Below are 230,686 nucleotides of genomic sequence, written 5' to 3' on the forward strand. Positions count from 1 at the left end.
CTTTTTTTCCGACCTCTGTGTAGACCACTAGATCATTGTCTAACGCGTAATTGATGGCTTCCTGTCGCTGTGCAAAGGATAGAGGGAACGTTCCATCGGATATTTCCACCGCAGAAAAACCGAGAGAGCGAATCAGCTTCATATAATCTGCAATTGAATTGTGGCGAATGGCGATTTCAAAAAAAGTTCCTCCTGGCATGATGTGTACATCAAATTGTTTTGCAAGGGTCAGTTTTTGGTTGAGTATCTCGAGGGGGTACAGAGCAAGGGTGCCAAAACCGAGTTTGTATAGATCGATATAGGGAGCAGCCAACGCGAACAAGTCGGAATATGCAGTAAGTCCAAGGCCTTTGTCAATCACCATGGTTAAGCCCTTCACACGGGGCTTCTCTCGTATTTGCCCGGACGGGTTTGCCCAGCTATCAGGTAAAAACGATTGATCACACTCTACCATCGGCAAGTTCCTCATTTCTTCTAGGCGTATGGTTCAGTGTATGCCCAGTGAAGGGGAGGAGTGAGGGCAAAAGCCTATAGGGATGATTCAAAAAGTGCTGAAATGATGTGGTACAGGCATAGAGTGAAAGGAGGGGAGGACGAGACGGTATGTTAGAAAAAGCGATTATGGGTATGGCAGCACTTAGGGTCTTTTCAGGCAGTATCGAGATCATTGCAGCTTTGCTCATTTTAAAAGTGAACCAGGTCGAAAAAGCTCTGCTCATTAATTCAGGGCTTGCGATTGTTGGGCCAATTATCTTGATCACCACAACGACAATCGGTTTGTTAGGCATGTCGGATCGGGTTAGCTTCGCCAAAATAGCCTGGATTCTGGTGGGGATCTCGTGCATCTTGATTGGTGTCCGTAAATAATTACCCATTTCCTTCCATTCGTAAATGGCATCACGTTGGGGAACGATAAGTGGGAGAGATTGGATGGGAGGGAATGTGGATGCCAGAATCATTGGCGAATCGAATCGCATACTTGCAAGGGTTGGCAGATGGATTGGAAGTGGGGGAGAAAAGCCCCGAAGGAAAAATTATGGTAGAGATGATTGAGATTCTAAATGAGGTGCAGGGTGAGCTACGAGAGCTTCACGCGCGAGTGGAAGAGGCGGAGGATTATGTGGAGGCCTTGGATGAAGACTTAGAGGACATTGAGCTGTATCTTTTTGAAGATGATGATGACTTGTATGAAACCGTTGTCGATTGTGAGGATGATGACGACGAGTACGCGACTTTCTACGATTTGGATGATGATGAAAACGCACAACAATACGAAGCACAAGTAGATCCCCATCTCGATACGACTTACGAGTTTGCATGCCCTAGCTGCCAGAAAGAAATCTATCTGCACGAAGGCAAAGATGAGGAAGGTTTCAGACACTATGTAATAGAGCCGGTGGATAACAAGAAATCGGATAATCGATGATTCCAATAGGAAAAGCTTGCACTCGTCTTTCTAGCACGAGAGCAAGCTATTTTTTTTGCATAAATCTCGTCCACCTCTGCATAGGATGGAGGTAAGTCAAAGTGGACAAAGGCAGAAGGCTGCAAAAAGGAGGGTACCTGATGAATGAGATCTTGACGATATTGCCAGCAACTTTACGAACGATTTTGACGGCCCTTCCTATCGCGGTAAGAGAGAATCTGGAAGAGATTCGGCTTCGGCAAAACCAGCCGCTAGAAGTCCGGTTTGGCCAACAATCCAGCTATGTGACATCGTCGGGGCAAATCACCTCGATACCCGCACAAGGATGGCTATTTTCAGCAGAAGAGGCAGCAAAACTCTTAAACCAGGTCAGCCAGCATTCTCTTTATGCCTTGGAAGAAGAGTTGAAAAGGGGTTACATCACGGTAGTTGGCGGTCATCGCATTGGCATTGCGGGGAAAGTCGTGCTGGATAAAGGAGAAGTGAAGGGAATCAGAGATGTGACCAGCTTCAACATCCGGATTGCCCGCGAGAAAAAGGGCGCTGCCAAAATGGTCATGTCGTATTTGTTTGAGGATGGCAAATTGCAAAACACGCTGCTCATCTCCCCACCCCAATGCGGGAAGACAACCTTGTTGCGTGATATCGCACGAACCATCAGCTACGGGAGCGAGTGTTCTTCAAGTCGCAAGGTAGGAATTGTGGACGAGCGTTCTGAGTTGGCGGGATGCTTGCAAGGAGTTCCTCAACGAGATGTCGGTCCGCGAACGGATGTGCTGGACGCTTGCCCAAAAGCTGTCGGGATGATGATGCTGATTCGCTCCATGTCTCCTGATGTTCTGATTGTGGACGAGGTAGGAAGAGCGGAGGATGGCGACGCAGTCTGGGAAGCGATTCATGCTGGTGTAGCCGTCATTTGCTCTGCGCATGGAGCGAGCGTCAAGGAAGTTGCCGAACGCCCTATGTTAGGCAAGCTGATTCGATATGGTGCCTTTTCCCGCTATATCGTACTCAGCCGCGCAAAAGGTGTCGGAACGATCCAGGCCATCTACGATCAAAGCATGAACCTGGTTGAAAGGGAGAAGGCTACATGGTCAAGCTGATGGGAGCCGTACTCATCCTGTTTTCGGCGTCGATGGTTGGTTGGCAGATCGGCAAGTATTACGCGAATCGTCCCGTTCAGCTTCGGGCTCTGCTCGTTGCTCTACAAATGCTCGAAACGGAAATCGTGTTCGGGATGACGCCATTACAGCGAGCGTTTGTGAAGGTCGGTCATCGCGTTTCCGAAGAGGTAGGGAAAGTATTTCTTCTGGCCGCGGAATTCCTACAGACAGAAAAGGCGCATTCGGCTGAGGAAGCCTTGCAACAAGCAATGAATAGACTCTGGACCCAAACCGCCTTGCGCAGACAAGAGCGAGAGGTGCTTGAGAGTCTAGGTCAGGTACTCGGATCATCCGATCGGGAAGACCAGCAAAAGCATTTGCGCCTAGCTGTCACCCACCTGCGAGGGCTGGAAGAAGAGGCTCGTGCGGAACAGGAAAAGTACGAAAAAATGTACAAGAGTTTGGGCTTTTTAGGTGGACTCTTGGTCGTCATCCTGATGTTCTAAAGGCGAGGTGTTCACAGTGGATTTTGATTTGACACCTGTTTTCCAGATAGGAGCAGTAGGTTTCATTACAGCCATCCTGCATACAGTCCTGAAGCAGGCGGGCAAGGAAGATATTGCGCATTGGGCAACTCTGGTCGGATTCATCATTGTCCTGTACATGGTGTCCCATTACATCGGTGACTTGTTCTCCGAGGTAAAACGCGTCTTCCTGTTCAACTGAGGAGGGGCTCCAGATGGAGATTGTACAAATTGTCGGACTAGGACTGGTGGCTACGATTCTCGCGCTAGTCATTAAGGAACAGAAGCCGATGTTCGCCTTTTTGCTGGCGATCGCGAGCGGGGTCATCATCTTTTACTTTCTCGTCGGAAAAATAGCAGAGGTTATTCGGATTTTGGAAAGACTGGCGGTTCAAGCAGATTTGAACCTTGTGTTTCTGGAAACGATTCTAAAAATCATCGGAATTGCCTACATCGCTGAATTCGGTGCACAGATGACCCGAGATGCTGGACAAGGTGCGATTGCTTCGAAAATCGAGCTCGCTGGAAAAGTCCTCATCCTGGTTATGGCTGTACCGATCATCCAAATCATTATCGAAACAGTGATCGACTTGTTGCCGGCATAAGGGAGGTGGGATGTCCATGGCACACACTTGCAAGCTGATCCTGTTCTGGTTCCTGTTCCTTGCCTTGTTTCCAGTTGCCGTGTCAGCTACTGCGACACCCGCTGTGGCACCCGCAGCCGGTCCAATCAATCAAATCGTGCAACAACAGGTCGATCACTTGCAGCTAGACCGAGTCGAACAGTATTGGAAACAGTTGTTACGCGACTATAAAGGGTACTTGCCCGATTTGAAATCGGAAGGCTTTATCCAAATCCTCATGCAGCAAGGTGACTTCAGTATTTCAGGAGTCCTGCAAGGAATGGGCAAGTTTATCTTTCATGAGATTTTGATGAATGGCAAGCTGCTCAGTTCCATCATTATCATTACGGTCTTCGCGATGATTCTCGAAACGATGCAGAACGCCTTTGAACGTAATGCGGTATCGACAGTGGCGTACTCGATTACGTATCTCGTCTTGATGGTACTTGCGATCAACAGCTTTCATGTCGCCATTACCTATGCAAAAGACGCAATCGCGAACATGTCTGATTTCATGCTGGCCATGATCCCACTGGTAATCGCGCTACTTGCTTCGGTAGGCAATCTGGCATCCGCCACAATGTTTCACCCGCTGATTATCTTCATGATCAACACGAGCGGCATGATGATCTCTTACGTCGTGTTCCCGCTTCTGTTCCTCTCTGCGATGCTCTCTATCGTCAGCCTGTTTTCAGAGAGGTACAAAGTCACGCAGTTAGCGACCTTGCTACGCAATATTGCAATGGGTGTCCTTGGTTCATTTCTGACGATCTTTCTCGCCATCATTTCCATACAAGGAGCGACTTCAGCCGTTGCGGACGGGGTCACTCTCCGAACAGCGAAATACATCACGGGCAATTTCATCCCGATAGTAGGTCGTGTGTTCTCCGATGCGGCAGATACCGTACTCAATGCCTCGTTACTGGTCAAAAATGCCGTAGGCTTGGCGGGTGTTTTGATCCTGATCATGCTATGCGCGTTTCCGGCTTTGAAGATACTGGTACTGGCTCTGATCTACAATCTGTCATCTGCCGTACTCCAACCGCTAGGAAACAGCCCAATCATCAGTGCGCTAGGTACGATTGGGAAAAGTCTTTTGTTCGTCTTCGCTGCTTTGGCAACGGTCGGCTTGATGTTCTTTCTGGCGATTACGATCATGATTGCGGCGGGCAACATCTCCATGATGGTTCGGTAGGTGATGAGATGACGTGGTTAACCCTGTGGTTGAAAAAAATTATCCTGCTCGTCCTTTTGGCTGCCTTCCTCGATCTGATCCTGCCCAATACGACACTGCAACGCTACGTAAAAATGGTGATGGGCTTGATTCTCTTGCTGACGATCATTTCTCCCGTGTTCAGTCTGTTCAGCCTCTCGCAGGAAGATCTGGCCTTTCGTCTGGATCGATACCAACAAGAGCTGAACAAGCCTGCTTCGGCAGAATGGAAACGCATCACTGACAAGCTGCTCGGTCAACAGAACCAACAGATGACGGCTTACGTTCAGTCACAGGTAGCGTCCTCGGTAAAAGCCAGTGTCAAAGAGCAGTACGGCGTAACTGTCGATGATGTCACGATTACCGTCAATCAGCAAAATCCGGAACAGCCAATCCTTGAACGAATCGAGCTGGTAGTCAGTGACGCGAACAAGGAAGAGCAAAAAGGGCAGAGCACGATTGAACCGATTAAGCCTGTCCAGCCTGTTGAGATCACGATTGGCAAACCCATTGAAATGCAACCTGATCCCAAAGCAGATATGGCAGCAACAGCTCATTATGACAATCCACTTTACGCGCAAATCACAAACGATGTCGCCAAAGAGTGGGGGCTATCGAAGAGCCAGGTCGTCATCAAAGACGAATCGAGAGAAAGAGAAAAACAGTAGCGGATACAGTCAGTGAAGCGAGGTGAAAACAATGAACCAATTGTGGGAAAAGCTGAAAAGTCTGCTCATGAAGAAACAAGGCGAGACGATGCAGGAAGAAAAGAAAATCGTGGTGGGGAGCAAGGGGAAAAACCAAAAGCTAAAGCCGCTGCATTATTTCATCGTCATATTAGGAATTGGCGTTGCCATCATGATTCTGACGGACTTCCTCAGAGTGGAAAAAGACCAACCACTCGGATTTGGAGATATAGGGAGTGAGGCGCCAGGTCCTCCTGGTGGCGATGCAACTTCCCAGGTGTTGGGGGGATCACCGACTACAGATATCATTGCAGAGTATGAAAACATTTACGAGACACAGCTTCGTGAGATCCTCGCTTCCGTTGTCGGTGTCGGTGAAGTACAGGTCATGGTCAATCTGGAATCAACACCAGAGCTGGTTGTAGAAAAAAATCGCAACATTCGTTCCTCAACCAATCAGGAAATGGACAAAGAAAAGGCAACCCGCAATCAAAATGACCAGTCACGAGATGAGCAGGTCGTCATCGTGCAAGGCGGCAAGCAAGATGCCCCTGTTATTGTGAAGACGTTGAAGCCGAAAGTCCGCGGGGTCCTGGTAGTAGCAAAAGGGGCCGATAACATCCAGGTTAAAGCGTGGATCACTGAAGCCGTTCAAAAGGTTTTGGATGTTCCCGCTTATAAAATATCCATTTTGCCCAAAAAAGGGTAGGAGGTAATGGCGAATGATTCTGCGAAAGCAAACGGTTTGGTTGTTGACAATGCTTGCTGTCATGGTTGTGCTCTCTGGATATTACTTGGTGAAGGGACCGCAAGATCAGGTCCCAACATCAGGACAAGAGCACGCTGTCCAGAAGCAAGAGCAAATTTCCGGTGTGGTGGTTGAATCCAAGCAAGTAGATCACGCCCCACAAGCAACGCCTGTCGATCAAGCTCCAAAGGCAAACCCTGTAGAAGGAAAAACTGGCACGCAAGGAGCGAAGACTCCTGCTGCACCAGAAGCAAAACCAGCGACATCGAACACGGTCGTCCCAGTAGCAGAAACGGCGAGTGAAATCTTCCAAGGTTTCAAAATGAAACGCGAAGCCATGCTGGCGCAACAAAAAGACGAACAGCTAGCAATCGTAAACAGCACGGAGTCCTCTCCGCAGGCAGTCGCTGAAGCGATGGCCAAGTTTGAAGAACTGTCCAATATGGAAAGTGCTACGATGACTGCAGAAGAAATGCTCAAGGCAAGCGGCTATCAGGATGCGGTCGTTACTGTCCAAAATGACATTGCGACAGTCATTGTACAAAAAGATAAATTGAGCGCAAACGAGGTAGTGGAAATCATTGCCAACGTGAAGCAACACTTGAATATCCCGGCGACAAACATTAACGTACAATACAAGGCATCCTAATCAAGCTACGGTACTTTCTCGTTATAAGGGATAGGAGAAACGGGCATGATGGTAAGGATTTTCTCGCTTCTGTTAGAAAAGAAGCGGGGAAATCCTTTCTTGACGTGGTTTAGGCAACAGGCTACCATGGATTTATGGTTTGCCAAAAGGATACATACTGGACTTCACGAACCTCTATTGAAAGAAAAGAAGGAGTGCTTGTTCGTAATGAAAATGCATGAAATCCGTGAAATTATTAAGTTAATTGATCAATCATCCATTCAAGAATTTAACTTGGAAACAGAAGGTGCCAAGGTGTCTCTGAAAAAATCCAATGGTACGGAAACGATTGTCGTCACGCAACCAGCGGTTCAAGCGCCTGTTGCAGCACCCGTAGCACATATCCCGGCTCAGCCAGTTGTCGCGGCAGCGCCAGTCGCAGCAGAAGCTCCGAAAGCAGCAGCTGTACAAGCAGCGGATGACGCAAATCTCCACAAGATTGTATCTCCAATGGTAGGGACTTTCTATAGCGCACCAGAACCAGGCAAGCCGGCTTATGTACAAGCTGGTGACAAAGTGAATGCGAGCAAAGTTGTTTGCATTGTGGAAGCCATGAAACTCTTTAACGAAATCGAAGCAGAAGTAAGTGGAGAGATCGTGAAAGTGCTCGTAGAAGACGGCCAATTGGTTGAGTATGGCCAAGCATTGTTTTTGGTGAAGCCAGAATAAGGTGGGGGAGAGCGGAATGTTTCAAAAAGTATTGATTGCCAATCGCGGGGAGATTGCCGTGCGTATTATCCGTGCATGCCGCGAGCTGGGCATTCGTACGGTCGCCGTCTACTCCGAAGCGGATCGTGAAGCGCTTCATGTGAAGCTGGCCGACGAAGCCTACTGTATTGGTCCCAAGGCATCCAAGGAAAGCTATTTGAATATAGCAAACATCATGAGTGTAGCGACCAAGGTAGGGGCAGACGCCATCCATCCTGGTTATGGCTTCTTGGCAGAAAACGCCGATTTTGCCGAGATTTGTGCCGCATGTAATATTACCTTTATCGGTCCAGACCCAGAAGCCATTGTGAAGATGGGGGACAAGTCCACAGCGAAGGATACGATGAAAACGGCAGGTGTACCTACTGTACCAGGTACGGAAGGGCTGATCGAAGATGTGGCTGACGCTGTCGTTACCGCAAACAAGATTGGCTATCCTGTCATGGTCAAAGCGACGGCGGGTGGCGGCGGACGTGGTATGCGCGTAGCCGTTGACGATGAAGATTTGGAAAAAGCGATCCGTCAGGCGCAAAACGAAGCGAAAACGGCTTTTGGCAATCCAGGTGTTTACTTGGAGAAGTTCGTAGAAGGCCCGCGTCATGTGGAAATTCAAATCATGGCTGACAAGCATGGCAATGCCGTATACCTGGGTGAGCGCGACTGCTCTATCCAACGCCGTCACCAAAAGCTGATCGAGGAAGCGCCATCTCCGGCATTGAGTGAAGAGCTGCGTCGACAAATGGGTGATGCTGCTGTTGCGGCGGCAAAAGCCGTTTCTTATCACGGTGCGGGAACTGTCGAGTTTTTGTTGGACAAACATGGAAAGTTCTACTTCATGGAAATGAATACGCGTATTCAGGTAGAGCATCCTGTAACCGAGCTGGTGACTGGCTTTGACCTGATCAAGGAGCAGCTGACCGTAGCGGCAGGCCAGCCATTATCCTTTACGCAAGAGGATATCGTATTGGATGGCTGGGCTATTGAATGCCGTATTAATGCTGAGAATCCTGCGAAAAACTTCATGCCTTCGCCAGGTCGTATCACGGAATATTTGGCGCCAGGCGGCTTTGGTGTGCGCGTAGACAGTGCAGCGTATGCAGGATATTCCATTCCACCTTACTACGACTCGATGATCGCCAAGCTGATTGTGTGGGGCAAGGATCGTAACGAAGCGATTGACCGTATGAAGCGTGCGTTGGGTGAATTCGTCGTAGAAGGTATTACGACAACGATCCCATTCCATTTGAAGGTATTGGAGCACGAAGTATTTGTCAGCGGGCATTTCGATACGAAATTCTTGGAAACCTACGACTTGAACCTGGATGAAGAGTAAGTAGGGCTGATTTGTAAAAATACGGTGTGCTTGGTATAATGAATTACAAATTAGAGGGAGGTGCGAAGCATGGAAGAGTTTACTCCAGACTTAGATAGAACAGAACTTGGTAAAGTCCAGATCGCTCCCGAAGTGTTGGAAGTGATCGCCGGCATGGCTGCGTCCGAAGTAGAAGGTGTAGCGCAAATGAGCGGCGGTTTCGTAGGAGAAATAGCTGAACGATTAGGCCGTAAAAATATAGCGCGTGGTGTGCGTGTAGAGGTTGGCTCCCGCGAAGCGGCGGTGGATGTTTCGATCATTGTCAAATACGGACATCGCATCCCGGAAGTCGCTCGAAATATTCAAGATAGTGTACGCAATGCGATTGAGAGCATGACAGGTCTTTCTGTAGTGGAAGTAAACGTACATATCGTTGATGTTGAATTGAAAGCAGAAGAAAAAGTACCGGCTCCAGTACCGGTTGAAGAACACCAGCGCGTGCGCTAACAAGCAGCGGATGGATGCCCCCTACGAACAGGGGGCATTTTCCTCATTTGAAAACGTGATTTTGGTTTAGGCGTAGAGCATACATTCATGGAGTTTTCTGGAGCGTGCCGTGTTTGTCTCCTTTTTCAAACATGGCTGAAAGGAGAGGTGCTTGTGAACTTGTTTGACCGCTTTATCTTGACGATTTATAGCTTTGCGCTCATTGTTTTGTCCTGCATCGCGATAGCAGCGACCAGCGGATTGATCTCGCAAGATTTTTTCCGCCCATATGTGGATCAGATGCTGGCGGGTACGAACATCACCTATCTCATTGTCGCGATCATTTTCCTCGTAGTCAGCCTTCGCTTCTTTTTCAGTTCTTTCCGCTCTAACAAGCCTAAAGTAGAACGGGGAATCCGTCAGCGCAGTGATTTGGGTGAGGTCAACATTACGATTCAGACGATCCAGACCATTGCAGAGCGTGCCGCCCGCCGAGTAAAAGGCGTGCGCGATCTGAAAACGACAGTCAAAGCACTCGAGAGCGGCAATATTATCACCCTGCGTGTTTCGGTAGATGGAGAAACGCCATTGCCTGAACTGACACAGAAGCTACAGGCTGACGTGAAGGAGCAAGTCGAGGGGATTGCTGGTGTTGTCATTTCTGAGGTGACCATTGTCGTGACGGAAGTAGCACAGCAGGAAAACTACTCGTCTCGTAAACGGGTGGAATAGAAGGTGAAGTAAATGATGCGGGAGTTAATGTGGGAACACAAGGGGAAGCTAATGGGGGTTTTTGCCGGACTTTTTTTAGGCATCATCTACCTTCTCGTGGGATTTTGGGATACACTGGTTTTTGTTGTGTTTGTCGGGACCGGTTATTATATTGGACGAAAGCTCGATCATAAAGAAGACTTGCGTGAAATACTCGACAAGATTTTGCCAGGCAAGTTTCGGTGAAAGAAGCAAAGGCCGAGCTCATTTTAATTAGTAGGTGAATGAATGGTATGAAACGAAGAACAGCACGAGAAAAAGTAGTTCAATGTCTTTTCCAAATTGATATGGCAGAGGTTCCGCTAACAGATGCGGTTGCTCTCGTCATGGAAGAATCCGAGGAAAATGCACAGTATTTACGTTATCTCCTCGATGGTGTATTGAAAAACTTGACTGAGATTGATGCAGAAATCAAGAAGTATCTGCGTGGATGGCAATTGGAACGCATCGCCAATGTAGATCGCGCTATTCTTCGTCTGGCTTTTTACGAGATCATGTTTGAGCAAGACACACCTGACAAAGTCGTGATGAACGAAGCGATTGAGGTCGCGAAGCTGTTTAGCGACGAGCAGTCCCACAGGTACATTAACGGTGTATTGTCGAGCTTCTTGCAATCACGTGAAACCAAGCAGGCGTAATAGGTAGGAGATACAAGCATGAGTAAGGTAATGTTGGGAATCGACACGAGCAATTACCGGACATCACTGTGCTTGGCTGAGGAAGACGGCCGAATTGTCGCAGAAGCAAAACGCCTTTTGAAAGTAAAGGAGGGCAAGCGCGGACTGCAACAATCCGAAGCCGTCTTTCAGCATGTGATGAACCTGCCGGAATTAAGTGATGAGATGAAGTGGAAGGACTACGAGATTGCAGCGATTTGTGTAAGTGAGAAGCCACGCCCGCAAGACGGATCGTATATGCCTGTATTTAAAGTAGGAGAAGGCTTGGCGAAATCGTTGGCGACTTATTTGCGCGTTCCGCTGCACTTGACGACGCATCAAGAGGGACATATTGCGGCAGGGGAATACACTGCTGAGGTGCGTCCGACAGAAGACCGCTTTTTGGCTGTGCATTTGTCTGGAGGTACCAGCGAGTTGCTGTTGTGCGAGCGTCATGCAGCCGGATATACCATTGAGAAAATCGGTGGGACGATCGATCTGCACGCAGGTCAACTGGTCGATCGGATTGGTGTGGCACTTGGTCTGTCCTTTCCTGCAGGTCCTGCATTGGAGCAGTTAGCAAAGGAAGCAACAGGTGAGTTTCGTGTTTCTTCGGCGGTTGACGGACTTTCCTTTAGTTTTTCTGGTCCAGAAGCATCGCTTTTACGGGAAGTGGAGAAGGGGAGTACGAGCCCTGCTGAGATTGCGCGAGCGACAGAGCAATGTATTGCCAATGCACTAGAGAAGTCCTTGCGCCATGCAGTAGAGCAAGGCTACCCGAAGGACATCTTGATTGTAGGAGGAGTAGCTGCTAATTATTACATTCGTGAGCGGCTGATCAAACGACTGGAACACCCTGCCGTGAAGGCGAAGCTGTACTTCTGTGACCCCGTTTACTCCGGTGATAATGCCTATGGAGTCGCAATGTTGGGTTGGATGAAGCAAAAGGCGAACATTAAATAAATAAGAACTTTTTATAATTCGCCTTTACAGCTGAGGGAGAAATCGGTACACTTAACGTATCGACGTTGATAAAGGAGGCATTTTCTCCATGGCTGCAACCATTCTCCAGGGAAAAGAAGTCGCACAGAGTATTCGGGCCGAATTGGCGAACGAAGTAGTTGAATTGAAAAAACAAGGGGTCGTACCGGGTTTGACTGTTGTCATTGTAGGAGACGACCCAGCTTCTCACTCTTATGTACGGGGTAAGGCAAAAGGCTGTGAGGAAGTTGGTATTTCATCCGAGATCATTCGGAAGGACGCTGACATCACAGAGGAAGAGTTGTTGGTTATCATTCAACAGTTGAACGAAAATCCGAACGTTAATGGGATTTTGGTTCAGCTTCCTCTTCCTGCTCATATTTCAGAGCATGCGGTCATTGAAGCCATTGCTCCTGAAAAAGATGTGGACGGTTTCCATCCGATTAGCATAGGCAACATGGTACTGGGAAATGATACGATGCTTCCTTGCACACCGCATGGAATTATTGAATTGATCAAGCGCACAGGCACCCAGATGGCAGGCAAACACGCAGTGGTGATCGGACGTAGCAACATCGTTGGTAAGCCGGTATCATTGCTGCTGCAACAGGAAAATGCTACGGTAACCATGTGTCATTCTCGCACGCAAAATCTCGAGGAATACACCCAAAAGGCGGACATCCTCGTCGTTGCAACTGGTAGGGCTCATATGATCGGCAAGGAGCATGTTAAACCGGGCGCTGTCGTCATTGATGTCGGTGTGAATCGCATTGAAACGGGTAAGCTCGTTGGAGATGTCAAGTTCGACGAGGTCAAAGATGTGGCTAGCTTTATTACCCCAGTTCCAGGCGGTGTTGGCCCGATGACGATTACGATGCTGCTGAAAAATACTGTTGCGGCGGCGAAAAAGCAAGCAAAACAATAGAAGAAAATCGGCAACTTATTATAGAATGGATAAGGCATAAGCTTTATCCATTCTTTTGCATAGTCCTTGTTGCATGCACGGCAAAGCCAAGTTTTTGTAAAGGAGGGGCCGCATGGCATTACAAGATATTTTATCTGTCAGTGATCTCAATCGTTATATTAAGCTGGTGCTGGAAAAGGAACCCCACTTGCAAGATATATGGGTGAGGGGAGAAATCTCCAATTTTACTCACCATTCCAGCGGTCATATGTATTTCACGCTAAAGGACAAGCAGTCACGCATCAAAGTCGTCATGTTTGCGAGTTATAATCGCTTCCTGCGTTTCTTGCCCAAAGATGGCGCAAAAGCGATTGTGCGAGGGTCTATTTCTGCATACGAACGGGATGGCGCGTATCAGTTTTACGCCAAAGAGATGCAGCCAGACGGTCTTGGCTCGCTTTATTTAGCATTCGAGCAGCTGAAAGAAAAATTGGCGCAAGAAGGGTTGTTTGCAGCAGAGAGAAAGCGGATGCTCCCGCGTTTTCCCAAACGTGTCGGTGTCGTCACTTCTCCGACAGGAGCTGCCATCCGAGATATTTGCACGACGATTCGCAGACGATATCCGCAAGCAGAAATCGTACTTTCACCAGCCGTTGTCCAAGGTGCGGATGCACCTGCATCGATTGTCTCCGCTATTCGGATCATGAACGATCAGCCTGATATTGATGTTCTCATTGTAGGGCGTGGTGGAGGTTCCATCGAGGAGCTGTGGGCGTTTAATGATGAAAACGTCGCGAGGGCAATTGCTACTTCACTCATTCCCGTCATCTCCGCTGTAGGACACGAGACGGATGTGACCATCGCCGATTTCGTAGCAGATGTACGGGCAGCTACGCCGACAGCCGCAGCTGAATTGGCTGTACCGCATTATTTGGAATGGGTCGAAAGAGTGCGACAGCTCGAGATACGGATGCATCGAGCAGTACGTGGTACCATGACAGAGCAGAGAAATCGTTTGACACGCTTGGGCAATTCGTATGCGATGCGCCAACCGGAGCGGAGGCTGGAGGAAGCGGCAGAACGATTGGATCGGGCACATTTGCGGATGCGTCAATCCATGAAGCATTTGCTGGACAGAAGACGCGAACGCTATACGCGATTAGATGAACAGATCAAGCGCTATCGCCTCGCTGATCAAATTGGAGAGAAAAGAAAAAATCTGTCAAAGCTCCGCGCCACCTTGGACGAACGGATGCTGGGCCGTCTCAACCAAAAAAGAATGGCATTCGCAGCTAGAATAGCGACGTTGGAAGCACTGAGTCCACTAAAGGTCATGCAGCGTGGATTCTCACTCGTATACACCAATGACAGGCTCGTGAAATCGGTGGAACAGTTTGCCCCTGGCGATGAGATCATGGTACGATTAAGTGATGGCAGTGCGACTGCACGTGTGGAAAAAGTGAATCGGGAGGAGGAGAAGCAGAGTGGCTCGCAAAAAAACGGAACAAGAGACTGATGTGCAGTTCGAGGACGCGATGAAGCGCCTGGAAGAAGTCGTCAATCGACTTGAAGAAGGAGATATTCCCCTCGAAGAAGCGATTACGCTATATCAGGAAGGAGTGACTCTTTCCAGAATTTGTGGTCAAAAGCTGGATGCAATCGAAGCGAAGATTACCCAGTTGGTGGAAGAAGACGGACAGGTAAAGCAGAAGGCGTTTCGCGTGGAAGGAGAATCATGATCGGCGTGCATACATTCGAGAGTTATTTGGTGGAAAAGACCGCCTATATAGAGCAAAGACTCTTGCCAGCCCTTGAGCAGCAAGGAGTTCCGGAAAACTTGTACGAATCCATGAAGTATTCGCTCATGGCAGGCGGAAAAAGGTTGCGTCCCATGCTGGTGTTGGCGGTCCTCGAAGCATTGGACAAGCCGATTGAACGGGGCGTGGCATTTGCGGTTGCCCTGGAAATGATACATACGTACTCCTTGATTCACGATGACCTCCCGGCGATGGACGACGATGATCTTCGTCGCGGTAAACCGACCAATCACAAAGTATTCGGTGAAGCAACAGCCATTCTCGCAGGAGATGCCTTGCTGACGCGTGCGTTTGCATACATTGCAGAGGCTTACATGGATCGCACCGATGTTTCAGCGGCTACTACCGTGAACCTGATTGCGGAGCTGGGCAAACGTGCAGGAGCAACTGGCATGGTCGGCGGACAGATGGCGGATATCGAAGGGGAGAGCAAGCGCCTTAATCTGGATCAGCTCGAATTTATCCATCGTCACAAAACAGGTGATCTCTTGATCGCAGCCTTGCGCGGGGGAGGCTACCTCGCAGAAGCATCCGAAGGCCAAATGGAAGCATTGACACGCTATGGTGTTTGCATCGGTCTTGCTTTTCAAATTCAGGATGACATCTTGAATGTGGAAGGGGATGCCCAAGAGCTGGGGAAAGCAGTTGGCAGCGATGCGGATCGGGAAAAGGCAACGTACCCATCGCTTCTTGGTCTAGCCGAATCGAAGGCGCGTCTTGACGAATTAATTGCCGAGGCAAAAGCAGCGCTTGCGGATGCGGGAATCGAGAACTCTGCACTCAGCCCGTTGGCGGACTACGTGCGTGATCGCAATAAATAAAGGAAAGCTGGCAACCCATACGGGAACTGCCAGCTTTTTTTGTATACCTACCGATTACAAGCTTTTATCGTCAATGCTATTTAAGAATTGTTCAATCTCGCCAATCACCGATGGAATGCAGTCGTCCTCAAATGGAGAATAGAGCTTCGCCACTTGCACCAGCTCGAGGAACGATTTGCTTCCGCCTTCGCGGCAAAGCGTCAAATAATCCTCCCAAGCTTGTTTTGGCTCAGATTGAGATCGTTTCCAAAATTGGAACGCGCAAATCTGGGCTAGTGTGTAGTCAATGTAATAGAAGGGGCTTTGGAAAATATGGGTTTGCTGCTGCCAGAACCCGCCCTCTTCAAGATACGCATTCTGTGCGTAATTGCGATGCGGTAGGTACTTACGCTCAATTTCACGCCAAGCCTGTTTACGCTCTGCCGGGGTCATATCTGGATTCTCGTAGACAACATGCTGGAACTCATCAACAGATACGCCATACGGTATGAACTGGAGTCCGCTGCTCAGATGTGAGAATTTGTATTTGTCGGTATCTTCTTTGAAAAAATGCTCCATCCATGGCCACGTCAAAAATTCCATGCTCATTGAATGTATTTCACACGCCTCATAGGTTGGGAAATGATATTCAGGCACCTCAAAATCTCGGCTTACATACACCTGAAACGCATGTCCTGCCTCGTGCGTAAGTACGTCGATATCACCGGACGTACCATTAAAATTGGCGAAAATAAAGGGGAGCCTGTATTGGCTGATGTATTCACAGTAGCCGCCAGTTGCCTTCCCTTTTTTGCTCAATAAATCTAAACAGTCATTGTCCAGCATGAAGTTGTAAAATTCGTCCGTTTCAGGTGACAACTCGGCATACATCTTTTTCCCGTTTTCCACAATCCATTCCGGTGGGCCTTTCGGGCTTGGATTCCCTGTAGCAAAATCAAAGGAAAGATCGTAATACTCAAGTGTATCGACACCAATGCGTTGTCGCTGACGTTCGACGAGCTTTGATGATACTGGAACGATGTGCTCTAGCACTTGCTGGCGGAAACTGGCTACCATTTCTGCATTGTAGTCGGTACGATTCAGACGTGCATAAGCTAGCTCAACAAAGCTATTGAAGCCGAGTTTTTTGGCGATGCGTGTGCGTACCTTGACGAGCTGATCGTAGATGCGATCAAATTCGTCCGTATGTTGCCGCATATAATCATACTTCGCTTCATTCGCACGTTTGCGCATGTCTCTATCTTTCGCAATTGTAAAAGGAATCATCTCTGAAAGGTTTCGCTCTTCTCCTTCAAACATGATTTTGGCAGATGCTTTCAGTGCGACATATTGACTGGCCAAACGGTTTTCTTCCTGCAAATCAGAAATGACTTCCGGCGAAAATGTACGGAGTGTGCTCTCTGCGATGCGAAACAGCTGTGCACCCCATTTTTCTTCCAATTGTGCGCGGAAGGGAGAATCGACGATCGCCTGATAGTAGCGGGAAACGATGCCGGTATACACAGGAGTGGCTTCATCCCAGTAGTCCTGCTCCGCCTTGTAGAAGGAATCCTCTGTATTGATTGTGTGGCGGATTTGTGCGACATACCGCGCAGATTCCACTTCTTGTCTCAATTTGTTCAATTGAGCCATGATCGTATCTTGCTCGGAGAAACTTGAAGCATGTTGAAACGCTTCCAATAATTGTGTGAATTGTCCTTCAACTGCGTTCATATCCATGCGCTCATACTGAATTTGTGAGAACTTCACGGACGTCACCTCTTTTGTTCGGAGTATGTATTCAAAATTATCTTACCAGAAAATACAAGATATCGCCTTCATATTCGTATATGTTGATCAAAAGTGGTGTTTTTATTAAGAAACCGTTATAATGAATCAAGCTGAAAATAAGCGGAATCGGCTATAGCAATAAGGAAAGCCGGGTTTTCTAGTGGCTTGATTGATATGCAGCATGCACAATCGCCGGAGAACGAACAGTGGAAAGTGAGGAATACCAATGCTGCTTACTACTATAAATGATCCTCAAGACTTGAAAAAGTGCACGCAACCGCAGTTACATACATTGGCATCCGAGATCCGTCAGTTTCTAATCGAAACGCTTTCGAAAACAGGAGGACATCTCGCGCCGAATCTGGGAGTTGTCGAGCTGACGTTAGCTCTGCATTACGTTTTTGACAGTCCAAAAGACAAGCTGATTTGGGATGTCGGACATCAAGCCTACGTACATAAGATGCTGACAGGACGCCGGGAGATGTTTCCGACCTTGCGCCAGTACAAAGGTCTGTGCGGGTTCCCTAAAATGGTGGAAAGCCCGCATGACGTCTGGGAAACCGGGCATAGCAGTACTTCGTTGTCTGCCGCAATGGGGATGGCGACTGCTCGGGATTTGAAAAAGGAAAAGAACCATGTCGTAGCTGTGATTGGTGACGGTGCCTTGACAGGTGGTATGGCTTTAGAAGCCTTGAACCACATCGGTCATGAACGCAAGAATGTCATCGTTGTGCTAAATGATAACGAGATGTCTATTGCGCCAAACGTTGGTGCCTTGCACAACTACTTGGGGAAAATTCGCTCGACGGAGAACTATCAGTGGGCGAAGGATGAAGTCGAAGGCTTGTTGAAATCGATACCGGCTGTAGGGGGCAAATTGGCTCATATGGCTGAGCGCTTCAAGGACAGCATGAAGTACCTGCTCGTATCTGGCGTTCTTTTCGAAGAACTCGGCTTTACGTATATTGGTCCGATTGACGGACATAACATGGAGCTATTACTCGATACATTGAAGACGGCCAAGCATACAAAAGGACCTGTATTGATCCATGCCATCACGAAAAAAGGACTGGGCTATGCCCCAGCTGAAGCTGATTCGGTCAAGTGGCATGGTATCGGTACGTATAAAATCGAGTCAGGTGATACACCGAAATCCGCACCAACGTATACATCCGTTTTTGCCGATACCATGATGAAGCTTGCGGATGAAGACCATTCCATTGTGGCTGTGACTCCTGCGATGCCAGCGGGTTCAGGCTTGATCCCATTTGGACAGAAGTATCCTGACAGACTGTTTGACGTTGGGATTGCAGAGCAGCACGCATGTACATTTGCGGCAGGATTAGCGACACAAGGTTTGAAGCCGGTCTTTGCGATTTATTCGACCTTCTTGCAAAGAGCCTATGATCAGTTGATCCACGATGTCGCACGCCAAAAACTCCATGTGATTTTCGCCGTTGACCGTGCTGGACTCGTCGGAGCAGACGGGGAGACACACCAAGGGATGTACGATGTGGCATTCATGCGCATCATTCCGAATATGGTCATCATGGCACCGAAGGACGAAAATGAGCTGCGTCACATGATGAAGACAGCAGTGGAATATAAAGGTGGTCCGATCTCTTATCGTTATCCGCGATTGCCGACTCGTGGCGTCAAAATGGATGAAGAGCTGCAAGTGCTGCCAATCGGAAAAGCGGAGATTGTACGCGAAGGCAAACACGTGGCGATTCTCTCGTTCGGTCACGTATTCGAAATTGCGGAGGCGGCGGTCAATCAGCTTCAAGAAGAGGGAATCAAACCGATGCTGGTCAATGCACGTTTTTGCAAGCCGTTGGACGAAGAGCTTCTATTCCGTCTGGCAAAGGAAGGCTACGATATCATTACGGTTGAAGAAGGCAGTGAAATGGGCGGCTTCGGCAGCGCTGTCATTGAATGCTACAGTCGTGCAGGCTATCACGGCATGAATGTACAGATTGTCGCGGTACCTGATTATTTTGTTGAGCATGGAAGTGTGAAGGAACAGCGGCAAGAGGTAGGGCTCACAGCTGATCATATCGCTGCTCGTGTCCGATCCTTGATGCCAATTTCGAAGGGCGTAGTGGAAGCATGAGTGTAAGAAAAGAACGGATTGATGTTCTCTTGGTCGAAAGAGGCCATTATGAGACTAGAGAAAAAGCAAAAGCAGCCGTAATGGCAGGTCTTGTGCAGGTAGCTGGCGACCGCTGTGACAAGCCGGGAACCAAATTTGCCGAGGATGTTGCGATTACGGTGAAGGGCGAGGTACACCCGTATGTGAGTCGGGGTGGCCTCAAGCTGGAAAAAGCATTACGTGTCTTTGAAATCGACATGAAGGATCGTGTCATGATGGACATCGGGGCATCCACTGGCGGATTTACGGACTGTGCGCTACAAAACGGTGCCCGGCTTGTTTACGCCATTGATGTCGGGTATGGACAACTCGCGTGGAGCTTGCGACAGGATGAACGAGTGGTCGTCATGGAACGGACGAATTTCCGTCATATGGACCCGGATGCGTTTGAACATGAACGGCCAAACGCCGCATCGATTGACGTATCGTTTATTTCGTTGCGATTGATCTTACCAGTGCTGTACCGTTTTCTGACGGATGGCGGTGACGTCGTCGCGCTGATCAAGCCTCAATTTGAAGCTGGCAAGGATAGAGTCGGAAAGAATGGAATCGTTCGTGATCCAGACGTACACGAAAGCGTACTGACTGACATCGGTCAATTTGCCAGTGGATTGGGTTTCGCGCTAAAGGGCTTGGACTACTCTCCCATTACAGGGGGAGAAGGAAACATTGAATTTGTTATGCATGTCCAAAAAAGTGAAGGCGGCATGGATTCGGAAGCTTGGCTGCAATGCGTAACAGAGGTAGTTGCGTCTGCTCATGCGAATTTGAAATAGGATAAAAAACCAAAGCCTCGGGAGTTTTGTCACAATCGAGGCTTTTTATTTATGCATGTGAAGTTGTATACTTGTATATGAGGTTGTTCAAGAAGGATTTCCAACCAACCAGTTTTGGGGTGGACCACGTGAAGAAAATTGGAATCATAGCGAACAAAGGAAAACCCGAAGCACGTATCGTTGCACGGGAACTGCTGTATTTACTGGAGGACAGAGGGGCGCAAGTATTCCTGGATGACCATATCGCATCAGATGTAGGGCATCCAGAACTGGGCACATCTGTAGAAGAGATGGGGAAACAAGCGGATTTGGTTTGTGTATTGGGAGGCGATGGCACGCTACTCAGAATTGCTCGCCAGCTTGCCGGTCACTCTATCCCGATCTTTGGAATCAATTTAGGCACGTTGGGCTTTTTGTCGGAAGCGGAGCCGGAGCATCTGCCTCAGGCTGTCGACAATCTCCTTTCAGGAAAGTACGACATTGAAAAGAGAGCGATGCTGGAAGCTTGTTTGGTGCGAAAAGGAATCACACTGGGGACATACACGGCCATGAATGATATAGGGATTGCCAAAGGGTCATTTTGCCGGATCATTCAATGTGCAGTCTTTTTGGATGATGAGTACGTCGCGACGTTCAGTGGAGATGGTGTCATTGTCTCCACGCCGACAGGATCAACGGCATACTCACTTTCTGCAGGCGGTCCGATAGTGGCTCCCAATGTGGACATGCTATTACTGACACCAGTGGCTCCTCATTCCTTGACGGCTCGACCAATGGTATTGTCAGGCAATCAGACGATCCGGGTCGAAGTGGATGCCATTCATCAGGAGATGGGACTGTCCATTGACGGTCAGTTTGGCTATCGACTCGAGGGCGGCGATCAGATTTACATTAAAAAGTCACCGTGTGTTACCCCGCTGATTAAGTGGAAAAAAGGTGGCTTTTTCGAAGCGATACGAACGAAATTACAAGGGGAATGGGAGTAATCCATATGAACAAAGGGCAACGACATATTCGTATTCGGGATATCATCAGTAATCAAGAGGTGGAAACACAGGATGATCTGGTGGACCGCTTGCGGACTGCTGGCTTTAACGTAACGCAAGCGACTGTATCCCGAGACATCAAGGAACTACATTTGGTAAAAGTGCCGCTCCCTGATGGACGATATAAGTATTCAATGCCTGCTGAACAAAAATTCAATCCACTGCAAAAGCTGAAACGCATGCTTGTGGATTCCTTTATTAGCATTGACCAAGCCGATCATTTTATTGTACTGAAGACACTTTCGGGACATGCGAATGCGGTAGCTGAACTGATTGACAACCTTCCCTGGGAAGAAATCATGGGGACAATCAGTGGCGACAACACTATCCTGATTATTTGCCGTTCCAAAGAAAATACCAATGAAGTGACAAAACGCTTAATGGAAATGTTGTAGAAGGTGGTCGCTCGCGATGCTAGTGGAACTCTCGATCCGAAATTTTGCCATCATCAAATCAGTGACGATCTCATTCCAAAAAGGCTTAAACATCCTGACAGGGGAGACTGGTGCCGGTAAATCCATCATTATCGATGCGCTAGGACTGTTGTTAGGAGGCCGGGCTTCGGCTGATTTTGTCCGATATGGTGAGCCTCGTGCAGAAGTGGAAGGACTGTTTGAATTGCCGCCTGGTCACCCTGGACTTGACGTTTGTAAGAATGTCGGCGTCCAGATTGAGCAAGACGGAATGCTCGTGGTACGTCGAGATATCTCGAACCAAGGGAAGAGTATCATTCGAATCAATGGACAGCTCGTGACTCTCGCAATGCTGCGTGAGTTAGGGCCATGGCTGGTTACGGTACATGGACAACACGATACGCATATGCTGATGCAGTCAGACAAGCATATCAATTGGCTTGACGCGTATGGGGAAAGTGCGTTGGGAGCTGCGAAACAAGAGTACAGTACCCTGTATACGGCGTACCGCAAAACAAAGCAAGATCTGGAGCGAATGGCACGCAATGATCGGGAGCTGGTACAGCGTATCGATCTGTTGCAATATCAGCTCGATGAAATTGAATCGGCAACCCTTACGCCTGGTGAAGACGAGAAGCTCATGCAGCAGCGGAAAAAGTGGATGAACATTGAAAAAGTTTATTCAACGATTCAAGATGCATACCGTGCATTGCATGGTGACCAGAAGGGCATGGATTGGTTGGGACATGCGATGGGAGAGCTTGAGCGTGGTGTGAACTACGAAGAACAGCTCGTTCCGATTTTGGAGATAGTCCAATCGGCATACTATCAGATAGAAGATGTGGTGCATAACCTTCGTCAATTATCGTACCAAATGGATTTTGAACCGGAGCAGCTGGCAGAAGTAGAGCGCCGCCTTGATCAAATCCAGTCGCTAAAACGCAAGTATGGCAAAAGCGTAGACGATATTTTGGAGTACGCGGCCACGATTCAGGATGAATTGGATGACATGCATCACTACGAAGATCGCCTCCAGCAGGTGGAAAAGCAATTGCAGGAGTTCGCAGCCGATTTGGCAGTGGAGGCATTGGAGTTGTCGGTTATTCGTTCCGAATGTGCAGGAAAGCTCGCACAAGAAATCGAGCAGCAGCTAAAAGAACTGCACATGGAGCGTGCTCGTTTTGCCATCGACGTCAGACAGACACCGGATGATGACGGGGTAGAAATCGACGGAATCAAGCGCTTTGTAGATGCGAATGGAATGGATCAGATCGAGTTTTTAATTTCACCTAACCCGGGAGAACCATTGCGTCCCTTGGCGAAGATTGCTTCTGGTGGGGAGTTGTCTCGCGTCATGCTGGCCATTAAAACGATTTTGGCGGGCACGGATCAAGTGGAGACCCTTATTTTTGATGAAGTCGACACGGGTGTAAGCGGAAGAGCAGCTCAAGCGATAGCAGAAAAGCTTGCTCGAGTCGCTGGGCAGCGCCAAGTCCTTTGTATTACTCACTTGCCACAGGTCGCATCCATGGCAGACGCTCATTTTCTGATTAAAAAGGAAATGAGCGAGAATGAAACAGAGACGCGGGTGAATCGTTTGTCTGATGATGAACGGGTATCAGAGCTGGCTCGGATGCTAAGCGGGGCAGAGGTCACAGCAAAAACTGAAGAACATGCGCGCGAGATGATCCTTCTCGGCCGCGAACGAAAGACTGTCAGCTAATTTGGTTGGCGGTCTTTTTTTTATTGGAGGCAGGTACAACGATGTTCTCGTCAAGGGCTTGTGAAGGCTGGGTTTCTAATGTTTTGAGTGGGTTATTTTCCTGACATAATCCGCTTGGCTGGTGGCAACATTAAAGGTACACAAGGTGGAGGTGTCCCTCATGACCGCTTTCGGTCAAACAAAATGGACCTGACCGTTTTGTTTTGTAGGTGTAGGTAGGGAACGGTAGGAGTGATTACTGGTGATCCGACAAAACAAAAGAAAATGGATGGGAAGTCTCCTTCTCCTCATCACGGCGCTTGTCGTGAGTTCCACCCCGTTCCGCGATCTGTCCTCCTTTCCCCGTGAATTGCGTTTGATGGAAGGGTCCCACGAGCAACTGCGGGTCTCTGTGCCGGTAATGGGCACGCTAATCAATAGCAATCCTGATATTTTGCACGTTAACGGGACAGAGGCGCGTGAGGTATCCGTTGATTTGAGCAGGCCTATGTCTGTAGAACCGCGCAGGGCTGGGGAAGCCCAATTGCAGGTGAAGTGGCATAACATTCCGCTGACTGCTGTAAAAGTAAATGTATTGCCAGATCTGCGGTTGTACCCTGGTGGACAGTCAATCGGGGTGAAGCTGCAAACAGCGGGTGTTTTGGTTGTCGGTCATCATTTAGTAGACGATGGGAAAAACAAGTTTTCTCCAGGTGAACAGGCAGGTATACACGTCGGTGACATGATTATCAAAATGAACGACATGTACATCAATGACATGAACGACGTAAAGAAATTGATTAACGAAACGGGGAAAAAGAATCATTCCGTTCAATTGCTTGTTGTTCGTGGCAAGGAAAAGCTATCGCTCACTTTGCACCCGGCAAAAGATAAAAAAGACAGTGAATACCGTATGGGTCTCTATATTCGGGATTCAGCGGCAGGAGTAGGGACACTGACCTTTTATGATCCAAATTCCAAAGCGTACGGGGCATTAGGGCACGTCATATCCGACGTTGATACTGGTCAAGCCATTGTCGTTGGAGATGGCCAGATCGTGCAAGCAAGTGTCACATCGATTGAAAAAGGACAAAGTGGCAACCCAGGGGAGAAATTTGCACGTTTCTACAATGAAAGTGAAGTTCTAGGAAATATAACGAAAAACACCCCTTTTGGCATTTTCGGCAAAATGAAGGACGAGCCCAAACGCAGCTATTATCAGGAGCCGTTACCAATCGCTCTTGCTGAGCAGGTAGAGGAAGGGCCAGCCAAAATTCTTACTGTCGTGGAAGGTCAAAAGGTAGAAGAGTTCGATATTGAGATCGCAAACGTGGTCAAGCAGCATTTTCCTGCAACCAAAGGGATGATTATCAAAGTCACGGACAAACGCCTTTTGGAAAAGACAGGTGGCATCGTACAAGGAATGAGCGGCAGTCCCATCATTCAAAAAGGCAAGATCGTCGGTGCTGTCACGCATGTGTTTGTCAATGATCCGACTTCGGGATACGGCTGCTACATTGAATGGATGCTTCAGGATGCTGGCGTGAATGTCCGAGATACTGCTGAATCCCGAACCCATACACCCAAGGCTGCCTGAATGAAGTGCCGTCACGCGAACGAAGCGAGGCGGCTTTTCCGATTTTTGCAGTCCTTTGACGAATCGGTTCGGAATGAAAGAATTCTTTGTCGAAATATCAGTTAAATCATTCAATCTTTCGTCATTGGCAGGAATGGAATTTGCTTTGTCGAATAATTTTTGTAGAGAAAAAGATGGTATGGACTAATCCCTTTAGATTTGTTAACTTCTAGAACGCCACCTTCTTTCCAAAAGACCGTCCATTGTTAGGAGGAACGACCTTGAGCAAGATTGAAGTGTTGTTGGCAGATGATAACCGAGAATTTGTGAATCTGTTAGAAGAGTACATCAGTAGCCAGTATGACATGAATGTTGTGGGTGTTGCTTACAACGGCAATGAGGTAGTTCGACTGCTGCAGGAACGTGTACCCGATGTATTAATTTTGGATATCATCATGCCACATCTGGATGGCTTGGCTGTTTTGGAGCAAATTCAGGCCATGCGCTTAAGTCCTCAACCTAAAATTATCATGTTGACTGCTTTCGGGCAGGAAGAGATTACGAAGAAAGCAGTAGAGCTGGGAGCAGCTTACTACATTTTGAAACCGTTCGATATGGAGGTGCTGGCTCAGCGCATCCGCCAAATCATTACCACCAAGCCCGCCTCTTCTTTTGTTTCTTCTGCGAAACCGCAAGCTACCTTGCAAATCCGCGGTCGCAATTTGGACGCAAGCATCACGAGTATCATTCATGAGATTGGAGTTCCTGCACACATCAAAGGTTATTTGTATTTACGGGAAGCGATTACAATGGTATACAACGATGTCGAGCTGCTTGGTTCGATTACCAAAGTCCTGTACCCGGACATTGCAAAGAAATTCAATACAACCGCTATTCGTGTAGAACGTGCCATCCGTCATGCGATTGAAGTGGCGTGGTCCCGTGGTAATTTGGACTCCATTTCCAGCCTGTTTGGTTATACGATTTCCAACACCAAGGCGAAGCCGACCAACAGTGAGTTTATTGCCATGGTGGCGGACAAGCTGCGGATTGAGGCGAAGATTAGTTAGGATGTAGATACTTATTTTCAAGATCCTTAACCAATATAAAAGGACATTAGCATTTGCTTGCTAGTGTCTTTTTGTATTGGTGGGACTTAGAAGAGTTTACCGAATGGTTTTCTTTAAATTCCATTTTTCTTAGCATAAATTAACAAAAAATGGTTTGTGTCATCTATAATAGAAATCTAAACAGAGTAAAAAGCGAGGTACATAATGAAAAATCAAATCGAACAATGCCCAAAATGTGGAGGGAATGAGATTGGAAAAGGGAGGCAAGCTGGAGATGCGGCAGTGTTTCCTTTAGGCAAGATTATCTCTCTTGGTTCTGCCATCATTCATAGAATCTGTACGCATTGTGGTTATGTTATCGAGAGTCATGTGGAAAACCCCTCGAAATACAAAGGTTAATACGATCTTGGAGATAATGAAAAATGAGTAAACTATTATCCTACAAAGAAATTCATATTCGTTCTTCTACATCACCAATTGCCTATAAGCAGGCTGGTTATCGTCAAAGGTTTCTAACCATTGAGGGAAAAGAGATTGCCAATACAGGTATAGATTGTGAAACCTGTCTTTTTTATGCCAGCGCTTCAGGAATGGATATGAAAAGCGCAACAAAAATATCCAACAAATTAAATCAGGGGATAAATTCACTAGACCAAGAATTCCTATCTGATTTATCCTGTCTCATTCCCAATGGTCATTACATTGCAACTTTGCTGAAGGTGTATCCTAGGATGAAAAGAGATGCACATGGGACTGAGTACTACAAGGCTGGGTTAAGGAATATTAGCAGTATGAGGAAAATTGAAGAATATATAGTACCCATTCAATCCAGTGAATCATTAAATCCTATAGCAATTAATGATTACATGGACAGAGTGGATTTAAAAGAAACACCAACAGCGTTGAGCATTTCTTTCCTAGATATAAAATATCCGTTGAATCATTTTGATGAGATATGGGTTTATAGTCATTTTTTATTGGATGGCCATCACAAAATGTTCGCGGCAGATAAAGCCCAAAAACCAATTACCCTATTATCCTTTTTATCGATTGATGAGTCATTCGCAAATAAGAAACAAGTAGAAAAGCTTTTCCAAGTTTTAACCTGATGAATTGGCTATTGTGTCGGGACAAGAAATAAGCCAAGGTATTTTAACCCTGGCTTTGATTATCAATATACCATTTTACTAAATAGAATCACAGAGGTCACTTAGCTGTTTCTTTAGCTGGTGTAGTAGGTGGTTGTTCGGGGCTTGCAGCGGGTGCGTTTCTATATTCAAAGACCATTTCGGAGGTACTACTCAATCCGGTTTGTTCCATGCCTTTACTCGTCAAGGCAATTCTGCCAAATGCCGTAATAGTGGAAGGAATCCTTCCATCTGGTTTGATAATGGTCACAGAAACGGAGTTAATTTCTTCTTTCTTGTCTTTCGCTAAGGCCCTAGTATTTTCCACTAAAGCGCGCAATTCCTTTTCATCATTTGATTCTGTCGCTAAAGCAACCATCCACATTCCGGTGCTTTCGTCAAATCGGTCAATGGCTAATACATATGCAGGTAGTGGCACTTCTGGTGTGCTTGCCGTTTCACTACAACCTGGAAGGATTAGTGCTAGTGCAAGTAGTAAAGCTAGTCTAAATTTCAATCTGCAACTCTCCTCATTATGTTTTTGATGATTTTACCAAAGTTGGAGTATTTTCACTATAACTAAAAAATACTCTTTCCGGAGGAACTGAATCCATGTGCCTAGAATTATTCGTCATGATAAGAGAAACACCAGGAATTGAGCCTAATCCGATAGTCTCTCCTTATGTTTTGACAGGCAAGCTATCACGTGAAAAAAGTCCTCATTTTTTCAGGCATTTTCCGAAAAAACAGGCATGGTGGGTGACAACTGAAGAGGGTTGCGCTTGCAGGTTTAGCATTTCCAAGCATCCTGATAAAGTGAAATTCGGGATGTATCCAGTAGAGGAGAGGCCTCGTTATTATCAAGAATACGTAGAGGACTATCAAAAAAGAATTGCAAGAATGATGCATCTACATGCTTGGTGCGAGGAGCTACTTGATCACGACAAGACGCAGGTTGAACTGTATGGTTTATGGATAGGTGAGAATTTTACAAAAAGAAAACCTATTTACTCAACGATTGAAGACCTCTTCTCACCAAAAAAATTTCGTTTGGACGAGCAGCATTACATCCTGACAAAATGAACCATTTGATAAGAAACTGCCACAGTCCCTTGCGAGATTTTGATCCTCCTATGTAAAATAGAAAAGCATACGATACAAATACATACTACTAATAGCGAGGCAGGTGCTGTGAAAGTGCGCAATTTGGATGAAATTCTCGCCTTTAACCGTGAATTTGTAGAGAAACATGAATATGAAAAGTACCAAACTACCAAGTTTCCTGATAAACGACTGGTCGTGCTCTCTTGCATGGATACGCGGTTGGTGGAACTGTTGCCGAAAGCCATGAACATACACAATGGCGATATCAAGCACGTAAAAAGCGCCGGGGCAATCGTGTCCCATCCTTTTGGGAGTATCATGCGAAGCATTCTCGTGGCGATCTATGAATTGAATGCAGAAGAAGTGATGGTTGTCGGTCATTATGACTGCGGGATGAGCGCGATCGACAGCAAGCGCACCATGGAGAAGATGCTGGAGCGAGGAGTCTCGGCTCAAACGTTCTCCACGCTTCAACATGCAGGGATTAACTTACACAAGTGGCTGCACGGATTTGATCGTGTTGAAGAAAGTGTGAAAAATAGCGTAGATACGATTAAAAATCACCCGCTCCTACCACCGAATGTGGATGTCCATGGTTTACTTATTGACCCGGCGACGGGGAGATTGGACGTTGTCGTGAATGGGTATGAGCGAACGAAAGATAGTGAGTGATCCTAGCCTTGCTCCCATTTCAAGGAAAACATTTCTCCACAAAGTCAGTAAATGGGCAGGGGGATTGATTGGACTCGGTATAGCGACTGGCGTGTACGGTCATGTATGGGAACGAAAAGCACTGGATATCGTACGATTGTCCATCACGATACCGGGATTGCCAGAAAGCTTTAAGGGAACAAAGCTCATTCATTTCAGTGATGTCCATCTCGGTCATTATTTTGAACCGAAAGAGATGGAGCCAGTTATTGCCGCAATCCAGAGCGAAAAACCGGACTTGATTTGCTTCACAGGGGATATCGTTGATGAAGTGACGCGACCGCTATTCGCCGCCGTTCCCCTTTTCAATCAGCTTCTAGCCCCATTAGGCAAATTCGCCGTTTTGGGCAACCACGATTATCGAGCTGGTGAACAGCAAAAGGTTCGAGATGGCTTAATCGCGTCAGGCTTCGAAGTGTTGGATAATCGGCACGTTGTCGTACACAAGGGTGGCCAGCAGTTATACATGGCGGGGGTCGATGATATTTTCTATGGTGTACCTGATCTTTCAAGGGCGCTCGAAAATATCCCGCCGAAGGGCAGCGTAATCTTATTGGCGCATGAGCCTGATTTTGCTGATATTGCGTCAGAGCATCCCGTGCATCTCCAACTGTCCGGCCACAGCCATGGCGGACAAGTACGCTTGCCCTTCATTGGTCATCTCATGACGCCTCAATACGGACGTAAATATGTACAAGGACTGTATCGGGTAGGTGGCATGGCTGTGTACACCAACAGAGGATTGGGTACGACGATCTTGCCAGTTCGTTTATTTTGCCGCCCAGAGCTTACGGTGTTAACACTACAGTGAACTTTTGTTAATAATGTTCTTTGATCCATTGGACGAATTGCTGGAAAGCATCGTCCTCTTTTTTTGGGTGCAGGTAGGCGATGAGAGTGGGGCGCACTAATTCGCCGTTTGCGATATCGTAGGCAACTAATCTTCCGGTCGCCAGCTCTTGTTGGATGGTTCTTTCCGGCAGGATGGTGATCCCTAGCTGACGTTCGACCATTTTTTTAACAGCATTGAAACTGTCCAATTCCATAATAATATTCGGAAAAACGCCCTGCTGGGCCAGATAGCGGTCGATTCGTTGGCGATAAGGAGCGGTATGATTCCCGAATACAATCATTTCCTCGGTTCCCCATGCCTGAAAACCTGGAAACCCGCTTGCCCAAGGATGACTGGGTGCCATGACGAGCAGGAGTCGATCGCTGGGAAGGAATTCTTGATGGATGTGCGGGTGATACATTTCGCTCCCGAGAAAGGCAATATCAGCCGTTCCTGTTAGCAGAGCGCTAAGGGATTCCTCGTACAACGTAGAGCGGACGTAGCAGGTAAAGCCGGGATGAGCAATCCGGTACTCCCCGATAAGTCTCGGCAGTTCATAGGCGACAAAAGCTTTTCCTGCGACGATGTTCATCGATTGGCGCTGTTCTTTCTCCTGGATAAAGGAGCGCATTTGCTCAACGATGCTCGTCGCAACCGGTAGCAACCGACGTCCTTCGCCTGTAAGACTTACTCCTGAGGCAGTACGAACAAACAGCGCACCCCCAACCTGGCGCTCTAGCTGCTTCAATCGGTGCGTCAATGTTGACTGCGCCAAAAATAATGCTTGTGCAGCGCGATTAATCGATCCATGACGAGCAATCGTCAAAAATACCTCAAGACTTTCTCGATCCATTGTAAGATGCCTCCTATTCAAATTGTCGATAACTAGTTATCTGTATTCTATAACAAGGATGACAAACATTGGAATATGATAAAGGCAGGAGGTGTTCCCGGTGAAGAATGAGGAGATCAAACAAGCTGTTCAAGCACAATTTGGAAAAAATGCAGAGCAATACGTGCAAAGCAAGACGCATGCAAAAGGCTGCGACCTGGAACTAATGGTAGAGTGGATGCAGCCAAGAGAGAACTGGCGGGCATTGGATATCGCTACAGGAGGTGGGCACGTAGCGAGGACTTTGGCTCCTCATGTGAGCTTGGTCGTCGCCACGGATTTGACTCGCCCGATGCTCATGGCGGCATCTGCTGCCAATGAAACAGCACTTGTCAATAATGTGATGTATGTGCAGGCTGATGCAGAATCTCTCCCGTTTCTCGATGAATCATTTGAGATTGTCACATGCCGAATTGCAGCTCATCATTTTCCAGATCCGGCGGCTTTTGTTCGTGAGGTGAGTCGCGTGCTGACCCCAGGGGGTGTGTTTCTCTTCATTGACAATGTTTCGCCTGAGGACTCGTCGCTTTCCGCATTCATAAATGAAGTAGAGAAAACACGCGATCCCAGTCATGCTCGTTGTCTTTCCGTCGGTGAATGGCACGCTTTGTTTGAAGCGAATGGCTTGATTTTGCAAAAGCAACGGGAACGCAAAAAAAGGTTTGAATTTTTAGCATGGGTTCAGCGTACCTCCGAATCATCTGAGCAGGAAGTGAATGTGGAAAATCTGCTACTGAACGCTACAGATGAACAAAAGGAGTATCTTGGGATTACCACAAACGAAGGCAGAGTAATGACCCATCAGATTGACGAATGGATGGTTCTGTGCAAAAAAAGAGGAGGACAAGAAGACGATGACAACCAAGCATGAATGGATTGGGCTCGACCATGTACAATTAGCAGCACCAGCAGGTACAGAGGACGTAGCTCGCAAGTTTTTCGGTGAGCTTTTGGGAATGCCAGAGGTTCCAAAGCCAGCGAAGCTTCTCGTTCGAGGTGGTGTATGGTTTCAATGTGGGGCGCAAATGATTCATATTGGCGTAGAGGAAGGATTCATCCCTGCGAAAAAAGCACATCCGGCGTTCCTTGTGCAAAACATTGGTTCGCTGATGGAGCATCTGCAAGCAAATGGGATCTCATTTCGGATTGACGAAGAAATTCCTCACCTTATTCGCTTTTTCACAGAGGACCCATTTGGAAACCGTCTAGAGTTCATGGAGGCGAAGCAGGAATGACAATTGATTTTCACGCGGAAAAAAACCAGTTGAGCTATACGGGGAGAACCGCTGATGATTCGTGGAGTCAGACAATCCTGTCACTCGTCAATCCCGTGGGGAAAAATGTCGTGGACATCGGTTGTGGCGGAGGAATTTACAGTAAGGCTTGGTCTAGGCTAGGAGCTGCCTCTGTCACGGGCATTGATTTTTCCCGCGTGATGGTGGAAGCGGCGAGCGAGCAATGCGCAGACGATCCGAAGCTTTCGTTTGCACAAGGGGATGCCCGCTCAACCGGATTGCCGAGTCAGTGTGCGGATATTGTATTCGCTCGCGCCTTGATCCATCATTTTCCGGAACAAGACTTGCAGAAGTTTTTTAAAGAAGTTATCAGGCTATTGGCACCGGGCGGGATTTGCTTAATCCAGGACCGGACAATGGACGATGTCAAAATGCCAGCCTCACCGACTCATTTTCGCGGTTTTTTCTTTACTCGATACCCGCGCTTGCTAACGATAGAGCAGACACGAAGACCGGATGATACAATGGTGCAGAACACGATGAAGCTCGCGGGGCTTGAACAGGTGAACAAGACGACGCTTTGGGAGACAAGACGCGAATACAATAGCTGGTCTGAATTGGAAGCTGACTTACTTTCCAGAAAAGGCCGCTCCATTTTGCATGAATTAACCGATGAAGAACTGAAAGACCTCGTTCATACCATTCATGATCACGTAGCCGGGCAAGAAAAATGGAATGAGCAAGATTGCTGGAGTATATGGATAGGTAGCGCAGCTTGTGGCACAATAAAAGGGAAATAATTGTGAAACTTTTTGTTCACAAATTTGGATATGCTTGTCTCATAATACCTGAAGCTATATAATGGAATTGCCATTGTATTCCTGTTTGCGTTATCATGGTGAAGGAGTTGTCGTTAATGAAACTAGTTTTATTTGACGTCCTGATGTTTATCTTCACATTCTTTATCGCTTGGGGCTGTTTGAATTCCATCAAAGCGAAAAACACATTTGCAATCTTATTTGGCTTTGTATCTTTGGTGGTCTTCCTGTTCGCAGATGGTTTGATCATTTATTACCTGGCCAAGGGTGCGTAAGATTAAACTGAAAACGTTTCGCTTAAAAGAGGTTGTGCATTCGATGCACGGCTTCTTTTTTTTGTGAAAAACATCTCGATGTTTTTCATTGAACATGACGGGACCGCTGGCGGTCTGCAAAAAACGGTCTGACCGTTTTTTGCATGTAGGGAGGAAATATTTAGCATACTAAAGGCGGAGGTGGAAAAGTGGGCAAACGAAATGGTTCTGCAGCACATTCATACACCGCTGTCGTAGCGGCTGATCTGAAGACGAAGCAGTTGTGCAAACGTCTCCACTCCCATCATATCGCCATCATTGATCATCCGGACGTTGATGAGATAGCAGCACAGTCCCTACTGGAAAGAGGGGTTAAAGTCGTCCTCAACCTTTCGCCATTCATGACGGGGCAATACCCGGCTGAAGGGGCTCGCCAACTTTTAGCAAACGGTGTCACACTTTATGAGGTACTGGATGTAGATGTGTCGGATTCGTTCATGGAATGGATCGAGGGCAAGTATGCAACGATACGTGAAGAAAATTTGTACATCCTATTGGAGGAGAAGTGGGTCCATGTGTACAGGCTACAGCAGGTGACAGTTCCCTCTGTTTTGAACCGATGGCATGAAGCGCAGGATAAGTTGGATGACACACTCTCGTCGTTTATCGACAACACTCTGTTGTACGCCAGCAAGGAGAAAGACCTGTTTATGAAACCACTTTGCCGTGTGCAATTACATACAAAAATGGAACAGCGACACGTCGTAGTTGTCGTTCGCGGGAAACATTATAGAGAGGACTTACTGACGCTATCTTCCTATATTCGGGAATATCGTCCTGTTTTGATCGGGGTCGATGGCGGTGCAGATGCCCTCATGGAAGCGGGGTATCGTCCAGACCTGATTGTGGGAGATATGGATAGCGTCTCGGACAAAGCACTCCAAAGCGGAGCGGAGATCGTTGTCCATGCTTTCATGGATGGGACAGCACCTGGAACGATTCGCATAAAAGCTCTCGGTTTGCCTTTTCATGTTTTGCCAGCACCTGGTACGAGTGAGGATGTGGCGATGCTGCTAGCGTACGAAAAGGAGGCTGAGCTAATCGTCACGATCGGTGCCCATACCAATATGATTGATTTTCTGGAAAAAGGCCGCAAAGGCATGGCGAGCACGTTATTGGTTCGCACGAAGATTGGGACAAAGCTAATTGATGCCAAAGGAGTCAGTCATCTCTATCGGCCGAGCGAGTCATGGAAGCTGTGGGGTTGGTGTATAGTCGCGATGCTTCTCCCTGTTTCAGCCGCGCTCGTTATTAATCCAATCACCCGACATGCTGTACAGATGATTTGGACCAGTTGGCGGACTTGGACGTTATGAACAACGCACTTCATGGAGGTAGACATGATACCCTTCCGCTATCATTTGATATCACTGGCTGCCATATTTGTCGCACTTGGGGTAGGTATCTTGTTAGGAGGGACCGCAGGCCATTCATGGATAACACAAGGAACAAAAGGCATTCTTTCCAATATGGAAGCAAAGTACGATCGCGCTCTCAAAAGCAACCATGAATTAAGGCAGCAAATAAATCGTTTGCTGAAGGAAGTTGCGCGCAGCAACCAAGAAGTCGTCCAACTCATGAGCATACGCTATGTGGATGAACTTGCAGGAAGCAAGGTGTATGTTTGGCAGGAGGATGGCAACGTTGCTGAACAGATTACGCAACTGATGCATTCAGTAGGCATGGAAGTGATTTCTTATCACGAGGGTAATAATTGGGGAGATGGGGTGCTTTTGGTGGTAGCAAGACAAGTCCCGCTTTGGCTACGGGAAAAACAGGTGAATTCCTGGATACATGTCGTAGATGTGCCTGACTCTCCTGCAAAACAATGGGCACTTTTGGAGCAAGTGCAAAATAGATTGGCCGAGAGGAAGGGCTCACGTGAAAAAAGTTAGCGTCGTCATCCCAGCGTTCAACGAACAGGCTTCCATCGGTGATACACTCCGTGCCATCCGTGAACGTTTTTTTTGTGATGAACTAATCGTTGTTGATGATGGCAGTCAGGATGAGACGGCACACATCGCAAGCAAGTGGGCGGATAGGGTGATTCGAGCATCGCGCAATCAAGGAAAAGGTGCAGCTGTTCAATTGGGCTGGAAGTGTGCCAGTGGGGATGTGGTCATGCTTCTCGACGGTGATTTGCGAGACAGCGCAGCAGAAGCAGCACATTTGCTTACGCCTGTGCTACAAGATGTCTGTGATATGGCGGTAGCTGTTCTGCCACCTCCGCAAGTGAAAGCAGGTCTCGGATTAGCAAAAGGCTTGGCCCATCATGGCATCCGGATGTTGACAGGCTTTGAAGCAAAAGCACCTTTATCGGGACAACGGGCAATACGTCGCGAGCTTCTTGACCGATTGGGGAGTCAGGATAAGGGATTTGGCCTAGAGGTGGGGCTCACTGTCGATGCTTTGCGGGCAGGGTATCGTGTAGCGGAGGTCCCTGTCTTTTTTTCGCATCGTGAAACGAAAAACGATTGGGCAGGCTTCAGTCATCGCGGGAAGGAGTTTGTCGCGATTAGCCGAACGCTATGCTGGAAATGGTGGGAGGGCCAAGCGTGGAAACGAAAATCATGATGCTCATGATGCTCGTCGCGGTCGTTATTCCACTGGTGCTGGACCGTCCGCTGTATAAAATCGGCACGCAAAAGCTCAAAGCTCTGGGGATGAATCGGTTTAATTTCGAAGGAGAGCCAGTACTGACAGCAGGGGGGCTCATCCTCGTGTGTTCGAGCGTTATAACAGGGATCGTGCTGATCGGACTATTTTTGCTCAGAGGGGTCAAAAGCGAGCTTCTCCTGCACGGTTTATTATTTCTAACAGGTATGATCACCATGGCCTTTTGGGGATGGCGTGATGATCGTGCACCAGATCTAGATGCAAAAGGCTTTCGTGGACATTTTGGCGTGTTATGGCGAGAGAGGCGAATCACCAGCGGGATGTGGAAGTTAATTGGAGGGACAAGCACGGCATTTTGTCTCACTCTATCTCTTGCGGATTCGTTGTGGGCAGGCTTTGTTGCCTTTGGTTTACTTGCGCTCTCACCCAATATCATTAACTTGTTTGATTTGCGGCCTGGACGAGCGATTAAAGTATTTTGGTGCTTGACAGCATTGGGAGGAGCTTTTGGCCTGTGGACAATAGGAGCCAGTACGGCGATGGCAAACTGGATTTTTTTGATCCCTGTCTTCCTTGCAAGTATGCTCATGTTTCCCCATGACGTTGGAGGCAAAATCATGCTCGGAGATACAGGGGCGAATGCCTTGGGTTTTGCAGCAGGCTTTTCCTTTGTCATCGGGACACCGATTTATGTTCAGGCGAGTATGCTCGTGCTTTTCCTGTGTATGCAGATTGCGGCAGAATTTTGCTCGTTTTCCCGCGTGATTGAACAGGTCAGTTGGCTCCGACGACTCGATCAATGGGGGAGAGTTACAGAAGCTGAAAATAAAAAAAACCAGACTGGCTCGTCCGGTTTGGTCTAGTCCTCGTCATCAGGTTCAGGAACCATGAAACGGGGCTGTACGCGATTTTTTTTGCGTTCATGATGGAGAATAAATCCGGCAATAAACCATACAGGGATAGCAAAAGCCAGTATACCTAAAATGAGTTTTCCCCATAAAAATCCAACATCCGGAGAGGCAGAATAAAAAAATGCGTCACGGATTAATTTGATTCCGTACATGGCGATTGCCGCCGGGATTACCATAATTAAGAGTGCAATGATTTTCTGAAATACCAAGGGTTTTCACCCCTTTCTCGAATGCGTAAACAACTACAACAACCACAGTATGGTCATTTCATCATAGCGAATGCCAACAGCCTTGTCCACCGTACCTGTTGCACACGAACGAGCGCACGTTAGGGAAGAACGCCTGTCCATCAACGGTTTGTTGGAGTACAATGGTAACGAGTAAGATCGTAAACAGTAGGATCGTAAAGAGGTTGTTCAAAAAGTGAGGGATCTCTCGCATGCACAAGCTGCTCATCGTTGGTGCGGGACGTGGTGGAACAGCACTCCTGCGGATGCTAAACCAGATGGACCGATTACAAGTCGTTGCTGTTGTTGATCAGCGGCCTGACGCCCCAGGCATACTGCTCGCTCAATCATTGGGGATTCCTGTCGACCAGGATTATCAGCCTTATTTGGATGAGGATCTGGATGTCATTTTAGAAGCTACAGGGGACCTGGGGGAGTATGAGCATCTCAGGCGATTAAAGAAAGATAAGACGGTGCTCATCCCGGGAACGTTTACGAGAATCGTCATGAAATTGATTCGGGAACGCGATAAGCTGATTGCAGTCTTGATGCAAAATCAGCGGGAGCGGGAAACGATGCTGAACTCCACGCATGATGCGATTATCGGGGTCAATCGCCAAGGAATTATTACGTTGTTCAACAAAGCCGCAGAGCGATTGATGGGCATCGAGGCGAGTGAAGTGCTGGATACAAAAGTTTCGGAGCGTATACCGAACACTCGGTTACATATCGTATTAAAGACAGGCTCTCCCGAATTGAATCAAGAGCAGGTATTGCCGAACCAGACGCGGATTATTACAAACCGCGTGCCCGTTCGCAACGATCGTGGGGAAGTTGTCGGAGCTGTTGCCATTTTCCGTGATATTACAGAAATCATGGCGTTGGCAGAAGAAGTGACGAACTTGAAGGATTTGCAGAGCATGCTGCAAGCGATTATTCAATCATCGGACGAAGCGATATCAGTCGTTGACCAATACGGGAATGGGCTTTTGATCAACCCGGCCTACACGAGGCTTACGGGTTTTTCGCAAGAAGACATTATCGGAAAACCAGCGACGGTAGACATTTCTGAAGGCGATAGTATGCACATGCAAGTCCTGAAAACGAAGAAGGCAGTGAGAGGCGTCCCTATGAAATTGGGACCAAAGCGCAAGGACGTCGTGGTCAATGTTGCACCTGTTGTGGTCGATGGGGAGATGAAAGGAAGCGTTGGCGTCATTCACGATGTCTCCGAATTCAAGCGCCTGACAGAAGAGCTGGAGAGCGCTCGCCGTATCATCCGCAATTTGGAGGCAAAATATAGCTTTGCAGACATCATCGGCTATAGCGAATCCATGCAGCAAGCGATCGAGCAAGCCAAAAAGGCGGCGTCCACACCAGCAACTGTCCTTCTTCGTGGGGAATCGGGAACGGGGAAAGAACTGTTTGCCCACGCCATACATAATGAAAGTGAACGAAAATACAACCAATTTATTCGGGTTAATTGTGCAGCGATCTCAGAGAGCCTCTTGGAGAGTGAGCTTTTCGGTTACGAGGAAGGCGCGTTTACAGGTGCCCGTCGAGGAGGAAAGCGGGGGCTGTTTGAGGAAGCGAGCGGCGGAACCATCTTTTTGGACGAGATCGGCGAGCTATCCATGAGCATGCAGGTCATGCTTTTGCGCGTTCTGCAAGAGCGCGAGGTTGTGCGAGTCGGTGGAACGAAGCCGATCAACATCGATGTTCGCGTCATTGCGGCTACCCATGTGAATTTGGAGGCTGCGATTGGAGCGGGACGTTTCCGTGAAGACCTGTACTATCGTCTCCACGTCGTACCGATTCATATCCCTCCACTCCGACAGCGCTTGGAAGATATTAAGCCGATTGCTATGCATCTGCTACGAAAAGCCAATCTGGAGTACGGAAGAAATGTAGAGGAGCTGCATGAAGAAACATTGCAGATGCTTCTGTCCTATCACTGGCCAGGCAATGTACGCGAGCTAGAGAATGTACTGGGCAGGGCGATGATTCATATGAGGATTAACGAGCGAATCATTATGCCCGAGCATTTACCTCCACTGGAAAGAAGAATCGTCTCGACCAAAAAGGAAGAGCTCCCGCAGGAGGGTTCCACGGGCACCACGTTAAAAGAAGCGGTGGAAAAGGCAGAACGTCAGCACATATTGCGGGAACTGGCAGCAGCCAAAGGAAATCGCACCCTTGCAGCCAAACGCCTCGGAATCGCGATTCGCAGCTTGTACTACAAGATGGAAAAATTGGGCATCATGGATGTGCAGGAAGAGTAAGAAAAGAGACTACGCAAAATATTGCACGCAAATCTTTGCGCGTATATGCAAAAAAATGCAGACTTGACGTAGGGACACTCATTCCGCGTCCTTGTAAATAAAGCGCTTTCATAAGTTTGGTTTTGTTGGCATGACTTTTGCATATACCTCTTGTCGGGAAATTCTCCAAATGGAGCCCACTGTTACGCCAGCTTACCTAAGCGGAAAACGAAAGATACTAGGGAGGTTTCTTCAGTGAACATCTTTGACTACATGCAAAAGTACGATTACGAGCAATTGGTATTTTGCCAAGACGAAAATTCCGGTTTGAAAGCAATCATTTGCATTCATGATACGACATTAGGACCAGCACTCGGTGGTACGCGCATGTGGCCGTATAAAACAGAAGAAGAGGCGATTGTAGACGTACTGCGCCTTGGTCGTGGGATGACTTACAAAAACGCAGCAGCAGGACTGAACATCGGTGGTGGTAAAGCAGTCATCATCGGTGATCCACGCGAGCATAAGAGCGAAGAGCTGTTCCGTGCTTTCGGTCGCTATATTCAAGGTCTGAATGGCCGTTACATCACAGCTGAGGATGTAGGAACAACGGTTGCAGACATGGATATGATCCACTTGGAAACAGATTTCGTAACAGGAGTTTCTCCTGCATTTGGTTCCAGTGGCAATCCATCCCCTGTAACAGCTTACGGTGTCTACCGTGGAATGAAAGCTGCTGCTAAATTGGCGTTTGGTTCCGACTCTCTCTCCGGACGAGTGATTGCTGTACAAGGTGTAGGAAACGTAGCGTATAATCTGTGCCGCCATCTGCATGAAGAAGGCGCGCATTTGATCGTAACGGATATCAATCAAGAAAACGTAGATCGCGCAGTGAACGATTTCGGTGCGAAAGCCGTTGGCGTTAACGAGATCTTTGGCGTAGAGTGCGATATCTTCTCTCCTTGCGCATTGGGTGCGATCATCAACGATGACACGATTCCGCTCTTCAAAGCAAAAGTGATTGCAGGGGCAGCTAACAACCAGCTGAAAGAAGAGAAACACGGCGACCAAATTCACGAAATGGGTCTGATCTACGCACCTGACTACGTGATCAATGCTGGTGGTGTAATCAATGTGGCAGATGAGCTACAAGGCTATAACCGCGAGCGTGCATTGAAAAAAGTAGAAACGATCTATGACAACATCCTGAAAATTTACGAAATCGCTGAACGTGATGGCATGGCTTCCTACAAAGCTGCTGACCGCATGGCAGAAGAACGCATTGCAAGTGTTGCAAGATCACGTAATACTTTCCTGCAAAACGGCAAGACTGTTTACAAGCGCTAATCTCGTTTCTCTAGTAAGTTCATACTCCTGTCCGCTCTTCGATGGAGGGCGGTCAGGAATACATAAACGATTTTCTTTGAATATTCATATTCTCGTTAATACGCAGGTTAGCTTTCCGAATGAAAGGAGAGATCGTGGTGTCTCAAGAGTTTGATTTAGTCGTCCTCGGGGGAGGTACCGGCGGTTATGTAGCGGCAATCCGCGCTTCCCAATTGGGAATGAAGGTAGCAATCGTGGAAAAAGAAAAGCTCGGTGGTACTTGCTTACACCGTGGTTGCATCCCATCCAAAGCGCTATTGCGCAGTGCAGAAGTATTCTCCACCCTGAAGGAAGCTGACAAATACGGAGTCTCGGCAGGTGCAGTAGGCTATGACTTCACAAAAATACAAGAGCGTAAGCAGGGCATTATCGACCAACTTCATAAAGGGATTCAATACTTGATGAAAAAAGGCAGCATTACTGTCTTTGAAGGCTTTGGAAGAGTGATGGGGCCTTCCATTTTTTCTCCGCAGGCAGGTGCTGTGCGCATTGAAAAGGAAAACGGGGACCAAGAAATGATCGTTCCACGATTCCTAATGCTAGCAACGGGTTCACGTCCACGCACACTTCCAGGTTTGGTCATCGACGGAGCTTATGTGGTAACTAGCGATGAAGCATTGCAGTGGGAGCAATTGCCTGCTTCTGTTGTCATCGTTGGTGGCGGTGTCATCGGGATTGAGTGGGCTTCCATGCTCAATGATTTCGGGGTAGAAGTGACTGTTGTGGAGTACGCCGACCGTATATTGCCGTTTGAGGATGAAGAAGTGAGCAAGGAATTGGCTCGTCTTTTGAAAAAGCGGAAAGTCAACATCGTGACGGGAGCAAAGGTGCTGCCTGAATCGTTGGAAAAAGGGGAAGGCAAAGTCTCTATTCAGGCGGAAGTCAAGGATGGAGTCCAAACCTTTGAAGCTGAAAAGGTACTCGTATCAGTAGGACGCCAAGCGAATGTAGAAAACATCGGTTTGGAAGCAACAGAAATCAAAGTCGAGCGCGGAGTCGTCGTGGTTAATGAATTTTTCCAGACTGCAGAGCCCCATATTTATGCGATTGGTGATGTTATTGGTGGTCTGCAATTGGCGCATGTTGCTTCGCATGAAGGAATACTTGCGGTAGAGCACATGGCTGGACAAAACCCGCACCCGATGGATTACACCAAGGTTCCGAAATGTACGTATAGCCGACCTGAAGTCGCAAATGTCGGACTCACTGAAAAAGAAGCAAAAGAGCAAGGCTACGATGTGAAAATCGGCAAGTTCAGCTTTAAGCCGCTGGGCAAAGCGCTGATTCACGGTGAGAATGACGGCTTTGTGAAGTTGGTCGTTGATGCCAAGACGAATGATTTGTTAGGGGTTCACATGATCGGTACACATGTGACAGATATGATTTCTGAAGCGGGCTTGGCCCGTGTACTGGATGCGACTCCGTGGGAGATCGGTCAGACGATTCACCCGCATCCATCTTTATCCGAAGCAATCATGGAGGCAGCTCAGGCTGTCGACGGAAAAGCGATACACAATTAGCAAGGAGGGTATGTAACGATGACAACCAAGCGACATGAGCAAGTGGGATTGACCGATGCGCAAGTCCTTGACATGTATTATTACATGCTATTGGCCAGAAAAATTGACGAGCGCCAATGGCTGTTGAATCGTGCGGGCAAAGTACCGTTCGTGATTTCCTGCCAGGGGCAGGAAGCAGCTCAGGTGGGAGCCGCTTTTGCCATGGAGAAAGACAGAGATTTCTTGTGCCCGTACTATCGCGATCTTGGTTTGGTGCTGGTCTTTGGCCAAACAGCCCGTGATTGTATGTTGTCCGCTTTTGCGAAAGCAGAAGATCCGAATAGCGGTGGTAGACAGATGCCAGGTCACTTCGGTGGCAAGAAGTACAATATTTTGACGGGTTCAAGCCCTGTGACGACCCAAGTCCCACACGCAGTCGGTATGGCTTTGGCGGGTAGAATGAAGCAAGAAGATTTTGTTGTGTATGCTTCGTTCGGAGAAGGCTCCAGCAACCAGGGAGACTTCCACGAAGGTGCGAACTTTGCGGGTGTCCACAAGCTCCCGGTTATCTTTTTCTGCGAAAACAACAAATACGCGATCTCTGTACCACTGAAAAAGCAGTTGGCTTGTGAAAGTGTAGCAGACCGTGCGATTGGTTACGGATTCCCGGGAGTCAGTGTGGACGGAAACGATCCGATTGAAGTATATCGTGTCATGAAAGAAGCGGTTGAACGTGCCCGCAGTGGTCAAGGGCCGACGCTGATCGAAGCCGTTATGTATCGCCTAGTTCCGCACTCTAGCGACGATGACGATCGTGTGTATCGTACGAGAGAAGAAGTGGAAGAAGCGAAGAAAAAGGACCCGTTGATTGTTTTCGCTGAGTATTTGAGAGAGATTGGACTCTTGGATGAACATAAGGAAGCAGATATGCTTGCTCGCGTACAACTGGAAGTGGATGAAGCCACTGAATATGCAGAAAACGCGCCATATCCAACACCAGAATCGACTATGACATACGTATACGGGGAATAAGGGGGGATCTTTTATGGCAGTCATTTCTTTTATTGATGCAATTACAATGGCGATGCGTGAAGAAATGCGGCGTGATTCCAACGTGTTTATCCTCGGAGAAGACGTTGGCGTTCGCGGTGGGGTTTTCCGTGCGACAAACGGATTGATTGAAGAGTTTGGCGAGGAGCGCGTGATTGATACGCCACTGGCTGAATCCGCAATTGTCGGTGTAGGGATTGGTGCGGCCGCTTACGGTATGCGCCCAATCGCAGAGATTCAGTTTGCGGACTTCATCATGCCAGCAGTGAACCAAATTGTCAGTGAGGCGGCGAAAATGCGCTATCGTTCGAACAACGACTGGCATTGCCCGATCACGATTCGTGCCCCATTCGGTGGCGGGGTTCACGGTGCACTCTACCACTCGCAATCTGTGGAAGCGATGTTCACGAACACTCCTGGTTTGAAAGTAGTGGCACCTTCGACACCTTATGATGCAAAAGGTCTTCTGAAAGCAGCTATTCGCGATGAAGATCCGGTACTCTTTTTCGAGCACAAGCGCTGCTATCGTTTGATCAAGGGCGAAGTGCCTGAGGACGACTATGTGCTGCCGATTGGCAAAGCGGACGTCAAGCGAGAGGGGACAGACATCACAGTGATCTCCTACGGCTTGACTCTGCACTTCGCTCTGCAAGCTGCGGAAAAGCTTGCACAAGAAGGCATCAGCGCGCATGTTCTCGATTTGCGCACACTGTATCCGTTGGACAAAGAAGCGATCGTAGAAGCGGCTTCGAAGACAGGCAAAGTATTGATCGTACACGAGGACAACAAAGAAGGCGGTGTAGGCGGCGAGGTAGCTGCTATTGTAGCGGAGCATTGCCTGTTCGATTTGGATGCACCGATTAAACGTCTTTGTGGTCCAGATGTACCAGCTATGCCATACAGCCCGCCGATGGAAAAATACTTTATGCTGAACCCGGAAAAAGTATTGGAAGCAATGCGCGAGCTGGCCAACTTTTAAGGCGAGGAGGACCAAGGATCATGGCAACGAAAGTACTAATGCCCCAGCTCGGAGAGAGCGTGACCGAGGGCACCATCAGCAAATGGTTGGTCAATGTAGGAGACACAGTCAAGAAATACGATTCACTGGCTGAAGTAACGACGGATAAAGTAAACGCAGAGGTTCCTTCTACCGTTTCAGGACGCGTTACGGAGATCGTTGTGCCAGAAGGCGAGACAGTCGCTGTCGGCACATTGATCCTCTATATAGAAGAAAGTGGTGCAGAAGGTGGAACTGCAACGCCTGCTAGCACGACGGAAACTCCGGCTCCACAAACGCCTGCAACCGAGCAGCCAAAGGCAGCTACACCGGCTGTATCTATTCAACAAGCACCAGTCGTTGATGGTCCAAAACAACGTTATTCACCTGCTGTTGTCATGCTCTCACAGCAACATGGCATTGATTTGTCCCGCGTTGTAGGGACTGGAGCAGGCGGTCGCATTACCCGCAAAGATGTCCAAGCGATTATCGACGCGGGCGGCCAAAAGCCAGCTGAGACAGTAAAAGAAACAGTCGCGCAGGCTCCCGTAGCGGCGGTCGAACAAGCTACTGTCGTTTCAACACCTGCACCGGTAGCACCTGCTACGACTTCTGCTGTTTCCGTAGATATTCCGGTTGCAAGTGGTGATCAAGTTGTACCTGTAACGTCGATTCGTCGTACGATTGCAAACCGGATGGTACAGAGCAAGCATGAAGCTCCACACGCTTGGACGATGGTCGAAGTAGATGTGACCAATCTCGTTAACTTCCGTAATCAGGCAAAAGGCGAATTTGCGAGAAAAGAAGGACTCAACCTCACGTTCCTGCCGTTCTTTATCAAAGCGGTTGTAGAAGCGTTGAAAGAGTTCCCGATGATCAATTCCACATGGGCTCATGACAAAATCATTGTGAAAAAGGACATCAACATCTCCATCGCAGTGGCTACGGAAGAGGCTCTCTATGTTCCTGTCATCAAGCATGCTGACCAAAAATCAATTCTTGGCATTGCGAAGGCAGTCGATGATCTGGCAGCACGCACCCGTGCAGGGAAATTGACGATGGATGACATGACAGGCGGGACCTTTACGGTTAACAACACAGGCTCCTTTGGCTCTGTTTTGTCTCAGCCGATTATCAATGCTCCGCAAGCTGCGATTCTTAGTGTCGAATCCATTGTGAAACGCCCTGTCGTCATTAACGACATGATTGCAGTGCGTTCTATGGTTAATCTGTGCATGTCCTTGGATCACCGCGTGCTGGATGGTCTGGTTTGCGGGCGATTCCTGCAGAGTGTGAAACAAAAGCTTGAGAATGTAGGACCGGATACAAAGCTGTACTAGAGTGTCGAAAAACCAGGTCAAGCAAAGACCTGGTTTTTTTGATAAAAGAATCACCAAAAAAATTTTCCAAATGGATCATTTCGTATGTAACTTTTTCCGAGTCATCTTCGTCTTAACAATTGGAGCCAGGAAGTCTCATAAATGACATAGAAATGATTCCCACCTGATAGCATTTGTGGTAGACTGGTAGCGTCATGCTAGAGGGTTTTCCAGATTAACGGTAATTATGGGAGGAAAAACATGGAGAAAAGTAAAAAAGCACTACCAATAGTGCTGGCATCAGCGCTGGCAGCTACACCTTTTGTTGCAGTACCGCAAGCATATGCTATTGAAAAATTGGATGTATCAGCTGACAACGATGGTGCTGGGAAAGAAAGTGACTATGATATTAAATTCACGCTTGAAGAAGACCTGTCGAGTGGAGATACCATCACAGTTGAGTTCGATGATGATTTCGATGTGGATAAAAAGATCAGTAAAAAAGATATTTCCGGTATAGATGTCAAAAAAGTTGAAGTGGATGACAATGAAGTGATCATCACGGTGGATGAGGATTTTGATGAAGGAGATAAAATCTCATTTACCATTAAAAACGGGATCACCAATCCTGATGATAAAGGTACATATGATGTAAAAGTAGAAACCGAAAATGAGAGCTCTGACACAGACGAAGTTGAGATCAAAAAAAGCAGCTCCAGCAGCAGTAGTAAGTCTAAAAACGATTACAGCGTTACGCTGAGCAGCAAAGCAGCAGGCGATAAAGTAAGCCTCAAGCTCGGCAAAATTTCTCTGAAGGGTAGCGATGAGCTGGAGACGAACTCCACCATTACCGTCACTTTCCCAGAGAAAGGCATGCTGCCTTCGAGCATTGATGAAGACGATGTAAAGGTAAACGGTACGAAAGCGAAATCCGTTAGTGTTAGCGGTAGCTCGGTAGATATCAAGATTCCGAGTGGAGCAGACTCAGATGATTACATTACGTTGGAATTTGACAAAGCTGCTGGCATTGAGAATCCAAGTTCCGGTGACAAATATGTTATCAAAGTGAAATACGATGGTACGACATATGAGTCAGACACATTCGAAATTACGAAAAACGGCTCCAGCTCAAACGCTTCTGACAGCTTTACGGTTAATCTGTCTGATCCAGGAGTAGGAGCTCGCACTAGCTACACGTTTGATGCTGACTTCGGCAGCAAAGAGTTGAAAGAAGATGGAGAATTGATTCTTGAGTTCCCGTCGTCGGATATGGTACCGGGCATTTTGACAGCATCCGACTTCTTGATCAACGGGAAAGCAGCGAGGAAAGCAACTGCAGTCGGAAATAGAGTCGCCTTGGTTGCACCAACAGGCTTCAAAGCGACTAGCAAAGTGAAGGTTGAAGTTACTTACGGAGCGTGGATTTCGAATCCAAAAACGGCTGGCAGCTACACGTTGAAGGCTACTGTTTCCGGAAGAACTTTGGAATCCAAATCCTTCAGCATCGGTGGCTCTTCGGTGACCCCGACGCCAACCAATCCGACGCCTACTAACCCAACAACTCCAGTACCTACACCAAATACTGGTGTTAACAATAGCACCGCAACCATCGCATTGACACAAAATGCACTTGGCAAGCAGACGGGTGTGAATGTAGCAATCAAAGGAATGGGTGTTGGTCTGCAAAAGCAGCGTGATTTCATCGAGATCGTATTCCCAGTGGGCTACAAGGTACCGGCTTATATCGCGCCAGCTAACATCTCTGTGAATGGTGTAGGTTCGAATTTCGTTGCCGTTCGTGGACAAAACGTTCTGATTTATCCGTCTCAGGATATTCCTGCGGCAACAAACGCTAACATCGTGATCAATCCAGCAGCGAACATCGTAAACCCTGCTGTGAAAAACACATATAGCATTAGCGTATTTACGTCCGAAGAAAGAGGTTTGTTGTTTTCTCGTATTGTTGGTGTAGGAATGCCTACCCCGGCTCAAACAAAGCCTGTAACGACAACACCACAACAGCCGCAACAACCATCGACTACTATTCCAATGAACTCGGCTGCCTTTAAAGTGAATGCAGCAAACTTCACCCTGCATGGAAAAACGTATCCTCTCTCTGTAGCTCCTTACATTGATGGAAATACGACCATGGTTCCAGCTCAATTCTTTAAAGAAGCACTGGCACTGACTACGCAATGGAACAATTCAAGTGTTGCTGTTATCAGTGGAACCAAAGTCGTGAAGTTTACAGTTGGGTCGAAAACAGCAAAAGTAGGGAAAACAGATATTCAACTGCCAACACCTGTTGTCCTCAAAAACGGCATGCCAATGATTCCAATCCGCACAGTAACGGATAATCTTGGTTACAAAGTTGGCTGGGATGCGAAAACTTCCAGCGTATACGTTTATAAATAAAAACGAGCTAGGACAAAAGAAAAACCCCTTTCCGCTTTTTGGTCGGAAAGGGGTTTTCATTGTTTTATCACTCGTTTATTGAAAGTAAAAAAACGTGGGAACGATGAGTGAGAGTATTAGAATGCCGATCAGGATTTTGGCAAAGAGCGATTGGTGTCTCATTCTAATCAAACCTCCTTTCAAGGTAGAGGAAATTATCAGGTGATTCTGTAAGTGGCTGTGCTAGAATGAAGAAAAGGATATCATTGGCTTTCTTTTTTTGCCCATGCTGAAATTGTACCGAATTGCAGCCAATGAGACAACCACTTACAAAAGGATGATCATTCATGAGCGCACCGAAAAAAATTGCCCATATCGGCATTGCGGTAAAAAGCTTGGATAAGACGCTTCCCTTTTATACCGAGCAATTGGGATTGGAGTTGGTTGGAACCGAAATCGTAGAGAGCGAACAAGTACAGGTGGCATTTTTAAAGATCGGCGAAAGTCATATTGAATTACTAGAGCCGTTGAGTGATGAGAGTCCGATAGCAAAATTTATGGAAAAGCGCGGAGAAGGCATCCACCACATTGCTTTTGATGTAGATGATGTTACGGCTCGGTTAGCCACATTAAAAGAGCAAGGTGTACCCCTTATTCACGAGATCCCCAAAGCGGGTGCGCACGATGCGTTGATTGGATTTTTGCATCCGAAGGCAGCAAATGGCGTTTTGTATGAGCTGTGCCAATATCCGAAAGAATCATAGGCGTTTACGTAGTAGAAAAAATTTTTTTGCGGTATACTGGAACTTGTGAATATGTACCAAAATCGGGCAGTACAATCAGGAGGTAACGAGTGTGAGTACGATCAACCAAGAGCGTTTGTTAAATGAATTTTTGGAGCTCGTCCAGATTGACAGTGAAACGAAGAACGAAGCAGAGATCAACAAGGTGCTCAAAGAAAAACTGATTGAGATGGGCTTTACCGTAGAAGAGGATGACGCAGCAGCGAAAACCGGACATGGTGCCAACAATCTGATCGCAACGTTGGAGGGAACTGGAAAAGGCCCAACCATCCTGTTTAGCAGCCATATGGATACGGTCGTACCAGGAAACGGAATCAAGCCTCAAATTCGCGATGGCTACATTTATTCTGATGGAACAACGATCCTCGGTGCAGATGACAAAGCAGGAATCGCGGCGATCTTTGAAGGTATTCGCAGCTTGAAAGAGCAAAACCTGCCACATCCAACGATCCAAGTTGTATTGACTGTGGGAGAAGAGTCCGGACTTGTTGGTTCCCGCGCAATGGATTCCAGCCTGCTGAAGGCAGAGATGGGCTTCATCCTCGATTCGGAAGGTCCAGTTGGAAAAATTACAGTAGCTGGTGCTGGTCAATACCGCATCGTAACTAAAATCCACGGCAAAGCAGCGCATGCAGGTGTGAATCCAGAGGATGGCATCAGTGCTATAACGGTTGCTAGTAAAGCTATTTCCCGTATGCCGTTGGGCCGTATCGATGCAGACACAACAGCAAACATCGGTCGCTTTGAAGGTGGAAAAGCGTACAATATCGTAACGGATTATGTGGAAATTTGGTCCGAGGCTCGCAGCTTGGTAATGGACAAGTTGGAAGCGCAAGTGAAGAAAATGACAACAGCATTTGAAGAAGTGGCAGCTGAGATGGGTGCGACTTGCGAAAATGAGGTTATTTTTATGTACCACGGCTACAAATTCAACGAAGAAACGCCAGTTGTACAAAAAGCGATTGCGGCAGTTAAACGTGTAGACCGCAATCCTGAGCTGGTTGCAAGCGGTGGCGGAAGCGACGGTAACGTATTTAACGGCTACAACGTGCCAAGCGTAAACTTTGCTATTGGCTATGAAGAAATCCATACAAAAAACGAGCGCATGCCAATCGCTGAATTGAACAAAGCGGCTGAGCTGGTGCTTGCTGTGATTGCAGAAGTACAAGAGTAACCTAAAGAGGTCGGAATCTCCTTGCGAGGGGTTCCGGCCTTTTTGTTCGTTCGTTTACTTGTTTGCATGATTGAGACAACCACTGTTCATCATAGACTGAATAGAAAGCTCGGGGACGAGGCAGGAATGAAAGGGGGAGACTGAGTGCTCCGTTTGGTGGTAGGGACGGTCCAAAAAGTTCTGGAAAAGCAAAAAGGGATGCAGATACTCGAAGTCCGGATAGAATCGGTTGCGGGATTCAAAATGGAGAGAGTGCTGTCTTTTTTGCAGGAGGATTATAAAAGTGGCGATTTACTTTTGATCAATACAACCGCTGTTCGCCTTGAATTGGGGACAGGTGGTTATCACTTTGTCGTAGGAAAGGTCACACAACCAGAGGAAACGGATGTCCTTCCGAATGAGTGGGGGCATGTCATGAAAATGCGCTATTCGCCATGGCAGCTCGCGGTTGATTCGGTAGAAGAACAGGCCAGTCCTTACCACTATTTGTTTCTGCAAGAAGACTTATCCTTGGAAGGTACTCCTGTTTTGATCAGCGAGCTGCACAGTCTTCTACCGGTTGCTGTCCTTGCCCTGCGTAAAAAAAATCCAAATGCCCGTATCGTATATGTGATGCCGGACGGCGCATCTTTGCCGATTGCCTTGAGCCAGCACGTCCATCTATTAAAAGCAATCGGGGGCTTGGATGCGACAGTGACGACTGGTCATGCGTGGGGCGGAGATCGTGAGTCTTTGACGATTCATAGTGGCTTATTGGCAGCACGCCAAGTAGAGCATGCCGATATCATAATTTGTATGCTGGGACCTGGGGTAGCTGGTACGGGTACATCTTATGGCTTCTCGGGAATTCAGTTAGCTGAGGTCATTCATGCCGTATCCACTCTTGGAGGAATACCCTTTTTTATTCCCAGAATCAGCTTTGGGGACCAACGTGCCAGACATTACGGTGTCAGTCACCATACCATATCGATCGTAAACAGATTTGCTCTTTGCCCTGCTCTGGTTACAATCCCGATTTTCGGGGATGAAAGAGATGAAGTCCTTTCGTGGCAAATGAAGACAATAGAAGTTGGGGAGAAGCACATTTTTATCAAGGGAAAAGTCCCAGACCTGTCAGAACTGGCATCACTGGAAAAGGGGTATGGCTTGTCCTTTTCTACAATGGGGCGGAATTGGCAAGAGGACCCTGCGCCTTTTCAAACGGCATGGATGGCAGCCGATTTTGTAGGAAACAGTCTGGGCTATATCGTCCAAACCGTTAACGACGTCCCGCATTTGCCCGTCTCAGCAAGTACTCTTGAAGGGTTGCGTCTTTATTTGACCAGGAACGAAGCGCAGCCTTGATCTCCCAAGCTTTCCCTACCATACGCAATTGCTTTTCGCTAACATATGTTTTCATTCATGATCTCCTCCGATACAATAAGGTGGACAAGCTCTATGCTCCCAACTTATGGAGGGAATCGACGATTTAGAACGACTTCACGAAAAAAGGATGATGACGACCGTGAGTAAATATGATCACTTATATGAAAAAACCATTTCGAGTCAACCGATTTATGACGGAAGAATTATCAAGGTCAAGGTAGATGAGGTACTTCTGCCAAATGGCAACACAGCGAAGCGAGAAATCGTGAATCACCAAGGAGCGGTTGCTGTATTGCCGATAACAGATGATAACAAAATGGTTGTGGTTCGACAGTTCCGCAAGCCATTGGAGCGTACGATTGTAGAAATCCCAGCGGGAAAACTGGAGCCAGGGGAAGAGCCGCTCGCATGTGCAATTCGCGAGCTGGAGGAAGAGACAGGCTACGTTGCGAGTCAGTACACACCGCTTAGCTCTTTTTACACATCGCCAGGCTTCGCGGATGAAATATTACATGTTTTTGTGGCTACTGGTTTGAAAAAAGGAGAAAGCAAGCCAGACGAGGATGAGTTTGTTGATGTGCTGGAAGTGACACTAGAAGAAGCACATGCTCTGCATCAAAGTGGAGAAATTCGAGATGCCAAGACAGTAGTGGCATTGTTTGCATGGGAAAACAAAATGCTGCGTGAGCGTCGCTAGTACCATGCTTACCTCGTATTTTTGTGACATGCATATTCACATCGGTGGTACGTGGACGGGTAAACCTGTGAAAATAACGGCTTCTCGCCAAATGACTCTCACCAAAATTTTGGAGGAGGCCTCAGATAAAAAAGGGATGGATGTCATTGGGATTATCGATGCACATTCGCCGGAGGTTCAGGATGAGCTGGTAGATCTGTTGGAAAAGGGATTAGCGACTGAACAGGCGGATGGAGGAATTTCCTACAAAGATACGTTGTTAATCTTGGGGTGCGAAGTAGAAATCAAAGAGCCAGGACGTGGTGCAGCTCATTTTCTCGTTTATTTGCCGAAGCTGCAAGAAATGAAGCAATTTACCGCATGGCTGTCTGAACGCTGCAAAAATGTGCAATTAAGCTCTCAGCGTATTTACACCTCACTAAGGGAATTGCAAGCCTGTGTCCACCAATTGCAGGGCCTTATGATCCCGGCCCATATTTTTACGCCACATAAAGGGATGTACGGAAGTTGTACAGATGCGATGGCAGAAGTGCTTGATCCTTCGCTCGTTTATGCGGTTGAGCTGGGATTGAGCGCCAATACCACAATGGCGGACCGCATATCCGAGCTCCATGACAAAACCTTTCTCACAAACTCAGATGCCCATTCTCTGGCGAAGATAGGCCGGGAATATCAAGCGATGCATATGCAAGAGCGTTCTTTCGCAGAGTGGGTGAAAGCGATTAAGCGCATCGGTGGAAGAGGGGTTCATGTGAATTATGGTCTGCATCCCGAGCTTGGAAAGTACCATCAAACGGCTTGCCAAGGGTGCCAGTCCTTACTCGCGGCGGATGCCTCAGGCAAATGTCCGGAATGCGGCTTCCAACGAATTGTGCGAGGGGTTGCAGCGCGTATTGATCAGCTGGCGGATGTAGAGGCTGGCCAGCATCCGACGTTCCGTCCTCCTTATATCGAGCAAATCCCGTTGGAATTCATTCCGGGAGTTGGTCCGAAATTATTGGATAAGCTGTATCGGTCGTTTGGTACACAGATGAACGTGCTGCATCGTGCGACCGAAGAAGAGCTCACCCATGTGGTCGGCGAGAAAATCGCTTCACTTATCGTACAAGCACGAGAGGGAAAGCTCTCCATTCAAAAGGGCGGAGCCGGTACTTACGGGAAAATCGTCCCGATGTAGGTTGTCATAGGGTGGAACTCGTCCGCATAAGCTGTACAGTAATCAGCCAAGCGGGAGGCGACGAAGCGTGCGTTCACGAGTCGGACAAACTATCCAATCCTATGCGAAAGAGCATCAGTCACTCTACTGGTTCACGATCGTCCTGTTTACGATGGGCATTATTTTCGGAGCCGTCCTCGTCAATTCACTGCCATTATCACAGAAGCAGGAGCTGTACGGTTTTCTGCAATATTTTTTCAACAGTCTTGGCAGTGATGGCATCCCTGAGACCAGTGCCCATTTTCAGCAGGCGTTTGGTCATTATGCCAAAACCATAGCGATCATGTGGGTGCTGGGATTATCCATTATTGGGTTGCCTATGATTTTGTTGATGCTCTTCTTAAAAGGAGTCGTGGTTGGTTTCACTGTTGGTTTTTTGGTGAGTCAGCTCCAATGGCAAGGGGTAACATTTGCCATGGTGGGTGTTCTCCCGCAAAATTTATTAGTCGTCCCTGCCCTTTTTATTGTAGGCGTCAGCGGAATTTCGTTCTCGCTTCGACTCATACGGACGAGAGTGCTAAGTAAAAGGGATGTCATCATGCCGCATTTTATGGGCTATACCGTTCTTGTACTTAGCATGCTGGCGGTATTAACGATTGCAGCCTTGTTTGAAACCTTCATCTCCCCAAGGCTGATGCAGCTCGTACTTAATTAAGAATAATTCTCAGGTAAGAACTTATGCATTTGACTTATTCGATGCCCCTCTACTATAATAGGAACAGGTTTCATGCGAGCGGGGAGGGGCATTAATGTTGGAAGAAAAATTAGAGAAAATTAAGCAGCAGTTGCATTCACAAAACTACAAGCTGACACCACAGCGTGAAGCCACTGTTCGCGTGTTGTTGGAGAATGAAGAAGATCATTTGAGTGCGGAAGATGTTTACTTGCTGGTGAAGGATAAAGCACCGGAAATCGGGCTTGCAACCGTATACAGGACATTAGAGCTGTTGAGCGAACTGAAGATCCTTCATAAAATGAATTTTGGCGATGGCGTAGCTCGTTACGATCTTCGTGATGATAATGCTGCCTATCACCATCATCACCTCATTTGCCTTAATTGTGGTACGGTGGATGAAATTTTTGAAGATCTGCTTGTCACAGCAGAAGAAAAAGTCAAGAATGTTTACAACTTTTATATTACCGACCACCGATTGACCTTCTACGGGATCTGCAATCGTTGTGTAGATAAAGTGAACGTGGAGGACTTCAAATAAAGTCGACTTCTCTGGGAACGGAGAAGTTTTTCTTTTTTCCTTGGGAGCTTTTGTAATGGCAGACCTATTCCTGTGGAATCCTAGGAGAGGATCGATTCGAATGGAGTAGGGGACAAGTGCATATAAATGAAAGAAAGTCTGTAAGGAGGCTTACGGATGAAGGTCTCTTATCGCCGCTTGATGGAGGGGCTTCGTTTCTTGCTTTTATTCATTACCTGTACCTTGCTCTCCTATGGCATCATTACATTGCTGGCGGACAAATTTCTCCCGGCAAACCCTTATCATGAACCGCATGGTAACGCGGTGAAGGTAGTAAAAGTGATCAATACCTCTCAGACACAGGATTTTGACGGATATGTCGCACGACTACAGCTCTTTTTTTTAACGGGAGAGTAATGCAGGTTTGAGTTTTTTATCTGGAGAAGCAGGAGTTTCTTTTTCTTTGTGGAAAGCTATACAAGATACTTATCAGCTAGAAGGGGACACTTCATGGACAGTCTGATTGATCAGTTTATTCATTTCCTGACTGTGGAGAAAGGGTTATCGAGAAATACCCTGGAATCCTATCAACGGGATATGGTGGCCTTTACCTCGTATTTACAAGAGCAAGGTGTCACTCGCGTAGAGGATTCTACTCGGACGCACATCATTGGGTACTTACTTGTTTTACGGGAAAAAGGACGTGCTACAGCAACGCTTTCTCGCAACATGGCATCGATACGGGCGTTTTATCAGTTTCTCATTCGGGATAAATACATAGATAAAGATCCATCCATCCATCTGGAAACACCGAAGATCGAGAAACGCTTGCCGAAAGTGCTCTCTGTTGAGGAAGTGGAACGTCTTTTGGAAAGTCCTCCTGTCAATCATCCTGCCGGGCTGCGGGACAAGGCAATGCTTGAGCTCTTATATGCGACAGGCATTCGTGTCTCGGAGTTAGTCAATCTGGATAGTGCTGATGTGAATCTGGATATGGGCTTTGTCAAATGCTTGGGAAAAGGATCAAAAGAGCGAATCATTCCGTTAGGCTCAGTTGCCATTCAAATGGTTCGCCACTATTTGCAGGCAGGGCGCCCCAAGATGGTAAAAGGAACTGGCGATACTGCATTATTTCTGAATCACTTGGGCAAACAAATTACACGGCAAGGTTTTTGGAAAATTATTAAGCGATATGCCCAAAAATCAAACATCCGTGCTGAGATTACACCCCATACGCTTCGCCACTCTTTTGCCACTCATTTATTGGAAAATGGAGCCGATTTGCGCTCTGTTCAAGAGATGCTTGGGCATGCTGATATTTCAACTACCCAGATTTACACACATGTAACCAGAACGCGGATTAAGGATATCTATGCCAAGACACATCCGCGAGCATGAGTATGAAAAAACGATCGACTCCGCCTGATTGTCGGGCGGAGAAAAATTTTCTGAATCAGGTCAGACGTCTGACGACTTGATGATAGAAATGAATGACTGGTAAACAGGAGGCGTTAAGATGCAGTATTCTCGAGTTTTTCTGATCGTCATGGACAGCGTAGGGATTGGCGAACAACCTGATGCGCCTAAGTTCAATGATGCAGGAGCGAATACCTTAGGTCATATTGCGGAACGAGTGGCAGGATTTTCATTGCCCAACCTGCAAAAATTGGGTTTGGGAAATATAGCACCACTAAAAAACGTTGAACCAGTAGCAGCTCCTATGGCCCATTATGGGAAAATGCAGGAAATCTCCATGGGGAAAGATACGACGACGGGTCATTGGGAAATCATGGGTCTGCATGTGTCTACTCCGTTTAACACGTATCCAGACGGATTTCCCCAAGAGTTGATCTCGGAATTTGAGCAGCGTATCGGTCGCAAGGTGCTCGGGAACAAAGTCGCTTCTGGAACAGACATTCTCGACGAGCTTGGCGAAGAGCATATGAAAACGGGTGCAGTGATTGTCTATACATCTGCGGATAGTGTATTCCAGGTGGCAGCACACGAAGAGATCGTTCCGCTTGAAGAGCTGTACCATATTTGCGAGGTAGCCCGTGAGTTGACGCTTCGTGATGAATTCGCCGTTACTCGTGTCATCGCGCGTCCATTTTTGGGGCAGCCAGGCAATTTTAGCCGCACAGCAAATCGTCATGATTATTCCGTGAAACCATTTGCTCCGACAGTCATGAATCGTCTGCAAGATGCTGGTCTTTCTTCTATTGCCATTGGCAAAATCAGCGACATCTACGCTGAAGAGGGTGTTACCCAATCTATCCGTACCAAAGATAACATGGATGGTGTAGATCAAATTTTGGGCACGATGAAACAATCGTTTACGGGACTTTCCTTTGTCAATCTCGTGGACTTCGATGCGAAGTTCGGTCATCGCCGTGATCCAGAAGGGTATGGTCAGGCATTGATGGAGTTCGACGCTCGTATTCCAGAGCTTTTGGAAGCGCTACAAGAAAATGATTTGCTGGTAATCACGGCAGACCATGGTAACGATCCTGTACATCATGGCAGCGACCATACCAGAGAATACGTTCCGCTGCTTGCTTATCACAAGGGTATTCAAGCTGGACAACATTTGGGTATCCGCGAGACATTTGCGGACTTGGGTGCGACCATCGCAGACAATTTTGGAGTAACTGCTCCCGTGATTGGGAAGAGCTTCCTTAATCGTTTATAAAGGTAAAGTAAAAATAAACATTTATATAATAGAAGAAACACAAAAAAGGAGAGAGTTAAATTGGCAAATTTCCATGACGCAGTAGCATATATCGAACCGAAATTGACAGAAAAACCAACCATTGGTCTCGTACTCGGATCAGGACTTGGTGTATTGGCAGATGAAATCGAAAACCCAGTGATCATTCCTTATCATGAAATCCCTGGCTTCACTGTGTCCACCGTTGTCGGCCACAAAGGACAACTCGTGATTGGTAAGCTGCAAGGCAAACAAGTCGTTGCCATGCAAGGTCGTTTCCACTTTTATGAGGGGCATGGACTGGATGCTGTTGTTTTCCCAATCCGTGTCATGAAGCTGCTCGGCGTAGAGACTATTATGGTGACCAATGCGGCTGGCGGAATTAACGAAGGCTACAATCCAGGCGACCTCATGCTGATTTCCGATCACATCAACATGACGTTCCGCAATCCTTTGATCGGTGCAAATGATGAACAACTGGGAGCGCGTTTCCCGGATATGTCTGAGGCTTATTCCAAACAGCTCCGCAAGCTCGCTCATGAAGTTGCGTCCGAGCAAGGAATCCAGCTTCGTGAAGGTGTATACGCAGGTTTGCTAGGTCCTTCCTACGAAACTCCTGCGGAAATCCGTATGCTTCGCCTGTTAGGCGGGGATGCTGTAGGGATGTCAACTGTACCAGAAGTAATCGTGGCACGACACATGGGTGTGAAGGTGCTCGGTATTTCGTGCATTAGCAACATGGCAGCAGGTATTTTGGAACAGCCTCTGTCCCATGATGAAGTTATGGAAACAACAGAGAAGGTCAAATCTCAATTCTTGGCTCTGGTCAACGGTATCGTAGCCAAACTGTAAGTAACGGATTCGGAGGGATTAACAATGCGTATGGTCGATATGATCGCCAAAAAACGTGATGGCGGAGAACTGACAACAGAAGAGATTCAATTTCTGGTGACAGGCTATACAGATGGAAGTATTCCTGACTACCAAATGTCCGCATGGGCAATGGCAGTCTTTTTCCGTGGCATGACGGCGAGAGAGACGGGAGATCTAACCTTGGCAATGGCAGGGTCAGGCGAACAGCTTGACCTGTCTTCTCTACAAGGAATTAAGGTAGACAAGCATAGTACAGGCGGAGTAGGGGACAAAACTACTCTTGTTGTTGCGCCACTGGTAGCGGCAGCGGGTATTCCTGTGGCAAAAATGTCTGGAAGAGGCCTTGGATACTCAGGAGGCACTATCGACAAGTTGGAGTCCTTCGCAGGTTTTGAAGTAGAGCGCACACGCGAGCAATTTTTGCAGCAGGTGCGTGATATTGGCGTGTCCGTAATCGGACAGTCTGGCAATCTGACACCTGCCGATAAGAAGCTGTATGCTCTACGTGACGTGACAGCTACTGTAGAGGCTGTGCCGTTGATTGCAAGCTCCATTATGTCCAAGAAGATTGCGGCTGGAGCAGATGCCATCCTGCTTGACGTAAAAGTAGGGAAGGGCGCTTTCATGAAAAGCATTGAAGAGGCAGAGACGTTAGCAAATGCGATGGTTGCAATCGGCAGCCAAGTAGGACGTAAAACGGTGGCGGTTATCAGCGATATGAACCAGCCGCTTGGCTTTGCTGTGGGCAATGCACTGGAAGTGAAAGAAGCGGTGGAGACACTTGCAGGTAGAGGTCCACGCGATTTGACCGAGCTGGTGTTGTCTATTGGTTCCCGTATGCTTGTAATGGGGGGCCTTGTTGGTGATGTGGAAGAAGGACGCAAGAAGCTCGAAGACCTGATGGCTTCCGGAAAGGCAGTAGATAAACTGGCGGAAATGGTAGAAGCTCAAGGCGGCAATAAGCAGGACGTCTATGATTTGTCTCGTCTGCCGCAAGCAAAGATCATTCATACCGTTACAGCCGAACAGGACGGCTTTGTAAGTGCGATTGATGCGGAAGCGATCGGTCATGCTTCTGTTGTCCTGGGTGCTGGCAGATTGACAAAAGAAATGCCAATTGACTTGGCAGTAGGTCTTGTTCTGCACAAAAAACGCGGGGATCAGGTGAAGGCTGGAGAAGTTTTGGTCACCATCCATGCCAACGAAGACCAGCTTCTGAAAAATGCGTTGAAAGAAATGGAAGGTGCCTTCCAGATTTCGACGGCAATCGACGGAGAACAACCGTTGATCTATAAAATTATCGAAGCATAGATTGTAGGATGTTAGTTGATCAATCAAATAAAACAAGGCGTGCACAGCACATGGGCACGCCTTGTTTTATGAGTAAAAATACAGTTTCTCGAAAAAATATTGTTGATTAAATCTAGTTTTTCATATTCAATAGTAAGATGTAAGTCGTTTTTTTATTATATAAAAAATATTTTACTGTTCGGATTGACTTTATAAAGTTTTATTATTCTACTTGTCAAATTTCGTTGACACCGCTATCATTTCCGATTACTTTTATTGTATTAGACTGTTTGTAAAAGATTGTTGCGAAATTCGTAAAAAAATGATGGAGGTTCCCAGAAAATCGTATTTATGAAAAAGCTGGACCATGTCGACAGACAGATTCTGCAAATCCTCCATGAAGATGGGCGTATCCCATATACAGAAATCGCCCATCAGCTAGGCGTGAGTGAAGGAACGATTCGATCACGTATCACTCGCCTTTTACAAGACGGAGTCTTCCAATTCGTAATACAACCCGATCCAGAGAAATTAGGATTACATGTGCAGGCTATCATCGGGTTAACCACAAAGCTAGGTTTGCAGAAAGAAGTGGCAGAAAAATTAAGCAAATTTTCTGCAGTACGCTTTGTAGGCGCTTATAGCGGTAAGCACGACTTGATTATCCAAGCGTGTTTCCATAGTAATGATGAGCTGATCACCTTTGTCAATGAACGACTCTCTCAAATTGAAGGAATTGCAGCTGCGGACGTTTCACTGGAACTGAAGCAGTACAAAGACACCTTCTCTTTCGTTCAAGACGACGAGGTGACCCTGCAATGAAAGGGGTTGATGCCTTCCAGCCGAAGTCAAGCAGCTTCGTATAGTTTTCGTTTTTTTTCGTCCTTTATTTTCAGAAAAAAGACAATAAAGAAAAACGTACTGGGGGTTATTGCGTTGAAAAAGAATGTGTTTGCACTTGTGAGCTCGATTGCTGTATTAGGAACCGCCCTGGCAGGGTGCGGAGGAGGACAACAAACTGCCGCTCCACCGGCAGGAGGTACACCAGCACCTTCACAGCCTGCAACACCAGCTGCTGAGAAGAAGCCACAAGTTTTAAAGATGAACCTGCACTCGGAGCCGCCTACAACTGATCCAGGGCTCGCAGAGGACACGACTTCAGGCGCGATTATCTTGGCAACCTTTGATGGCTTGACCCGCATTGGAACCGATGACAAGCCGCATGAAGCTGCTGCTGAGAGCTATACCGTCTCTGATGATAAGCTCACTTACACATTTAAAATCAGAGAAGCGAAATGGAGCAATGGCGATCCTGTAACAGCACATGACTTTGAGTATGCTTGGAAGCGTGCTCTCGATCCAAAAACAGCTTCCAACTACGCATATCAGCTGTACTACGTGAAGAATGGCGAAAAAGCAAATAAGGGCGAAGCAAAGCTTGATGAAGTAGGCGTGAAGGCACTTGACGATAAAACGCTGGAAGTTAAGCTGGAGAATCCGACTCCATACTTCCTGGAATTACTCGCATTCCGTACCTACTTCCCAGTTAACAAAAAAGTACTGGATGCAAATCCGAAGTGGGCAGGCGAAGCAAGCTCGCACGTCGGTAACGGTCCTTTCAAAATCGAATCTTGGGAGCACAAGAGCAAGATGGTGCTCGTGAAGAACGAAAATTACTGGGATAAAGACAATGTAAAGCTCGAAAAAATCGAATTCTCCATGGTAGAAGACGAAAATACAGAGCTCTCCATGTTCGAAAATGGCGAAATCGATTGGGCTGGCGCACCGATGAGTGCTTTGCCAACAGATGCGATTTCAGCATTGAAAGAGCAAGGCAAGATTCAAACCAATCCAATCGCGGGTACGTATTGGTACAAGTTCAATACCGAAAAGCCGCCATTTAATAACATTAAAGTAAGAAAAGCATTTGCCTACTCGATCGATCGACAAGCCTTGATCGACAACATTCTCCAAACGGGCCAAATCCCGGCAACAGGCGCTGTACCTCCATCCATGGTACTGAATCCAAATGGCTATTTCAAAGACAAGGATCTAGAAAATGCGAAAAAGCTTTTGGAAGAGGGACTGAAAGAGGTTGGCATGAGCAAGTTGCCAGCGATTACCTTATCCTACAATACATCTGAGGCTCACAAGAAGATTGCTGAAGCCATCCAAGATCAATGGAAGAAAAATCTCGGCGTAGATGTGAAACTCGAGAATAAAGAATGGAAAGTTTACCTGGAAGATTTGCATGAGGGTAACTTCCAGATTGGACGGATGGGCTGGCTGGGTGACTTCAATGACCCAATCAACTTCTTGGAACTCTTCAAGGATAAAATGGGTGGAAACAACGATACACGTTGGGAAAATGCAAAATATAAAGAGTTGTTGAACCAATCCGCTAAGGAATCCGACCTCGAGAAACGTAAGAAAATTTTGGCAGATGCGGAGCAGATCCTGATGGATGAAATGCCAATCATGCCAATTTACTGGTACACACAATCTTGGGTGCAGAAACCAGAGGTCAAAGGTGTTCACCAAACGGGCCTGGGTGACGTGGATTGGAAAGGCGCGTACATCGAGTAATTTCATAACGAAGGAAACGGGATTTGCAGCAGAGGGTATGTGGTTGCACATATGCCCTCTGCTATGCAAGCCCTTCCCATAAATACCAGCTGGCATGATTGCCAGCAAAGAGAAAATAGAGAGAGAAGCTTTATTGCAAGAGATCTAAGGGTTATTTACACAGCCGATTTTTACACTGTGTCGGCAGCGTTCCGCAGTGTAAAGATGGGACGTGAAAGCAATCAAAAATCTACCAAGGGGGTAAGTTAGTTGATCCGTTATCTCGGTAAGCGCATCATTTTTATGCTCATCTCGCTCTTCTTAATTGTAACGGCCACCTTCTTCATCATGAAAGCAGTACCAGGTGGTCCATTTACATCCGAGAAGCAGGTCCCGCCGGAAATTAAGGCAGCACTAGAGGCAAAGTACAAGCTGAACCTGCCGTTGCATGAACAATACTTTGAATATTTAAAAGGTGTAGTAACTTGGGATCTCGGTCCGTCGTTTACGGAGAAATCTTCGAATGTTAACGACATGATTGATCGTGGTTTCCCTGTTTCTGCTCACTTGGGAGCACAAGCTTTATTGCTCGCTATCTTTGGTGGAATTACGTTAGGGGTTATCGCAGCACTAAACCATAATAGATGGCAAGACTATTCTGCAATGGTTATCGCTGTTTTGGGATTATCGGTACCAAGCTTTATTTTGGCGTCCTTTTACCAATACATTTTCGCTATTCAATTGGGCTGGTTTCCAATCGCGAAATGGGAAGGATTCGAGTACACCATCCTTCCTTCATTGGCACTCGCCGCATCACCGATGGCATTTATCGCGCGTTTGACGCGTTCCAATATGATTGAAGTTATGGGTCAAGATTACATCAAAACTGCAAAAGCAAAAGGATTGCACACTGTTGCCATTACAGTAAAACACGCAATTCGTAATGCGCTCTTGCCAGTTGTTACTTACCTGGGTCCACTGATTGCCGGTATTTTGACAGGTGCATTCGTTATTGAACGTATTTTTGGTGTTCCTGGTCTTGGTCGCGAATTCGTATTGTCCATTACAAACCGCGACTATACGGTAATCATGGGTACGACCGTGTTCTACTCTATTATCCTGGTTGTGATGATTCTGATTGTTGACATCGCATACACCTTGGTAGACCCACGGATCAAACTTTCGGACGCAGGAAAGGAGTAATGACACGTGCAAAACTTGACAAAAGAACATTTTGAGCCAATTTCCGTTGACCTTCGTCAAGCAGAATCAATCAAGCGCCCTAGTCTCTCTTTCTGGTCTGACGTTTGGCGCCGTATGAGAATGAATAAAGTTGCAATGGCTTCCATGATCTTTATTATTGCTTTGATCGTATGTGCCATTGTGGTTCCGTGGCTTACTCCACAAGATTATTTTACGACCGATTTGGCTGGGAAGAACAAGAAGCCATCTGCTGAACACTGGTTTGGTTCAGATGACTTGGGTCGTGACGTATTTGAGCGCATCTGGTACGGTGCACGAATCTCTCTGCAAGTAGGTCTTGCCGCAGCGTTTATTGATCTGATCATTGGTGTGATCTGGGGCGGTATCGCAGGTTTCTATGGTGGCAGAGTAGATGAAATGATGATGCGTTTCGCGGATATCCTGTTTGCGATTCCTTACCTGCTGGTTGTTATTTTGTTGATGGTTGTGTTAGAGCCTGGTGTCGGAACGATTATTATTGCCTTAACGATAACGGGATGGATCGGTATGGCCCGGATTGTGCGTGGTCAGATCCTTCAATTGAAAAACCAAGAGTTTGTTCTGGCAGCGCGCTCCCTTGGTGCTGACGCTAACCGTCTGATCTTCAAACACTTGATTCCTAATGCTTTGGGTCCAATCATCGTAACATTGAGCTTGACTGTACCTTCCGCGATTTTCGCAGAATCCTTCTTGTCCTTTATCGGGTTAGGGGTTTCGGCTCCGATTGCATCGTGGGGAACGATGTCCAATGAGGGCTTGCCGGCCATGAAGTACTATCCATGGCGTCTGACATTCCCGGCAATCTTTATTTCATTGACCATCTTGGCATTTAACTTGTTCGGTGACGGTCTGCGAGATGCAGTAGACCCACGCCTGCGTAAATAGGAGGGATAGTCGTTATGGAACGCATTCTTGATGTAAAAGACCTGCACGTATCCTTCCATACGTATGCAGGTGAAGTAAAAGCAGTCCGCGGTGTGAATTTTCACGTCAACCGCGGAGAGGCTGTAGCGATTGTAGGGGAGTCCGGTTGCGGTAAATCCGTAACCGCTCAAACCCTCATGAAGCTGATTCCTATGCCTCCAGGTGAAATTAAAAAGGGACAAATTCTCTTCAATGGCGAGGATATCGTCAAGAAGTCGAAAAAAGAGATGGAATCGATCCGCGGTAAAGATATCGGGATGATTTTCCAAGATCCAATGACTTCCTTGAACCCAACGATGACCATCGGTAGCCAAATTACCGAGGGTTTGATCAAGCACCAAAACATGTCGAAAGCTGCAGCACGTGATCGTGCTATTGAGTTGTTGACCATGGTTGGTATTCCGCAACCTGAGAAACGTGTGGAGCAATATCCACACGAGTTCTCTGGCGGTATGCGTCAACGTGCTATGATCGCGATTGCTCTCGCTTGTTCACCGAAGCTGTTGATCGCAGATGAACCGACGACAGCTTTGGACGTAACGATTCAGGCGCAAATTTTGGACCTGATGAAAGAATTGCAAAAGAAAACAGGCACTTCCATTATCTTGATCACGCATGACCTTGGTGTTGTTGCCGAGATGTGTGACCGCGTAATCGTTATGTACGCAGGAAAAGTGATCGAGACTGGAACCGTTGACGATATTTTCTATAATCCGCAACACCCTTACACCAAAGGCTTGCTTCGCTCGGTACCACGTCTTGACTTGAACCGTGACGAGCCACTGACACCGATTTTTGGTACGCCGCCAGACCTTCTGCGTCCGCCAGTTGGCTGTGGATTCACTGCGCGTTGCGAATCAGCGATGCGTGTGTGCCAAGAGATCGATCCTGAGCTGAACGACATCAGCACTACTCAGCGAGCAGCTTGTTGGCTTCAACATCCGCTTGCTCAGAACCGTGCGTAGAAGGAGGGATATCAGTGGATAAACGTGAAAATTTGATTGAAGTACGCAATCTAAAAAAATTCTTTTCCATTGGCGATAACACGCTGAAAGCTGTGAATGATATCTCGTTTGAGATCAAACGTGGAGAAACACTGGGCATAGTAGGAGAGTCAGGCTGTGGAAAGTCCACTGCTGGTCGCACTATCTTGAGACTGTATGATGCGACTGAAGGGGACGTCCTGTTTGAAGGAAAGAGCATCATGAATTTGAACCAGCAGGAAATGAAGGCGATGCGCCGCAACATGCAAATGATTTTCCAAGACCCTTACGCTTCGTTGAATCCGCGTATGACAGTCGGGGATATCATTGGCGAGGCACTGGATATTCATGGCCTGGCATCTGGTCAAAAGCGCAAAGAGCGCATTCAGGAGCTCCTTTCCTTGGTGAGCTTGAATCCTGAGCATATGAACCGCTTCCCACACGAGTTTTCAGGTGGTCAGCGCCAACGTATCGGAATTGCCCGTGCATTGGCAGTAGAGCCAAAATTCATCGTGTGTGACGAGCCAATCTCTGCTTTGGACGTATCCGTACAAGCACAGGTTGTAAACCTGCTCGAACAGCTGCAAGAAAAAATGGGCTTGACCTACATGTTTATTGCGCATGACTTGTCCATGGTAAAATACATTTCCGACCGTGTAGCGGTTATGTATCTGGGGAAAATGGTTGAGCTGGCAGAAAGTGATGCTTTGTATGAAAAGCCACTCCATCCGTATACGCAAGCGCTGTTGTCTGCGATTCCGATCCCGGATCCAGAAATTGAGCGTAACCGTGAGCGAATTGTACTGCAAGGCGATGTACCTAGCCCAATGAACCCACCAAGCGGTTGCCATTTCCGTACGCGTTGCCCGAAAGCAATGCCGGAATGCGCTGCATCCGTACCTGTGTGGAAAGAAGTAGAGCCAGGACATTTCGCTGCTTGTCATTTGTATAACTAAATCAATTACAAATAGCGAGTTCCGAGGCTACTCGTGCAGCCCGGAACTCGTTTCCCTTCATAAGGGAGGTTTTACCTCTGAAAAAAATGGGTATTGTACCCAGAGGCAGTTTTTTCAGGGGTATTTTTTCGGAGTTCTTGCACTGGAAAATCGTAGCAGTGATAAAGGGGGCAAGTAGCATGAGCAAATTTTTGTCGCCACGATGGAAAAAGAAGGAGGGAATATCGAATCTCTTAAAAAAAGTGAACCTGACTAGCCAAGTAGCATCGGAAAAGCTAAAAGGCTCACTTGCCACAAAGATGATTGTGTTTGGTCTAATTCTTGTACTTATTATTATCGGTTCTTTGCAATACATAGCCCTTTCCTTTTCGAAATCAACATTGTTTAGCATAACCTCTAACCAAGCGAAAATGCTGGCTGACCAGCATGCAAATAGCATGGAAGATGACTTGAAAGCGATTGTGAACTCGACCAAATCGGCAGCATCCAAACGTGTGATGATGACAGAGCTGCAACCGCTTATCATGGAGCAATTTACCCTATTGCGTCAGGCCCATAAAGAAGTATCCCGAATCTATTTGATCGACACAGCTACCGGGAAATCCCTATATTCCTTGACCGGAACAAATGAGATTGACTTTAAGCAAAAGCAATACTTCCAAAGAGCGCTAACCACGAAATCTTTGGTCGTTTCTGATGAAGAAATCGTTGAAGGTAGCAACAAGAGTTTTCTTTATATTGCGACACCCATTGGGGAAAAGGCCGATGAAACAAGCCGGTTGTTCGTTGTTGGCTTTACGATTGATCAAATGATTCAAAAGATTCCTGAGATCTCTTTCATGGAGAATGGCTACGCATTTGTCGTTCGCCAAGATGGTTTGGTTGTGGCCCATCAAAATCCGAACAACAACAACAAGCTCGTGCTGGCTGGGGACAAAGATTATGAAGAGATGCTGGCCCTGATGAAGCAGGAGACAAGTAACAGTTTATTGTACTCGGACCATGGAATTGATTCATTTGCAGCTTTTGCACCGATTCCCTTGTTGAAATGGAATGTCGTTTTGTCTACGGGAACTGACGAGGTGTATGGTGAAGTAGACGGAATGTGGCTGTACTTCGTACTCTTCAGCTTGCCGATCATCGGACTCTCGGTTTGGGCGATCTGGTGGTTTGCGAAACGGATTCGACTGTCACTGTTCGCGATCGCGCAGGATATGGATCAAATCGGCGCGGGACATTTTAATATCAACGTAAAAGTAAACGGAAATGACGAGCTGGCTATGGTTGGCCGCAAAATGAATGACATGGCGGCTGAACTCCGCAAGCTGATTGCCCTTGTACAAGGACAAGCGACTCAACTGAACGTAGCGACAGATGAGCTGACTCTATTTGCGCAAGAAAACAAGGGAGCCATTAACGTCATTACGGATAATATTTCAACGATTGCCCAACGCGTCTCTACACAGACGAATGAAGTGCAAGCAACGGCTAATACCGTCTCGGAAATATCGGAAGGCGTTGAACAGGTGGCTGTGGCTGCCGAATCTACATCGGTTGCCACGACCCGTACGTTTGAGAGAGCGCAAGGCGGTATGGAGTTAGTCGAGAACGTAATCAATACGGTAAGACGTGCCACTAGTGAGGTAGAGCGTACTGCTGGGCAAATGCACAGTCTTCGTGAGCGGGCTCGTGAAATTACGAGCATCGTTGAAATGATTACGAGTATTGCATCGCAGACGAATTTGTTGGCGCTGAATGCAGCCATTGAGGCTGCGCGTGCTGGAGATGCTGGACGAGGCTTCTCGGTTGTAGCCAGCGAGGTTCGCAAGCTCGCAGAGGATAGTAGCTCCTTCTCTGAGCGTATCGCTGCCATTGCCCATTCGATCAATGATGAGGCAATGGATATGAGTAAGCATATGGACGAGATCGTTACCATGGTGAGTGGAGGCTTGCAGTCTGTAGAGTCTGTGGGTACCGCTTTCCATAATATCGTGGCAGAGATTCAATCGGCTGCCGAGCAAAGCGAATCGATGACGGCGACCTCGGAAGAGATGGCGGCTGGTAATCAGGTAGTGACGAACTCCATGCAACGTCTTGCCACCATGTCGGATGAAATTAGTGAATCCATTTCAGGTGTGGTAGAGACAGTGGATGAACAATTGAATTCGATTGCACGCATTAATGAAAACGTAGAGCAATTGAAAAAAATGGCGGATGAGTTAACCCAAAATGTGAGCCGATTCGTCATTTAAGAAAGTGTCCCTTCTGCTAGTAGCGGAAGGGATTTTTTCGCTTTCGAGAAGATAATCTTGCCGTTTTTGTGTGAATATTTTCCTTTCATGATGGTGAGAATAAAACCATGAATGGAGGGAAGAGACTGCTATGAAACGGAATGGATACCTCGCTCTATGCTTCCTTATGTGCTTTACCATCTTTTCTCCGATGGCGATTGCCAAAGAAAAGGCTGGACAGCAAAAGAGTGACAATCATTTTGCCCCACAAGCTTCATCCGCAGTGATGATCGAAGCGGATACGGGAACAGTCTTGTATGAAAAGAACGCCAATGAAAAAATGCCACCCGCCAGTATCACCAAAGTAATGACCATGCTTTTGATCATGGAAGCGGTGGAGCGGGGAGAGCTTAAGCTTACCGATAAGGTTCGAACAAGTGAAAGAGCAGCATCGATGGGCGGGTCGCAAATCTTTCTACAGCCCGGTGAAGAAATGACGGTAGAGGACATGTTGAAAGGGATTGCGATTGCCTCAGGGAATGATGCTTCTGTAGCGATGGCTGAGCACTTGGCTGGAACGGAAGAGAGTTTTGTCACGCGAATGAATGAACGGGCACAGCAGCTCGGCATGAAAAATACGCATTTTGTCAACTCGAATGGACTTCCTGCCGCGAATCACTACTCATCGGCAGGAGACATTGCGATCATGTCACGCGAGCTCTTAAAACACGAAGGCATCACGAAGTTCACTGGTACGTACCAAGACTACTTGCGAAAAGATACAGAAAGCCCCTTCTGGCTTGTGAATACGAACAAGCTGGTGCGCTTTTATGAAGGGGTGGACGGTTTGAAAACAGGGTACACAGGCGAAGCGAAATACTGTTTAACAGCGACTGCCAAACGCAACAACATGCGTGTCATTGCAGTCGTTTTGGGTGAGCCTGATGTAAAAACACGCAACAATGAAGTATCGACCATGTTCAATTACGCATTCACGCACTTTAAGGTGACGCCGATGTACAAAAAGGGAGAACCTGTGCGCACACTCGTAGTTGATAAGGGTCAGAAATCGCAAATCAATGCGGTGACACCCCATGCAGTTAGTTTGTTGATGAAAAAAGGAGAATCGGCTGATACCTTCCAGAAGGAAATTGTCATCAAGGAAGCGGTTCACGCACCGATAGCAAAGAACCAAGTAATCGGCCACATTTTCATCCGTACAAAGGATGGCAAGGAAGTAAATCGAATCGATCTGTTTCCAGAAGATCAGGTAGATAAAGCCAACATGTGGGAGATTCTCAAGCGAACCACCAAGAGCATTTTGATTAGCTACTAGCAGACAGCATGAGCGCGAAAAGAATCGAGTTGCCCCGAATGGAATGGCGCGGCTGCTCGATTTTTTTGTTCTTTTGTCGGCTGGCAGGAATTGGTTTCGCCGAGGAAGAAAGAGAGTTTCTATCAAGGGAGAAGGAGTGTGGCAGCTATGAGTTTACGAGTTGCGATGGAGACACGGCAGGACGTGCTTGTGATCCGTTTGCAGGGTGAGCTTGATCATCATACGGCAGAGGAGTTGCGCAAGAAGGCGGATGATCTTTTGCGTACCTCTACTATCCGTCATATTGTGCTGAGTTTAGCTGACTTGACGTTTATGGACAGCTCGGGTATCGGGGTTATTTTGGGAAGATACAAGCAGATTTCTGCCCGATCTGGAGAAATGTATGTCTGCTCGATCAATCCAACGATCTATCGAATATTTGAGATGTCGGGGTTATTCAAGGTGATCAAGTTTCGCGAAAATGAAGCGGATGCTTTGCATGTTCTGGGGGTGGCGTAATGATGGTACAGCGTAACTTTATGTCAGTGTCGTTTGCAGCATTGAGCCAAAATGAAGCATTCGCACGTGTAGCGGTTGCAGCCTTCATTTCGCAACTCGATATTACGATGGACGAGCTGGAAGAAATCAAAACCGTTATATCCGAGGCTGTTACGAATGCCATTATCCATGGTTATGACGAAAATCCAGAGGGTGTGGTACAGATCTCTGTGCGAATTCAAGAGGACAGCATTGATCTGATTGTGGAAGACAATGGACGTGGAATTGAGGATGTGGAGCAGGCTATGCAGCCACTCTATACGACGAAACCGGAGCTTGAGCGCTCTGGGATGGGCTTTACGATTATGGAGAATTTCATGGATTCTTTGGAAGTGGCAACGGTTGTGGGTAAGGGAACAACTGTCCGCCTCACCAAACGCCTGGCGTTTGCCAAAGCCTTGCAAAATTAGGGGTAGTGCCAATGGGTGCCGATATTAAAAACGCGAGTCAACCATTTCTGACCAATGACCAAGTAAAAGAGCTAATCGCCAAGAGCCAAGCTGGCGACACTGAGGCACGCGAGCTTCTCGTCAACAGCAATATTCGGCTGGTCTGGTCCGTCGTCCAGCGCTTTATCAACCGTGGATACGAAGCGGATGATTTGTTTCAGATCGGTTGTATTGGCCTATTGAAGGCCGTAGACAAGTTTGATCTCTCCTATGATGTTCGATTCTCAACCTATGCTGTGCCGATGATTATCGGGGAAATTCAACGCTTCTTACGCGATGACGGTACAGTAAAGGTAAGTCGATCACTCAAAGAAACAGCCAATAAGGTACGACGCACAAAGGATGAGCTGTACAAGCAATTCGGTCGCGCACCCACGATTGCTGAGGTTGCGGACGCGGTGGGGATTACACCAGAAGAAGTCGTGTTTGCCCAAGAGGCAAATCGGGCACCTTCTTCCATCCATGAAACGGTTTTTGAAAATGATGGGGACCCCATTACACTGATCGATCAGATTGCAGATGAAGGGGTCAACAAATGGTTTGAAAAGATTGCGCTCAAGGATGCGATCAGTCGATTGAGCGAGCGGGAACAACTCATTGTCTACCTGCGCTACTACAAAGATCAGACGCAGTCGGAAGTAGCGGAGAGACTGGGAATCTCGCAAGTGCAGGTATCGCGCCTCGAGAAGCGCATTTTGCAAACGATCAAAGACCAAATTGAGCACTAACAGATCCAAACACTCCAGTCACTATGTGGCTGGGGTGTTTTGTTTTGTGTATAACGACTCGACGCTTCTCATTAAACAGATGCAGTCAGCAAATAAACGGTCATTTCCGTTTATCTGCATGGGTTTTGTGCCTCGGCACATACTAGCGAATAATCAGGTATGTGATGGAAGGGGAAGGTACCATGAAAGACGCGTTGTTTCTGCGCCTGAGAAAGCGATTGGCGGTAAAGCCACAAGCCATGATTACGCTTGGGGACATTTGCCAGCTTTACTGGGATGGAGAGCGCGAGGAAGCGTTAAAGCGGATGCCCATTTACCAGACAAAGCCAACAGATGGCAATTTGATCATCATCGATATCATGCAGGTGATTAAAAGGCTGCGTTCAGTCTATCCCGACGTGGAACTGGACGTCCAGGGTTCTCCCCAAATCATTGTGGAGGTGCTTAGTCCACGAAAGAAAGCAAACCCGATTTTGGTGGGGATGGTGTGGCTTCTGCTGTTCATTGGCTCAGGATTGGCGATCATGAATTTCCATACCGATGTCAGTATGATGCAGGTTCACGAACGAATCTACTATTTGATTACAGGTGAAAAAAGTCATCAGCCCTTGTGGATGCAAATTCCATACTCTATCGGAATCGGCTTGGGGATGATTCTGTTTTTCAATCATATCTTCCAGAAAAAAATCAACGAAGAACCTAGTCCGCTAGAAGTTGAATTGTTTATGTATCAGCAAAGCCTGGATCAATACTACATACAAAATGAAAACAAGGAAAACCAACGGACGAAGAAATGAGCGTCATCAAGTGCTTGTTGCTTATTTTGATCGGGCTGGGTGGAGGACTTGCAGTAGGGAGCGGGCTGGTCGCGTTTATTACCGTTCTGGACATCATTCCTAGGTTGACACAATTAACGAATGCTCAACGATATATCCGCTCGCTGGAATGGGCTTTGGTGGCAGGAGCGCTTTTTTTTACGTTTATTGATTTTTTTCATTGGGGAGCTCATTTGCCGGTGATTGTTTCTTCGATTTACGGGATATTTGCAGGGATATTTGTGGGGACACTCGCCGCAGGCCTAACGGAGGTACTGAATGTCTTCCCGATATTAGCGAAGCGAATCCACATGGATGGCAGTCTTCTCTTTCTGTTGATGGCCGTCGTTTTGGGAAAAGTGACGGGTTCCTTACTACAATGGCTGCTCCATCTGTGAAATGGTAAATACCACTATTCATAGGCATCTTTAGAAAAAGGAAGGATATAGGAAGAAAGCATACACAGGGAGTGAAAGGGCATGGCAACCAAAACAAAATCCAAAAATTCCGGATCGATGCAGATGACCAAACAACTGTATCAACAGCAGGCTTCGAAGTTCCAGCCCAAACGAAACGTTCTGCTGAACTCGTTTCGTGCTTTCTGGGTAGGAGGGACCATATGTTTGTTGGGTCAGGCCATTCAAAATATGTATATTACCTTCTTCGGATTTACGGAGAAAACGGCAAGCAATCCGACCGTTGCGACGCTTATCTTTCTATCTGTTTTGCTGACAGGATTAGGCGTGTATGACAATATCGGGCAGTATGCTGGGGCAGGATCAGCCGTGCCTGTTACAGGCTTTGCCAACTCGATCGCTTCTGCTGCCATCGAACATCGGAGCGAGGGGTTGGTGCTCGGCGTTGGCGGAAATATGTTTAAGCTCGCTGGTTCGGTCATTGTATTTGGGGTTGTTGCTGCTTTCATTGCGGGAATTATAAAGAGCCTGTTCAACATGCTTTTCTAAGGGAGGGCTGCGGGTGTCAAACAATCAACCAGTGAAACGAGTCAATCGGCAAACCTGGCACTTTGATCAAAATGTTCGTCTGCAAAGCTCGGCAGTTGCTGTGGGACCAAAAGAAGGCGAAGGACCACTGGCGCACTTGTTTGATAAAATTCACGACGATATGTATGCAGGCCAACAGACATGGGAAGACGCCGAACGCCAGATGATGGAGGATGCAGTCAATACCCTGTTGCAAAAGGCGAGCATCACAGGCAAGGATGTGGATCTCATTCTCGCTGGCGACCTGTTGAATCAGAACATCACGACCAACTTTACAGCAGAAAAGTTGGCGATGCCTCTACTCGGCATGTACGGAGCGTGCTCAACCTCGATGCTCACACTGGCAAATGCGGCGGCTCTGGTAAACGCAGGCTATGCAAATAAGGCGATCGCTGCTTGCAGTAGCCACAATGCCACAGCGGAGAGGCAGTATCGTTATCCCACGGAATACGGAGGACAGAAGCCCCCAAGTGCCCAGTGGACGGTGACAGGAGCAGGTGCAGGATTGGTTGGAATCGGGGGAAATGGTCCACGCATTACATATGCGACGATGGGAAAAGTAGTGGACATGGGGATTAAAGATCCGTTCGACATGGGGACGGCCATGGCTCCAGCTGCTGCATCAACGATACAGACACATTTTGAAGATACGGGGCGCTCCCCACAATCCTATGACTTGATTGTGACTGGCGACTTGGCTGCTGTCGGGTACCCGATTCTAAAGGAGCTCATGTTAACCGAAGGCTATGATATGGATCAAGTCTACAATGATTGTGGGTTGATGATTTACTCCCCAGATCAGGATGTATTTTCAGGTGGGAGCGGTTGCGCAAGCAGTGCCGTGGTCACGTATAGCTACATTATTGATCAGCTAAACCGTGGTTTACTGAAAAATGTATTGGTTTGCGCCACGGGAGCACTTTTAAGCCCGGTAAGCACTCAGCAGGGAAATTCGATACCGTGCATCGCACATGCGGTTGCGCTTGAAGGAGGCAGCTAATGGAATACCTGATTGCTTTTGTCGTAGGGGGATTGGTTTGTGTAGTGGGTCAACTCCTTCTTGATGTTGGCAAGCTAACGCCTGCTCATGTCATGAGTACGCTGGTCGTGGCAGGAGTCTTTCTCGATTTTATCGGCGTGTATGACAAATTTATTGATTTCGCAGGCGCAGGTGCGACTGTACCGATCACGAGCTTTGGTCACTCTTTGTATCATGGAGCCATCAGCGAGGCCGAACAACATGGATTGATCGGTGTAGCAACAGGGATTTTTGAGGTTACGAGTGCGGGTATATCGGCTGCGATCGCATTCGGATTTTTTGCTTCTCTCATTTTTAAACCCAAAGGGTAAGTCTAGGCAGTAAAAGGCGGTGACCCAGCATGGACCCAGTACGCCGGAAAGTCATATTGGTGACAGACGGTGATCATATTGCCCAAAAGGTTATCGAGAATGTCGCCAAACAATTTGGTGGTCGATGTATCTCACTGTCTGCCGGGAATCCGACTCCACTGCGAGGGAATCAGATGGTCGAACTGATTAAGATGACACCTTATGATCCTGTTATCGTCATGTTCGATGACAACGGAGATTACGGCAAGGGGAGAGGGGAACAAGCACTCGAATACGTAGTGAAGCATCCTGATATTGAAGTAATTGGTGCGATTGCAGTAGCCTCGAATACACAATGGGTCAAAGGTGCGACGGTCGCTTATTCCGTCAATAACCAAGGACAAATTGTAGACGAAGCGGTGGACAAGGACGGGTACGCAGACGAGCAACTTCAGCATCATATTTATGGAGATACCGTAGACATCTTGAATTCGCTGCATGTACCCAATGTCATCGGGATTGGAGATATCGGCAAAATGGAGGGGAGGGACAGCTTGCAAAACGGTTGCCCCATCACGAAGAGAGCGGTGCAATGGATAATGGAAAGGAGCGGCGCTCATGGCACAGGTCACTGAAAAACGTCATCCCATCTCGCCTTATCTGGAAGAGAATCAGAAGTATTTGAACGACAGACTTGGTGTCGGAAAGAGTTTTGATATTGGTGTCCATGATTTTTATGTGGGTCATACACGCATGTTGTTGTATTACATAAACGGCTTCGCGGAAAGCCTACTGATTTCGCAGATCATGCGTGAGCTGAATGATGTACGTGAGCGGGATATGGCTGACAACGCTTTCGACCATTTGTTTCACAAATTCATCCCTTTCTACCAACTGAGTAAGGTAGATACGACTGACGAGTTTATGGATAAATTGCTCGTTGGTCAAGTAGGTCTGATCATTGACCGATCTTCCCACGCCATTATCCTCGATGCCAAAATCCTGCCAAATCGCACACCGCAGGAGCCAGATACGGAGAGGATCGTACGCGGAGCGCATGACGGTTTTACAGAAGTACTCGTAACCAATACGTCTCTTACCCGCCGAAGAATACGTGACGAACGGCTCCGATTCGAAATCATGCAGATTGGGGAGCGTACCAAAACAGATGTTGCGGTTGCCTACTTGCACGATGTAGCGAATGAAGAGCTCGTCCATACGTTGAAGGAGCGTCTACAAAACATCCAGATTGACGGGATCCCGATGGCAGAAAAAACCGTCGAAGAATTTATCATAGGAAAAACGTTGAACCCTTTTCCATTAGTCCGATATACAGAACGTCCCGATGTGGCTGCTGTACATCTATTGGAAGGTCACGTACTGATTTATGTGGATACTTCGCCAAGTGTCATGATCACACCCGCCACCTATTTTCATCATGTCCAGCATGCGGAGGAATATCGGCAAACACCGGTAATCGGTGCTTATCTGCGCTGGGTTCGTTTTCTGGGAATCTTTGCATCGGTTTTTATATTACCGATCTGGTTGCTTTTGGTCATGCACCCTTCCATGATACCGGAGCCGCTTCATTTCTTAGGGATCAAAAAGATGGGCAGCATTCCTATTTTGGCACAATTCGTGATCGCTGAGCTTGGTCTGGACTTGATGCGGATGGCCGCCATTCATACGCCTGCGCCACTCTCGATTGCCGTAGGTTTATTGGCCGCGATTCTGGTCGGGGACGTGGCGATCAAGGTAGGACTCCTAGCACCCGAGGTTATTTTGTATTTGGCAGTGGCGGCAATCGGGATGTACTCGACTCCCAGCTATGAGCTGAGCTTGGCAAATCGACTTATTCGCTTGTTTTTGATACTTATGGTAGGCTTTTTCTCTACGCCTGGACTGATGATCGGGATTACGCTCATCCTGATTTTCTTGGCTTCCACTCGTTCGCTCAATACGCCTTACTTATGGCCATTCATTCCATTCAACTACAAAGGGATGAAAGATATTGTGGTACGGCTGGCTGTGCCGAGCAAAAACAACAGGCCGAGTATCGTTCGCTCGCAAAATTCCTCTCGGCAATAATATTCTGAAAACGGATGGGATCACCCATTGTCAAACGCACAACCTTGTAGTAAATTGTAGGGAAGCCTTACGAACAATAGTTTCTGTATGGCAACTGACGCTCCTTGTTGGTTGCCTTTCTTTATAAAAAGTTGTCTATATACATCATCGGTGCGAACGAATTGGGGAGGAAACGGAACATGTACTTACACGGGACAAGTCGAGTGAATGAACAAGGAAACTTGGAAATCGGAGGCTGTGATTCGACACAGCTAGCTGCTACTTACGGAACACCTTTATATGTGTATGACGAACAACAAATTCGCACCAAATGCCGGGAATTTGTCAATGCGTTTCACAATACGGGTTTTTCGTTCCAGGTTGCTTACGCGAGCAAAGCATTTTGCACGATGGCGATGTGCAAGCTGGTTGAAGAGGAAGGTTTGTCACTCGATGTAGTATCTGGCGGCGAATTGTATACGGCCCTGCAAGCTGGATTCCCCGTAGAGCGTATCCATTTTCACGGCAACAACAAATCTTATGATGAGTTAATCATGGCGCTTGATGCCAAAATTGGCTGTTTCGTTGTGGACAACTTTTATGAGCTGCACATGCTGGCACAATTGGCCGAAGAGCGAAACGAAAAAGTCGCCATTCTCTTGCGTGTCACGCCTGGTGTAGAAGCTCATACCCATGAATACATTTCTACAGGGCAAATTGACTCCAAGTTTGGCTTTGATGTGCAAAACGGTCAGGCTCTTGAGGCGATTCAATTCTCTCACGAAAGCAATCATCTCCATTTATTAGGAGTTCATAGCCATATTGGTTCACAAATATTTGAAACAGAAGGCTTCCTCGTCGCTGTCAAACGGTTGACAGAGCTGTTGGGCGAAGCAAAAGAAAAGCTGGGATTCCTCCCAGAAGTACTGAATGTAGGAGGCGGCTTCGGTATTCGGTATGTAGAAGGCGATACACCGCAGCCAGCGGAAACGTATATCAAAGCCATTACAGATATCGTTCGCCAAGAACTCACGGCGCTTGCGATTCCTCTACCTGAGATTTGGATCGAACCAGGTCGCAGTATTATAGGCGATGCAGGGACAACCTTGTACCGAATTGGGTCACATAAGAACATTCCCAATGTCCGGAAATATATTGCGGTCGATGGTGGGATGACAGACAATCTGCGACCAGCTTTGTACGATGCAGAATACGAAGCAGCGATTGCGAACAAAATGAATGCACCTGCCACTGAAGTTGTATCCATTGCGGGCAAGTGCTGTGAATCAGGTGATATGCTCATCTGGGATGTGAAGCTGCCAGAAGCGCAAGCAGGCGATATTCTCGCCGTCCCAAGTACAGGTGCATACGGTTATTCGATGGCGAACAACTACAACCGGATCGCTCGTCCGGCAGTTATATTTGTAAAGGACGGAGAAGCAGAAGTAGTCGTAAGACGCGAAACGTACGCAGAAGTAGTCGGTAATGATGTTTTGCCAAAACGCGCACAGCTTCTGCGTTAAATTTCATAAAAAATGCACAGACCTTCCTGATTGTTTGGGAAGGTTTTGTATTTCCTTCATCTCTCATTCATGATTGCTTAATGTTTTCTCGGCATAATGGAAGGGTGAGGGGGAGCGATTCATCATGTTGTCGACTCTTATGAAGCGGTTTCGACGAATACCCTATATTTCATTGGACAAACGCCAATGGATGAAGGCGATGATTCGGCAAGAAGTGGAGAGAGAGAAGAAGGTCGTCATGTTTTATATAGATATCGTCAAGCTGACAGAGGTAGAGAATCGCTACGGAGATACGAGTGCCAAGAGAGTTCTTCATATATTCGAAAGCATTTTGCCAGCTGTAGCTCGCCAAGCATTTGAAATCAAAGGGAGAATCATCGCAATTCAAAAGCTGTGGGGAGACGATTTTGCCATCTACACTTCCTTTTCGAAAATGATGAGTGAGGAAGACTGTCAAATGCTATCGATTCATTTTCAGGAGCTGGCTGAACGGCAGTTAAATCGACAAGTGAGCTTCGTCAATCGCGAGGAGCTTCGTGTCCATATCGGCTACTCGGAAATCATCGGAGAAGATATCGTGAAAGAGATGTATACCTCTGTCAAACATGCCGTACATATGGCCAAGTATGGGATTACCTCCGAAAAATATGCGCACATTAGACAATTTCACAAGCTGCTTGCAGAAGAAAACGTTCAGATGCACTTCATGCCGATCATTCATTTGCCAAACGGCGAAGCTTTGGGATGGGAAGCACTGGCGCGAGGACCAGTCAACAGTCTCTTTGCAACTCCGGCTGCCTTGTTCAATTATGCACAAGAGACAGATACTTTGTTTCGCTTGGAGCATATATGTCGCAAACGGGCATTGGAGCATATCCGCTACCTGAAGCCTCATGAAAAACTGTTCATCAATTTGGACCCACGTGCGATTGACGATCCGTTTTTGTTGCGTGGCAAAGTGCAGTTGCTTTTGGCAGAGTATGAGCTGACACCACAAAACATTGTGTTTGAAATTACAGAGCGCCACGCGATTACGAATTACGCTGCCTTTCGAAAAATCATCGAGGAATACCGCAAGCAGGGCTATATGATTGCCGTAGATGATGCAGGAGCAGGGTACTCCAGCTTGGAATCGATTACAGAAATCTACCCAGACTTTATCAAGCTCGACATGTCCTTGATCCGCAATGTCGATGTCGATCCGATTAAGCAGGCGTTGTTGGAAACGTTTGTATCCTTTGCTGACAAGGTGAACTGCAAAATCATAGCAGAAGGGATCGAGACAGAACGTGAACTGGAAACGCTCATGGACGTCGGTGTCATCTACGGACAGGGTTACTATTTAGGCAAGCCGGATAAAGGGATGGCGCAGCTATGTGGAAAGGCAATGAACTTTCTGCGGTTTACGATGGAAAAGCGGGTTGAGCAGGAAGCATCAATACTGCCCACTCCGGCTATGACGGAAATCTTGACGAAGACAATCAGTGTTGAAAAGCATGTGAAAGTAAGACGTATCCATGAGATTTTCGAACAAAATCAGCGAATTGAAAGTGTGGTTGTGCTGGAGAACGACATACCAGTCGGGCTTGTGATGCGGTTTTCTCTGTATAAAATTCTCGGTGGTCAATACGGAATTGCACTGTATTATGAAAGGCCCGTTTCTCAAATCATGAATACCAATCCGCTAAAGGCTAGCAAAGACGACAAGTTGGATGAGGTAGCGAAGCGGGCAATGGCCAGAGATGCGTATCATTTGTATGATGTGGTCATTATTATTGATGAAAATGGTGAGTACATCGGTATCGTAACCGTGCAAAAGCTGTTGGACAAAATGGCTTCCATCAAACTCGAGATGGCGAGCTCAGCCAATCCGCTAACAGGATTGCCGGGGAACGTACAGATTGAAAGAGAATTGAACCAACGGCTAAAACGGAATGATCATCAGGTGGTCATCTACTGTGATCTCGACCGTTTCAAATGGTTTAATGACCGCTACGGGTTTGAAGTGGGAGATCAGATCATTGTTCGAACCGCGAACTTGTTGCGGGAAGCCTCGAAATGGTACGGAAGTGGGTCTGACTTCATCGGTCATATTGGCGGAGATGATTTTATCTTGATTACGACAGCGCAATGTGCCAATGATGTTGCTTTGTTTATCATGGATGCTTTTACGCCATACTTTTCGGACATTTATGAAAAGCGCAGAATGGGGGACGGTCAGGAGCTCTCGATGTCGATGGCAGGTGTCGTCCTTTACGTGGGGAAGTACATCAATGCAGAACAAATTGCAGAGAAGGCAGCGTACGTGAAAATGGTCGCAAAAGCGAAGGCGGGGACCGTTTTTATTACCGATTGTGAGTTGCCTGGCGAAGAGCAGATCCGCATCGAGGGATAAATTGGACGCCAATCGATCTCCATGGTAGAATGGGTACGTTAACTTTACAAGGTATGGAGGTCAACATATGAAAAAGGCGCTCATCACCATGGAAAATGGTAACCAAATCGAGCTGGAGCTGTTCGATCAAGAAGCTCCGGGCACAGTTGCAAACTTTGAGAAATTGATCAACGAAGGCTTCTACAACGGTCTGTCCTTCCACCGCGTTATCCCTGGCTTCGTAGCACAAGGCGGATGCCCATACGGAACAGGTACAGGCGGTCCTGGTTACACAATCAAATGTGAAACAAATGGAAACCCACACAAGCATCTGCGCGGTTACCTGTCCATGGCACACGCAGGAAAAGACACAGGCGGAAGCCAATTCTTCATCTTGTATGATGCTTTCCCTCATCTCGATGGCGTACATACGGTATTTGGTCGCGTCACTTCCGGTATGGAACACGTTGATGCAATCAAACAAGGCGATAAAATGGGTACAGTTAAAGTAGGCGAATAAAAGTTTCGTGAAATGAACACCGATGAGGGAAACCTTGTCGGTGTTTTTTCGTCAGGATGCATGTTAGGGCAGTTTTGAATGGGGTTGTAAGCCTATCTATCTGCTGGTATGCTAGAAGATAGACGATTTTTATCTGGGGTTGTTCAAAAAGATGACTTTTTGAACGCGCATGATTGGAGGAAGCAATGGATCTTTTTCACTTTGATTGGAAAACGGTACCGTTTCGCTTAATTGCGTTCGTTATCGCTTTCACTTTGCATGAATGGGCGCATGCCTTTGTTGCTTGGAAGCTGGGTGACAATACGGCGAAATCGGAGGGCCGCTTAACATTAAATCCAATCCCGCATATTGATCCATTTGGTTTGATTCTCATTCTGTTTGGTCCATTTGGTTGGGCGAAGCCGGTGCCGATCAATCCACTTCATTTTCGTGGGAACAAGCGATTAGGGATTGTTTACGTTTCGGTGGCAGGTCCGATTATCAACCTGATACTATCGATCTTATTCTGCGTCGTGTACATTCTTGTACGCTATTCTGGAATGTTGGTAGGAATGAATGAGAAAGCAGCCTTCGCCATTCAGGTAACGCTTGAATTTAGTATCATTATCAATGCTGCACTCTTCGTCTTTAACCTTTTGCCGATCCCACCATTGGATGGCTACAAAATTTTACGCTTCTTGTCTCCTCGCAGTTGGGATTCGAAGTACTATAATTATGAGGTATACGGACCGTGGATCTTGCTCTTACTGATTTTCATTCCAGGTGTCAGCTCTACTATTTTTGGGATTCCGCTTGCTATTGTTAGCACCTGGATTCAACAGATTGCAGTGAACATCCTAAGCGTGTTCATCTAACGGAAACGAGGGACGACTTTTGGCTTACAGCATCAAACTTGATTCCTTTGAGGGACCACTCGATCTGTTGCTCCATCTGATCGACAAGGCTGAGGTGGACATCTACGACATACCGGTAGCGGAAATTACGGAGCAATACCTCGCGACGATTGACAAGATGCAAGAGCTCCAACTGGATGTGGCCAGTGAGTTCGTAGTCATGGCGGCTACGCTCCTCTCTATTAAAAGCAAGATGCTGTTACCGAAAAAGGAGGAGCATGTCTTTCAGCAGTTCCTCGATATGGATGTAGACGAGATAGACCCGCGTGAAGAACTGGTTGCGCGTCTGTTGGAGTACAAGCGCTATAAGATGCTCGCCGAGAACCTGAGAGAAATGGAAATCGGTCGTAATCAAGTCTTTACGCGTCCCGCAGAGAATTTGTCTCCTTATGTGCGTGAAGAGGATCATACCGTAACAAATGTGACCCTCTACGATTTGATCAACGCGTTGGAAAAGCTGGTAAAGAAAACGAAAGAAAAAGAACCGATGACCACGGTGTCACGCGACGAAATCTCGATCAAGGATCGGATGACCGAGATACGCCAAGCGGTACGCAGCGGTGGGATGGTTCGCTTTTCTGAGTTGTTTACGCAAGGTGCGACGCGTACAGAGATTGTGACGACCTTTCTCGCCTTGCTTGAGCTGATGAAGGCCAAGCACATTACCTGTGTACAAAATCAATTGTTTCAAGACATCATCATATGTGAAAACGGAACGGAAGGAGCCCATACTGATGGACTATGACAAGCTGAAAGGCGTAATCGAGGGCTTGCTGTTCATCTCGGGTGATGAAGGAATCGATGCTAAAGAAATCAGTGAAATCACTGAGGTGACGGAAGAAGAGGTCATCGATTTGATCGAAGACATGAAAGCTGACTTCCGCCGGGCAGGACGCGGTATTCAAATCGTGGAAGTGGCAAAAGCGTATCAGCTGACCACGCTGCCCGAGCATGTACCCTATTTTGAACGGCTAGCAACATCGCCAGGTCAGTCAACGCTATCCCAAGCAGCATTGGAGACTCTCGCCATTGTTGCGTACAAGCAGCCACTGACCCGTTCGGAGATTGAAGAAATCCGTGGCGTTAAATGCGAAAAAGCACTGAACACCCTCTTATCTAAACAACTCATTCGCGAAGCGGGGAGAGCAGAGGGAATCGGACGCCCCATTTTGTACGCGACCACCAAAGAATTTTTGGAGCATTTTGGTCTACGGGAACTGGGGGATTTGCCAGAACCGCCTGTCAATCTTGATATTGAAGAAGCGCGTCTAGAAGCATCAGCGCTATTCGGAAAAGCAGAAGAAGCGACAAACGACTAGTTACAGCCCGGACAGTTTTTCGTACTATCATACGACTCGTCCCCATATACTATGGTACAAACCTGTGTATCGTGGTATAACGACGGCTTTTCTCTTGTCTTATAGACAAGGTTGAGTCCAAGTTTTCAAATGGGGAGGACGTTTATGAACATACGAAAATATCTGTCCGGCGTACTCGTCGTTTTTCTTTTTATACAGATGGTTCTTACGCCGGCAGCAGTGGTAAAGGCTGCTGCAGCTCCACCTGGCTTGTCAGCAGAAGGGGCAGCACTAATCGATGTCGAGAGTGGACGGATTCTTTATTCCAAAAACGGTACGAAAAAAATGAGGATTGCGAGTCTGACCAAAACGATGACAGCAATCGTAGCAATCGAGATGGGCAAATTGGATGCACAGGTAACGGTACCACCACAAGCGGTAGGGGTGGAAGGGTCATCGATCTACTTGAAAAATGGGGAGAAGCTCACGCTGGAAGAACTGCTGTACGGTTTGATGCTGCGATCTGGCAATGACGCGGCCGTCACCATCGCAATGCACATTGGAGGGTCAGTGCCCGGATTCACTTACTTGATGAATGAAAAGGCGGCCATGATTGGAATGGAGTATACGAATTTCACCAATCCGCATGGTTTAGATGACAGTAACCAGCATTACTCTACTCCGGAAGACATGGCAAAGCTGTCCGCCTACGCCTTACATAATCCGGTATTTCGTCAAATCGTCTCCACGAAAGTCAAGGATATTTCATGGGAAGGCGAACAGTGGGACCGGCGCCTGCTGAACAAAAACAAGATGCTTCACCTCTACAACGGTGCTGATGGTGTGAAAACGGGATACACAAAGCTCGCGAAGCGCTGTCTGGCTTCCTCTGCCACACGGAATGGAAGGCAGTTGGCGACGATTACTCTAAATGCTTCTGATGACTGGAACGACTCGGCCAAGCTGATGGACTGGGGTTTTGCGAATTATCCGCTACAAGAACTGGTCAAAAATGGGCAGGAAGTAAAGCCTGACACGCCAGTCACACTTGAAGCAGGAACTCATCTTGTCACAACAAACGCTTTTCAGTATCCACTGCAAACGGCAGAGATAGAGGCGATTCACAAGCGTGTCGTTATGGGAGAATCAACGGTAACATCAAAAATGAATGGTCAACTAGCGGGATTTCTTCAACTTTATTTAAAGGAAAAGAGGATTGGGCAGGTTCCGTTGCTGGTTCGTGTGGATACGCCGACGTTAGCAGCTCCGCAAGCTTCACGCTCAATGTGGGAGCAGTTTTGGGGAATAGTGTCAGGGGGGCTGTGGAGTGCTTAATGTCATCTGGCTCGGGCTCATTGTCATTAGCATTGTTGTAGCGGCCGTGACAGGGCGGATGGAAGCGATCAACGCAGCAGCGTTTGAGGGAGCCAAGACGGGCGTAACGGTTTGTCTCGGACTTCTCAGTGTTCTCGCCTTTTGGATGGGAATGATGCGGATTGCTGAAAAGTCAGGACTCCTTGAGCTATTGGCGCGGGTATTGTCTCCGATCATCCAAGTCCTTTTTCCCGATGTACCAAAAGGGCATCCTGCCATGGGCTATATCCTCTCAAATATGAGCGCAAACCTGCTCGGGCTTGGAAATGCAGCAACTCCAATGGGGCTAAAAGCAATGGAAGAGCTCCAAAAGCTAAATCCAGATAAGCAAAACGCTTCGCCTGCCATGTGTACGCTGCTGGCGATTAATACGGCAAGCATTACGATTATTCCTACGACGATGATCGCGATCCGCATGCAGTATGGCTCCGTGAACCCCGTAGAAATCGTAGGTACTACGCTGTTATCTTCCTTTGCTGCCACCATTGTCGCCCTGTTGATTGATCGAATGTATCGTTATCGGCATATACGAAGACACAGATAGGGGGAGTCCTTATGTACCAATGGGTATCCCTGCTCTCTCTTTGGGCCATTCCCGTTACGATTGCCTTTGTCTTGTTGTATGGGTGGCGGAAACAAGTCCCCGTCTACGAGACGTTTGTAGATGGAGCAAAAGGCGGCTTAACCACTACGATTCGCATACTCCCGCACCTGATTGCCATGATGGTCGCGGTGAGTATGTTTCGGGAGTCAGGAGCATTGGATCTACTGCTTCGCGCCCTTAAGCCGCTTCTTGATCTGCTTCATTTTCCGGAAGAACTGGTCCCGTTGGCGCTGCTCCGTCCATTGACGGGTACAGGCTCACTTGCGATTGCAACAGATCTGATCGCGCAGTACGGTCCCGATTCTTTTTTGGGTAGACTGGCTGCTACTATGCAAGGGAGTACAGATACGACACTGTACGTCCTAACCGTTTATTTTGGCGCAGTTGGCATTCGTAATTCTGCGTATGCACTAAAGGTAGGCTTGTGGTCGGACCTGGCAGGTGTCATCTTCTCGCTGCTCATTGTCTCCTACATTTTCGCTTAAAAGAGCTCAAATAGAGTAGGCATGGAAAACTTCCTCTTCGTTATGGGGAAGTTTTTCCCTTTTTCTTGTCCACACTAGTAAGAATGGGTATGATGTTGTAGAGGTGAACCAACGATGGAACGTTTACAGAAAGTATTGGCGCATGCTGGAGTCGCCTCTCGTCGCCATTGTGAAGAATTGATTGCGCAAGGCAAGGTGCAGGTAAATGGCCAAGTTGTACGAGAGCAAGGAATAAAAGTCGATCCGCTCAAGGACAAAATTGTGGTGAATGGTCAGCAGGTTAAACTGGAGCAACATGTCTATCTCTTGCTGTACAAGCCTACGGGTGTCATAACGAGCGTCACAGACCCGCAAGGCAGAAGGGTAGTGATCGATCTGTTGAAGGGAATTCAAGAACGGGTATATCCAGTAGGTCGCTTGGATTACGATACTTCCGGCTTGCTGCTCTTGACGAACGACGGGGAGCTTGCCAATAGACTGGCCCATCCAAGCTATGAAATCGATAAAGTGTATCGGGCATGGGTAAAGGGAATCCCCAGTCCGGAAAAAGTGCGCAAGCTGGCAACCGGCATTCGTTTGGAAGACGGTATGACTTCTCCCGGTCAGTCAAAATTGTTAAAGGCAGAGTCTAGCAGCCAGCGGGCATTGGTAGAACTGACCATACATGAAGGTCGAAACCGCCAAGTTCGCAGAATGTGTGAGGCGATCGGTCATCCGGTGTTAACATTGGAGCGAATCCGTTTAGGGTTTCTCACATTAGATGGACTAAAGCCGGGCGAATTTCGCAAGCTCACTCATGAGGAAGTGGAGAGCTTGAAGCGGGGATTGGTTCAAAAGAAACGCAGCCCGCGTTCGAAACATTGATTCGTTCAAAATCTGTTCATAAGTTGTGCGCTGTCGGAAAAACTAGGAACGCTATAATAGAATGGAAAAAGGATGCAATTTATTAGCAGTAGATGGGAGTAGGCGTCATGAACAAAAGCAATCGTACATATGTCAGGATCGCGGTATTGGGTGTTTTGCTTGTAGCGCTGGTCTTTGCACTTTATTCCAGCTTTGTGAAGGACCCCGGTGCTGTAAAAGTAGGAAGCGATGCTCCGAATTTTAGTTTGGAACAATTGAATGGGCCAGAGCTGACTCTGGAAAGTTTGAAAGGAAAGGGCGTTATCCTGAATTTCTGGGGCACATGGTGTGAACCCTGTAAGAAAGAAATGCCAGCATTGCAAAAACAATACACGAAATTCAAAGACAAGGGATTGGTTGTACTTGGCGTCAATATCGGAGAATCGCCAGTTGCCGTAGACCCATTTGTAAAGCAGTTCGGGATTGACTTCCCTATTTTGCTCGATCGCCAATCGGAAATTACAAAGCTGTATCGAATCGGTCCGATTCCGACGACCTTTTTCATCGATCCAGATGGAGAAGTGAAGGAAGTTTTCATCGGGCAGTTAGATGAAGCGATGATTGAGTCGAAAATAACAAAAATCTTGCCGTAAGTGAGGAGCAATGATGGATCAGCGAAAATGCGAATGCGGTCATACCAACCCGGTTGGGACGCTGCTCTGTGAGTCTTGCGGGAAGCCTTTGAATGTTGAAGTCCACGAGCAGACATCGTTTCCTGACATGCGTTATGAAGGAATGGCAAGACGTTCTCAAACGAATAACACGAAGGTAATCGATCGAGTCTGGAACTTTTTTTCTTCGGTCAAAATTGCAATCGGTATCATTATTGTCATTTTGGTGGCGTCCGCAGTTGGAACCATCTTTCCGCAGCAAATGTACATACCAGTACCCGTACCGACAGAAGCAGATGTTGCCCGCTTTTATACAGAAACATATGGAACGATTGGAACGATTTTTTACGGCCTTGGATTTCACAATATGTACTCGTCCTGGTGGTTTGTGACGCTTTTGGTTATGCTCGGTACCGCTTTGGTTATCTGTAGTTTGGACCGGGTAGTACCGCTGTATAAAGCGTTAAACAAGCCGAGATTGAACCAGCACAAGTCCTTTTTGAAAGGGCAAAAGCTGTTTGCAGAGGGTGAGCTTGCTCCAGAAGCCAATCACGAAGCGATACTGGACGCCTCTGCTCTGGCATTGAAAGAAAAAGGATACCGCATTTTTCGCACAGAACGAGCGATTATGGCTGAAAAAGGCCGTTTTAGCCGTTGGGGTCCTTACATTAATCACATTGGATTGATTTTGTTTTTGGTCGGTACCTTAATGCGAAGCCTGCCTGGCTTTTACTTGGACGAGTACGTCTGGGTGCGTGAGGGACAAACAATGGCGATTCCGAATACCCCTTATTACATAAAAAACGAGAACTACACGACAGAGTATTGGTCAGAAGAAGAAATGCCGGAGCAACTGGAGCTTAAGGGCGGAGCCATCGTGAAGAGCTACCAGACAGATGCCATTTTGTATGAAAATAAAAGCGCTGACGTTCCAGGGAAAAAGCCGGATTTGGTAGAAGTGCAGAAGGGGCCGATCGTCGTGAATCATCCGATGGAGCAGGACAGCCTCTACATTTATCAGAGCGGCGTGCAAGAGATGCAGCTTGGAGCGCTCAATTTTACAGTGGTCGATTTGAAAAACAATAAAAAAGAGGTCGGCCTTATCAAAATTGATCTGTACAATCCACAGCCCGAACAAACCATTGCAGATGGGTTCACGGTACGGATTTTGGATTACTTCCCCGATTTTATAATGGGGAAAGATGGGAAGCCTGCGACGAAAACCAATTTGCCAAAAAATCCGATGGTCGCATTGGAGCTCATTGGAGACAATGGCAATTATAATGAAAAATTGGTTTATCTAGAAGGAACCATTCTTACGCAGAAAAATGATCCTCGTTACGGACTCGATATCAAAATGCCTGATTTGGTCGATATTGCAGGGCTGAATGTACGGGTGGACAAAGCATTGCCACTGATTTATTTCGGTTCGTTCATTTTCCTTGCGGGCGTTGCAATCGGTGTGTTCTGGCAACATCGCCGGGTTTGGGTACAAACGCAAGAGGGAAGTATCATGGTAGCGGCTCATACGAATAAAAACTGGTTCGGTCTTCGTAGGGAAGTAGACGGGCTGGTTAAACAAGCGGAGCTCCCTGTCACGATAGAAGATAAAACGAAGGCCAAGGCCTAAAGCTTCAAAGGGGGTACTAACAACGTGCAGCTCATCCAACTGAGTGACTGGTTATTGGATATCGCGTTTTTGCTTTACGTGATCTCGTCTATCTTCTTCGCTGTAGCCGTGACGGGAAAAAACTGGGCAGGGCGTGATCCCAAACAACATGAAGGGCGCTATGGACGGATTGCGTATTGGTTAGCCGTTATCGGTTTTGTAGCGCAAACAGGGTATGTGGCTGCTCGCTGGATTGCCGGCGGCCATAGCCCGACGAGTAACATGTTTGAGTTTATGGCATTCTTGGATTACTGTATTATCTTGGCCTACTTAATTATTTACCGGATTTACAAGCTGACCTCGATTGGTGCGTTTGTCCTTCCGCTTGGGGTCATCATGCTCGCGTATTCGTACGTGTTCCCGAAGCAAATCACCCCATTGATTCCGTCTTTGCAGAGTTACTGGTTGCATATTCACGTGACTACCGCTGCACTGGGTGAAGGTATTTTGGCGGTTGGTTTTGCAGCGGGTCTCATGTATTTGATCCGTACCGTTCCGCAGCATATTTCCACCAAAAGCACGAAATGGCTGGAGATCGTGCTGGCTGTGGTTCTGATGCTCGTTGGATTCATTTTGATGGATTCTACGTTTGCGCGGATGGATCAAAAGACAGTATTTGAGATGAAGAAAGAAGAAATGAATGCAGTGGGTCAGAAGGTAAAACCAAAAGTGGAGTACATTCTGCCTGCAATTGTTGCGCCTGCTGATTCAACCATCATCAAGGAAGGCCCAATGTCACCACTCTTTGAGGCGCCTACCTGGATGGAAGGAAAAGACGCCGCACGCAAATTGAACACGATGCTGTGGTCAGTCCTGACAGGGGCAATTTTGTATGGCGGCTTGCGTTTAATTTTCCGAAAACGATTAGGGGCTGCTATCAAGCCTTCAGTTGAGGGCGTCGATCCGGAGCTTCTGGACGAAATCAGTTATCGAGCAATCAGTATCGGATATCCGGTGTTTACTCTCGGGGCCCTTATCTTTGCGATGATTTGGGCAGAAGAGGCATGGGGACGATTCTGGGGGTGGGACCCGAAGGAAGTATGGGCATTAGTTGTCTGGCTCTTCTACAGTGCCTACCTGCACTTGCGTCTATCCAGAGGATGGATCGGTGCAAAATCAGCATGGATGTCCGTCATCGGCTTTGTCATTATTTTGATTACACTGGTCGTGGTCAATCTGGTCATTGCTGGTCTGCACTCTTACGCTGGGGTGTAGAAATTCCTCGAAAAGCTGGTTTTACCACCAGCTTTTTGGACTATCTTCTAACAGTTTTACGATAATATGAGAGCAAGAGGTGTTCCAGATGGAGAAAATGGCACGTATTCTCGTTGTAGACGATGAAGAGCGCATTCGCAGACTTCTGAAAATGTACTTGGAAAGAGAAAACTTCCTGATTGATGAAGCAGATAATGGAGAGCAAGCTGTCGAAATGGCTGTGGGAAGTGACTATGATATCATTTTGCTCGACTTGATGCTGCCAGGTATGGACGGGATCGAGGTATGCCAGCGTGTTCGTGAATTCAAGGCAACCCCTATTATTATGCTGACGGCAAAAGGGGAAGAAACGAACCGCGTTCACGGGTTTGAGGCAGGGGTAGACGATTATGTCGTGAAACCGTTCAGCCCACGTGAGGTCATGTACCGGGTAAAAGCGATTCTTCGTCGTTCTTCGGCAACAGCGTATTTGAAGACAGAGACATTCAACAGTCATTCTGTTCTTGTTTTCCCGGAATTGACCATTGACCACGATGCACACAAAGTCATCGCAAGTGGCCAAGAGGTGAGCCTGACCCCAAAAGAATATGAGCTGCTGCACTACCTGGCATTGTCGCCGGATAAAGTGTTTACGCGTGAAGAACTGTTGAAAGATGTGTGGCACTATGAATTCTTTGGCGATTTGCGTACGGTGGACACGCATATCAAGCGTCTCCGCGAAAAATTGAACCGTGTCTCTCCACAAGCAGCCAATATGATCGCCACGGTTTGGGGCGTCGGATACAAGCTAGAGGTGCCAAAGTAAAGTGGACGTTATTTTTCGCAGTGTAGTCGGAAAGCTATGGATGACGATTATTGCTTTATTTGCTCTCGTCTTGACGATCTTCAGTTTGTTGCTCGTTCAATCCTTTGACAGCTTTTATAGCAATCGGCAGTCCAAGAATTTGCATGATCTGGCAGATGGTATCGCAGTCGGTTTGGCGCAAAGTCCAGATATGACAGCCGCTATGGAGATGGCTTCCAGGTTTGGCTTGGTCCATCATACGGGCATGGTCATTCTAGATGAAAAAGGAAAGCAAGTCAGTATGAGCGAAGGGGCTGGGCTTCCTCGTATTCCAATAAACCTTTTGCTCCAAAATCCTGCATTGGGTTTGACTGATGCGCTGGCAGGCAAGCATCCAGCAACCAAAACGATATATATTGATGTGAATAAATCCGCTGACCGTACAAATAACAAGCATGAACTTCTTGCGGTTGCTGTTCCTTTAGAAATGGGAGCAGGGAAAACGGGCGCAGTGGTCATGTATCAGGCGATTGAAGATTTTGATGATACGGTTAGGGAAGTCAGATTTTTAATCTTTGTGGTTGGCGTCATCGGATTTGTCTCTACCACTGTATTCGCCTTTTTCCTCTCATCGCGTATTGCGACTCCATTACGTCAGATGAAAGAAACGGCGCATCGCATTGCGGAAGGAGACTTTCATGCTGAAATCCCGATCAGGACCCAAGACGAGACTGGTGAACTGGCGGCGTCGTTTAACACGATGGCAAGCAAGCTCAATCAGTTAGTCGATGCACTGTCCAAAGAGAAGGAGCAGCTGGCGAGCGTTCTTAGAAGCATGGTAGATGGTGTTGTGATGATAGATGCGAACGGTAAGCTGGCCGTAACGAATCCGCCAGCGGAACGATTTTTGCGAGATTGGGATTTCGAGCATTCGGATGAGCCTGTGCCGCTGTTCCCGTTCTATCAGCAGGTTTTGCAAACCGGACAGGAAGTGACAGAGGATATCCCTGTTCAAGGGCGGATATGGTCTGTTGTCATGGTACCTTTGAACGATAAGGATCAAATCCGTGGAGCGGTTGCTGTTCTTCGAGACATCACGCAGGAGCGTAAGCTGGATAAGATGCGTAATGATTTCGTGGCAAACGTATCCCATGAGCTGCGAACACCTCTATCCATGTTGCAAGGGTACAGTGAAGCGATTGTGGATGATATCGTTGCGACACCGGAAGAGCATAAGGAATTGGCGCAGATTATCTATGATGAGTCAGCGCGTATGACCAAGCTGGTGAATGAATTGCTTAGCCTGGCACGGATGGAAGCGGGGCATGTTGAATTGTTCCAGGAGACGATGGAGCTGCGCCCATATTTGGAGCGCATTCAACGTAAATTCACCAATCTGGCGAGAGAACGCGAAATCCATCTCTTCCTTGAAATATCGACGACGCATACCCATGTGCTCATTGATCCTGATCGTATGGAGCAAGTGCTAACGAACTTGATCGATAATGCGCTGCGACATACGCCAAGTGGGGGAAGCGTCACCATTCGGGCTCGCGGGGATAAAACATTGCTGGTTGAGATCAGCGATACAGGCAGTGGCATCCCACAAGAAGATTTGCCGTTTGTTTTTGAGCGATTCTATAAAGCTGACAAGGCTCGTACACGTGGACGACTTGGTGGGACTGGTCTTGGACTAGCCATTGCGAAAAACCTAGTCGAAGCACATGGGGGCACCATTAATGTGCAAAGTAAACTGGGTGAGGGAACGACTTTTACAATCGCCTTGATGCTGCATAAAAACAAATAGGAGTGTAGAGAGAAATGATCAAAACGATCTTATTTGATGTTGACGGGGTTATGTTGAGTGAAGAGCGATACTTTGATGCTTCTGCATTGACAGTGTGGGAATTTTTGTACAGCCCACAGTATGTAGGGCTTGCAGGCGAGGAATTCACAGCTTCTCCAGAAGAAGCGCAAATCAGACGAGTGCGCGAGCAAGTTTTCGCTCACGATGAAGTGCTAAACTTTATCAAGTCACGTGGAATCAACTCCAACTGGGACATGGTTTTCCTCGCGTTTTCCTATCAGTTGATTCGTTTGATTGAAGTGGTTAAAACGCAAGTTCCAGAAGCAACGAGCCTTCTTGTCGAACAAATTGATCGACCGCAACTGGCAAAAGTGAAAGAGTGGGCTGCCACTTATGCGCCTGATTTCCAAGTAGACTACGCAGCGTTCACCGCTGATTTTGCCAAAGGTTCTGCACAAAAAGCAGAAATGCTGCTCTACTTGAACCAGATTGCAAAAGAGCGTTGCGGTATTGCAACAGAAATGTTCTCTCGCAATAGTGATCTATGGCAGTTGATTCAAAAGACATTTCAAGAATGGTATCTCGGTGACGAACGTGTGGCGGCATCGATTGGGCGTGAGACCATGCAGCCAGGCAAGAAGGGCTTCTTGGCAGACGAGATTCCGATTGTACCACCTGCAGAAATGGTCGAGTTGTTCCGCACGTTAAAAGAAAAAGGATACACACTGGGAATTGGAACAGGGCGTCCTACCATTGAGACGCATGTTCCCCTCAGTGAGATGAACATACTGGAATGGTTTGACCCGAACCGTGTCGTAACTGCCTCTCACGTACTCGATGCGGAAGAAGCATTTCCTAGCTTTGCGCCGATGTCCAAGCCACACCCTTATTGCTATGTAAAAGGGTTGCTCGGACTCGATGCACCGATTAGCGATGCTGTCCATTTTTCACTACCAATCGAAAATGGAGAAGAGGTGCTGATCGTCGGCGATTCACTCGCTGATTTTCTAGCGGCTCGCTCAATCGGTTGCAAGTTTGCAGCGACATTGACTGGACTGTCTGGTCAAGATGCGCGCAGCAAGTTTGAAGAGGAAAAAGCAGATTTTATTCTCGATGATGTGCGCGATATCCTTTCCATTCTGTAGATAAAAAAACTCCGCCGTATGTAGAAACGGCGGAGTTTTTTTATTCCCAACTAATCGATTGCAAGCATTTGAAGCGAAAGGCATGAATCAAAAAGGATTCAATCATGTTGAGACGGACGATTACTTCGAAGGAACCATCCTCTCGTGAAAAAAACAGGACATCTGTATAGTCTTTGTTCCCTTCAAAATAACGACGAACTTCTTTGACACGAGCTCGCATGGACTCAGATTTTACGACAATATGGTAGGTAGCATCTTGCTGTGAAATTTGTTCCTTGATCTCGATTTCCTCTTGATTATAGGTGTAATGGAACAAGAGTGATTCCTCCTCACCAAATAAAATAACGTAGATAAACGTAGACATGAGCAATCAAGATAGACAGGATCATTAACGGGAAGGCGATCTTCATAAAGCTGAAAAAGCCGATATGATGTCCTTCCTTGGCAGCCAAGCCAGCCACAATCACGTTGGCACTAGCCCCAATCAAAGTACCGTTACCACCTAAACACGCCCCGAGTGCAAGGCTCCACCAAAGCGGCTCCAAATTGGTGATCCCAAGGGAGCCCATTTCCTTGATCATCGGAATCATGGTAGCAACGAATGGGATGTTGTCAACAAAGGCAGAGGCGATTGCGCTCAACCAGAGGATTAACAGGGAGGTTTTGAGTGAATCTCCACCTGTCAATTTCATCGCTTCATTGGCGAGTTTTGCAATCACACCAGTTTCAACTAAACCGGAGACGAGAACAAATAGACCAATGAAGAAAAAGATCGTATTCCATTCCACTTTGCTTATCGCATCTTCTAGATAGTGTTCTCCTGTTAGCAGAAGTAAGAGAAAAGCACCTGTCAGAGCGATCGTGGCCGATTCTAAATGAAGCGCTCCGTGCAGCATGAAGCCTAGAATCGTCAGCGCCATGACGGTTAAGGACTTTTTCAGTAAACGGCTGTCGGTAATCTCATCACGCTCATTTAACTGCATGATTTTTGCACTCAACTCAGGTGATGTTACTAACTGCTTACGGTATATGAGCACCAAGCAAACAACGGTGACAGCCATAATCACGATGATAATTGGACTCAAATTCACGAGAAACTTCATAAAATCAAGCTCCGGCACAGAACTGCCAATCATGATATTCGGTGGATCACCGATCAAGGTAGCAGTTCCTCCAGCATTGGAGGCGATAATTTCACTGATTAAAAAAGGAATCGGATTAAGCTGGAGCTGGCGTGCGATGCTAAACGTCACAGGTACGATGAGAAGTACAGTAGTAACGTTGTCCAAAAAGGCGGAGGCAATGGCCGTGATCAAGCTCAGGTAGACGAGGATACGAATCGGTTTGCCCTTTGCGACCTTTGCTGCACGGATGGCTACATACTTGAAAACACCGGTCTGCGCCGTAATGGCAACCAAGATCATCATCCCAATCAGTAGGCCGAGCGTGTTGAAGTCGATATGGTGAATTGCTTGTTCCTGTGTAATGATCCCGAACAAGACCATGAGAATTCCGCCGGACATGGCGACAATGGTTCGATGTAACTTTTCGCTAATAATAAATGCATAGGTAACTAAAAAGATACCAATAGCGAATAATGCCTGATTCGTCATAAGAAGCTCCTTCCTTGGTGTGCAGAATTATCTTGTCCCATTATAGCTCTAACCAAAATCAGGGTAAAGAAAAAGACCCGGCAGAAGGCCAGGTCTATTCTCTGTGAAAGGGAGAATCTACAGCTCGATTTGTGTAACGCTTTTCACTTCCGCCAGCTCGCCCATCGTATCGAGAAGCTCTGGCGTCAATGGTTTGTCGACAGAGAGCATCATGATCGCGTCTCCACCGATATCACGGCGTCCTACCTGCATCGTTGCGATGTTCACGCTGTTTTCACCCAAGATGGAACCGACACGTCCAATCACACCTGGACGGTCATTATGGTGAATGTAGAGCAGATAGCCCTCAGGTGCTACGTCAATCGCAAAGTCGTCAATTTTCACAATACGTGCACCGTAACCATTGAGTCGCGTTCCAGCCACTGTGCGTGTCTCTTGCGTCGTTTTTAAGCTAACAGTTAGTAAGTTCGTAAAGCCCTTGTTTTGTGCTGTCTTTTGCTCCGTTACGGTGATGTCTCGCACCTTTGCTAGAATTGGGGCGTTCACATAGTTGACTTCCTCGCCTAGACGGAAGGACAGTACACCTTTGAGGACTGTGCGAGTCAGCGGGGACGTGTCTACATCCGTCAATTCACCGCTATATTTAATGGAAATTTCCGAAATGGAACCTACTGTCACTTGGGCAAGGAAATGGCCCAGCTTTTCACCCAACGTAAAGTACGGTTGGACTTTTTCCATCACGTGCGCAGGAATCGAAGGCAAATTCACGGCATTTTTGAATGGCTCGTTACGAAGAACCTTCAGGATTTCTTCCGATACGTCTACGGCCACGTTTTCCTGTGCTTCAATGGTCGAAGCTCCCAGATGTGGAGTCGTTACCACTTGAGGCAGACCGACGAGAGGGTTGTCTACAGGTGGTTCTTCTTCGAAAACATCCAGAGCTGCCCCCGCGACTTTTCCAGTGGTAATCGCCTCGTAGAGAGCCTTCTCGTCAATGATTCCCCCGCGAGCGCAGTTGATCAAGCGAACGCCATCTTTCATTTTCGCGAATTCACGCGTGCTGATGATATGGTGGGTTTCTTTTGTCAGCGGAGTATGGACCGTAATGAAATCTGCTTTGCGGCAAATTTCATCCACAGTTGCGTTAGTTACACCCATTTTTTGCGCACGTTCCTCGGTCATGAAAGGATCGAAGCCCATGACGGTCATGCCAAATGCTTTCGCACGCTTCGCAACCTCAGAACCGATACGGCCCATACCGATGACTCCGAGTACTTTGTTGTTCAACTCAACCCCTTGGAAGCTTTTGCGATCCCATGTACCGTCTACTAGCTTCTTGTGAGCTTGAGGGATGTTACGAGCGACAGCCATCAGCATGGCAAACGAATGCTCTGCGGTGGAGATGGTGTTGCCGTCCGGAGCGTTGATGACCGGAATACCTGCTTGGGTGGCAGCGTTGATATCAATGTTATCGACCCCAACACCCGCGCGACCGACTGCCTTCAGCCTTTTGCCGGCAGAAAGTACTTCTGCTGTTACTTGGGTTTGGCTGCGTACGAGGAGTGCATCGTAGTCGCCAATCACATCGATCAGTTCAGCAGGGGAGAGGTTTGTTTGACGAACAACTTCTACATCAGAAGCGTCCAAGAGCTGTTGAATTCCAAATTCGCTAAGTGGGTCAGTAATGAGTACTTTATACATGTGCGATGAGCACCTCCTGAGCAGCTTTTACACCAGCACCCAGTTCAACTGGAGCACCGATTTGGTGAAGCGACAATTCAATCGCAGAAATGACTTGCAGGACATCCAATGGCTCACAATAACCCATGTGCCCGATGCGGAAGATCTTGCCTTTCAGGTGCTGCTGGCCGCCAGCAATTGTGATATTGAATTGCTGCGTTAACATTTTGCGGAGAGCTTCTGCATGAAAGGTACCCTCAGGATCGCAAGAAGTAACGGTCGTAGATGCGTACTGATCTTCTGCCATCAGTTTTATGTTTAATGCCCTCATCGCTGCGCGAGTCATGTCTCTCATTAGTTCATGGCGCTTTACGATAGCTGGCAAGCCTTCTTCCTCCATGATATCCAATACCTCGGCGAGACCGAAAATGAGGGATACAGCAGGCGTATACGGTGTTGTTTGCTCGGCCAAGCTCTTGCGGTATGCTTTCAGGTCCAAATAGAAGGCGAGCGATTTGTTTTGCTCAATCACTTGCCATGCGCGTTCACTCGCAGCGAGGAAGGCAAGGCCTGTTGGCAACATGAAAGCTTTTTGCGAGCCAGTTACTACGATATCGACACCCCAAGCGTCCATTTCGCATGGAACCGCACCAAGGTTACTTACCGCATCCACAATGAAGAGGGCGTCCGAATGAGTGCGGATTGCTTTCGCCAAGTCAGCAATCGGATTTTCTACCCCAGTGGATGTTTCACAGTACGTAGCAAATACGGCTTTTATTTGTGGCTTTTTTTGCAGGAATGTTTCAATCAGCTCAGGTGTAACCGCCTTGCCCCAAGGCACTTCCACGCGATGGGCGATGATACCGTAACGCTCGCAAATTTTTGCAAAGCGCTCACCAAATGCACCGCTGACGAGGACGGCAGCTTCATCGCCTGGTTGAAGCGTGTTTACGACGCCCATCTCCAGTGCACTCGTTCCGCTACCTGCCAAGATGTATACGTCCTGCTTGGTGCCAAAGTAAGGCTTCAGTCTTTCAGCAGTACGGGCAAAAAGAGCGGAAAATTTGCCGCTGCGGTGTCCAATCATCGGTTGGTTCATCGCCGTTTGGACACGTGGTGGAATAGGGGTAGGGCCAGGGATTCTCAAAATCATTTTGTCTGCAAACATGGTTCTCTCCTCCTAAATAAGTGCATATCAAAAAAACCTCCCGTTCTCACACTGCTCCTATTACAGAACAGTGAGGGACGAGAGGCTTTGCTTCGCGGTGCCACCCTCATTCGCTCCTTTTTTCTCAAAAAAGAGCCTTGGTAGGTACATGACCTAAAAGAGATAACGGTTCTACCGTTTGCGTCTACTTGGATGGTGAATCCATTTTCAACGCAGCAGCTCAGAAGTGCTTAACCGTGGGAGAAATCGCCGATTCGCAGCAACCATCGGCTCTCTGGGGATTTCTCAATCACAGCGTTTCTTCGTCATCGCTGTTGTTTTATAAGGTGTTTCGTAAGATTTGTACTTAAGATATCACGTCAAAATAACACCGTCAAGAAGAAAAACGAGAAAAAATGAACATTAATTATTTTATATCGGTTATCGTTCGTGAATAATGCTCAATTTCATGCTGGAAACACTACAAAAATGACCAAAACACGAACGTTAAGATGTTGACATCACAAAAAATGGAAAAAACGCATTTTAATGTTCGGATTTTGCTGTTGCTATTATTTTATCGAAAAATGACAAAAGAAAGAACGGGAAGTTGTCGATCATTCGTTCAGTGGAGGAGAGGAGGGCATAATGAAAAACCTCTTACATACCGAAGTACGTAAGAGGTTTCTTCCATTAGTAGATGGAATACTATTCCACTTTAATAGAGTCGGTCGGGCATCCTTCAGCAGCATCACGAACATCGTCATGCAGGATATCCGGGATTTCAACGCTGTTAGCATTGTCATCCAACTTGTTGAACGCAAGGCCCTCATCGTCGTAATCAAAGACGTCAGGAGCCGTGGCGCCACAAGCACCGCAAGCAATACAAGTATCTTTATCTACCCATGTAGTCATCGTGGTTTCACCTCCCATACCGAAGTGGTACGTCCACTATCATAGATCATTGTATGCTCTTGGTGACAAGATTTCAAGATTGAATCAGTCTAAAAATGTACGACTACTTATAAAGAGGGATTTCAGGTGCCCTTAGCACGGAGTAGAGCTGTGTATTCAAGCGTTTAAAATCTCCCGCAGATACTGCATCTGTCGCGTTCAAAATCTTCACGGCAGCGGCTAAATCCTTGATTCCTAGTGCCTGAACTTCGTTGGATGCAATGAGCAAATCAAGTCTTGCAGTCAAGTCTTCAGGACTATAGCTGCTCCATTGATTGCTTTTTGACATGGCGACAGCTGCGAGATAGGTGCGGTAATGGAACGGATACTGCTTCCATTGTGCGGTGTTAACGGTTCCAGGCAATTGCTTTGGCATGCCTTGCTTCACCACATAAGCCGATTCCCAAGACGCGATGGAGTGATACACCATTTCCTGTGCGGTTAGCCAGTTATTTTGGAAAAGCGTCAGGCTAGCTCCAATGGAAGCAGGCGTAGCTTTATTTTGATCGGAACGAATCTGCTCCATACTATCCAAATACGCCCGTACACTGTTCGTAAAGGTGGCGTGAGCTTGTCTCAGCATGGGTGACGTCGGCAAGGGAACGTTTTTCTCCAGCTCTTTCCTTGTCTGGTCAGCTAAACTGCTGAGATGCTTCAAACCTTCGGTCCGTTCACTTTCGTTCATTTGATTCCATTTACCCATCGTATCAAAATGTGCTTGCTTCAGATCAAGCAGCGGTGCATAAACGGCATAGTAAAATCGGATAAAGTCCTGTTCGTTGTACAGCTTTTGCTCACGTAGCATTTTTTCTTTTTCGGCTTCCTTTTTCTCAGCTTCGAGTACGGCGGCTTGTTCCGACTCCAATTGTGTCTTCATATAATGGGCCCCGAAAAAAAATCCACCAACTGTGCATGCAAGTGTTATGATGATCATGTACGCCATCATAAATTCAGTTCTTTTCAATCGTTTTGTCATACTATCCTCCAAATACAATGATGCAGTTTACTTCGCTTACTTTGAGCTTTGAAAAATATAGAATGATGTAAGGAGTACCAATGAACAGTCGGAACAGTGCGGCAGAGGAGCAGGACCTCTTATGTGCGGTCGCCTTGAATGCCATGTTACCTCTGGCCAATGAACGAACGCTGCAATCAGCCTACTACATACTGCGTGGCAGAAAAGCCAATCAGACACTGCAAGATGTGCATTTGTATACCCTTTATCCGTATTATCGGATGTTTTCCCGTTTTCCAAGAGAGGATTGGGAGAAAATAGTTTCAACTTTATTTCAGGCGCGCTGGATTTTACCTGTTGATGCAGTTGGAATAAACTCGAAACCGACCTTTACCTTTTCTGATACAGGATTGCAGCATGCCAAACACATGTACCAAAAATATCGGTTTGATGTATGGTTCGCACCTTTTACCCAGTCTGATTTGGCGGAGCGAATCGAACCATTTTGGAATAGACTTCATCTTATGGTGCAGACGATCTCGCAAATGCATCAGGGTGATCTCGGTTTCATTCCGGTCGTTTCGGACAAGCCAGCACAGCGTTGGGTAAAAAACCAATTATCTGATGGGACATTGCGACATGCTTGGAAACAGCAATTGTCTGATGAGCTATATCGATTATGGGAGCCCCTGGATGAAGGTGTGCAGGAGCTTTTGTTTTGTCAACTGTCAGGAGTTGGACAAGTTGGCAAGACCATGGGGCAAGTAGCAGAGATTCGCCAAACGAGTCGTAGCTATCTCATGCTGCAATTTCGATATGGGCTAGCCGCGTCGATTCAGACGTTGCTTGCAGAGAGCAATCATTATCCTCTTTTATCAAAACTGGTTACAGAATCCCACAAGCTTGATCCACGTCTCACCGAAAGTGCTGCCCGAACGTACGCAATGCTTCAGACTGGCTGTGACAAAAAGGAAATAGCGAAGAGACGACAAATGAAAGAAAGTACAATAGAAGATCATTTGGTAGAGATTGCCCTGCGCTGTCCGGAATGGGACATGACAACCTATTTACCGAATGAGCTGGCAAAAGAGATCGTGGAAACGAGTGAGCGACTCGATACAAGCAGACTCCGGCTCATCAAGGATCAATTGGAAGCAACAGTGACGTATTTGCAGATCCGATTGGCATTGGCACGAGCGACGAGGGGGGCAAAATGAATAAACAGCTCATGTACGACAGATTAAAGCTGCATTTTGGATATGACTCGTTCCGCCCCGGTCAGGAGCCTATTATTGAACGTCTACTACATGGACGAAGTGTTCTCGGGCTATTAGCAACAGGTGGTGGGAAATCAGTGACGTATCAGCTGCCAGCAATGCTTTTGTCGGGTCTGACCGTCGTGGTTTCCCCATTGATCTCCTTGATGGTCGATCAGGTGCAGCAGCTTCGAGCGCGAAAAAAAATTCCGGCAACCTATTTGAACAGCATGCAAGATCCGACAGAGTCCCGCGAAATCTTGAAAGGGCTCTCGGAAGGTGCGTACAAGCTTCTGTATATTTCTCCTGAAAAGCTTCAACAGACCTATGTCCAACAAGTGTTAAAGCGAGCGCGGGTGTCCCTGATCGCAATTGATGAAGCGCATTGCATCTCGCAATGGGGACATGACTTTCGCACAGATTACTTGCGATTGCCTGAAGTCGTGAAACAATTGGGAGCACCTCCTGTTCTGGCTGTGACGGCGACTGCGACGGCGTCTGTTCGCGAGGAAATTTGCAACTTATTTTCCATTAAAAAGGAAGATATTGTGTTGCAGTCCCTGAATCGGGCAAATATCGCCTATGATCTGGTTGAAGTTGGGGAGGAAACAGACAGGCGTTCGTATGTATTTGATCAGATCGATTGTTTGCAGGGGCCTGGAATCGTTTACTGCAGCACGCGACAAGCAGTAGATGTGTTGGCAGCCTCTTATCAACTAGAAGGGAAAAAACGCGTTCACGGTTACCACGGGGGCATGAACAGCATGGAGCGAATGCTGATCCAATCCCAATTTCTCGCAGGAGAGCTGGATGTTATTATTGCAACCAATGCATTTGGTATGGGAATCGACAAGCCAGATATTCGCTACGTCATCCATTATCAAATGCCAGCCAGTTTAGAGGCATACGCACAAGAAATCGGGCGGATCGGCCGTGACGGCAAGCCCGGGTATGCGCTGCTTTTATTTTCGTGGGACGATTTGCAGATTCATCAGCACATGCTGGAGAAGGAGTACCCGACACAAGTACAAGTTCAAAAATACGAGCAGTTGTGCAATACTGGAGTACCTTTGACGAACGAGGCCTTGGCGATGATGGATATATCCGAAGAGATGGGCGCTCTCCTTGCCTTTTATACGGAAAGAGTGCTGGGCTTAAACGAAGCTGCTGCTGCGGGAGAGTCCTATCCAAAGGCTCATATCATTTGGCAGGAAACAGAAAAGAGAAAAAGCTTTAAGCAAAAAAAGCTGGCAGAAATGGTATCTTACGTAAGAGGAGAAAACTGTTTGCGTGCAAGCATTAATGCGTATTTCAAAGAAAAGGATCATCAATTTGATCTGTACTGCTGTAAGAATTGTGGCCTAACTATGGATGCGTATTTCCAAACGAATGACCATACATTCGCAAAGAATGAACAAATCAAATGGAATTTGCGGCAGGCGTTAGACACTCTTTTGCCGAACAAATAAAGGAGAGAAACATCGAGTGAAGGAAGATCGGCTAGAGGTGGATGAAGCCACTCTTCGGCTGAATCTATGGTTGACACAAGGAATCGTGATAGGAGTGGCTGCTGCCGGTAGCTTATTCGTGCTGGGCTGGGATGCTACTCTGTCCTTGTTTAGTTTGCCAGGCTGGAATGCCGTACTGTGGGCCGTGTTTGTAGCCGCAGGTATTATCATCGCGAGTATTGTGATGGATCGTTACTTGCCGAAGCGATGGCAGGATGATGACAGTATCAATGAAAAAGTTTTTGGCGCCATGTTACCATCCACCACGGTTCTCGTCTGTATGGTAGTAGGGGTTGGAGAGGAATGGCTATTCCGTGGAGTGATTCAATCGCTTGCCGGGAACTTTTGGAGCAGCCTTATTTTTACACTGATCCACGTACGTTATTTGAAAAAACCGCTCATGATCATAAGTGTATTTGGTACAAGCTTGATCTTGGGGCTCTTGTTTTCTCATTATCAGTCCCTTTGGCCCTCGATTGTGGCTCATATCCTTATTGACGTCATGTTAGCATTTTATCTACAAAAAACAATCAAGAAAAAGGGGGAGGAAGAGTGAATCTTGAGCATAATCCATTACCACCCCGACGCTCCCGTCATACTCGCCCTAAAGCGTCGTTCTCGTTTAAAAAGTGGATTCAACCGGGATTGTACTTGTTTGGATTCGTCTTTTTCGGGTTGATTGGTTTTGAGTTGTACAGGGCCAATATCCCACATGAGTCAGCAGCTTCTGGTAGTGTTGAAGTGAAAAATGCTGAAGGGAAAGAAGGTAGAAAAGCGATTACCACCCCGCAAGGGAGTAAGGCAGGAGAAAAGGAGCCTGTATCTGTCGTTCTCACTCCTACGCCTGATTCTAATGCAAATGTGACCACCCCTCCTGACAAAGCGAAAACGATCGAATCAAAGCCGGTTGAACCGACGGTGAAGCCGACAACAAGCGCACAGACAGCAGCTGTGAGCCCAGTTCCAGCCAAAACTTCGACTGGTACAACTGTAAGCAAGACAAACCAGATCACGAGTACTTCTCCTATCACAGTTGTTACACCGGGAAAACCAGCTTCAACACCACCTGTAACAAAATCAAAGATCGTCAAGCATGTGGTGAAGAAGGGGGAAACGTTGTTTATGCTGTCCCGAAAGTACTATGGAAATAACTCGAACGTAAGACGAATCGCAAAATACAACGGGCTTCATTCAGAAGCAGGGCTCGTCGAAGGAAGAGTTGTTTTGGTTCCACTCGTTCAGTAATGAGATCGTGCTCCACTGGTCATGCTATCGGGAAAAGGATAAGCAGGTGGATGCAAGTGGAGTATGATACAGTCATTGTCGGCGGCGGGATTGCAGGGCTTCAAACTGCCATTCAACTTGCAAGATGCCTTCGACGCGTTGCAGTCATTGACATGCCAGGTGGTCGATCAACAATCGCCAAAGCCTACCGAAATATCCTCGGATTTTCGGAAGGGGTTAGTGGCGATTTTTTGCGTCATGCAGGCAAGGAGCAAGCACAAAAATACGGAGCAATTTTGATAACAGATGAGGTAACCAAGCTTTCTACCGACCCAAGCGGCTTATTTTCGATAGGTACAAAAAGTGGCATACATACACTTACTTCGCGAACGCTGGTTTTGGCAACCGGCATGCGTGATCCGTTCCCAGCCATCCCTAGCTTCTCCGATTGTGTAGGGATATCGATTTTCTTGTGTCCCGACTGTGACGGCTATGAAACAGTTGACAAAGCCACGGCAATCATTGGAGCGGGCCCACACGCTGTTTCGATAGCGGACGAACTTATTTATTATACCAACAGGTTAACAGTCATTAACCATGCAGAAATGCAGGTGGATACGCAGACTGTCTCTGAACTGAGCAAACGAGGGATCATGTATCGGGAGGAAAAAGTATATGCTCTTCATCATACGGCGGGGCAATTGCAAGAAATCGAGCTCTCTTCAGGTGAACGGTTGTCTGTAGAAAGAGCATTTCTTGCTTTTCCTGGTGCGCATGCTTTGACAGAGCTTTTACGTGGTTTTTCCGTGCAAATTCATGAAAAGGGCCACATCCAAACGAACCCGCGAACAAAAGAAACGGATCATCCCAACATCTGGGCTGTTGGCGATATCAATGAGCATTCTCAGCAAGTGTCGATTGCCATGGGAGATGGGACACAGGCTGCCATTTGGATTCAAAAGCGGCTGCGTGAATTGGAGAGGTAAAAAAACGCCTGATTCTGGGCGTTTTTTCATGTACAAACCTTTATGAACGAGAAGGAACCCGAACTAGCAGAACCAAATATAAATACAGAAGAAGAGCAATGAAGGGGAACTTTTCCTGGGAAAGCGCAGGAAGTGACAGACAACAACAAAGTTTCTTTTTTCATGAGTGGATTCGACATCGGCAGGCGAGTGCTGCGTAGGTGTCATGGTAGCTTTGTTCCAGTAACTAAATGTGATATGATAGGACTACCCCGTATTTTCCAGTCCATCAAAAAATGGATGAATGCCAACAGGTATTCGCCGGAGAATGTGGAGAACTCTTACAGGCTTACCATCATATTTTGTAGTACGACTGGATGGCGAGGAGGGACAGTCATGCGTGTTGAACGCCTTGGTCAAGATAAAATACGAATCTTTTTAACCTTTGACGACCTCTCAGAGCGCGGGATAGAAAAAGAAGACATGTGGCGTGACATTCCTAAAGTTCATGAACTGTTCAACGACATGATGGAACAGGCTTATCACGAATTAGGGTTTGAGGTATCAGGGCCTGTTGCAGTTGAAGTGTTCGCCTTGCCAGCTCAGGGAATGGTCGTAATCGTAACGCGTGGCAAGACGGGCTCAAAGGACGGAAAAGAGGAAGAATTCGAAGACGAGGATGTATACGAGCTAGAGGTAACATTGGAAGAAAGCGATTTGATCATGTATGCCTTCCGGGACTTTGAGCATATGGTTGAAGCCGCCCACCGCATTAACGCCCTTTTGACCAATGGCGGGGCTGCCTACTTCTACCAGGGGAAATATCATCTGGTGCTGGAGGAAGTCGACTTGGATCAGGAGCGTTATCACAAGCTAATTGCGATCCTCTCTGAGTACGGAGAAGCGACGCCGATAACGATTTATGTGTTGGAAGAATACGGGAAAGTGATCGTTGCCGACGATGCTGTAAAAGAAATATGCAGGCATTTCACGTAATCAAAAAAGAAATGTCTGGGAATATAAAACAGCACCTAGTCAACCAACTAGGTGCTGTTGCTGTCTGTATCGATTATGCTAGGCCGTCAAAAAAATCAGCCTCTTTACCTTGAAGGGTATAGTTCGGAAGGCTGTGCCAAGCCAAGATGTAATGATTGTTTGGCGGAACTGAATCGTGCTCGCCTTTTGTTACACCTGGAAACACGCGCTCTACTGATAAGTGCTGTGTTCTGTGTGCCCGCAAGGCATCAGCTACTTTCGGCATATATTCAGGTGCGTGAATGATCGTCGTAATGCTCTCGATTGGATCTGTATAGGGTGGCTTCATCGTACCAAATCCTTCGTCGGATGAGCGAGTCGCATAATAAAGCTTTCGCACACTTGTTTCTGGGCCTAAAGAAAGGACAGCCTGGGTGGTAGCATGACTAATTGCTAAGTGGTCAGGATGTCCGGAGATGCCATGCGGTGCAAACGTGACGACGATTTCCGGTTGGATCTGGTGAATAGCCTGGTGGATACGAGTAACGAGCTCATCTACGGGCACTGTGTTTAAGAACTTATCCTGATATTCCCAGACGTCTACCTGATCGAATCCAAGTATGGCACAAGCGTCGCGAAGCTCCTGCTCGCGAAAGTGGGGGAGTTCTTCCGGTGTGCATAATGGTGGTTCGCCAGCTTTTCCTGCTTGCCCTTTTGTTGCGCATAATAGATGTGTGCTGGCCATTTTGGTCTCACTATATTTGGAAATGGAAATCCCACAAGCAAACGTTTCGTCATCGGGATGGGCAAAAATAAACAAAATAGACTTTTTTTTCATAAAAACACCTCCATGAATAAACTTCCACATTACCTTTTCCATTATGGCATAAATTCACTAATCCTGTAATGAAAGAAACAAGTTTGGGGACAATAGAAGCATGGCTGGACGTGCATTTGAAGCTACTTGTACAAAACGGCGTCTGTAAAAGCGATTTCAAAATGGTTGGTAAATAATTGAATGATTATGCAAAACAAGGCACGAAAACGTTTTCGAAATGGAAAAAAAACATTTTTAAGCTTCTCATAAATGATACAAGCGTGTATACTAAAGGCGGCATTGACCGAAAACATTTTTGAGGTGGTAAGTAATGGGTAATCAAGACGTGGTAACCGAAAGCACCGAAGGGAAAGAAAAGCAAGAATCATTGAACTTGCTCCATTCAACTCAAACGGTGATCAAGGAAGCACTGGAGAAACTAGGTTACCAAGAATCGATGTTTGAACTCTTGAAGGAACCGCTACGCGTTTTGACTGTACGTATTCCGGTTCGCATGGATAATGGCGAAGTAAAGGTATTTACGGGCTATCGTGCACAGCACAACGATGCAGTAGGTCCGACCAAGGGGGGCATTCGTTTCCACCCGGAAGTTACTGAGGATGAAGTTAAAGCACTTTCTATCTGGATGAGCCTCAAAGCAGGTATCGTCGATCTGCCGTATGGCGGTGGTAAAGGCGGTATCATTTGCGACCCGCGTGAAATGTCCTTCCGCGAACTGGAAAGACTGAGCCGCGGTTACGTTCGCGCAATCAGCCAACTTGTGGGCCCTACTAAAGATATTCCGGCTCCGGACGTCTTTACGAACTCACAGATCATGGCGTGGATGATGGACGAATATAGCCGTATCCGTGAATTTGACTCGCCTGGTTTCATTACGGGTAAACCAATTGCGCTGGGTGGTTCCCATGGCCGCGAAACAGCTACTGCAAAAGGTGTAACCATTTGCATCCGTGAAGCAGCAAAGCGTCGTAACATCGATGTAAAAGGTGCTCGCGTAGTTGTACAAGGCTTTGGTAACGCTGGTAGTTACTTGGCAAAATTCATGCATGATGCAGGCGCTAAAGTCGTAGGTATCTCTGATGCATACGGTGCGCTGCATGATCCAAACGGTTTGGATATCGACTACTTGTTGGATCGTCGTGATTCCTTTGGTACAGTTACAAAACTGTTCAACAACACGATTACCAACAAAGAGCTTCTTGAACTGGAATGCGACATTTTGGTTCCGGCAGCAATCGAAAACCAAATCACAGCTGCAAACGCTCACAACATCAAGGCGTCAATCGTAGTAGAAGCGGCAAATGGCCCAACTACTTTGGAAGCAACTAAGATTTTGACTGAGCGTGGAATTCTTCTGGTTCCAGACGTACTTGCTAGTGCTGGTGGTGTGACTGTTTCCTACTTCGAGTGGGTACAAAACAACCAAGGCTACTACTGGTCTGAAGAAGAAGTAGAAGAGAAGTTGGAAAAAGTAATGGTTCGTTCGTTTGAAAATGTATACTCCATGTCTCAAACTCGCCGCATTGACATGCGTCTGTCTGCTTACATGGTTGGTGCCCGCAAGATGGCTGAGGCTTCTCGCTTCCGCGGTTGGGTATAATTCTTCAAACAACCCTCCATATATTGAGAAAACATGGCTCCGCCGTTTTGGCGGGGCCTTTTTTATTGCGTGTGGCTGTAGTGGAGAGAAGAATATTTCCAGGCTAGGCTCCGGGCTTCGTCCTGCTGAGGGATGAGACTGTCCGCTCCGAAGGGATTCGCGGGGAAACGCAAAAGTGGTAGCCGCTACGTCGCGAGGGCACGGTTGCGTTTCTTTTGCCCGCAAATCCCTTCTCCGCTTGGTAGGACTTCACAAGTCGCTACGCCTGGAAATATTCTTCTCTAGCGTAACAGGTAACACTCCTCAATCTTTTAAGGCATTTAAAACCTGTCTAAAACGGTAAGCTCGTAGAGGAAACAGGAGAAAAAAGCGAAGATATTAGGGACACCGACCGAGACGCAATGCAAAAAGCGAAACACGCTCTTAAGCGTCCACCTCTGAAACACATCCTGAAGGGACAACTTTGGACGCGGTTTCGCTTTTTACATGGAGTCGTACAGTCAATCCCCCAGCGGGTGACCCTAGAATCTGAGCGTTTTCTCCTGTTTCCTCCCCACCACAACAGCACCGAACAACATGTTTCCAAAGACAAAAAACCTCCTGAAAAACCAGGAGGCTTACGTCGTATGATTTACTGGTCGAACAACAGCTGCAGCTCTTTGAAAGTCCGTGTTTTTTGCAGCGTTACAATTAGCTTGAGACGAGCCTTTTGCCCATTTAAGCCATTGGAGAAGATGATGCCCATCTCTTTTAGCTTGCGGCCTCCACCTTCATAGTCATAGATATCCTGCACCTGGCCATTGTAGCAGCGAGAGACGAGGACGATCGGTACGCCTTTGTCCAGTAATTGCTGCAGGGTAGGGATGATAGCGGGTGGAAGATTTCCCAATCCAAACGCCTCTACCACGAGTCCATCAATTTGCTGCTCCAATAAAAACTGTAGCCAAGAAGGCTCCATGCCAGCAACTGCCTTGATCAACGGGACATTCGCATCAGCATGGGTAATGGCATAATGCTCGCGATCCAATGGAGCGTGGTGGTATTGCACGCTTTTTTTCGCAATGGTTCCAATCGGTCCGTATTGTGGCGACTGGAAGGTAGCGACATTGCTCGTGTGTGTTTTCGTTACGTGACGTGCCGCGTGAATTTCGTCATTAAAAACAACGATAACCCCTTTGTTCAAACTGTCGGAATCTGCAGCTACACGAACGGAAGAAATGAGATTGACTGGCCCGTCAGCTCCGAGCTCATTACTGCTGCGCATGGCGCCGGTTACGACAATCGGGACGTTGACCGACAAAGTCAGATCCAGGAAGTATGCGGTCTCCTCCAACGTATCAGTCCCATGGGTAATGACGATGCCATCATAATGATCTTGTTCAAAGGCTTCCTCAATATCGAGACGCAGCTGATTCATGATCGCAGGAGTCATATGAGGGCTAGGTAGGTTGAGTACATTTTTCATGGTGACATCCGCGTGTTTTTCTAAAAAAGGAAGGATTTTGTTGACTGCTTGATCATCCAATGGCTTTACGCCTTCTGAGTCATCGACAGACATGGCAATTGTACCGCCTGTGTTCACTACCAAAATTTTTTTTGACATGATCTCTCTCCTGTAGCGGGTTTTCATCAACCATTATTCATGGTACGATGAATGATAGTATTGTGTAAAGGAGTAATAAAAGATGATTGCTTTGATCGGCGCGGCAGTTGCCCCCGGTATCGCCATCTTAAGTTACTTTTACCTGCGTGACAGTCTCGAACCGGAGCCGATTTCAATGGTCATCCGGTCGTTTATCTTTGGTATGCTGCTGGTCGTACCGATTATGGTACTACAGTACATCATGCAGAATGAATGGAACTGGCGGGATGGCATTGTCGCGGAAGTTTTCCAATCCGCTGTCGTGGAAGAATTTTTTAAATGGATGGTCATCTACTTTACGGTTTATAAACATTTCGAATTTGATGAGCCATACGATGGAATTGTTTATGCGGTTGCGGTGTCACTTGGTTTTGCTACGTTGGAGAATTTGTTTTACCTCATTATCAATGGAACAGATATCGCCATCTGGCGTGCCTTTCTGCCGGTATCCAGCCATGCGCTGTTTGCGGTGTGGATGGGCTATTATCTCGGACGGGCCAAGTTTTCCAAGGACGCCAAACATGAACGGCTTTTTTTATGGATGTCGATTACCTTGCCGATCGGCTTGCATGCTTTGTACAACTTGATTTTTTTGGCGGTCCAAAACTGGTTGGTAGTGATTGTGCCATTCATGCTTGTATTGTGGTGGCAGGGCTTAAAAAAGGTACAAAGAGCACACGATTTCGGTTCTAAAAATCTCTCTTCACGTCCACAATAGACGGTAAGGAGGAGACGTACGTGCTAAAAACCGATCGAGCAAAAGTGACAATTCAATGCAATGTATGTGGAGAAAAGTTTACACTGCGTGGTCATCGAGAACCTGGAGGGCAAATAGAAACAGGGTTCAAGCAGTGCCTTTGTGATAACGACAAGCATTTTCGGATTGATGAGTCCTGATCTTTTCCATCCCAACTAAAAAAGTGTGACGAATCTATGTGGGCCGATGCAAAGAGCATCGGTCTTTTTCTATATCCAGATTTACATGCATAATCCACTCTTCCTCCACCAACACTATGCAAAGATTTCAATACATGCCAAGGAGGATTCAGCCGTGCGTACAATCTGGATCGCAGGTGTGTTGGTGATGTTGGTGGCAGCGGGCTTAAGTGGATACAAGGCTGTCTGGAAGGAAGAGAATGTAGCTGCCGTACAAGAGGAGCAGATAGCTGCACCTGCAGCAAAGGATAAGACGGTCAAAACCAAAGCCAGCTTCCATCCTTCACGAGTCTCTGACAATGATTTAAAAATCATGGCGAATGCTGTTTACGGGGAGTCAAGAGGAGAGCCGTTTGAAGGGCAAGTTGCTGTCGCTGCCGTTATATTGAACCGCGTCAAGAGCCCTACGTTTCCTGATACGCCCTCGGCTGTAATTTTCGAACCACGTGCTTTTACAGCAGTTGCTGATGGTCAAATATGGCTTACACCGAATGAAAGTGCGATGAAAGCAGTGAAGAATGCACTAAACGGCTGGGATCCGACGGGAGGCTGCACGTACTATTTTAATCCGGATACAGCAACATCTGGTTGGATTTGGACCAGGCCGCAGGTGAAAAAGATCGGGAAACATATCTTTTGCAGATAATGGATGCATAATCAAAGGAGGAGTGGCAAGGGATGGTATATGGAGCAACAGCACGTGTGTTATTTCCCGTTGCCCTAGTTGCCTTAATAGGCGCTGGCGTGTGGGGATATCAGGAGCATAATGAGAAGAACTCGGTCTTGATCAAAGCGGAAAACTCATACCAACGGGCTTTCCATGATCTCACTTATCATGTGGACAAGCTGCACGATGAGCTTGGCAAATCGCTGGTGGTCAACTCGCGCAGACAAATGACCCCTATCTTGACGAGTGTTTGGCGCCTTTCCTATGCGGCACAAGCGGATGTCGGACAACTGCCATTGACCTTGATGGCATTTAACAAAACAGAAGAAATGCTGTCGAGGGTCGCGGATTTTTCCTATCGTGTCGCTGTGCGTGACCTCGACAAGCAGCCATTGAGTCAGAGTGAATATAAGACATTAAAGAGCCTTCACACCCAAGCAAAGGAAATCCAGGATGAGCTGCGCAAGGTACAAACCGTCGCGATGGACAAACAATTGAGATGGATGGATGTCGAGACGGCTTTGGCCTCCAATAAAAACAAAGAGGACAATTCCATCATCGATGGATTCCAAACCATTGAGAAAAAAGTGCAGGAATACCCTGATTTAGACTGGGGCGTCGGAATACAGAGTCTCGATAAGAAAAAGCAGCAGCGAATCAAAGGGATCGATGGCAAACCAGCTACAAAAGAGGAAGCAGAGAAGAGTGCTCTATCGTTTCTAGGGTTGAAGCCAGGAGATGCGAAAGTAGAAGTAAACGATAATGGCAAGGGGCAGGAATACTCGGCGTATAGCGTACATGTCACGCCAAACGGGCACAAGACAGGTATTAACCTTGATGTTACCAAACGCGGTGGAAAAGTCGTGTGGATGATGAACGAGCGTGGAATTGGCGAGGAAAAGCTGGACATGAAGCAGGCGGAAGAAAAAGGTCGAGTGTTCTTGCAGAACCATGGATTTGACAATATGCAGGTCTCTGAGATTGACAGCTACGACCGCAACGCACTCTTTACGTTTGTGCCAGTTCAGGATGGCGTCAGAATTTATCCGGACGGAGTGGTCGTTGAGATAGCGTTGGACAACGGAGAGGTTACTGCCTATAATTCGACGGAGTATCTGTTTAATCACAAAAAGAGAATTCTCTCCAAGCCCCGTCTCTCGAAAGAAGAAGCAAGGAAAAAAGTCAATCCGAGTGTAAAAGTGACGGATCAGCGACTTGCCCTAATCGAAGGGAAAAACGATGGAAAAGAAGTGCTGGCGTGGGAAATGACAGGCAGCTTTGAAGGGAATTCGTACATGGTCTATATCAATGCCTTGAATGGAGAAGAAGAAGAAGTTGTGAAAATGGAAACGGGATCGGGATCGGGACAGAACGAAGGACAATAGTCTTAAAAAAATAGGGGGAAAGCTAGTTTTTTAGCGGCTTTCCCTATTTGCTGATTCGAAACAAAAGGGTATATAATGGAAAGGGTGATAGGAAGGGGAGGAACAATTACTTTATGATGCTTCCACGAATAGGACAAATAATAAGACTAAACTTCACGAGTTCCTCAGAAGAAACGGAGCTGCAAACCTTCAAAAGCCGTGTGGCTGATTTGAAGGAGGATGTAGCTTCTATCGAGTTGCCGACCAGCGAAAACACTGGACGGACTGGGGTGTTTCAACCAGGGACAGAATGCTTGGTTTGGTATGTTGGTGAGGATGGCTCACGCTATGAATTCCGCTCTGCGATTGTCGGCAGACAAAACAATCACATTCCTGTTCTGCTTCTGCAACTGCCGGCTAAAGAGGAGATTGTCCGCACACAGCGACGAAACTACTTGAGAATTGACACCACGGTAGACATCGCAGTCAAACTGGATGATCCGATTCGCCGTTATCATTTTCTAGCACGAACGTTAGATATCAGTGGTGGTGGGCTGTCTTTTAGCTGTGAGGAAAGCTATCATTTAAAGGAAAAAGACAACTTGCACGTCTGGATTTCCCTTCCAAGTAAAAATGGACAGGTTCAACATGCTTTTGTTGTGATGGAAATCGTCAGACAAAAACCGGCGGAAGAAAAAGGTTTGCACCAATGGATTTCGGGTAAGTTCACCCAGATCAGTGAGCAAGATCGAGCAAAAGTGGTTAGAGCGTGTTACGAGAGACAGCTAGAGCTTCGCAAAAAAGGCGTTGTGGATTGACGCTTCATCAGAGGAAGTGACCCTATTGACCAGTCAGTACAACGATCGTTTTCGCAGCTTTTCCAAACGGGTAGAAAAAGGCATCATGATTGGAATTGTCGTATGTGCGATTGTACTGACCATAGGCGAAGTCCTCATTCAGTACGTACCTGCAAGATTAGTATTAATCGAAACAGAGCGCTTGGAAGGCGTGTCCAGAGAGCCCTAAAGGTTTGCGCATGCTTCCATACTATGGTACTATTATAGACAACATAGAAAACGGTCTTGGATCGTTTTTTCATCACACAAAGAATGGGAAAGGGCTTCGACAGAAGCTTTTCTTGTTTTATTCCCATCCGAACTAACGTACATAGCAGGTGAGAAGTAATGAACATTGCCATTGATGGACCAGCGGGAGCAGGCAAAAGCACTGTCGCCCAAAAAGTAGCGGGTCAACTGGAATACGTGTACATTGACACGGGTGCCATGTATCGTGCCCTCGCTTGGGCAGTCCACCATCATCAGCTCCCTATCAGCGATGAGTCTACAGTTTCCGAACTTTTGCAAAAAAACAAGGTTCAACTAGTTCGGGAAAACGGACAGCAACATGTATACTGGAATGAAATCGATGTCACGAGCTGGATACGTTCCACAGAAGTGAGCCAGTACGCCTCCATTGTAGCGAGCTACGGTTCTGTACGTGAACAAATGCTTGTGCTCCAGCGACGATTGGCGACGCAAGGCAATGTCGTCATGGACGGCAGAGATATCGGTACTCATGTTTTGCCAGACGCTGACGTGAAGATATTTCTGACGGCCTCCATTCAAGAGCGTGCAGAACGCCGCTGGAAGGAACTACTCGCAAAAGGTACCCAGACAGACTTGGCTGAGCTGGAAAAAGAAATCGAAGAGCGAGATCGACGAGACATGCAGAGAGAAGTCGCGCCGTTGCGTCAGGCGGAAGATGCCGTTTTGGTAGACACAACAGGAATGACCATTGATCAGGTGGTCGATCGCATCTTGCAAATCTGCGAGCGAACGGGAGAGTCAACCCATTGAGTTACTATCGTTTATTCAGAGGTTTTTTTCGCATCATTTTTTCGCTTGTCTTTCGTTGGCAAGTGATCGGGCGTGAACATATACCTAAGGAAGGCCCAGTGATCCTTTGTGCCAACCACATTTCTTTATGGGATCCACCTCTTCTCGGGGGTGGCATCGAACGTCAGGTTCTTTTCATGGCCAAAGAAGAGCTGTTCAAAATTCCGGTCTTATCCTTTCTCATTACCAAATTCGGTGCATTTCCGGTTAAACGGGGTGCAGGAGATCGTGCGGCCATTCGCACGACTCTCAAATTGCTGGAAGATGGAAAAATCTTTGGAATCTTTCCTGAGGGAACCCGCAGCAAAACAGGGGAACCAGGGGAAGCGATGCCAGGTGTGGCGATGTTCGCTCTCAAGTCAGAAGCTGTGGTCATTCCGGTAGCCATTATCGGGCCATATCGACCGTTTCGTTCCATCAAGATCGTTTACGGTAAACCGATCGATCTGACTCAACTGCGCGAGGCCAAATCAAGCGCTGATACGTTGAAGGAAACAAGCGATCTGATTATGGAGCACATCAAGCAATTACGAAACCAGCATCTCTCTTAGCAAACGGTATAGAATTGCTAAAGGGACGAATACTAAAACTGCTGGAACTTACTGGCTTCATCAGTACTAACTGCCAGCCATCAGGCGACAGTTAAAAATATACATGCTCCCGCTTCGTGTAGTGAGGTTGTACACAACCTGTACATAGACGTTTGGGACTGGATGGTATTAAGGAGGTCTTTTGAATGATGGAAGAAACGAACGTAAGCTTGACGGATGCAACAACGATTTCCGTAGGAGATGTTGTAAAGGCAACCGTAACAAAAGTTGAGGACAAACAAGCGCTTGTAGATCTAGGTTACAAGTACGATGGTCTGATTCCTATCAGCGAACTGTCTCCACTGCATGTTGAAAAGGTATCTGATGTAGTAGCGGTTGGTGATACTTTCGAAGTGAAAGTCATCAAACTAAACGACGAGAAAGAAGAGCTCGTTGTTTCCAAGAAAGCAGTAGCAATGGAATCCTCTTGGTCTGATCTTGAGCAAAAAATGCAAGCGGGTGAAATCATTGAAGCGGCTGTGAAAGAAGTAGTGAAGGGCGGCCTTGTTGTTGATGTAGGCGTTCGCGGCTTCATTCCGGCTTCCATGGTAGAGCGTCATTTTGTTGAAGATTTCTCCGACTACAAAGGCAAAACATTGGCTTTGAAAGTAGTAGAAATGGATAAGGAAAAGAATAAAGTCATCCTGTCCCACAAAGCGGTTTTGGAAGACGAAGTAAAAGTGCAAAAGCAATCCATTATGGATAAAATCCAAGTGGGGCAAGTGTTGGAAGGAACGGTTCAGCGCATGACCGATTTCGGCGTATTCGTGGATATCGGTGGTGTTGATGGATTGGTTCACGTATCTGAGCTTGCTTGGAACCGTGTAGATAAGCCGTCCGATGTCGTGAAAGAAGGCGACAAGGTAAAAGTGAAGGTCCTCAAAATTGACCGTGAAAACGAGCGCATTGGCCTTAGCATCAAGGAAACGCAAGCAGGTCCATGGGCGAGCGTTGCAGAAGATTTTAAAGCGGGCTCTATTTTGAATGGAACGGTAAAACGTCTGGTGTCCTTCGGTGCATTTATTGAGCTGGCACCTGGAATCGAAGGCCTCGTACACATCTCCCAGATTGCAAATCGTCGGGTGAATACACCTAGTGAGGTGTTGAAAGAGGGTCAAGAGGTACAGGTGAAGGTTTTGGATGTTGTTCCACAAGAACAACGCATTAGCCTCAGTATCCGTGCAGTAGAAGAAGACCGTGTGGAGCAGGCAGAACGTGCGAGCAAGCGTGAACAGCAACAATTCACGCAAGAAAACAACCAACCAATGGGCGTGACATTGGGCGAGTTGTTCGGTGATCTGAAAGACAAGTTCAAGTAAGATAAAAAGTAGGATTCATGGGGATACGCTCTGGCGTATCCCTTTTTTCTGAGAACGAAAGTCTAGGAGGGGTACAATGGATCGTCGTTCGATTAGAAAATTGGACCATATTCGAAATGCTCTTATCACCCTGGAAAATGGGGCAAATAGTTTTGATGATGTCAGCTTTGTTCCGAACAGCTTGCCGAATGCAGCACTTGCAGAAACCTCACTGGACACCGTGATCGCATCCTTGCGACTCTCCTCACCGATCATGATTAATGCGATGACGGGTGGAGCCGGTGGGACTACCCAGATCAATCAAAAACTGGCGATCATTGCGAGGGAACGAAATCTGGCGATGGCTGTTGGCTCACAAATGGCCGCTTTGCGTGATCCAGATGTTACGGATAGCTATCTGATTGTCAGAAGGGAACATCCACAGGGGATCTTGTTTGCAAATGTGGGGGCAGAAGCGACAGTGGAGCAGGCAATAGCAGCGGTGGAGATGATGCAAGCGAACGGATTGCAAATCCATCTGAATGTCATGCAAGAGCTGTTAATGCCTGAGGGGGATCGGGATTTTCGCGGCTATCTGGAGCGGATTCAAGCGATCAGGGAGAGTCTGGATGTGCCAGTTATTGTCAAAGAAGTCGGCTTTGGAATGGCAAAGGAATCAATCGAGAAGCTCATAGAAATCGGGATCAGAACAATTGATGTGGGTGGAAGAGGCGGAACAAATTTTGCTCAAGTCGAAAATATGCGAAATGATCAGCCAAATGCCATGTTCGAGGATTGGGGATTCACGACGGTGGAGAGCTTGCTGGAAGCGAATGCTGTCGGTCATCCAGGAGTGTCATACATAGCAACAGGTGGTGTTCGTCATGGACTCGATGTAGTCAAAGCCGCTTCTTTAGGTGCGTCCGCTGTCGGGATGGCAGGAGCAATGCTGCGTCTGGTTCAACGTGAATCTCTGGAAGATTGCTTGTCTACCGTCGACAGATGGCATCATCAAATTCGTGTGGCGATGACGGCACTAGGAATGAAAGGTCTGGCTGACGCCGTTTGTACGCCTGTTATGATCGCGGGAAAAACAGCAGAGAGAGCGAGGCTTCGTCACGTGCAATTGGAGAGACTGGCGCAACGTTAGGTAGTGGACGAGCATTCGATTCATGAAATTTCCTTGGTTGAGGCATACTTTTGGGAGACAACCATCATTTTGAGGAGATGAACATGAACGAGGGAACCGTTGCGATCCTTATCCAGTGGTCTTTGCTGTGTCTTGTCTGGATGGGAAGCTTTGACTTGCAGCTGCGAAACATGAAGATGGAACGCAGACGAGTGCTCGCAGTGATCAGCGCATTTTTAATTTGTTCGTTTGTTAGCTGGAAAATCTATTTTGCCCCTATTCAAGTTAGTCTAAGTGGAACGATATTGCCACTGATCGCAAGCATTGTCCTTTACACCAAGCTCATTTCTAAAATACGCAGATTGTACTTGCTGAGTGCGCTGGCAACGGCTCTTTTGCTATTTTGGCTACGCTGGCTGTTTTTTACCGATCCGATCTTGCTGTTTTGGGATGAGCGGATCATCGTACCTGCTGTTGGAGTCAGTACCATTTTTTTGATGAGCAGAACACATCTGGGACAGCTGTTTCAGCTGACGCTCTCCTTGCCTCTCGCAGATGCGATACATTCGCTATATTTTTGGAAATTGTCGGGTTCCTGTCAGTGGGGATCCGAGTATGCGCAAGATTTGCTTTGGAGTAGCCTATCTCTTTGGGTTCTCGTCAGCATAGTCTGGTCTGCGATTCGTCGTAACCTTGGTAGAACAGAAACAGAGTCTTCCCATTCCGATACGGGTAGGTGACGCTAGGGTGTTGAAGGGATTGCTAGCATATGATTATGTGTTTCCGTTAGTTCTGGGGTTCCTATTCGGCATTTTGTGCCGGATTCATCTTTTGCGAACAGATTATCGACAATATCCAACCTATCCCCACGGAAAAATTATTCACGTTTCACTTGGCGTGATCGCTTCCGCGCTCGGAGCGTTAGCGATTCCTGCTCTGCTCAAGGAGAATTACACGGCAGTCACATTTTTGACTTTGGCTGCTCAACAATTCCGTGATGTCAGGAACATGGAACGCACTACGCTTAATGAGATCGATAAACGGGAGCTGGTGCCCCGTGGTGGCCCCTATATCGAAGGAATTGCAATGGTGTTTGAAGGACGCAATTACATGGTCATGTTTACCTCTTTGGTGACAACGACGGCTACCATTCTCTTTCATTGGTGGGGAGGTGTCATTGCAGGTGTCATCGCCTTGCTGATTTCTCGCAAGCTTCGCTCTGGCAAAACACTATCGCTGATTGCAGAGATCGAGCCGGGGGAAGTGAGAATGGAAGGAAGGGACTTGTATGTGAACGACATTTACATCATGAACGTCGGGTTGGCAGATGCTCAAGAGATCATACGTGAGCAAGGCGTGGGTTTTATTCTGACACCGCGGGATGCCAATGCCAAGGTCACACTTGCTCACCCTGGACAGCGGCAAGCGATTTTGCACGATGCCGCAACGCAACTCGGCGTATATACCGATACGGGAGAGCCATCGCTAACACCCTTGGTAAAACGTGATATAAAGTCGGGGAGAATGGGTGTATTTTTATTGCCGCAAGAAAAAGATGTGGAACGTGCAACATCCGTCATTCGTGCAGTCCCTATTCTCGAAAGCGTCTTCCGAATGCCAACGAAGACTAGAATGATGAAAAAGGAGCTGTAGGCCATGACAGGAGTAATCTTGGCGGCGATTACGACGAACAGAGACAGGATAGCGGGTGGTGTGCCGATTTTTATCGAGTCTACTACGGAGCTTATGCAGCAAACAGCTTTCACGCTGGAAAAGATACTAGACGGGATGGTGCATGAAGTAAGCGCCGATACCCTTATCATTGTTCGGCATAAGTAGTGTATGGTATGATTAGCTAGTCAAAACGTAAATGAGAGAGAGTGTTGTTGATTATGGGATTACCAGTGGTAGCCATTGTGGGGAGACCCAACGTGGGGAAATCCACGATTTTTAACAGATTGATTGGCGAACGAGTCGCGATCGTGGAGGATATGCCGGGAGTAACCCGTGACCGCCTGTACGGGAAAGGTGAATGGTTAACGCATACTTTCCATGTGATTGATACCGGTGGAATTGAGTTTGGCGAGACCGACGAGATTCTTACACAGATGCGTTACCAGGCAGAGCTTGCGATTGACGAAGCAGATGTCATCATTATGATTGCAGATAGCCGTACAGGTGTGACAGATGCGGACGTTGAACTGTCACGGATGCTGAATCGGACGGGAAAACCTGTCGTACTCGCAGTGAACAAAGCGGATAATCCGGAAATGCGCGCGGATATTTACGATTTTTATTCCCTGGGCTTAGGCGAGCCATTCCCTGTCTCGGGTAGCCATGGTCTTGGCTTGGGAGATATGCTGGAAGAAGTGTGTCAGCATTTCCCAGCAGAGGATGACGAAGAGAAGAGAGACGATGTTATTCGTGTATCCATCATCGGTCGTCCAAACGTCGGGAAGTCTTCCTTGACGAATGCGATTCTCGGTGAAGAGCGAGTCATTGTCAGTGAGGTTGCCGGAACGACCCGTGATGCGATCGACACGCCATTTGAGCGTGATGACCAAAGCTACGTTCTTGTAGACACGGCAGGTATGCGCAAGCGTGGAAAAGTGTATGAAACAACGGAAAAATACAGTGTAATGCGTGCGATGCGTTCCATTGAAGATTCCGACGTCGTTCTTGTTGTCATTAACGGGGAAGAGGGCATTATCGAGCAAGACAAGAAAATCGCAGGTTATGCACATGAGGCTGGCCGTGGTGTCATCATTATCGTGAACAAATGGGATGCGATTGAAAAAGACGACAAAACGATGCAACGCTTCACAGAATTGATTCGCGAAGAGTTTAAATACCTGGATTATGCTCCGATCCTGTATGTGTCTGCAAAATCGAAGCAACGTGTCCATACGATTCTACCGAAGGTCAATGAAGTAGCTCAAGCACATTCTATGCGCATTCCTACCGCGGTTCTCAATGATTTGGTAACAGATGCGACGATCCGTACGCCTCCACCATCTGATCGCGGCAAACGCTTGAAGATCAACTATGCGACACAAGCAACGGTGAAACCGCCGACGTTCATTCTGTTTGTGAATGATCCGGAACTCATGCACTTCTCCTATGAACGTTACATAGAGAACAAGATCCGTGAAGCATTTGTGTTTGAAGGCACACCAGTTAGAATCTGGACACGGAAAAAAACGTAGGGAGAGAAAAACGCCATGGTGTTATTATCCTGGGTGCTTAGCTATTTAATCGGTTCTATTAGCTTTAGCTATCTTATCGCCAAAAAAGTCGCAGGAATTGACATTCGTTCTCATGGCAGCGGAAATGCCGGTGCAACCAATACCCTCAGGGTGTTAGGAAAAGGCCCCGGCATTGCCGTTCTCCTTCTTGATGCAGTAAAAGGAATAGCTGCAATGGGACTGACTCACCTGATGACGGGGGATCCGGCAGCGTACGCAGTGGCAGGATTGTTCGTTATCGCGGGTCACAATTGGCCAATCTTTTTTGGATTTCGCGGAGGGAAAGGCATTGCGACCACGTTAGGTGTCGTATTAGGGTTTTCTCCCTTGGCATTTTTGATTGCTGCCGTGATGGCTGTCGTAGTCATTGCGATCACTCGCTTTGTTTCATTAGGGTCATTGGTTATCGTAACGGTTATTCCATTTACCCTTTATTTGTTGGACAAACCCATTTCCTTTATTTGGGCGAGCTTGGCGATCGCAATCTTTGCTTACATTCGTCATTATAATAATATCCGCAATCTTCTTTCAGGTAACGAGCGGAAACTAGGAGAAAAGTCCAACCGGAAGCTGGGATAATGTACGAACGGACATGAGAAAAGTGGAGGGGGACGTATTGATTCAAAATGTTACGGTGATTGGTGCCGGAAGCTGGGGAACGGCACTTGCTACAGTCTTGGCGGACAACGGTCATCAGGTCACGCTTTGGGTGCGGGATACCAGGCTGGCAGAAGAAATAAACAGCAAGCATGTGAATGAAAAGTACCTGCCGGGAGAAAAGCTATCAGCTAACATAGTGGCGACGACCAACATTCAAGAGGCTGTAGTAGGGAAGCGCATTGTTCTTCTCGTTGTTCCTTCCCATGCCATGCGCCAAATCTGTCAGCAAGTGGCTCCGCACCTGGAACCGGATGTCCTTTTGATTCATGCGACAAAAGGCTTTGAATTGCAAAGCTTGAAGCGAATGTCAGAAGTTATTTCGGAAGAGGTGCCGAAAGAGATTGCGTCCAGATTGGCTGTGTTATCAGGACCGAGCCATGCCGAGGAAGTAGTCAAACGGCAACCAACGACAGTTGTGATGGCGTCTGAATCGAAAGAAAGCATGCTGCGTTCTCAGGATTTGCTGATGAATACGAATTTTCGTGTGTATACCAACCCGGACCTGATTGGCGCTGAGATCGCCGGAGCGTTGAAGAACATCATTGCACTTGGTGCAGGGATGTCGGATGGCTTAGGGTATGGAGACAACGCGAAGGCAGCCCTGTTGACCCGTGGCTTGGCGGAAATTAGCCGGCTGGGCATCAAGCTCGGTGCTAAGCCGCTTACGTTTTCAGGTTTGGCTGGTGTTGGCGATTTGATTGCCACATGTACGAGTAAACACAGCAGAAACTGGCGTGCAGGCTATATGCTCGGACAAGGAAAAAAACTCGATGACGTACTGGCACAGATGGGGATGGTCGTCGAAGGCGTTCGCACGACAAATGCAGCCTTTTCGTTATCGCAACGCGAGCAGGTTGAAATGCCAATCACTACGGTTCTGTACGGCATGCTGTTTGAAGGAAAAGAAGCTCGTCAAGGCGTGGAAGAACTGATGGGGCGCGGAAAAACCTTTGAAATGGCGTACCTCAATCCCGATGCCGAATAAGTCATGAATGAAGTATCACCGATTTAGGCTTCTGCACATACCATAGGGTGAAAGCCCATGTGCAGGAGGAGATTTCACATGAATAATATGTCGAAACGACTTTTTGAGCGCTTGCAAGGGAAAGCAACGGAAAATGTCGATGAAGAAAAGCTTCGCTCACTAGCCGGTCAGGTCAAGCGCAGTGATTTTGAAGACGAGACCAAGCTGCGTCAAATCATTCGCACGCTCGCTACCCTTAGTGGCAAGCAATTAACTCCTGAAAAGGAAGATAAGGTCATTGAGATGTTTCGCAATCAGGAAATCAATCTGGGTGACATGTCGACCTTGACCAAGCTGCTCAAATAAGAGAAATGGGCGATTATGCCCGTTACCTGCAACAAAAACCGTCATACAGTAAGACTAGGAACAATCATGGCTCTACAGGGACATGGCTGACCTACAGATTGCAAGAAAAAAAGAGGGATCTTATCCCTCTTTTTTTCGTTCCTTGGTGCTGCCGCTTACCTGTGTAATCAGGTTCTGGACCAAAGGGGATTGCAGGAGACCCAGTAATTGCCCGATATCTATATTGGCCAAAAGGTTGCCTAAGCCTGATTCCTGCGGGGGTGGTGTTTCTGCTGCCTTTTGTGGCTCTGGGGCAGCTTTGCGTTTGCCAGCAGTAGCAGGCTTTTCGGCAACAACTTCAGGCTCAGGTGTGCGTTTTCCGAGGTTCTCAATCATCTCCATCGCCCCGTACAACGAATCCATCGTGTCTTCTACCTGCCGAATCGTGCTGCCGATTCCTTTGATATTATGGCGCATTTTTGAAACAGAGGTGCGTAAATCAACCGCGGGCAGGATTTTTTTCGGTGAAATAGAAAGGGAGACATTTTCGACTTGGTCGCTTAATTTTTTGCTGGGTATAGGCGCGTATGGATTCCGCCATTTCCGATTACTTACTTTATTACTCAACATTTCATCCCTCCAATGGGCGAATTCATCAGGATAGTCTATGCGAATGTCTAGTATTAGGTTCGCAAGCGTCAGACGATGAGGGGGAAATATGGTATAATAAAGCAAAAAATGCAAAGGATGCTGCAGTCCCGATGTATATTGATCCTATGACAAAGATGAACATTTCCTTAATCGCCATTGGACTCATGTTCGTCTGCAATTTACTTATGATCTTTGCCAGGAAAATAACCAATGGGTTCTTGCGGTTCCTTGTGAAGACCATCGCATTCTTACTATTACTCGTCGTGCTTGTCATGATTTTGATTGTGATTTTTGTCTAGGGAGGATAAACGATGTCAACAATCACACTACTTACTCGTGCAGGCAGTCATGAAGTCTCGATCGAGTTGAATCAATCCATTGTTGATCTTGCGAAAAAGAATAACATTGTGTGGGGCCATGCATGCCAAAGAGGGGTATGTGCACAATGCCGTACTCAAGTTTTGGAAGGGGCAGAGTACTTAAACGAAGTGACACCAGAAGAAAAACTGCGATTGCGAAAGGCTGAACGCACAGACGGCTACAGATTAGGCTGCCAGACAAAGGTTGTTTCATCAGGAACAGTCAAGGTAGCTCATCGGCCGTACTAGTAAAGGAAGTGACGGAATGGGGAAAGTAACCTTTCTCCCGAGCAAGAAGAGTGTAAAGGCGCGGACAGGGCAAACCTTGGTCGGTGTAGCTTCGTCAGCTCGCGTCGTAATCCCGCAGAGATGCGGTGGACACGCATCTTGTCTGATGTGCCGCGTGGTCGTTGAGAATGGCCTGCTGTGCCCGCCAACGGCACTGGAAAAGCGAAAGCTGCCTGAAAAGGATCTGGCGAATGGGATTCGTTTGGCCTGTCAGGCAAAAACGACAGAAAAGGATTGTACAGTCAGGATTCCAGAAAGCAAGCTGAAATCAGTGGTAGCGGCTGCACTCGAGCGACAACGCAAAGAAAATGAAGATGGAATGTAAGAGGTGTATACATAAGATGTGGCAATCGTGGCGAAAATCGTTCAAGCTTGTGATCAGTTTGACGATTCTGACTACCCTTTTATCTGGATGCTTGTATCCGGATGAGCGCAGAGCAGAGAATCAAATTCCTAGTACCTTTTTTGTAGATGCAACGCAAAAAGCGGTTGAGCAATTCCAGAAAGACACAGCAGTGTTGCCAATCGAAACGAAATCCCTTGATACTCCTATTTTTGAAAAATACGAGATTGATTTCCGCAAGATGATTCCGAAATACATGCCGGATGTACCTGGGAATGCATTTGAAAAAGGCGGCGTATACAAGTACGTACTGATTGATGTGGAAACAAAACCCACAGTCAAGCTCATTCACTTGACCGCTGTCAGCACAGTGGGGGATGTACAAAGCGAAGTAGACCGTTACAAGAATCATTTCGAAAAGCTGCCTATACTCGCTGACTTGGGGAATGGATACTATTCCATTGATCATGACCGGCTCGGTTTAAAAGCGTGGCAAGTACCGTCGACAATGGGGACTTACTTATTGCCACTGATCATGAACGCTGAAGGACAAGTCGGAATTGATTACGCTGCGGATATCGCGAAATTGCTTCGGGATACAAAAGTAACCGTGCCGGAAAAAACAGACCCGAGGTATGTGCTGGCGCGCAATTCCATGTTCGTACCCGCGAAATCGTTTCCATATGAAATGGTCGATGGTGATCCGAAACTTCTCAAACTAAATTAACTTCGTGAAAAACGACTCGCATCAGGGTCGTTTTTTTTTTGTTCTAGTTAACACAAAAATACATATATTTGTACTGTCCACAAAACTAGTACGAGATTCCCTACGAAAATACTGGCGGTCAGGGATAATTCGGAAAATCGGTCATAGTGTAAAAATAGACAAATAGAAGGAGGTCATCGATGGTGGAACGAGTCGACATCTTTAAAGACATTGCCGAGCGGACGGGCGGAGACATCTACCTCGGAGTGGTAGGCCCTGTTCGTACGGGAAAGTCGACCTTTATCAAGCGGTTTATGGAGCAAGTTGTCATCCCGAATATCAACTCTGAAGCGGAGCGGATAAGAGCGACAGATGAGTTGCCGCAGAGCGCTTCAGGACGAACAATCATGACAACAGAGCCCAAATTTGTTCCGAATCAGGCCGTTAACGTACATGTGACAGAAGGACTCAGCATCAATGTCCGCCTCGTTGACTGCGTTGGCTATACGGTAGAAGGGGCAAAGGGCTTTGAAGACGACAATGGCCCAAGAATGGTAAATACACCTTGGTATGAAGAGCCTGTACCATTTGAGGAAGCGGCCGAAGTCGGAACACGCAAGGTTATCCAGGAACACTCGACAATCGGGATTGTTGTGACAACGGATGGCAGCATCGCGGAAATACCGCGTGTAGGATACATCGATGCAGAGGAGCGGGTTGTAAACGAGCTGAAGGAAGTCGGAAAACCGTTCGTGATCGTTGTGAACTCGACGCGTCCGCGCTCTGATGAAGCACAAAACCTTCGGGTACAACTCCAAGAAAAATACGATGTACCAGTCGTTGCTTTGTCGGTTGATCATATGACCGAGCAGGAAATCTTGCTCCTCATGAGAGAAGTCCTGTTCGAATTCCCAGTTCATGAAGTAAATGTCAATCTGCCGAGCTGGGTAATGGTGCTGGAAAACGGGCACTGGCTGCGTCAGAACTACGAGGAAGCTGTACGTGAGACCGTGCAGGACATCCGCCGGTTACGCGATGTGGACCGTGTCGTCGGCTTCTTCAATGACTATGACTTCGTAGAGAGAGCCTCTCTTGCTGGTATGCACATGGGGCAAGGGATCGCAGAGATTGACCTCTACGCGCCAGATGAACTGTATGACCGCATCTTGATGGAAATTGTCGGAGTAGAGATAAATGGCAAAGATCATTTGCTGAAAATCATGCAGGAGTTCGCACATGCCAAGCGCGAGTTTGATCAGGTAGCGGAAGCATTGCACATGGTCCGAAGTACGGGCTACGGTATAGCAGCCCCGTCGTTGCATGAAATGACCTTGGACGAACCTGAACTAATCCGCCAGGGACCGCGCTTTGGTGTCAGACTTAAAGCAACAGCGCCATCTATTCACATGATTCGGGTGGATGTCGAGTCTGAATTTGCTCCAATTATCGGTACAGAGAAGCAGAGTGAAGAGCTTGTCCGCTATCTGATGCAAGACTTTGACAAAGACCCGCTTTCCATCTGGAACTCCGATATTTTTGGACGCTCTCTCCATTCCATCGTAAGAGAGGGTATTCAGGCAAAAATTACTATGATGCCAGACAACGCCAGATACAAATTACAGGAGACATTGGGTCGAATCATCAACGAGGGATCGGGTGGCCTGATAGCGATCATACTCTAATAAATAGTTCCAAAGTCCTATAAATAACAAATAGAGGGAAGGCATCTGACATGACGAGATGCCTTTTTTTCTTGTATTTCGTTCAATTTCGACAGGAGGGGCTTGAATTTAAGAAATCGGTGTATTACTATAAGCTTGTCAGATCGGTAAAAACAACCATTCGTGTATAAAACGCTTCGTTTCGGTTAAGAAAAATAATAGCTAGGACTTGGTGTTCTTTGAGGGGAGGTGAATATAATGAACAAAACAGAACTGATTGCAAAAGTGGCTGAAACCACAGAACTCACCAAGAAAGATGCAACAAAAGCAGTTGATGCAGTTCTTGACGCAATTGCAGATGCATTGAAAACTGGTGATAAAGTCCAACTGATCGGCTTTGGTAACTTCGAAGTTCGTGAACGTGCGGCTCGTAAAGGTCGTAACCCACAAACTGGTGAAGAGATCGAAATCGCTTCCAGCAAAGTACCTGCGTTTAAACCAGGTAAACAACTCAAAGACTCCATCAAGTAGTTGTTTCTTTTGAGAACGAAGCACTTACATAAAAAAATCCACATTGATAAAATGTGGGTTTTTTTCTATCTACATACAGTTTGCCTATGAGAATTCTGGGATATCTTTTTGTCTTTTTTTAAACGATATGGTAAGATTGGCTTTGATTGCGAGCAGGCACTAAGTCTGGCACTGATTTGGAGCAGGCAGACCTTAGTGATGAGAAACAAGGCGTATGCCGTTACGTAGGAGGTACAATGATGAACGTCGACTTAGATAAAATACAGCAAGCTGTTCGCATGATCCTAGAGGCAGTGGGGGATGATCCTGATCGTGAAGGAGTGCTGGATACCCCTAAGCGAGTTGCGAAAATGTACGCCGAAGTATTTGAGGGCATGCATATAGACGAAGAGCAGTATTTCGAGACTGTCTTTAGCGAAGATCATGAGGAAATGGTGTTAGTAAAGGACATTCCGTTTTACTCTATGTGTGAGCATCACTTGGTTCCCTTCTTCGGAAAAGCGCATGTCGCTTACGTACCGCGTGGAGGCCGCGTAGTAGGACTGAGCAAGCTCGCGCGTGCGGTCGATACCGTGGCGAAACGTCCGCAGTTGCAGGAAAGAATTACAGCGACAGTAGCTGACTCGATTATGCGCAAGCTCGATCCGCACGGCGTAGTTGTGGTAGTAGAGGCAGAGCATATGTGCATGACAATGCGTGGCGTGAAAAAGCCAGGCTCAAAAACGATCACCTCTGCTGTTCGCGGTATGTTTGAGAAAGATGCGGCTGCGCGTGCAGAAGTCATTAGTTTGATGCGCTAATCAGAATGCAAAAATAAGGAAATTATATTGACTCTATAGGTAAAATATTGTATAGTACGGATGTACAGTCGGGATGTGGCGCAGCCCGGTAGCGCGCACCCTTGGGGTGGGTGAGGTCCAGGGTTCGAATCCCTGCATTCCGACCATCTACATATAACAATCAGAAGCCTTGAACAGAGGCTTCTTTTTTTGTGTATAATTGCTACTCTCCCAAGTAGTACCAATTTGCTATTGGCTTCCTGATCTTTCTTTTTTATAATGATAGGTAGACAAGCTAGGGAAGGGTTGTTCAATGCTATGAAGGTGCCTGTATCACTTCAACCATATTTGCAAACATTACCGCAAAACCATGATGCCTCTTCGCTTTCATATGGAGACGAGGGGCTCTTCTCGGACATCTTGCAGTCCCAGTTAGCAACAACCGGCCAGCGGGTAATCAGTTCGCAGGAGATTTTGGCCAAACTAGATGGATCCAGGAGCTGGAAGATTCCTACGCAGATTCAAAATGAGCAGTCCTTGTCTTTTGCCAAAGGGCCATCTGTTCCTACTCCGGAAATCTTGGACAAGATTGATCAGACAGCGAAAGCGATCGGAGTGAACGTTGATCTGGTGAGAGAGGTCGTTAGGGCTGAATCCAATTTCAATCCGAATGTAGAATCTCACGCAGGGGCAAAGGGCTTGATGCAGCTGATGGACAATACGGCAAAAGCCATGCAAGTCCGCAATGTATACGACCCTGATGAAAACCTTGAAGGTGGAACAAAATATTTAAAATCGCTTTTGGATCGTTATGATGGAGATGTGAAAGTAGCACTTGCTGCTTACAATGCTGGCCCAGGTCGGATGAGTCGTCTGGGAATCAGCAGTGATGACGAGCTAGAAGCGAAGTTTGACCAATTGCCGCAAGAGACACAGCGCTATGTAGACAAGATCATGAGCCGTCTGGAGTCAGAAGGGGCATCATACTAGACGTACGCGCATACCGTATTGGTCAGGAGGAAACACATTGGCACAATCATCGGGATTTAATCAGGATTATTTCGTAGTCAAAGCGAAGGAAAATGGCGTTCATGTGATTGGATTAACAAGAGGCACTGATACGCGTTTTCATCATACAGAGAAGCTCGATAAAGGCGAAGTCATGATTTTTCAATTTACGGAGCACACCTCTGCAATTAAAGTGCGAGGAAAAGCAGTGATTTACTCGCAGCATGGCGTCGTGGATACGACCGAATAAAGAACAAGTCGTTTTGCTAAGAAGCAGGCATAGCCTGCTTTTTTTGTTTGTACAATGGAGGAGAGGAGGGATGTCTATGCCGCGCCAATTGTTGATGGCGATTGCTGTTTCCACTTTCTTGGCTCTGATGCTGTCGCTCGTTCCCACAAATCAGTGGATGCAAGCGGATATACCGACATTTCAGTCAGCACGTGCCATTCACTTAAGCGAGCAAAATGCCCTTGATTTGTTTACAAGGATGTCGACACATTATAATATTAAGCGTATAAAATGGGAAAACCCATCGATCTATGTCGATTTTGTGGTGAAACCTGACGAAAAAGTAGAGTTAAACACCGTCTATCAAGATTTTTACCGTTTGACATACGACTTGTATACCTATGCAGACAATGTCGGGCCCGTGTACTATCGCTTGTTGGAGGAGACGGATCCACCAAAAGAATCGAGATTATTGATTGCCATACAATCGACAACTGGAAATCTTGCAGGACAAGACAAACCTTTGACCGATCCTTCGGATATCCAGACCTTTGTAAGCAGTACATTTCCTATTCGAATCGAGCCGTATTTTTATGAGCGAATTAGTCCCTGATGGAAGAAGTATGGTATGATAGTAGAGACGGCCTTTTGACCGGACGGCAGAGGAAGACCGAAGAGTAAGGAACAGTACGGAACAGGCAGACATCTTTAGGTTGTGCAGCTTGTGGAGGAGGACGCATGAGCAAAGAACTTTCCCCGAATGTAGAGGTTCGGTCCATTATCGAACAAATCTACAAGAGAATCACCCATTCCTATGTAGAACATTATGTTGACGTTCCTTCCATGGCGGAAAATCGTCTAGAGCTGTTGTACCTTTTTTTGCTGGAACAAGGCATGCCGAAGGAAAAGGCTTCGGTTTTATGTACAGCAACTGGGCTAGTCCAATTGGGACTGGACACCCATGAGCTCGTGAAAAATGAGTACGACTCCTCACAGAGCGCGGAGCGAAACCGACAGCTGACCGTACTTGCAGGTGATTATTACAGCAGTCGTTATTATCACCTTCTGGCTTCAGCGGGTGAAATCCAAGCCATTCAAGTGTTGTCGGCAGCTATTCAGCGAGTGAACGAAGCAAAAATGAGACTCTACATCGCTGGGCGAGATAGCAAGACTTTATCAGATGAAGAGTACTGGGAACTGCGAAATACGATTGATACAGGCTTATACGTGGCTGTTGTAGAGGAGTATGCTGATTCAGCTGATCGCCGTCGTTTCTGGAGTGATCTGATGAAGCAAACAGCCAAGGTAGAGAGTGTGATCGGTGAGTGGGAGCAGCTCAAATGGCAAGAACAAGTCCCTTTTGGTTTTGCCCGTTTTTTGCTGCAAAAACCCGGGGCTACACTCGCGCAAGTTTTGTCAGGTGTTGAGGGGAAAGCCCTCGAATTAATCGGGTTATGTGAGCAAATGGTGCGTACGCTGCATCCTGCAGAGACGCGGAACATGCTTGCATCCATTACGGCACGGTACTCCCATCGGATCAGTCGCTTGAAGAAGGTAATTGAGGAGATGTAGCCAAGTGAACCAGACACAGATGAATGAGAAAGCAGAGTACGTTCACTCCGTTTTCGAGAGCATTGCAAACGATTACGACAAAATGAATCATGTAATCAGCTTTGGCAGTCATATTGCTTGGCGTAATTACACGATGAAGCAGATGAATATCCAGTCAGGGCATACGGCTTTGGATGTTGCTTGTGGTACAGCAGACTGGACGATTGCATTGGCCAAGGCTGTTGGAAAAGAAGGCAGTGTTGTTGGCCTTGATTTTAGCCAGAATATGCTGGATGTAGGAGCATATAAAGTGGCGAACGCAGGTGTTGGCAACAATGTAAAGCTAGTGAACGCAGATGCAATGAATCTGCCTTACGAGGATGATACATTCGACTTCGTGACAATCGGATTTGCCCTGCGAAATGTGCCAGATGTCCAGCAGGTGTTGAATGAAATGGCACGTGTAGTGAAGCCAGGGGGCAAAGTCGTTTCTCTGGAAGTGTCCAAGCCACCATTCATTCCGTACCGGAAGCTATTTTACTTATATTTCTACAAAATCTTGCCATTGATCGCGAAGCTGACAGTCAACAAATACGAAGAGTATGCATGGCTGCCACAATCCCTGACCAATTTCCCGGACAGCCGCGAGCTGGCAAGCATGTTTCAGAAAGCAGGCTTGGACCCGGTTCAGGTCAAATTGTTTATGGGCGGCGTATCAGCCTTGCATATTGGCACAAAGCCATAATATGAGGAGTAAACCGGTATTTCTTCACTAGATAGGAAGTGTCATAAATGGGTCTACGTAAATTAAAAATCATCTTGGAAATGATTAAATTCGAGCACTCCCTTTTTGCCTTACCTTTTGCTTTTATGGGAGCTGTTTTGGGAAGCATTGTGGTAGAGCATGCATGGCCTACTTGGTCGGAAATTTTTTGGGTGACGGTAGCGATGGTGGGCGCTCGCAGTGCTGCGATGTCCTTAAATCGTGTCATCGACCGGCTAATTGATGCGAAAAATCCTCGGACCGTCACACGAGCGATTCCTGCTGGCCTCATTTCGATTGTGGAAGTCATTTTGTTTATCGTGGTGTCCTTTGCGGTGTTGTTCATAGCTGCATTCCAGTTAAATGATTTGGCTGTGAAATTGTTGCCGCTCGCTGTGTTCGTTCTGGTGCTTTATTCTTATACGAAACGCTTTACTTGGCTTTGTCACTTTGTTCTCGGGGTTGCCATTGGGTTTGGTCCCCTAGGGGGCTGGGTAGCGACAACGGGTCAAGTAGATGGCATCGGCCTTCTATTGTTTGCATCCGTTATGTTCTGGACAGCAGGCTTTGATATCATTTATGCATGCCAGGACGCTGATTTTGACCGAAAAGAAGGACTTTTTTCCATGCCGAGCCGCTTCGGAATTGCCAATGCACTTCTGATCGCCCGCATATGCCACGTTCTTACTTTCGTTGGTCTGATGTCGTTGTATGTAGTTGCAGACTTGTCGATTTGGTTCCTGGTAGGTGTGCTCATTTCTGGTGCGATTTTGATCTATGAACACACGCTGGTGAAGCCAACCGACCTGTCCAAGCTAGATATGGCATTCTTTAATATGAACGGCATCTTGAGTGTCGTGATGTTTACCTTTACGATGATTGATTTGGTGATTGCATGAACAACCAAAAGTGGGCTGTCGGGATAACAGGTGCAAGTGGTGCTATCTATGGTGTTCGAGTCGTCCAGGAGCTTTTGCGTGCTGGACATATCGTTCATTTGATGATTACAGAAGCAGGCTGGCAAGTATTTCGTGATGAACTGGATTGGCACACGGATGATAGAGAAGCTCTTTTGCAGGAGAAGCTGCAACAAGACTTTTCGGGTGAGCTACATTATTGGGGACTGCGAGATTTTAATTGTCCCGCAGCCAGTGGTTCCTATCGCTGTGACGGTATGATCGTAGTACCGTGCTCGATGGGGACTGTTTCTGGCATCGCACATGGCGCATCCGGCAATTTGCTGGAGCGCGTTGCTGATGTCATGATCAAGGAAGGGCGGCGATTGGTCATTGTTCCGAGAGAGACGCCGCTCAATGCGATTCAGCTCGAGAACATGCTCAAATTAAGCCGTCTGGGAGTCAAGATTCTGCCTGCCATGCCAGGCTACTATCAGAAACCGCAAACCATGGATGATCTGATTAATTTTGTGGTAGGGAAAACTTTGGATGCAATTGATGTACCACATTCGCTATTCCGGCGTTGGGGGGAATAAACGCATGCAAAAGTCTTTGCGTGTTGGACAAATTTTGTACACCAATGTATTGCCGGTTTACTTCTATTTTGATCAGGCTAAATTCGAAGACCGAATCGAATTCATCCGCCAAGTTCCTGCCCAGTTAAATACTGCAATGGCAAAAGGCGAGATTGATTTGGGACCGATTTCTTCGTTTAGCTATGCAGAGCATGCCTCCGAATACGTGGCATTGGCAGATCTGTCTGTCAGTGCCAAAGGGAGAGTAGGCTCCCTTTTCTTGTTCAGCAAAAAGCCGATTGAACAAGTAAACGGTGCCAAAATAGCCTTGACCAACACATCGGCTACCACAGTGAATCTCTTAAAGATCATTCTCCATAAGTTTTACGAATATGAGATTTCCTACGTTACACAGGAACCTATTTTGCATGAAATGCTGGAGGATGCTGATGCAGCGCTCTTGATCGGGGATGACGCCATTACCGCTGAGCGAACGGCCAAAGACCTTCATGTTTACGACCTAGGAGAGCTGTGGCATCAATTTACGGGCTATTCCATGACCTTTGCCATTTGGGCTCTTCGTCGAGCAGTTATTGCCGATCATCATGACTTGATCGCGGACGTCCATGCCTCTTTTTTAGAGAGCAAAAGGAAGACAAGGGCAAATACAGCCCCATTGATTGACTACGTTCACACGCATTTCGGTGGAGAGAAAGAGCAATGGATCCACTATTTCCAAGGATTACAGCACGAATTCGGTGACGTTCAGCGGATTGGACTGGAGTACTATTACCGATGCGCAGCGGAGCTGGGACTTCTATCGGCACCTGCAACCGTCGATCTGTGGCAAGCTGGCGGCCGACAGACCAATACTACGTTGACGAGATAGGTGGAACGGATGAATCTAGTCGATATTTACTTCAAGATGAAAAAAGATGTCCAATACATAGAAGATGAACTGGAGAAAGCAATTGATACGCCGGTTCGAGAGCTGTATCTATCCTCGACTCACTTGCTCAAGGCAGGAGGAAAGCGGATTCGACCCGTTTTTGTTTTGCTTGGCGGTAAGTGGGGCAATTACGACGTCAAAAAATTGAAGCATGTGGCCGTTCCTCTCGAACTGATCCACATGGCTTCCCTGGTGCATGATGATGTAATTGATGATGCGGATAAGCGCCGCGGGAAAGATACGGTTCGAATGAAGTGGGATAACAAAGTAGCTATGTACGCCGGCGACTATATTTTTGCACGGGCATTGGCCATTGCCTCCCAGCTCCCGATCCCGCAATTGCACCAAATTCTTTCGAATGCAATCGTCGAGGTTTGCAAGGGAGAAATCCAGCAAGTAAAGGATTTGAATAACTGGGACCAAAACTTCCGTACCTATTTACGCAGAATTAAACGAAAAACTGCGCTTTTAATTGCGATTAGCTGTCAATTAGGAGCAGTGGCAAGCGGCGCGTCAGCTGATATGATCCGGAAAATGTACTGGTATGGCTACAATGTGGGGATGGCTTTTCAAATTACCGACGACATTTTGGACTTTACAGGGACGGAGAAGCAATTAGGGAAGCCGGCTGGAAGTGATTTGGTGCATGGAAACATTACGTTGCCTGCGCTTTATTCGGCTCATCATGGAAAAGCACGTGCGCAATTCCAGGAATGGATCGCGAAAAATACGTTTTGGGATCATACGGATGAAGCAGTTCGTATGGTGCGAGAAGATGAGGGCATTGCCTTTTCGCAGCGCCTCGCCGAACGCTATATCGCCCGTGCGCATGCCATTCTCGCCGATTTGCCTAACAACCAAGCTAAGACATCCCTGACAGGTATCGCTAATTATATCATCGATCGCAAATTTTAATGATATTTTGACGGTCTGCCTGTTGCTTGACCACGCTAGTTTTGATAAAATTTTCGTTGGTGTCCTATACACCAATACATAGCTCTAATGGAGGCATACATACAATGGAAAAAACATTCCTTATGGTAAAACCAGATGGCGTACAACGCAACCTGATCGGGGAAATCGTATCCCGTTTTGAGAAAAAAGGCTACCAACTCGTAGGTGCTAAGCTGATGACAGTAAGCCGCGAACTGGCTGAAGAGCATTATGCAGAGCACAAAGAGCGCCCATTCTTCGGTGAACTGGTTGACTTCATCACTTCCGGTCCAGTATTCGCAATGGTATGGCAAGGTAACAACGTAATCACAACTGCTCGCGCTATGATGGGCAAAACAAACCCAGTTGACGCTGCTTCCGGTACGATCCGTGGCGATTTCGCTACTTCCGTTGGCATGAACATCATCCACGGTTCTGACTCTCCTGAGAGCGCTGAGCGTGAAATCGGCCTGTGGTTCTCCGCGGAAGAAGTTCTCTCCTTCGAGAAAACTATCCAACGCTGGATCTAAGACTGTTCGAGAAAGCCCCATTATTGGGGTTTTCTTTTTTTTGTCAAAATCTTTGTCAAAACAGATAGGATAATGACGAAATATAGCGAATGAAAATAGGGAGTTTGCAAAGGGGGTACGATTCAGCATGGAAGATAAGGACTTTCTCCAATTTATAGCTAGTGTGAAAAAAATGACTGGAATTGATCTTGCCCTCTACAAGGAAGCACAGATGAAGCGCCGTCTAACCTCGTTGAGACAAAAGCGGGGGTACACCACATTTGCCCAGTATTTCGATGCCATCGCTAAAGACAAGGAGCTTTTCTACGAGTTCCTCGATCGGATGACCATCAACGTATCGGAATTTTTCCGTAATCCAGGCCGGTGGGAAGTTCTCGAGAATAAAATTTTGCCACGCTTGGCAAAGCAATCCCCACGGGTGAAATGCTGGAGTGCGGCATGCTCGACAGGGGAGGAGCCGTACACACTTTCACTTATTTTGTTACGTCAGAAGTTGGATGCGACCGTGCTCGCTTCCGATATTGATGAGGGTGCACTGGCAAAAGCAAAGCAAGGGGTATACACGGACCGTTCCCTGCAAGATTGTCCGAAAGACCTCGTTACGAAGTATTTTGAAAAAGATACACTCAGCTATCGCATCACGGACGAAGTGAAGAGAAAAGTGACGTTCAAAAAACATAATTTATTGGCGGACTCATTTGATTCTCAATTTGATTTAATTATTTGCCGGAACGTGATGATTTACTTTACCGAAGAAGCAAAGCATGAGCTGTATCATAAGTTTAGCCGGGCACTAAAGCCTGGTGGGGTACTCTTTGTAGGCAGCACAGAACAAATTTTTCAGCCGCAGCAATACCAACTGGAGACAGAGGATACGTTCTTCTATCGAAAAATGGGTTGATTCAGGTTGGCCTTGGTATATCTCTGCTGTTTTTTCCCTAGACTAGGAATACCTACTTTGCAAGAGGAGGCAGCAGATGGACAAACACAAGGTCATCGAGGCATACCGTCGAGGGCTGATCACGCTGCAGGAATGTGGTCAGATATTAGGGGCGGAGAGGACACAACTAGATGATTTGATACGCGTGGATCACACTCGCAAACCACTGAGCCCCAATCCTTTTTTCAACGTGTAGGAAAATATAAACGCTTCGTTCGATCGCGATAGCGTAAAGAGAGCGCTTCTCCTTATTCGGAGGGGCGTTTTCCTGTAAGACCAAAAGGTTTTTCGCAAACGTTTGTCACTTTTGTATTTCCACGGCGTACTAGGTATGATATTATAGCGCTTAAAAGTGATAAAGGACAGCACCCCGAAAAGAGTGCCTTTAGGGGATACAGGCTGCCAGGAGGATGGAGGAAGGATAGAGATGCGTTACTTGACAGCAGGGGAATCCCACGGGCCGCAATTAACAGCTATCATTGAGGGCGTACCGAGCAACCTGCCGATTTCCATTGAGGAAATTAATGAGCAGTTGGCACGTCGTCAGAAAGGCCATGGCCGCGGCAGAAGAATGCAGATTGAAAAGGATCAGGTGAAAATTCTTTCTGGTGTCCGTCATGGATATACAACCGGAGCTCCTATCACACTGGTCGTTGAAAATAAGGATTGGACGCATTGGCAAGGCATCATGAGTGCTGAGCCTGTAGAGGAAGGCTCTGAAGAAAAGCGTCGTGTTTCCCGTCCACGTCCTGGACATGCTGATTTAAACGGGGCGATTAAGTATCATCAACGCGATATGCGCAATATTCTGGAACGTTCCAGCGCTCGTGAGACTACTGTCCGCGTAGCTGTTGGTGCAGTCGCTCGCCAATTGCTGGCTCAATTTGGTATCCGTATTGGCGGACAGGTACTCCAGATTAATGAGATCGTGGCGAAGCGACAAGAAGTAAGTCTGGACGAGCTGATTGCGCGCACAGAAGAATCGCCAGTGCGCTGCTTGGATAAAGAAGCGGAGCCGCTGATGATGGCAGCGATTGACAAAGCAAAAGAAGACGGGGATTCCCTCGGTGGTACCGTAGAAGTAATCGTGGAAGGCGTGCCGATTGGCTTGGGTAGCCATGTGCAATGGGACCGCAAGCTGGATGGACGTCTTGCACAAGCGATAATGAGCATTCAGGCTTTCAAAGGTGTCGAAATCGGAATCGGATTCGAGGCAGCCGGTCTGAAAGGCTCGCAAGTTCATGACGAGATTGTTTGGAACGAAGAAACTGGCTACAGCCGTAAAACGAATCGTGCAGGAGGACTCGAAGGCGGAATGACGACAGGAATGCCTGTAGTTGTTCGCGGTGTCATGAAGCCGATCCCTACCTTGTACAAGCCACTGATGAGTGTGGATATTGATTCGAGAGAGCCATTCTCAGCGAGCATTGAGCGTTCCGACAGCTGTGCTGTTCCAGCGGCAAGTGTGGTTGCGGAGGCAGTGGTAGCATGGGAGATCGCGAATGCCATGTGCGAAAAATTCCCTTCTGACTCTCTCGACGACATGGAAGAAAACGTACGTCAATACCGTGCGTACACGGAGAAATTCTAATGAGCGTGGAGAAGCTGACTGTTGAGCTGGGCGAGCGCTCCTACGAAATTGTGATAGGCGAGGGTCTTTTGGACCAGGCAGCAGCGTTGCTAGTAGAGGCAGGGATTGCTTCTACTAGCAAGCTGATGATTGTCACAGATGAGAATGTAGCCGTTCATTACTTAGAGCCTTTGCTGGGTGTATTGCGGCAGCATGGGTATCAAGCCCACTCAGCTGTCATTGCTGCTGGAGAACAATCGAAGAGCCTGGCTGTCTACGAGCGATTGATGACAGAGGCAATTGATGCAGGACTGGACAGGAAGTCTGCTGTATTGGCTCTCGGTGGCGGAGTCGTCGGTGACTTGGCTGGATTTGTGGCTGCTACGTACATGCGCGGCATTGATTTCGTACAAATGCCGACTACCTTGCTCGCACATGATAGCTCGGTTGGCGGAAAAGTAGCGATCAATCATCCACTCGGAAAAAATCTCATTGGGGCTTTCCATCAGCCCAAAGTTGTTATTTATGACACGATAGCCTTGCATAGCTTGCCGAAGCGGGAAGTCGCAGCAGGCTTTGCAGAAGTTGTGAAGCATGGACTTATCGCTGACGCTGCCTTTGTCGATTGGCTGGAGGACAACGCTGATAGGCTATGGCAGCTCGATTCAGAATTATTAGGGAAAGCCATTGAAAAAGGTTGCGCAGTCAAAGCGGCTATTGTTTCTCAAGACGAGACAGAGCAAGGGCAGCGTGCATTGCTGAATTTGGGTCATACGTTTGGTCATGCGTTTGAAGCACTGTCTGCTTACTCCACCCTGAATCATGGGGAAGCTATCTCCATTGGGATGTGTTTGGCTGCAAAGGTAGCGGAACGGATTGGTTTTGCCGAGACAGGTGTATACCATCGCACAAAACGGATGCTGGAATTGTTCCACCTGCCAACGGCGTGGCCGGGCAATCTCTCGCCAGAAGCTGTGCTGGAAGCCATGAAACGAGACAAAAAGACAGTAGGCGGAAAGCTGGCCTTGGTGCTGCCTAGGGCAATCGGGCAGGTTGAAGTCGTCAAAAATATAGAAGAAGAACTCATACTGGGAGTTATGAGAGAAGAAGTGGAGGGATAAGGATGGGAACGAGAGGAATCAGAGGCGCGGTCACAGTGGAAGTCGATATGCGCGAAGAGATTGTCTCCGCTACCAAATGGTTGCTGGAGGAAATGGTAAGCCGCAACGAAGTAAACCCCGAAGACATTGGCAGCATTATTATTACGACGACAGAGGACCTCTGTGCGACCTTCCCCGCTCAAGCGGCCCGTCTGCTTGAAGGAGAAGCTTGGCAATACGTCCCACTCATGTGCGCAAGAGAAATCCCGGTGCCAGGTGGCTTGCCGCTTTGTATTCGTGTCATGATGCATGTGAATACGGACAAGACAGCAAAAGACATTCATCACGTCTTTTTGCGTGATGCAGTCAAGCTGCGCCCAGATTTGACAAATCGCGGTTGACAATTAGGGCGCTCTCTTTTACCATAAGTGAAACGAGAGCGCCTCGTTTTTCCGGTAATAAGCAAAAGCCGGCTGAGAGCAGAGAATGAGTTGAGCAGAGTTGAGATGAGTTAGGTTGAGGAGAGAAGAGAAGGCTGGGTACATATTGACACCCAATCCAGGTCTCTTTGTCTGGATTTTTTTGTATACTAAAATTTCTCCCCCTACCTCTCGCTCTAGAAGCGGGTGTAGAAAAGGTGGATGCCTCATTCCCTTTTCTCTCCCACTAATTGAGGAGATGAGAGTCCATGTATTTCCCTTCCCTTGCCGAGGTCAAGACCCTTTCGGCGTCGTATTCCCTTATCCCTGTAAGCATGAAACTGTTGGCAGATCAAGAGACTCCGATTCGTTTGTATCAGAAGATTCGCAAAAGTGATTCCTTTTTGCTGGAGAGCGTAGAGGGTGGTGCTCGCTGGGCGCGTTTTTCGTTCATTGGCATGAATCCTTTTCAAATCGTGGAAGCAAAAGGTGAAGAAATCACGGTTTCCTATCGCACTGGTGAAAAGCATGTCCACACAGGAAATCCCGTTTCCTTTTTGCGTGAAGAAACCGATCGTTACAAAAGCCCAAAGCTGCCCGGGCTGCCTCGTCTCAGTGGTGGTGCGGTAGGCTTTTTTGGCTACAATACGCTGCGCTACTTCGAAAATTTGCCAGCACATCGCAAGGAAGCTGTACGAGTGCCGGATATGCGCTTTCTGTTTGTCGATGAGATGATCGCCTTTGATCATTTGAAGCAGGAGATTCAATTGATTGTGAATCTCCATGTTGAGCCAGGAGACACTGCGGATACAATTGGCGAAAAATACAAGCAAGTCTGCGAACGAATCGAGGAGCTGGCTACCAAGGTTATGGCTCCGCTTGAAATGGATCAACGCATTCAAGTAGCAGCAGATACGCCAGCGCCATTGACAGTACAGCCAAATATGACGCGTGAGCAATACGAGCAGCTAGTCGTGCAGGCGAAAGAATACATCGCAGCCGGCGACATTTTTCAAGTCGTGTTATCCCAACGTTTTTCCGTAAAGACGGATGTTGATCCTTTTGCGGTTTATAGATTGCTGCGTACATTGAATCCTTCCCCGTACATGTACTATCTCGAATACGAGAGCGAGACAGTCGTCGGGACTTCACCAGAACTACTCGTGCGTGTAGAAGATGAAAAAGTAGAGATGCGTCCGATTGCAGGAACGCGGAAAAGAGGGGCAACCCCACAAGAAGATGCTGCGTTGGCGGCTGATCTTTTGGCAGATAAAAAGGAGAGAGCCGAGCATTACATGCTGCTGGATCTGGGGCGCAACGATGTAGGAAAGGTCTCTACTTACGGAAGCGTGAAAGTGGAGGAAGCGTTGGTTATTGAAAACTACTCCCATGTGATGCATATGGTTTCGCATGTGACCGGCAAGCTTCGTGAGGGACTGCACGCTTTCGATGCATTGCTGAGTGCTTTTCCGGCCGGTACGGTATCCGGTTCTCCCAAGCTACGGGCAATGGAAATTATTGCAGAGCTTGAGCCTGACGCACGTCATCTGTATGCGGGAGCAATTGGCTACATTTCATTTGATGGTTCACTCGATAGCTGCATCACGATTCGAACGTTGTTCTTTCAGGACGGTTACGCACATGTGCAGGCAGGTGCAGGCATCGTAGCGGACTCGGTCCCTGCGAGTGAATACCAAGAGACGGTGAACAAAGCAGCAGCGATGCTCTCTGCGTTGGAAAAAGCAGAACAGCTATTTGTCAGAAAGGTGGAGTTGTCATGCTAACATACGCGCTGGAACAAATTCTGCTTGGGAAGCACTTAACACGGACGGTTGCAGAAGAGGCTATGGGCGAGATTATGGACGGAAAGGCAACTCCAGCTCAGATTGGTGCATTTTTAGCGAGCCTTCGCTTGAAGGGCGAGCAGGTGGAAGAGATTATCGGCTTTGCCAAAGCCATGAGAGCGCGCGCGATGAATTTTCCCATCGAGCTTCCAGGTCTGGTAGACACCTGCGGAACAGGTGGAGACGGAAGTCATACCTTTAACATTTCGACGGCGAGTGCAGTAGTCGCAGCAGCTGACGGTGTACGCATCGCCAAGCACGGAAATCGTGCGGTTTCCAGCAAAAGCGGAAGTGCTGATGTGTTGGAAGCGTTGGGAGTCCCCGTTAATTTATCTCCCAAGGACGCCGCAGATTGCCTGCGTGCGACCAATCTCTGCTTCCTGTTCGCTCCTCTGTACCACCAAGCGATGAAGCATGCGGCTGGCCCGCGAAAAGAATTGGCGATTCGCACGGTGTTTAATTTACTTGGGCCATTGACGAATCCCGCAGGAGCTAGCCATCAGCTGATGGGCGTCTATGATGCTAAGCTGCTTCCGAATGTAGCCGCAGTCTTACACGAGCTCGATGTGAAAAGAGCGCTCGTTGTAGCAGGCTCGGATGGACTGGATGAATTGACTGTCACCGGAACGAGTCATATTGCCGAGTTGCGGGATGGGCGTATTTTGACATATGAAATCGAGCCAGAGCAGTTCGGCCTGCGCAGACATGAGAAGGATGCTTTGCGTGGCGGTGATGCCAATGAGAATGCCAAGATCATTCACGACGTGTTTTCCGGAGCACGTGGGGCAGCACGCGACATCGTTTTGCTGAATGCGGGAGCGATCCTCTACCTCGCAGATCGGGTTAGCTCGATTGAAACTGGGGTTATACGTGCAGCGGAACTGATCGACGGCGGACTGGTCATGCGGAAGCTGGAGCATGTTCGTCACATCGCAGGAGGTATGATTCATGCTTCGTAAAATCGTGGAAAAGAAACGCGAGGAGATCGCACGTCTTTATACAGATACAACCGTTTCAGCATTGCTTTATGCAACGAAGGAAGTTCAGCGTCCACGCGGATTTCGTCAAGCATTGGAGACAAGTGTACGGCCTGTAAGCGTGATTGCCGAAGTGAAAAAAGCATCCCCGTCCAAAGGGTTAATCCGACCTGATTTCCAGGCAGTGACCATCGCGAAGGCTTATCAGGCCGCTCAAGCAGAATGTTTGTCTGTTTTGACAGACGAGTCCTTTTTTCAAGGGAGTTTAAGCTATCTACGGCAAATTCACGAGGTAGTTGATCGCCCGTTACTCAGAAAAGACTTTCTTCTGGATGAAATTCAAGTCGTGGAAGCAAGAGCAGCAGGCGCTGATTGTGTGTTGCTCATTGCTGCGATTCTCGATAGGGAAACGCTTCGCCACCTGAACCAAACTGCCGAGGAGCTGGGCATGGATGTACTGATTGAGGTCCATGACAAACGCGAATGTGAGCTTGTTTTTCAAGCGATGGAACCGAAATTGCTTGGGATCAACAATCGAAACTTGAATACGTTTCAAACGGACCTTGCCGTTACGCATGAGTTGATTGCAGAACTACCTGCGTCACTGACGATCGTGAGCGAAAGTGGGATTTCGACACCGGCGGATATTGAGAATGTACAAAGTGCAGGAGCCCGGGCTGTGCTGGTTGGAGAGCATTTCATGCGCCAAACAGACGTCGAGCGCGCAGTTATTGATCTCGTGGGAGAAGCGGCACCGGGGGTGAGTGTATGACTCGCTTGAAAATATGTGGGATCAAGCGGACGGAAACACTTGCACTGTTAAAAGAGCTGGAAGTCGATTACGTAGGCCTTGTTTTTGCCCCAAGTAAGCGACAAGTTGATGCCCAGACTGCTGGACAATTGCTTGCAGCCGTTCCGGGTCACCCTCCTGCTGTTGGCGTGTTCGTTAATCCGACGATGGAAGAGCTGGAGGAAGTACTAAGCGAGGCACCGTTATCCGTGATCCAGTTGCATGGACAGGAGACGCCACAATTTTGCCAGCAAGTTCGGGAGCGGTTCGCTCTTCCGGTGTGGAAGGCGTTGGCTGTGGGCGGAGAAGCGGATGCTGCTTTAGCAATTCAATCCTATCAGGGTATTGTCAGTGCCTTTTTATTTGATACATATGACCCTGGTCAAGCAGGTGGTACAGGCAAAAAGTTTTCGTGGGAACAAATTCCTGCATTGCAAGCAGCATGTGAGGCAGCAGACTGCATCATAGCTGGAGGGATTCATGCGGAGAATGTCGGAGAATTAATGGGACAGTATCAAGCAGGGATAGTCGATGTGTCTAGTGGAGTAGAGACGGATGGCGTAAAAGACGCTCAAAAAATAAAAACATTGGTAGAGAGGGTGAAGGCGCATGAACAACATTCAAACAACTACGCGAGTCGTGCCTGACGAAAACGGACGATTTGGTGCCTTCGGAGGCAAGTTTATTCCGGAAACCTTGATGAATGCGGTGACAGAGCTCGAGATCGCTTTTGAAGAAGCGCGTCGTGACCCGGCATTTGTTCAGGAATTGAATGGACTGCTCAGCGAGTATGCTGGACGCCCAACCCCGCTCACCTATGCAGAGCGTTTGACGAAAGCGGTCGGCGGTGCCCAGATCTATTTGAAAAGAGAAGATCTCAACCATACGGGCGCACATAAATTGAACAATGCTTTGGGCCAAGCATTGCTTGCCAAACGGATGGGCAAAAAATCAATTATTGCCGAAACGGGTGCTGGTCAGCACGGAGTGGCAAGTGCAACCGTGGCGGCAAAGCTTGGCCTCTCGTGCAAGGTATTCATGGGGGAAGAAGATATTCGTCGCCAGTCATTGAATGTTTTTCGGATGAAGCTGCTTGGAGCAGAAGTCATCCCTGCGGTATCCGGCTCTCGTACACTTAAGGATGCGACAAACGAAGCGATTCGTCATTGGGTTTCTCACGTAGAAGAAACGTTTTATGTCATCGGATCTGTGGTTGGCCCGCATCCATACCCATACATGGTTCGCGAATTCCAAAAAATTATCGGAGAAGAGACGCGCAGTCAAGTCCTGCAAATGCTCAGAAGGCTTCCGGATGAGGTCGTTGCTTGTGTTGGTGGAGGCAGTAATGCGATTGGTATGTTTTATCCGTTCATCCAGGATGAGTCTGTCGCGCTCAGAGGGGTAGAAGCTGCTGGAAAAGGAGTGGATACGGAAAAGCATGCGGCAACACTAACACTCGGACGCCCGGGAGTCATCCACGGTTCCTTAACCTACTTGTTGCAAGATGAAAGCGGTCAGGTGCAAGAAGCGCATTCGATTTCGGCTGGCTTGGATTATCCAGGAGTAGGACCTGAGCACGCCTATCTCAAAGACACTGGAAGAGTGACCTATACTTCGGTAACAGATGCAGAAGCACTCGAGGCAGTCCAAGTGCTTTGCCAAACGGAAGGCATCATTCCAGCGTTGGAGAGCGCACATGCCATAGCTGAAGCGATAAAACGTGCGAAAGAGATGTCTTCAGACAAACTAGTAGTCATCTGTTTATCCGGTCGAGGCGACAAGGACGTACTGACTATTCAAGAAGCGCTGACAGCAGAAGGGGGAGAGTAATCATGACGACAGCTCTTAACAGAATCGATCAATTATTCGCGGATCGTGATCGCAAACGATTCATCCCATTTCTAACCGTAGGCGATCCTACAATAGAAGCAACCTTTCATCTCGTAAAAGCGATGGTCGAAGCAGGAGCAGATCTCATTGAGCTCGGCGTCCCTTACTCCGATCCATTGGCAGACGGCCCAACGATTCAACGGGCATCAGAGCGCGCGCTGAAAAATGGCGTGACGATCGGGGATGCTTTGCAATTGGTGAAAAGGCTACGCGAATCAGGTATGGAGGCTTGCATCGTCCTGTTCACGTACTTCAATCCGGTTTTGCAGTATGGCATTGAGCGCTTTTTTGCCGATCTTGCTGCTTATGGGGCGGACGGTGTTGTCATTCCCGATTTGCCGATTGAGGAAAGCGGTCCAGCAGTAACCGCAGCAAAACAGAATGGCATTCATGTCATTTCACTCGTGGCACCAACTTCCAGTTCCAGAATCAATACGATTGGCGCGCAAGCAACCGGATTTCTTTATTGTGTATCGTCGCTCGGTGTGACGGGTGCCCGCACGGACCTGCGAGAGGATTTGGCAGATTTTCTGGAACGAGTAAAGGCAAGCACATCGGTTCCTACTGCGGTGGGCTTCGGAATATCCACGCCGGATCAAGTACGCACAGTAGCACCCCATGCGGATGGTGTCATTGTGGGAAGCGCCATTGTACAGCAAATTGAGGAACATGCTGAGCAGCTGAAAGACCTCAAACAAATGCCAGTAGCTGTAGAAAAAATAAAAACCTTTGTACATCAGTTAGCCAGTGCGCTACAATAGTGGGAAAAATGTGACTGGAGTGAACGTGGATGCAACCGAAACAACGCATACTCAATGCCCCGGTATATCAACCTGGCAAGCCCATTGATGACGTGAAACGTGAATTTGGTTTAACCGAAGTCATCAAACTGGCGTCCAACGAAAATCCTTTTGGTTCCTCACCAAAGGCGAAAGCTGCTATTTCGGAACAGTTGGACAATTTGGCCCTTTATCCTGATGGTGCAAGCCTTAATCTACGCTGGGATCTTGCTGACTTCCTCGGGGTCAAACCAAGCCAATTGTTTTTCGGCAACGGGTCTGATGAAATTCTGTTGATGATCTCTCGTGCTTTTTTGAGCGAAGGAACAAATGCAGTCATGGCGACGCAAACGTTCTCGCAATATCGCTCAAATGGGATTATTGAAGGTGCAGACTTGATTGAGGTGCCGTTGAAAGATGGCGTTCACGATCTCGAAGCGATGGCGGCTGCGATCAACGAACAAACGAAGGTCGTATGGGTATGTAACCCGAACAATCCGTCAGGCACGATTGTAACAACATCCGAGTTGGAAGCTTTTATGAAAAAGACTCCAAAAGATGTGCTCGTCGTTTTGGATGAGGCTTACTACGAGTATGTGGTTGATCCAGAATATCCACAAACAGTACCGATGCTCGCTGAGTATCCGAACCTGATTATTTTGCGTACGTTCTCCAAAATTTACGGTCTGGCTGCTCTTCGTATCGGCTACGGGATCGCGTCAGAAGAGCTCATTTCCTCTCTGGAACATGTGCGTGAGCCGTTCAATACAGGCACACTTGGCCAAGTAGCAGCACGTGCGGCGTTGAAAGACCAGGAATTTGTGAAATCATGCCGCGATCGTAACCGTGAAGGCATGAAGCAGTTTACCGATTCCTTTGACGAGTGGGGGCTTTCCTACTATCCATCTCAGACCAACTTTATCTTGGTTGATTTGAAAATGGATTCCGATGAGGTATTCAAAAAGCTGCTCTCGCAAGGCATCATCGTTCGCTCTGGTAATGCGCTAGGCTTCCCGGGTTTTCAACGTATTACCATCGGGACCAAAGAGCAAAATGATAAGATTCTTTCCGTCTTAAAAGAAATCGTGACTGGAGCATTGAAATAAAAGGACGAAGATGCCGGGCATGCCTCGGCATCTTTGTCTAAGAGAGATAAAGGAAGGATAGAGAGTGGAGATGAAAAAAACCACTATTACTGTAATCGGCGTCGGGTTAATTGGCGGTTCCATTGCGCTGTCGATGCGACGCGATCCAAATATTCGGGTAGTCGGCTACGATTTACGTCAGGATTGTTTGGATAAAGCACTGACTCTAGGTGTCATACACGCTGGCACAACTGATTTGCAGACCGCAGTTCGAGAAGCGAATGTCATCTTCCTCGCATCACCTGTAGAGCAAATCGTTCCAACCATTCGCTCGTTAGTGGAAATGGAGCTGCAGCCGGGTGTGATCATTACGGATGTTGGAAGTACAAAAGCAGGCATTGTCACACAAGCGGCGGATGTCATTCCCGATCATGTTACGTTTATTGGTGGACATCCGATGGCCGGCTCACACAAATCCGGCGTGGAAGCTGCTTCTGACCGTCTGATGGAAAACGCCTACTATGTTTTGACACCAGCGCCGGGAACATCTGTAGAAAAAGTAAAGCAATTGTCTGAACTACTTACACTCACTCGTGCAAAAGTCGTGCAAATGGACGCGGCTTCGCATGATCAGGTCGTGGGTGCGGTTAGTCATTTCCCGCACATCCTTGCTTCTGCTCTGGTCAATCTAGTGGCAGGGTATGACGAGGAAAATGCTTGGCATACCACGCTTGCTGCTGGTGGCTTCCGTGACATTACACGCATTGCTTCGAGCAACCCCCAGATGTGGCGTGATATTTTGCTGCAAAACCGTGACCCGATCCTCAAAATCGCAAAAGATTGGGCAAACGCATTGGAAGATGTCGTTCACCTCGTAGAACAGGGAGATCCAGAAGGAATCGAGCACTTCTTCAAAACGGCACGAGAATTCCGCGACAGCTTGCCTGAGCGCAAAACGGGTGCATTACCTCCTTTGAACGATTTGTATATCGATATCCCGGACCACCCTGGCGAAATCGGACGGATTACGACATTATTGGGAGCAAGAAATATCAACATCACGAATCTTCAAATCAGAGAGACACGAGAAGACATTTTTGGGGTGCTACGCATTACGTTCCATTCGCAACAAGAGTTGGAAAAGGGAGAGGAAGTTCTTCGCTTTTTCGATTACAATGTATACAAGCGCACATAAGTTTTTTTATGCAAACACACTTTACAACGAAGACGCTTCACAGCACGACTGGTGATCTGGGAGAGCGTGAGAGAGAAGAGGAGTGGAAGTAATGCTTCGCGTACAACAAGCCAAACAAATCAAAGGTACCGTTCGCGTGCCAGGAGATAAGTCCATTTCCCATCGTGCAGTTATGTTTGGAGCTCTAGCAGAAGGAACGACAACCATTGAAGGCTTTTTGCCGGGTGCCGATTGCTTGAGCACGATTAGCTGCTTTCGTCGGATGGGGATCGAGATTGAACAACAAGGAGATGCCGTAACCGTACAAGGAAAAGGCTGGTACGGCTTGCAGGAGCCATCTCAACATTTGGATGTAGGGAACTCCGGTACGACCATTCGCCTAATGGCAGGGATCATGGCGACACAGCCTTTCCATGTGGTGATGGAAGGCGATGAGTCTATTGCGAAAAGACCAATGCGCCGTGTAATCGGACCGCTCCGTCAAATGGGCGCCAAAATCGATGGAAGAAAAGACGGTGAATACACACCGTTATCCATTCGAGGTGGGAAGCTTCAAGGGATCGCGTATCAATCTCCAGTGGCAAGTGCACAAGTGAAGTCAGCTATTATGCTGGCAGGGTTGCAGGCAAAAGGCGTGACGAGTGTAACAGAGCCGCATTTGTCCCGCGATCATACGGAGCGTATGCTGCAAGCGTTTGGTGTACAAGTCGTGCGTGATGGCTTGACTGTTTCCGTAGAGGGCGGACAAAAACTAAAAGGCCGTGCCATTTCTGTTCCTGGTGACATTTCTTCCGCTGCCTTTTTGATTGCAGCGGTAATGGTCGTACCTGGCAGCTCTCTTCTCATTGAAAATGTCGGAATCAACCCAAGCCGCACGGGCATCATTGATGTTGTCAAGGCGATGGGGGGAAGCCTGGAGCTTTTGAATGAGCGAATCGTAAATGAAGAGCCGGTTGCAGACCTCCTCGTGACGCATTCGGAGCTGCACGGGATTGAAATTGCCGGAGATATTATTCCACGTCTGATTGACGAAATTCCGGTAATTGCGGTCATGGCAACGCAAGCGAAAGGACAGACCGTGATCCGTGATGCCGAAGAGCTGAAAGTAAAGGAGACAGACCGTATTGCCACGGTGGTTAGTCAACTGTCCAAATTCGGCGCTAAGGTGACACCTACCGATGACGGAATGATCATCGGAGGAAAGACAGGATTGACAGGGGCTATCATCGATAGCATGGGGGATCACCGAATTGGCATGGCGATGGCAATCGCAGGTCTCATTGCCGAGGGTGAGACGAAAATCGAAAACGATGAGGCGATTGATGTATCGTTCCCTGGCTTCCATGACTTGCTTGTGAAAATCAGCCAATAACGAAAGAATGATAGAGAAGTCTGTTCCTTTATAGGGTAACAGGCTTCTTTTTTCGTGCAAAGACAAAGCGTTCCGAATTTTAGCAAAAATGATTTGACAAGCGCTTACATTCCGTTTATTATAAAACTACAGTATGGTTTCTCTCCACTCCTATCCAATATAAGAAAGCACGTGTGTGCTACCGTCGTTTGAATGCGCTTACATCAACGACGGTCTTTTTTTTGTTTAAAAAGCGGATTGGCTCGAATGAGTACTTTTTCCCCTTTTTGTGCATATGCTCGTACAAGGGTAGTGTGTGCAAGATAGGTGGGAGGGGGACGGGCTATGCTGGAGCAAGGGATGGTCATACGCGGGGGAACAGTTGTCACAGCACGAGGAATGAAAGAAGCAGATATTTGGATCCGTCATGGGAAAATTGTACGAATGGCTAAAGATACCTTGACGAAAAACCCCTTCAACGATTTATATGAAGAAATAGATGCTACTGGTATGTATCTTTTGCCCGGTTTTGTCGCACTCCTGACACATTCGTTGTATAAAATCAAAGATGTTGATGTCTATATAGAAGCCATGCGAAATCTCATCAGCATGGGATGTACAAGCCTGGTGGACGTCTTCAGGCCAGAGCGTTGGATGAGCAGACCGCAGATTCACTATCAACAAACCCAGCATTTCAACAGTTTGCTGGATTATGTTTGGCATGTGGAAATCGATGTCGCCGATCTTTACGGTGACCGCTTAGCCGAGTGGATGAACCACGGCTATTCTTCGTTTCATGTCACGATTCGAAATCCAGAAGAAATTTCCACAATAAAATGGGAAACGCTTTTGCAACTTCAAACGTCTAAACAAACGATCCTGCACATGCAGGTACAAAATGACCCGTTTCTAAAAAAAGAACAACGGGAACTTATTCGACAGATTTGGATGGAGGCTACTCGTTATTGGCGGTTGCGTACTGTCATGACAGATTCTCAAGCGGCCTTTCATTTTGAAGAAAATGACCCGTACCTGCATATTTTTCGTTTGCCGGCTGAAGTGACAGATCAAGGTCTACGTCGCTTACATCGTCAATGGTTTGGGAGTTGCCAAATAGCCTCTCCGATACACGATGTACGGATTGATACACGAAAGAGCTGGTGTACGTCAGAAGAATTGCTTTGCTTGCTAGTCAGGCTCGCTTCGACAAATGTTGCAAAAGCAATTGGTCTTTATCCGCGAAAAGGAAGCTTGACAACTGGCGCAGACGCTGATATCGTTTTCCTGAAAAAGGAAAACTGGTTGACAAAGAATGATCTTTCCACTATTCTCAATTTTAGTGAAATGCATCTTCCAACATCTGTTATGTCGAACGGTAAATGGATATATCGAAATATGCGATTTATCCCTTTGATTGGTATGGGTAAGTGCTTATTCGACACGAAGCCCTACTCTTATGTCATATAACCCCGGTTTGGGGGTTTTTTCGTGAATGGTTTCCAGTAGACAGACGTGAAAAAGAATCGTAAGGTCGCGCAACTTTTTACATCCCCAGCAGTCTAATTATGCAAAAGGCCGCTGAGGGATCGGAATCGCAAGGAGGTAATCTCTGATCATGACCGATTCCCAGCTTATCCGAGAGATTAAAGAAGGTAATCTGGAATGCTATGCTGAACTGATTCGTCGATATGAAAAAAAGATCCTCTCATTTGTTACTCATCTTTTGCGTCAGGCACATTTAGAGCATATAGCGGAGGATATATGTCAGGAGACGTTTTACAAGGCGTATAAGAGCATTCATTCTTTCCGAGATGTAGAAGCTACATTCTCCACCTGGCTCTATACGATTGCACGCAACTCCGTACTAAGTGAATTGCGCAAAAGCCGCAATTCTGACGTGTATCTGGATGATACGTTGCAAGTGCCTATGGCATCTCCCAAGACACTGCCTGAGCAAGTTTTGCTCCGGAATGAACGGGAGAGCATGGTAAGACTGGCGATCAACAGCTTGCCAGAGAAGCAACGCTCAGCACTGATATTACGAGAGTACGAACAAATGGATTACACAGAAATCGCTACGATTCTGGATTTAACAGTGAGCTCTGTGAAGTCTCTACTGTTTCGAGCGCGGCAAAGTATTCGTGGACAGTTGGAAAACTACATCCTGGACCCTCATTTGGATGAAGCTGAAGGGATGAATCGATGATGAGATGTGAAGAAGTTCAGGAAATTCTGCCTGAATACGCCGAAAATCTGTTGCCTGAGGTGACCCAACGCCGGGTTGATCACCATATGGCTTCATGCTATGCCTGTCGTTCCGACTATGAGCTTTGGTCGGACAGTGATGAGTGGATGGAAATGGATAAAGAAGAATACCATTCCGTAACCCCATCCCGTTCCATTGTAGACGCTGTGATGGCCCGTATTTTATCGGAAGAGCGATGGGCGATCCCGATTGGCAGAAAAATTTTCAGCGTGACAGCGAGAATGCGACGCATGGCTGCGAGTGTAGCTGTCTTGTTGCTGATGGTCTTTTCTTTCACTTTATATGTGAATTCAAGTACCACGGAGCAAGCGAATTCGCTCGTGATTAACGGAGAAGTTATGGAAATTAACACACCAAAGGCTCAAGTCATTTCTTCTTCTATGCAAACAGATGACGGTACGTATGTGGTAGAAGCCCAGCCATATACGGCGCAAGGAGATTCACTGGAACATGCTACTGCTTCGATCGTACCACTCGATGGGAAGCCGACTTCTCCTGATTTAGCCAAACCGAATTACAGCATTGTACTTAGTATTTTTGGAATCCTTATTACTGTTCTTACAATGAGCTGGCTAACACGAGCATAATGTTATATGATCAAGAGTAAAAGAAAAGACCGTCTTCGGACGGTCTTTTGTGGCTATTTTATTAGAGTGGTTGTTCAGCAAGCGCGTAGAGCAACAAGGCCACGTAAAATACATATGAGGTGAAAGAAATGCCGAAAAAGTGGCTGTATGTCATAGACGAAGCGATCAAGCGGATTGAAAACGATGAAGTAGAGTTGGGCTTGACCGCTCTGCAAAAGGTTCAGGAGCATGGAAAGGATTTGCCGGATGTCATGATGTATTTGGCAGAGGTCTGGTATCGACTTGGACATTTGGAAGAAGCGAGTCAATTGCTGACAGATGTCATGGCCAAAAATCCGCAAATGGATTCCTCTTTGCGCAGAGAATGCCAGCTGCTGCTAGCGGAGATTGCATTGGATTCCAGTGATTTTGAGACGGCGCAACATCTTCTTTATGAATGTAAAGAATCTGGCTTCGAAAGCATCCAGCTTGACTTGTTGTTAGCGGATCTGTATTCACTCCAAGACTTAGATGAAGTAGCGGTCAAGTACTTGGAGCAAGCGAGACTGAAGGAGCCAGACAACCAAGATATTATGGCAGCACTGGGTAACTTGTATTTCCGTATTGGAGAAGACGAGAAAGCAATGAAGCTTCTAGAACAAGCCGGGGATGAAAGTCTGTCTATGCTTTTGACGAAGGGGCGTTCGTACGCACAAAACGGTCAATTCGAACAGGCTTACCAAGTATTCCGTCAGGCGCTGGTTATGGATCGTTCGCCAGAAGTACTCTACGGCTGTGCACTGATGGCATTCCACGTAGGACGACTGGATGAAGCAGCAGAATTGGTCAATAGTTTGCAAGCCGTTGACGAGGAGTATGTGGCAGCATATCCATTAGCTGCAGATTTGAATCTTTCGATGGGGAAAACAGAAGCAGCGATTGAGGCGTTGAAGCAATATGTATCGTTGTCAGGTTTCGATTTGGACCAAATCCGCAGGCTGATTGCCCTTTTGAGTCAAGCCGGACGCTATGAGGAAGCGAAGGAATACCAACAACTTCACGACCTGTGGGACAATGAATCCGACGAGGAGCAATAAAAAATCGACAAACAGGAAGTCACTTCGGTGGCTTCCTGTTTATTTTTCCGCATTTTGGCAAGAATGAGAGACAAGTAAGCCATCGTAAAGAAGGGATGCACAGATGAACTTGGCTGAGATCTTGGTTTACACCGATATCCGGCAGCTCCATCAGATTGCCAACCATTACGGATGCGAATGCAACCCTCATTCCAAAAACGAATTGATTACGTCACTGTTGTCTAGCTTGAGGCACAGGCTGACAATCTCTCAAGAAGTTGAGCAGCTGAGCAGTGCAGAAACCCATTTTTTGCTCCAATTGTTCCTGGACAAGCGTACGGTCATGTCGCTTGAGGATTTGTTGGCGAAGGCTGGAGTGGCACTGGAGTGTGAAAAGGAAAAAAAGCAGGAGGAAGGACGGAAGTTTGTCGCGGCTGCAATGAAGCGAGGATGGATTTTTCCGGCGAAAAGTAAGACAGTAGGGCAATACCAAATTCCGTTGGATATCCGTGAGCCTTACTTGCAAGCTTGGCTGACAAAGTGGCGTGAGTCAAACGCACTGCTTCATCCGGGTCCACAAGCATACAGGGATGAAGGAACAGCACTATGCGATGATATCATGCAATTTTTACAATTTCTCCAGCAGGAGCCAGTACCGCTTACCGCAGAAGGTGGCATGTACAAGCGTCATCAGCAGCAGCTTTTTCAATTTTTGTACGTAAAAGAAGAGCCGCTATTGCCACAAAAATGGCGTTTTGGGTACGGGCTGCATTTTGATTTATACCCTGACCGCTTTTCCTTACTCTACGATTTCTGTTACTATCACCGTTGGATCGTCGAAGTGGACGGCAAAGTAGCAGTTACGGAAGCAGGGAGGGAGCGACTGGAGCAACCGTATAGCGATCAATTGTACCATGATGTCATTCGCTTCTGGATGAGACTTTACAAGCGGGCTGTCCCCAATTTGCCAATGCTGGTTCAGCTCATTCCGTTGATCGCGTCGGCTGGATGGGTAAGTCAGCAATCTCTGATGGACACGCTGCTCCATTGGATGAAAGAGTTTTACTACGATTCACCTACAGATATCTTGGTGAATCGGGTATGCAAAATGATGGTGCATCTTGGATTGTTGCGCGTCGGACAAGACGAACAGGAGCAGTGGTTATACACCGCAACGTATGCGAGCCAGACTTGGCTTCGAAAATACAATGGTTTTACCGAAACGACTATTTTATTGAAGTGAGGGATGGGTATGGAGTGGCCGAATTTCTATTCCAACGCGTACGGAACGAACAATCAAATGGTTTCCGGTTTACTATCTGAAATGGTGATCGACGAGCAGATGCGTCAATATCGCAAGCGCACGCTAGTCCAGGAGATTGATGAGGCACTTGCATCGAAAAACAAAGAGCTGTTTTTGCGCTTAACAGACGAATTGAAAGAAATCATGGCTTACGAGCAAGCCTAAATACATAATCATATGCGTTATTGCTAGTCTCCAACCATTCATGGTACGCTTGTTTCCAGAAATGAACAAGGAAATGAGGAGACGGCTCTATGCAGTGGAACTTGAACGATTTTCAAAACTGGGAGGAGTTGCGATCCTTTGTGGATACCGCGCTGCTCCCTCTTTATTTGTACAGTTCGGACAGAAAAGTAGAAGAGCATGTAGTACGCATGAACTACTTATTAAATGTAGCTGCCGGGATTGAGCAACGGCTGAAGGGACGTGTGCTACTATTTCCGTTAAGCTATCACATAGGAGAAGAACAGCTGGAACAACGAACACCGGCGGAATTTCCTTATAAAGTACTACTTTATTTCCGCGGAGAAAAGATTCAAGTAAAGGAGAGGGCAGAAGAAGGTGTGTTGACGTTATTGGTAGGAGATGAAGACTTGGAATCTTCTTTGCGTTTCGAAGTGACCGTGGATGTGCTGTATAAAGAGGTCATCAAGTTGTGGCAAACTGGACAGAGTTAATCGATTTGACTAAAAAAAGAGACGCGATAGAGAAAGCGTTTTCCGGTAATACTACAGAAAAATGGGTGGGGCAAGGTCTTAAATTTGACAATCTGGCAACAATATCATGTCACACATCGTTTGAGCAAAGACATGTCCACTGGACATTCTTGACATCTTTATAGGCGTTAGCTATGATTGGGATTGACCTAGTGTATATGTATAAAAATGCCATCGTAGCGCTATTTTACAGGATAAGGAGGGAAAAAGATATGGGAGACAAACGCGAAATTTCCAGGCGTACATTTTTGAACTACGCCCTGATGGGAACTGGCGGATTCCTTGCTGCGGGAATGATCACCCCAATGATTCGTTTTGCGGTAGACCCCCTTCTGCAAGGACATGCAGGTGGAGATAAAGTAGCTGTCGGCAGTCCGGATGAGTTTAGTGCCGTGCCAAAACGCGTTGAATTCAAGGTCCATACCAAGGACGGTTGGTATGAATCGGAATCAACACTTACTGCATGGGTTACCAAGAACGACAAGGGTGAGATTCTTGCTCTGTCCCCGATCTGTAAGCACTTAGGGTGTACGGTTAGCTGGGGAACTGGCGCAGGACAACCGAATGAGTACTTCTGTCCTTGCCACATGGGTCGTTATTCGATCAATGGCGAGCACATTTTGGGAACGCCACCTACGGCCTCTCTTGATGAGTATGAGACAGAAGTCAAAGATGGAAAATTGTATTTAGGTAAAGTAAAAGCAAATCCTCGTCCGGGGGTGAACGGCTAAAATGATGCAAAAAATGTATGATTGGGTCGACGAGCGCTTAAACATCACTCCGATGTGGCGTGACCTGGCTGACCACGAAGTACCTGAGCACGTGAACCCGGCACATCATTTTTCAGCTTTTGTTTACTGCTTTGGTGGACTTACGTTCTTTATTACCGTTATTCAAATCTTGTCTGGTATGTTCTTGACGATGTATTATGTACCAGACGTTATCAATGCTTACGAATCCGTTAAGTACCTCCAGAACGAAGTAGCGTTCGGGGTAATCGTACGCGGTATGCATCACTGGGGTGCCAGTTTGGTAATCGTGATGATGTTCCTACATACTCTGCGTGTATTCTTTACAGGTGCATACAAAAAGCCTCGTGAATTGAACTGGGTAGTCGGTGTACTGATTTTCTTCGTTATGCTGGGTCTCGGTTTCACAGGTTACCTCTTGCCTTGGGATAACACCGCATACTTTGCGACCAAAGTAGGTGTGCAGATCGCTGACTCTGTACCTTTCATTGGTCCATATGTGAAAACATTGCTCACAGGCGGAGACATTTTAGGGGCGCAAACCCTTACCCGTTTCTTCGCGATTCACGTGTTCTTCCTCCCAGGCGCACTGCTTGGTCTGTTGGGAGCTCACTTTGTTATGATCCGTTCGCAAGGTATCTCGGGTCCACTATAATCGGTCTTCGAAAAAAGGAGGAAATAGCATGGCAAAACAAGATAAAGATGCTACCTTCGTCGGAGATTCCCGAGTATCGGCGAAGCGTATTCCAAACATTTCTCCAGCCTACTCCGACTTTCCAGGTAAAAATGAGCCGTTCTGGCCAAACTTCCTGTTGAAAGAGTGGATGGTGGCAGCTGTTTGCTTGGTTGGTTTCCTTGTGTTAACGGTTTCACATCCGTCGCCGTTAACTGACAAAGCAAACCCGAATGATACTTCATTCATTCCGTTGCCAGACTGGTACTTCTTGTTCCTGTATCAAATGCTGAAATATCCTTGGGCTGCTGGGGATTGGGTCGTACTCGGTATCGTTGTCATTCCAGGTATCGCATTTGGTGCACTGATGTTGGCGCCTTGGCTGGATACCAGCAAAGAGCGTCGTCCTAGCAAGCGTCCAGTTGCTACAGGTTTAATGCTGACTGCACTCGTTGGTGTTTTCTACCTGACTTGGGCGGCAAACCATGAATATCATCTGGCTCACCCAGATAAAGGCAAAGGAACTGGTGGCAAAGAGGGATCGAGTGCAACAGCACCTGCTCCTGCTGACACCAGCTTTAAAGCAGATGCGCTTTGGAAAGCGCAAACAAGCTGTATGGGGTGCCACGGTAAAAACATGGAGGGTGGCATGGGTCCAAACCTCCAAAAAATCGGCGCAACTTTGGATGCAGCCAAGATTACTGATACCATCAAGAATGGTAAAGGCGCAATGCCAGGCGGTATGATCAAAGATGATGCAGAAATCGCAAAGCTAGCTGATTACTTGGCTGGCTTGAAATAAGCTAATAGGGGAAAAGCTGGCTGGTAATGCGGTCAGCTTTTTCGTTAGCGGCGTACACAGCGGGAGACGATTATAGATGATCTGGATATGGGAGTGGTTTCGGCAATCTTTGGGCAAAAGGTGGTTTCTTTGGACGCTGTTCGTCGTCAACTTTTTAGGAACCATATATGGATTTATCTGGTATGGCAACCAATTGGCTGTGACACCAGCATATTTAATTCCTTTTGTCCCGGACAGCCCGACAGGTAGCGGACTTTTTTCGCTTGTACTCCTTACCTATTTGTTGGGTCGCCACATTCCTGTACTGGAAGCTTTGGCTGGCATCACCAATTTTAAGTATGGTGTCTGGGCCGTCTGCATTATCGTGGCTGGTTGGCTGATGGGCAATGAAGTGCGCGTGACAGACTTGATGCTGATTGTTTCCCACACCGGCATGGCTGTGGAATCTGTGTTGTATGCGCGTTTTTACAAGCTAAGTCTTCTGCCGGTAGGAATCGCTGCGCTGTGGACACTGAATAATGATTTTCTCGATTACGTCATGGACATCCATCCGTGGCTGCCGAGTGTGCTAGATCCGTATGAGGGCTTCGTTGGTTTGTTTACGGTTCTTCTCAGTCTGATCTCGATCTCGGTGATCTGGTGGGTAAATATGAAGCATACGACAAATAAGGTCTAATCTTGTCCTCCTTTCCATAGGCTGTACTAGGGAAGGAGGTTATTTGCGTTGAAGAAAAACATCCGGTTTTTATTATTCTTTCTCATGATCGGGTTGTTCTTGTCGTGGCCCATTCATAATTTGTACTCGAAGCTGAATCAGCCGATAGAAGAAAAGCAGTTGGCAGCCTTGGATCAAATTGCGCATGAGTTACTGACGTATGCAAAAAAGGGAGATCTTGAAGGGGCAGAGCAGCGCATCGTCCAGCTAGCAGACCGATTTCCGAACCAGCATTTGCCCAATCCAATACGAATTGAAAGTCTGAATGCAGTGACCCAGTCCATACTGGCAGCCAAGCAAAGCTTTGCTTCTGCAAATGCAAGTGAACAACAATTGCTGTGGCATGCCACGCGGGTCCGTATCGCCATAGACGCACTTACCCATGATCACCAGCCGATGTGGCGTAGCTACTATCCTTCTCTTGTCACACAGGTCCAAAACCTGCAGCTATCGGCTGTTGAGCGGAATTTCGGTCAGTTTCGCGAACAGTTTGATGAGAACTACCGATTATTTTTGGCGATTAAGCCGGGGATGAGTATTCAGCTTCCAGAGGGGCAAATGTCCTCGATTACGGTTGCGTACGATATCATATCCAAAGAGATGCGAAACAGCCAAGTCGATTGGCAGCTTGTTCGTGAGGCGTTGCGAGAATTGAACAGCTCCTTTCAAGTGGCGTTTGTGGGAGAAGAGAAGAGTACGTTTGCTCGTTTAATGATGCGGCCAGATTCTCCTATACTTATTCTCGCTTCTATCTCGATAGCTTTGATCATGGCCTTGTCTTACGTGGCATGGAAGAAATATGACGGAGAAATCCGTTCGATCTAAAAGGTGCAAAAACCCTTGCCTGTACGAAAAGGCAAGGGTTTTTCTGTGCTGCTTCATGCTAATCGTGAAGCGGTTTCTTGTTTTCATCAAGCGTGAAGCCTTCTCCGAGAACTTCATGCACGTCGTTTACGATGACAAAAGCATGCGGGTCAATTTCTTGCACAATGGTTTTAAAACGCATGACTTCATTTCGGCTGACAACGACATAGATGACTTTCTTTTCTTCGCCAGAGTAGGCGCCTTTACCGGCTAATAGTGTCACACCACGACCCACATCGAGAATGTGCTTGGAGATGCTATCTGCTTCGTTGGAGATGATCGTCAATGCTTTTCCTGCATAAGCGCCATCTTGGAAAAAGTCGATGACACGTGCTGCGATAAAGACGACGACAAGGGTATACATGGCGCTTTCTAGATTCAAATAGACGAGGGACGCCCCGATGACCAAAATGTCTCCGAAAAATAACGTTCTTCCCATGCTAATACCCATGTATTTCTGAAGCAGTCTGGCAATGATGTCCACACCGCCAGTCGTTCCACCGTAACGGAAAATAATCCCTAACCCGACACCAACAGCTACCCCGGCATACAGGGAAGCAAGCAGGCGATCTTTCATCGGCAATGGAAGCACACCATCAAATAAGGATAAAAAGACGGAAAGAGAAACCGTTCCCAAAATCGTGTAGAAAAAAGAAGTCCGTCCAAGAATTTTCCAGCCCAAGAAAAATAACGGTATGTTCAGGACAAAGAAGACGATTCCCTGATCTACAACCGGAACTAGCAGCTTGATCAAAATACTGATACCAGTGATACCGCCCTCAGCTAGATGATTGGGAATGTTGAACGCGTTAATACCAAATCCCATAATGGCAGAACCGATGATAATAGCAATGATACTGTCAAGACGAATTTTCATATATCCTCCTGTTCGCCGGATCAGGAAACAGGCTTCCCCCCGGACTTGATGTGCAGGTAATACTTGTGTTACCTGAGGGCTATCCGAAAGCCATTATAAATGAACGCTCGTTTGATTGTCCATATGCTGGAAAGACGAAGTATTGTGATTTGGCAAACGAAGCCTTTTTTAGTACGATAGGTGAAAGAGAGAAGAATGTGAAAAGGAGTGGGCGGATGGAACGGCAAAAGACAATGCAAGAGATGCAGCAAGAAGTTGATCAATACATATCGCAATTTAAAGAAGGATATTTTTCTCCGCTTTCGATGCTGGCTAGAATGACCGAAGAAGTAGGTGAATTAGCCAGAGAAATTAACCACTTTTATGGAGAAAAACCAAAGAAAAAGGACGAAGGCGAAAAAACAGTAGAAGAAGAGCTGGGTGACGTACTCTTCATCGTGATTTGTTTCGCAAACTCACTCGGAATCGATTTGCAGGAAGCATTTGATCGTATTATGCACAAGTTTAATACCCGCGATAAAGATCGCTGGACGAGAATAGAGGAGAACGAGCAGTATGACTAAACAAATTCGTGTAGCAGTTGCTGGCGCAAATGGTCGAATGGGGCAAGAAGTAGTGAAAATGCTCGCGCAGGATACGGCGCTCGTTTTTACAGGCAATTTGGATACGCGTGTTGGTGAAGATGAAATTAATCAACAATTGGACGAAATGAAGCCGGATGTTTTGGTAGACTTTACGACACCGCATACGGTGTATCGTCATATGGAGCTCTGTCTGGCTCGTGGTGTGCGACCGGTTGTTGGCACAACGGGGCTGACGACAGAGCAGCTGCAAGACATGACGGAGCGCTATAAAGAAGCAGGACTGGGTGCCGTCATTGCTCCGAATTTTGCAATCGGAGCGATTCTATGTATGAAATTTTCCGCAATGGCAGCAAAATATATGCCACATGTGGAAATTATCGAGCTACATCATGACCGAAAGCTGGATGCACCAAGTGGAACTGCTTTGAAGACCGCGGAGATGATTGCAGCCGTTCGGGAAGAGCTCAAGCAAGGGCATCCGGAAGAGGTAGAAACAATTCCAGGCGCTCGCGGAGCAGATTACGAAGGCTTCCGGATTCATAGTGTCCGCCTGCCAGGCATGGTGGCCCATCAAGAGGTTTTGTTTGGGGCAACAGGCCAAACGCTGTCCATTCGCCATGATTCGATTAACCGGGAATCTTTCATGCCTGGCGTAAATATGGCCATTAAAGCTGTAATGAATATGAACGGATTGATTTACGGATTGGAACATCTGATTGATTAAACGTTTGTTTAACATACACACTTACCCAGCCATAAGGGAGAGGTTTTCTTGAAAATTGCATTGATTGCCCATGATCGAATGAAAGAACAGATTGTGCAACTAGCGATGGCCTATGAATCCATTTTGGCAAAACATGACCTGTATGCCACAGGAACAACTGGGTCGCGAATCATGGAAGCTACGTCGCTTTCCCTAACCCGATTTCTGTCAGGACCATTAGGGGGCGATCAACAAATCGGTGCGATGATCGCCCGCAATGAGATGGATTTGATTATCTTTTTGCGTGATCCGCTTACCTCTCAACCGCATGAACCTGATATTATCGCACTGCTTCGACTGTGTGATGTGCACAAGATACCGTTTGCCACCAATCTCGGTTCGGCAGAAATCATGCTGAAGGCCTTGGAGCTGGGGCAACTGGATTGGCGCGAAGTGGTGCGTGAGGAGAATGAAGCATGAGTTCACTCGATATTTTGGCAATCGGCGCTCATCCTGACGATGTCGAGATCGGCGCGGCAGGCAGTCTGATTTTGGCAGCGAAAGAGGGGAAAAGCGTGGGGATTCTCGACTTGACCTACGCGGAATTGTCATCGAATGGAACGGTGGAGAGAAGGCAACAGGAAGCGGCTGCCGCTGACCAAGTGATGGGTGTGGCTGCCCGCTATAATTTTGGACTGCCTGATCGGGGCTTGGAAGCAGTCAGGGAAAGTGCGATTGAACGCGTCGTAAAGCTCGTTCGTGAAACACGCCCAGCCATTGTGCTTGCGCCTTATTATTCGGATCGTCATCCAGATCACGAAAGTGTAAGTCGTATCGTTCGAGAAGCGGTGTTTAATGCAGGCATCCGCAAGTATTTGCCGGAGCCTTCTTTGCCTGCCTATCGACCATCGCAATTCCTTTACTATTTTATTAATTCCACTATCACACCGCAGGTTGTTGTGGATATCACTGGCGTTTATTCGCAAAAAATGGAGGCGCTGCGTTGCTACCGCAGTCAGTTTGAGCTAGAAGAAGGCAGTGTTCAAACACCCCTTACCAATGGATATCTGGAGTCTGTCGAGTATCGAGAACGATTATTTGGTCAGCAGGCTGGTGTAGCCTACGCAGAAGGATTTGTCAGTGCAGCTCCGTATGTATTAAAGAGCTTGTGAGAAGGAGTGACACTGTATGAAGATCGGGATTACATGCTACCCGTCATTGGGAGGATCGGGCGTAGTAGCTACGGAGCTTGGCAAGCTATTGGCTGAGCGAGGACATCAAGTTCATTTCATTACTGGTGGAATGCCATTTCGCTTAGGCGCGTTTCACCCGAACATTTTCTATCATGAAGTAGAAGTGAACAACTATGATGTTTTTAAATATCCACCCTATGATTTGACCTTGGCGAACCGAATGGCGCAAGTGGCGAAAAATGAAAACCTGGACTTATTACATGTGCATTATGCTGTGCCACATGCGTTGTGTGCGTTCCTTGCCAAGCAAATGGTAGGGGATCATTTGAAAATTGTGACCACCCTGCACGGGACGGATATTACCGTTCTGGGTTATGACTCGAATCTGAGTGATATGATCCGCTTCGGTATTGAGCGAAGCGATTTGGTAACAGCGGTGTCCAATGATTTGATCAGGCAGACGAAAGAGCTGCTGCATACGGAAAAAGAAATTGTCCCAGTGTACAACTTCGTAGACAAGCGGCGTTATTACCCGAAAGAGGTTACGAAGCTGAAAAAGGTATTTGCACCGAATGGTGAAAAAATTCTTATGCACATTTCTAATTTCCGTCCGGTCAAACGAGTGCCAGATGTGATTGAAATATTTTCACGCGTACGTGAAGAAGTGCCTTCCAGACTAATCCTTATTGGTGAAGGTCCCGAAATGGGGCTGGTCCGCAAAATGATCGCTGAGCTCGGTCTGAACGACGATGTCTGCTTCCTCGGTAAGCAGGAAGACGTTGCCGAGGTATTGTCCATGGCAGACATCATGCTGCTTCCATCAGAAAAGGAAAGCTTCGGTCTCGTTGCACTAGAAGCAATGGCTTGTGGTGTGCCTGTCGTCGCAACAGTGGCAGGAGGTTTGCCCGAAGTCGTGCTGGATGGTGTGAACGGCTTCTTGCGTCCAATTGGCGACGTGGAAGGCATGGCGAAAGAAACAATACGTCTCTTGCAAAATGAAGAGCTATACCGCGAATTCTCTGCGAACAGCATTGAGCGATCCTGCAAAACATTTTGTCATGAAACGATTGCCTCGCAGTATGAGGCACTCTACGCTAACTTGCTGGTAAGCAAATCCGAAGAAAATCTAAGCTTTTGAACGTAAGATGGTGCTTTTGGCTAGCTGATGCACCTTGGATAGTAAAATGAACAATCCATACAGAACTCTCATGAAAAACGCCTCCTTGTGTAGATCAGGCGGAGCAAACCAGAAAGGGGGGATTGGATTGGCGATAGAATTGGCAAAGCGTGTTCTCGACAGATTGGAGGAACACGGCTTTGAAGCTTACTACGTGGGTGGTTGCGTCCGCGATTGGCTTTTACAACGACCTGTTCATGATATAGATATATGTACGAATGCCCATCCCGGCGACGTCATCCTATTGTTTCCCGATCATGTCCCGACTGGTCTGAAACACGGTACTGTATCTGTAAAAGTCGAGGGGCAGCTGTTTGAAGTAACCACGTTTCGGACGGAAGGAAAATATGAAGATTACCGTCGACCCGCTGAGGTTCAGTTCGTTTCAGAACTTCGGCTCGATCTGGAGCGACGTGATTTTACGATGAACGCAATGGCGATGGATCGTCATCAAGTATTGCACGACCCGTTCGGTGGACAAGAGGACATAGAGCATCGGTTGGTTCGGGCTGTAGGCATTCCACTAGAGAGATTTCAGGAGGATGCCCTTCGACTTTTACGAGGTGTGCGATTTGCTTCTCAGCTAGGTTTTGTTATAGAAGACCAAACCATGCTTGCTATGAAACAGATGGCACCTTTGTTAGCTCATATTGCAGTGGAGCGCATCAGGGAAGAGCTGAATAAAACGCTCGACAGTAAAGCTCCAGAGGTTGGTTGTCAGTTGTTGAATGAAACGAGGCTCATGGCGTATGCTCCGGAGGTAGAAAAACTGTTCATCCTCTCAAATGAGCATGCTTGGCGGCTCCGTCATTTGCAAACCGTGACACAAAAATGGTCGTTGCTCCTGTTTGCTGCGAATTATTCACCTGTGCAAGCGCGTGAAGTATGCCGATTCCTCAAAATGTCCAAACGCGAGACAGAAGCAATTTGTTGCTTGGTTGAACTTCTTACGCGATTGCAGCCGAAATGGGATGTCCCTCAAGAGATCGAGTGGGGACCATTGCTGCTTGAAGTCGGGTGGGACACGTGCAACGAGTTCTTTCTTTTATTGCAAGCGTGTTGGTGGGAGGAGAGGCAATCGTTTTCGATGCAGGCACTCCTCGATCAATACGAAAATATGCCTGTCAAAACCATCAAGGATTTGGCAATCACGGGGCTTGACCTGCAAGTAGCCGTTCAGAAAAAGCCAGGAGAGTGGATTGTCCGCGTCTTGGAATCGTTGCTTAGACAAACGGCTCTGCACGGTTTACCAAATACACCAGAAGCACTTGTCGAAGTTGCAAAGAAAGAGGTTGCACAAGATGAACATTAAGCAAGTCATCCTCCAAGCATTCCGTGATCAGCCAGGCAGTTTCATTTCTGGTGAAGAATTAAGCCAAACATGCGGCTGCTCAAGGACGGCCGTTTGGAAACATATCGAAGAGCTCCGCCGGGATGGTTACGAGGTGGAGGCGGTTCGCAAATCGGGGTATCGCCTGCTGGTTGCCCCTGATCGCTTGTCCGCAGCAGAAATTATGGCTGGACTGGAAACGAATCGGATCGGTCAAAATGTCATCGCTTACGATGAGGTGGTATCTACACAGCCACTCGCACACGAGGCTGCGGCAAAAGGGGCAGTAGAAGGTACGATTGTGCTCGCCGAGCTGCAAACAGGTGGGAAAGGCAGACTCGGTCGCCCCTGGCATTCTCCGAAAGGAACGGGGATCTGGATGAGCTTGATCATCCGACCTTCGATTCCGTTACCGAAGACACCTCAAATGACGTTGCTAACGGCGGTTGCTGTAGCGAAAACAATCCGGGAAGAGACTGGGTTGCCTGTCAAAATCAAATGGCCGAACGATATTTTTATCGGTGACAAAAAAGTATGCGGCATTTTGACAGAACTCAATGCTGAATCTGACCGGGTCAATTATTTAGTGATCGGAATAGGGCTCAATGCCAACAGCCTCGAGTCTGATTTCCCATCTGAATTGGCACAGATTGTGACTTCGCTTCGAATTGAATCTGGTGAGTCACTCAAGCGTGTTACGTTTATCCAGCGGCTCTGCCGAATTTTTGAAGAAGAGTACGACCACTATTTGCGAGCTGGCTTCGAGCGTGTCAAACAAGAGTGGGAAAACCATTCATACACCATTGGCAAATGGGTGACCCTCCAGACGATTTCACAACAGCTGGAAGGTCGTGCTGTTGGTTTGGATGAAGAAGGCGTACTCATGGTCGAGGATCAGGCTGGACAGATTCACAAAGTTTATTCGGCTGATGTCAATTATCGTGCAAATGATTGAAGCATTTGTTATACTCCAATTTGGAGGCTGTATCACTTCGTGAACGGTACTCCCGGAGTATTTTTGTATCTATCGTGTAATCTTAAATCAATACGTGCAAGGACAAAAATCTGCTCAGAGCCTGTGTGGACCGAGACAGAAGGAATCCGCTAACGCAAAATGTCTTTTTGACATGGACAACCTTCTCCCGATTGACGCGAGAAGGTTTTTTTATTCCTCACACGATCCACGGGCTTGATGCGAAAGAGGAGCAATGAAAAATGGCACAAAACGACAGACCGATTACGACTTCGAGTATCCGCAAGAAAAAAGAAACGCGAACCCCGATTACCATGGTGACCGCCTATGATTATCCGGCAGCCAAATTAGTAGATGAAGCTGGCGTTGATATGATTTTGGTCGGTGATTCATTGGGAATGGTCGTACTTGGTTATGACTCCACGATCCCTGTTACGATGGAGGATATGCTACATCATACGAAAGCAGTAACGAGAGGGGCCAAGCGTGCATTTGTCGTGACAGATCTGCCTTTCCTTAGCTATCACGGAACAGTTGAGGAAGCGGTAAAAAACGCGGGCAGACTAATGCAAGAAGGGCTGGCCAAGGCGGTCAAAATGGAAGGGGGCCGTGAACTCGCCCCAATCATTACACGCTGTGTACAAGCAGGCATCCCTGTCGTTGGACATATTGGGCTTACTCCGCAATCCGTACATCAATTAGGTGGTTACAAAGTACAAGGAAGAGATCTAGAGGCAGCCAAAAAATTGTTGGACGAAGCCCTTGCAATTCAAGAAGCGGGAGCATTCGCTATTGTTCTGGAATGTGTTCCGGAAGAGGTCGCAGGCATGATTGCAGACAAGCTGGACATCCCGGTGATCGGAATTGGAGCGGGTGCAACTTGCGATGGGCAAGTGCTGGTGTTCCATGATATGGTTGGCTATGCATCGGATATCACACCAAAATTCGTGAAGCGCTACGCAAATATTGGGGAAACAATCCGTGAAGCAGTGGAGACTTATAACAAAGAAGTTGAAGCAAGAAGCTTCCCAGGACAAGAGCATGTCTTCCATGCCTCTGAAGAAACCATCAAGGAATTGTACGGGGAAGGAGTGAAACAGTCATGATGCAAACAATGATGCAGCAAGTCTCCACCATTGCAGAAATGCGTGTTCATTTAAAAGATGCTCGTCGGCAAGGCAAAACGATCGGAATGGTACCGACCATGGGCTTTCTGCATGAAGGACATCTCAGCTTGGTGAAAGCTGCTCGTGAAGTATGCGATTTGGTTGTGATGAGCATTTTCGTAAACCCGCTGCAATTCGGACCGAATGAAGACTTTGAACGTTATCCGCGTGATATCGAACGAGATAGCAAAATGGCGGAAGAAGCGGGAGTGGACTTCCTGTTTACCCCGGAAGTGAGCGAGATGTATCCGACCCCGATGCTGACCAATATTTCTGTGGCAAATGTGACGACTCCATTGTGTGGAGCTTCTCGTCCGGGTCATTTTGATGGCGTATCGACCGTCGTCAATAAATTGTTTCAAATTGTCCAGCCCGATTACGCCTTTTTTGGACAAAAGGATGCCCAGCAGGTAGCTGTTGTGACGCAAATGGTTCACGACTTGTCGATGCCAGTGCAAATCGTTCCATGCCCGATTGTACGCGAAGCGGATGGGCTTGCCCTGAGCTCTCGGAATGTCTACTTGTCAGCGGATGAGCGAACACAAGCACTCGTGCTTTCACAGAGCCTGAGGCAAGCAGAAGAATGGCTGAGCGAAGGCGTGGCTCTTTCTACAATCAAGGATCGTATTACGCAAATGATTTCCGAAAAACCTTTGGCTGATATTGATTATGTGGAAATTTTGAGCTATCCAGCGCTCACACCAATGGCGCAGGAAACGGCAGGTCAGACGATCATCATCGCGCTAGCTGTTCGATTTGGCAAAACACGTCTCATCGACAATACGATTACATCAATCAAGTAGTAATAAGGGAGGAATTGGTAGTGTTCCGCACCATGATGAAAGCAAAAATCCATCGCGCAACGGTAACTGAGGCAAACTTGAACTATGTAGGAAGTATTACCATCGACAAAAATTTGTTGGATGCGCTGGATATTTTGCCAAATGAAAAAGTACAAATCGTCAATAACAACAACGGAGCGCGTCTGGAAACCTACGTCATCGAAGGTGCTCCAGGCAGTGGCGTCATTTGCTTGAACGGAGCAGCTGCACGTCTCGTACAAGAGGGTGATATCGTGATTATTATTGCCTATGCGATGATGACGGATGAAGAGGCAAGAACCTACAAGCCACGTGTCGCCATCATGGATGAAAAAAATCAGATCAAAGAATTGATTGCGGAAGAAGTACACGCGACGATTCTGTAAGCGATCTGTCGACTCCTGCATAGAGCCACTTGCCTTGTGAGACAATGAAAGTACTCATGCCTCATAGGGGGTGGCTTTTCTTGTGAAAATCGAGGACTGGTTTCATACGCTTCGGAACAAAGCGCAGACGATTGAAGAGAAGTGGCAGGGGGCTTCTGAACAAGAACGTCTTCAGCTCGCGGAACAATTGTTTCAATTGCGCCAAGTAAGTGATACTGTCGTAGACCTGTGGCTGCAATTCGAAGAAAAATTATCGAATGCGATTCGTAACATCAAGGAAATGGAAGGACAGCTTCCGGCAGAAGAGAAAAAGGCGCATCAGCCGAAGGTGAAAACAGAATCACCAAAGGCCATTGAAACAAACACATACGAGCCGATTTTTCGTCGTGGGGAAGGCTTTTATCATTTGCGTATGTTCCAAGACGCGAAAAAGTGTTTTGCAGAATTAGTTCAAAAATCGCCAGACTGGGAAAGTGGGCGCCTATATTACGCCTACAGTCTCCTTTTGTGTGAGGAGAAAGAATTAGCTTTTCGGGAATTCCGTCTTCTCGGCAGGACAGCAAGCTCACCTACCATTGTGGCCATTAGTTTTAATGCCATCGGGTGTATACTTGCGGAAGAGGAGCAGTGGCTAGAGGCGGCACAAGCTTTTAAGACTTCTCTCGAGATCAAGCCAGAACAGGAAGAAGCCAAATACAACCTCGCGCTATGCTATTTAAGAGATGGCGATGCACAGGAAGCTTTGGACGAATTGGAACCGTATCTAGAAAAAAACGAGCACGATTGGGAAGCGCAGATGCTATGGCTACGTGCTGCCAAATTACTGCATATGATGGACAAGACGGTGGAATGGAGCCCGCCGAAAGGCTTGCAATTGCCGACACGCGATTTGGACAGCGATACTCTTCAGGAAATGGCCTCTTTATACGAAACAGTGGGCAATTACCACCGGGCACAGATTTGCTATCACTTTTTGACGGAGCGTTCCCCAAAAGATGGGTGGACGTGGCATGGCTTGGCCTGGAATACTTGGCTGATTGCTGGTACAAAGCGCGCATTAACGCTCGTCAAAAAAGCGATCAGTCTTGCACCCGAAAATGACGACTTTCTTTTTAGTTATGGCTGGATGCTGTTGTTTGACGGAAGGGTAGAGGAAGCAATCAAAGCGTTTCGGATCATGCTGGAGAAAAACCGAGACAATCGCCTCGGACAATCCGGGATGATTTCCGCATACGAAAAGCTGGGGGATACACAAGAAGCAAAACGGATGGCAAAGTATTTCCTGGAAGACGCTGAGCCATATGTACGTTCGTTAGGGTATTTTCATCTGGGAAGAATCGCGGTTGTGGAAGAAAATTGGCGCCTGGCTGAACAATATTTTCAACGGGCATTGCCATTCGCAGAACAGTTATGGGAAATCCCCATCTATCTGCAACTTTGTGCAAGCAAGCTCGGTCAATCAGAAATGCAGACTGAGCTGGTACAGCCGTAAATGTACAGGAGAGCAGGAATATTTCCCATCGTTGCCGAATGTGAATGAGTGCGGATTGAATGTTTCCGCCCAGGTTACGAGGTGACAACGTTTGAATCGATTACTAGTTGTAGATTTTGAGACGACGGGAAGCCATCCACGCCAAGGGGACAGCATCATTCAGATTGGTGCCGTCGCAATCGATGACGGGCAGATTACCGAGAGTTTTTCCACCCTGATTCATCCGGGCCAGGATATTCCCCCTTTTATTACCCAATTAACAGGGATTACCAACGAGATGGTTGCAGATGCTCCTTCCTTGGAAGAAGTGTTTCCAGATTTCTTGCGTTTATTGGACGGGCGAGCTTTTGTTGCACATAATGCAAGCTTTGATCTCCAATTTTTACAAGAAGCCCTGCTGAGCCAGGGCTATTATGCGTTTGACGGCTACGTGCTTGATACGGTGGAGCTATCCCGCGTTCTTTTGCCGATGCAAAATAGCTACAGACTCGGAGAACTGGCGTCTGAGCTGGAAATCGAGCACGATAATCCTCATCAAGCAGATAGTGATGCGCTTGCCACGGCCCAGCTGTTTCTCCACTTGCTGGATATTTTAAAGAAATTGCCACTTGTAACGATCCAGCGGCTGCAGATGCTCGTCTCTTCGTTTCGCTCAGATATCGAGGTTCTTTTGCGGCAGATCGAGATGGAAAAGCTAATAGAGCTGCCAGAGCTGGATGGAACGCCAACCAAAACGGATTCCTCCGATATGTGGGATATTTATCGCCAGTTGGCCTTACGGAAACGCGAAGAAAAATTAACAGCGTCCCTGAAGCATCCTCCTGTCGATGTGACAGTGACCAAAGCGTTTGCCGAGCAGCTCGAGGATGTCTTGGGCGAAAACGGGTACATGCAGGCGAAAATGTCGGGGTATCAACGTAGAGATGCTCAGGAAGCGATGATGCATGCCGTCTATGAGGCAATGGAGGATGGCGTCCATTTATTGGTAGAGGCGGGGACAGGTACGGGAAAATCATTAGCCTATCTCTTGCCGGGGATCATTTGGGCTCATCACAATCAGCAGCAGCTGGTGGTCAGTACCAATACCATTCAATTGCAGGAACAGCTATTCCATAAGGAAATCGCTACCTTGCAGGAGTCGTTGCCGTTTTCGTTTACTGCTTCGACGCTAAAAGGCAGAGGAAACTACTTATGCTTGCGTAAATTTGAACAAGCTGTGGACGAGCCTGTAGAAGGAAGCAGCCAAGAAATGCGCTTGGTAAAAGGACAGATGCTGACGTGGCTCACGCAAACTGTTACCGGTGACGTGGAAGAGCTGAGCATGCCTCCAAGTGGTCAACTGCTATGGCAACAGGTAAAAAGTGATACGGGCTCTTGCTTGAATCGGGCTTGTCCGTGGTTTAGTCGCTGCTACTATTTTCAGGCGAAGGAACGGGCTCGCGATGTCGATGTCCTCATCGTCAATCACGCCCTTTTCATCAGCGATCTACAAGCGGAAAACAGGATCCTACCTGCGTATGAAGTTGCCATCGTCGATGAGGCCCATCATTTGGAGGATGCTGCGACACAGCATCTAGGCAAGCAGTTTTCAACCACGCAGCTTCTTTTCTTGCTAGATCGTGCATCGGTTGAAGAGAGTGGGTCAATTGCACGCTTCGCAGAAGAGCTGCAAAGCTGGATGCCTGCGGTACAAGAAGAAGTAGTGGCAAAGCTTTTGGAGCTGAGAAAACAGTCCGCGACCTTGCGAGAGAAAGCGCAGCAATGGACACAGCTCTTGTATGCATGGGCATCAGATCGTGCGGAGGAGACGACGGACGCTGGTCGTGAGACGGTACGTTATCGGATCGAATCGTTTGTAGGCAAACACGAGAAGATACGCAAAGTAACCAAAAAGCTGATTGAAGGGATGACTGCCTATGCAGCGGGCATCGAGCAGCTTTTGCGAACGACTCCGCAAGAGGAAAAGCCACCTTTTGCTGTACGTAGTCTACTGACAGATTTATTTGGTCTCATCAAAGACTGGCAGAATACCGTGGAGCTGCTTCACTTCTTTTTACTTGAGCAGGATGCAGAGTATGTGTATTGGATGGAAGTAGAGTCCCGTACAGCTCGCAAGCAGGTGCATTTGTCCGCAGCACTCTTGAAGGTTGCCGACTCACTGGCAGAACCACTGTTCGCGCAAAAACGGAGCCTGATTTTGACATCAGCCACTCTGACGGTCAAAAACAGCTTTTCCTACATCAAAAGCCAGTTTGGTCTCGACCAACTGCCTGAGGAACGAGTGCGCACCTTGTCACTGCCATCGCCGTTTCATTATGAAGAGCAGGGATTGCTGTTGATCCCATCTGATTTCCCGGCACCAGGTAAAGAGAGTGACCACACGTATTTGGAGGCGGTCATACAAGGGTGCGTGGATGTCGTACTGGCTTCGAAAGGAAGGACGTTGATCCTGTTTACCTCCCATTCGATGCTTCGCCTTGTTTATCAAGCGATGAAGGAACGACTAGCGGAGGCGCCAGAACCGTATACGTTATTCGGTCACGGGATTGATAGCAACAATCGGAGCAAGCTGGTGCGACTGTTCCGAAGCATGGAGAGAAGTGTTCTGCTTGGGACGAGCAGCTTCTGGGAAGGTGTCGATATCCAGGGGGAATGGCTGAGCAGTTTGGTTATTGTTCGACTTCCGTTTGCTCCGCCGAATCACCCTGTCTATCAAGGAAGGGCAGAGCTTTTGAAGGCAGAAGGAAAAAATGCCTTTATGTCGTTGTCTCTTCCACAAGCCGTTCTGCAATTTAAGCAAGGGGTGGGACGATTAATTCGCCATCACTTGGATCGAGGGGTCGTGATCGTTCTCGACACGCGTGTGGTTGAGGCGAGATATGGACGCTCATTCCTTCAATCTTTGCCGCCATTTCAAATCGAAAGCGGTCCATGGCCAACACTGCGAGAGCGTATAGAGCCATTCCTTAGTATGCAATCCCTGTCAGATTCATAAAATGAAGCAATAGTCTCATAGGGATTAAGGTGATAAAATAAATGTTATGGAAAAAAGCGTGGCGTTGGTGGATGGTAGTTCTTAGTGCGATTTTCCTTAGCGCATGCTCGATTGATAGCCATTTGTATTTGCAAGAAGCAGCAGTGAAGATAGATGACCCGTTTGAAACGGAGACAGAACAGGAATTTTCGGGTCTCATTGTCACCTACTTGGCACTTCCACATGGTGAGAGCACGCTTTTGAGAATGCCAGGCGGTAAAACGATGCTGATTGATACGGGTACGGCAGAAGATTGGCCCATTCTTTCGGCGCGCTTGGCAGAGCTCAAGATCACACGGCTCGATTATGTAGTGTTGACGAACGACCAGCCTGAGCATATGGGAGGCTTCGCTTCATTGAGCCAACAAGTGCTTGTAAATGCCGTCATTTTGCCCAAGCTGATCGCGCCATCCATTCGCCATGTCGTGCTGCTTCGCTCCAACCAAAAGCAGATGGAAGCAGAGCAAGGACAAGTACTCACTCTTGAACAAGATATCTCCATGGAAGTGTTGCTCCCGGATGAACCGTTATTTTTATCGCCCCAGAATAATTCTCTCGTTTTTCGATTGACGCATGGCCAACTGCGATTTTTATTTATGAGTGCCGTGAATGAAAAAGCAGAAGAGCGACTGTTGGAACGGCAAAATGACAGATTGAAGGCGGAAGTGCTAAAGGTAGCTGGTCAGGGAAGCAATCAAGGCTCTTCGCAACCGTTTCTGACGAAGGTCGATCCCCAGGTCGCCATTATTCAGACAGGCCGATCGCGGGATCAAATGAAAGACGGTCAGACGGAAGTCATGGAGCGTCTGGGTGAGTCATGGGCTGAGACATACGTTACCAGCCACGACGGTTCCATTACCATTTTATCGAATGGAAAAGAATATCGGATTTTGAAGCAAAAGAATTAGGGGGGAAGACCGAACGTGGCAAAACACGAAAAGATTTCGGAAGCGGTCGTCCGTCGTTTGCCGATTTATCTGCGTTACCTCAGTTATTTGCAGCAGGTTGAGGTGACCACCGTTTCCTCCCAACAGATGGGCAAGAATCTCGATGTGAATCCTGCCCAAATCAGAAAAGATCTTGCAGCTTTTGGTGATTTTGGAAAAAAGGGAATCGGCTATGATGTCGATTATCTGGTGGAAAAAATACGTGAAATTCTAAAACTAACAGATGAAATCCGTGTCGCTTTGGTCGGAGCTGGGCATTTGGGCCATGCCATTAGTAACTACAACGCTTATTTGAAAGATAACATGCGGATTGCGGCCATCTTTGATAATAATCCAGAGAAGCAGGGTAAAAAAGTCGCAGGTATACCGATTCAGCCTTTATCAGAGCTGGAAGAGACAATCGTAAACAAGCAAATCAAGCTGGCGATTATTACGGTACCGGCACCTGCAGCGCAATCCGTATGTGATCAGTTGACTCAAGCGGGTATCAAGGGGATCTTGAATTTTGCCCCTACGACGATTCGCGCAGGAAAAGATGTTCGCATTCACTATGCGGACGTGACGTCCAACCTGCAAAGCCTGGCCTACTACTTGACATAAGAATGGAGTGTATACTATGAAAAAGACGATCCTCATTCACGCAACAGTCATTACCGTTAACGATACGAATGAAGTCATTCACGATGGTGCCGTAGCATTCGAAGGTAACAAGATTACGTATGTGGGCCCAACTCCTGAGGACCTATCAGAAGCAGGATACGATGAGGTTATCGATCAAAAAGGAGACTACATACTGCCTGGTTTAATCAACACGCATGGACATGCTGGTATGTCCCTCCTACGCGGTTATGCAGATGATTTGCCGCTGCAACAATGGCTGGAAGACAAAATGTGGCCATTGGAGGCGCAATTCACGGGAGATACAGTAAAATGGGGTACTCAACTGTCGCTTATTGAGATGATTCGTACGGGAACCACTACGTTTGTGGATATGTATGATCATATGGATGTTGTGGCAAAGGAAGTCGATGCAGCTGGAATGCGTGCCCGCCTTTGCCGAGGGATGATCGGTTTGTGTTCTGAAGAAGAACGTCAAACAAAGCTGAAAGACGCGACTCTTTTTGCAAAAGAATGGCATAATCAGGCAGACGGACGTATTACCGTCATGATGGCACCGCATGCGCCGTACACCTGCTCGCCAGAATTTATTACCCAAATTATCGAAAAAGCCGATGAGTTGTCCTTGCCGCTTCATATCCATATGTCTGAAACCGCTTGGGAAGTCGGTCAAAACGAGAAGGACTACGGACAGCGTCCAGTTGCACATTTGGAAAAGCTGGGCATGTTCAATCGCCCAACACTCGTAGCGCACGCTGTTCACCTTACGGATGAAGAAATCGACATTTTGGCAAAATACAACGTGAGAGTTTCTCATAATGTCGTGAGCAACCTGAAGCTGGCAAGCGGTGTTGCGCCTGTTCCGAAAATGTTGGCAAAAGGTGTAAGCGTATCACTGGGTACGGACAGCTCGGCAAGCAACAACAATTTGAATTTGTTTGAGGAATTGAAGCTCGCTGCGATCCTGCACAAAGGTGTAAATAACGACCCAGTAGCGGTTCCAGCAGAGGAAGCCCTTCGCATGGCTACTCGTTATGGCGCAGAAGGGGTGTTCCAACAAGAAACACTCGGAAGCATTGAAGTAGGCAAGCAAGCTGACTTGATCGTGATGGATAGCCATCAAGCTCATTTCCACCCAGCACACCAACCGATTTCACACGTGGTGTACGCGGCAAATGGACGAGATGTGAAAGATACGATTGTAGCGGGTAAATTCTTAATGCGTAATCATAAGTTGTTGACCATCGATGAGGAGCGCGCGATTTACGAAGCAAACCGCGTATTCCAAACGTTAAAACGGTAAAAGGCTCCTGTCAGGTGGGGGACAGGAGTAAGGCAGTGCAGGTGTAGGTAGGGGAATTGGATACTAAGACGTTCCGTTGTTCATTTTTGCCACAGCTTTTGTCAGGAGATGATGGCGAAAATGAAGAGTGGGTGTGTGCGACCATTGACGCAAGGGAGACGACAATCCTGCCCAGGAGACGCGGTATTCCTGTAACAGAAACCCAAGTATGTCAGGAGATGTGGTTTGTTGCGAAGATGTCACGCGCTCACCTCCTCGGGGTGTATGTGTAGTATGACCGCCCAACCTTAAGCTATGATTAGCAACTTTTCCGTGTCGTTCTAAAACCTTCCCGTATAGCATAGGCTAAAGACAAAAATGGGACAGGGGGGACGACATGTACATCCGGCCCAAAATGCTGTGGTGGCTCATTCCAATCCTACTCGGTCTATTTCTCCTCGGGATTGTATTGGGAACAGTAAGTCGATCTGCCAATACAGATACTGCGCCTGCGGTCAGACAAACAACAGGGACGAAGCAGACGAAGACGGTAGCGGAGCTTTTGGAGCAGATCACGAAGGACGAGGAACGCTCATTTCTCGTATACATGCAGAATCAGACCTTGCATGGGCGATATCAAAATGAGCAATTTCAGCTCGCAGGAGAAATCGGTGGCCACCAGCTTGAAATAGCCAGAAAAGATGGGCAGCCAGTATCGGTGCGAATGGATGGCCAGATACAGGATCATGCCGCTCTGCCGTATGCGATGTTCACCCCGCATGAGCACGCAGTATTGCTCAAAGGAGTTTTGCAATCGGTTAGCCCTGAACGCCTTGAAGATACTGCAGGGCAAGGATGGAGTGGATACCGGATAGCGGTACCACCTGAGGAAGTCTCTTCGTTATTATCGATGTGGTTAGGTCCATCCTTCCCTCTTCAGGATTTGACTCCGAATATAACGAACGGAATGAAAGTCAATTACCAACTTTGGTACGATTCAACTACGGGGCAGCTTCGCCAACTGGAGCTGGATTTGCAAATACAAACGGCAGTTGGAGTGAAGAGAGACCAGCTTCGATTCCGATTGTAATGTCAGCCACGTAAAGGAGTTACTTTGCTGTGTTAGTACGAATTATCCTATCAATTGTAGCCGTCATTTTACTTACGGGAGCTGGGTTCGCCTATCATCTGACGGCTTCTGTAGCAGGAGAGCGCAATCAATTTGAGGAAACCATTCGTCAGTGGGTCCAGGATCGCACGACAATCACTGAGATTGAAACCATTGATGAATATCGAGGCAAGGAGAGCTACGCTGTCGTCATTGGGAAAAATAAGGCGGGGACACAAGTTGTCGCTTGGATGACCGATCAAAAAGTTAGCTTCGATCGAATGGATCTTGCTGTTCCAAAAAAGAATGTAGAAGAGGCGGTTTACAAGTCCTTCCCGCAATCGGAGATCACTCATTTGGTTCCTGGTCTTGAAAACGATAAGAAATTTTGGGAAGTCACTGTCAAAGACAAAGACGGTCGTTTTCACTACATTCACTATGATCTATTCACTGGCGCTCTGTTAACCTCATACGTGCTCTCGCCAAGCTAAGACGCTGGTATCACGACAGGCCTTTTCCTTATAGGAGAAGGCCTGTTTGGCATTCCACCCAACATCTGTATAAGAAAATGATATACTCGTGTGATATACTGGGGATGTTGCAGAGAGAGAAAACGAGAACGATATTTATGGGGGGAGTAGCCGTGCAGATGAAAAAGAGCGCAATTGGATTATCTTTGGTGGCAACCTTGGCACTCCTGTTCGGAGGATGGTTCTTGTATCAAAAGATGGAGATTGAGGAGCCAATCCGTGCAGAAATTGGACAAATGCAGTCCGCAACATTGGGCCATTTGGAAATCAACAAAGATAAAATTCAAATAGATGTAACTGTTACAAAACCAGACGCATTTCCAGCAGAATATCGGAATCTGCTAACGGAGACAAAAAAGATCGCAGGGGAAAAAGAAGTGGTCATTGACATCGACAATCAGTCGACAACGATGCACGATATTTGGCAGAGTGGTCAATTTGTGTTTACAGAAGCAGTGGAGTTGCATGAATATAGCCGCATTCCAGCCCTTATGGAACAATGGAAAAAGGGGAATCAACTCGACCAAGCATCTGCATCGATGGATGACAAGAACATTTATGTTTATATGAAAAAAGGAACGGAGGATTTTTACACCATCATCCCCCGATCCAATGAAAAAGAGGTGACGGCACGTGCGTAAAGAAATACTGATCGGCGTCGTACCTGCACTGTTGATTTTTCTTGTTTTTCTTGGTGTAAACATTACGCCATTCCTGGTGTTCGGAGCCGTACTGGGTGCGATTTACTTTCTAGTCATCCGCCAGCAAAATGGTCAAGGTGGAAATGTCGCCCTCGGGGGGAAAAGAAAAGCAAACAAGCATGAGCTGCCGAAATCGGACGTGCAGTTTGCCGATATCGGTGGACAGGAACGCGCCAAAAAAGAACTGAAGGAATCGCTTGATTTTCTCGTGTATAAAGACAAAATTGAGCAGTACGGGATTCGCCCGATTAAAGGTGTTCTTTTGACAGGTCCTCCTGGTACGGGTAAGACACTGATGGCGAAAGCGGCAGCAAACTATACAAATTCTGCTTTTGTGGCGGCATCGGGTTCGCAGTTCGTAGAGATGTACGTCGGTGTCGGTGCACAACGCGTCCGTGAATTGTTTCAGGAAGCGAAGGCATTAGCAGAGAAAAATGGGCAAGACAGCGCGATTATTTTTATCGATGAGATCGATGTCGTCGGTGGAAAAAGGGACGGTCAACAGCAGCGAGAATACGATCAAACCTTGAATCAACTGTTGACGGAGATGGATGGTGTAGCTACGACTGACAAACCGCGGATTTTAGTCATGGCAGCTACGAACCGGAAGGACATGCTCGACGCAGCGCTGTTGCGTCCTGGGCGTTTTGACCGTCATATTAGCGTTGATCTTCCGGACAAACCAGCACGCGAGCAGATTTTGACCATTCATACAGCCAATAAACCGCTAGGCGAGGACGTCACACTGGAAAAAGTGGCTCAGGAGACATTCGGATTTTCTGGCGCACAGCTGGAGAGTGTAGCCAATGAAGCAGCCATTTACGCCATGCGTGACCGCCAGGACAAGATCACAGCGAAGCATTTTGGCTATGCAGTGGACAAGGTTATGCTCGGAGAGAAGGTAGACCGTCAAGCATCTGAGGAAGAGAAGAAGCGCGTTGCTCTCCATGAATTGGGACATGCCATTGTCAGTGAGAGCGTGCGACCAGGCTCTGTTTCGCAGGTCACACTGAGTCCACGAGGCAAAGCACTGGGATACGTCCGACAAAATCCAATGGAAGACCGCTATCTGTATACCAAGGAAGCGATGGAGAAGCAAATCATGGTTAGCCTTGGAGGAGCCGTAGCGGAGGAAATCTACTACGGTGGGCGCAGTACTGGATCGAAGAATGACTTCGAGCAGGCGCTGGGAATGGCACAAGAAATTGTACAAAGCGGTATGTCCGAGCTAGGGATTGTACATTTGCAATACGTGGATAAGAATCGGATTCATGACGAGGTTGAGCGTCTGCTGGAAGGATTGCTCGCAGAAACTCGCAATCTTTTGAGACAATTTGATTCCGTATTCCAAACGGGCTTGCATACATTGTTGGAAGCGGAAGTTCTGCAAGGCGATGAGTTCAGGGCCCTATTGTCACAAACGAAGGAAGAAGTTACTGTATAAGGGAAGATAATGAACCTGCTAGCCAAGGGAAGAGTCGGCGAAGCAGGTTTTTTTGTGTTTGCTAGCCACTTGGGCAAATCAGGATGAAACAATTTTGTAGACACGGTGCCAAATAAGTAAATGGATGAATATCCTACAAAGGTGATACGGGAATGAAATCAGGAGGCAAGGAGACCCTATGGCCAATGTGAACCGGCGAAAAGCAAACAAAAGTCTGAGCAAAACCTTTAGGCAGACCATGCACGAGTTACCGCTCTCATATACATCATCACCCGATCGGGAGTGGATGGAAGACCTCGAATTAAATCTGCTTGAAAGTCATTTGGAGAGCAGTCACAGAATACCTCCCATCTCTGCTGCCACACCGAAAGAGCAACAAAACCCGATTCCCAAAGTACCGAAGCAGGACCTATCCTCCAAACAGGACTCGTTTTCCAGACAGGATTCAACTTCCAGACAGGATTCAACTTCCAGACGGGATTTAGCTTCCAGACAGGATTTACCTTCCAAACCGGATACGTCTTCCAAACCGGATACGCCTTCCAAACCGGATACGTCTTCCAAACAGAACGTATCTTCCAAACAAAACGCTTCCTCCAAACAGAGCTCAACTGCTAATCCGAACTTTTATTCGAAGGTCATCAAAGACCGAAATGATGATCGTGTCCAATCATTTGTCTATACAGACGACTTGACAGATCAATCGGTGACAACAGAAAAAATTGCGAACCGTGCCATTGACGCGTCCAAAATTAAGCAAGGCGCCGTGGATAATTCGATTTTGAAGGATTATGCCGTGGACAGCAGTAAACTCGCGGACAAGAGCGTAACTTCCACCAAACTCGCCCCGCATGCGGTACAGAGGGATCATCTGGGGCAGGGAATCGTAAGCGGCGAGCATTTGTTGGATTATTCGATTTCCGCGCAAAAATTGATCAACCATAGCATTACTTCCGAGAAGTTAGCCGATAAAACCATCGACTCGATGAAATTTGCCGATCACTCGATCCAGAGCAAGCATATTCAGGAGCAAGCGATCACGAATGAGTTGATTCAGGATCAATCCATTACCTCGGAAAAAATAAAGATGGGGACCATTCAAACAAGTAATCTCGCCAATTATGTGATCAACACAGTGAAGATTGAGGATGGAGCTGTCACAGGCGATAAATTACGCGATGGAGCTGTAACTTCGACGAAGATAGACGAAGATACAATTGAGTCTCAACATATTCGTGAAGGCTCCATTTACCATCATCATCTCACGGAAGAGCTAATAGATGGCAGCAACATTAGCGCTGGTAGCATCACAGATCATCACATTGCATTTCAGGCCATTTATAGCCAACATTTACATCCAGAAGCGGTGACCAGTGATAAAGTGGGGCCGTATGCGATATTGACTGAGCATTTGGACAACAACAGCGTCACGGCAGAAAAGCTCGCCAAAGAATCAATTGGCAGCACACATTTACAAGCTGGCAGTGTCCTATCGAGTCACTTGCAAGACGGGATGCTGACGGCTAAAAAAATTGGGGATCAACAAATTACCTCAGCCAAGATAGCTGATAAGGCCATCACTGCCGACAAATTGGCGAACAGGTGTGTAGGAGAGCAACACTTGCTCGATGAGAGCGTGAGTTCACGACATCTGATTGACGGAACCATTCGTTCAGAAAAGCTGGCAAGAAGATCTGTGGAAGAACAGCATTTGACTGACAGAATTATTGGGGGCAATCATCTACGCGAGTACATCATCCAGACCCAGCATTTGCATGACCACTTGGTGACCACCTCAAAATTGGCGCCGGAATCTGTTTCCACAGACAAAATCTCGGATCTTAGCATTACGACAAGCAAGCTTGGTGATGCTGTCATCACAGCGCCCAAAATAGCCAAAGATGCGATCAAGACCCGCCATTTGGGCAGATCAGCCGTGACGGGGGAAAAGATAGCGGAAAAAGCAATTTCATCTACACATCTCAACAGTCACATCATTCAAGCGGATCATCTCCAGGGTAACACCATTTCCAAGGAAAAATTACAGGACGGCAGTGTTACCCGAGAGAAAATAGCCGATCAGAGCATTGATGCGAGCAAGCTAGATAGCCATTCCGTTCATGGTGCTCATGTCATAAAAGGCAGCCTGGATGGAACACATATTAAGGAAGGAACGCTCAAAGGAAGTCATCTGATTAGCAAGAGCATAACAGAACAGCATTTGCAAAACCGGATCATTACGCAGGAAAAACTGGCAGAGGACTCCGTGACCGGTTCTAAAATTGCGTCCAAAGCTATCACTACGCATCACATTGCAAATCAGTCCATTGATGCGGAGAAATTATCCTTTCCGGTAATTGAGACGCATAATCATATTGGAGTAACCTTGCAACAATACGGTTTCGTCCCCTTCAGGCTTTCTGCCACAAGCAAGTCTACAGATGTGATTGTTCGATTGCCGCAGCCTTTTGCGGATACACATTATTGTATGGTGGCGATGACAAATCAACCGGGCATCTATACATCGCTCAAATACACGAAAAGGACTGCAGCGCTCATCACCGTATTTCGCAATCAGGAGGGGCAGGAAGCGACTGGTCTGATTCACTGGATCGGGATTGGAGTAAAAGGAGTAGATGTCCCACACGAAATATTGGATTGGTCAACAGAGAGGGGACAATTGGAGGCAGAAGAAGTCGAGGAAGATCACGACTTTGATGAGGAAGACGTGGATGACAAAGATACGAATGATGAAGATGTGGAAGATGAGGACATGGTCGACGAAGATACGGATGATGAAGATGTGGAAGATGAGGACATGGTCGACGAAGATACGGATGAGGAAGATGAGGAAGACATGGAAGATGAGGACATGATCGACGAAGATACGTATGACGAAGATACGTATGATGAAGACAGGGAAGATGCGTACATGGACGAGGATGACATGGACGATCACGACACGGATGAAGATGAAGAAGACACGGATGATAGTGACCTCGAGCAAGATTATGAAAGTAGTGAAGAATACGATAGCGAGGACGATAAATAATTCGGTAGGAAACAACAATGGGGCGAGTGGATGATTCAGAAGTAGGGAGGCCGATGTTGAGATCAGGTCTCCCAAATGTATATTTAGTTTACATAATTATTTTATCGTTAACATTATACAGGGAGACTTTCATTGAATTTGCAGGCCCCCAATAGTATAATTGTTTGGTATACTTAGTCTGTATTTGCGTGGCATGGTAAATGGAGGGAATCATTCAATGTTGACGACGATTGCCCGAATCGGGCAGCATGTTGGACAAGAAGTACGCCTGGGATGCTGGTTATACAACAAACGCAGCAGCGGCAAGATTCAATTTTTGCAGCTCCGCGACGGATCCGGCTTCATTCAAGGTGTAGTAGTAAAAGCGGAAGTAGCGGAAGAAGTGTGGGAGAATGCATCGCAGCTCACACAAGAAAGCTCACTTTACATAACTGGTTCAGTTCGTGCGGATGACCGTGCACCAAGCGGTTACGAACTGACAGTAACAGGTGTGGAAATTATTCAGATCGCCCAGGAATATCCGATTTCCTTGAAGGAACACGGTGTTGACTTCCTGATGGACCATCGCCACCTGTGGCTGCGTTCTCCACGTCAGCGTGCAGTCATGGCTGTGCGCTCCGAGGTGATTCGCGCCATGTATGAGTTCTTCCACGAGAACGGTTTCGTAAAAGTAGACCCGCCAATTTTGACACCGACCTCTGCGGAAGGTACCACCAACCTGTTCCATACCAAATATTTTGATGAGGATGCGTATCTCTCGCAGTCCGGCCAGCTTTATATGGAAGCAGCCGCTATGGCGTTAGGTCGCGTTTACTCTTTCGGACCAACTTTCCGTGCCGAGAAATCCAAGACACGTCGTCACTTGATCGAGTTCTGGATGATCGAGCCGGAGATGGCTTTCGTAGATCACGAAGAAAATCTGCGTATTCAGGAAGCGTTTGTTTCTCATGTGGTACAATCCGTATTGAAAAACTGTGAGCGCGAACTGAAAACGTTGGAGCGCGATACAACAAAACTGCAAAATGTAACGGGATCGTTCCCACGCATCTCTTATGATGATGCGATTAAACTCTTGCAGGAAAAAGGTAGCGAGATTAAATGGGGAGACGACTTCGGTGCACCGGATGAGACGATGATTGCGGACCATTTCGACAAGCCTGTTTTCATCACCCATTATCCTACCGAAATCAAGGCTTTCTACATGAAGCCACACCCCGAACGTCCAGAAGTGGTTCTGTGCGCGGATATGATCGCACCAGAAGGCTATGGTGAAATTATCGGGGGTAGCCAGCGGATTGATGATCCAGAACTGTTGGAGAAACGTTTTGCTGAGCATGAGCTTTCGGAAGAGGCTTATCGCTGGTATATGGACCTTCGCAAATACGGTACAGTTCCTCACTCCGGCTTCGGTTTGGGTCTGGAGCGTACCATTGCATGGATTTGCGGGCTGGATCATGTGCGTGAAACCATTCCATTCCCACGCATGCTGAATCGTCTCTATCCATAGAGTTCCTTTATCGATGAACGATCTACACCCTGTTGCGCGAGGGCAGCAGGGTGTTCCTATTGTTTGACAGCGCGTTTTACGCACTCCCTTGTTATCCCAACCCAGAGGTGAATATGCGTTATGGACTCCCATATATTGCAATTGTTGCAAGAAGGAGCAACATCCGTCTCCAACCTTCTTTTGAAAATGTATAAGCGTATGTCATTGACTGATGACGAGATGATGCTTTTGATTCATCTGCTGTCCTTTCAGCAGGAAGGGAATCGATTCCCGACCTTAACAGAGCTGGAGGAACGCATGTCCATGACGAGCAGGAGATTGATTCAATCTCTTCAAAAGCTATTAAAAGAAGATTGGATTACGATAGATGAGTTTATCGATCCACAAACTGGTATGCGTCATGAGCAATATAATTTGACACCGTTGTACAAAAAGCTGTACCAGACCTGGCGGGAGCAGCAAGCAGACCCGAGAAGTATAGACCCTTTTATGGAAGTGGCCGTTTCTCTGGATGCCGAACCTGTTGCCATTTACGCTCGTTTTGAACAGGCATTTGGCCGCCCGCTAGCGCCGTTTGAATTGGAGAACATCCATATGTGGACCGAACAGGACGGCTATCAGGAAGACTTGATTTTGACCGCTTTGCGTGAGGCTGCAACCGTCGGCAAACTCCACATCCGCTATATTGACCGGATCTTGCTCGAATGGCAAAAGCAACAGATAACAACTGTAGAAGAAGCACGTCTTTACAGCTTGAACTTCCGCAGACAAGCAAATATGAGAGACCACGGGCAACCGCTTTGATTTCATCCAAATCAAGCGGTTTTTTCTATGTCACCGTACACGTACCCATTTTCCTTGTCTGTCATAACATATTACGTAGATGCAAGCTTCAGGAGGCGATAACTTGTGGAAAAACGAAAAAAATGGGATCTGTCTCATTGGGTAACACCAGGTGTGTTTTCAGGAAGCTATGTCGTAGATGAGGCAGTTCAACGTATTTCAATCGTAAAAGCCAATGAAAAACAAGATGAGGTAGTAAAGGAAAACGTCCAGGAGCTGGTCGTAAATACAACAGCAGAGCAGCCGAAGGAACTGCTCTTGGAGCCTACCTTCGAAATTATTATGAGAGAGACCGACGAGGCCGTCGTGGAACAGGTTCACCAGCTTGAGCAAGAAGTGATGGAACTGAAAGAGGCACTTGCTTCATGGGAAGAAAGATGGGAGAACCTTGAAGAAAACCATGCCAAACAATTGCAGTACTTGTATCAAGTGGTTCTTTCACTGAAAAAGGAGTGGGAGATCGAGCGAAATGAACATCGCGATTATTAGTCCAGGTCCCTTTTCTGTACCACCGGTCAAAGGAAGCTCGGTCGAACACGATATTGACGAGGTCACAAAGATGATCGAGCCCATGCATAACGTGACGATCTACACTCGTCAATGTGCGACCTACCCAACCTCATCCGTGGAAGAAAATCGGCGGTTCATTCGTGTCCCCTATCAAGGGCCAAAGCCATATTTGCGCCGGATTATTCATCATATCAAGAAAAACAAGCCAGATGTCATTCTTGTGGAAAACAGACCGATCTATGTTCTCACATTAAAACGCCATTTTCCCAAGATCCCAGTCTTTGTGAATATGCACTCTCATGTATACGGGTCACAGCCGATCATCAGCAAGGAAAATATGAAGCGTGCCGTTCGACTGGCAACAGGTTTTATTACGAACAGTGAATTTTTACGTCAACATTTTATTCGGACGTGCAAGATTCCTGCCAATAAAATCCATGCAGTTCACCTCGGAGTCGATGTCACACCTTATCAGGTTGCAAAAATAGCGGTCAAAAAAATGCGTCAAGAACTCGGATTGAAGCCAGATGATCGCATCTTGTTTTATGCCGGACGACTTATGCGCGGCAAAGGGGTACATGTGCTGATCAAAGCCTTTCGCCAGGTGAGCAAACAAGACCCGAAAGCCAAACTCGTGATTGTGGGGGGGACGGGATACGGCAGCAATCGCCTAAATCCGTATGTTCGAGAGCTCAAACGACTTGCGAAGCCCTTGGGGGAAAAGGTGCGCTTCGTCAATTTCGTCCCATCCGCAAAAATGCCGCTTTACTACCAAATTGGGGATGTCGTAGCCACACCGTCTGTTTGGAAAGAAGCGTTTTGCCGTGTCAATTTAGAGGCAATGGCTGCCGGAAAGCCTGTCATTTCCACTCCACGTGGCGGCATTCGTGAAGTCGTTGCCCACGAGAAAAGTGGCTTTATCATCCCGCCAAAAGATTGGGAAAAAGGATTGCCTGCTGTGTGGGAGTTGTTGTGGAGTTCGCCAGCCGTCCGGAATGAAATGGGCAAACAGGCTCTGCAACGAGCAAAGTTTTTTTCTTGGTATGCAACTGCGCAAGGCTATCTGAACGTATTTGAATCAGTCGTTCCAACACAAATAGAAGAGAAACAGCAGCTTTTAAAAACTGGTTAATTTGAGTGGAAATGAAGTAGGTGGTTGCCTTTTCTTGCACCAATGTGGACGTCTGCCCTGTCCAGCTATCCAGATACGCATACCTTATAAGTATCGCAGAGCACAACTGGGGAGTGATACTTGTGAAAGGGTTAATCTTGTGTGCTGGACGTGGGACGCGACTGCACCCCTTTTCCTATTCGCAGCCGAAAACCCTCCTCCCTGTGGCCAATCACCCGGTCTTACACTATTGCATTCGCAAACTGCGTGAAGTGGGCATTCAAGACATTGGCATCGTGATACATCCTTCTCAATCACAAATTCCTCCCATGGTGGGCGATGGTAGTCAATTCGGGGCTACCATTACGTTTATCAAGCAGGAGGTACCATTGGGAATTGCCCATGCTGTCCAGCTAGCGCAACCGTTTTTGCAAGACGAACCGTTTATCTTGCTACTAGGTGATAATTTATTGATGGATTCGCTTCACGGGCTTACAAAAGCGTTTACGAAAGGAAAATCTGACGGTGTCGTGATGCTAAGTAAAGTGGAGAGACCACAGGATTATGGGATCGCAGAAGTACAAAAAGGACGACTAATCTCTGTAGAGGAGAAGCCACGTCAGCCAAAGAGCAACCTGGCAGTGATTGGTGCATACCTGTTTACGCCACCTATTTTCGAGTCGATTGCTACCCTACAACCATCTCCCCGAGGCGAACTAGAAATAACGGATGCGATTCAATCGATGATAAATCGCGGATTCAAATTGGCTCACTCCGTCACTAACGGGAAATATTCGGATGTGGGAACCATCGATCGCTGGCTGGAGGCCAACCAGTGGATGCTTACGAGGGAGCTAGGCAATCAACATCAAATTGGCAAAGGAACGGTTGTGAAAAATTCGAAGATTACGGGTCCCGTACGAATCGGTGATGATTGTGTGATTGAAAATTGCCAAATCGGACCGTACGTCTCGATCCAAAATGGCGTAAGCTTGAGAAATTGCTCGTATATCGAAAATAGTATTTTACTGGAAAACAGCTCGCTGCTAGACATTGCTTGGAAAATAACAAACAGTGTTTTCGGACGCTCATCGATGATGACGGGTCAATCTTCTAACAGTACAGGAGTCTTCATTGTCAGCGACAAATCGTCCATTTGCATTCCGGCAGTCAAGAGGGAGGACGTATGAATCCGACCTTTACTGTAGTCATTCCGACATACAATCGCGCCAAGTTTATTCGCAAAGCCATCAAAAGCGTCTTGAATCAAACCTCAAAGGATTGGAAGCTGCTGATCATTGACGATGCGTCCACCGATCGCACCAGAAGTAAAATTGAAAAATATATGTATCACCCAAACATTATGTATCATCGAATGGAACAAAATTCTGGGATCGGCAAAGTCATGAATAAGGCATTGTCAATGGTGGATACCCCTTATCTCGTACAACTCGATTCTGATGACTGGTTACCGAAACGAACGCTGGCTGTACTTAAAAAGTACATTCACAAAAGCAGGAAAAGCACGGCTCTTTTCTATGGGAACATGAACATCTGGAAAGTTCGGCATGGAAAATATACCAAGTCGATTAAGGTGAAGCACAAGACATTTCATAATAAATACCAGTTTCTGAAGTACAATCGCTGGATGGTTTCTCCACGTTGCTATCGCGTAGAAGCTCTACATCAAGTGGGTGGTTGGGATACCTCGGATCGATACGAGGGAAGGATTATGGAGGATCGGCGAATCATTTTGCGATTAATTGAAAAGTATCGGGTGAGGTACATCAACCAAATCCTTTACAACCGGACGAAGCATAAAGGTCAGCTCACGGATAGCAAGATGAAGTTCCGCCGAAATTATTTAAGAAAAAAAACATTCAAATATTATCTGAATAGGTGGGGCAAAAAGTACAAGGCCATCTATGGTTACAAGGACGGTTATTTAGTCATTAGAAGGCTCAAGAAAGTGAGGCGTCGGAGGCGATGAAGAAAGCTCTTGTCACCGGCTGTGCAGGTTTTATTGGGTCTCATTTGACGCAGCGATTGTTGAACGATGGCGTAACAGTCATCGGGATAGACGGGTTCATCGATAACTACGATGTAGCTGCGAAATTACGTAATCTGGCCGAAATAGGAAAGCACCCTGCCTTCACCTTCCACTCGACAACGCTTCAGACGGGGCGTTGGGACAGTTGGCTCGAGAACGTCGATGCTGTTTTTCACCTCGCTGCCTTGCCGGGTGTGAGAAACAGCTGGGGAAAATCCTTTGCTGATTATGTTAGCCATAATATTTTGGCCACACAAGAATTGCTGGAGGCTTGCTTGCAAAGACCGAAGCCACCTGTCATCGTGGTCTCGTCCTCCTCTTCGGTTTACGGGACGATGCAAGGGATCGTAACGAATGAAAATGCGCCGCTTCGCCCAGTTTCCCCCTATGGAGTGACCAAGGAAGCGATGGAGCAAATCTGCTCGGTTTATGTGAAAGCTTATGGACTCCCGGTTACCATGCTTCGCTACTTTACGGTATACGGTCCCAGACAGCGTCCGGATATGGCTTTCCATCGTTTCTTTCGCCAAATGATGAAAGGCGAGCAGGTCATCGTCTATGGTGATGGTCAGCAATCACGAGACTTTACGTATGTGACAGACGCGGTAGAGGCGAATCTGCTGGCTGCACAGCATGCTGTTCCTGGTGACATTTTTAATGTGGGGGGAGATCGGGAAATCAAGCTCATCGATGTGCTATCCATCATGGGCACGTTAATGAATCTGACCCCTCGCATCACGTATCAAAATGGGCCCGCAGGTGACTCTCTACGAACCTGTGCGGACATCCAATTTGCCCAACAACGCTTGGGATACAAACCAAAAGTGACGCTAGAAGAGGGTCTTCGCCATCAATTAGCAGAGATTCGTTCGCAATCGAAGGGGTAACACCCGTCCATAAAGGAGGCCAGTTGCATGCATCGGGTCCTCGTTTATCGCAGAAAGTTTCTTCCCAAGAGTGAAACATTCATTTACGAGCAATTGCTTGGACATCAAGTGGTCAAACCCGTCGTGTTGACCCGACAGCGAGCCTTTAATCGAAAACAATTTCCTTATTCGCCGGTCTATGTGCGCAAGCATATGGCCGGCCTCTCCACTTGGCTGCGACGAAAAAATTTTAAATGCCTGCATGCCCGTTTTGGCCCTGCCGGGTTAGAATTGCTTCCTTATGCACAAAAAAGCAAGCTCCCCCTGATCACTTCCTTTCACGGCTTTGATGCGACTAAGCGTGTAAAAGAAAATCCAGTGTACAGACGGTCCCTTATGCGTCTCTTTCGAAAGGGCCAGGCTTTTACAGTCGTCAGTAATCACATGAGAAAGCGCTTGATTCGTCTCGGCTGTCCTCCGTCCAAAATTACCCTTATCCGCTCGGGAATTGATTTGCGCAAATTTCCCATGCTGCCGCCACAGCCCGTGGATCATGGGGAGTACCGATTGTTAAGCGTAGGGAGACTGACTGAAAAAAAGGGGATGGATACGCTAATCAAGGCGTTTACGCACGTGCATAAAAAATATCCCAAGGCGAAGCTAATCATCGTCGGTGATGGAGAAGAAAAAAAGAAGCTCAAACGACTGATTAAGAAAAACAGGCTAGGCACACAAGTCGTGCTCAAAGGAGCTCTGCCACATCGTGAAGTCCAGCGCGAACTGGCCAAGTGCCATTTGTTCATCATCGCATGCAAGACAGCGCGAAATGGCAACCAAGAGGGAATTCCCAATGTCATCATGGAAGCGATGGCGAGCGGACGCCCTGTCATTTCCACCTATCACGCGGGGATTCCGGAGCTGGTTGAAAACAAAGTGACGGGGTATCTGGTTCCGGAGAAATCACCGACTGCGCTCGGGAAAATGATAAACCGTGTACTAACAGAAAGTCACGAGTGGACACAGATCACGACAGAGGCTCGACTGAAAGTAGAAAAAAACCATGACATCCATAAGCAACGGATGAAGCTAGAAGAGCTCTATTTGCGTGTGTCGAAAAAATGATGAGGTGAAGGAATGAAAGTTGCCGTTATTGGGACCGGTTATGTAGGTTTGACAACTGCTGTTTCCCTTGCCATGAACGGTCATCAGGTGACGGGTATTGACCTCGATGCATCCAAAGTAGAAAAATTGCGCCAAGGGATCTCGCCGATTTACGAACCGGGCTTGGATGAGGCATTGAAAAAAGTATTGGATGATGGTGCGCTTGCATTTTATACGGACCTGACGGAAGCGAAGGATGCTGAGATTTTTTTTATTTGTGTAGGGACACCTGAAGCAGTAGACGGCACAGCCGATTTAACGTATTTACTCGGGGCTGTTTCTGACATAGGAAAGGTCCATTCGCTCGCACCGCAAGAACGCATCGTGGTTATCAAGAGTACCGTACCAGTCGGAACTGGCGAAAAAGTAGCGGGGATGCTGGCTGGCTGTCAAGGGGTATCTGTTGCATCCAACCCGGAGTTTTTACGGGAAGGGAGCGCATTAATAGACGCACTGGAGCCTTCGCGAATCGTCATTGGTGTAGATAATCCTCAGGCAGCGGCCCGCATGGAGGAACTGTACAACGGTGTGAAGGCACCGCGAGTAATCACCAACAGAGCAAACGCAGAGCTGATCAAGTACGCTTCCAATGCATTTTTGGCCACGAGAATCTCCTTCATGAATGAGCTAGCACGGTTAAGCACTGCGCTCGGGACGGATATCGTGACGATCGCGCGAGGGATGGGACTGGACAGCCGAATCGGTCCGCAATTTTTACGGGCAGGAGTAGGCTATGGCGGCTCCTGTTTTCCGAAGGATACGATTGCGCTATTGCAGCTCGCAGCAGAGCACAATATTCACTTAAGCATTTTGGATAAAGTGCGAGAGGTGAATGCGACGCAGCCTGCCTGGTTTTTGGAGCAGCTGTGCTTGCAACTCCCTGATCTGAAAGGCAAACAAATTGCCGTTCTGGGGTTGACGTTTAAGCCGGATACGGATGACATCCGCGAAGCGCCATCGCTCAAATTGATAGAAGAACTCCTGCAAAAAGGTGCTTCCGTGAAGGCGTTCGATCCGATTGGGGTATCTGGTGTCAGTAAGCAGTTTCCACAGATCACGTATACGCAATCCGCAGCAGAAGCATGCGAGGGAGCACACGCCGCCATATTGGTCACGGAATGGGAACAGTGTGTCCAACTGGATTGGAAGCAGGTTTATCAAAGCATGGCACAGCCGCTCTTGGTAGACGGACGAAATGCCTGGCCGCACCAGGAGGTAAAGGAAGCAGGCTTTCACTATATCGGTGTAGGGAGAAGCTGACTTTTCCATTTCGGGAAAGCTCGGCTTTTTTCTATGGAAAACGTGAAAGCGGCTGATTGATTTGAACCTGTAGGCATAATACGATAGGATACACATATGGATGATTTGACCATTTCATCTTACATAAATAACGAGGGAGTGATCACGGTGAATAAAAGCAAAACACTGCCGAAACGCAGTGACGTCCCCGCTGAATACAAATGGCGTCTTGAGGACATGTATCCCACGGATAATGATTGGGAAGCGGACGTTCAAAAAGTAAAACAGCTCACAGAAAAAATCGCAGCAATGAAAGGCTCTCTGGCTACTTCCGGTAAACAGCTGCTGGCCGTGTTGACTCTGCAAGATGAATTGTTGAAGACGCTTGACCAAGTGTACGTCTATGCACGTATGCGTCGAGACGAAGACAATGCGAATAGCCAGTATCAAGGGTTGACTGACAGAGCGACTAGCCTGAGCACGCAAGTATACGGCTCCATTTCGTACATACAGCCGGAGATTTTGGCGATTTCGACGGAAGACTTGCAGACGTGGATCAAAGAAGTAGAGGGTCTTGAGCACTATCGCATTTTGTTGGATGAGATTACTCGCTTTAAGCCACATACGCTATCCGCTGAGGAAGAAGCATTACTGGCAAACATGAGTGAGCTTGCGTCCTCTCCTTCCAAAATTTTTGGGATGCTCAACAACGCTGACATGAAATTTCCGATGATCACGGATGAAAGCGGCGAGGAAGTCGAGCTGACCAAGGGACGCTATACGCAGTTCATGGAAAGCAAGGACCGACGCGTGCGCAAAAAAGCATTCGAGGCATTGTACAGTACGTATGGCAAGTTCCGCAATACGATCGCAGCTTCTCTGACATCTGCCATCAAAGGGGATGTTTTCTACGCACGTACGAGAAAATATCCGTCTGCCCTGTACGCAGCCTTGTTTGCCGATAATGTGGAGCTCCCTGTGTACGATAACCTGATTGCAACGATCCACGAGCATCTTCCGCTCATGCACCGCTACATTGCTTTGCGCAAAAAGTTATTGGGCTTAGATGAATTGCACATGTACGATTTGTATGTGCCGATTGTACCTGAGACGGACATGAAAATTCCGTATGACCAGGCCGTCTCAACGATTAAAGAAGCACTTCATCCACTAGGTGAGGAGTACGGTCGCATTTTGGATGAGGGCTTTTCCAACGGGTGGATCGATGTGCATGAAAACGAAGGAAAAACAAGCGGAGCCTACTCATGGGGCGCCTACACATCACATCCGTTTGTCCTCATGAACTATCAGGACAACGTCAACAACATGTTTACGCTGGCGCATGAGATGGGGCATGCCTTGCATAGCTACTATTCCAATCACGCACAGCCGTACACGTATGCCGATTACAAGATTTTCGTAGCAGAAGTAGCTTCCACATTGAACGAAGCGCTTCTGATGAATCATTTGCTCGAGACAACGACAGACAAGAAACAGCGCATGTACTTGATTAATCATTATCTGGAGCAGTTCCGTGGAACGGTATTCCGTCAAACCATGTTTGCCGAGTTTGAGAAAATTGTGCATGCAAAAGAAGAGCAGGGAGAGCCGCTGACAGCCGAATCTCTCAGTACGATTTACCGTGAGCTCAATGTTGCCTATCATGGTCCAGATATGGTCGTAGACAGCGAAGTTGATCTGGAATGGGCTCGGATCCCTCATTTCTATCGCGGATTCTATGTATATAAGTACGCGACTGGCTTCTCGGCCGCGACGTCTCTTTCCAAGCAGATTTTGGAGGAAGGTCAGCCAGCTGTGGATCGTTACTTGCAGTTCCTCAAGGGCGGCAGTTCAGATTATCCACTCAATCTGCTCAAGGGCGCAGGCGTAGACATGACGTCGCCAACGCCGATTGCGGAAGCATTGAGTGTCTTCAAGGAATTGCTCGAAGAACTGGAACAGCTGGTCGAACAATAACGTGGATCAATTCCAAAAGGCAGTTCAAGTCTATGACTTGGCTGCTTTTTTTTGTGAATTTTCCCTCAGGATCGTCCAATAAAAGGTAACTTTCCCAGTTTTGTTGCGTATCTATTTATGCGCTGTTCGGTATTGTTATCCGTCTTGGGACGGAGATAAATTTCCACCCGCTGACTGTTTTGCAGCAGAGGTAAAAACTGGCACAATTACGCCATGAGGAATGATTGTGAAAATTTGGAGGAATTCTAGTGAAAAAACGGGCATCCATTATTCTGGCTTCGGTCATGTTGGTCGCTGCTGGTTGTTCAGCACCAGCACCAGAGGCACCGCAGCAGACAGAGGCAAAGGCGAAGGTAGTAGAGGTTGTAAAGGTCCAAAAGGCAACAAAGCCAGTAATGCTCGCAGTCACAGGGATGGTGGAAGCCAAGCGGGACGCGGTACTGTCATTTGGTACAGGAGGAACGATCTCAGCGATCTCCGCGACCAAAGGAGCAAAAATCGCCCAAGGACAGCTATTGGCCACATTGGATACGCGTTACACCCAAAAAGAAATTGCAGCAGCACAGGGGCAGGTAGAGGAAGCATCAGCGCGGAAAATCAAGACGTTAAAGGGCGCGACAGCAGAAGCACTTGAGCAGAAGCGCTTGCAGGTAAAAAGTGCGCAAGACAGTCTGGATAAAGCAAAGCAGGACCTCGCAACAAGTGAGAAGCTGTTTGCTGGCGGAGCCATTTCGCAAAACGAAATAAATGCGAGTAAACGGGCCGTTACGCAAGCAGAGATTACACTACGTGACGCTCAGTTGTCTCTGAATGAGCTGCAAAAAGGAGCGGAGCCAGAAGATGTCATGGTCGCCAATGCATCGATTAAAGCTGCTGCTGGTGGTGTAGACCGCGCGAAGAAGAGCTTGGATGATGCGAAAATTCAGGCGCCATTTGCGGGAACAGTCGTGGATGTAAGGCTGCAAATCGGAGAGCAGGCTTCTCCAGGTCAAGAAATTATTCGTATTGTTGACCTGTCCGATGTAAAGGTAACCTTGGATGTCTCCAATGAATTGATCGGCCAATTCCGTGAGAAAACGAAGGTGCAGGCTGTAGCTGACGATGGTAAGAAAAGTGAAGGAACCATTGCATTTATCTCTCCAGTTGTGAACAAGGATACAGGGAAGTACCGCGTCGAAATCACGATTCCGAATGCAGATGGGTACTGGCGTGGAGGAATGGCCGCGACAATTGAGGTGCCGCGCCAAGTGAATGGCTTCCTCGTGCCGCTGGAAAGTGTCGGCGTGAGTCAAACCGACCATTACGTAATGGCAGTAGAGAATGGACTGACAGTAAAAAAACCAGTGAAGACCGGTCAATTGGTCGGAGACTCCATCGAAATCGTATCTGGAGTGAAAGAAGGCGACCAACTCCTGCGCAGTGGAATTACATTCTACGTCGAAGGGCAAAAAGTAGAGGCGAAGGGAGAATAGTTGCATGAACAAAGTGATTCTCTTTTTGCTGAAAAGACAGCTAATTGTCTACTTGTTTACATTTTTGCTCGTCATTGCAGGTTTGGGTTCCTTATTCAGTTTTAATGTCGAATTGGTTCCAAAGACGAATTTCCCTGATATTAACGTAAGAATTTCCGGTGGTGCACTTCCACCAGAAGAGATGGAAGAAAAAGTAACGAAGAAAGTAGAGCAAGAACTAAAGTCGATTAATGATATTAAAAAATACTCTTCTTCAACAAGTGCAGGTCATGTTAGAATCAATATTTCTGCAAATGAAGGAAAAGGCGAGCAGGTTAAGCAAGATGTACAAAATGCCGTTAACCGTCTCCGAAATGGTTTTCCGAAAGCCGTTAACACTGTAGACATCTTTCAGAGCAATATGGGTAGCGATCAAATGATTGATTTTGCCGTCGTGGGAGCAGAGCCGAAGACCATGCTAAGCTTGGCAAAAACGTCGATCAAAGATCGGATTGAAGAAGTCGAGGGAGTCAAGGAAGTAATCGTAGAAGAGAAAAGCTTCGAGAATAAAATTAACATATCCTTTTTGCCACAGCGATTGAATGCCTATCAAACAACGCCAGCGGCTATCATTTCACAGCTTCAGGATACAAACTGGAAGCAAGGGATTGGTACACTGGAGAACACGGGATTTGATACGGTTGTCATGATTGACAATACTTATCAGACTCCGCAGGAGATAGAGGCACTGCCAATTGATACACCGAAAGGAACCGTTTCTCTGAACCAATTGGCACAAATTGAAGATTTGCGTGGAAAAGTGAAAGACTACGTCGCCCTGACAAACGGTTCCGTGTTTATTCAACTCAGCGTGACGCGGGCAGACGGCTATGACTTGATCACGACACAAAAGAGTGTAGAAGAAGTCGTTCACAAAATGAACACAGAAGCAAACGGCAAATACACAATCAAAGTCATGTTCGAAGGAGCTTCCTTTGTCGAGCATGCGGTGAGCAACCTCAGCCGGGATGTCATGATTGGTGGGGCGCTTGCGATCATCATCTTGTTCGTTTTCCTTCGCAACTGGAGGGTCACACTCGTCATCGCTACGACGCTGCCGCTCTCTGCGTTCATGACGTTCATCGCGATGAAACTCGCAGGCTACAACATTGATATGATCAGCTTGCTGTCGCTGAGCTTGTCAGTTGGCTTGATCGTCGATGCCGCCATCGTCGTATTGGAAAGTATCTATCACTACCGGGAAAAGGGCGAAGAGCTGAAGCAGGCTATTATTAAAGGTACAAGAGAAGTTTTGACACCTGTGTTCACCTCGCAGCTCACGATCATCATCGTCTTTTTGCCACTTGTCTTTGCGGATTTTGAAGATTGGCTGAAACCGGTTTTGGCCACAATTGCCTTTACGGTTTCCGCTGCTATTATTTCATCGACGATCGCTGCTTACTTCTTCGTTCCCGTGTTTTCCAATCGCTTCTTGCAGAAGGATAAGCATGTTTCGTTAGAAGGAGAAGGCAAGGAACACCTTATCATTCGCGTATTCAGCGGTATTTTACAAGTAGCGATTAGACATCGGGTAAAAACGGTTTTACTTGCGATTGCATTGCTGGTTGCTTCCGCTTTCCTCACACCTTTTATGAAAATGGGTCAAGGAATTAACGCCAACGAAAATATTGTTTTTGTCAATATGAAGATGCCAATCGGTTCTAAGTTGGAAACAGCTCAAAAAGCAGCCGTCACCGCGGAAACATCGCTGCGGGAGATCCCGGAGATAAAGGATGTATTCTTCTTTACTTCCAAGGAAGAAGCAACATTGTTCATTTCCTTAATTCCGAAGACGGACAGAACACGTGATAAGGACGCTTTGAACGAGGATATTAATAAGCGCCTGAATGAGACCCCAGGAATCGAATCCGTCTCCATGTCTTTCGGACAACAAGGCGGAAGCGGTCCGATCCAACTGGATGTTTACGGGGATGACATGGAGGTCATGCGGAAGGTCGCAACCGATCTGGAAACGATGCTTGGCACGATCAACGGGCTCACCAACATTCGCAACGATTTTAAAGAAGGAAAAGAAAAAGTTACGTTGCTGCCAAAACAAGATGCGCTTACTAGACTGAATGTCGATCACCGTTCACTTTTGCAACAAATGAGCGTGTTAATCGGCAGCCAACACATTACGTCGATCACACAAGATGGAATCGAAGTAGATGTCGTTGCCAAGATGCCGGACAACTGGCTGAAGCACCCAGATCAGCTCAAAACGATTACGGTGACATCGAAAGACGGGGCAGCAGTGCCTTTGGCCGATCTGGTGGTTATGGAGTACAGTAAGTCTCCGATTACGATTGAGCGTAAAGAAGGCGAACGCATCGTGACGGTTTCTGCCGAGATGCTGGGAAGTGAACTAGGGGCAATAGGCCGTGAGATTGATGAGAAATTGCCAAACGTGCCTGTTCCAGCGGGTTATAAAGTGGAAATCGCCGGTAAGTTGAAAGAGCAAAGCACGAACATGAGTCAAGGGATATTCGTATTCTTAGGTGTTCTGGCTCTGATTTACGTCATCATGGTTGCCCAGTTCGGGCGGATGTCTCAGCCGTTTATCATCATGCTGACCATTCCAATGGCCTTGGTCGGTGTTGTGCTTGGCTTCGTCCTTACACAGCGGACATTTGGTGAAATGGCGATGATCGGGATTATCATGCTTGTCGGTATCGTCGTATCCAACGCGATCCTCTTGATCGACAGGATCAACCTGCTGCGCAAACGTGGAATGGAAACCGCAGAGGCGATTATCCAAGGAACGAAGGAACGTATTCGTCCCGTTATTATGACAAAGCTGACGGCGATTCTCGGGATGCTGCCGATGGGTCTTGCCATGGCGGAAGGCTCAGATTTGGAAGCGCCACTTGCAACAGCCGTTATCTCCGGCTTGATTTTTCACACGGTCGTAACACTAGTACTCGTTCCTGTCCTGTACTCCCTGTTTGAGGGGGCGAAGACAAAAAGACTGGCAAGAAAAGAGGCTCGTCAAGCGAAGCGCGAAGCAAAACGAGAGGCAAAACAAAACAAAGACAAGAACGTACCTCCGACAGAGGTATAGTGATTTGCAAGAGAAGGGGAGCATATGCTGTACCCCTTCTCTTTTGCTTTTCCTTCATCTGAAAGTTCTGTAGAATAAAGAGAACAAGATACATACATGAGTGAACCATGAAAGGAGCATGCATATGGATCTGTTTTTGCAAGGAAAAACGGCTCTGGTACTCGCCTCGTCAAAAGGATTGGGGAAGGCAACAGCGCAGTGCCTCGCCCAAGAAGGAGCGAATGTCACGATATGCGGTAGAGATGAAGCTGCTCTGGAAATCGTTCGTGCAGAGATCGAACAGGCTACTGGAACATCACCTCTTGCCGTAACAATGGATGTGACGAAGGAAGAAGATATCAAGCGAGTTGTCGAAGAAACGGTCAAGCATTTTGGCAGCGTCGATATATTAATTAACAATTCAGGTGGGCCTGCAACAGGCAGATTCGATCAGCTCACCGACGAGCAGTGGATGCAAGCCTTCCAGCTAAATTTGCTTAGCTATGTACGTGCCATTCGTGCTGTTTTGCCGCATATGCGAGCGAACCAATTTGGCAGAATCATCAACTTTGCCTCCTCGTCCTTTAAACAGCCGATTGAGAATTTGATTCTGTCCAATACGTTTCGTACAGGGATATTGGGCCTTTCCAAGACGCTTTCGTCAGAACTCGGACCAGATGGGATTCTGATTAACACCATCGGGCCTGGCAGAATTGCGACGGATCGGGTGGCACAACTGGATGGGCTTACCGCAGAGGCGAAGAGCATCAGTGCTGATGAAGTTAGGGAAAATTGGGAGAAGCAAATCCCATTGGGCAGATATGGTCAGCCTGACGAGTTTGCTCGCATGGTGACGTTCTTGGCTTCGCCTGCAAACAGCTACGTGACAGGTCAATCCTTCCTCGTCGACGGTGGTTTGATCCGCGCGATCTAATAAAAGAGAGGGGAATTCCTTTGAGTAAAGAGAGCTCATTTGATATCGTGTCCAAGGTAGAGTTGGCCGAAGTGAACAATGCGATTCAGACCGCATTAAAAGAAATAGAAAATCGCTTTGACTTCAAAGGGAGCAAGAGCAGCATCTCCTTGGAAAAGGAAGAGCTTGTCCTCGTCTCCGATGACGACTTCAAGCTCAGTCAGGTAAAGGACATTTTGCTTGGGAAGCTCGTCAAACGGGATGTCCCGATCAAAAACCTCGACTACGGCAAAATAGAACCGGCAGCGGGTGGTACTGTCCGTCAGCGTGCCAAGCTGGTGCAGGGGATCGACAAAGACAATGCGAAAAAGATCAACAGCATCATCAAAGATACAGGACTCAAAGTGAAAACACAGATTCAAGACGATCAAATTCGCGTGACGGGAAAAAGCAAAGATGAATTACAGCAAATTATCAATGCAATTCGCAAGGCTGATCTGCCTTTGGAAGTACAATTTATTAACTACCGATAACTACTAGAAAAGTTTTTACTTCTAACTCTCTTCATTCTCGCATATGCATGTACAAATAAGTGACAAGCACTTGCGAAAGGGAGAGTAGAGACATGAAGGTCTTTATTATCAGTATGCGCAATCTCATTTTGGGCGGAATCGTTTTCCTTGTAGTACTAGTGGCGGGCATCGTACTTCTGGTCAAAGACCCTCTGAGCGTCTCGGACTCTTATCGACCATCGGATCCAGCTGCCGCTGTTACAGCGAGCGCTCCCATGAACCAGCCAGCAGGGGCAGAAAAGCCGGCGGTGAATATGGAGGTCAAGGTGGATGGGACAACAGCAGAGGTATCCTTGCTAACACAGAACTTCACGTTCGTCCAGGATAATGGCGAATTGGCTGAGGCCCCAGTCTTTGGCGAGGGACACGCACATCTATACCTGAATGGCGAACCAAAAGGGATGATTTATCAACCAGAGTTTTTGCTGAAAAAGTTGCCCAAGGGAGAGCATGAAATTCGCGTAGAGCTCAACTACAGCAACCATCTGCCATACAAGATAGAGACTACGAAAAAAATCGTTGTGAAGTAAAACAGATCGCGTTCCAGAAAAGGGACGCTTTTCTTTTTGGGAGGAAGGAAAAGAAGGACGATAATGGAAAAAGAAGGGATTGTGGTGAAAAAGAAGAATCCTACAGAATAGTCTGAATGTTTTGGGGGTGCTTGTATGATTCATATGACCACAATCGGCAACATGTTAGACGACACAGCCAGTAAGTATCAGGAAAAGGAAGCGCTGGTTTATCACGAACGAGGGCTTCGCTATACGTTTGGAGAATTTCAAGCGATATGCAATCAAGCAGCGCGAGGATTTATGTCTCTTGGCATTCAAAAAGGGGAAAATATCGCGATTTGGGCAACCAATGTGCCTGAATGGGTGATATCACAATTTGCCACAGCGAAAATGGGCGGTGTACTGGTAACGGTCAATACGAGCTACCGGGTACATGAACTGGAATATTTGCTACGTCAATCAGAGTCGACGACGCTTCTCTTAATGGATTCCTATCGCGATGCGAATTATCTCGCCATGATTCAAGAGATTTGCCCGGAATTGCAGACCTGTGAACCTGGAGCGCTTCAATCCAAAAGGCTTCCGCATTTAAAAAATGTGATCTATCTAGGGGATGAGCAACAACCCGGAATGTTTTTGTGGAGTGATTTGCTCGAACGTGCTACATGGGTCACGGAAGAAGAGCGGAACGCGCGCCAGGCGATGCTCTCACCAGATGATGTCATCAATATGCAGTACACATCCGGGACAACTGGCTTTCCAAAAGGAGTCATGCTGTCGCATGTCAATATCGTCAACAATGCCATCAAGGTAGCGGAATGTCAGCGGCTCGGGTTAGCGGATAAGGTATGCATTCCGGTTCCGTTTTTCCACTGCTTTGGCTGTGTGATGGGGACTTTGGCATGTGTGGCGACAGGTGCGACGATGGTTCCTGTCATCGTCTTTGATCCTGGTGTGGTCCTTGCGGTTGTGGAAGCCGAACGCTGCACAGCATTGTACGGTGTACCCACGATGTTTATTTCGGAATTGAACCACCCGTCGTTTGCCGAGCGTGACCTGAGCTCCCTGCGAACAGGCATCATGGCTGGTTCTTTATGTCCGATTGAGGTCATGAAGAAGGTCGTCGATCAAATGGGAATCCGTGACATTACGATAGCGTACGGACAAACCGAAGCTTCTCCTGTCATCACACAAACCGTCCCAGAGGACTCTCTCGAGCGAAAAGTATCGACTGTCGGTCGTCTGCACGCAGAAGTGGAAGCAAAAATCATCGATCCCGCGACAGGTGACATTTTGCCGCCAGGTGTACAAGGTGAGCTATGCACGCGTGGGTATTTGGTCATGAAGGGCTATTACAATATGCCAGAGGAGACAGTCAAGGCAATCGATCACGAAGGCTGGCTACATACCGGAGACTTGGCTACCGTAGATGAGGAAGGCTACTATCGGATTACCGGCAGGCTCAAAGACATGATCATTCGCGGAGGGGAAAATATTTATCCCCGTGAAGTGGAAGAATTCCTCTATACGCATCCAAAAGTGTTGGACGTCCAGATCATAGGGGTACCTGATGTCAAATATGGCGAGCAGGTGTTGGCGTGCATTCGGGTAAAGCCTCATGAAACGTTGTCGGAGGATGAGGTTCGGGACTATTGCGAAGGGAAGATCGCTCATTACAAAATCCCTCGCTACATACAGTTTGTAGACGAATACCCGATGACCGCTTCCGGTAAAATACAAAAGTTCAAGCTGCGGGAGCAAGCGCTGGAGCTGTTTGGGCAAAGCAATCCAAACCAGACGGGAACTGCATAGGATGAGGTTCAAGCGCTAGGGAGATGCTCCTGGCGCTTTTTTTTAGATAGTTCTTTACTTTCGAGCAACTCTTGACTAAGATAAGTGGAAATCAAAATAGGAGAGGTGCAGCCTAGCATGGAAGTTAGATTTTTGGGACCAGACGATGCAGAAGAGTTGGTAAAGATTAGACTGGAAGGGCTGCAAACAGATCCAGACGCATTCGGCTCTACCTATGAAGAGGCTATGCAGGTATCGATGGAAGAGTGGCGGCAAAGACTTTCTCAAGGGGAGTCAGGTGATAGCGGTTATTTTGGTGCATTTGTGAAAGGAGAGCTGGCGGGTATCATCGGTTTTTTCCGCCACAGAGGTTTGAAAGCGAGACACAAAGCTTCGATCGTCTCCATGTACGTTCGTGAAGCGTATCGCGGGACCGGTGTTGCAAAAGCTCTTATGCAGGCAGAGCTAGCCTACTTGAAGGAGCGGGGAGATATCGATACGGTACAGCTCGCTGTCGTCACGACCAATCCGGCTGCCATTCGTCTCTATGAGAAAATGGGCTTTCTTCCATATGGTTTAGAAAAGCGTGCACTAAAAAATGGCGATCAATACTTTGATGAAAGCCACATGTATATTCTTCTTTAGAAAACATGAAAAAGCGAAGGCACTCATTAGTGATGCCTTCGCTTTTTTTTATTCGCAATACTATGGTTGGAAACTTAACGACGTGCCTCGTATGCAGCGATCTTATCTTCGTACTGTAATGTAATTCCAATATCGTCGAGACCATTCAGGAGGCAGTAACGACGATAGGAATCTACCTCGAACGGGTAGGAGAGACCTTCATTGTCACGAACGACTTGTTCTTGCAAATCGATGGTCAGCTGATAATTCGGCTTGCTTTCGGCACGGTTGAACAGCTCATCGACTTGCTCTTCGCTCAACTTGATTGGCAGGATGCCGTTTTTGAAGCAATTGTTGTAAAAAATGTCCGCAAAGGATGGAGCAATCACACAGCGGAAACCATAATCAAGGAGTGCCCATGGTGCATGCTCACGAGAGGAGCCGCAGCCAAAATTGTTGCGGGCAAGAAGCACAGTAGACTCCTTGTACGCAGGCGTATTCAGAATGAACGAATCGATTGGCGCACCATCGACAGTAAAGCGCCATTCGTAGAACAGGAATTGACCAAAACCGCTGCGCTCAATGCGCTTCAAGAACTGCTTAGGGATAATTGCGTCCGTATCTACGTTTACACGATCGAGTGGGGCTACCACTCCGGTGTGGATGACAAATGGATTCATTGGAAGACCTCCTTGCTAGCGTTCTCGCTTTTCCATTCACGTACATCGACGAAGTGACCTGCGATAGCTGCTGCTGCTGCCATTTCCGGGCTGACCAAATGCGTCCGTCCGCCGCGTCCTTGACGTCCTTCGAAGTTCCGGTTAGAGGTAGAAGCACAACGCTCACCCTCGGACAGGATATCCGGATTCATCGCCAGACACATGGAGCAACCAGATTCGCGCCAATCAAAGCCAGCTTCTTGGAAAATGAGGTGCAAGCCTTCTTGTTCAGCGAGCTGCTTAACTGCCTGAGAGCCAGGAACGACCATCGCGTGTACGGAAGGGGAGACCTTGCGTCCTTTTGCCACTTCGGCTGCTTTGCGCAAGTCCTCGATCCGACCGTTTGTACAGGAGCCGATAAAGACGCGATCGATTTTGATTTCGCTCATTGGAGTGCCAGGTGCAAGGTCCATGTACGCCAAAGCATCCTGTGCCGCTTTGCGCTGTGCGACTGTCTCGAATGACTCAGGGCTTGGAACGGTGCTCGTAATGTTCGTACCCATACCAGGGCTCGTTCCCCACGTCACTTGCGGTGCGATCTCGGCTGCCTCGATTTCTACACAGGCATCAAACACAGCGCCTTCGTCCGTGCACAGCTCTTTCCAAGCTTCGACAGCTGCAAGGAAATCTTCCCCTTGTGGAACGAATCGCTTGCCTTTCAGGTAGTCAAACGTAATCTGGTCAGGAGCGATTAAGCCGGCACGAGCGCCACCTTCAATCGTCATGTTGCACACAGTCATGCGTTCTTCCATGGTCAGGTTGCGGATCGCAGCGCCTGTGTATTCTACGACGTAGCCTGTTGCAAAGTCAGTTCCGTATTTTGCGATAATCGCCAAAATTAAATCTTTTGCACTGACACCGAATGGCAGGTCGCCGTTTACGCGTACTTCCATGGTTTTTGGTTTGGATTGCTGCAAGCATTGTGTCGCGAGTACATGCTCCACTTCACTGGTACCAATACCGAAGGCGAGGGCACCGAATGCTCCGTGAGTGGAGGTGTGGCTGTCACCACAGACGATAGTTTTGCCTGGATGTGTGAGCCCGAGCTCAGGACCAATGACGTGAACGATCCCTTGATCTGGGCTGTTCAGATCCGCGAGTGTGATCCCGAACTCCTCACAGTTCGCCGTCAAGGTTTCCATTTGTTGACGAGAAATCGGGTCTTTGACATTAAAACGGTCTGCAGTCGGTACATTGTGGTCCATGGTTGCGAAGGTAAGTTCTGGACGGCGTACTTTGCGGCCAGCCAAGCGGAGTCCTTCGAAAGCTTGCGGTGAAGTCACCTCGTGAACCAGGTGCAGGTCGATATACAAAAGGCTCGGCTTGCCTGCCTCTTCGTGAATAGCGTGATTGTCCCAAATCTTTTCAAACATCGTACGGGCTGTCATCATGTTTTCCTCCTTCGTTCAAAAACTCTTAACATGGTTGTAACATGGCAAAGAGAATAGTTCAAAGATATAATAATTATAAGAAGGATAGTTTTTGCCTATCGGGAGGTCAATATGGAGTTACGACAAATTCGTTATGTACTCGCTGTTGCGGAAGAACGCAGTTTCTCTCGGGCAGCCAATCGATTACATTTGGCCCAACCGTCGTTGAGTCAACAAATTGCGAAGCTGGAGAAAATACTCGGTGTCAGCTTGTTCCACCGCTTGCCGCAGCACGTAGAACTGACTGATGCAGGCCAGCGCTTTATACAGGTGGCGCAAACGCTTGTCGACATGTCAGAGGGACTAGAGCGGGAAATGAGAGCTTATGCGGTAGGAGAAAGCGGTAAATTGCTTGTAGGAAGCTTGCCGATCACAGGGGCGTACGTGCTGCCAAGGGTGTTGCCTACGTTTACCAAACAATTTCCCGGCGTCGAGCTGCAATTGATGGAGGAAACGTCGAGTCATTTGGAGCAGCTGCTCGTACGGGGGAAAATTGATGTCAGCCTATTAACCATGCCCATCAGTGATCCGTCTCTGGAAATCATTCCCGCAATCAACGAAGAAATCTTTTTGGCGGTACCAGCCAATCATCCGCTCGCGAAACGAAAAGAAGTCGATCTCGCAGAGGTAGCCGATCAGCCTTTTATCCTGTTAAAAGAAGGACAAGGCTTCCGCACGATTTCGCTTCGGCTATGTGAGCAGGCGGGATTCCGACCGCGAATTGTGTTTGAGAGCTCGAACATCCAGACAGCTCAGTCACTTGTTGCAGCAGGCATGGGGTTGTCGTTTGCACCGAAGATGATTACACTCGCACCCGGAACGATCGAACCTCCAACTTATGTGCGGATAAAAACAAAACCTTCTCGCACACTCGTCGTGGCGTATCGGAAGGACAAACCGTTGTCACGCCCGGCTGAGGCATTTGTACAATGTCTCATCGAGCAGGGTGGAAAAATATAAAAGCAAACAAGAAAACCCAGTCGCCGCATTCATTTGCGAACACTGGGTTTTTCATCTTGGAGCTTTGTATCTAGAACAAGTTCAGAAAAGACGACGAGCCTGCGAGCGTGCTCCTGTGTTTTCTTGTTAAATTTACCGGAGCAGGTAATCAAATTCAGATGGGAGCTCTCTGCATTCCCAAAAATCTGATCGATGGGAGCTTCGGCCGTCTGGAAGCTTTCTACTCTGCGAACTTGGAAGGTAAGCGTTTTTCCTTTTGCTTCACGCACGGTGATTTTGTCACCGGGCTTTAGTTTTTTCAGATGGTAAAAAACAGCTGGACCCGTATAATGATCAAAATGACCGGCGATCACTGCATTCCCCTTCATTCCGGGCTTTGTCCATGGCGACAAAATACCCACGCGATCAAAAGCCTTTGGGACATCCATTTGCCCATTCGGTAAAACGCCGACAGGTTCTACACGAGCTTGCAGGTTCAGTTTCGGAATATGTAGAAGTGTTGGCATGATTCCGTCTGGAAGAGGAGGGGCAGGAAGGAACGTCGGTTGAGGTGGCAGCGAAGGACCATAAACGGTAACCGTTTGTTTGATATAGATGGGCCCTGCTGGTTTTTGCATGGTACTTTCGATTTTAGGAGCTTCGACAGGTTGTTGAGTTGTATGGCCGCAACCAATTGTAACCAAACTAATGAATAGAAGGGACCCAAGAAGTTTTTTCATAAGTTGCAAAGAAAAGGGGGAAGATCCCCCTTTAATTGCTTGCTCCACCCATACCAGTTTTCGGCAGAGCCTTGATATGAGCTTTGCCTTTATGTGCTTTGGTTTTCATATGGTGAGCCTTGGTCTTCATATGATGCGCTTTTGTTTGTACCTTGTGGTGTTTTTTGTGACCGTCATGTGTTGCGGCAGACACAGGAATTGCAGTAGTTACCAAGCATGCAACCATCAACAAAGCAGCGAATTTCTTCATGAGTAGCACCTACCTTGAAATTTTTTGGGGTTACAAGAGATAGGATTTCCGTTTGCTCATTTGTTAGTGATGGCAATTGTTTCTCCTAAACGTCCCAAACAGCCCGCGCCTATGGTACACTATTTCCAAATCATTCTGGGAGGAAGATAACATGAGAGAAATTAAGACAGAAGCTGAGTTCGAACAAGTAATCGCAGCAACCAAGCCAGTCATCGTCAAATTCTTCACGGATTGGTGCCCAGATTGTCATCGCATTGATCCATTCATGCCTGCCGTGGAGGAAAAATATAAAGAACAGCTGGATATGATCGAAGTCAACCGTGATACTCTCCCGGACCTGTCCGAAAAGTACGATGTCTTCGGGATTCCGAGCTTTATTGCGTTCCACAATGGAAAAGAACTGGTTCGCTTCGTCAGCAAGCTCGGAAAAAGTCGTGAGGAGATCGAGCATTTCCTAGATCGTGCTATTCAAGTCAGTAAAGGAATCGAGCAAGCGTAATTGCATGAACATAGAACAGGGAGATAGACAGAAATGTTATACATGAAAAAAGAAGGGGAATGGCTCGTGGCTCTCCTCCGAGACAAAGATGATGCCATCCCGATTGGGAACCTGCTGCGCGAAGAGTGGAAGCTGCCTCGCAAGCAGGTCCATCTTTTATTCCAACACAAAGAAGTACTACTGGATGGGGAACCTGTCGCTCAGCATGTTGTAGGTAAAGCAGGGCAGGAAATTCGTCTGCGGATGTGCAAGCCAGAGGCGTTGGGGCTTGATCCGGCCAGTGAAGCGCCGGAGATCTTGTACGAGGATGATCATTTGCTCATCGTCAATAAGCCGGTTGGTCTTCTGTTACATCCGACCGAACGCTACCATCATGTGACGTTGGATCATCTCGTGTCGGGGCACTTTTTCCGTACAGGTTTGGAAGCCAAGGTCCGCCATGTCCATCGACTGGATCAGGATACGTCAGGCGTTGTTCTGTACGCGAAGCATCCGTGGGCCTCTGCCCTGTTAGATGAAATGCTGCGTGAGCGCACAATCAAGCGTACCTATGTCGCGTATGTTTCGGGACAAATGCCCAAAGAGCGCGGGAAAATCAATGAACCCATTGGAAAAGATCGGAATCATGGGACGCGCAGAAGAGTCACACCTAACGGCGATCCAGCGATTACCCATTACCAGGTGAAGGAACGTTTTCAAACAGCCACGAAAGTAGAATGTCAATTGGAGACGGGGAGAACCCATCAAATTCGCGTTCACTTTAGTCATATTGGGCACCCGCTTTTAGGGGATGAACTGTATGGTGGCAAGCGTGAACTCATTAAGCGACAAGCGCTGCACGCAGCCGTGCTCAAATTTGAGCATCCATTCGGGGGAGAAGTCATCGAAGTCACAGCCCCGTTGCCACTCGATCTGTTTCACTTGGAAAAGAAGCTGAGATAATCGCCATTTGACGAGGGACTGAATAAACTGCCAAGGAGGAAACGAGAGAGGGTGGTCTTTTGAAACGACCCATAATCGGCATCTTGACTTGGCGGGAAGGCAAACGCTTTGCAGAGCAAACCTATTTTCGGCGACTGCTCAAGGCTGGACAAGAACTGGGCTGTACTGCTTTCCTATTTTCACCAAACGATGTCCTTGGATCTGGCAAGCAGGTGAGAGGGTATGTCCCAGGGAGCAATGGTGGCTGGCAAGCAAGAATATTTGACCGTCCAGACGCTGTATTCGACCGATACCGCTATACACCAACACAAGCGTTTAAAAACTATGTGGCCTTTCGGCGGACGAGTAATTTTTTGTATGCAAACAATCGCTTGGCAAACAAATGGCGTGTACATGAGGTGCTGCATCGGGACCCGAGAATGCATCGCTGGCTTCCGGAGACACACCTGTACAACCGACAAAGCCTGGTGAACATGTTAGGCAAGCATCCGTTGCTCTATGTAAAGCCACTCAATGGAACAGGGGGACGAAACATCCTGTCGATTGAAAAGCGTGGCGATGAACTTCGACTGCTCGGTCGTAACAAGCAAAGGGCGAAAGTATCCACAGTTGTAAGAGACAAAGCCGCCGCCCAGAGATGGGTAGATCGTTGGACGAGACAGGAGAAATACATCGTGCAGCAAGGGCTTCGATTGCAGTTGGTTCCTTCGCGGGCAGTAGACATGCGCCTCTTGATTCAAAAGAATGGGGAGGGTGAATGGAGCATTACAGGTCATGGGATTCGCGTGGGTCCAGAACGCAGTGCCACCTCTAATCTGCATGGCGGCGGAAGAGCTATCCCTGTATCGGTATTTCTACGACCGAGGTTTGGGGAGGAGCGTACTGCGCAGATCGTGCATGATTGCGAGCAGCTCGCTTTTCAAACAGCGGAAACACTCGAGGATCATTTTGGACGGATGGTTGAATTTGGACTGGATATTGGCATCGATGTAGATGGTCGTGCCTGGCTGATCGAAGTGAATCCCAAACCAGCGCGGGAAATTTTCCGGGAGATGGGGGCAACGGGGCAGTACAAGAATGCCATTACCCGCCCGCTTGAATACGCCATCTACCTTGCGAAAACACAAGGACGCGAAGGTCGCGAGCCACTTTTGAAGAGAAAGGTCGCCCGAGGATAGCGTGAAAGCAGAACAGCGGCAGTAGGGACAACGTCTGAAGTCCTCGTCTGCCGCTGTATTGCTAGGTGGAGATAGAAAGCGGTAATTGCAATTTGCTCGGGATGTCAGGAGCGAATTCGGGTGTATGGATAACCGAAAACGAGTATCCTTTCTTGACGAACGTCAGCTCTTGGGCATCCGAGTGGAAGAGGACGTTGCTTTTTTCAAAGCGCCTCCGCACTTTTTGTAGGAACGTTTGGTCAGGTGTTCCAAAAGTGACGTGCATTTTCGGTGGTAACGCTTTCATGGCAATGGGAATCCAAGGCCTGTTTTTCCATGTGGCTACAATATGTGCCGTTCCGCTGATAACGAAGTTAAAAATATCGCCATCCTCGTATGTTTTCATGCTGAGATTCGATTTTAGCCATTGCGTAAAAACAGGTACACTTTCCACAGGACAGCCCACTTCCCGTAAATACAGAACGTGCAGGGGAGTGGATGGCTCGACGACCTCCTCTGACACATACTCGTGGGCAATAATCTCAAGAAGATTCCCGTCACCATCGCGGAAGTACAGGTTCAGCCGTCCTTTTTCCTCATCAATGTCATGCCCATCCTCCCACCGAACAATCAAAAGACCAGATTCTTTGATCTTTTTCGCTGATTCATGAAACAGGGAATAAGGTACTTGAAAAGCAATATGGGCGGGGGATATCGGTTCATACACTTCTACAAAGGTTAAACGAAAATCGGGCGTGACTTGAAACGTAATCTGTTTGTCTGATTGAGATGAAATCGGAAAGCCGAGACGGTCTGCGTAAACCTGATGTACCCCTTGGATGGACACAGTTTGTAAGGTTAATTTTGAAAAGTGCGTGATCATCTGGCATCACCTTTTCCTATACATAGATAACATAATATAAATTATGTATACTCATTCAGTTCACACTGTTTCTAGACAATCATCTCAAATATCTTGAGAGAGGCGAACCATATCTACCACTTGAATTCCGTTTTCGTAAATTTCTTCCTCATAATGCCGCAAGAAAAAGTCCCGATCGATCCAACTCATCCGAAATCCACACTTTTGATAAAGCGCGAGCTGATCCACACTAGAATTCCCTGTGCCGACTTCGATCGTCTTATAACCGAGAGATTTGGCTACTTCAATGGAATGAAGAACGAGCTTTTTGCCAATGCCCTTGCCATGATGGGCCTCATCAACGGCGACATTTACAAGCTCAATCGTATCCGGTCTGGTTGGTATCAAGACGTATACACCTACGATGCTCTCCTCCATAACAGCGACATAGCATTGGCCTCTTTGTAAATAATCTTTCACCAATCTGACAGAGGGGTCAGCCAAAAAAAGTAAATCCATTGGTGGTTGTTCCTGTGCTGCAAGCTTGCGAATTTCCATCCGTGTTTCTCCTCCGATTCAAGTGGTTACTGGCTTTGGCAATGAAGCTGTTTCGTAGTTGACAACCAGACTATTTTCGTACGTAAAGATATGCTGACAAGGTTCATCCTCTTCCAACATGTAAGGTAAAAAAGTGGGAAGGTTTTCTGGGACGCCAGCATTGTCGGGGTCCAAGACCCATGCTAGCTCTTTCCAGTCAAGTATGCCTTCTTCCACGACCTGTGGGGTTTGAGAGCGCTCGTAGTCTTCTGGAAGATGAGCGAGAAATGCATACATACCGCCCGTTTCAACTCCATCGACTAGCCAAGAGACAATTCCTTTGTAGCAAGCGGTTTCTAACAAAATGCCCGTCTCTTCCCGAACCTCGCGAAGGACACTGTCCAGTGGAGTCTCTCCGTGCTCTAGCTTACCGCCTACGCCATTCCATAGCCCCATTAACGGTGATTTGCTGCGATTTAGCATGAGTATTCCATTTCTATGTTTGAGAAAGCATATGGTATAGCGATACATGTTATCACTTTCCTTTTTGTTACAGTCAACTTCTTTAACGACCATTGTATCAAAGGTGTGGATTCAGCAGTTATTTTTATTTGGTTTTTCGAGAGAAATTTCGTACTATTTCGTTATAATAACAAAAAGAGTGGAAGGAAGAATAGGGGGCTCGTTCAAGATGGGAGACAATGAAAAGGTGGAAGGGTTAACAATCGAGGAGTGGAAAAGGAAATACCCGCTTCTTCCTAGCTTGATAAAGACCGATGAAGTTTTTTGGACGAACCCTGGTTATGACGAGATCGCAAAAGCAACTCTCTTGGTTACGCCTGAGGAGGTCCAGGATGCTGAAGAACGTTTGCGGCGTTTTGGCTCGTTCATTCAATTGGCTTTTCCCGAGACGAGCGCTGCTGGTGGACTGATTGAGTCCCCACTCGTTCCGATAAAAGAGATGCAAAAGCACCTAGAGGCTCGCTTTGCATCGAATATTCAGGGGAATCTCTGGTTAAAATGCGACAGCCATTTGCCTATTGCAGGTTCGATCAAAGCCCGGGGCGGCATCTACGAGGTGCTGGCACATGCAGAAGAATTGGCCCAAAAGCATCAGATGCTGCAACCGGACAATGATTATGCTATTTTGGCCACAGATACGTTCCGTGAACTGTTTTCCCGTTATTCCATTGCAGTAGGCTCGACAGGAAATCTCGGTTTGAGCATCGGGATCATTAGCGCGAAGCTCGGTTTTCAAGTCACTGTTCACATGTCAGCGGACGCTAAAGCATGGAAAAAGGAATTGCTGCGGGCAAAAGGAGTCCAGGTAGTCGAATACGCATCGGATTATGGGAAAGCGGTGGAAGAGGGCAGAAAGCAGGCGGAGGCCGACCCGAATTGTTATTTCATCGATGATGAGAACTCCAAGCGTCTATTCCTCGGCTATGCAGTAGCAGCCGGACGATTAAAGAAACAGGTAGAGGAGCAGCAGATTACAGTAGATCGCGATCACCCGTTGTTTGTCTACCTGCCGTGTGGGGTGGGGGGAGGTCCTGGCGGCGTGGCGTACGGATTGAAGCTTATCTACGGAGACAATGTTCATTGCTTTTTTGCGGAACCTACCCATTCGCCCTGCATGCTGCTAGGCTTAATGACAGGACTGCATGACAAAGTTTCCGTTCAAGACTTTGGAATCGATAACAAGACAGAGGCGGATGGTTTGGCTGTTGGCCGTCCTTCGCGATTCGTAGGGAAAACCATGGAAAATCTGCTCAGTGGTGTATATACAGTCGCTGACGAAGAGCTATACGCCTTATTGCGTGCCTTGCGTGATCTCGAATCGATTCGATTGGAGCCGTCTGCGTTGGCTGGCATGCCAGGACCTGTTCGATTGTTTCAGCAGGAGGCAGGGCGTCACTACCTGGTGAAGCAAGGGCTAACGGAAAAAATGAAAAAAGCGACCCATATTGTATGGGCGACGGGCGGGAGTATGGTGCCGGAGTCTATTCAGGAAGAATATTATGCAAAAGCTCTGGATGAGAATGGGAAAAAATAAGCATCGAAATGATACAGAAAGCCCGGATCACTTCCCGGGCTTTTCATCATCCATTTATGCAATCTTCTGCGTCTTGAAAATAATAAACGTCGGTCTTCTTACTTCTGAAATCTGATGTGGCTGGATAAGAAGTCCTTCTGGCGTGCAGGTTGGCTCGATGATCTCTTGGAGGGTAAGCCCCGATTGGATTAACGTATTGACAGCAGTGGACATGGATCGGTGGTAAAAAAGCGCCTTTCTGCCGTTCATCATGTACATTTCACGTTCTCCGTCTTCCAGGTAGTTGTCCAAGGGCCAGAAATGCTTCTGCCCCTCTTCGTCGCGTACCCAGCCCTCGACCTTTTTGCGAGCGGTAATATGCGGATGGAGTGTGGAGTATACGAAATGTCCTCCGTTGCGCAAGGCGCGGCTTATTTTGTTGATCACGTGCTCATAGTCACGAACATAGTCCATGACGAGAGAGCTCGTAATGAGATCGTAGTCATGTGAGGCAAGCTCAATGTCCTCCAGGGAGCCATGTAGATATTGAATGTTCTCATGACTGTTATTCGTTCGGGCATATTCCAGCATATTGTGGGAAAGATCAACACCGATCACTTCACTTGCACCTTGCTCTACACAGTATCTGGCAAACTGTCCGCCACCACAACCGAGGTCGAGTACACGCAAACCTTTTAGGGAGGGGAGACATCCGCGAAAGGCGGGCTGTTCGATCATATCATTCTCCGATTGACCGGACAGACGCAGCTTTTGATAGTCCTGATAAAAATCCAGTTGATCATACAGATTTTGTTTCATCCTATATCTCCCCGTTTCCATTTTTTCTCGGATTCCTATTATGGATAAAAGATGAAGATGATGTCAATTATTTGTTTAAAACGATTGAAAATGAGAGCAGGAGTTTGCTTTTTTTACGAGAATTAGTGATAGACAACCCATTTTTGTGATTCCGTCTGCTTTGCTGTGACGGTTTTTTTCTGTAAGAAGATTTGGTTTCGATATTTTTTGGCGAGACTGAAATCGAAGGAGGGATATACGTGGACCAAATACTTCAACTGATCAAAGATTACTGGCCGATTGCGCTAGCTATCATAATCATCATCATGGCTGCCCAATGGGTGGTGCGAAGTATCATTCGAATTATTTCGCTTGCAGCTATTATTGGTGTTGTGCTCGTGTTGTTTTTCCAATTCAGTCCTGAAGAAGTGATCCAAATGGGGCGCCAAGCAGCCGTAGCGACGCAGGAAGTCGTCGATAAGACGATTACTCCGGTATTGGACAAAGAGCTTAAGGATGCGGATATTTCCTTCAAGGAAGATGGCACCTATGAAGTGAAGACAACGAATATTCGTATCGTAGGTAAAAAAGGCGAATCCAAAGCGACTGTTTATTACAAGGATGAGGAATGGGAAGTAAATATCGGTCAATTGAGCAAGCTGTTCCAGGATCGACTCGGGAAAGCGGAGCAAGAAAGCAAGACGATGTAGAAAGGGAAAAACGCATGGGGCCAAAAAGGTCTCATGCGTTTTTTGCTGGATAGGCGAGTACTTCCTTTACGCTTTCGTCATATCCGGAGCTACGCGCAGTCGAGTTGCTTGCTCATAAGCGTAGGCCAGACGAAGTAAAGTAGGTTCCTGGAATGCCAAGCCAGTAAGCATGATGCCAAATGGTTTGCCTGCGGAAGTATAGCCAGCCGGAACCGTAATCGAAGGGTAACCAGCTTTGGCTGGGATCGCATAACCCGTACTTCCAGGGTACAAGAGGGCGTCGAGTTGGTGCTCCTTCATGACAGCATCAAGGCCTTGTTTTTGTGACATTTCCAAATCGAACAGGAGATTTGCCAGATATTCCGGCTCTGTCAGTGTGCCACTGGTTTTCTCGGATTCTTCTAGCAGCTCTTGCCCGTAAAGCAGGGCTTGTTCTTCATGTGCCCGATTAAAAGCAATGACATCCTGTAAGGAGCGGATCGGGTAGGAGGCTGGTAACGTTTTTAAGTACGCATTTACCCCAACCTTGAATTCATGCACGAGAACATGTATGTTCCATTCGGCATTTTCTGTCGGGATGGTGACCGCATCTATGATAGTTGCGCCAGCCTCTTTAAGCTTTTCAATAGCTGCTTCATACAAGGCGATTTCTTCGGCTTCACACTCAGCCAAAAATCTGGAGCGTACAACGCCGATGCGTGCACCCCGCAATCCATCTGCATCGAGGAAGGGGAGGTAATCGGTCTGCGCGAGACCCTCGCTTTTTCCAGTCACCGGATCCTTTTCATCTATGCCAGTAAGCGCGCCAAGCAAAATAGCTGCATCTGTCACGGTTCTCGCCAACGGTCCGGCTGTGTCTTGGCTATGGGAAATCGGGATGATACCCGAACGACTGATTAAGCCAACAGTAGGTTTGATTCCCACGAGCGAATTTTGTTCTGCTGGATGGAGAATCGACCCGGAAGTCTCCGTACCGACTGCCACAACAGCAAAACCTGCGGCAATCCCAGCAGCCGACCCCGAGCTAGACCCGCCGACATCGAGTACACCAGGACCGTATGGGTTCAACACTTGTCCACCGCGCGAGCTGTAGCCATCTGGCATGTCATTGGAGATAAAGTTAGCCCATTCCGTCAGATTGGTTTTCCCTAAAATAACCGCGCCCGCCTCTCGGAGCTTGGTAACGACGAATGCATCCGCAGAGGCAAACGAATCAGCTAAAGCTAGAGCTCCAGCCGTCGTGTGCATCTTGTCAGATGTCGCAATGTTATCCTTAATCAATACAGGGATTCCGTGAAGCGGCCCACGACTGCCTGACACCGCTCGTTCTCGATCCAGTGACTCTGCGATCGCTAGTGCATCTGGATTTAGCTCACAAATGGCATTGATTCGGATGCCTTGTTTGTTGTAGGTGGCAATCCGCTGTAAAAAGGCGAGGGTCAATTCCCGCGAAGTCGTGGTTCCAGCTGTCATTGCAGCTTGCCATTCGAGAATGCTCGTTTCATGAATCACTGACATAATGTATCCCCTTTTGCGAATGATTTGATTTTTATTATAGTACCAAATTCAGGGAAAGGAAATGAGAGGGGGGTGAGCCTTTTGTTTATAAACAAACAAGCTGACTCTGCGAGAGAATCAGCTTGTTTGTGTTTGTACCAAATTATACGTTTGATCCAGCAGCTTCCAGCTTCGCTTTTTCTTCCGCTTCTACATAACGGTTGCGAGGGTGGTCGCGGCATTCATCGGAGCAAGAACGCTTGAATTTTGTCTCACATTCTGTGCAGCAGAAGTGCTGTTTGTTGCAGAATGGGTTGGCGCAGTTTACATAGCGGTCTTCGACAGTACCACAGTAATGGCAACGGCCAATGACGACGTCTTCTTCGGTATGATTGATCGGTATGGAGATGCGCTCGTCAAACACGTAGCATTTTCCATCCCACAGGCGCCCTTGGACTTCTGGATCTTTACCATACGTGACAATTCCGCCCTCAAGATGGTACACATTTTCAAAACCTTGTTGCAGCAAGACACCTGTCAGCTTTTCGCAACGAATACCGCCTGTGCAGTAGGTGAGGACTTTTTTATCCTTGAACTGGCTCATGTTGTCACGAATCCACTCAGGGAACTCACGGGATGAATCCACTTCAGGGCGAATCGCACCACGGAAATGTCCCAAATCGTATTCGTAATAGTTGCGACCGTCGAGGATTACGACATCCTCTTCCTGCATCATTTCGTACCATTCTTTTGGGTTCAGATAGGTGCCAACTAGTTCATTCGGATTGACATCTTCCTCCAAACGCCATGTTACGAGCTCTTTTTTCGCACGCACAAACATTTTTTTGAATGCATGCTCTTCCGACTCATCTATTTTAAACCACATATCACTAAAACGTGGATCTTTTCGCACATATTCCATGTAGGCGTCTGTTTGTTCAATCGTTCCGGATACGGTTCCATTAATGCCCTCCGGAGCTATGATAATCCGCCCTTTCAGCCCGTTATCCTTGCAAAATTTCAAGTGCTCGGCTGCGTACTCCTCATAATTTTCAATAGGAGTATACTTGTAATACAACAAAATGCGATATGGTTTTTGTACTTGCAAGGTACAATTCCACCTTTCTTTTTCAATTGTGATTTTAGATGCATCGGTGATTATACCACATTCCATTGTTAGATGCGCTAAAAAAGTAAGGGGTTTGTGAGGTTTTTATGAAATCGGTGCTTCTTGCTGGATGTGGTTGCTTCTTGTACACTATGAATGGTAATCAGCCCACAGGCTATATGAGGAGAGACTATTACATGAACATGACAAATGAGCGCCCGGTTACACAGGTGAAAATTAAAAAGCTCCACCAAGACGCCGTGATCCCAGCGTACGCGAGAGCAATGGACGCGGGCTTTGATCTGGTCGCGGTAGAGGATACATTGATTGCCCCAGGACAATCTGCAAAGGTTCCAACAGGCTTGGCGTTCGCGCTTCCAGAAGGATTTGAATTGCAAGTGCGCCCTCGCTCCGGGATCAGTGCAAAAACAAAGCTGCGCTTGTCCAATGCACCAGGGACTGTTGATGCTGGTTATCGCGGTGAAGTATGCGTCCTGATCGATAACATTCGGATCGCATCCGGAAAAAGCGGCAAGGTATGTCTGGGTGCTGGCGAAAACGAAGTAACCGTTGAACAAGAAGTCGATGCCCATAGCTACTTGATCAAAAAAGGGGATCGGATTGCACAAGGTGTGATTGCAATCGTTCCAGTCGCGCAGTTCGAAGTAGTCGATGAGCTGGATGAGACGGAAAGAGGAGCGGGTGGCTTCGGCAGCAGCGGTATCAAGAGCTAGTTCTTTTTCTATTTGAGTGAAAATACAAGACCCCTGATCATCAGCCGAGTACATGGACGTGAGCTGATAGGTCAGGGGTCATTGTTTTGATTAAAACCTCATCCTTTGGAGGATAAAAACCGGTTAATTCTCGAAAGGTCGTCAGCTGTAAGCGAACGCCCATCTGCTTTGATGAATACGCAAGGTCCATAGACCCAGTCTAAAAAACCATCTGACGTGATAGGGAAATTGTTTGCTTCTACTCCGCGAGCATCTTCATTCACAACGAGGGAGATTCCCTCCAGATGATCATCTTCCACTACCTCATAGTCTCCGCCCACCAGCTCCTGTAGTTCATCCGTCCCAGCGATTTCTCGAACAACTGCATTTTCGTGCGGAAGCTTAACATATACCGTAGTCAAGCGCAATCACTCCTTCTAACACCCATCATACCGTATAAGCAATGAATGGGGCGATAGGGGAACGGATGCAGGTTGGCGTGTTGGTTACCCTAATGGTTGAGTGTCATCGCCCACTCTGTGAAAAAAGGGATGCGCGTATACGAAAACACGGAAGTGGTGCATCAAAAAGTCCAGACTGGAGGACTTTTGGTCTATACAAAAAGTGGGCACACAATCAAGTGCAGGCGTGCCGTGTTTGCGACTGGCTACGAAGCGCAAACCATGAAACGAAATGCCAACGCGGTGATTTCCAGCTCGTTTTCCATCGTGACCAATCCAGTCGAAGCGCTTACGGGTTGGCCAAATGCTTGTTTAATCTGGGAAACCGCTCGTCCCTATTTGTATATCCGTACTTGTTTGGAGGGCAGAATCATTGTCGGAGGACTTGATGAGCCGTTGAACGACCTACAAAAGAAGGATGCCTCTAGTCTGAAGAAGCGGGATCAATTACTCGCAAAGATTCAAGAGTTATTTCCACGTATTCCCATTAGAGCCGAATATTATTGGGGAGCGACTTTTGTTGAAACGCATGATGGACTCCCGCTGTTTGGGGAGCAGGAAGGGTATCCGCACTGCTTGTTCACGCTAGGCTACGGAGGGAACGGAACCGTCTATTCCACGATCGGCGCGCAAATCATCAGTGATATGATTACAAAAGGAAGTCACGCGGACGCCGATCTTTTTGCTTTTGACCGGAGGAAATATGCCAGTGCCACAATCTGATCGAAACAAGCTTTCCCATTTGAGCGGGAAGGCTTATTTTTTTGAAAAAATCAGAACGGGCGGGCCCAAATTTGCTGGATAGGCGAATAACATTTGAACGTGGCCTACCTGCCTAGCATAGGGTAGATGGAAATATCGTTGACAGGAACAGAAAGGCAGGTATAATCTTCAATAACAGAGTATTCCGAGTAAATTACTATAGATTAAAAGAGGAGTGAAGGTGAGCTGTATGAAAACCACGAAAGGCAAGGTCCAGACGATCCTGCAACGCGTAGGAATCGTTGCTATGGCTGCGGCTATGGCTGGCTGCTCGGCTGCTGCACCAGCAGAAACTGGTAAGGGAGCAGGGGGCAGCAACACTACGGTAGAGCTGCTCAATGTTTCCTACGATCCGACGCGAGAGTTTTACCAAGATATCAACAAGGAGTTTGCCTCAGAGTGGCAACAAAAGACAGGTCAAACAGTGACGATCAAGCAATCACATGGCGGTTCAGGCAAGCAATCCCGCTCCGTCATCGATGGTTTGGAAGCAGATGTGGTGACCCTTGCCCTTGCTTACGATATTGACGCGATTGCCGAACACGGTCTGATTCCTGCTGATTGGCAAAAGAAGCGCTCGAAAAACAGCTCGCCTTACACCTCCACGATTGTGTTTCTGGTACGTAAAGGCAATCCGAAGCAAATCAAAGATTGGGATGATTTGATCAAGCCTGGTATCTCCGTGATCACTCCGAACCCGAAAACGTCTGGGGGAGCCAGATGGAACTACTTGGCTGCATGGGGTTATGCCTTGAAGACAAATGGGGGAGATGAAGCGAAGGCACAAGAATTCGTCGCACAACTGTTTAAAAATGTACCCGTCCTCGATTCTGGGGCGCGCGGTTCGACCACTACTTTTGTCGAGCGTGGCATGGGGGATGTGCTGATTGCATGGGAAAACGAAGCGTATCTCGCGGTCAATGAACTAGGGAAAGACAAGTTTGAGATTGTAAATCCGTCCGTGAGCATTTTGGCTGAACCGCCTGTCACCCTCGTTGACAAATACGCTGACAAGCACAAGACAAGAGAAGTAGCGGAAGCGTACCTCCAGTTCCTGTATACCAAAAAAGGCCAAGAGCTCGCAGCCAAGCATTACTACCGCCCTCGTTCACAGGAAGTACTCAAAGCACATAAACCCGCATTCCCTGACATCCAATTGTTTACCATCGATGAGTTGTTTGGCGGCTGGACGAAAGCACAAAAGACTCATTTTGCAGATCAAGGCGTCTTCGATCAACTTTATAAACCATAGACCTACACTTTCCTCAGAGGAGTTACCTTCATGAGAAAATCACTCCACAACAGAGGGTTTCTGCCAGGCTTTGGCATGACCATGGGCTATACCATCATCTACCTGAGTCTACTGGTGCTGATCCCTCTGTCTGTCTTGTTTTTAAAAGCTTCGACGATGAGCTGGGAGCAATTCATCGGGACGATTATGGATACGAGGGTCCTTGCCTCCATTCGTGTGAGTATTATGACTTCTTTTTTCGCGGCTTGTCTCAATGCGGTGTTCGGCGTCTTGGTGGCATGGGTGTTGGTTCGCTATCAGTTTGCGGGGAAGCGGATCATTGACGGCATTGTTGACCTGCCTTTTGCTTTACCTACCGCAGTAGGCGGGATTGCCCTGACTTCTATTTACGCTGAAAATGGCTGGATCGGGCAGTACCTGGCGGAATGGGGGATCAAGGTAGCGTACACCCCCATCGGTATATGGGTTGCACTAACATTCATTGGTCTTCCTTTTGTCGTCAGAACCGTCCAGCCTGTTTTGCAGGATTGGGATTTGCAAATGGAGGAAGCGGCGGCTACGTTGGGCGCTACCCGATGGAATACATTTTGGCGGGTAGTTTTGCCGCATCTGTTACCGGCAATCATTACGGGTTTTGCGCTTGCCTTCGCCAGAGCCTTGGGGGAGTATGGCTCCGTCGTTTTCATCTCCGGGAACATGCCGTTGAAAACAGAGATTGTACCCCTTTTGATTATGACCAAGCTGGAGCAGTTTGATTATGCAGGCGCTACGGCAATTGCAACCGTCATGCTTGTCATTTCCTTTGTCATGCTTTTGGTCATCAACTACTTGCAATGGAAAATCAATAAATTCGATGCGGCCCGTTAGGAGGTATGACGTATGAAGCATTTGACGGAGCCAGCTTATATTCGATGGACACTGATTATCGTGGCCATGCTCTTTCTTGGCTTGTTTTTGATCATGCCACTAGTGGCTGTGTTTACAGAAGCATTTCGGCAAGGGGCGGAGGTGTTCGTTGCCGCAATTACTGAGGAGGAAACGTTATCCGCTGTTAGGCTCACCTTGCTAGTGGCAGCCATTAGCGTACCGCTGAATGTGACGTTCGGGATCGCTGCTGCATGGGCAATCGCCAAGTTTTCGTTCCCGGGTAAAAATGTGTTGCTTACGTTGATAGACTTGCCATTTGCCGTATCTCCAGTCATCGCGGGCCTAATCTTTGTCCTCTTGTTTGGGAGTCAAGGTGTGGCGGCACCCTTGCTAGCGGCGTGGGATTTCAAAATCATTTTCGCGGTTCCCGGTATCGTACTTGCGACGACCTTTGTTACCTTTCCGTTCGTCGCTCGTGAACTCATTCCAGTCATGGAAGCACAGGGAAGAGACGAGGAGGAAGCAGCAGTCTCACTCGGAGCAAGCGGCTGGAAAACATTTTTACGCGTCACGCTGCCAAATGTAAAATGGGGGCTCTTGTACGGGGTCATTTTGTGCAATGCCCGCGCCATGGGTGAATTCGGGGCAGTATCCGTCGTTTCTGGTCATATCCGCGGCATGACCAATACGCTCCCGTTGCATGTGGAGATTCTCTACAACGAATACCAATTCGCTGCTGCCTTTGCGGTAGCCACCTTGCTTGCTGCCTTAGCCTTAGTGACGCTTATTCTGAAAAGCCTGATCGAGTGGAAGACCGAGCGGCAGGTAAAGCTGGATGAGGAACAACACTACGACGTGACAGGAGAGAGAGCCGGATGAGTATCGAGGTAGTGAACATAACCAAGTCTTATAAGAGCTTTACAGCGCTGAAAAATGTAAATCTGCATATCCCGGAAGGCGAACTCGTAGCGCTTCTCGGACCTTCCGGATCGGGAAAAACGACGCTTTTGCGTCTCATCGCTGGACTGGAGCAACCGCAGGAGGGGAGGATTCTCTTTCACGGAGAGGATAATACGAACCGCGACGTGCGCGAGCGGCAGGTTGGGTTTGTTTTTCAGCATTACGCCTTGTTTCGGCATATGAACATCTTTGACAACATTGCGTTTGGATTGTCCGTTCGCTCACGCAAAACACGACCGAGCAAGGAAGAAATCAGTGAAAAAGTTCATTCCCTGTTAAAACTCGTGCAGCTAGAAGGTCTCGCACATCGCTATCCCTCGCAGCTATCTGGTGGGCAGCGCCAGCGTGTTGCATTGGCGAGGGCGTTGGCAGTGGAACCAAAATTTTTGCTGCTGGATGAACCGTTTGGCGCTTTGGATACGAAAGTGAGGCAGGAGCTACGTCGCTGGCTCCGTCATCTGCACGGGAAGCTTGGGCTAACGATTCTATTCGTTACACACGATCAGGAGGAAGCGATGGAATTGGCGGATCAGGTAGTTGTGATGAATGAAGGGCGAGTGGAGCAGGTAGGATCGCCCGAAGAAATTTATCATCATCCGGCGAATCCGTTTGTGTACAGCTTTCTGGGGCGGGTCAATCTGTTTCACGGACGAATCCAAAATGGCAAAATCAAGCTCGGTGAGGCAGAGTTCGAGACAGATTGGAAGGACAAAGCGGTGGAGGCTCCCGCTGTCGGATACATGCGGCCACACGATGTAGAGATCTCAGTGCGCCCGCCAGAGGCGAAGTCTGCCAGATCGGTTCAAGCTGAGATTAACCATATTTCGCTCTTGGGGCCGATCGTTCGCCTTGATCTGAAGCGATTGGACACGGAGGAGGTATTTGAGGCAGAGATGAGCAGGCAGCGCTTTATGGAGCTGAACGTAGAAGAGCAGAGCATTGTGTACGTGACGTTGCACAATGTATCGATCTACGTGGATTCACAACCTGTACAGACACATCGCCCTGCCCGCGTTCCGTTGCAGGCCAGTGTTTGATCTGATTTCTTGCAAATAAACCGGTCTGCATATGCTGCAGGCCGGTTTTTGATGAGTCACTCATTATTCGCCGCGTTGCTTGGAGCGTGTCTGTTCTTTGCTAATTGTGTTCGATCTGCGGGTTTGTGAAGGGTTTTCTTTCTTTCCCATCTCATTTTTAACACCATTTTGCTTGGACATATCGGAAGCCTCCTTCCCACTGGATTGCCATGGTAGTTTTCCCTGCCAGAGTCCATTTCATGAATCCAGTATTTTTTGCTAGGCGCGAAATCGTTTACCTTTTGCAAAATGAGGTCATCTCTGGTAAGATAAGTGTTTGAACGATTCAAAAAAGGCAGGTATTGCGACGATGATAAGCACTCAGAACGTGACGCTGCGCTACGGGAAGCGCGCACTGTTTGAAGATGTATCCATTAAGTTTACCCCAGGTAACTGTTACGGCCTCATCGGTGCGAACGGTGCAGGGAAGTCTACCTTCGTGAAGATCCTCTCCGGAGAGATCGATCCGACGAGCGGTCACGTTTCGGTGACACCGGGCGAGCGTATCGCTGTATTAAAGCAGAACCACTTTGAATTCGACGAGTACGAAGTGTTAAAAACGGTAATTATGGGCCACAAGCGCCTATTCGAGATCATGGAAGAGAAGACCGCTCTTTACATGAAAGAAGATTTCTCTGAGGAAGACGGCAATCGCGCGTCCCAATTGGAGGGAGAATTCGAAGAGCTAAACGGCTGGATGGCCGAAGCAGATGCAGCTAGCTTGCTGATCGGTCTCGGTATCCCGACAGACCTGCACGACAAGCAGATGAAGGATCTCGCTAGTTCGGAGAAGGTACGCGTTCTGTTGGCGCAAGCGCTGTTTGGTAATCCACACATCCTGCTTTTGGATGAGCCGACGAACCATTTGGACATCGAGTCGATTCGTTGGTTGGAAAACTTCCTGGCGGATTATGAAAACACCGTCATCGTTGTATCCCATGACCGTCACTTCCTGAACAAGGTATGTACGCACATTGCGGATATTGACTTTGGCAAAATCCAAATGTATGTAGGTAACTACGACTTCTGGTACGAATCGAGCCAATTGGCGTTGAAAATGGTTCGTGATCAGAATAAGAAGAAAGAAGAAAAAATGAAGGAACTGCAAGAGTTTATTGCGCGTTTCTCTGCGAATGCTTCCAAGTCCAAGCAGGCGACTTCGCGTAAAAAGCTGTTGGAGAAAATTACGTTGGAAGACATTCGTCCTTCCAGCCGTAAGTATCCGTTCATCAACTTCAAGCCAGAGCGTGAAGCGGGTAAAAACCTCGTAGCTATCGAAGGCTTGAGCAAGACAATTGAAGGCGAAAAACTGTTTGAAAACCTTCACCTCACCATCAACAAAGGGGACAAAGTTGCATTTGTCGGACCAAACGAGCTGGCAAAAACAACCTTCTTCCAAATCTTGATGGGCGAAGTTCAGCCTGATAGCGGTTCTTTCGAATGGGGCGTTACGACTTCCCAAGCGTACTTCCCAAAAGACAATGCGGAGTACTTTAACTCCGATTTGAGCCTGGTTGACTGGCTGCGCCAATACTCTAAAGATCAAGACGAGACTTTCATTCGTGGATTCCTCGGTCGCATGCTGTTCTCTGGAGATGAAGCGCTGAAAAAGTCAAACGTATTGTCCGGGGGAGAAAAAGTTCGTTGCATGCTGTCCAAGATGATGCTGGCGAGTGCCAACGTATTGATCATGGACGAACCGACGAACCACTTGGATTTGGAATCCATTACTGCATTGAACAACGGCTTGATTGAGTTCGACGGTACACTTTTGTTCGTATCTCATGACCACCAGTTCGTTCAAACCATTGCGAACCGGGTCATTGAGTTCACGCCGAAGGGTGTCATTGATAAAATGATGACATATGACGAGTACCTGGAGAGCGATGAAATCAAACGCCTGCGTGACGAGCATTACGCGTAAGATGCCTACGCACATATAAAAAGCCCTTGGCTTCGCACTGATTGAAGTGTGGTCAAGACCCCATTTAGTGGACATTGAAATAAGCCCTAGGCTATAAGCTGACGTCGGTATTCAACCGGCGTCAGCTTATTTAGTTTTCGTTGTGCTCTTTTCTCGTTATAAAAGAGAATAAATTCTTCTATTCGCCTTTGTGCTTCCTCTATACTTCGGATATCATAGGGATAGAGTGCTTCAACTTTCAGATGCGAAAAGAAGCTCTCCATAGAGGCGTTGTCATAACAATTGCCTCGGCGTGACATGCTGATTTGGGCTCCAACCTTTGGCAGCATGTCGTGGTAAGCATGGGACGTGTACTGGTACCCTTGATCGCTGTGAACGATCAATCCAGCCACGTCTTTTTGTTTTTCAAATGCTTTCTTGAAGGTTTCTAACACAAGTGGATTATCGTTACGCTGGCTTAGATGATAAGCGACAATCTCATTGTTCCATAGATCTTTTATAGCAGATAAGTAAATCCGATGGTCAAATACCCGAAACTGTGTGACATCCGTTACCCACTTTTGATTAGGCCCTTCCGCAGTGAAATTCCGTTGCAGCAAATTTTCCGTGATTCTGCCATCCGACACAGCCGTTTCATAACTGGTACGGTGGATGTATTTACGACGGATGATTGCCTGCATGCCTAGCTCCTGCATGAGACGTAGCACTTTCTTGTGATTTACTTTCAGGTTATATTGGCGGTATAACTCGTCCTGGACACGACGATAGCCAACCGTCTTGTCCCGTTCTTCATAAATGCTTCTGATTTTGCGTTTGAGATGTTCGTCGGGATCATCGTCCTTGCGTTTCACATACGCATAGTAACCGCTTCGGCTTATACCTAAACAAGCGCACAGTTCTTGAACGCTTCGTTTGTCCCTTAGCTCGTCAACGACGATGTGCTTGTTTTGCAACCCTCCCGATTCAAGATTTGTAACCACTTTTTTAAGACATCTACCTCCAGTTGTAGACGCCGAATTTCCCGGTCCTGCTCCGTTTCAACCCGATGAGGATTTCCACGCCCGTCCTTGAATGATGCATCTCCATTTTCACGATACTTTCTCATCCAAGTTCTGACGCGGTATTTATCCTGGACCCCTAGGTGTTCTGCAATCTTTCTGTAGCTCCATCCTTCTTCCACGTGCAAGCGAACCGCTTCTACCTTGAGTGATTCTGGATAATGTTTACATTTGTGTCCTTTCACTGCCATGACGAAAAGCACCCCCTAGAATTACATCGGATTAACCTAGGGGTTTTTTCCAATGTCTATTCTAAGGGGTGCACTTCAGTGCTGAAGTCAGGGGCTTTTTCTCATGAAACGGGGTCTTCCACGAACTCGACTTTATTTAGGAACGCTTCCTTGCTCGAGAAAATAACGCGCTCTTTTCGCGGGGAAGTAAAGAACACCACGATATACTGGTCATCGATGTATTCTACCGTACCTCGTTTCTTTGGTCTTTGTATGGTCTTCACTGGTTTATTCAACCACTCGGTCATCTGCTGTTCCTCCTACCTGACTTTCCGATTCATTATACCAAGATTAAAGACGATTTTCCTGACCTAATCTATACAGAATCGCTTCATTTGAGGAAACTTCTACTAGGAACAGGACGAGTTGAATACCATTTGGGAAGAGGCACATGCATAAGGTAAGGATGAGTTTTCGTCTATCATGGCCAAGATGAGGAGGTCCTACGAGCATGAACGTAAAGGCGAGGAAGCTTGCGATCAACGAAGAACGACTGCAAAAACGAATCGAGCAATTGGCGCAAATTGGGAAAATAGGCGAAACGGGTGTATGTCGACTCGCTTTGTCTGCTGAAGACCGAGCAGGCGTAGAGCTGGTGGCTAGCTGGATGAAAGAAGCCGGTCTTCACACGCGGATCGATGACTTCGGCAATTTGATTGGCCGGATGGCGGGGAAGGATGAGCAAGCCCCGATCTTGATGATTGGCTCGCATATCGATTCGCAGCCGTACGGGGGTCAGTACGATGGGGTGATCGGCGTATTGGGTGGACTAGAAGTCGCCCAGACGTTGAATGAACAAGGAATCATGCCTGCACAGCCTATTGAGGTCGTTGCGTTTTGTGACGAGGAAGGATGCCGTTTTCAAAAAGGACTGTTTGGTTCCAAAGGCATTCTCGGTATGCTGGAACCGGCGGACTTGGAGAGGACGGATAAGAACGGGATCACACGCAGGCAGGCACTGATTGAATTTGGGTGCGATCCTGATCGCCTGGAAGCGTCTATTTATCCAAAAGGCAGCATCGGTGCTTATTTGGAGCTGCATATTGAGCAGGGGCCGATTCTCGATGACGCGAGAGAAGCGATTGGGATCGTGTCGGCGATATCAGGACCATTGTGGTGGACGGTCGAGCTGACTGGCTTTGCCGGGCACGCTGGTTCCGTACCGATGTCGATGAGAAAGGATGCCCTAGTCGGAGCGGCAAAAGTAATTTTGGCGGTAAACGAGCTGGCAAAGCTCGATCCACAAGCACCAACAGTCGGAACAGTTGGTCACTTGGAGGTTTTCCCGGATTCGCGCAACATCATTCCCGAGCGGGTGCGTTTTTCGATTGATTTGCGGGATATCGATTTGAAGCGTCGCGATGAGCGCGAACAAGCGTTGCGCGAGGCGATTGAGCTAGCTGCCATAGAAGGTGGGTTGCACTATACCATTACGGAAGATACAAATAGTGAACCGCGTTATTGTGCCGACTGGATTAAGGCAATCATGCATGAGGAGAGCAGCAAGCTCGGTGCCTCTGTACGCGAGCTGATGAGTGGTCCTTTCCATGACGCATTGGCGCTCTCCTACGTTTGTGATTACGGGATGATTTTTGTCCGCTGCAAGGACGGTATCAGTCATAATCCGCAAGAATACGCTGCCTATGAAGACGTGGCACTCGGAACAGAGTTGCTCTACAAAACGGTTTTGCGGATGTGTATCAACCAATAATGGTGAGAGTCGCCCGTCTAAGCGGATAGGCGACTTTTTTCATACAGTCTATAACGAGACTTTACAGACTGTTTTTGATATATTTTAGTCTGAGAGGTTGTTATCACGTCTGAGGAAGGAAGAATGGCATGAAAATGCGTGTTTCCGCTGTGCAGTACCATCTGCATACCATACATAGCTTTGAAGACTTCGCCAATCAAGTTGAGCACTACGTGAAAAACGCGCAAGAGTACGACACAGAATTTCTCCTTTTTCCGGAGCTGTTTACGACTCAACTCATGTCAATCGGAGACGAACAAGGCAATGCGCTGCCGATTACAGCATTGCCATCATTCACGGACCGATATGTGGAGCTGTTTCGTTCCCTCGCTGCCAAATATGAGATGCATCTGATTGGTGGAACGCACATCATCGAGGAAAACGGCAAACTTTACAATACGGCTTTTCTGTTCTACCCGGATGGACGTGTAGGCCAGCAGAAAAAAATCCATATCACGCCATGGGAAGTAAAAGGCTGGAACATGGGGGCTGGCGATTCGTTGCAAATCTTTGAGACCGACAAAGGGAAGGTAGCGATGATTATATGCTACGACATCGAGTTCCCTGAGTGGGTGCGCATCGCCAAAGCAAGGGGTGCAGACGTCATTTTCTGCCCATCCTGCACGGATGATCGCCACGCGTTCCACCGCGTACGTTATACCAGTCATGCCCGGACAATTGAAAACCAAGTGTATGTCGTGCTGACTGGAACAGTAGGCTCGTTGCCGACCGTTGATTTCATGCGAGCGAACTTTGGACAAGCGGCGATCTTGACACCAAACGATGTTCCGTTCCCTCCGCGAGGCATTCTTGCTGAAGGGGAAATCAACCACGACATGATGGTAACCGCTGACCTGGATATCCAATTGCTATACGATGTGCGGGAAAAAGGTTCTGTCACAACGTGGCGCGACCGCCGCACTGATTTGTACACAGACTGGAAGTAAGCATTCCATCGTGATCTGGACAGCAGGAGGATGCATATGTACAGAAAAGAGCTGTATGTATTTGAAGGGAACAAGCCACGCAAAGCCGTCATACGCAACTACAATCACGCGGACTTCTTCGAATTGATCCAAATACAGGCGGAGAGCTTTCCCCCGCCGTTCCCGTCAGAGCTATGGTGGAACCAGGAGCAGCTGACGAACCATATTACGCTCTTCCCGGAAGGTGCTATTTGTGTAGAAGTGGACGGCGTTTTAGCTGGTTCGATGACAGGGTTGCTCGTGAAGTTTGATCCGGCTCACCCCGAGCATAAATGGGAAGATGTCACGGATAGCGGTTATATTCGTAATCATGATCCTGAGGGGGACACGCTATACATTGTAGATATTTGCATCCGCCCGAGCTTCCGCAAGCTGGGATTGGGTCAACAGATGATGCAAGCAATGTATGAGCTGGTGGTACAAAAAGGACTGCGCAGATTGCTCGGCGGAGGTCGCATGCCAGGATATGGACGGTATGCAGACCAATGGACACCTGAGCAGTATTTGGAACGTGTTCTGACAGGGGAAGTAAGAGACCCGGTGATTACATTTCTCATGCACTGTGGTCGCACGCCTGTTCGGGTTGTGGCAAATTATTTGGAAGATGAGGAATCTCGCAACTACGGAACACTCATGGAATGGAAAAATCCATTTCAACAGCATCTGTAGGGTGTTTATCCGACATAATCGATCGAGAGGGGATTTGACTGATGGAATTCGTACGTATTCAACATATTGACAATCCGCTGTTTGCGAAAATGCACCGTTTGATGCAAGAGGTTTTCCCGCCTGAGGAAGTATTGGCGTACGATCTGTGGAAAGAACCGCTCGAAGATCCAGGCATTCGCGTATTTGTAGCTGTACACGAAGGAGAAGTTGTGGGCGCTACCGAATACCGTTATTACACAGACATGAACGTAGCCATGACAGACTTCACGATCATTGGTCGCGAAGGACTCGGAGTGGGACGCTTCCTCGCCAGAGAGCGTCAAAAGGACCTGCTCGCTTTGGCTGCTGAAAACGGCAAGGAGCTGTACGGGATGTTTGCAGAAATCTACGACCCGTACCGTGTGGCAGAGCACAGCTTTGGCGGAATCAAGCCAATGGACCCATTTGTACGCCGTGAAGTACTCTCTCATCTGGGCTACAAACGTACGAACTTTACGTATGTGCATCCGTCCTGGCAAAATGACGGCGAAGCAGTATCTGGACTCGATCTGGGCTTCATGCCGACTAACGAGGAGCAGACGACCCTCGAAGCGGATCTGATTGTCACTTTCTTGAAGCGATACTACGCCGTGCTTCCACAAAAGCCACAAGCATGGCTCGACATGGTGAAAGACTTGGAGAGCAAAGAAATGGTGGAGCTGCTCCCTATCTAATTGAAAGACAACAAGAACCAACTCTCCTGTGGAGCGATGTTCACGGCTCCATGGGAGTTTTTCGTAGAGCGCAAGTCAGATTATTGTGAAAAAAAGCTGCCGCATTTTTTCTCTAACCAGAAAAAAAGAGGTGAAACAGGTGAACGCTCAAAATCTAGCGTCGATCTTCCT

At 47.5% G+C, this 230,686-nt stretch carries 246 protein-coding genes, 1 tRNA gene, 1 pseudogene and 1 other annotated feature (2 of these 249 cut by a window edge); of the genes and pseudogenes, 217 read left to right on the top strand and 31 right to left on the bottom strand.

Annotation, left to right across the window (positions count from 1 at the left end):
- Window positions 1–454, bottom strand: the 5' portion of a protein-coding gene (locus BBR47_RS11870; protein ID WP_012686017.1) for a phosphosulfolactate synthase. Its footprint begins 368 nt before the window's first position; only the first 454 of its 822 coding nucleotides appear in the window; its start codon is at window positions 452–454; its stop codon lies off the left edge, out of view.
- Between the two features lie 149 nt (window positions 455–603).
- On the opposite strand from BBR47_RS11870, the gene BBR47_RS11875 reads away from it, so the two are divergent.
- From BBR47_RS11875 to BBR47_RS11975, 21 genes are all read left to right on the top strand, one after another.
- Window positions 604–867 (top strand): YqhV family protein, encoded by a 264-nt coding sequence (locus tag BBR47_RS11875; protein WP_007725730.1) that lies wholly within the window; start codon window positions 604–606, stop codon window positions 865–867.
- A 79-nt stretch (window positions 868–946) separates the two neighbouring features.
- Window positions 947–1,426 (top strand): CD1247 N-terminal domain-containing protein, encoded by a 480-nt coding sequence (locus BBR47_RS11880; RefSeq protein WP_012686018.1) that lies wholly within the window; start codon window positions 947–949, stop codon window positions 1,424–1,426.
- A 140-nt stretch (window positions 1,427–1,566) separates the two neighbouring features.
- A complete protein-coding gene (gene spoIIIAA, locus BBR47_RS11885) occupies window positions 1,567–2,529 on the top strand; it encodes a stage III sporulation protein AA (protein ID WP_012686019.1) in 963 nt (320 codons plus the stop codon).
- Complete coding sequence (gene spoIIIAB, locus BBR47_RS11890) at window positions 2,517–3,035, top strand: stage III sporulation protein SpoIIIAB (protein WP_012686020.1); 519 nt, start codon at window positions 2,517–2,519, stop codon at window positions 3,033–3,035. The genes spoIIIAA and spoIIIAB overlap by 13 nt, the downstream gene beginning before the upstream one ends.
- A 16-nt stretch (window positions 3,036–3,051) precedes the next feature.
- Window positions 3,052–3,255, top strand: coding sequence for a stage III sporulation protein AC (gene spoIIIAC, locus BBR47_RS11895; RefSeq protein ID WP_007725726.1), 204 nt, complete (start codon window positions 3,052–3,054; stop codon window positions 3,253–3,255).
- Between the two features lie 13 nt (window positions 3,256–3,268).
- Window positions 3,269–3,658 carry a stage III sporulation protein AD gene (gene spoIIIAD / locus BBR47_RS11900; RefSeq protein WP_005827266.1) on the top strand — a complete coding sequence of 130 codons (390 nt, stop codon included), beginning with the start codon at window positions 3,269–3,271 and terminating at the stop codon, window positions 3,656–3,658.
- A gap of 16 nt (window positions 3,659–3,674) precedes the next feature.
- Entirely contained in the window at window positions 3,675–4,871 is a 1,197-nt protein-coding gene (gene spoIIIAE, locus BBR47_RS11905) for a stage III sporulation protein AE (protein ID WP_012686021.1), read from the top strand.
- A gap of 8 nt (window positions 4,872–4,879) precedes the next feature.
- Window positions 4,880–5,557: a stage III sporulation protein AF gene (gene spoIIIAF / locus BBR47_RS11910; RefSeq protein WP_012686022.1), complete on the top strand. Its 678-nt coding sequence runs from the start codon at window positions 4,880–4,882 to the stop codon at window positions 5,555–5,557.
- A 31-nt stretch (window positions 5,558–5,588) separates the two neighbouring features.
- Window positions 5,589–6,284, top strand: coding sequence for a stage III sporulation protein AG (gene spoIIIAG, locus BBR47_RS11915; protein ID WP_012686023.1), 696 nt, complete (start codon window positions 5,589–5,591; stop codon window positions 6,282–6,284).
- A 13-nt stretch (window positions 6,285–6,297) separates the two neighbouring features.
- A complete protein-coding gene (locus BBR47_RS11920; protein ID WP_012686024.1) occupies window positions 6,298–6,972 on the top strand; it encodes a SpoIIIAH-like family protein in 675 nt (224 codons plus the stop codon).
- Between the two features lie 207 nt (window positions 6,973–7,179).
- Complete coding sequence (gene accB, locus BBR47_RS11925) at window positions 7,180–7,680, top strand: acetyl-CoA carboxylase biotin carboxyl carrier protein (RefSeq protein WP_012686025.1); 501 nt, start codon at window positions 7,180–7,182, stop codon at window positions 7,678–7,680.
- A 16-nt stretch (window positions 7,681–7,696) separates the two neighbouring features.
- Window positions 7,697–9,052: an acetyl-CoA carboxylase biotin carboxylase subunit gene (accC, locus tag BBR47_RS11930; RefSeq protein ID WP_012686026.1), complete on the top strand. Its 1,356-nt coding sequence runs from the start codon at window positions 7,697–7,699 to the stop codon at window positions 9,050–9,052.
- 69 nt (window positions 9,053–9,121) lie between these two features.
- On the top strand, window positions 9,122–9,538 hold the full coding sequence (locus BBR47_RS11935) for an Asp23/Gls24 family envelope stress response protein (protein WP_012686027.1): 417 nt from the start codon (window positions 9,122–9,124) through the stop codon (window positions 9,536–9,538).
- Between the two features lie 153 nt (window positions 9,539–9,691).
- The gene (amaP, locus tag BBR47_RS11940) at window positions 9,692–10,249 is read left to right on the top strand and encodes an alkaline shock response membrane anchor protein AmaP (RefSeq protein WP_041749379.1); all 558 of its coding nucleotides are present in this window, start codon (window positions 9,692–9,694) and stop codon (window positions 10,247–10,249) included.
- Between the two features lie 12 nt (window positions 10,250–10,261).
- Window positions 10,262–10,474: a DUF2273 domain-containing protein gene (locus BBR47_RS11945; protein ID WP_012686029.1), complete on the top strand. Its 213-nt coding sequence runs from the start codon at window positions 10,262–10,264 to the stop codon at window positions 10,472–10,474.
- Between the two features lie 47 nt (window positions 10,475–10,521).
- On the top strand, window positions 10,522–10,926 hold the full coding sequence (nusB, locus tag BBR47_RS11950; protein ID WP_041749380.1) for a transcription antitermination factor NusB: 405 nt from the start codon (window positions 10,522–10,524) through the stop codon (window positions 10,924–10,926).
- A gap of 18 nt (window positions 10,927–10,944) precedes the next feature.
- Window positions 10,945–11,907, top strand: coding sequence for an O-sialoglycoprotein endopeptidase (locus BBR47_RS11955; RefSeq protein WP_012686031.1), 963 nt, complete (start codon window positions 10,945–10,947; stop codon window positions 11,905–11,907).
- 88 nt (window positions 11,908–11,995) lie between these two features.
- On the top strand, window positions 11,996–12,850 hold the full coding sequence (gene folD / locus BBR47_RS11960) for a bifunctional methylenetetrahydrofolate dehydrogenase/methenyltetrahydrofolate cyclohydrolase FolD (protein WP_012686032.1): 855 nt from the start codon (window positions 11,996–11,998) through the stop codon (window positions 12,848–12,850).
- 112 nt (window positions 12,851–12,962) lie between these two features.
- Window positions 12,963–14,345, top strand: a complete 1,383-nt coding sequence (xseA, locus tag BBR47_RS11965; protein WP_012686033.1) for an exodeoxyribonuclease VII large subunit — start codon at window positions 12,963–12,965, stop codon at window positions 14,343–14,345.
- The gene (xseB, locus tag BBR47_RS11970) at window positions 14,314–14,568 is read left to right on the top strand and encodes an exodeoxyribonuclease VII small subunit (protein WP_012686034.1); all 255 of its coding nucleotides are present in this window, start codon (window positions 14,314–14,316) and stop codon (window positions 14,566–14,568) included. Before xseA ends, xseB begins: the two co-directional genes overlap by 32 nt.
- Complete coding sequence (locus BBR47_RS11975) at window positions 14,565–15,467, top strand: polyprenyl synthetase family protein (protein ID WP_012686035.1); 903 nt, start codon at window positions 14,565–14,567, stop codon at window positions 15,465–15,467. Before xseB ends, BBR47_RS11975 begins: the two co-directional genes overlap by 4 nt.
- A gap of 54 nt (window positions 15,468–15,521) precedes the next feature.
- Here BBR47_RS11975 and BBR47_RS11980 read toward each other — a convergent pair whose 3' ends face one another.
- Entirely contained in the window at window positions 15,522–17,216 is a 1,695-nt protein-coding gene (locus tag BBR47_RS11980; protein ID WP_041749381.1) for a M3 family oligoendopeptidase, read from the bottom strand.
- A gap of 247 nt (window positions 17,217–17,463) precedes the next feature.
- Here BBR47_RS11980 and dxs point away from each other — a divergent pair, with 247 nt between their 5' ends.
- The 9 genes from dxs (at window position 17,464) to BBR47_RS12025 (ending at window position 27,081) form a co-directional block, all read left to right on the top strand.
- Window positions 17,464–19,350: a 1-deoxy-D-xylulose-5-phosphate synthase gene (dxs, locus tag BBR47_RS11985; protein WP_012686037.1), complete on the top strand. Its 1,887-nt coding sequence runs from the start codon at window positions 17,464–17,466 to the stop codon at window positions 19,348–19,350.
- Window positions 19,347–20,165 (top strand): TlyA family RNA methyltransferase, encoded by an 819-nt coding sequence (locus BBR47_RS11990; RefSeq protein WP_012686038.1) that lies wholly within the window; start codon window positions 19,347–19,349, stop codon window positions 20,163–20,165. The genes dxs and BBR47_RS11990 overlap by 4 nt, the downstream gene beginning before the upstream one ends.
- 128 nt (window positions 20,166–20,293) lie before the next feature.
- Entirely contained in the window at window positions 20,294–21,151 is an 858-nt protein-coding gene (locus BBR47_RS11995) for an NAD(+)/NADH kinase (protein WP_012686039.1), read from the top strand.
- 5 nt (window positions 21,152–21,156) lie between these two features.
- Window positions 21,157–21,606, top strand: a complete 450-nt coding sequence (gene ahrC / locus BBR47_RS12000; RefSeq protein WP_012686040.1) for a transcriptional regulator AhrC/ArgR — start codon at window positions 21,157–21,159, stop codon at window positions 21,604–21,606.
- Window positions 21,607–21,622: 16 nt separating this feature from the next.
- A complete protein-coding gene (recN, locus tag BBR47_RS12005) occupies window positions 21,623–23,347 on the top strand; it encodes a DNA repair protein RecN (protein WP_012686041.1) in 1,725 nt (574 codons plus the stop codon).
- 241 nt (window positions 23,348–23,588) lie between these two features.
- Window positions 23,589–24,923 (top strand): SpoIVB peptidase, encoded by a 1,335-nt coding sequence (spoIVB, locus tag BBR47_RS12010; protein ID WP_012686042.1) that lies wholly within the window; start codon window positions 23,589–23,591, stop codon window positions 24,921–24,923.
- A 260-nt stretch (window positions 24,924–25,183) separates the two neighbouring features.
- On the top strand, window positions 25,184–25,972 hold the full coding sequence (gene spo0A, locus BBR47_RS12015; protein WP_012686044.1) for a sporulation transcription factor Spo0A: 789 nt from the start codon (window positions 25,184–25,186) through the stop codon (window positions 25,970–25,972).
- Between the two features lie 204 nt (window positions 25,973–26,176).
- The gene (locus BBR47_RS12020) at window positions 26,177–26,371 is read left to right on the top strand and encodes a hypothetical protein (protein ID WP_012686045.1); all 195 of its coding nucleotides are present in this window, start codon (window positions 26,177–26,179) and stop codon (window positions 26,369–26,371) included.
- A 23-nt stretch (window positions 26,372–26,394) separates the two neighbouring features.
- Complete coding sequence (locus BBR47_RS12025; protein ID WP_012686046.1) at window positions 26,395–27,081, top strand: hypothetical protein; 687 nt, start codon at window positions 26,395–26,397, stop codon at window positions 27,079–27,081.
- A 97-nt stretch (window positions 27,082–27,178) separates the two neighbouring features.
- Here BBR47_RS12025 and BBR47_RS12030 read toward each other — a convergent pair whose 3' ends face one another.
- Window positions 27,179–27,616, bottom strand: a complete 438-nt coding sequence (locus BBR47_RS12030; RefSeq protein ID WP_012686047.1) for a hypothetical protein — start codon at window positions 27,614–27,616, stop codon at window positions 27,179–27,181.
- A 116-nt stretch (window positions 27,617–27,732) separates the two neighbouring features.
- Here BBR47_RS12030 and BBR47_RS12035 point away from each other — a divergent pair, with 116 nt between their 5' ends.
- The 3 genes from BBR47_RS12035 (at window position 27,733) to BBR47_RS12045 (ending at window position 29,725) form a co-directional block, all read left to right on the top strand.
- A complete protein-coding gene (locus BBR47_RS12035; RefSeq protein WP_231850586.1) occupies window positions 27,733–28,182 on the top strand; it encodes a hypothetical protein in 450 nt (149 codons plus the stop codon).
- Window positions 28,183–28,296: 114 nt separating this feature from the next.
- The gene (locus BBR47_RS12040; RefSeq protein WP_012686049.1) at window positions 28,297–28,875 is read left to right on the top strand and encodes a beta-class carbonic anhydrase; all 579 of its coding nucleotides are present in this window, start codon (window positions 28,297–28,299) and stop codon (window positions 28,873–28,875) included.
- The gene (locus BBR47_RS12045; protein ID WP_041749383.1) at window positions 28,844–29,725 is read left to right on the top strand and encodes a metallophosphoesterase; all 882 of its coding nucleotides are present in this window, start codon (window positions 28,844–28,846) and stop codon (window positions 29,723–29,725) included. Before BBR47_RS12040 ends, BBR47_RS12045 begins: the two co-directional genes overlap by 32 nt.
- 7 nt (window positions 29,726–29,732) lie before the next feature.
- Here BBR47_RS12045 and BBR47_RS12050 read toward each other — a convergent pair whose 3' ends face one another.
- A complete protein-coding gene (locus tag BBR47_RS12050) occupies window positions 29,733–30,599 on the bottom strand; it encodes a LysR family transcriptional regulator (protein ID WP_012686051.1) in 867 nt (288 codons plus the stop codon).
- Window positions 30,600–30,699: 100 nt separating this feature from the next.
- Between BBR47_RS12050 and BBR47_RS12055 the strand changes: the two genes are divergently transcribed.
- The 8 genes from BBR47_RS12055 (at window position 30,700) to BBR47_RS12085 (ending at window position 36,484) form a co-directional block, all read left to right on the top strand.
- Complete coding sequence (locus BBR47_RS12055; protein WP_012686052.1) at window positions 30,700–31,509, top strand: class I SAM-dependent methyltransferase; 810 nt, start codon at window positions 30,700–30,702, stop codon at window positions 31,507–31,509.
- On the top strand, window positions 31,493–31,873 hold the full coding sequence (locus tag BBR47_RS12060; protein ID WP_012686053.1) for a VOC family protein: 381 nt from the start codon (window positions 31,493–31,495) through the stop codon (window positions 31,871–31,873). Before BBR47_RS12055 ends, BBR47_RS12060 begins: the two co-directional genes overlap by 17 nt.
- Entirely contained in the window at window positions 31,870–32,673 is an 804-nt protein-coding gene (locus BBR47_RS12065) for a class I SAM-dependent methyltransferase (protein WP_012686054.1), read from the top strand. Before BBR47_RS12060 ends, BBR47_RS12065 begins: the two co-directional genes overlap by 4 nt.
- A gap of 116 nt (window positions 32,674–32,789) precedes the next feature.
- On the top strand, window positions 32,790–32,966 hold the full coding sequence (locus BBR47_RS29910) for a DUF2759 family protein (RefSeq protein ID WP_012686055.1): 177 nt from the start codon (window positions 32,790–32,792) through the stop codon (window positions 32,964–32,966).
- Window positions 32,967–33,154: 188 nt separating this feature from the next.
- Window positions 33,155–34,321: a putative cytokinetic ring protein SteA gene (gene steA, locus BBR47_RS12070; protein WP_012686056.1), complete on the top strand. Its 1,167-nt coding sequence runs from the start codon at window positions 33,155–33,157 to the stop codon at window positions 34,319–34,321.
- A 24-nt stretch (window positions 34,322–34,345) separates the two neighbouring features.
- Window positions 34,346–34,900, top strand: coding sequence for a copper transporter (locus tag BBR47_RS12075; RefSeq protein WP_012686057.1), 555 nt, complete (start codon window positions 34,346–34,348; stop codon window positions 34,898–34,900).
- On the top strand, window positions 34,887–35,579 hold the full coding sequence (locus BBR47_RS12080; RefSeq protein WP_012686058.1) for a glycosyltransferase family 2 protein: 693 nt from the start codon (window positions 34,887–34,889) through the stop codon (window positions 35,577–35,579). Before BBR47_RS12075 ends, BBR47_RS12080 begins: the two co-directional genes overlap by 14 nt.
- Window positions 35,561–36,484 (top strand): UDP-N-acetylmuramyl pentapeptide phosphotransferase, encoded by a 924-nt coding sequence (locus tag BBR47_RS12085; protein ID WP_231850587.1) that lies wholly within the window; start codon window positions 35,561–35,563, stop codon window positions 36,482–36,484. The genes BBR47_RS12080 and BBR47_RS12085 overlap by 19 nt, the downstream gene beginning before the upstream one ends.
- Here BBR47_RS12085 and BBR47_RS12090 read toward each other — a convergent pair.
- Complete coding sequence (locus tag BBR47_RS12090; protein WP_007720834.1) at window positions 36,481–36,741, bottom strand: DUF2627 domain-containing protein; 261 nt, start codon at window positions 36,739–36,741, stop codon at window positions 36,481–36,483. The genes BBR47_RS12085 and BBR47_RS12090 overlap by 4 nt on opposite strands.
- 230 nt (window positions 36,742–36,971) lie before the next feature.
- Here BBR47_RS12090 and BBR47_RS12095 point away from each other — a divergent pair, with 230 nt between their 5' ends.
- The 10 genes from BBR47_RS12095 to BBR47_RS12140 all read left to right on the top strand — a co-directional run bounded on the left by BBR47_RS12095 (window position 36,972) and on the right by BBR47_RS12140 (window position 50,986).
- Window positions 36,972–39,041 carry a sigma 54-interacting transcriptional regulator gene (locus tag BBR47_RS12095; RefSeq protein WP_012686060.1) on the top strand — a complete coding sequence of 690 codons (2,070 nt, stop codon included), beginning with the start codon at window positions 36,972–36,974 and terminating at the stop codon, window positions 39,039–39,041.
- 234 nt (window positions 39,042–39,275) lie between these two features.
- Window positions 39,276–40,367, top strand: a complete 1,092-nt coding sequence (locus BBR47_RS12100; protein ID WP_012686061.1) for a Glu/Leu/Phe/Val dehydrogenase dimerization domain-containing protein — start codon at window positions 39,276–39,278, stop codon at window positions 40,365–40,367.
- 137 nt (window positions 40,368–40,504) lie between these two features.
- A complete protein-coding gene (gene lpdA, locus BBR47_RS12105) occupies window positions 40,505–41,926 on the top strand; it encodes a dihydrolipoyl dehydrogenase (protein ID WP_012686062.1) in 1,422 nt (473 codons plus the stop codon).
- Between the two features lie 18 nt (window positions 41,927–41,944).
- On the top strand, window positions 41,945–42,937 hold the full coding sequence (locus BBR47_RS12110) for a thiamine pyrophosphate-dependent dehydrogenase E1 component subunit alpha (RefSeq protein WP_012686063.1): 993 nt from the start codon (window positions 41,945–41,947) through the stop codon (window positions 42,935–42,937).
- Window positions 42,938–42,950: 13 nt separating this feature from the next.
- A complete protein-coding gene (locus BBR47_RS12115; protein ID WP_007720847.1) occupies window positions 42,951–43,934 on the top strand; it encodes an alpha-ketoacid dehydrogenase subunit beta in 984 nt (327 codons plus the stop codon).
- A gap of 20 nt (window positions 43,935–43,954) precedes the next feature.
- A complete protein-coding gene (locus tag BBR47_RS12120; protein ID WP_012686064.1) occupies window positions 43,955–45,292 on the top strand; it encodes a dihydrolipoamide acetyltransferase family protein in 1,338 nt (445 codons plus the stop codon).
- A gap of 240 nt (window positions 45,293–45,532) precedes the next feature.
- Complete coding sequence (locus BBR47_RS12125) at window positions 45,533–47,686, top strand: copper amine oxidase N-terminal domain-containing protein (RefSeq protein ID WP_012686065.1); 2,154 nt, start codon at window positions 45,533–45,535, stop codon at window positions 47,684–47,686.
- Between the two features lie 326 nt (window positions 47,687–48,012).
- Complete coding sequence (mce, locus tag BBR47_RS12130; protein ID WP_012686066.1) at window positions 48,013–48,429, top strand: methylmalonyl-CoA epimerase; 417 nt, start codon at window positions 48,013–48,015, stop codon at window positions 48,427–48,429.
- 91 nt (window positions 48,430–48,520) lie between these two features.
- On the top strand, window positions 48,521–49,642 hold the full coding sequence (locus BBR47_RS12135) for a M20/M25/M40 family metallo-hydrolase (RefSeq protein WP_012686067.1): 1,122 nt from the start codon (window positions 48,521–48,523) through the stop codon (window positions 49,640–49,642).
- A 144-nt stretch (window positions 49,643–49,786) separates the two neighbouring features.
- Window positions 49,787–50,986 carry a DUF3866 family protein gene (locus tag BBR47_RS12140; protein ID WP_012686068.1) on the top strand — a complete coding sequence of 400 codons (1,200 nt, stop codon included), beginning with the start codon at window positions 49,787–49,789 and terminating at the stop codon, window positions 50,984–50,986.
- Here the strand turns inward: BBR47_RS12140 and mciZ are convergent.
- A pseudogene (gene mciZ, locus BBR47_RS31950) lies at window positions 50,985–51,041 on the bottom strand (Z-ring formation inhibitor MciZ); the annotation flags it as partial. The gene BBR47_RS12140 and the pseudogene mciZ overlap by 2 nt on opposite strands.
- A 105-nt stretch (window positions 51,042–51,146) precedes the next feature.
- On the opposite strand from mciZ, the gene BBR47_RS12145 reads away from it, so the two are divergent.
- From BBR47_RS12145 to BBR47_RS12355, 43 genes are all read left to right on the top strand, one after another.
- Window positions 51,147–51,704, top strand: coding sequence for an NUDIX domain-containing protein (locus BBR47_RS12145; RefSeq protein WP_012686069.1), 558 nt, complete (start codon window positions 51,147–51,149; stop codon window positions 51,702–51,704).
- Window positions 51,705–51,708: 4 nt separating this feature from the next.
- The gene (locus BBR47_RS12150; RefSeq protein ID WP_012686070.1) at window positions 51,709–52,881 is read left to right on the top strand and encodes an endonuclease Q family protein; all 1,173 of its coding nucleotides are present in this window, start codon (window positions 51,709–51,711) and stop codon (window positions 52,879–52,881) included.
- A gap of 67 nt (window positions 52,882–52,948) precedes the next feature.
- The gene (gene spoIIM, locus BBR47_RS12155) at window positions 52,949–53,575 is read left to right on the top strand and encodes a stage II sporulation protein M (RefSeq protein ID WP_012686071.1); all 627 of its coding nucleotides are present in this window, start codon (window positions 52,949–52,951) and stop codon (window positions 53,573–53,575) included.
- A gap of 94 nt (window positions 53,576–53,669) precedes the next feature.
- Window positions 53,670–54,134, top strand: a complete 465-nt coding sequence (locus BBR47_RS12160) for a Fur family transcriptional regulator (RefSeq protein ID WP_007720739.1) — start codon at window positions 53,670–53,672, stop codon at window positions 54,132–54,134.
- A gap of 156 nt (window positions 54,135–54,290) precedes the next feature.
- Window positions 54,291–54,530, top strand: a complete 240-nt coding sequence (locus BBR47_RS12165) for a YqzK family protein (RefSeq protein WP_012686072.1) — start codon at window positions 54,291–54,293, stop codon at window positions 54,528–54,530.
- Between the two features lie 93 nt (window positions 54,531–54,623).
- Entirely contained in the window at window positions 54,624–55,511 is an 888-nt protein-coding gene (xerD, locus tag BBR47_RS12170) for a site-specific tyrosine recombinase XerD (RefSeq protein WP_012686073.1), read from the top strand.
- Window positions 55,512–55,629: 118 nt separating this feature from the next.
- A complete protein-coding gene (gene deoB, locus BBR47_RS12175) occupies window positions 55,630–56,802 on the top strand; it encodes a phosphopentomutase (RefSeq protein ID WP_012686074.1) in 1,173 nt (390 codons plus the stop codon).
- Between the two features lie 60 nt (window positions 56,803–56,862).
- Window positions 56,863–57,672, top strand: coding sequence for a purine-nucleoside phosphorylase (locus BBR47_RS12180; protein ID WP_012686075.1), 810 nt, complete (start codon window positions 56,863–56,865; stop codon window positions 57,670–57,672).
- Window positions 57,673–57,696: 24 nt separating this feature from the next.
- On the top strand, window positions 57,697–59,004 hold the full coding sequence (locus BBR47_RS12185; protein ID WP_012686076.1) for a pyrimidine-nucleoside phosphorylase: 1,308 nt from the start codon (window positions 57,697–57,699) through the stop codon (window positions 59,002–59,004).
- Window positions 59,005–59,334: 330 nt separating this feature from the next.
- Entirely contained in the window at window positions 59,335–59,805 is a 471-nt protein-coding gene (locus tag BBR47_RS12190; RefSeq protein ID WP_012686077.1) for an Lrp/AsnC family transcriptional regulator, read from the top strand.
- A 114-nt stretch (window positions 59,806–59,919) separates the two neighbouring features.
- Window positions 59,920–61,569, top strand: a complete 1,650-nt coding sequence (locus BBR47_RS12195) for a peptide ABC transporter substrate-binding protein (RefSeq protein ID WP_041749832.1) — start codon at window positions 59,920–59,922, stop codon at window positions 61,567–61,569.
- A gap of 249 nt (window positions 61,570–61,818) precedes the next feature.
- Window positions 61,819–62,751, top strand: coding sequence for an ABC transporter permease (locus BBR47_RS12200; RefSeq protein ID WP_012686079.1), 933 nt, complete (start codon window positions 61,819–61,821; stop codon window positions 62,749–62,751).
- A 6-nt stretch (window positions 62,752–62,757) separates the two neighbouring features.
- Window positions 62,758–63,675: an ABC transporter permease gene (locus BBR47_RS12205; protein ID WP_012686080.1), complete on the top strand. Its 918-nt coding sequence runs from the start codon at window positions 62,758–62,760 to the stop codon at window positions 63,673–63,675.
- A 14-nt stretch (window positions 63,676–63,689) separates the two neighbouring features.
- Entirely contained in the window at window positions 63,690–64,679 is a 990-nt protein-coding gene (locus tag BBR47_RS12210) for an ABC transporter ATP-binding protein (RefSeq protein WP_012686081.1), read from the top strand.
- Between the two features lie 14 nt (window positions 64,680–64,693).
- A complete protein-coding gene (locus BBR47_RS12215) occupies window positions 64,694–65,653 on the top strand; it encodes an ABC transporter ATP-binding protein (RefSeq protein ID WP_012686082.1) in 960 nt (319 codons plus the stop codon).
- 179 nt (window positions 65,654–65,832) lie between these two features.
- Window positions 65,833–67,905 carry a methyl-accepting chemotaxis protein gene (locus tag BBR47_RS12220; protein ID WP_012686083.1) on the top strand — a complete coding sequence of 691 codons (2,073 nt, stop codon included), beginning with the start codon at window positions 65,833–65,835 and terminating at the stop codon, window positions 67,903–67,905.
- Between the two features lie 130 nt (window positions 67,906–68,035).
- Complete coding sequence (locus tag BBR47_RS12225; protein ID WP_012686085.1) at window positions 68,036–69,220, top strand: D-alanyl-D-alanine carboxypeptidase family protein; 1,185 nt, start codon at window positions 68,036–68,038, stop codon at window positions 69,218–69,220.
- A 147-nt stretch (window positions 69,221–69,367) separates the two neighbouring features.
- A complete protein-coding gene (gene spoIIAA / locus BBR47_RS12230) occupies window positions 69,368–69,718 on the top strand; it encodes an anti-sigma F factor antagonist (RefSeq protein ID WP_007724108.1) in 351 nt (116 codons plus the stop codon).
- Window positions 69,718–70,167, top strand: coding sequence for an anti-sigma F factor (spoIIAB, locus tag BBR47_RS12235; RefSeq protein ID WP_007724107.1), 450 nt, complete (start codon window positions 69,718–69,720; stop codon window positions 70,165–70,167). The genes spoIIAA and spoIIAB overlap by 1 nt, the downstream gene beginning before the upstream one ends.
- A gap of 11 nt (window positions 70,168–70,178) precedes the next feature.
- Window positions 70,179–70,934, top strand: a complete 756-nt coding sequence (sigF, locus tag BBR47_RS12240; RefSeq protein ID WP_005827375.1) for an RNA polymerase sporulation sigma factor SigF — start codon at window positions 70,179–70,181, stop codon at window positions 70,932–70,934.
- 182 nt (window positions 70,935–71,116) lie between these two features.
- Window positions 71,117–71,731: a stage V sporulation protein AA gene (locus tag BBR47_RS12245; protein ID WP_012686087.1), complete on the top strand. Its 615-nt coding sequence runs from the start codon at window positions 71,117–71,119 to the stop codon at window positions 71,729–71,731.
- Complete coding sequence (locus BBR47_RS12250) at window positions 71,728–72,147, top strand: stage V sporulation protein AB (protein WP_012686088.1); 420 nt, start codon at window positions 71,728–71,730, stop codon at window positions 72,145–72,147. The genes BBR47_RS12245 and BBR47_RS12250 overlap by 4 nt, the downstream gene beginning before the upstream one ends.
- Before the next feature lie 81 nt (window positions 72,148–72,228).
- Window positions 72,229–72,714: a stage V sporulation protein AC gene (gene spoVAC / locus BBR47_RS12255; protein WP_041749384.1), complete on the top strand. Its 486-nt coding sequence runs from the start codon at window positions 72,229–72,231 to the stop codon at window positions 72,712–72,714.
- A gap of 13 nt (window positions 72,715–72,727) precedes the next feature.
- Entirely contained in the window at window positions 72,728–73,753 is a 1,026-nt protein-coding gene (gene spoVAD / locus BBR47_RS12260; RefSeq protein WP_041749385.1) for a stage V sporulation protein AD, read from the top strand.
- On the top strand, window positions 73,753–74,103 hold the full coding sequence (spoVAE, locus tag BBR47_RS12265) for a stage V sporulation protein AE (protein WP_007724093.1): 351 nt from the start codon (window positions 73,753–73,755) through the stop codon (window positions 74,101–74,103). The genes spoVAD and spoVAE overlap by 1 nt, the downstream gene beginning before the upstream one ends.
- Before the next feature lie 29 nt (window positions 74,104–74,132).
- Window positions 74,133–74,717 carry a stage V sporulation protein AE gene (locus BBR47_RS12270; protein ID WP_012686091.1) on the top strand — a complete coding sequence of 195 codons (585 nt, stop codon included), beginning with the start codon at window positions 74,133–74,135 and terminating at the stop codon, window positions 74,715–74,717.
- Window positions 74,701–76,170, top strand: a complete 1,470-nt coding sequence (locus BBR47_RS12275; protein ID WP_012686092.1) for a spore germination protein — start codon at window positions 74,701–74,703, stop codon at window positions 76,168–76,170. Before BBR47_RS12270 ends, BBR47_RS12275 begins: the two co-directional genes overlap by 17 nt.
- A 179-nt stretch (window positions 76,171–76,349) precedes the next feature.
- Window positions 76,350–77,672 (top strand): diaminopimelate decarboxylase, encoded by a 1,323-nt coding sequence (gene lysA, locus BBR47_RS12280; protein ID WP_012686093.1) that lies wholly within the window; start codon window positions 76,350–76,352, stop codon window positions 77,670–77,672.
- Between the two features lie 124 nt (window positions 77,673–77,796).
- Window positions 77,797–80,067, top strand: coding sequence for a GGDEF domain-containing protein (locus tag BBR47_RS12285; protein WP_012686094.1), 2,271 nt, complete (start codon window positions 77,797–77,799; stop codon window positions 80,065–80,067).
- Between the two features lie 67 nt (window positions 80,068–80,134).
- Entirely contained in the window at window positions 80,135–80,566 is a 432-nt protein-coding gene (locus tag BBR47_RS12290) for a peptidylprolyl isomerase (protein ID WP_012686095.1), read from the top strand.
- Window positions 80,567–80,751: 185 nt separating this feature from the next.
- A complete protein-coding gene (locus tag BBR47_RS12295) occupies window positions 80,752–81,420 on the top strand; it encodes a site-2 protease family protein (RefSeq protein ID WP_012686096.1) in 669 nt (222 codons plus the stop codon).
- Window positions 81,421–81,439: 19 nt separating this feature from the next.
- Window positions 81,440–82,204, top strand: coding sequence for a segregation/condensation protein A (locus tag BBR47_RS12300; RefSeq protein ID WP_012686097.1), 765 nt, complete (start codon window positions 81,440–81,442; stop codon window positions 82,202–82,204).
- Window positions 82,194–82,778: an SMC-Scp complex subunit ScpB gene (gene scpB / locus BBR47_RS12305; RefSeq protein WP_012686098.1), complete on the top strand. Its 585-nt coding sequence runs from the start codon at window positions 82,194–82,196 to the stop codon at window positions 82,776–82,778. Before BBR47_RS12300 ends, scpB begins: the two co-directional genes overlap by 11 nt.
- A 144-nt stretch (window positions 82,779–82,922) precedes the next feature.
- Window positions 82,923–84,092 (top strand): D-alanyl-D-alanine carboxypeptidase family protein, encoded by a 1,170-nt coding sequence (locus BBR47_RS12310; protein WP_012686099.1) that lies wholly within the window; start codon window positions 82,923–82,925, stop codon window positions 84,090–84,092.
- On the top strand, window positions 84,085–84,675 hold the full coding sequence (locus tag BBR47_RS12315; protein ID WP_012686100.1) for a nucleoside recognition domain-containing protein: 591 nt from the start codon (window positions 84,085–84,087) through the stop codon (window positions 84,673–84,675). Before BBR47_RS12310 ends, BBR47_RS12315 begins: the two co-directional genes overlap by 8 nt.
- Window positions 84,676–84,686: 11 nt before the next feature.
- Window positions 84,687–85,220 carry a spore maturation protein gene (locus tag BBR47_RS12320; RefSeq protein WP_007724050.1) on the top strand — a complete coding sequence of 178 codons (534 nt, stop codon included), beginning with the start codon at window positions 84,687–84,689 and terminating at the stop codon, window positions 85,218–85,220.
- 114 nt (window positions 85,221–85,334) lie between these two features.
- Window positions 85,335–86,084: a pseudouridine synthase gene (locus tag BBR47_RS12325; RefSeq protein ID WP_012686101.1), complete on the top strand. Its 750-nt coding sequence runs from the start codon at window positions 85,335–85,337 to the stop codon at window positions 86,082–86,084.
- A gap of 107 nt (window positions 86,085–86,191) precedes the next feature.
- Window positions 86,192–86,716: a thiol-disulfide oxidoreductase ResA gene (gene resA / locus BBR47_RS12330; protein ID WP_012686102.1), complete on the top strand. Its 525-nt coding sequence runs from the start codon at window positions 86,192–86,194 to the stop codon at window positions 86,714–86,716.
- A gap of 13 nt (window positions 86,717–86,729) precedes the next feature.
- Window positions 86,730–88,364: a cytochrome c biogenesis protein ResB gene (gene resB / locus BBR47_RS12335; protein ID WP_012686103.1), complete on the top strand. Its 1,635-nt coding sequence runs from the start codon at window positions 86,730–86,732 to the stop codon at window positions 88,362–88,364.
- 24 nt (window positions 88,365–88,388) lie between these two features.
- The gene (gene ccsB / locus BBR47_RS12340) at window positions 88,389–89,618 is read left to right on the top strand and encodes a c-type cytochrome biogenesis protein CcsB (RefSeq protein WP_012686104.1); all 1,230 of its coding nucleotides are present in this window, start codon (window positions 88,389–88,391) and stop codon (window positions 89,616–89,618) included.
- 88 nt (window positions 89,619–89,706) lie between these two features.
- Window positions 89,707–90,423 carry a response regulator transcription factor gene (locus tag BBR47_RS12345; protein ID WP_012686105.1) on the top strand — a complete coding sequence of 239 codons (717 nt, stop codon included), beginning with the start codon at window positions 89,707–89,709 and terminating at the stop codon, window positions 90,421–90,423.
- 1 nt (window position 90,424) lies between these two features.
- Entirely contained in the window at window positions 90,425–92,209 is a 1,785-nt protein-coding gene (locus BBR47_RS12350) for an ATP-binding protein (protein ID WP_012686106.1), read from the top strand.
- 14 nt (window positions 92,210–92,223) lie between these two features.
- The gene (locus BBR47_RS12355) at window positions 92,224–93,354 is read left to right on the top strand and encodes an HAD family hydrolase (protein WP_012686107.1); all 1,131 of its coding nucleotides are present in this window, start codon (window positions 92,224–92,226) and stop codon (window positions 93,352–93,354) included.
- A gap of 40 nt (window positions 93,355–93,394) precedes the next feature.
- On the opposite strand, the gene BBR47_RS12360 is transcribed toward BBR47_RS12355, so the two are convergent.
- From BBR47_RS12360 to BBR47_RS12385, 6 genes are all read right to left on the bottom strand, one after another.
- Window positions 93,395–93,670, bottom strand: coding sequence for a hypothetical protein (locus BBR47_RS12360; protein ID WP_041749386.1), 276 nt, complete (start codon window positions 93,668–93,670; stop codon window positions 93,395–93,397).
- A gap of 13 nt (window positions 93,671–93,683) precedes the next feature.
- Entirely contained in the window at window positions 93,684–94,967 is a 1,284-nt protein-coding gene (locus BBR47_RS12365; RefSeq protein WP_012686109.1) for an SLC13 family permease, read from the bottom strand.
- A 117-nt stretch (window positions 94,968–95,084) separates the two neighbouring features.
- Window positions 95,085–96,668, bottom strand: a complete 1,584-nt coding sequence (gene serA, locus BBR47_RS12370; protein ID WP_012686110.1) for a phosphoglycerate dehydrogenase — start codon at window positions 96,666–96,668, stop codon at window positions 95,085–95,087.
- The gene (locus BBR47_RS12375; protein WP_012686111.1) at window positions 96,661–97,815 is read right to left on the bottom strand and encodes a pyridoxal-phosphate-dependent aminotransferase family protein; all 1,155 of its coding nucleotides are present in this window, start codon (window positions 97,813–97,815) and stop codon (window positions 96,661–96,663) included. Before BBR47_RS12375 ends, serA begins: the two co-directional genes overlap by 8 nt.
- Window positions 97,816–97,885: 70 nt before the next feature.
- Window positions 97,886–98,133, bottom strand: a binding site (T-box leader).
- 369 nt (window positions 98,134–98,502) lie between these two features.
- On the bottom strand, window positions 98,503–98,709 hold the full coding sequence (locus BBR47_RS12380; RefSeq protein WP_007724004.1) for a ferredoxin: 207 nt from the start codon (window positions 98,707–98,709) through the stop codon (window positions 98,503–98,505).
- Window positions 98,710–98,812: 103 nt separating this feature from the next.
- Window positions 98,813–99,724, bottom strand: a complete 912-nt coding sequence (locus tag BBR47_RS12385) for a hypothetical protein (RefSeq protein WP_012686113.1) — start codon at window positions 99,722–99,724, stop codon at window positions 98,813–98,815.
- Window positions 99,725–99,804: 80 nt separating this feature from the next.
- Here BBR47_RS12385 and BBR47_RS12390 point away from each other — a divergent pair, with 80 nt between their 5' ends.
- The 6 genes from BBR47_RS12390 to BBR47_RS12415 all read left to right on the top strand — a co-directional run bounded on the left by BBR47_RS12390 (window position 99,805) and on the right by BBR47_RS12415 (window position 105,652).
- Window positions 99,805–100,920 carry a helix-turn-helix domain-containing protein gene (locus BBR47_RS12390; RefSeq protein WP_012686114.1) on the top strand — a complete coding sequence of 372 codons (1,116 nt, stop codon included), beginning with the start codon at window positions 99,805–99,807 and terminating at the stop codon, window positions 100,918–100,920.
- Complete coding sequence (locus BBR47_RS12395; RefSeq protein WP_012686115.1) at window positions 100,917–102,428, top strand: RecQ family ATP-dependent DNA helicase; 1,512 nt, start codon at window positions 100,917–100,919, stop codon at window positions 102,426–102,428. The genes BBR47_RS12390 and BBR47_RS12395 overlap by 4 nt, the downstream gene beginning before the upstream one ends.
- A 16-nt stretch (window positions 102,429–102,444) precedes the next feature.
- Window positions 102,445–103,023 carry a CPBP family intramembrane glutamic endopeptidase gene (locus tag BBR47_RS12400; protein ID WP_012686116.1) on the top strand — a complete coding sequence of 193 codons (579 nt, stop codon included), beginning with the start codon at window positions 102,445–102,447 and terminating at the stop codon, window positions 103,021–103,023.
- On the top strand, window positions 103,020–103,712 hold the full coding sequence (locus BBR47_RS12405) for a LysM peptidoglycan-binding domain-containing protein (protein ID WP_012686117.1): 693 nt from the start codon (window positions 103,020–103,022) through the stop codon (window positions 103,710–103,712). The genes BBR47_RS12400 and BBR47_RS12405 overlap by 4 nt, the downstream gene beginning before the upstream one ends.
- A 50-nt stretch (window positions 103,713–103,762) precedes the next feature.
- A complete protein-coding gene (locus tag BBR47_RS12410) occupies window positions 103,763–104,677 on the top strand; it encodes an NAD(P)/FAD-dependent oxidoreductase (protein ID WP_012686118.1) in 915 nt (304 codons plus the stop codon).
- 375 nt (window positions 104,678–105,052) lie between these two features.
- Window positions 105,053–105,652, top strand: coding sequence for a genetic competence negative regulator (locus tag BBR47_RS12415; protein WP_007723994.1), 600 nt, complete (start codon window positions 105,053–105,055; stop codon window positions 105,650–105,652).
- 73 nt (window positions 105,653–105,725) lie between these two features.
- Here BBR47_RS12415 and BBR47_RS12420 read toward each other — a convergent pair whose 3' ends face one another.
- Window positions 105,726–106,469, bottom strand: a complete 744-nt coding sequence (locus tag BBR47_RS12420) for a PIG-L deacetylase family protein (protein ID WP_012686119.1) — start codon at window positions 106,467–106,469, stop codon at window positions 105,726–105,728.
- Between the two features lie 310 nt (window positions 106,470–106,779).
- Between BBR47_RS12420 and BBR47_RS12425 the strand changes: the two genes are divergently transcribed.
- Window positions 106,780–108,069: a Glu/Leu/Phe/Val family dehydrogenase gene (locus BBR47_RS12425; RefSeq protein WP_007723992.1), complete on the top strand. Its 1,290-nt coding sequence runs from the start codon at window positions 106,780–106,782 to the stop codon at window positions 108,067–108,069.
- A gap of 631 nt (window positions 108,070–108,700) precedes the next feature.
- Here the strand turns inward: BBR47_RS12425 and BBR47_RS12430 are convergent.
- Window positions 108,701–109,672, bottom strand: coding sequence for an asparaginase (locus tag BBR47_RS12430; protein ID WP_012686122.1), 972 nt, complete (start codon window positions 109,670–109,672; stop codon window positions 108,701–108,703).
- A gap of 82 nt (window positions 109,673–109,754) precedes the next feature.
- On the opposite strand from BBR47_RS12430, the gene prsW reads away from it, so the two are divergent.
- The 17 genes from prsW to BBR47_RS12510 all read left to right on the top strand — a co-directional run bounded on the left by prsW (window position 109,755) and on the right by BBR47_RS12510 (window position 122,825).
- Window positions 109,755–110,429 carry a glutamic-type intramembrane protease PrsW gene (gene prsW, locus BBR47_RS12435; RefSeq protein ID WP_012686123.1) on the top strand — a complete coding sequence of 225 codons (675 nt, stop codon included), beginning with the start codon at window positions 109,755–109,757 and terminating at the stop codon, window positions 110,427–110,429.
- Between the two features lie 20 nt (window positions 110,430–110,449).
- On the top strand, window positions 110,450–110,608 hold the full coding sequence (locus BBR47_RS31235) for a hypothetical protein (protein ID WP_012686124.1): 159 nt from the start codon (window positions 110,450–110,452) through the stop codon (window positions 110,606–110,608).
- 25 nt (window positions 110,609–110,633) lie between these two features.
- Window positions 110,634–111,293 carry a cell wall hydrolase gene (locus tag BBR47_RS12440; RefSeq protein WP_012686125.1) on the top strand — a complete coding sequence of 220 codons (660 nt, stop codon included), beginning with the start codon at window positions 110,634–110,636 and terminating at the stop codon, window positions 111,291–111,293.
- Between the two features lie 32 nt (window positions 111,294–111,325).
- Window positions 111,326–112,699: a germination protein YpeB gene (gene ypeB, locus BBR47_RS12445; protein ID WP_012686126.1), complete on the top strand. Its 1,374-nt coding sequence runs from the start codon at window positions 111,326–111,328 to the stop codon at window positions 112,697–112,699.
- A 113-nt stretch (window positions 112,700–112,812) separates the two neighbouring features.
- Entirely contained in the window at window positions 112,813–113,496 is a 684-nt protein-coding gene (locus BBR47_RS12450; protein WP_012686127.1) for a flagellar brake protein, read from the top strand.
- A 16-nt stretch (window positions 113,497–113,512) separates the two neighbouring features.
- Entirely contained in the window at window positions 113,513–113,704 is a 192-nt protein-coding gene (locus tag BBR47_RS12455; protein WP_229088044.1) for a hypothetical protein, read from the top strand.
- Between the two features lie 158 nt (window positions 113,705–113,862).
- Complete coding sequence (gene cmk / locus BBR47_RS12460) at window positions 113,863–114,534, top strand: (d)CMP kinase (RefSeq protein WP_012686128.1); 672 nt, start codon at window positions 113,863–113,865, stop codon at window positions 114,532–114,534.
- On the top strand, window positions 114,531–115,124 hold the full coding sequence (locus tag BBR47_RS12465; RefSeq protein ID WP_012686129.1) for a lysophospholipid acyltransferase family protein: 594 nt from the start codon (window positions 114,531–114,533) through the stop codon (window positions 115,122–115,124). Before cmk ends, BBR47_RS12465 begins: the two co-directional genes overlap by 4 nt.
- A gap of 185 nt (window positions 115,125–115,309) precedes the next feature.
- Window positions 115,310–116,482, top strand: a complete 1,173-nt coding sequence (gene rpsA / locus BBR47_RS12470) for a 30S ribosomal protein S1 (RefSeq protein ID WP_041749388.1) — start codon at window positions 115,310–115,312, stop codon at window positions 116,480–116,482.
- Window positions 116,483–116,558: 76 nt separating this feature from the next.
- A complete protein-coding gene (fni, locus tag BBR47_RS12475; RefSeq protein ID WP_012686131.1) occupies window positions 116,559–117,611 on the top strand; it encodes a type 2 isopentenyl-diphosphate Delta-isomerase in 1,053 nt (350 codons plus the stop codon).
- 83 nt (window positions 117,612–117,694) lie between these two features.
- Window positions 117,695–118,330 (top strand): YphA family membrane protein, encoded by a 636-nt coding sequence (locus BBR47_RS12480; protein ID WP_012686132.1) that lies wholly within the window; start codon window positions 117,695–117,697, stop codon window positions 118,328–118,330.
- Between the two features lie 7 nt (window positions 118,331–118,337).
- Window positions 118,338–119,243, top strand: a complete 906-nt coding sequence (locus BBR47_RS12485) for a YIEGIA family protein (RefSeq protein WP_012686133.1) — start codon at window positions 118,338–118,340, stop codon at window positions 119,241–119,243.
- A 3-nt stretch (window positions 119,244–119,246) separates the two neighbouring features.
- Window positions 119,247–119,429, top strand: a complete 183-nt coding sequence (locus BBR47_RS12490; RefSeq protein WP_012686134.1) for a capping complex subunit for YIEGIA — start codon at window positions 119,247–119,249, stop codon at window positions 119,427–119,429.
- Between the two features lie 53 nt (window positions 119,430–119,482).
- Entirely contained in the window at window positions 119,483–120,796 is a 1,314-nt protein-coding gene (der, locus tag BBR47_RS12495; protein WP_012686135.1) for a ribosome biogenesis GTPase Der, read from the top strand.
- A 15-nt stretch (window positions 120,797–120,811) separates the two neighbouring features.
- Entirely contained in the window at window positions 120,812–121,414 is a 603-nt protein-coding gene (gene plsY, locus BBR47_RS12500; RefSeq protein WP_012686136.1) for a glycerol-3-phosphate 1-O-acyltransferase PlsY, read from the top strand.
- A gap of 13 nt (window positions 121,415–121,427) precedes the next feature.
- The gene (locus tag BBR47_RS12505; RefSeq protein WP_012686137.1) at window positions 121,428–122,480 is read left to right on the top strand and encodes an NAD(P)H-dependent glycerol-3-phosphate dehydrogenase; all 1,053 of its coding nucleotides are present in this window, start codon (window positions 121,428–121,430) and stop codon (window positions 122,478–122,480) included.
- A 78-nt stretch (window positions 122,481–122,558) separates the two neighbouring features.
- Window positions 122,559–122,825: a stage VI sporulation protein F gene (locus BBR47_RS12510; protein WP_007716506.1), complete on the top strand. Its 267-nt coding sequence runs from the start codon at window positions 122,559–122,561 to the stop codon at window positions 122,823–122,825.
- Between the two features lie 120 nt (window positions 122,826–122,945).
- On the opposite strand, the gene BBR47_RS12515 is transcribed toward BBR47_RS12510, so the two are convergent.
- Entirely contained in the window at window positions 122,946–123,434 is a 489-nt protein-coding gene (locus BBR47_RS12515; RefSeq protein WP_041749389.1) for a hypothetical protein, read from the bottom strand.
- Window positions 123,435–123,565: 131 nt separating this feature from the next.
- Between BBR47_RS12515 and BBR47_RS12520 the strand changes: the two genes are divergently transcribed.
- The 44 genes from BBR47_RS12520 to BBR47_RS12735 all read left to right on the top strand — a co-directional run bounded on the left by BBR47_RS12520 (window position 123,566) and on the right by BBR47_RS12735 (window position 159,187).
- The gene (locus BBR47_RS12520; protein ID WP_012686139.1) at window positions 123,566–123,754 is read left to right on the top strand and encodes a DUF2768 family protein; all 189 of its coding nucleotides are present in this window, start codon (window positions 123,566–123,568) and stop codon (window positions 123,752–123,754) included.
- Between the two features lie 12 nt (window positions 123,755–123,766).
- The gene (locus BBR47_RS12525; protein ID WP_012686140.1) at window positions 123,767–124,063 is read left to right on the top strand and encodes a 2Fe-2S iron-sulfur cluster-binding protein; all 297 of its coding nucleotides are present in this window, start codon (window positions 123,767–123,769) and stop codon (window positions 124,061–124,063) included.
- Between the two features lie 16 nt (window positions 124,064–124,079).
- The gene (locus tag BBR47_RS12530; RefSeq protein WP_012686141.1) at window positions 124,080–124,427 is read left to right on the top strand and encodes a 2Fe-2S iron-sulfur cluster-binding protein; all 348 of its coding nucleotides are present in this window, start codon (window positions 124,080–124,082) and stop codon (window positions 124,425–124,427) included.
- A gap of 16 nt (window positions 124,428–124,443) precedes the next feature.
- Window positions 124,444–125,172 (top strand): hypothetical protein, encoded by a 729-nt coding sequence (locus tag BBR47_RS12535; protein WP_012686142.1) that lies wholly within the window; start codon window positions 124,444–124,446, stop codon window positions 125,170–125,172.
- Between the two features lie 182 nt (window positions 125,173–125,354).
- The gene (gene spoIVA, locus BBR47_RS12540; protein ID WP_026133991.1) at window positions 125,355–126,833 is read left to right on the top strand and encodes a stage IV sporulation protein A; all 1,479 of its coding nucleotides are present in this window, start codon (window positions 125,355–125,357) and stop codon (window positions 126,831–126,833) included.
- A 237-nt stretch (window positions 126,834–127,070) separates the two neighbouring features.
- Window positions 127,071–127,343 (top strand): HU family DNA-binding protein, encoded by a 273-nt coding sequence (locus BBR47_RS12545; protein WP_005831316.1) that lies wholly within the window; start codon window positions 127,071–127,073, stop codon window positions 127,341–127,343.
- A gap of 236 nt (window positions 127,344–127,579) precedes the next feature.
- Window positions 127,580–128,143: a GTP cyclohydrolase I FolE gene (gene folE, locus BBR47_RS12550; RefSeq protein ID WP_012686144.1), complete on the top strand. Its 564-nt coding sequence runs from the start codon at window positions 127,580–127,582 to the stop codon at window positions 128,141–128,143.
- A gap of 69 nt (window positions 128,144–128,212) precedes the next feature.
- Window positions 128,213–128,289, top strand: a tRNA-Pro gene (locus BBR47_RS12555).
- Window positions 128,290–128,401: 112 nt separating this feature from the next.
- Entirely contained in the window at window positions 128,402–129,112 is a 711-nt protein-coding gene (locus BBR47_RS12560) for a lytic transglycosylase domain-containing protein (protein WP_012686145.1), read from the top strand.
- A 37-nt stretch (window positions 129,113–129,149) separates the two neighbouring features.
- Entirely contained in the window at window positions 129,150–129,380 is a 231-nt protein-coding gene (gene mtrB, locus BBR47_RS12565) for a trp RNA-binding attenuation protein MtrB (RefSeq protein ID WP_012686146.1), read from the top strand.
- A 76-nt stretch (window positions 129,381–129,456) separates the two neighbouring features.
- Window positions 129,457–129,972 carry a hypothetical protein gene (locus BBR47_RS12570; protein WP_016740019.1) on the top strand — a complete coding sequence of 172 codons (516 nt, stop codon included), beginning with the start codon at window positions 129,457–129,459 and terminating at the stop codon, window positions 129,970–129,972.
- 125 nt (window positions 129,973–130,097) lie between these two features.
- Window positions 130,098–130,931: a heptaprenyl diphosphate synthase component 1 gene (locus tag BBR47_RS12575; protein WP_012686147.1), complete on the top strand. Its 834-nt coding sequence runs from the start codon at window positions 130,098–130,100 to the stop codon at window positions 130,929–130,931.
- Between the two features lie 4 nt (window positions 130,932–130,935).
- On the top strand, window positions 130,936–131,655 hold the full coding sequence (locus BBR47_RS12580) for a demethylmenaquinone methyltransferase (protein WP_041749390.1): 720 nt from the start codon (window positions 130,936–130,938) through the stop codon (window positions 131,653–131,655).
- Between the two features lie 47 nt (window positions 131,656–131,702).
- Window positions 131,703–132,572: a UbiA-like polyprenyltransferase gene (locus BBR47_RS12585; protein WP_041749391.1), complete on the top strand. Its 870-nt coding sequence runs from the start codon at window positions 131,703–131,705 to the stop codon at window positions 132,570–132,572.
- The gene (locus BBR47_RS12590; protein ID WP_012686150.1) at window positions 132,569–133,165 is read left to right on the top strand and encodes a UbiX family flavin prenyltransferase; all 597 of its coding nucleotides are present in this window, start codon (window positions 132,569–132,571) and stop codon (window positions 133,163–133,165) included. The genes BBR47_RS12585 and BBR47_RS12590 overlap by 4 nt, the downstream gene beginning before the upstream one ends.
- A 4-nt stretch (window positions 133,166–133,169) precedes the next feature.
- Window positions 133,170–134,033 carry a menaquinone biosynthesis protein gene (locus BBR47_RS12595; protein ID WP_012686151.1) on the top strand — a complete coding sequence of 288 codons (864 nt, stop codon included), beginning with the start codon at window positions 133,170–133,172 and terminating at the stop codon, window positions 134,031–134,033.
- 9 nt (window positions 134,034–134,042) lie between these two features.
- Window positions 134,043–135,008: a polyprenyl synthetase family protein gene (locus BBR47_RS12600; RefSeq protein ID WP_012686152.1), complete on the top strand. Its 966-nt coding sequence runs from the start codon at window positions 134,043–134,045 to the stop codon at window positions 135,006–135,008.
- Window positions 135,009–135,112: 104 nt separating this feature from the next.
- A complete protein-coding gene (ndk, locus tag BBR47_RS12605; RefSeq protein WP_007716560.1) occupies window positions 135,113–135,556 on the top strand; it encodes a nucleoside-diphosphate kinase in 444 nt (147 codons plus the stop codon).
- A gap of 127 nt (window positions 135,557–135,683) precedes the next feature.
- Entirely contained in the window at window positions 135,684–136,457 is a 774-nt protein-coding gene (locus tag BBR47_RS12610) for a CheR family methyltransferase (RefSeq protein WP_012686153.1), read from the top strand.
- 76 nt (window positions 136,458–136,533) lie between these two features.
- Entirely contained in the window at window positions 136,534–136,692 is a 159-nt protein-coding gene (locus tag BBR47_RS31240; RefSeq protein WP_007716564.1) for a hypothetical protein, read from the top strand.
- 231 nt (window positions 136,693–136,923) lie between these two features.
- Window positions 136,924–138,087 carry a chorismate synthase gene (gene aroC / locus BBR47_RS12615; RefSeq protein WP_012686154.1) on the top strand — a complete coding sequence of 388 codons (1,164 nt, stop codon included), beginning with the start codon at window positions 136,924–136,926 and terminating at the stop codon, window positions 138,085–138,087.
- Entirely contained in the window at window positions 138,087–139,187 is a 1,101-nt protein-coding gene (aroB, locus tag BBR47_RS12620; protein ID WP_012686155.1) for a 3-dehydroquinate synthase, read from the top strand. Before aroC ends, aroB begins: the two co-directional genes overlap by 1 nt.
- Window positions 139,188–139,189: 2 nt before the next feature.
- Window positions 139,190–139,567, top strand: a complete 378-nt coding sequence (gene aroH, locus BBR47_RS12625) for a chorismate mutase (RefSeq protein WP_012686156.1) — start codon at window positions 139,190–139,192, stop codon at window positions 139,565–139,567.
- Between the two features lie 287 nt (window positions 139,568–139,854).
- Window positions 139,855–141,369, top strand: a complete 1,515-nt coding sequence (gene trpE / locus BBR47_RS12635; protein WP_012686157.1) for an anthranilate synthase component I — start codon at window positions 139,855–139,857, stop codon at window positions 141,367–141,369.
- The gene (gene trpD / locus BBR47_RS12640) at window positions 141,363–142,388 is read left to right on the top strand and encodes an anthranilate phosphoribosyltransferase (RefSeq protein WP_012686158.1); all 1,026 of its coding nucleotides are present in this window, start codon (window positions 141,363–141,365) and stop codon (window positions 142,386–142,388) included. Before trpE ends, trpD begins: the two co-directional genes overlap by 7 nt.
- Window positions 142,378–143,178, top strand: a complete 801-nt coding sequence (trpC, locus tag BBR47_RS12645) for an indole-3-glycerol phosphate synthase TrpC (RefSeq protein ID WP_012686159.1) — start codon at window positions 142,378–142,380, stop codon at window positions 143,176–143,178. The genes trpD and trpC overlap by 11 nt, the downstream gene beginning before the upstream one ends.
- Window positions 143,175–143,843 carry a phosphoribosylanthranilate isomerase gene (locus BBR47_RS12650; protein ID WP_012686160.1) on the top strand — a complete coding sequence of 223 codons (669 nt, stop codon included), beginning with the start codon at window positions 143,175–143,177 and terminating at the stop codon, window positions 143,841–143,843. Before trpC ends, BBR47_RS12650 begins: the two co-directional genes overlap by 4 nt.
- Window positions 143,806–145,026, top strand: coding sequence for a tryptophan synthase subunit beta (trpB, locus tag BBR47_RS12655; protein WP_012686161.1), 1,221 nt, complete (start codon window positions 143,806–143,808; stop codon window positions 145,024–145,026). Before BBR47_RS12650 ends, trpB begins: the two co-directional genes overlap by 38 nt.
- Before the next feature lie 2 nt (window positions 145,027–145,028).
- Entirely contained in the window at window positions 145,029–145,847 is an 819-nt protein-coding gene (gene trpA / locus BBR47_RS12660) for a tryptophan synthase subunit alpha (protein WP_012686162.1), read from the top strand.
- A 29-nt stretch (window positions 145,848–145,876) separates the two neighbouring features.
- The gene (hisC, locus tag BBR47_RS12665) at window positions 145,877–146,971 is read left to right on the top strand and encodes a histidinol-phosphate transaminase (RefSeq protein WP_012686163.1); all 1,095 of its coding nucleotides are present in this window, start codon (window positions 145,877–145,879) and stop codon (window positions 146,969–146,971) included.
- Window positions 146,972–147,041: 70 nt separating this feature from the next.
- Entirely contained in the window at window positions 147,042–148,145 is a 1,104-nt protein-coding gene (locus BBR47_RS12670; RefSeq protein ID WP_012686164.1) for a prephenate dehydrogenase, read from the top strand.
- A gap of 91 nt (window positions 148,146–148,236) precedes the next feature.
- Window positions 148,237–149,517 carry a 3-phosphoshikimate 1-carboxyvinyltransferase gene (gene aroA / locus BBR47_RS12675; RefSeq protein WP_012686165.1) on the top strand — a complete coding sequence of 427 codons (1,281 nt, stop codon included), beginning with the start codon at window positions 148,237–148,239 and terminating at the stop codon, window positions 149,515–149,517.
- 378 nt (window positions 149,518–149,895) lie between these two features.
- Window positions 149,896–150,963 (top strand): amidohydrolase family protein, encoded by a 1,068-nt coding sequence (locus BBR47_RS12680; protein WP_231850588.1) that lies wholly within the window; start codon window positions 149,896–149,898, stop codon window positions 150,961–150,963.
- Window positions 150,964–151,111: 148 nt separating this feature from the next.
- Window positions 151,112–151,702 carry an RNA polymerase sigma factor gene (locus BBR47_RS12685; protein ID WP_007716581.1) on the top strand — a complete coding sequence of 197 codons (591 nt, stop codon included), beginning with the start codon at window positions 151,112–151,114 and terminating at the stop codon, window positions 151,700–151,702.
- Window positions 151,699–152,349, top strand: coding sequence for a zf-HC2 domain-containing protein (locus BBR47_RS12690; protein WP_012686167.1), 651 nt, complete (start codon window positions 151,699–151,701; stop codon window positions 152,347–152,349). The genes BBR47_RS12685 and BBR47_RS12690 overlap by 4 nt, the downstream gene beginning before the upstream one ends.
- A gap of 128 nt (window positions 152,350–152,477) precedes the next feature.
- Window positions 152,478–153,425, top strand: coding sequence for a tetratricopeptide repeat protein (locus tag BBR47_RS12695; protein ID WP_012686168.1), 948 nt, complete (start codon window positions 152,478–152,480; stop codon window positions 153,423–153,425).
- 103 nt (window positions 153,426–153,528) lie between these two features.
- Window positions 153,529–154,647 carry a hypothetical protein gene (locus BBR47_RS12700; protein ID WP_012686169.1) on the top strand — a complete coding sequence of 373 codons (1,119 nt, stop codon included), beginning with the start codon at window positions 153,529–153,531 and terminating at the stop codon, window positions 154,645–154,647.
- A gap of 9 nt (window positions 154,648–154,656) precedes the next feature.
- Window positions 154,657–154,872, top strand: coding sequence for an IDEAL domain-containing protein (locus BBR47_RS12705; RefSeq protein ID WP_012686170.1), 216 nt, complete (start codon window positions 154,657–154,659; stop codon window positions 154,870–154,872).
- Between the two features lie 89 nt (window positions 154,873–154,961).
- Complete coding sequence (locus BBR47_RS12710; RefSeq protein ID WP_012686171.1) at window positions 154,962–155,384, top strand: DUF2487 family protein; 423 nt, start codon at window positions 154,962–154,964, stop codon at window positions 155,382–155,384.
- Between the two features lie 251 nt (window positions 155,385–155,635).
- Entirely contained in the window at window positions 155,636–156,154 is a 519-nt protein-coding gene (locus BBR47_RS12715) for a ubiquinol-cytochrome c reductase iron-sulfur subunit (protein ID WP_012686172.1), read from the top strand.
- A gap of 1 nt (window position 156,155) precedes the next feature.
- The gene (gene qcrB, locus BBR47_RS12720; protein WP_012686173.1) at window positions 156,156–156,827 is read left to right on the top strand and encodes a menaquinol-cytochrome c reductase cytochrome b subunit; all 672 of its coding nucleotides are present in this window, start codon (window positions 156,156–156,158) and stop codon (window positions 156,825–156,827) included.
- 28 nt (window positions 156,828–156,855) lie between these two features.
- Window positions 156,856–157,647, top strand: coding sequence for a menaquinol-cytochrome c reductase cytochrome b/c subunit (locus BBR47_RS12725; protein ID WP_012686174.1), 792 nt, complete (start codon window positions 156,856–156,858; stop codon window positions 157,645–157,647).
- A 76-nt stretch (window positions 157,648–157,723) separates the two neighbouring features.
- A complete protein-coding gene (locus tag BBR47_RS12730; RefSeq protein ID WP_012686175.1) occupies window positions 157,724–158,323 on the top strand; it encodes a DUF1405 domain-containing protein in 600 nt (199 codons plus the stop codon).
- A gap of 48 nt (window positions 158,324–158,371) precedes the next feature.
- Window positions 158,372–159,187, top strand: a complete 816-nt coding sequence (locus BBR47_RS12735; protein ID WP_012686176.1) for a sporulation protein YpjB — start codon at window positions 158,372–158,374, stop codon at window positions 159,185–159,187.
- A 58-nt stretch (window positions 159,188–159,245) separates the two neighbouring features.
- Here the strand turns inward: BBR47_RS12735 and BBR47_RS12740 are convergent, their stop codons facing one another.
- Window positions 159,246–160,103 carry a YitT family protein gene (locus BBR47_RS12740; protein WP_012686177.1) on the bottom strand — a complete coding sequence of 286 codons (858 nt, stop codon included), beginning with the start codon at window positions 160,101–160,103 and terminating at the stop codon, window positions 159,246–159,248.
- 215 nt (window positions 160,104–160,318) lie between these two features.
- Between BBR47_RS12740 and BBR47_RS12745 the strand changes: the two genes are divergently transcribed.
- The 15 genes from BBR47_RS12745 to BBR47_RS12815 all read left to right on the top strand — a co-directional run bounded on the left by BBR47_RS12745 (window position 160,319) and on the right by BBR47_RS12815 (window position 175,830).
- Window positions 160,319–160,666, top strand: a complete 348-nt coding sequence (locus tag BBR47_RS12745; RefSeq protein WP_012686178.1) for a nucleotide pyrophosphohydrolase — start codon at window positions 160,319–160,321, stop codon at window positions 160,664–160,666.
- Entirely contained in the window at window positions 160,659–161,411 is a 753-nt protein-coding gene (gene dapB, locus BBR47_RS12750) for a 4-hydroxy-tetrahydrodipicolinate reductase (protein WP_012686179.1), read from the top strand. Before BBR47_RS12745 ends, dapB begins: the two co-directional genes overlap by 8 nt.
- A gap of 48 nt (window positions 161,412–161,459) precedes the next feature.
- Complete coding sequence (locus tag BBR47_RS12755) at window positions 161,460–161,870, top strand: methylglyoxal synthase (protein WP_012686180.1); 411 nt, start codon at window positions 161,460–161,462, stop codon at window positions 161,868–161,870.
- Window positions 161,867–162,562 carry a bacillithiol biosynthesis deacetylase BshB1 gene (gene bshB1, locus BBR47_RS12760; RefSeq protein ID WP_012686181.1) on the top strand — a complete coding sequence of 232 codons (696 nt, stop codon included), beginning with the start codon at window positions 161,867–161,869 and terminating at the stop codon, window positions 162,560–162,562. Before BBR47_RS12755 ends, bshB1 begins: the two co-directional genes overlap by 4 nt.
- 16 nt (window positions 162,563–162,578) lie before the next feature.
- A complete protein-coding gene (gene bshA, locus BBR47_RS12765; protein ID WP_012686182.1) occupies window positions 162,579–163,721 on the top strand; it encodes an N-acetyl-alpha-D-glucosaminyl L-malate synthase BshA in 1,143 nt (380 codons plus the stop codon).
- A gap of 127 nt (window positions 163,722–163,848) precedes the next feature.
- Window positions 163,849–165,072, top strand: a complete 1,224-nt coding sequence (locus BBR47_RS12770; RefSeq protein WP_012686183.1) for a CCA tRNA nucleotidyltransferase — start codon at window positions 163,849–163,851, stop codon at window positions 165,070–165,072.
- Window positions 165,062–166,045: a biotin--[acetyl-CoA-carboxylase] ligase gene (locus BBR47_RS12775; protein ID WP_012686184.1), complete on the top strand. Its 984-nt coding sequence runs from the start codon at window positions 165,062–165,064 to the stop codon at window positions 166,043–166,045. The genes BBR47_RS12770 and BBR47_RS12775 overlap by 11 nt, the downstream gene beginning before the upstream one ends.
- 260 nt (window positions 166,046–166,305) lie before the next feature.
- On the top strand, window positions 166,306–167,169 hold the full coding sequence (panB, locus tag BBR47_RS12780; protein ID WP_012686185.1) for a 3-methyl-2-oxobutanoate hydroxymethyltransferase: 864 nt from the start codon (window positions 166,306–166,308) through the stop codon (window positions 167,167–167,169).
- Window positions 167,166–168,032, top strand: coding sequence for a pantoate--beta-alanine ligase (panC, locus tag BBR47_RS12785; protein ID WP_012686186.1), 867 nt, complete (start codon window positions 167,166–167,168; stop codon window positions 168,030–168,032). Before panB ends, panC begins: the two co-directional genes overlap by 4 nt.
- 20 nt (window positions 168,033–168,052) lie before the next feature.
- Window positions 168,053–168,436, top strand: coding sequence for an aspartate 1-decarboxylase (gene panD / locus BBR47_RS12790; RefSeq protein WP_007723146.1), 384 nt, complete (start codon window positions 168,053–168,055; stop codon window positions 168,434–168,436).
- Window positions 168,437–168,518: 82 nt separating this feature from the next.
- Window positions 168,519–169,928: a tetratricopeptide repeat protein gene (locus BBR47_RS12795; RefSeq protein ID WP_012686187.1), complete on the top strand. Its 1,410-nt coding sequence runs from the start codon at window positions 168,519–168,521 to the stop codon at window positions 169,926–169,928.
- Window positions 169,929–170,019: 91 nt separating this feature from the next.
- Entirely contained in the window at window positions 170,020–172,923 is a 2,904-nt protein-coding gene (gene dinG / locus BBR47_RS12800; RefSeq protein ID WP_012686188.1) for an ATP-dependent DNA helicase DinG, read from the top strand.
- A 41-nt stretch (window positions 172,924–172,964) separates the two neighbouring features.
- Window positions 172,965–173,870, top strand: coding sequence for a ComEC/Rec2 family competence protein (locus BBR47_RS12805; protein ID WP_012686189.1), 906 nt, complete (start codon window positions 172,965–172,967; stop codon window positions 173,868–173,870).
- A 15-nt stretch (window positions 173,871–173,885) separates the two neighbouring features.
- On the top strand, window positions 173,886–174,509 hold the full coding sequence (locus BBR47_RS12810) for a redox-sensing transcriptional repressor Rex (protein ID WP_012686190.1): 624 nt from the start codon (window positions 173,886–173,888) through the stop codon (window positions 174,507–174,509).
- Between the two features lie 16 nt (window positions 174,510–174,525).
- Complete coding sequence (locus tag BBR47_RS12815) at window positions 174,526–175,830, top strand: amidohydrolase (RefSeq protein WP_012686191.1); 1,305 nt, start codon at window positions 174,526–174,528, stop codon at window positions 175,828–175,830.
- 63 nt (window positions 175,831–175,893) lie between these two features.
- Here BBR47_RS12815 and BBR47_RS30860 read toward each other — a convergent pair whose 3' ends face one another.
- Entirely contained in the window at window positions 175,894–176,073 is a 180-nt protein-coding gene (locus tag BBR47_RS30860; RefSeq protein ID WP_133257456.1) for a hypothetical protein, read from the bottom strand.
- A 133-nt stretch (window positions 176,074–176,206) separates the two neighbouring features.
- Here BBR47_RS30860 and BBR47_RS12820 point away from each other — a divergent pair, with 133 nt between their 5' ends.
- The 22 genes from BBR47_RS12820 to BBR47_RS12925 all read left to right on the top strand — a co-directional run bounded on the left by BBR47_RS12820 (window position 176,207) and on the right by BBR47_RS12925 (window position 202,892).
- Window positions 176,207–176,899, top strand: a complete 693-nt coding sequence (locus BBR47_RS12820; RefSeq protein ID WP_012686193.1) for a hypothetical protein — start codon at window positions 176,207–176,209, stop codon at window positions 176,897–176,899.
- A gap of 29 nt (window positions 176,900–176,928) precedes the next feature.
- On the top strand, window positions 176,929–177,408 hold the full coding sequence (locus BBR47_RS12825; RefSeq protein WP_012686194.1) for a DUF5590 domain-containing protein: 480 nt from the start codon (window positions 176,929–176,931) through the stop codon (window positions 177,406–177,408).
- Between the two features lie 152 nt (window positions 177,409–177,560).
- Window positions 177,561–178,088 carry a hypothetical protein gene (locus BBR47_RS12830; RefSeq protein WP_041749393.1) on the top strand — a complete coding sequence of 176 codons (528 nt, stop codon included), beginning with the start codon at window positions 177,561–177,563 and terminating at the stop codon, window positions 178,086–178,088.
- Window positions 178,081–179,592 (top strand): AAA family ATPase, encoded by a 1,512-nt coding sequence (locus tag BBR47_RS12835; RefSeq protein ID WP_012686196.1) that lies wholly within the window; start codon window positions 178,081–178,083, stop codon window positions 179,590–179,592. Before BBR47_RS12830 ends, BBR47_RS12835 begins: the two co-directional genes overlap by 8 nt.
- A gap of 178 nt (window positions 179,593–179,770) precedes the next feature.
- Window positions 179,771–182,644 carry a WIAG-tail domain gene (locus BBR47_RS12840; RefSeq protein WP_012686197.1) on the top strand — a complete coding sequence of 958 codons (2,874 nt, stop codon included), beginning with the start codon at window positions 179,771–179,773 and terminating at the stop codon, window positions 182,642–182,644.
- A gap of 217 nt (window positions 182,645–182,861) precedes the next feature.
- Entirely contained in the window at window positions 182,862–184,151 is a 1,290-nt protein-coding gene (asnS, locus tag BBR47_RS12845) for an asparagine--tRNA ligase (RefSeq protein WP_012686198.1), read from the top strand.
- Between the two features lie 120 nt (window positions 184,152–184,271).
- Window positions 184,272–184,955 carry a DnaD domain-containing protein gene (locus BBR47_RS12850; RefSeq protein ID WP_012686199.1) on the top strand — a complete coding sequence of 228 codons (684 nt, stop codon included), beginning with the start codon at window positions 184,272–184,274 and terminating at the stop codon, window positions 184,953–184,955.
- Between the two features lie 105 nt (window positions 184,956–185,060).
- The gene (locus tag BBR47_RS12855) at window positions 185,061–185,483 is read left to right on the top strand and encodes a hypothetical protein (protein ID WP_041749394.1); all 423 of its coding nucleotides are present in this window, start codon (window positions 185,061–185,063) and stop codon (window positions 185,481–185,483) included.
- Window positions 185,464–186,636, top strand: coding sequence for a glycosyltransferase family 4 protein (locus BBR47_RS12860; protein WP_012686200.1), 1,173 nt, complete (start codon window positions 185,464–185,466; stop codon window positions 186,634–186,636). Before BBR47_RS12855 ends, BBR47_RS12860 begins: the two co-directional genes overlap by 20 nt.
- A gap of 122 nt (window positions 186,637–186,758) precedes the next feature.
- Window positions 186,759–187,805, top strand: coding sequence for a glucose-1-phosphate thymidylyltransferase (locus BBR47_RS12865; RefSeq protein ID WP_012686201.1), 1,047 nt, complete (start codon window positions 186,759–186,761; stop codon window positions 187,803–187,805).
- Window positions 187,802–188,605, top strand: a complete 804-nt coding sequence (locus BBR47_RS12870) for a glycosyltransferase family 2 protein (protein ID WP_012686202.1) — start codon at window positions 187,802–187,804, stop codon at window positions 188,603–188,605. The genes BBR47_RS12865 and BBR47_RS12870 overlap by 4 nt, the downstream gene beginning before the upstream one ends.
- The gene (locus tag BBR47_RS12875) at window positions 188,602–189,552 is read left to right on the top strand and encodes an NAD-dependent epimerase/dehydratase family protein (RefSeq protein ID WP_012686203.1); all 951 of its coding nucleotides are present in this window, start codon (window positions 188,602–188,604) and stop codon (window positions 189,550–189,552) included. The genes BBR47_RS12870 and BBR47_RS12875 overlap by 4 nt, the downstream gene beginning before the upstream one ends.
- A gap of 27 nt (window positions 189,553–189,579) precedes the next feature.
- A complete protein-coding gene (locus BBR47_RS12880; protein WP_012686204.1) occupies window positions 189,580–190,653 on the top strand; it encodes a glycosyltransferase in 1,074 nt (357 codons plus the stop codon).
- 12 nt (window positions 190,654–190,665) lie between these two features.
- Window positions 190,666–191,952: a UDP-glucose dehydrogenase family protein gene (locus BBR47_RS12885; RefSeq protein ID WP_012686205.1), complete on the top strand. Its 1,287-nt coding sequence runs from the start codon at window positions 190,666–190,668 to the stop codon at window positions 191,950–191,952.
- Between the two features lie 96 nt (window positions 191,953–192,048).
- Window positions 192,049–193,908 carry an oligoendopeptidase F gene (gene pepF / locus BBR47_RS12890; protein ID WP_041749395.1) on the top strand — a complete coding sequence of 620 codons (1,860 nt, stop codon included), beginning with the start codon at window positions 192,049–192,051 and terminating at the stop codon, window positions 193,906–193,908.
- 248 nt (window positions 193,909–194,156) lie between these two features.
- Complete coding sequence (locus BBR47_RS12895) at window positions 194,157–195,380, top strand: efflux RND transporter periplasmic adaptor subunit (protein WP_041749396.1); 1,224 nt, start codon at window positions 194,157–194,159, stop codon at window positions 195,378–195,380.
- 4 nt (window positions 195,381–195,384) lie between these two features.
- Window positions 195,385–198,480, top strand: coding sequence for an efflux RND transporter permease subunit (locus tag BBR47_RS12900; protein ID WP_012686208.1), 3,096 nt, complete (start codon window positions 195,385–195,387; stop codon window positions 198,478–198,480).
- 124 nt (window positions 198,481–198,604) lie between these two features.
- Entirely contained in the window at window positions 198,605–199,393 is a 789-nt protein-coding gene (locus BBR47_RS12905) for an SDR family oxidoreductase (protein ID WP_012686209.1), read from the top strand.
- A 20-nt stretch (window positions 199,394–199,413) separates the two neighbouring features.
- The gene (locus BBR47_RS12910; RefSeq protein WP_012686210.1) at window positions 199,414–199,905 is read left to right on the top strand and encodes a YajQ family cyclic di-GMP-binding protein; all 492 of its coding nucleotides are present in this window, start codon (window positions 199,414–199,416) and stop codon (window positions 199,903–199,905) included.
- A 92-nt stretch (window positions 199,906–199,997) separates the two neighbouring features.
- A complete protein-coding gene (locus BBR47_RS12915; protein ID WP_012686211.1) occupies window positions 199,998–200,474 on the top strand; it encodes a hypothetical protein in 477 nt (158 codons plus the stop codon).
- Between the two features lie 135 nt (window positions 200,475–200,609).
- Window positions 200,610–202,268 (top strand): AMP-binding protein, encoded by a 1,659-nt coding sequence (locus BBR47_RS12920; protein ID WP_012686212.1) that lies wholly within the window; start codon window positions 200,610–200,612, stop codon window positions 202,266–202,268.
- Window positions 202,269–202,385: 117 nt separating this feature from the next.
- Window positions 202,386–202,892, top strand: a complete 507-nt coding sequence (locus BBR47_RS12925; protein ID WP_012686213.1) for a GNAT family N-acetyltransferase — start codon at window positions 202,386–202,388, stop codon at window positions 202,890–202,892.
- Window positions 202,893–202,966: 74 nt separating this feature from the next.
- Here the strand turns inward: BBR47_RS12925 and leuD are convergent, their stop codons facing one another.
- Both leuD and leuC read right to left on the bottom strand, forming a co-directional pair.
- Complete coding sequence (gene leuD, locus BBR47_RS12930; RefSeq protein ID WP_012686214.1) at window positions 202,967–203,551, bottom strand: 3-isopropylmalate dehydratase small subunit; 585 nt, start codon at window positions 203,549–203,551, stop codon at window positions 202,967–202,969.
- Window positions 203,548–204,978 carry a 3-isopropylmalate dehydratase large subunit gene (gene leuC / locus BBR47_RS12935; RefSeq protein ID WP_012686215.1) on the bottom strand — a complete coding sequence of 477 codons (1,431 nt, stop codon included), beginning with the start codon at window positions 204,976–204,978 and terminating at the stop codon, window positions 203,548–203,550. Before leuC ends, leuD begins: the two co-directional genes overlap by 4 nt.
- A gap of 114 nt (window positions 204,979–205,092) precedes the next feature.
- Here leuC and BBR47_RS12940 point away from each other — a divergent pair, with 114 nt between their 5' ends.
- The gene (locus BBR47_RS12940) at window positions 205,093–205,980 is read left to right on the top strand and encodes a LysR family transcriptional regulator (RefSeq protein ID WP_012686216.1); all 888 of its coding nucleotides are present in this window, start codon (window positions 205,093–205,095) and stop codon (window positions 205,978–205,980) included.
- A gap of 29 nt (window positions 205,981–206,009) precedes the next feature.
- On the opposite strand, the gene BBR47_RS12945 is transcribed toward BBR47_RS12940, so the two are convergent.
- Window positions 206,010–206,597, bottom strand: coding sequence for a class F sortase (locus tag BBR47_RS12945; protein ID WP_231850589.1), 588 nt, complete (start codon window positions 206,595–206,597; stop codon window positions 206,010–206,012).
- A 133-nt stretch (window positions 206,598–206,730) separates the two neighbouring features.
- Window positions 206,731–206,949 (bottom strand): hypothetical protein, encoded by a 219-nt coding sequence (locus BBR47_RS12950; protein ID WP_012686218.1) that lies wholly within the window; start codon window positions 206,947–206,949, stop codon window positions 206,731–206,733.
- Window positions 206,950–207,100: 151 nt separating this feature from the next.
- Between BBR47_RS12950 and BBR47_RS12955 the strand changes: the two genes are divergently transcribed.
- Genes BBR47_RS12955 through BBR47_RS12965 form a run of 3 tightly spaced genes read left to right on the top strand, consistent with a single transcriptional unit; the run spans window position 207,101 to window position 209,568 of the window.
- Window positions 207,101–207,448, top strand: coding sequence for a thioredoxin family protein (locus BBR47_RS12955; protein WP_012686219.1), 348 nt, complete (start codon window positions 207,101–207,103; stop codon window positions 207,446–207,448).
- A 33-nt stretch (window positions 207,449–207,481) separates the two neighbouring features.
- Window positions 207,482–208,390, top strand: coding sequence for an RluA family pseudouridine synthase (locus tag BBR47_RS12960; RefSeq protein ID WP_012686220.1), 909 nt, complete (start codon window positions 207,482–207,484; stop codon window positions 208,388–208,390).
- A gap of 59 nt (window positions 208,391–208,449) precedes the next feature.
- Window positions 208,450–209,568: a YheC/YheD family protein gene (locus BBR47_RS12965; RefSeq protein ID WP_041749397.1), complete on the top strand. Its 1,119-nt coding sequence runs from the start codon at window positions 208,450–208,452 to the stop codon at window positions 209,566–209,568.
- A 61-nt stretch (window positions 209,569–209,629) separates the two neighbouring features.
- Here BBR47_RS12965 and BBR47_RS12970 read toward each other — a convergent pair whose 3' ends face one another.
- The 3 genes from BBR47_RS12970 to BBR47_RS12980 all read right to left on the bottom strand — a co-directional run bounded on the left by BBR47_RS12970 (window position 209,630) and on the right by BBR47_RS12980 (window position 211,477).
- Window positions 209,630–210,430, bottom strand: a complete 801-nt coding sequence (locus BBR47_RS12970) for a VOC family protein (RefSeq protein ID WP_012686222.1) — start codon at window positions 210,428–210,430, stop codon at window positions 209,630–209,632.
- Window positions 210,431–210,514: 84 nt separating this feature from the next.
- The gene (locus BBR47_RS12975; RefSeq protein ID WP_012686223.1) at window positions 210,515–210,967 is read right to left on the bottom strand and encodes a GNAT family N-acetyltransferase; all 453 of its coding nucleotides are present in this window, start codon (window positions 210,965–210,967) and stop codon (window positions 210,515–210,517) included.
- A gap of 18 nt (window positions 210,968–210,985) precedes the next feature.
- On the bottom strand, window positions 210,986–211,477 hold the full coding sequence (locus BBR47_RS12980) for an NUDIX hydrolase (protein WP_012686224.1): 492 nt from the start codon (window positions 211,475–211,477) through the stop codon (window positions 210,986–210,988).
- A 160-nt stretch (window positions 211,478–211,637) separates the two neighbouring features.
- Between BBR47_RS12980 and BBR47_RS12985 the strand changes: the two genes are divergently transcribed.
- Window positions 211,638–213,002, top strand: a complete 1,365-nt coding sequence (locus BBR47_RS12985; protein WP_041749398.1) for a D-serine ammonia-lyase — start codon at window positions 211,638–211,640, stop codon at window positions 213,000–213,002.
- A gap of 54 nt (window positions 213,003–213,056) precedes the next feature.
- Here the strand turns inward: BBR47_RS12985 and BBR47_RS12990 are convergent, their stop codons facing one another.
- Complete coding sequence (locus BBR47_RS12990; protein WP_012686226.1) at window positions 213,057–213,800, bottom strand: class I SAM-dependent methyltransferase; 744 nt, start codon at window positions 213,798–213,800, stop codon at window positions 213,057–213,059.
- A gap of 239 nt (window positions 213,801–214,039) precedes the next feature.
- Between BBR47_RS12990 and BBR47_RS12995 the strand changes: the two genes are divergently transcribed.
- Complete coding sequence (locus BBR47_RS12995; RefSeq protein ID WP_012686227.1) at window positions 214,040–214,489, top strand: hypothetical protein; 450 nt, start codon at window positions 214,040–214,042, stop codon at window positions 214,487–214,489.
- A gap of 66 nt (window positions 214,490–214,555) precedes the next feature.
- Here BBR47_RS12995 and BBR47_RS13000 read toward each other — a convergent pair whose 3' ends face one another.
- Window positions 214,556–216,007: an amidase family protein gene (locus BBR47_RS13000; protein WP_012686228.1), complete on the bottom strand. Its 1,452-nt coding sequence runs from the start codon at window positions 216,005–216,007 to the stop codon at window positions 214,556–214,558.
- A 142-nt stretch (window positions 216,008–216,149) separates the two neighbouring features.
- Window positions 216,150–217,094: a rhodanese-related sulfurtransferase gene (locus tag BBR47_RS13005; protein WP_012686229.1), complete on the bottom strand. Its 945-nt coding sequence runs from the start codon at window positions 217,092–217,094 to the stop codon at window positions 216,150–216,152.
- Window positions 217,095–217,291: 197 nt separating this feature from the next.
- Between BBR47_RS13005 and dut the strand changes: the two genes are divergently transcribed.
- Window positions 217,292–217,828: a dUTP diphosphatase gene (gene dut, locus BBR47_RS13010; RefSeq protein WP_016740092.1), complete on the top strand. Its 537-nt coding sequence runs from the start codon at window positions 217,292–217,294 to the stop codon at window positions 217,826–217,828.
- Between the two features lie 98 nt (window positions 217,829–217,926).
- Here dut and BBR47_RS13015 read toward each other — a convergent pair whose 3' ends face one another.
- On the bottom strand, window positions 217,927–218,229 hold the full coding sequence (locus BBR47_RS13015) for a DUF3846 domain-containing protein (protein ID WP_012686231.1): 303 nt from the start codon (window positions 218,227–218,229) through the stop codon (window positions 217,927–217,929).
- A 129-nt stretch (window positions 218,230–218,358) separates the two neighbouring features.
- Here BBR47_RS13015 and BBR47_RS13020 point away from each other — a divergent pair, with 129 nt between their 5' ends.
- From BBR47_RS13020 to BBR47_RS13045, 6 genes are all read left to right on the top strand, one after another.
- Window positions 218,359–218,991, top strand: coding sequence for an NAD(P)/FAD-dependent oxidoreductase (locus BBR47_RS13020; protein WP_231850614.1), 633 nt, complete (start codon window positions 218,359–218,361; stop codon window positions 218,989–218,991).
- Window positions 218,992–219,277: 286 nt separating this feature from the next.
- On the top strand, window positions 219,278–220,282 hold the full coding sequence (locus BBR47_RS13025; protein WP_231850615.1) for a sulfate ABC transporter substrate-binding protein: 1,005 nt from the start codon (window positions 219,278–219,280) through the stop codon (window positions 220,280–220,282).
- A 30-nt stretch (window positions 220,283–220,312) separates the two neighbouring features.
- On the top strand, window positions 220,313–221,149 hold the full coding sequence (cysT, locus tag BBR47_RS13030; protein WP_012686234.1) for a sulfate ABC transporter permease subunit CysT: 837 nt from the start codon (window positions 220,313–220,315) through the stop codon (window positions 221,147–221,149).
- 12 nt (window positions 221,150–221,161) lie between these two features.
- A complete protein-coding gene (cysW, locus tag BBR47_RS13035; RefSeq protein ID WP_012686235.1) occupies window positions 221,162–222,028 on the top strand; it encodes a sulfate ABC transporter permease subunit CysW in 867 nt (288 codons plus the stop codon).
- The gene (locus BBR47_RS13040) at window positions 222,025–223,146 is read left to right on the top strand and encodes a sulfate/molybdate ABC transporter ATP-binding protein (RefSeq protein WP_012686236.1); all 1,122 of its coding nucleotides are present in this window, start codon (window positions 222,025–222,027) and stop codon (window positions 223,144–223,146) included. The genes cysW and BBR47_RS13040 overlap by 4 nt, the downstream gene beginning before the upstream one ends.
- Window positions 223,147–223,495: 349 nt before the next feature.
- Window positions 223,496–225,109, top strand: a complete 1,614-nt coding sequence (locus tag BBR47_RS13045) for an ABC-F family ATP-binding cassette domain-containing protein (protein WP_012686237.1) — start codon at window positions 223,496–223,498, stop codon at window positions 225,107–225,109.
- An 86-nt stretch (window positions 225,110–225,195) separates the two neighbouring features.
- Here the strand turns inward: BBR47_RS13045 and BBR47_RS13050 are convergent, their stop codons facing one another.
- From BBR47_RS13050 to BBR47_RS13060, 3 genes are all read right to left on the bottom strand, one after another.
- A complete protein-coding gene (locus tag BBR47_RS13050) occupies window positions 225,196–226,062 on the bottom strand; it encodes an IS3 family transposase (RefSeq protein WP_162023112.1) in 867 nt (288 codons plus the stop codon).
- On the bottom strand, window positions 226,029–226,358 hold the full coding sequence (locus BBR47_RS13055) for a helix-turn-helix domain-containing protein (protein WP_012686239.1): 330 nt from the start codon (window positions 226,356–226,358) through the stop codon (window positions 226,029–226,031). The genes BBR47_RS13050 and BBR47_RS13055 overlap by 34 nt, the downstream gene beginning before the upstream one ends.
- A gap of 101 nt (window positions 226,359–226,459) precedes the next feature.
- The gene (locus tag BBR47_RS13060) at window positions 226,460–226,645 is read right to left on the bottom strand and encodes a hypothetical protein (protein ID WP_012686240.1); all 186 of its coding nucleotides are present in this window, start codon (window positions 226,643–226,645) and stop codon (window positions 226,460–226,462) included.
- A gap of 203 nt (window positions 226,646–226,848) precedes the next feature.
- On the opposite strand from BBR47_RS13060, the gene BBR47_RS13065 reads away from it, so the two are divergent.
- From BBR47_RS13065 to BBR47_RS13085, 5 genes are all read left to right on the top strand, one after another.
- Window positions 226,849–228,108 (top strand): M20 family metallo-hydrolase, encoded by a 1,260-nt coding sequence (locus BBR47_RS13065; RefSeq protein WP_012686241.1) that lies wholly within the window; start codon window positions 226,849–226,851, stop codon window positions 228,106–228,108.
- A gap of 128 nt (window positions 228,109–228,236) precedes the next feature.
- Window positions 228,237–229,094, top strand: coding sequence for a carbon-nitrogen hydrolase family protein (locus BBR47_RS13070; protein WP_012686242.1), 858 nt, complete (start codon window positions 228,237–228,239; stop codon window positions 229,092–229,094).
- 36 nt (window positions 229,095–229,130) lie between these two features.
- Complete coding sequence (locus BBR47_RS13075) at window positions 229,131–229,802, top strand: GNAT family N-acetyltransferase (protein WP_041749399.1); 672 nt, start codon at window positions 229,131–229,133, stop codon at window positions 229,800–229,802.
- 41 nt (window positions 229,803–229,843) lie between these two features.
- Entirely contained in the window at window positions 229,844–230,515 is a 672-nt protein-coding gene (locus BBR47_RS13080; protein WP_012686244.1) for a hypothetical protein, read from the top strand.
- A gap of 139 nt (window positions 230,516–230,654) precedes the next feature.
- Window positions 230,655–230,686, top strand: the 5' portion of a protein-coding gene (locus BBR47_RS13085; protein ID WP_041749400.1) for a hypothetical protein. Its footprint extends 211 nt past the window's final position; the window shows 32 of its 243 coding nt (coding positions 1–32); it begins with the start codon at window positions 230,655–230,657; the stop codon falls past the right edge of the window.

It is taken from the genome of Brevibacillus brevis NBRC 100599 (assembly GCF_000010165.1).
Taxonomy (GTDB): domain Bacteria; phylum Bacillota; class Bacilli; order Brevibacillales; family Brevibacillaceae; genus Brevibacillus; species Brevibacillus brevis_D.

Excerpts from the sequence above, each read along its gene's own strand:
- BBR47_RS12480 (WP_012686132.1), top strand. The coding sequence starts at position 117,695 with ATGAACGAGGGAACCGTTGCGATCCTTATCCAGTGGTCTTTGCTGTGT.
- mce (WP_012686066.1), top strand. The coding sequence starts at position 48,013 with ATGAGCGCACCGAAAAAAATTGCCCATATCGGCATTGCGGTAAAAAGC.
- xerD (WP_012686073.1), top strand. The coding sequence starts at position 54,624 with ATGGACAGTCTGATTGATCAGTTTATTCATTTCCTGACTGTGGAGAAA.
- BBR47_RS12775 (WP_012686184.1), top strand. The coding sequence starts at position 165,062 with ATGAACATTAAGCAAGTCATCCTCCAAGCATTCCGTGATCAGCCAGGC.
- BBR47_RS12730 (WP_012686175.1), top strand. The coding sequence starts at position 157,724 with ATGATCTGGATATGGGAGTGGTTTCGGCAATCTTTGGGCAAAAGGTGG.
- BBR47_RS12390 (WP_012686114.1), top strand. The coding sequence starts at position 99,805 with ATGAACAGTCGGAACAGTGCGGCAGAGGAGCAGGACCTCTTATGTGCG.
- BBR47_RS11935 (WP_012686027.1), top strand. The coding sequence starts at position 9,122 with ATGGAAGAGTTTACTCCAGACTTAGATAGAACAGAACTTGGTAAAGTC.
- BBR47_RS12745 (WP_012686178.1), top strand. The coding sequence starts at position 160,319 with ATGGAACGGCAAAAGACAATGCAAGAGATGCAGCAAGAAGTTGATCAA.
- lysA (WP_012686093.1), top strand. The coding sequence starts at position 76,350 with ATGTACTTACACGGGACAAGTCGAGTGAATGAACAAGGAAACTTGGAA.
- spoIIAB (WP_007724107.1), top strand. The coding sequence starts at position 69,718 with ATGATGGTACAGCGTAACTTTATGTCAGTGTCGTTTGCAGCATTGAGC.
- spoIIIAA (WP_012686019.1), top strand. The coding sequence starts at position 1,567 with ATGAATGAGATCTTGACGATATTGCCAGCAACTTTACGAACGATTTTG.
- BBR47_RS13000 (WP_012686228.1), bottom strand. The coding sequence starts at position 216,007 with ATGTCAGTGATTCATGAAACGAGCATTCTCGAATGGCAAGCTGCAATG.
- ndk (WP_007716560.1), top strand. The coding sequence starts at position 135,113 with ATGGAAAAAACATTCCTTATGGTAAAACCAGATGGCGTACAACGCAAC.
- BBR47_RS12165 (WP_012686072.1), top strand. The coding sequence starts at position 54,291 with ATGAAGGTCTCTTATCGCCGCTTGATGGAGGGGCTTCGTTTCTTGCTT.
- BBR47_RS12065 (WP_012686054.1), top strand. The coding sequence starts at position 31,870 with ATGACAATTGATTTTCACGCGGAAAAAAACCAGTTGAGCTATACGGGG.
- BBR47_RS12075 (WP_012686057.1), top strand. The coding sequence starts at position 34,346 with ATGATACCCTTCCGCTATCATTTGATATCACTGGCTGCCATATTTGTC.
- rpsA (WP_041749388.1), top strand. The coding sequence starts at position 115,310 with ATGATGGAAGAAACGAACGTAAGCTTGACGGATGCAACAACGATTTCC.
- trpB (WP_012686161.1), top strand. The coding sequence starts at position 143,806 with ATGAACAACATTCAAACAACTACGCGAGTCGTGCCTGACGAAAACGGA.
- BBR47_RS12520 (WP_012686139.1), top strand. The coding sequence starts at position 123,566 with ATGTATATTGATCCTATGACAAAGATGAACATTTCCTTAATCGCCATT.
- BBR47_RS11875 (WP_007725730.1), top strand. The coding sequence starts at position 604 with ATGTTAGAAAAAGCGATTATGGGTATGGCAGCACTTAGGGTCTTTTCA.
- BBR47_RS12220 (WP_012686083.1), top strand. The coding sequence starts at position 65,833 with ATGAGCAAATTTTTGTCGCCACGATGGAAAAAGAAGGAGGGAATATCG.
- BBR47_RS13025 (WP_231850615.1), top strand. The coding sequence starts at position 219,278 with ATGGCTGCGGCTATGGCTGGCTGCTCGGCTGCTGCACCAGCAGAAACT.
- BBR47_RS29910 (WP_012686055.1), top strand. The coding sequence starts at position 32,790 with ATGAAACTAGTTTTATTTGACGTCCTGATGTTTATCTTCACATTCTTT.
- BBR47_RS13060 (WP_012686240.1), bottom strand. The coding sequence starts at position 226,645 with ATGACCGAGTGGTTGAATAAACCAGTGAAGACCATACAAAGACCAAAG.
- spoIIAA (WP_007724108.1), top strand. The coding sequence starts at position 69,368 with ATGAGTTTACGAGTTGCGATGGAGACACGGCAGGACGTGCTTGTGATC.
- BBR47_RS13070 (WP_012686242.1), top strand. The coding sequence starts at position 228,237 with ATGAAAATGCGTGTTTCCGCTGTGCAGTACCATCTGCATACCATACAT.
- panC (WP_012686186.1), top strand. The coding sequence starts at position 167,166 with ATGATGCAAACAATGATGCAGCAAGTCTCCACCATTGCAGAAATGCGT.
- BBR47_RS12875 (WP_012686203.1), top strand. The coding sequence starts at position 188,602 with ATGAAGAAAGCTCTTGTCACCGGCTGTGCAGGTTTTATTGGGTCTCAT.
- BBR47_RS12505 (WP_012686137.1), top strand. The coding sequence starts at position 121,428 with ATGAGAAAAGTGGAGGGGGACGTATTGATTCAAAATGTTACGGTGATT.
- qcrB (WP_012686173.1), top strand. The coding sequence starts at position 156,156 with ATGATGCAAAAAATGTATGATTGGGTCGACGAGCGCTTAAACATCACT.
- sigF (WP_005827375.1), top strand. The coding sequence starts at position 70,179 with ATGGGTGCCGATATTAAAAACGCGAGTCAACCATTTCTGACCAATGAC.
- BBR47_RS12610 (WP_012686153.1), top strand. The coding sequence starts at position 135,684 with ATGGAAGATAAGGACTTTCTCCAATTTATAGCTAGTGTGAAAAAAATG.
- aroC (WP_012686154.1), top strand. The coding sequence starts at position 136,924 with ATGCGTTACTTGACAGCAGGGGAATCCCACGGGCCGCAATTAACAGCT.
- BBR47_RS12160 (WP_007720739.1), top strand. The coding sequence starts at position 53,670 with ATGTTGGAAGAAAAATTAGAGAAAATTAAGCAGCAGTTGCATTCACAA.
- BBR47_RS12900 (WP_012686208.1), top strand. The coding sequence starts at position 195,385 with ATGAACAAAGTGATTCTCTTTTTGCTGAAAAGACAGCTAATTGTCTAC.
- BBR47_RS12045 (WP_041749383.1), top strand. The coding sequence starts at position 28,844 with ATGGGTATGAGCGAACGAAAGATAGTGAGTGATCCTAGCCTTGCTCCC.
- asnS (WP_012686198.1), top strand. The coding sequence starts at position 182,862 with ATGTTGACGACGATTGCCCGAATCGGGCAGCATGTTGGACAAGAAGTA.
- deoB (WP_012686074.1), top strand. The coding sequence starts at position 55,630 with ATGCAGTATTCTCGAGTTTTTCTGATCGTCATGGACAGCGTAGGGATT.
- BBR47_RS31240 (WP_007716564.1), top strand. The coding sequence starts at position 136,534 with ATGGACAAACACAAGGTCATCGAGGCATACCGTCGAGGGCTGATCACG.
- prsW (WP_012686123.1), top strand. The coding sequence starts at position 109,755 with ATGATTGCTTTGATCGGCGCGGCAGTTGCCCCCGGTATCGCCATCTTA.
- BBR47_RS12560 (WP_012686145.1), top strand. The coding sequence starts at position 128,402 with ATGATAGGTAGACAAGCTAGGGAAGGGTTGTTCAATGCTATGAAGGTG.
- BBR47_RS12880 (WP_012686204.1), top strand. The coding sequence starts at position 189,580 with ATGCATCGGGTCCTCGTTTATCGCAGAAAGTTTCTTCCCAAGAGTGAA.
- BBR47_RS12690 (WP_012686167.1), top strand. The coding sequence starts at position 151,699 with ATGATGAGATGTGAAGAAGTTCAGGAAATTCTGCCTGAATACGCCGAA.
- hisC (WP_012686163.1), top strand. The coding sequence starts at position 145,877 with ATGCAACCGAAACAACGCATACTCAATGCCCCGGTATATCAACCTGGC.
- fni (WP_012686131.1), top strand. The coding sequence starts at position 116,559 with ATGGATCGTCGTTCGATTAGAAAATTGGACCATATTCGAAATGCTCTT.
- BBR47_RS12870 (WP_012686202.1), top strand. The coding sequence starts at position 187,802 with ATGAATCCGACCTTTACTGTAGTCATTCCGACATACAATCGCGCCAAG.
- BBR47_RS12725 (WP_012686174.1), top strand. The coding sequence starts at position 156,856 with ATGGCAAAACAAGATAAAGATGCTACCTTCGTCGGAGATTCCCGAGTA.
- accC (WP_012686026.1), top strand. The coding sequence starts at position 7,697 with ATGTTTCAAAAAGTATTGATTGCCAATCGCGGGGAGATTGCCGTGCGT.
- BBR47_RS12425 (WP_007723992.1), top strand. The coding sequence starts at position 106,780 with ATGGGTAATCAAGACGTGGTAACCGAAAGCACCGAAGGGAAAGAAAAG.
- spoIIIAD (WP_005827266.1), top strand. The coding sequence starts at position 3,269 with ATGGAGATTGTACAAATTGTCGGACTAGGACTGGTGGCTACGATTCTC.
- BBR47_RS12510 (WP_007716506.1), top strand. The coding sequence starts at position 122,559 with ATGAATAATATGTCGAAACGACTTTTTGAGCGCTTGCAAGGGAAAGCA.
- BBR47_RS12950 (WP_012686218.1), bottom strand. The coding sequence starts at position 206,949 with ATGAAGAAATTCGCTGCTTTGTTGATGGTTGCATGCTTGGTAACTACT.
- cysW (WP_012686235.1), top strand. The coding sequence starts at position 221,162 with ATGAAGCATTTGACGGAGCCAGCTTATATTCGATGGACACTGATTATC.
- BBR47_RS13075 (WP_041749399.1), top strand. The coding sequence starts at position 229,131 with ATGTACAGAAAAGAGCTGTATGTATTTGAAGGGAACAAGCCACGCAAA.
- BBR47_RS12285 (WP_012686094.1), top strand. The coding sequence starts at position 77,797 with ATGTTGTCGACTCTTATGAAGCGGTTTCGACGAATACCCTATATTTCA.
- BBR47_RS12590 (WP_012686150.1), top strand. The coding sequence starts at position 132,569 with ATGAACAACCAAAAGTGGGCTGTCGGGATAACAGGTGCAAGTGGTGCT.
- BBR47_RS12430 (WP_012686122.1), bottom strand. The coding sequence starts at position 109,672 with ATGTCAAAAAAAATTTTGGTAGTGAACACAGGCGGTACAATTGCCATG.
- ypeB (WP_012686126.1), top strand. The coding sequence starts at position 111,326 with ATGGTATATGGAGCAACAGCACGTGTGTTATTTCCCGTTGCCCTAGTT.
- trpA (WP_012686162.1), top strand. The coding sequence starts at position 145,029 with ATGACGACAGCTCTTAACAGAATCGATCAATTATTCGCGGATCGTGAT.
- BBR47_RS12990 (WP_012686226.1), bottom strand. The coding sequence starts at position 213,800 with ATGAAACAAAATCTGTATGATCAACTGGATTTTTATCAGGACTATCAA.
- BBR47_RS12245 (WP_012686087.1), top strand. The coding sequence starts at position 71,117 with ATGAAAGACGCGTTGTTTCTGCGCCTGAGAAAGCGATTGGCGGTAAAG.
- BBR47_RS12190 (WP_012686077.1), top strand. The coding sequence starts at position 59,335 with ATGAAAAAGCTGGACCATGTCGACAGACAGATTCTGCAAATCCTCCAT.
- dut (WP_016740092.1), top strand. The coding sequence starts at position 217,292 with ATGAACATGACAAATGAGCGCCCGGTTACACAGGTGAAAATTAAAAAG.
- leuC (WP_012686215.1), bottom strand. The coding sequence starts at position 204,978 with ATGACAGCCCGTACGATGTTTGAAAAGATTTGGGACAATCACGCTATT.
- cysT (WP_012686234.1), top strand. The coding sequence starts at position 220,313 with ATGAGAAAATCACTCCACAACAGAGGGTTTCTGCCAGGCTTTGGCATG.
- BBR47_RS12295 (WP_012686096.1), top strand. The coding sequence starts at position 80,752 with ATGGATCTTTTTCACTTTGATTGGAAAACGGTACCGTTTCGCTTAATT.
- BBR47_RS12270 (WP_012686091.1), top strand. The coding sequence starts at position 74,133 with ATGGACCCAGTACGCCGGAAAGTCATATTGGTGACAGACGGTGATCAT.
- bshA (WP_012686182.1), top strand. The coding sequence starts at position 162,579 with ATGAAGATCGGGATTACATGCTACCCGTCATTGGGAGGATCGGGCGTA.
- BBR47_RS12395 (WP_012686115.1), top strand. The coding sequence starts at position 100,917 with ATGAATAAACAGCTCATGTACGACAGATTAAAGCTGCATTTTGGATAT.
- bshB1 (WP_012686181.1), top strand. The coding sequence starts at position 161,867 with ATGAGTTCACTCGATATTTTGGCAATCGGCGCTCATCCTGACGATGTC.
- BBR47_RS12325 (WP_012686101.1), top strand. The coding sequence starts at position 85,335 with ATGGAACGTTTACAGAAAGTATTGGCGCATGCTGGAGTCGCCTCTCGT.
- BBR47_RS12710 (WP_012686171.1), top strand. The coding sequence starts at position 154,962 with ATGCAGTGGAACTTGAACGATTTTCAAAACTGGGAGGAGTTGCGATCC.
- BBR47_RS12585 (WP_041749391.1), top strand. The coding sequence starts at position 131,703 with ATGGGTCTACGTAAATTAAAAATCATCTTGGAAATGATTAAATTCGAG.
- BBR47_RS12535 (WP_012686142.1), top strand. The coding sequence starts at position 124,444 with ATGTGGCAATCGTGGCGAAAATCGTTCAAGCTTGTGATCAGTTTGACG.
- BBR47_RS12970 (WP_012686222.1), bottom strand. The coding sequence starts at position 210,430 with ATGATCACGCACTTTTCAAAATTAACCTTACAAACTGTGTCCATCCAA.
- BBR47_RS12275 (WP_012686092.1), top strand. The coding sequence starts at position 74,701 with ATGGCACAGGTCACTGAAAAACGTCATCCCATCTCGCCTTATCTGGAA.
- BBR47_RS12595 (WP_012686151.1), top strand. The coding sequence starts at position 133,170 with ATGCAAAAGTCTTTGCGTGTTGGACAAATTTTGTACACCAATGTATTG.
- BBR47_RS12545 (WP_005831316.1), top strand. The coding sequence starts at position 127,071 with ATGAACAAAACAGAACTGATTGCAAAAGTGGCTGAAACCACAGAACTC.
- BBR47_RS12035 (WP_231850586.1), top strand. The coding sequence starts at position 27,733 with ATGATAAGAGAAACACCAGGAATTGAGCCTAATCCGATAGTCTCTCCT.
- BBR47_RS12345 (WP_012686105.1), top strand. The coding sequence starts at position 89,707 with ATGGAGAAAATGGCACGTATTCTCGTTGTAGACGATGAAGAGCGCATT.
- BBR47_RS13045 (WP_012686237.1), top strand. The coding sequence starts at position 223,496 with ATGATAAGCACTCAGAACGTGACGCTGCGCTACGGGAAGCGCGCACTG.
- BBR47_RS12060 (WP_012686053.1), top strand. The coding sequence starts at position 31,493 with ATGACAACCAAGCATGAATGGATTGGGCTCGACCATGTACAATTAGCA.
- BBR47_RS12020 (WP_012686045.1), top strand. The coding sequence starts at position 26,177 with ATGAAAAATCAAATCGAACAATGCCCAAAATGTGGAGGGAATGAGATT.
- BBR47_RS12850 (WP_012686199.1), top strand. The coding sequence starts at position 184,272 with ATGGACTCCCATATATTGCAATTGTTGCAAGAAGGAGCAACATCCGTC.
- BBR47_RS12120 (WP_012686064.1), top strand. The coding sequence starts at position 43,955 with ATGGCAACGAAAGTACTAATGCCCCAGCTCGGAGAGAGCGTGACCGAG.
- spoIIIAF (WP_012686022.1), top strand. The coding sequence starts at position 4,880 with ATGACGTGGTTAACCCTGTGGTTGAAAAAAATTATCCTGCTCGTCCTT.
- resB (WP_012686103.1), top strand. The coding sequence starts at position 86,730 with ATGGATCAGCGAAAATGCGAATGCGGTCATACCAACCCGGTTGGGACG.
- BBR47_RS12840 (WP_012686197.1), top strand. The coding sequence starts at position 179,771 with ATGGCCAATGTGAACCGGCGAAAAGCAAACAAAAGTCTGAGCAAAACC.
- BBR47_RS12570 (WP_016740019.1), top strand. The coding sequence starts at position 129,457 with ATGCCGCGCCAATTGTTGATGGCGATTGCTGTTTCCACTTTCTTGGCT.
- BBR47_RS12310 (WP_012686099.1), top strand. The coding sequence starts at position 82,923 with ATGAACATACGAAAATATCTGTCCGGCGTACTCGTCGTTTTTCTTTTT.
- spoVAC (WP_041749384.1), top strand. The coding sequence starts at position 72,229 with ATGGCAACCAAAACAAAATCCAAAAATTCCGGATCGATGCAGATGACC.
- folD (WP_012686032.1), top strand. The coding sequence starts at position 11,996 with ATGGCTGCAACCATTCTCCAGGGAAAAGAAGTCGCACAGAGTATTCGG.
- BBR47_RS13055 (WP_012686239.1), bottom strand. The coding sequence starts at position 226,358 with ATGGCAGTGAAAGGACACAAATGTAAACATTATCCAGAATCACTCAAG.
- BBR47_RS12670 (WP_012686164.1), top strand. The coding sequence starts at position 147,042 with ATGAAAAAAACCACTATTACTGTAATCGGCGTCGGGTTAATTGGCGGT.
- resA (WP_012686102.1), top strand. The coding sequence starts at position 86,192 with ATGAACAAAAGCAATCGTACATATGTCAGGATCGCGGTATTGGGTGTT.
- pepF (WP_041749395.1), top strand. The coding sequence starts at position 192,049 with ATGGATGATTTGACCATTTCATCTTACATAAATAACGAGGGAGTGATC.
- BBR47_RS12515 (WP_041749389.1), bottom strand. The coding sequence starts at position 123,434 with ATGTTGAGTAATAAAGTAAGTAATCGGAAATGGCGGAATCCATACGCG.
- nusB (WP_041749380.1), top strand. The coding sequence starts at position 10,522 with ATGAAACGAAGAACAGCACGAGAAAAAGTAGTTCAATGTCTTTTCCAA.
- trpD (WP_012686158.1), top strand. The coding sequence starts at position 141,363 with ATGCTAACATACGCGCTGGAACAAATTCTGCTTGGGAAGCACTTAACA.
- BBR47_RS12025 (WP_012686046.1), top strand. The coding sequence starts at position 26,395 with ATGAGTAAACTATTATCCTACAAAGAAATTCATATTCGTTCTTCTACA.
- recN (WP_012686041.1), top strand. The coding sequence starts at position 21,623 with ATGCTAGTGGAACTCTCGATCCGAAATTTTGCCATCATCAAATCAGTG.
- BBR47_RS12915 (WP_012686211.1), top strand. The coding sequence starts at position 199,998 with ATGAAGGTCTTTATTATCAGTATGCGCAATCTCATTTTGGGCGGAATC.
- BBR47_RS12740 (WP_012686177.1), bottom strand. The coding sequence starts at position 160,103 with ATGAAAATTCGTCTTGACAGTATCATTGCTATTATCATCGGTTCTGCC.
- BBR47_RS12375 (WP_012686111.1), bottom strand. The coding sequence starts at position 97,815 with ATGTTTGCAGACAAAATGATTTTGAGAATCCCTGGCCCTACCCCTATT.
- BBR47_RS12210 (WP_012686081.1), top strand. The coding sequence starts at position 63,690 with ATGGAACGCATTCTTGATGTAAAAGACCTGCACGTATCCTTCCATACG.
- BBR47_RS12695 (WP_012686168.1), top strand. The coding sequence starts at position 152,478 with ATGCCGAAAAAGTGGCTGTATGTCATAGACGAAGCGATCAAGCGGATT.
- der (WP_012686135.1), top strand. The coding sequence starts at position 119,483 with ATGGGATTACCAGTGGTAGCCATTGTGGGGAGACCCAACGTGGGGAAA.
- dxs (WP_012686037.1), top strand. The coding sequence starts at position 17,464 with ATGCTGCTTACTACTATAAATGATCCTCAAGACTTGAAAAAGTGCACG.
- BBR47_RS12820 (WP_012686193.1), top strand. The coding sequence starts at position 176,207 with ATGTACATCCGGCCCAAAATGCTGTGGTGGCTCATTCCAATCCTACTC.
- xseA (WP_012686033.1), top strand. The coding sequence starts at position 12,963 with ATGGCATTACAAGATATTTTATCTGTCAGTGATCTCAATCGTTATATT.
- BBR47_RS12385 (WP_012686113.1), bottom strand. The coding sequence starts at position 99,724 with ATGACAAAACGATTGAAAAGAACTGAATTTATGATGGCGTACATGATC.
- BBR47_RS11920 (WP_012686024.1), top strand. The coding sequence starts at position 6,298 with ATGATTCTGCGAAAGCAAACGGTTTGGTTGTTGACAATGCTTGCTGTC.
- BBR47_RS12805 (WP_012686189.1), top strand. The coding sequence starts at position 172,965 with ATGTTATGGAAAAAAGCGTGGCGTTGGTGGATGGTAGTTCTTAGTGCG.
- aroB (WP_012686155.1), top strand. The coding sequence starts at position 138,087 with ATGAGCGTGGAGAAGCTGACTGTTGAGCTGGGCGAGCGCTCCTACGAA.
- BBR47_RS12125 (WP_012686065.1), top strand. The coding sequence starts at position 45,533 with ATGGAGAAAAGTAAAAAAGCACTACCAATAGTGCTGGCATCAGCGCTG.
- BBR47_RS12955 (WP_012686219.1), top strand. The coding sequence starts at position 207,101 with ATGAGAGAAATTAAGACAGAAGCTGAGTTCGAACAAGTAATCGCAGCA.
- dapB (WP_012686179.1), top strand. The coding sequence starts at position 160,659 with ATGACTAAACAAATTCGTGTAGCAGTTGCTGGCGCAAATGGTCGAATG.
- BBR47_RS12290 (WP_012686095.1), top strand. The coding sequence starts at position 80,135 with ATGAAAAAGGCGCTCATCACCATGGAAAATGGTAACCAAATCGAGCTG.
- BBR47_RS12575 (WP_012686147.1), top strand. The coding sequence starts at position 130,098 with ATGAGCAAAGAACTTTCCCCGAATGTAGAGGTTCGGTCCATTATCGAA.
- BBR47_RS12420 (WP_012686119.1), bottom strand. The coding sequence starts at position 106,469 with ATGAAAAAAAAGTCTATTTTGTTTATTTTTGCCCATCCCGATGACGAA.
- BBR47_RS12700 (WP_012686169.1), top strand. The coding sequence starts at position 153,529 with ATGAACTTGGCTGAGATCTTGGTTTACACCGATATCCGGCAGCTCCAT.
- BBR47_RS12415 (WP_007723994.1), top strand. The coding sequence starts at position 105,053 with ATGCGTGTTGAACGCCTTGGTCAAGATAAAATACGAATCTTTTTAACC.
- BBR47_RS12925 (WP_012686213.1), top strand. The coding sequence starts at position 202,386 with ATGGAAGTTAGATTTTTGGGACCAGACGATGCAGAAGAGTTGGTAAAG.
- BBR47_RS12980 (WP_012686224.1), bottom strand. The coding sequence starts at position 211,477 with ATGTATCGCTATACCATATGCTTTCTCAAACATAGAAATGGAATACTC.
- BBR47_RS12960 (WP_012686220.1), top strand. The coding sequence starts at position 207,482 with ATGTTATACATGAAAAAAGAAGGGGAATGGCTCGTGGCTCTCCTCCGA.
- BBR47_RS12410 (WP_012686118.1), top strand. The coding sequence starts at position 103,763 with ATGCAAGTGGAGTATGATACAGTCATTGTCGGCGGCGGGATTGCAGGG.
- BBR47_RS12920 (WP_012686212.1), top strand. The coding sequence starts at position 200,610 with ATGATTCATATGACCACAATCGGCAACATGTTAGACGACACAGCCAGT.
- BBR47_RS13040 (WP_012686236.1), top strand. The coding sequence starts at position 222,025 with ATGAGTATCGAGGTAGTGAACATAACCAAGTCTTATAAGAGCTTTACA.
- aroA (WP_012686165.1), top strand. The coding sequence starts at position 148,237 with ATGCTTCGCGTACAACAAGCCAAACAAATCAAAGGTACCGTTCGCGTG.
- BBR47_RS12975 (WP_012686223.1), bottom strand. The coding sequence starts at position 210,967 with ATGGAAATTCGCAAGCTTGCAGCACAGGAACAACCACCAATGGATTTA.
- BBR47_RS12945 (WP_231850589.1), bottom strand. The coding sequence starts at position 206,597 with ATGCAAAAACCAGCAGGGCCCATCTATATCAAACAAACGGTTACCGTT.
- BBR47_RS13080 (WP_012686244.1), top strand. The coding sequence starts at position 229,844 with ATGGAATTCGTACGTATTCAACATATTGACAATCCGCTGTTTGCGAAA.
- BBR47_RS12115 (WP_007720847.1), top strand. The coding sequence starts at position 42,951 with ATGGCAGTCATTTCTTTTATTGATGCAATTACAATGGCGATGCGTGAA.
- folE (WP_012686144.1), top strand. The coding sequence starts at position 127,580 with ATGATGAACGTCGACTTAGATAAAATACAGCAAGCTGTTCGCATGATC.
- BBR47_RS12680 (WP_231850588.1), top strand. The coding sequence starts at position 149,896 with ATGAAAGAAGCAGATATTTGGATCCGTCATGGGAAAATTGTACGAATG.
- plsY (WP_012686136.1), top strand. The coding sequence starts at position 120,812 with ATGGTGTTATTATCCTGGGTGCTTAGCTATTTAATCGGTTCTATTAGC.
- BBR47_RS12885 (WP_012686205.1), top strand. The coding sequence starts at position 190,666 with ATGAAAGTTGCCGTTATTGGGACCGGTTATGTAGGTTTGACAACTGCT.
- BBR47_RS12110 (WP_012686063.1), top strand. The coding sequence starts at position 41,945 with ATGACAACCAAGCGACATGAGCAAGTGGGATTGACCGATGCGCAAGTC.
- spoIIIAE (WP_012686021.1), top strand. The coding sequence starts at position 3,675 with ATGGCACACACTTGCAAGCTGATCCTGTTCTGGTTCCTGTTCCTTGCC.
- BBR47_RS11975 (WP_012686035.1), top strand. The coding sequence starts at position 14,565 with ATGATCGGCGTGCATACATTCGAGAGTTATTTGGTGGAAAAGACCGCC.
- ahrC (WP_012686040.1), top strand. The coding sequence starts at position 21,157 with ATGAACAAAGGGCAACGACATATTCGTATTCGGGATATCATCAGTAAT.
- BBR47_RS11955 (WP_012686031.1), top strand. The coding sequence starts at position 10,945 with ATGAGTAAGGTAATGTTGGGAATCGACACGAGCAATTACCGGACATCA.
- BBR47_RS12355 (WP_012686107.1), top strand. The coding sequence starts at position 92,224 with ATGATCAAAACGATCTTATTTGATGTTGACGGGGTTATGTTGAGTGAA.
- leuD (WP_012686214.1), bottom strand. The coding sequence starts at position 203,551 with ATGAATCCATTTGTCATCCACACCGGAGTGGTAGCCCCACTCGATCGT.
- BBR47_RS13065 (WP_012686241.1), top strand. The coding sequence starts at position 226,849 with ATGAACGTAAAGGCGAGGAAGCTTGCGATCAACGAAGAACGACTGCAA.
- spoIIIAG (WP_012686023.1), top strand. The coding sequence starts at position 5,589 with ATGAACCAATTGTGGGAAAAGCTGAAAAGTCTGCTCATGAAGAAACAA.
- trpE (WP_012686157.1), top strand. The coding sequence starts at position 139,855 with ATGTATTTCCCTTCCCTTGCCGAGGTCAAGACCCTTTCGGCGTCGTAT.
- BBR47_RS12050 (WP_012686051.1), bottom strand. The coding sequence starts at position 30,599 with ATGGATCGAGAAAGTCTTGAGGTATTTTTGACGATTGCTCGTCATGGA.
- scpB (WP_012686098.1), top strand. The coding sequence starts at position 82,194 with ATGGACTATGACAAGCTGAAAGGCGTAATCGAGGGCTTGCTGTTCATC.
- BBR47_RS12940 (WP_012686216.1), top strand. The coding sequence starts at position 205,093 with ATGGAGTTACGACAAATTCGTTATGTACTCGCTGTTGCGGAAGAACGC.
- BBR47_RS12715 (WP_012686172.1), top strand. The coding sequence starts at position 155,636 with ATGGGAGACAAACGCGAAATTTCCAGGCGTACATTTTTGAACTACGCC.
- cmk (WP_012686128.1), top strand. The coding sequence starts at position 113,863 with ATGAACATTGCCATTGATGGACCAGCGGGAGCAGGCAAAAGCACTGTC.
- BBR47_RS13020 (WP_231850614.1), top strand. The coding sequence starts at position 218,359 with ATGCGCGTATACGAAAACACGGAAGTGGTGCATCAAAAAGTCCAGACT.
- BBR47_RS11880 (WP_012686018.1), top strand. The coding sequence starts at position 947 with ATGCCAGAATCATTGGCGAATCGAATCGCATACTTGCAAGGGTTGGCA.
- BBR47_RS12525 (WP_012686140.1), top strand. The coding sequence starts at position 123,767 with ATGTCAACAATCACACTACTTACTCGTGCAGGCAGTCATGAAGTCTCG.
- BBR47_RS12860 (WP_012686200.1), top strand. The coding sequence starts at position 185,464 with ATGAACATCGCGATTATTAGTCCAGGTCCCTTTTCTGTACCACCGGTC.
- BBR47_RS12320 (WP_007724050.1), top strand. The coding sequence starts at position 84,687 with ATGTACCAATGGGTATCCCTGCTCTCTCTTTGGGCCATTCCCGTTACG.
- BBR47_RS12150 (WP_012686070.1), top strand. The coding sequence starts at position 51,709 with ATGCTTACCTCGTATTTTTGTGACATGCATATTCACATCGGTGGTACG.
- BBR47_RS12705 (WP_012686170.1), top strand. The coding sequence starts at position 154,657 with ATGGAGTGGCCGAATTTCTATTCCAACGCGTACGGAACGAACAATCAA.
- BBR47_RS12380 (WP_007724004.1), bottom strand. The coding sequence starts at position 98,709 with ATGACTACATGGGTAGATAAAGATACTTGTATTGCTTGCGGTGCTTGT.
- accB (WP_012686025.1), top strand. The coding sequence starts at position 7,180 with ATGAAAATGCATGAAATCCGTGAAATTATTAAGTTAATTGATCAATCA.
- aroH (WP_012686156.1), top strand. The coding sequence starts at position 139,190 with ATGGGAACGAGAGGAATCAGAGGCGCGGTCACAGTGGAAGTCGATATG.
- trpC (WP_012686159.1), top strand. The coding sequence starts at position 142,378 with ATGCTTCGTAAAATCGTGGAAAAGAAACGCGAGGAGATCGCACGTCTT.
- BBR47_RS12985 (WP_041749398.1), top strand. The coding sequence starts at position 211,638 with ATGGGAGACAATGAAAAGGTGGAAGGGTTAACAATCGAGGAGTGGAAA.
- BBR47_RS11990 (WP_012686038.1), top strand. The coding sequence starts at position 19,347 with ATGAGTGTAAGAAAAGAACGGATTGATGTTCTCTTGGTCGAAAGAGGC.
- BBR47_RS12490 (WP_012686134.1), top strand. The coding sequence starts at position 119,247 with ATGACAGGAGTAATCTTGGCGGCGATTACGACGAACAGAGACAGGATA.
- BBR47_RS12225 (WP_012686085.1), top strand. The coding sequence starts at position 68,036 with ATGAAACGGAATGGATACCTCGCTCTATGCTTCCTTATGTGCTTTACC.
- spoVAE (WP_007724093.1), top strand. The coding sequence starts at position 73,753 with ATGGAATACCTGATTGCTTTTGTCGTAGGGGGATTGGTTTGTGTAGTG.
- BBR47_RS11945 (WP_012686029.1), top strand. The coding sequence starts at position 10,262 with ATGATGCGGGAGTTAATGTGGGAACACAAGGGGAAGCTAATGGGGGTT.
- panB (WP_012686185.1), top strand. The coding sequence starts at position 166,306 with ATGGCACAAAACGACAGACCGATTACGACTTCGAGTATCCGCAAGAAA.
- BBR47_RS12600 (WP_012686152.1), top strand. The coding sequence starts at position 134,043 with ATGAATCTAGTCGATATTTACTTCAAGATGAAAAAAGATGTCCAATAC.
- spoIIIAB (WP_012686020.1), top strand. The coding sequence starts at position 2,517 with ATGGTCAAGCTGATGGGAGCCGTACTCATCCTGTTTTCGGCGTCGATG.
- BBR47_RS12450 (WP_012686127.1), top strand. The coding sequence starts at position 112,813 with ATGATGCTTCCACGAATAGGACAAATAATAAGACTAAACTTCACGAGT.
- BBR47_RS12250 (WP_012686088.1), top strand. The coding sequence starts at position 71,728 with ATGAGCGTCATCAAGTGCTTGTTGCTTATTTTGATCGGGCTGGGTGGA.
- BBR47_RS12905 (WP_012686209.1), top strand. The coding sequence starts at position 198,605 with ATGGATCTGTTTTTGCAAGGAAAAACGGCTCTGGTACTCGCCTCGTCA.
- BBR47_RS12095 (WP_012686060.1), top strand. The coding sequence starts at position 36,972 with ATGCACAAGCTGCTCATCGTTGGTGCGGGACGTGGTGGAACAGCACTC.
- BBR47_RS12185 (WP_012686076.1), top strand. The coding sequence starts at position 57,697 with ATGCGTATGGTCGATATGATCGCCAAAAAACGTGATGGCGGAGAACTG.
- serA (WP_012686110.1), bottom strand. The coding sequence starts at position 96,668 with ATGTATAAAGTACTCATTACTGACCCACTTAGCGAATTTGGAATTCAA.
- BBR47_RS12815 (WP_012686191.1), top strand. The coding sequence starts at position 174,526 with ATGAAAAAGACGATCCTCATTCACGCAACAGTCATTACCGTTAACGAT.
- BBR47_RS12365 (WP_012686109.1), bottom strand. The coding sequence starts at position 94,967 with ATGACGAATCAGGCATTATTCGCTATTGGTATCTTTTTAGTTACCTAT.
- BBR47_RS12650 (WP_012686160.1), top strand. The coding sequence starts at position 143,175 with ATGACTCGCTTGAAAATATGTGGGATCAAGCGGACGGAAACACTTGCA.
- BBR47_RS12685 (WP_007716581.1), top strand. The coding sequence starts at position 151,112 with ATGACCGATTCCCAGCTTATCCGAGAGATTAAAGAAGGTAATCTGGAA.
- BBR47_RS12530 (WP_012686141.1), top strand. The coding sequence starts at position 124,080 with ATGGGGAAAGTAACCTTTCTCCCGAGCAAGAAGAGTGTAAAGGCGCGG.